This is a genomic window from Evansella sp. AB-rgal1 (assembly GCF_041820985.1).
GTDB lineage: Bacteria > Bacillota > Bacilli > Bacillales > Salisediminibacteriaceae > Evansella.
The window spans coordinates 1-211124 of the sequence record NZ_JBGUAU010000005.1; the positions used below are offsets into that span (position 1 = coordinate 1).

Annotated in this window: 196 protein-coding genes and 10 pseudogenes; 69 read left to right on the plus strand and 137 right to left on the minus strand. The window is 36.7% G+C overall.

Features of this window, described 5'->3' with window-relative positions; translation table 11 throughout:
- From ACERII_RS05090 to ACERII_RS05100, 3 genes are all read right to left on the minus strand, one after another.
- Positions 1-453: alpha/beta fold hydrolase (locus ACERII_RS05090; RefSeq protein ID WP_373640542.1), on the minus strand; the 453-nt coding region annotated here is incomplete at its 3' end.
- A gap of 122 nt (positions 454-575) precedes the next feature.
- Positions 576-1022 (minus strand): NUDIX hydrolase, encoded by a 447-nt coding sequence (locus ACERII_RS05095; RefSeq protein WP_373640544.1) that lies wholly within the window; start codon positions 1020-1022, stop codon positions 576-578.
- An 88-nt stretch (positions 1023-1110) separates the two neighbouring features.
- Entirely contained in the window at positions 1111-1599 is a 489-nt protein-coding gene (locus tag ACERII_RS05100; protein WP_373640545.1) for a hypothetical protein, read from the minus strand.
- A 480-nt stretch (positions 1600-2079) separates the two neighbouring features.
- On the opposite strand from ACERII_RS05100, the gene ACERII_RS05105 reads away from it, so the two are divergent.
- Positions 2080-2328, plus strand: a complete 249-nt coding sequence (locus ACERII_RS05105; RefSeq protein WP_373640546.1) for a hypothetical protein — start codon at positions 2080-2082, stop codon at positions 2326-2328.
- A gap of 230 nt (positions 2329-2558) precedes the next feature.
- Here the strand turns inward: ACERII_RS05105 and ACERII_RS05110 are convergent, their stop codons facing one another.
- Positions 2559-3611: a serine hydrolase domain-containing protein gene (locus tag ACERII_RS05110; protein ID WP_373640548.1), complete on the minus strand. Its 1053-nt coding sequence runs from the start codon at positions 3609-3611 to the stop codon at positions 2559-2561.
- A 461-nt stretch (positions 3612-4072) separates the two neighbouring features.
- Between ACERII_RS05110 and ACERII_RS05115 the strand changes: the two genes are divergently transcribed.
- The gene (locus ACERII_RS05115) at positions 4073-4447 is read left to right on the plus strand and encodes a VOC family protein (RefSeq protein ID WP_373640822.1); all 375 of its coding nucleotides are present in this window, start codon (positions 4073-4075) and stop codon (positions 4445-4447) included.
- 143 nt (positions 4448-4590) lie between these two features.
- Here the strand turns inward: ACERII_RS05115 and ACERII_RS05120 are convergent, their stop codons facing one another.
- Complete coding sequence (locus tag ACERII_RS05120) at positions 4591-4737, minus strand: hypothetical protein (protein ID WP_373640550.1); 147 nt, start codon at positions 4735-4737, stop codon at positions 4591-4593.
- Positions 4738-6129: 1392 nt separating this feature from the next.
- The gene (locus tag ACERII_RS05125; RefSeq protein WP_373640551.1) at positions 6130-6741 is read right to left on the minus strand and encodes a hypothetical protein; all 612 of its coding nucleotides are present in this window, start codon (positions 6739-6741) and stop codon (positions 6130-6132) included.
- 721 nt (positions 6742-7462) lie between these two features.
- Here ACERII_RS05125 and ACERII_RS05130 point away from each other — a divergent pair.
- From ACERII_RS05130 to ACERII_RS05155, 6 genes are all read left to right on the plus strand, one after another.
- Positions 7463-7672, plus strand: coding sequence for a hypothetical protein (locus ACERII_RS05130; RefSeq protein ID WP_373640553.1), 210 nt, complete (start codon positions 7463-7465; stop codon positions 7670-7672).
- Positions 7659-7868 carry a hypothetical protein gene (locus ACERII_RS05135; protein ID WP_373640555.1) on the plus strand — a complete coding sequence of 70 codons (210 nt, stop codon included), beginning with the start codon at positions 7659-7661 and terminating at the stop codon, positions 7866-7868. Before ACERII_RS05130 ends, ACERII_RS05135 begins: the two co-directional genes overlap by 14 nt.
- A 28-nt stretch (positions 7869-7896) precedes the next feature.
- The gene (locus ACERII_RS05140; protein ID WP_373640557.1) at positions 7897-8190 is read left to right on the plus strand and encodes an RNA polymerase alpha subunit C-terminal domain-containing protein; all 294 of its coding nucleotides are present in this window, start codon (positions 7897-7899) and stop codon (positions 8188-8190) included.
- 115 nt (positions 8191-8305) lie between these two features.
- The gene (locus ACERII_RS05145; protein WP_373640558.1) at positions 8306-8782 is read left to right on the plus strand and encodes a hypothetical protein; all 477 of its coding nucleotides are present in this window, start codon (positions 8306-8308) and stop codon (positions 8780-8782) included.
- 75 nt (positions 8783-8857) lie between these two features.
- Entirely contained in the window at positions 8858-9295 is a 438-nt protein-coding gene (locus ACERII_RS05150) for a VOC family protein (protein ID WP_373640559.1), read from the plus strand.
- A 583-nt stretch (positions 9296-9878) separates the two neighbouring features.
- On the plus strand, positions 9879-10898 hold the full coding sequence (locus ACERII_RS05155) for a DUF3231 family protein (RefSeq protein ID WP_373640561.1): 1020 nt from the start codon (positions 9879-9881) through the stop codon (positions 10896-10898).
- Positions 10899-10964: 66 nt separating this feature from the next.
- Here the strand turns inward: ACERII_RS05155 and ACERII_RS05160 are convergent, their stop codons facing one another.
- On the minus strand, positions 10965-11933 hold the full coding sequence (locus tag ACERII_RS05160; protein WP_373640562.1) for a tRNA dihydrouridine synthase: 969 nt from the start codon (positions 11931-11933) through the stop codon (positions 10965-10967).
- Positions 11934-12512: 579 nt separating this feature from the next.
- Between ACERII_RS05160 and ACERII_RS05165 the strand changes: the two genes are divergently transcribed.
- From ACERII_RS05165 to ACERII_RS05175, 3 genes are all read left to right on the plus strand, one after another.
- Complete coding sequence (locus ACERII_RS05165; protein ID WP_373640564.1) at positions 12513-12722, plus strand: hypothetical protein; 210 nt, start codon at positions 12513-12515, stop codon at positions 12720-12722.
- Positions 12723-12845: 123 nt separating this feature from the next.
- Complete coding sequence (locus ACERII_RS05170) at positions 12846-13115, plus strand: DUF4190 domain-containing protein (RefSeq protein WP_373640565.1); 270 nt, start codon at positions 12846-12848, stop codon at positions 13113-13115.
- A gap of 32 nt (positions 13116-13147) precedes the next feature.
- Positions 13148-13384 carry a hypothetical protein gene (locus ACERII_RS05175; RefSeq protein WP_373640567.1) on the plus strand — a complete coding sequence of 79 codons (237 nt, stop codon included), beginning with the start codon at positions 13148-13150 and terminating at the stop codon, positions 13382-13384.
- A gap of 332 nt (positions 13385-13716) precedes the next feature.
- On the opposite strand, the gene ACERII_RS05180 is transcribed toward ACERII_RS05175, so the two are convergent.
- From ACERII_RS05180 to ACERII_RS05200, 5 genes are all read right to left on the minus strand, one after another.
- The gene (locus ACERII_RS05180; RefSeq protein ID WP_373640568.1) at positions 13717-13884 is read right to left on the minus strand and encodes an aspartyl-phosphate phosphatase Spo0E family protein; all 168 of its coding nucleotides are present in this window, start codon (positions 13882-13884) and stop codon (positions 13717-13719) included.
- 215 nt (positions 13885-14099) lie between these two features.
- Complete coding sequence (locus tag ACERII_RS05185; RefSeq protein ID WP_373640570.1) at positions 14100-14558, minus strand: hypothetical protein; 459 nt, start codon at positions 14556-14558, stop codon at positions 14100-14102.
- A gap of 87 nt (positions 14559-14645) precedes the next feature.
- Entirely contained in the window at positions 14646-14957 is a 312-nt protein-coding gene (locus ACERII_RS05190) for a GHKL domain-containing protein (protein WP_373640571.1), read from the minus strand.
- Between the two features lie 269 nt (positions 14958-15226).
- Positions 15227-16510: a hypothetical protein gene (locus tag ACERII_RS05195; RefSeq protein WP_373640572.1), complete on the minus strand. Its 1284-nt coding sequence runs from the start codon at positions 16508-16510 to the stop codon at positions 15227-15229.
- A 394-nt stretch (positions 16511-16904) separates the two neighbouring features.
- Entirely contained in the window at positions 16905-17609 is a 705-nt protein-coding gene (locus ACERII_RS05200) for an SAM-dependent methyltransferase (RefSeq protein ID WP_373640574.1), read from the minus strand.
- Between the two features lie 294 nt (positions 17610-17903).
- Between ACERII_RS05200 and ACERII_RS05205 the strand changes: the two genes are divergently transcribed.
- Complete coding sequence (locus ACERII_RS05205) at positions 17904-18485, plus strand: TetR/AcrR family transcriptional regulator (RefSeq protein WP_373640575.1); 582 nt, start codon at positions 17904-17906, stop codon at positions 18483-18485.
- Positions 18486-18514: 29 nt separating this feature from the next.
- The gene (locus ACERII_RS05210) at positions 18515-19480 is read left to right on the plus strand and encodes an SDR family NAD(P)-dependent oxidoreductase (protein WP_373640577.1); all 966 of its coding nucleotides are present in this window, start codon (positions 18515-18517) and stop codon (positions 19478-19480) included.
- 170 nt (positions 19481-19650) lie between these two features.
- Here ACERII_RS05210 and ACERII_RS05215 read toward each other — a convergent pair whose 3' ends face one another.
- Positions 19651-20127 carry a hypothetical protein gene (locus tag ACERII_RS05215; RefSeq protein ID WP_373640578.1) on the minus strand — a complete coding sequence of 159 codons (477 nt, stop codon included), beginning with the start codon at positions 20125-20127 and terminating at the stop codon, positions 19651-19653.
- Positions 20128-21135: 1008 nt separating this feature from the next.
- Positions 21136-22134: pseudogene (locus ACERII_RS05220) on the minus strand (IS4 family transposase); the annotation flags it as partial.
- Positions 22135-22880: 746 nt separating this feature from the next.
- Between ACERII_RS05220 and ACERII_RS05225 the strand changes: the two are divergent.
- Entirely contained in the window at positions 22881-23069 is a 189-nt protein-coding gene (locus ACERII_RS05225) for a hypothetical protein (protein ID WP_373640579.1), read from the plus strand.
- 266 nt (positions 23070-23335) lie between these two features.
- Here ACERII_RS05225 and ACERII_RS05230 read toward each other — a convergent pair whose 3' ends face one another.
- The 6 genes and pseudogenes from ACERII_RS05230 to ACERII_RS05255 form a co-directional block, all read right to left on the minus strand.
- The gene (locus ACERII_RS05230; RefSeq protein WP_373640581.1) at positions 23336-23698 is read right to left on the minus strand and encodes a DUF4260 domain-containing protein; all 363 of its coding nucleotides are present in this window, start codon (positions 23696-23698) and stop codon (positions 23336-23338) included.
- Between the two features lie 81 nt (positions 23699-23779).
- The gene (locus ACERII_RS05235) at positions 23780-23941 is read right to left on the minus strand and encodes a hypothetical protein (RefSeq protein WP_373640583.1); all 162 of its coding nucleotides are present in this window, start codon (positions 23939-23941) and stop codon (positions 23780-23782) included.
- A 35-nt stretch (positions 23942-23976) separates the two neighbouring features.
- Entirely contained in the window at positions 23977-24114 is a 138-nt protein-coding gene (locus ACERII_RS05240; protein ID WP_373640585.1) for a MerR family transcriptional regulator, read from the minus strand.
- 79 nt (positions 24115-24193) lie between these two features.
- Positions 24194-24811: pseudogene (locus tag ACERII_RS05245) on the minus strand (HD domain-containing protein).
- 30 nt (positions 24812-24841) lie between these two features.
- Positions 24842-25621 (minus strand): MBL fold metallo-hydrolase, encoded by a 780-nt coding sequence (locus tag ACERII_RS05250; protein ID WP_373640586.1) that lies wholly within the window; start codon positions 25619-25621, stop codon positions 24842-24844.
- A 333-nt stretch (positions 25622-25954) separates the two neighbouring features.
- Positions 25955-26199: pseudogene (locus ACERII_RS05255) on the minus strand (DUF4317 family protein); the annotation flags it as partial.
- A 63-nt stretch (positions 26200-26262) separates the two neighbouring features.
- On the opposite strand from ACERII_RS05255, the pseudogene ACERII_RS05260 reads away from it, so the two are divergent.
- Both ACERII_RS05260 and ACERII_RS05265 read left to right on the plus strand, forming a co-directional pair.
- Positions 26263-26355 (plus strand): annotated as a pseudogene (locus ACERII_RS05260) (aminotransferase class V-fold PLP-dependent enzyme); the annotation flags it as partial.
- Positions 26354-26530 (plus strand): annotated as a pseudogene (locus ACERII_RS05265) (DUF4317 family protein); the annotation flags it as partial. The pseudogenes ACERII_RS05260 and ACERII_RS05265, both read left to right, overlap by 2 nt.
- Before the next feature lie 185 nt (positions 26531-26715).
- Here the strand turns inward: ACERII_RS05265 and ACERII_RS05270 are convergent.
- The 5 genes and pseudogenes from ACERII_RS05270 to ACERII_RS25920 all read right to left on the minus strand — a co-directional run.
- Positions 26716-27594 (minus strand): metal ABC transporter permease, encoded by an 879-nt coding sequence (locus ACERII_RS05270; RefSeq protein ID WP_373640587.1) that lies wholly within the window; start codon positions 27592-27594, stop codon positions 26716-26718.
- The gene (locus ACERII_RS05275) at positions 27595-28518 is read right to left on the minus strand and encodes a metal ABC transporter permease (protein ID WP_373640588.1); all 924 of its coding nucleotides are present in this window, start codon (positions 28516-28518) and stop codon (positions 27595-27597) included.
- Positions 28496-29254 (minus strand): metal ABC transporter ATP-binding protein, encoded by a 759-nt coding sequence (locus ACERII_RS05280; protein WP_373640590.1) that lies wholly within the window; start codon positions 29252-29254, stop codon positions 28496-28498. Before ACERII_RS05280 ends, ACERII_RS05275 begins: the two co-directional genes overlap by 23 nt.
- Before the next feature lie 14 nt (positions 29255-29268).
- Positions 29269-30195: a metal ABC transporter solute-binding protein, Zn/Mn family gene (locus ACERII_RS05285; protein ID WP_373640591.1), complete on the minus strand. Its 927-nt coding sequence runs from the start codon at positions 30193-30195 to the stop codon at positions 29269-29271.
- Between the two features lie 611 nt (positions 30196-30806).
- Positions 30807-30941: pseudogene (locus ACERII_RS25920) on the minus strand (BCCT family transporter); the annotation flags it as partial.
- Between the two features lie 312 nt (positions 30942-31253).
- Here ACERII_RS25920 and ACERII_RS05295 point away from each other — a divergent pair.
- Positions 31254-31532, plus strand: a complete 279-nt coding sequence (locus ACERII_RS05295) for a hypothetical protein (RefSeq protein WP_373640593.1) — start codon at positions 31254-31256, stop codon at positions 31530-31532.
- A 628-nt stretch (positions 31533-32160) separates the two neighbouring features.
- Here ACERII_RS05295 and ACERII_RS05300 read toward each other — a convergent pair.
- Positions 32161-33729: a BCCT family transporter gene (locus ACERII_RS05300; RefSeq protein WP_373640594.1), complete on the minus strand. Its 1569-nt coding sequence runs from the start codon at positions 33727-33729 to the stop codon at positions 32161-32163.
- Between the two features lie 654 nt (positions 33730-34383).
- Between ACERII_RS05300 and ACERII_RS05305 the strand changes: the two genes are divergently transcribed.
- The 3 genes from ACERII_RS05305 (at position 34384) to ACERII_RS05315 (ending at position 37644) form a co-directional block, all read left to right on the plus strand.
- The gene (locus ACERII_RS05305; RefSeq protein WP_373640595.1) at positions 34384-35841 is read left to right on the plus strand and encodes a serine hydrolase domain-containing protein; all 1458 of its coding nucleotides are present in this window, start codon (positions 34384-34386) and stop codon (positions 35839-35841) included.
- A gap of 195 nt (positions 35842-36036) precedes the next feature.
- The gene (locus tag ACERII_RS05310; protein ID WP_373640596.1) at positions 36037-37308 is read left to right on the plus strand and encodes a YncE family protein; all 1272 of its coding nucleotides are present in this window, start codon (positions 36037-36039) and stop codon (positions 37306-37308) included.
- A gap of 33 nt (positions 37309-37341) precedes the next feature.
- On the plus strand, positions 37342-37644 hold the full coding sequence (locus ACERII_RS05315; RefSeq protein WP_373640598.1) for a hypothetical protein: 303 nt from the start codon (positions 37342-37344) through the stop codon (positions 37642-37644).
- Between the two features lie 357 nt (positions 37645-38001).
- On the opposite strand, the gene ACERII_RS05320 is transcribed toward ACERII_RS05315, so the two are convergent.
- Positions 38002-38196 (minus strand): histidine phosphatase family protein, encoded by a 195-nt coding sequence (locus tag ACERII_RS05320; protein ID WP_373640599.1) that lies wholly within the window; start codon positions 38194-38196, stop codon positions 38002-38004.
- 132 nt (positions 38197-38328) lie between these two features.
- Here ACERII_RS05320 and ACERII_RS05325 point away from each other — a divergent pair, with 132 nt between their 5' ends.
- The 5 genes from ACERII_RS05325 to ACERII_RS05345 all read left to right on the plus strand — a co-directional run bounded on the left by ACERII_RS05325 (position 38329) and on the right by ACERII_RS05345 (position 44279).
- Positions 38329-39306, plus strand: a complete 978-nt coding sequence (locus ACERII_RS05325) for a serine aminopeptidase domain-containing protein (protein WP_373640601.1) — start codon at positions 38329-38331, stop codon at positions 39304-39306.
- 272 nt (positions 39307-39578) lie between these two features.
- On the plus strand, positions 39579-41234 hold the full coding sequence (locus ACERII_RS05330; RefSeq protein ID WP_373640602.1) for a sensor domain-containing diguanylate cyclase: 1656 nt from the start codon (positions 39579-39581) through the stop codon (positions 41232-41234).
- Positions 41235-41506: 272 nt separating this feature from the next.
- A complete protein-coding gene (locus tag ACERII_RS05335) occupies positions 41507-42817 on the plus strand; it encodes an SH3 domain-containing protein (protein ID WP_373640604.1) in 1311 nt (436 codons plus the stop codon).
- Positions 42818-43617: 800 nt separating this feature from the next.
- Positions 43618-43896, plus strand: a complete 279-nt coding sequence (locus ACERII_RS05340; protein ID WP_373640605.1) for a hypothetical protein — start codon at positions 43618-43620, stop codon at positions 43894-43896.
- A 62-nt stretch (positions 43897-43958) separates the two neighbouring features.
- Complete coding sequence (locus tag ACERII_RS05345) at positions 43959-44279, plus strand: hypothetical protein (RefSeq protein WP_373640607.1); 321 nt, start codon at positions 43959-43961, stop codon at positions 44277-44279.
- A gap of 262 nt (positions 44280-44541) precedes the next feature.
- Here the strand turns inward: ACERII_RS05345 and ACERII_RS05350 are convergent, their stop codons facing one another.
- Positions 44542-44730 (minus strand): hypothetical protein, encoded by a 189-nt coding sequence (locus ACERII_RS05350; protein WP_373640608.1) that lies wholly within the window; start codon positions 44728-44730, stop codon positions 44542-44544.
- 318 nt (positions 44731-45048) lie between these two features.
- Here ACERII_RS05350 and ACERII_RS05355 point away from each other — a divergent pair, with 318 nt between their 5' ends.
- The 4 genes from ACERII_RS05355 to ACERII_RS05370 all read left to right on the plus strand — a co-directional run bounded on the left by ACERII_RS05355 (position 45049) and on the right by ACERII_RS05370 (position 47930).
- Positions 45049-45447: a hypothetical protein gene (locus ACERII_RS05355; protein ID WP_373640610.1), complete on the plus strand. Its 399-nt coding sequence runs from the start codon at positions 45049-45051 to the stop codon at positions 45445-45447.
- A gap of 427 nt (positions 45448-45874) precedes the next feature.
- A complete protein-coding gene (locus ACERII_RS05360; protein WP_373640612.1) occupies positions 45875-46186 on the plus strand; it encodes a CD3324 family protein in 312 nt (103 codons plus the stop codon).
- 176 nt (positions 46187-46362) lie between these two features.
- Positions 46363-46905 (plus strand): GNAT family N-acetyltransferase, encoded by a 543-nt coding sequence (locus ACERII_RS05365; protein ID WP_373640613.1) that lies wholly within the window; start codon positions 46363-46365, stop codon positions 46903-46905.
- A gap of 47 nt (positions 46906-46952) precedes the next feature.
- Entirely contained in the window at positions 46953-47930 is a 978-nt protein-coding gene (locus ACERII_RS05370) for a phosphotransferase enzyme family protein (RefSeq protein WP_373640615.1), read from the plus strand.
- A gap of 434 nt (positions 47931-48364) precedes the next feature.
- Here ACERII_RS05370 and ACERII_RS05375 read toward each other — a convergent pair whose 3' ends face one another.
- The 16 genes and pseudogenes from ACERII_RS05375 to ACERII_RS05450 all read right to left on the minus strand — a co-directional run bounded on the left by ACERII_RS05375 (position 48365) and on the right by ACERII_RS05450 (position 66713).
- Positions 48365-51253, minus strand: a complete 2889-nt coding sequence (locus tag ACERII_RS05375; RefSeq protein ID WP_373640617.1) for an alpha-L-rhamnosidase — start codon at positions 51251-51253, stop codon at positions 48365-48367.
- Between the two features lie 96 nt (positions 51254-51349).
- Positions 51350-52069 carry a cyclase family protein gene (locus tag ACERII_RS05380; protein WP_373640618.1) on the minus strand — a complete coding sequence of 240 codons (720 nt, stop codon included), beginning with the start codon at positions 52067-52069 and terminating at the stop codon, positions 51350-51352.
- 34 nt (positions 52070-52103) lie between these two features.
- Entirely contained in the window at positions 52104-52856 is a 753-nt protein-coding gene (locus tag ACERII_RS05385; RefSeq protein ID WP_373640620.1) for an SDR family NAD(P)-dependent oxidoreductase, read from the minus strand.
- A 26-nt stretch (positions 52857-52882) separates the two neighbouring features.
- A complete protein-coding gene (locus tag ACERII_RS05390) occupies positions 52883-53929 on the minus strand; it encodes an Ldh family oxidoreductase (RefSeq protein WP_373640622.1) in 1047 nt (348 codons plus the stop codon).
- A 61-nt stretch (positions 53930-53990) separates the two neighbouring features.
- On the minus strand, positions 53991-54554 hold the full coding sequence (locus tag ACERII_RS05395) for a DJ-1/PfpI family protein (RefSeq protein ID WP_373640623.1): 564 nt from the start codon (positions 54552-54554) through the stop codon (positions 53991-53993).
- A 336-nt stretch (positions 54555-54890) separates the two neighbouring features.
- The gene (gene gucD, locus ACERII_RS05400; protein WP_373640624.1) at positions 54891-56345 is read right to left on the minus strand and encodes an alpha-ketoglutaric semialdehyde dehydrogenase GucD; all 1455 of its coding nucleotides are present in this window, start codon (positions 56343-56345) and stop codon (positions 54891-54893) included.
- Between the two features lie 24 nt (positions 56346-56369).
- Entirely contained in the window at positions 56370-57305 is a 936-nt protein-coding gene (locus ACERII_RS05405) for a dihydrodipicolinate synthase family protein (RefSeq protein ID WP_373640625.1), read from the minus strand.
- Positions 57306-57411: 106 nt separating this feature from the next.
- Positions 57412-58299, minus strand: coding sequence for a carbohydrate ABC transporter permease (locus tag ACERII_RS05410; protein ID WP_373640627.1), 888 nt, complete (start codon positions 58297-58299; stop codon positions 57412-57414).
- Positions 58296-59156, minus strand: coding sequence for a carbohydrate ABC transporter permease (locus tag ACERII_RS05415; protein WP_373640628.1), 861 nt, complete (start codon positions 59154-59156; stop codon positions 58296-58298). The genes ACERII_RS05410 and ACERII_RS05415 overlap by 4 nt, the downstream gene beginning before the upstream one ends.
- 153 nt (positions 59157-59309) lie before the next feature.
- The gene (locus ACERII_RS05420; protein WP_373640629.1) at positions 59310-60611 is read right to left on the minus strand and encodes an ABC transporter substrate-binding protein; all 1302 of its coding nucleotides are present in this window, start codon (positions 60609-60611) and stop codon (positions 59310-59312) included.
- Between the two features lie 359 nt (positions 60612-60970).
- Positions 60971-62497, minus strand: coding sequence for a response regulator transcription factor (locus ACERII_RS05425; RefSeq protein ID WP_373640631.1), 1527 nt, complete (start codon positions 62495-62497; stop codon positions 60971-60973).
- Complete coding sequence (locus ACERII_RS05430) at positions 62494-64317, minus strand: sensor histidine kinase (protein WP_373640632.1); 1824 nt, start codon at positions 64315-64317, stop codon at positions 62494-62496. Before ACERII_RS05430 ends, ACERII_RS05425 begins: the two co-directional genes overlap by 4 nt.
- 486 nt (positions 64318-64803) lie before the next feature.
- Positions 64804-64890, minus strand: a pseudogene (locus ACERII_RS05435) (YesL family protein); the annotation flags it as partial.
- On the minus strand, positions 64871-65083 hold the full coding sequence (locus ACERII_RS05440) for a DUF624 domain-containing protein (RefSeq protein WP_373640634.1): 213 nt from the start codon (positions 65081-65083) through the stop codon (positions 64871-64873). The gene ACERII_RS05440 and the pseudogene ACERII_RS05435, both read right to left, overlap by 20 nt.
- Positions 65084-65428: 345 nt before the next feature.
- On the minus strand, positions 65429-65545 hold the full coding sequence (locus tag ACERII_RS05445) for a hypothetical protein (RefSeq protein WP_373640635.1): 117 nt from the start codon (positions 65543-65545) through the stop codon (positions 65429-65431).
- 133 nt (positions 65546-65678) lie between these two features.
- On the minus strand, positions 65679-66713 hold the full coding sequence (locus tag ACERII_RS05450; RefSeq protein WP_373640636.1) for a hypothetical protein: 1035 nt from the start codon (positions 66711-66713) through the stop codon (positions 65679-65681).
- A gap of 208 nt (positions 66714-66921) precedes the next feature.
- Here ACERII_RS05450 and ACERII_RS05455 point away from each other — a divergent pair, with 208 nt between their 5' ends.
- Positions 66922-67080, plus strand: a complete 159-nt coding sequence (locus ACERII_RS05455) for a hypothetical protein (protein ID WP_373640823.1) — start codon at positions 66922-66924, stop codon at positions 67078-67080.
- 71 nt (positions 67081-67151) lie between these two features.
- On the opposite strand, the gene ACERII_RS05460 is transcribed toward ACERII_RS05455, so the two are convergent.
- Positions 67152-68879, minus strand: coding sequence for a hypothetical protein (locus ACERII_RS05460; protein ID WP_373640637.1), 1728 nt, complete (start codon positions 68877-68879; stop codon positions 67152-67154).
- A 139-nt stretch (positions 68880-69018) separates the two neighbouring features.
- Here ACERII_RS05460 and ACERII_RS05465 point away from each other — a divergent pair, with 139 nt between their 5' ends.
- Positions 69019-70266 (plus strand): DNA cytosine methyltransferase, encoded by a 1248-nt coding sequence (locus ACERII_RS05465; RefSeq protein WP_373640639.1) that lies wholly within the window; start codon positions 69019-69021, stop codon positions 70264-70266.
- Positions 70267-70298: 32 nt separating this feature from the next.
- Here ACERII_RS05465 and ACERII_RS05470 read toward each other — a convergent pair whose 3' ends face one another.
- From ACERII_RS05470 to ACERII_RS05515, 10 genes are all read right to left on the minus strand, one after another.
- Entirely contained in the window at positions 70299-70595 is a 297-nt protein-coding gene (locus ACERII_RS05470; protein ID WP_373640640.1) for a hypothetical protein, read from the minus strand.
- A 35-nt stretch (positions 70596-70630) separates the two neighbouring features.
- Entirely contained in the window at positions 70631-73066 is a 2436-nt protein-coding gene (locus ACERII_RS05475; RefSeq protein ID WP_373640825.1) for a DEAD/DEAH box helicase family protein, read from the minus strand.
- Positions 73059-73385, minus strand: coding sequence for a phosphoribosyl-ATP pyrophosphohydrolase (locus tag ACERII_RS05480; RefSeq protein WP_373640641.1), 327 nt, complete (start codon positions 73383-73385; stop codon positions 73059-73061). Before ACERII_RS05480 ends, ACERII_RS05475 begins: the two co-directional genes overlap by 8 nt.
- Positions 73386-73497: 112 nt before the next feature.
- Positions 73498-73869 (minus strand): HIT family protein, encoded by a 372-nt coding sequence (locus ACERII_RS05485; protein ID WP_373640643.1) that lies wholly within the window; start codon positions 73867-73869, stop codon positions 73498-73500.
- Positions 73870-74212: 343 nt separating this feature from the next.
- Complete coding sequence (locus ACERII_RS05490; protein ID WP_373640645.1) at positions 74213-75187, minus strand: hypothetical protein; 975 nt, start codon at positions 75185-75187, stop codon at positions 74213-74215.
- A 398-nt stretch (positions 75188-75585) separates the two neighbouring features.
- Positions 75586-76209 carry a hypothetical protein gene (locus ACERII_RS05495; protein WP_373640646.1) on the minus strand — a complete coding sequence of 208 codons (624 nt, stop codon included), beginning with the start codon at positions 76207-76209 and terminating at the stop codon, positions 75586-75588.
- Between the two features lie 582 nt (positions 76210-76791).
- On the minus strand, positions 76792-77031 hold the full coding sequence (locus ACERII_RS05500; protein ID WP_373640647.1) for a hypothetical protein: 240 nt from the start codon (positions 77029-77031) through the stop codon (positions 76792-76794).
- The gene (locus ACERII_RS05505) at positions 77025-78098 is read right to left on the minus strand and encodes a DUF2804 domain-containing protein (protein ID WP_373640648.1); all 1074 of its coding nucleotides are present in this window, start codon (positions 78096-78098) and stop codon (positions 77025-77027) included. The genes ACERII_RS05500 and ACERII_RS05505 overlap by 7 nt, the downstream gene beginning before the upstream one ends.
- A 19-nt stretch (positions 78099-78117) precedes the next feature.
- Entirely contained in the window at positions 78118-78561 is a 444-nt protein-coding gene (locus ACERII_RS05510) for a GNAT family N-acetyltransferase (protein WP_373640650.1), read from the minus strand.
- A 104-nt stretch (positions 78562-78665) separates the two neighbouring features.
- Positions 78666-79742, minus strand: coding sequence for a hypothetical protein (locus tag ACERII_RS05515; protein ID WP_373640651.1), 1077 nt, complete (start codon positions 79740-79742; stop codon positions 78666-78668).
- 222 nt (positions 79743-79964) lie between these two features.
- Between ACERII_RS05515 and ACERII_RS05520 the strand changes: the two genes are divergently transcribed.
- A complete protein-coding gene (locus tag ACERII_RS05520) occupies positions 79965-80525 on the plus strand; it encodes a hypothetical protein (RefSeq protein ID WP_373640653.1) in 561 nt (186 codons plus the stop codon).
- A gap of 132 nt (positions 80526-80657) precedes the next feature.
- Here the strand turns inward: ACERII_RS05520 and ACERII_RS05525 are convergent, their stop codons facing one another.
- The 5 genes from ACERII_RS05525 to ACERII_RS05545 all read right to left on the minus strand — a co-directional run bounded on the left by ACERII_RS05525 (position 80658) and on the right by ACERII_RS05545 (position 89387).
- On the minus strand, positions 80658-82214 hold the full coding sequence (locus tag ACERII_RS05525; RefSeq protein WP_373640655.1) for an extracellular solute-binding protein: 1557 nt from the start codon (positions 82212-82214) through the stop codon (positions 80658-80660).
- A gap of 192 nt (positions 82215-82406) precedes the next feature.
- Positions 82407-85715, minus strand: coding sequence for a glycoside hydrolase family 2 protein (locus ACERII_RS05530; RefSeq protein WP_373640656.1), 3309 nt, complete (start codon positions 85713-85715; stop codon positions 82407-82409).
- 12 nt (positions 85716-85727) lie between these two features.
- Entirely contained in the window at positions 85728-86579 is an 852-nt protein-coding gene (locus ACERII_RS05535; RefSeq protein WP_373640657.1) for an AraC family transcriptional regulator, read from the minus strand.
- Between the two features lie 437 nt (positions 86580-87016).
- Positions 87017-88123, minus strand: a complete 1107-nt coding sequence (locus tag ACERII_RS05540; protein ID WP_373640658.1) for a serine hydrolase domain-containing protein — start codon at positions 88121-88123, stop codon at positions 87017-87019.
- Positions 88124-88532: 409 nt separating this feature from the next.
- On the minus strand, positions 88533-89387 hold the full coding sequence (locus ACERII_RS05545) for a methyl-accepting chemotaxis protein (protein WP_373640660.1): 855 nt from the start codon (positions 89385-89387) through the stop codon (positions 88533-88535).
- A gap of 485 nt (positions 89388-89872) precedes the next feature.
- Between ACERII_RS05545 and ACERII_RS05550 the strand changes: the two genes are divergently transcribed.
- On the plus strand, positions 89873-90163 hold the full coding sequence (locus tag ACERII_RS05550) for an HPr family phosphocarrier protein (RefSeq protein WP_373640662.1): 291 nt from the start codon (positions 89873-89875) through the stop codon (positions 90161-90163).
- Between the two features lie 747 nt (positions 90164-90910).
- Here the strand turns inward: ACERII_RS05550 and ACERII_RS05555 are convergent.
- From ACERII_RS05555 to ACERII_RS05610, 12 genes are all read right to left on the minus strand, one after another.
- On the minus strand, positions 90911-91081 hold the full coding sequence (locus ACERII_RS05555) for a hypothetical protein (RefSeq protein WP_373640664.1): 171 nt from the start codon (positions 91079-91081) through the stop codon (positions 90911-90913).
- A gap of 465 nt (positions 91082-91546) precedes the next feature.
- Positions 91547-91726, minus strand: coding sequence for a hypothetical protein (locus ACERII_RS05560; protein WP_373640665.1), 180 nt, complete (start codon positions 91724-91726; stop codon positions 91547-91549).
- Positions 91727-92160: 434 nt separating this feature from the next.
- Positions 92161-93075: a glycine betaine ABC transporter substrate-binding protein gene (locus ACERII_RS05565; RefSeq protein ID WP_373640666.1), complete on the minus strand. Its 915-nt coding sequence runs from the start codon at positions 93073-93075 to the stop codon at positions 92161-92163.
- Between the two features lie 17 nt (positions 93076-93092).
- Entirely contained in the window at positions 93093-93731 is a 639-nt protein-coding gene (locus ACERII_RS05570; RefSeq protein WP_373640826.1) for an ABC transporter permease, read from the minus strand.
- 9 nt (positions 93732-93740) lie between these two features.
- Positions 93741-94715, minus strand: coding sequence for an ABC transporter ATP-binding protein (locus ACERII_RS05575; RefSeq protein ID WP_373640668.1), 975 nt, complete (start codon positions 94713-94715; stop codon positions 93741-93743).
- Between the two features lie 477 nt (positions 94716-95192).
- Positions 95193-96638, minus strand: coding sequence for an RNA-guided endonuclease TnpB family protein (locus ACERII_RS05580; RefSeq protein ID WP_373640827.1), 1446 nt, complete (start codon positions 96636-96638; stop codon positions 95193-95195).
- Positions 96639-96839: 201 nt separating this feature from the next.
- On the minus strand, positions 96840-97178 hold the full coding sequence (locus tag ACERII_RS05585) for a hypothetical protein (protein WP_373640670.1): 339 nt from the start codon (positions 97176-97178) through the stop codon (positions 96840-96842).
- A gap of 235 nt (positions 97179-97413) precedes the next feature.
- Positions 97414-104223: an immunoglobulin-like domain-containing protein gene (locus ACERII_RS05590; protein ID WP_373640671.1), complete on the minus strand. Its 6810-nt coding sequence runs from the start codon at positions 104221-104223 to the stop codon at positions 97414-97416.
- A gap of 687 nt (positions 104224-104910) precedes the next feature.
- Positions 104911-105924, minus strand: coding sequence for a galactofuranose ABC transporter, permease protein YjfF (gene yjfF, locus ACERII_RS05595; RefSeq protein WP_373640672.1), 1014 nt, complete (start codon positions 105922-105924; stop codon positions 104911-104913).
- Positions 105908-106951 (minus strand): ABC transporter permease, encoded by a 1044-nt coding sequence (locus ACERII_RS05600; protein ID WP_373640674.1) that lies wholly within the window; start codon positions 106949-106951, stop codon positions 105908-105910. Before ACERII_RS05600 ends, yjfF begins: the two co-directional genes overlap by 17 nt.
- A 2-nt stretch (positions 106952-106953) precedes the next feature.
- Positions 106954-108471, minus strand: a complete 1518-nt coding sequence (locus ACERII_RS05605; RefSeq protein ID WP_373640675.1) for a sugar ABC transporter ATP-binding protein — start codon at positions 108469-108471, stop codon at positions 106954-106956.
- A gap of 124 nt (positions 108472-108595) precedes the next feature.
- On the minus strand, positions 108596-109600 hold the full coding sequence (locus tag ACERII_RS05610) for an ABC transporter substrate-binding protein (RefSeq protein ID WP_373640677.1): 1005 nt from the start codon (positions 109598-109600) through the stop codon (positions 108596-108598).
- Between the two features lie 408 nt (positions 109601-110008).
- Here ACERII_RS05610 and ACERII_RS05615 point away from each other — a divergent pair, with 408 nt between their 5' ends.
- The 3 genes from ACERII_RS05615 to ACERII_RS05625 are packed head-to-tail and all read left to right on the plus strand — an operon-like array spanning position 110009 to position 114289.
- Positions 110009-111742, plus strand: a complete 1734-nt coding sequence (locus ACERII_RS05615; RefSeq protein ID WP_373640678.1) for a sensor histidine kinase — start codon at positions 110009-110011, stop codon at positions 111740-111742.
- 6 nt (positions 111743-111748) lie between these two features.
- Positions 111749-113269, plus strand: a complete 1521-nt coding sequence (locus tag ACERII_RS05620) for a response regulator (RefSeq protein WP_373640679.1) — start codon at positions 111749-111751, stop codon at positions 113267-113269.
- Positions 113270-113293: 24 nt separating this feature from the next.
- On the plus strand, positions 113294-114289 hold the full coding sequence (locus tag ACERII_RS05625) for a substrate-binding domain-containing protein (RefSeq protein WP_373640681.1): 996 nt from the start codon (positions 113294-113296) through the stop codon (positions 114287-114289).
- Positions 114290-114613: 324 nt separating this feature from the next.
- Here the strand turns inward: ACERII_RS05625 and ACERII_RS05630 are convergent, their stop codons facing one another.
- From ACERII_RS05630 to ACERII_RS05645, 4 genes are all read right to left on the minus strand, one after another.
- On the minus strand, positions 114614-117226 hold the full coding sequence (locus tag ACERII_RS05630; protein WP_373640683.1) for an ABC transporter permease: 2613 nt from the start codon (positions 117224-117226) through the stop codon (positions 114614-114616).
- Entirely contained in the window at positions 117223-117906 is a 684-nt protein-coding gene (locus tag ACERII_RS05635) for an ABC transporter ATP-binding protein (protein ID WP_373640684.1), read from the minus strand. Before ACERII_RS05635 ends, ACERII_RS05630 begins: the two co-directional genes overlap by 4 nt.
- 92 nt (positions 117907-117998) lie before the next feature.
- Positions 117999-119000 (minus strand): sensor histidine kinase, encoded by a 1002-nt coding sequence (locus ACERII_RS05640; protein ID WP_373640686.1) that lies wholly within the window; start codon positions 118998-119000, stop codon positions 117999-118001.
- A gap of 1 nt (position 119001) precedes the next feature.
- The gene (locus tag ACERII_RS05645) at positions 119002-119685 is read right to left on the minus strand and encodes a response regulator transcription factor (protein WP_373640828.1); all 684 of its coding nucleotides are present in this window, start codon (positions 119683-119685) and stop codon (positions 119002-119004) included.
- Positions 119686-120109: 424 nt separating this feature from the next.
- Here ACERII_RS05645 and ACERII_RS05650 point away from each other — a divergent pair, with 424 nt between their 5' ends.
- Positions 120110-120553, plus strand: a complete 444-nt coding sequence (locus ACERII_RS05650) for a hypothetical protein (protein WP_373640687.1) — start codon at positions 120110-120112, stop codon at positions 120551-120553.
- Between the two features lie 40 nt (positions 120554-120593).
- On the opposite strand, the gene ACERII_RS05655 is transcribed toward ACERII_RS05650, so the two are convergent.
- Positions 120594-121475, minus strand: a complete 882-nt coding sequence (locus ACERII_RS05655; RefSeq protein ID WP_373640689.1) for an alpha/beta fold hydrolase — start codon at positions 121473-121475, stop codon at positions 120594-120596.
- 401 nt (positions 121476-121876) lie between these two features.
- On the opposite strand from ACERII_RS05655, the gene ACERII_RS05660 reads away from it, so the two are divergent.
- The 3 genes from ACERII_RS05660 (at position 121877) to ACERII_RS05670 (ending at position 124644) form a co-directional block, all read left to right on the plus strand.
- Entirely contained in the window at positions 121877-122176 is a 300-nt protein-coding gene (locus ACERII_RS05660) for a hypothetical protein (RefSeq protein WP_373640690.1), read from the plus strand.
- A 215-nt stretch (positions 122177-122391) separates the two neighbouring features.
- Positions 122392-123666, plus strand: coding sequence for an MFS transporter (locus tag ACERII_RS05665; RefSeq protein WP_373640691.1), 1275 nt, complete (start codon positions 122392-122394; stop codon positions 123664-123666).
- Between the two features lie 711 nt (positions 123667-124377).
- Positions 124378-124644, plus strand: coding sequence for a hypothetical protein (locus ACERII_RS05670; protein WP_373640693.1), 267 nt, complete (start codon positions 124378-124380; stop codon positions 124642-124644).
- 163 nt (positions 124645-124807) lie between these two features.
- On the opposite strand, the gene ACERII_RS05675 is transcribed toward ACERII_RS05670, so the two are convergent.
- The 4 genes from ACERII_RS05675 to ACERII_RS05690 form a co-directional block, all read right to left on the minus strand.
- Positions 124808-125293 carry a GyrI-like domain-containing protein gene (locus tag ACERII_RS05675; protein ID WP_373640695.1) on the minus strand — a complete coding sequence of 162 codons (486 nt, stop codon included), beginning with the start codon at positions 125291-125293 and terminating at the stop codon, positions 124808-124810.
- 215 nt (positions 125294-125508) lie between these two features.
- Positions 125509-125673, minus strand: a complete 165-nt coding sequence (locus ACERII_RS05680) for a hypothetical protein (RefSeq protein WP_373640696.1) — start codon at positions 125671-125673, stop codon at positions 125509-125511.
- Positions 125674-126034: 361 nt separating this feature from the next.
- On the minus strand, positions 126035-127147 hold the full coding sequence (locus ACERII_RS05685) for a glycoside hydrolase family 88/105 protein (protein ID WP_373640697.1): 1113 nt from the start codon (positions 127145-127147) through the stop codon (positions 126035-126037).
- Positions 127148-127719: 572 nt separating this feature from the next.
- Positions 127720-127893 carry a hypothetical protein gene (locus tag ACERII_RS05690; RefSeq protein ID WP_373640699.1) on the minus strand — a complete coding sequence of 58 codons (174 nt, stop codon included), beginning with the start codon at positions 127891-127893 and terminating at the stop codon, positions 127720-127722.
- Positions 127894-128155: 262 nt separating this feature from the next.
- Here ACERII_RS05690 and ACERII_RS05695 point away from each other — a divergent pair, with 262 nt between their 5' ends.
- Entirely contained in the window at positions 128156-128338 is a 183-nt protein-coding gene (locus tag ACERII_RS05695) for a hypothetical protein (protein ID WP_373640700.1), read from the plus strand.
- Between the two features lie 112 nt (positions 128339-128450).
- Here the strand turns inward: ACERII_RS05695 and ACERII_RS05700 are convergent, their stop codons facing one another.
- The 5 genes and pseudogenes from ACERII_RS05700 to ACERII_RS05720 all read right to left on the minus strand — a co-directional run bounded on the left by ACERII_RS05700 (position 128451) and on the right by ACERII_RS05720 (position 133579).
- A complete protein-coding gene (locus tag ACERII_RS05700; protein WP_373640701.1) occupies positions 128451-130001 on the minus strand; it encodes a glycoside hydrolase family 43 protein in 1551 nt (516 codons plus the stop codon).
- A 249-nt stretch (positions 130002-130250) separates the two neighbouring features.
- On the minus strand, positions 130251-130607 hold the full coding sequence (locus ACERII_RS05705; protein WP_373640703.1) for a hypothetical protein: 357 nt from the start codon (positions 130605-130607) through the stop codon (positions 130251-130253).
- 383 nt (positions 130608-130990) lie between these two features.
- Positions 130991-131449, minus strand: a complete 459-nt coding sequence (locus ACERII_RS05710) for a hypothetical protein (RefSeq protein WP_373640704.1) — start codon at positions 131447-131449, stop codon at positions 130991-130993.
- 438 nt (positions 131450-131887) lie between these two features.
- Positions 131888-132588 (minus strand): annotated as a pseudogene (locus tag ACERII_RS05715) (Rpn family recombination-promoting nuclease/putative transposase).
- 148 nt (positions 132589-132736) lie between these two features.
- The gene (locus ACERII_RS05720; RefSeq protein ID WP_373640705.1) at positions 132737-133579 is read right to left on the minus strand and encodes an AraC family transcriptional regulator; all 843 of its coding nucleotides are present in this window, start codon (positions 133577-133579) and stop codon (positions 132737-132739) included.
- Positions 133580-133703: 124 nt separating this feature from the next.
- On the opposite strand from ACERII_RS05720, the gene ACERII_RS05725 reads away from it, so the two are divergent.
- Entirely contained in the window at positions 133704-135722 is a 2019-nt protein-coding gene (locus ACERII_RS05725; protein WP_373640707.1) for a beta-galactosidase, read from the plus strand.
- A gap of 235 nt (positions 135723-135957) precedes the next feature.
- Here the strand turns inward: ACERII_RS05725 and ACERII_RS05730 are convergent.
- The 7 genes and pseudogenes from ACERII_RS05730 to ACERII_RS05760 all read right to left on the minus strand — a co-directional run.
- A pseudogene (locus ACERII_RS05730) lies at positions 135958-136200 on the minus strand (glutamine synthetase beta-grasp domain-containing protein); the annotation flags it as partial.
- 156 nt (positions 136201-136356) lie between these two features.
- Positions 136357-136896 (minus strand): chromate transporter, encoded by a 540-nt coding sequence (locus ACERII_RS05735; protein WP_373640709.1) that lies wholly within the window; start codon positions 136894-136896, stop codon positions 136357-136359.
- Between the two features lie 3 nt (positions 136897-136899).
- A complete protein-coding gene (locus ACERII_RS05740; protein WP_373640711.1) occupies positions 136900-137511 on the minus strand; it encodes a chromate transporter in 612 nt (203 codons plus the stop codon).
- Positions 137512-137845: 334 nt separating this feature from the next.
- Positions 137846-138406 carry a nucleoside/nucleotide kinase family protein gene (locus ACERII_RS05745; protein ID WP_373640713.1) on the minus strand — a complete coding sequence of 187 codons (561 nt, stop codon included), beginning with the start codon at positions 138404-138406 and terminating at the stop codon, positions 137846-137848.
- 231 nt (positions 138407-138637) lie between these two features.
- Positions 138638-138820, minus strand: coding sequence for a small, acid-soluble spore protein, H family (locus tag ACERII_RS05750; RefSeq protein WP_373640715.1), 183 nt, complete (start codon positions 138818-138820; stop codon positions 138638-138640).
- Between the two features lie 63 nt (positions 138821-138883).
- Positions 138884-139651 (minus strand): DUF429 domain-containing protein, encoded by a 768-nt coding sequence (locus tag ACERII_RS05755; protein ID WP_373640717.1) that lies wholly within the window; start codon positions 139649-139651, stop codon positions 138884-138886.
- 54 nt (positions 139652-139705) lie between these two features.
- Entirely contained in the window at positions 139706-140635 is a 930-nt protein-coding gene (locus ACERII_RS05760) for a glycoside hydrolase family protein (RefSeq protein WP_373640718.1), read from the minus strand.
- A 180-nt stretch (positions 140636-140815) separates the two neighbouring features.
- On the opposite strand from ACERII_RS05760, the gene ACERII_RS05765 reads away from it, so the two are divergent.
- The gene (locus tag ACERII_RS05765; protein WP_373640720.1) at positions 140816-141880 is read left to right on the plus strand and encodes an LLM class flavin-dependent oxidoreductase; all 1065 of its coding nucleotides are present in this window, start codon (positions 140816-140818) and stop codon (positions 141878-141880) included.
- A 48-nt stretch (positions 141881-141928) separates the two neighbouring features.
- Here ACERII_RS05765 and ACERII_RS05770 read toward each other — a convergent pair whose 3' ends face one another.
- On the minus strand, positions 141929-142837 hold the full coding sequence (locus ACERII_RS05770; protein WP_373640722.1) for an SDR family NAD(P)-dependent oxidoreductase: 909 nt from the start codon (positions 142835-142837) through the stop codon (positions 141929-141931).
- A 734-nt stretch (positions 142838-143571) separates the two neighbouring features.
- On the opposite strand from ACERII_RS05770, the gene ACERII_RS05775 reads away from it, so the two are divergent.
- The 4 genes from ACERII_RS05775 (at position 143572) to ACERII_RS05790 (ending at position 147400) form a co-directional block, all read left to right on the plus strand.
- On the plus strand, positions 143572-144810 hold the full coding sequence (locus tag ACERII_RS05775; protein WP_373640724.1) for a saccharopine dehydrogenase family protein: 1239 nt from the start codon (positions 143572-143574) through the stop codon (positions 144808-144810).
- 1 nt (position 144811) lies between these two features.
- Complete coding sequence (gene nspC, locus ACERII_RS05780; RefSeq protein ID WP_373640726.1) at positions 144812-145939, plus strand: carboxynorspermidine decarboxylase; 1128 nt, start codon at positions 144812-144814, stop codon at positions 145937-145939.
- 309 nt (positions 145940-146248) lie between these two features.
- Entirely contained in the window at positions 146249-146641 is a 393-nt protein-coding gene (locus ACERII_RS05785) for a hypothetical protein (protein ID WP_373640728.1), read from the plus strand.
- A 255-nt stretch (positions 146642-146896) separates the two neighbouring features.
- The gene (locus ACERII_RS05790) at positions 146897-147400 is read left to right on the plus strand and encodes a ferritin (protein ID WP_373640829.1); all 504 of its coding nucleotides are present in this window, start codon (positions 146897-146899) and stop codon (positions 147398-147400) included.
- Positions 147401-147500: 100 nt separating this feature from the next.
- Here the strand turns inward: ACERII_RS05790 and ACERII_RS05795 are convergent, their stop codons facing one another.
- From ACERII_RS05795 to ACERII_RS05805, 3 genes are all read right to left on the minus strand, one after another.
- A complete protein-coding gene (locus ACERII_RS05795; protein ID WP_373640730.1) occupies positions 147501-147872 on the minus strand; it encodes a nuclear transport factor 2 family protein in 372 nt (123 codons plus the stop codon).
- A gap of 309 nt (positions 147873-148181) precedes the next feature.
- Positions 148182-148721, minus strand: a complete 540-nt coding sequence (locus ACERII_RS05800) for a CueP family metal-binding protein (protein ID WP_373640831.1) — start codon at positions 148719-148721, stop codon at positions 148182-148184.
- A 211-nt stretch (positions 148722-148932) separates the two neighbouring features.
- Positions 148933-149376: a hypothetical protein gene (locus ACERII_RS05805; RefSeq protein ID WP_373640731.1), complete on the minus strand. Its 444-nt coding sequence runs from the start codon at positions 149374-149376 to the stop codon at positions 148933-148935.
- Positions 149377-149883: 507 nt separating this feature from the next.
- Here ACERII_RS05805 and ACERII_RS05810 point away from each other — a divergent pair.
- Together ACERII_RS05810 and ACERII_RS05815 are read left to right on the plus strand one after the other, a co-directional pair.
- A complete protein-coding gene (locus ACERII_RS05810) occupies positions 149884-150618 on the plus strand; it encodes a hypothetical protein (protein WP_373640733.1) in 735 nt (244 codons plus the stop codon).
- A gap of 14 nt (positions 150619-150632) precedes the next feature.
- Complete coding sequence (locus ACERII_RS05815) at positions 150633-152339, plus strand: GMC family oxidoreductase N-terminal domain-containing protein (RefSeq protein WP_373640734.1); 1707 nt, start codon at positions 150633-150635, stop codon at positions 152337-152339.
- Between the two features lie 371 nt (positions 152340-152710).
- Here the strand turns inward: ACERII_RS05815 and ACERII_RS05820 are convergent, their stop codons facing one another.
- The gene (locus ACERII_RS05820; protein ID WP_373640736.1) at positions 152711-153001 is read right to left on the minus strand and encodes a hypothetical protein; all 291 of its coding nucleotides are present in this window, start codon (positions 152999-153001) and stop codon (positions 152711-152713) included.
- 349 nt (positions 153002-153350) lie between these two features.
- On the opposite strand from ACERII_RS05820, the gene ACERII_RS05825 reads away from it, so the two are divergent.
- The 3 genes from ACERII_RS05825 (at position 153351) to ACERII_RS05835 (ending at position 155639) form a co-directional block, all read left to right on the plus strand.
- A complete protein-coding gene (locus ACERII_RS05825) occupies positions 153351-153653 on the plus strand; it encodes a hypothetical protein (protein ID WP_373640738.1) in 303 nt (100 codons plus the stop codon).
- 752 nt (positions 153654-154405) lie between these two features.
- Positions 154406-155194: a YihY/virulence factor BrkB family protein gene (locus ACERII_RS05830; RefSeq protein WP_373640740.1), complete on the plus strand. Its 789-nt coding sequence runs from the start codon at positions 154406-154408 to the stop codon at positions 155192-155194.
- 145 nt (positions 155195-155339) lie between these two features.
- Positions 155340-155639 (plus strand): BC1872 family protein, encoded by a 300-nt coding sequence (locus tag ACERII_RS05835; RefSeq protein ID WP_373640741.1) that lies wholly within the window; start codon positions 155340-155342, stop codon positions 155637-155639.
- Between the two features lie 91 nt (positions 155640-155730).
- Here the strand turns inward: ACERII_RS05835 and ACERII_RS05840 are convergent, their stop codons facing one another.
- The 3 genes from ACERII_RS05840 to ACERII_RS05850 form a co-directional block, all read right to left on the minus strand.
- Positions 155731-156513, minus strand: a complete 783-nt coding sequence (locus ACERII_RS05840) for a hypothetical protein (RefSeq protein WP_373640743.1) — start codon at positions 156511-156513, stop codon at positions 155731-155733.
- Between the two features lie 196 nt (positions 156514-156709).
- The gene (locus ACERII_RS05845; RefSeq protein ID WP_373640744.1) at positions 156710-158557 is read right to left on the minus strand and encodes a YhgE/Pip domain-containing protein; all 1848 of its coding nucleotides are present in this window, start codon (positions 158555-158557) and stop codon (positions 156710-156712) included.
- 2 nt (positions 158558-158559) lie between these two features.
- Positions 158560-160560, minus strand: a complete 2001-nt coding sequence (locus ACERII_RS05850; protein WP_373640832.1) for an efflux RND transporter permease subunit — start codon at positions 160558-160560, stop codon at positions 158560-158562.
- A gap of 202 nt (positions 160561-160762) precedes the next feature.
- Here ACERII_RS05850 and ACERII_RS05855 point away from each other — a divergent pair, with 202 nt between their 5' ends.
- On the plus strand, positions 160763-161335 hold the full coding sequence (locus ACERII_RS05855) for a TetR/AcrR family transcriptional regulator (protein WP_373640746.1): 573 nt from the start codon (positions 160763-160765) through the stop codon (positions 161333-161335).
- Between the two features lie 121 nt (positions 161336-161456).
- Here the strand turns inward: ACERII_RS05855 and ACERII_RS05860 are convergent, their stop codons facing one another.
- On the minus strand, positions 161457-161864 hold the full coding sequence (locus tag ACERII_RS05860) for a hypothetical protein (protein ID WP_373640747.1): 408 nt from the start codon (positions 161862-161864) through the stop codon (positions 161457-161459).
- A 423-nt stretch (positions 161865-162287) separates the two neighbouring features.
- Between ACERII_RS05860 and ACERII_RS05865 the strand changes: the two genes are divergently transcribed.
- The gene (locus ACERII_RS05865; RefSeq protein ID WP_373640749.1) at positions 162288-164129 is read left to right on the plus strand and encodes an SLC13 family permease; all 1842 of its coding nucleotides are present in this window, start codon (positions 162288-162290) and stop codon (positions 164127-164129) included.
- Between the two features lie 994 nt (positions 164130-165123).
- Here the strand turns inward: ACERII_RS05865 and ACERII_RS05870 are convergent.
- The 7 genes from ACERII_RS05870 to ACERII_RS05900 form a co-directional block, all read right to left on the minus strand.
- Complete coding sequence (locus tag ACERII_RS05870; RefSeq protein ID WP_373640751.1) at positions 165124-168216, minus strand: AAA family ATPase; 3093 nt, start codon at positions 168214-168216, stop codon at positions 165124-165126.
- A gap of 9 nt (positions 168217-168225) precedes the next feature.
- Positions 168226-169434 carry an exonuclease SbcCD subunit D gene (locus tag ACERII_RS05875; protein ID WP_373640753.1) on the minus strand — a complete coding sequence of 403 codons (1209 nt, stop codon included), beginning with the start codon at positions 169432-169434 and terminating at the stop codon, positions 168226-168228.
- Positions 169435-169643: 209 nt separating this feature from the next.
- Positions 169644-169943, minus strand: a complete 300-nt coding sequence (locus tag ACERII_RS05880) for a hypothetical protein (protein WP_373640754.1) — start codon at positions 169941-169943, stop codon at positions 169644-169646.
- Between the two features lie 119 nt (positions 169944-170062).
- Positions 170063-170701 (minus strand): pyridoxamine 5'-phosphate oxidase family protein, encoded by a 639-nt coding sequence (locus tag ACERII_RS05885; protein WP_373640755.1) that lies wholly within the window; start codon positions 170699-170701, stop codon positions 170063-170065.
- 316 nt (positions 170702-171017) lie between these two features.
- Complete coding sequence (gene nirD / locus ACERII_RS05890; protein WP_373640757.1) at positions 171018-171353, minus strand: nitrite reductase small subunit NirD; 336 nt, start codon at positions 171351-171353, stop codon at positions 171018-171020.
- A 14-nt stretch (positions 171354-171367) separates the two neighbouring features.
- Entirely contained in the window at positions 171368-173791 is a 2424-nt protein-coding gene (gene nirB, locus ACERII_RS05895) for a nitrite reductase large subunit NirB (RefSeq protein WP_373640759.1), read from the minus strand.
- Between the two features lie 29 nt (positions 173792-173820).
- A complete protein-coding gene (locus ACERII_RS05900; RefSeq protein WP_373640760.1) occupies positions 173821-174657 on the minus strand; it encodes a formate/nitrite transporter family protein in 837 nt (278 codons plus the stop codon).
- Positions 174658-175042: 385 nt separating this feature from the next.
- Here ACERII_RS05900 and ACERII_RS05905 point away from each other — a divergent pair, with 385 nt between their 5' ends.
- Positions 175043-175762, plus strand: a complete 720-nt coding sequence (locus tag ACERII_RS05905; RefSeq protein ID WP_373640761.1) for an SDR family oxidoreductase — start codon at positions 175043-175045, stop codon at positions 175760-175762.
- Between the two features lie 12 nt (positions 175763-175774).
- Positions 175775-176419 (plus strand): ThuA domain-containing protein, encoded by a 645-nt coding sequence (locus tag ACERII_RS05910; protein ID WP_373640762.1) that lies wholly within the window; start codon positions 175775-175777, stop codon positions 176417-176419.
- A 41-nt stretch (positions 176420-176460) separates the two neighbouring features.
- Here the strand turns inward: ACERII_RS05910 and ACERII_RS05915 are convergent, their stop codons facing one another.
- Positions 176461-176748: a hypothetical protein gene (locus ACERII_RS05915; protein WP_373640763.1), complete on the minus strand. Its 288-nt coding sequence runs from the start codon at positions 176746-176748 to the stop codon at positions 176461-176463.
- 113 nt (positions 176749-176861) lie between these two features.
- Between ACERII_RS05915 and ACERII_RS05920 the strand changes: the two genes are divergently transcribed.
- Together ACERII_RS05920 and ACERII_RS05925 are read left to right on the plus strand one after the other, a co-directional pair.
- Positions 176862-177410 (plus strand): tubby C-terminal domain-like protein, encoded by a 549-nt coding sequence (locus ACERII_RS05920; protein ID WP_373640765.1) that lies wholly within the window; start codon positions 176862-176864, stop codon positions 177408-177410.
- Between the two features lie 28 nt (positions 177411-177438).
- A complete protein-coding gene (locus tag ACERII_RS05925; RefSeq protein ID WP_373640767.1) occupies positions 177439-178866 on the plus strand; it encodes a hypothetical protein in 1428 nt (475 codons plus the stop codon).
- Between the two features lie 95 nt (positions 178867-178961).
- Here ACERII_RS05925 and ACERII_RS05930 read toward each other — a convergent pair whose 3' ends face one another.
- The gene (locus ACERII_RS05930) at positions 178962-179192 is read right to left on the minus strand and encodes a DUF2642 domain-containing protein (protein WP_373640768.1); all 231 of its coding nucleotides are present in this window, start codon (positions 179190-179192) and stop codon (positions 178962-178964) included.
- 273 nt (positions 179193-179465) lie between these two features.
- On the opposite strand from ACERII_RS05930, the gene ACERII_RS05935 reads away from it, so the two are divergent.
- Positions 179466-179918: a MarR family winged helix-turn-helix transcriptional regulator gene (locus tag ACERII_RS05935; RefSeq protein WP_373640769.1), complete on the plus strand. Its 453-nt coding sequence runs from the start codon at positions 179466-179468 to the stop codon at positions 179916-179918.
- Between the two features lie 21 nt (positions 179919-179939).
- Positions 179940-180458 (plus strand): spermidine/spermine N(1)-acetyltransferase, encoded by a 519-nt coding sequence (paiA, locus tag ACERII_RS05940; protein ID WP_373640771.1) that lies wholly within the window; start codon positions 179940-179942, stop codon positions 180456-180458.
- Positions 180459-180467: 9 nt separating this feature from the next.
- On the opposite strand, the gene fosM is transcribed toward paiA, so the two are convergent.
- From fosM to ACERII_RS05975, 7 genes are all read right to left on the minus strand, one after another.
- Positions 180468-180896, minus strand: coding sequence for a FosM family fosfomycin resistance protein (fosM, locus tag ACERII_RS05945; protein WP_373640772.1), 429 nt, complete (start codon positions 180894-180896; stop codon positions 180468-180470).
- A gap of 62 nt (positions 180897-180958) precedes the next feature.
- A complete protein-coding gene (locus ACERII_RS05950; protein WP_373640774.1) occupies positions 180959-181108 on the minus strand; it encodes a hypothetical protein in 150 nt (49 codons plus the stop codon).
- Positions 181109-181142: 34 nt separating this feature from the next.
- Positions 181143-181436: a hypothetical protein gene (locus ACERII_RS05955; RefSeq protein ID WP_373640776.1), complete on the minus strand. Its 294-nt coding sequence runs from the start codon at positions 181434-181436 to the stop codon at positions 181143-181145.
- Positions 181437-181518: 82 nt separating this feature from the next.
- Positions 181519-183207 carry a S41 family peptidase gene (locus ACERII_RS05960; RefSeq protein WP_373640777.1) on the minus strand — a complete coding sequence of 563 codons (1689 nt, stop codon included), beginning with the start codon at positions 183205-183207 and terminating at the stop codon, positions 181519-181521.
- 388 nt (positions 183208-183595) lie between these two features.
- Positions 183596-183874: a hypothetical protein gene (locus ACERII_RS05965; protein ID WP_373640779.1), complete on the minus strand. Its 279-nt coding sequence runs from the start codon at positions 183872-183874 to the stop codon at positions 183596-183598.
- A 16-nt stretch (positions 183875-183890) separates the two neighbouring features.
- Positions 183891-184721: an arylamine N-acetyltransferase gene (locus ACERII_RS05970; RefSeq protein ID WP_373640780.1), complete on the minus strand. Its 831-nt coding sequence runs from the start codon at positions 184719-184721 to the stop codon at positions 183891-183893.
- A gap of 224 nt (positions 184722-184945) precedes the next feature.
- Positions 184946-186016 (minus strand): SDR family oxidoreductase, encoded by a 1071-nt coding sequence (locus ACERII_RS05975; protein ID WP_373640781.1) that lies wholly within the window; start codon positions 186014-186016, stop codon positions 184946-184948.
- A 176-nt stretch (positions 186017-186192) separates the two neighbouring features.
- Between ACERII_RS05975 and ACERII_RS05980 the strand changes: the two genes are divergently transcribed.
- Together ACERII_RS05980 and ACERII_RS05985 are read left to right on the plus strand one after the other, a co-directional pair.
- Entirely contained in the window at positions 186193-187185 is a 993-nt protein-coding gene (locus tag ACERII_RS05980; protein ID WP_373640783.1) for a TraB/GumN family protein, read from the plus strand.
- Positions 187186-187302: 117 nt separating this feature from the next.
- Positions 187303-188214 carry a DUF1002 domain-containing protein gene (locus ACERII_RS05985; RefSeq protein WP_373640784.1) on the plus strand — a complete coding sequence of 304 codons (912 nt, stop codon included), beginning with the start codon at positions 187303-187305 and terminating at the stop codon, positions 188212-188214.
- An 804-nt stretch (positions 188215-189018) separates the two neighbouring features.
- Here ACERII_RS05985 and ACERII_RS05990 read toward each other — a convergent pair.
- Both ACERII_RS05990 and ACERII_RS05995 read right to left on the minus strand, forming a co-directional pair.
- A complete protein-coding gene (locus tag ACERII_RS05990) occupies positions 189019-189417 on the minus strand; it encodes a VOC family protein (protein WP_373640786.1) in 399 nt (132 codons plus the stop codon).
- 75 nt (positions 189418-189492) lie between these two features.
- Complete coding sequence (locus ACERII_RS05995) at positions 189493-191274, minus strand: ABC transporter substrate-binding protein (protein ID WP_373640788.1); 1782 nt, start codon at positions 191272-191274, stop codon at positions 189493-189495.
- A 100-nt stretch (positions 191275-191374) separates the two neighbouring features.
- Between ACERII_RS05995 and ACERII_RS06000 the strand changes: the two genes are divergently transcribed.
- Positions 191375-192247, plus strand: coding sequence for a DMT family transporter (locus ACERII_RS06000; RefSeq protein ID WP_373640790.1), 873 nt, complete (start codon positions 191375-191377; stop codon positions 192245-192247).
- Positions 192248-192322: 75 nt separating this feature from the next.
- Positions 192323-192667 (plus strand): NIPSNAP family protein, encoded by a 345-nt coding sequence (locus ACERII_RS06005; RefSeq protein ID WP_373640792.1) that lies wholly within the window; start codon positions 192323-192325, stop codon positions 192665-192667.
- 84 nt (positions 192668-192751) lie between these two features.
- Here ACERII_RS06005 and ACERII_RS06010 read toward each other — a convergent pair.
- The 5 genes and pseudogenes from ACERII_RS06010 to ACERII_RS06030 form a co-directional block, all read right to left on the minus strand.
- Positions 192752-193024: pseudogene (locus ACERII_RS06010) on the minus strand (NUDIX hydrolase); the annotation flags it as partial.
- Between the two features lie 52 nt (positions 193025-193076).
- Positions 193077-193475 (minus strand): HIT family protein, encoded by a 399-nt coding sequence (locus ACERII_RS06015; protein ID WP_373640794.1) that lies wholly within the window; start codon positions 193473-193475, stop codon positions 193077-193079.
- A gap of 79 nt (positions 193476-193554) precedes the next feature.
- Entirely contained in the window at positions 193555-194052 is a 498-nt protein-coding gene (locus ACERII_RS06020) for a hypothetical protein (RefSeq protein WP_373640795.1), read from the minus strand.
- A gap of 30 nt (positions 194053-194082) precedes the next feature.
- Positions 194083-194601 carry a GNAT family N-acetyltransferase gene (locus ACERII_RS06025; protein ID WP_373640796.1) on the minus strand — a complete coding sequence of 173 codons (519 nt, stop codon included), beginning with the start codon at positions 194599-194601 and terminating at the stop codon, positions 194083-194085.
- Positions 194602-194618: 17 nt separating this feature from the next.
- Positions 194619-195287, minus strand: coding sequence for a uracil-DNA glycosylase (locus tag ACERII_RS06030; RefSeq protein ID WP_373640798.1), 669 nt, complete (start codon positions 195285-195287; stop codon positions 194619-194621).
- A gap of 405 nt (positions 195288-195692) precedes the next feature.
- Here ACERII_RS06030 and ACERII_RS06035 point away from each other — a divergent pair, with 405 nt between their 5' ends.
- A complete protein-coding gene (locus tag ACERII_RS06035; protein ID WP_373640800.1) occupies positions 195693-196466 on the plus strand; it encodes a hypothetical protein in 774 nt (257 codons plus the stop codon).
- Positions 196467-196544: 78 nt separating this feature from the next.
- Here the strand turns inward: ACERII_RS06035 and ACERII_RS06040 are convergent, their stop codons facing one another.
- The 3 genes from ACERII_RS06040 to ACERII_RS06050 form a co-directional block, all read right to left on the minus strand.
- Positions 196545-197732 carry a MalY/PatB family protein gene (locus tag ACERII_RS06040; RefSeq protein ID WP_373640801.1) on the minus strand — a complete coding sequence of 396 codons (1188 nt, stop codon included), beginning with the start codon at positions 197730-197732 and terminating at the stop codon, positions 196545-196547.
- Between the two features lie 146 nt (positions 197733-197878).
- Positions 197879-198484 carry a LysE/ArgO family amino acid transporter gene (locus ACERII_RS06045; RefSeq protein ID WP_373640802.1) on the minus strand — a complete coding sequence of 202 codons (606 nt, stop codon included), beginning with the start codon at positions 198482-198484 and terminating at the stop codon, positions 197879-197881.
- A 79-nt stretch (positions 198485-198563) separates the two neighbouring features.
- Positions 198564-200057, minus strand: a complete 1494-nt coding sequence (locus ACERII_RS06050; RefSeq protein WP_373640803.1) for a leucyl aminopeptidase — start codon at positions 200055-200057, stop codon at positions 198564-198566.
- Positions 200058-200297: 240 nt separating this feature from the next.
- Between ACERII_RS06050 and uvsE the strand changes: the two genes are divergently transcribed.
- On the plus strand, positions 200298-201251 hold the full coding sequence (gene uvsE / locus ACERII_RS06055) for a UV DNA damage repair endonuclease UvsE (protein WP_373640804.1): 954 nt from the start codon (positions 200298-200300) through the stop codon (positions 201249-201251).
- Positions 201252-201522: 271 nt separating this feature from the next.
- Here uvsE and ACERII_RS06060 read toward each other — a convergent pair whose 3' ends face one another.
- Positions 201523-202257 carry a toast rack family protein gene (locus tag ACERII_RS06060; protein WP_373640805.1) on the minus strand — a complete coding sequence of 245 codons (735 nt, stop codon included), beginning with the start codon at positions 202255-202257 and terminating at the stop codon, positions 201523-201525.
- A gap of 177 nt (positions 202258-202434) precedes the next feature.
- Positions 202435-202692 carry a DUF2524 family protein gene (locus ACERII_RS06065; protein WP_373640806.1) on the minus strand — a complete coding sequence of 86 codons (258 nt, stop codon included), beginning with the start codon at positions 202690-202692 and terminating at the stop codon, positions 202435-202437.
- Positions 202693-202838: 146 nt separating this feature from the next.
- Here ACERII_RS06065 and ACERII_RS06070 point away from each other — a divergent pair, with 146 nt between their 5' ends.
- Entirely contained in the window at positions 202839-203129 is a 291-nt protein-coding gene (locus ACERII_RS06070; RefSeq protein ID WP_373640808.1) for a hypothetical protein, read from the plus strand.
- A gap of 128 nt (positions 203130-203257) precedes the next feature.
- On the opposite strand, the gene ACERII_RS06075 is transcribed toward ACERII_RS06070, so the two are convergent.
- From ACERII_RS06075 to ACERII_RS06090, 4 genes are all read right to left on the minus strand, one after another.
- On the minus strand, positions 203258-204142 hold the full coding sequence (locus ACERII_RS06075) for a hypothetical protein (RefSeq protein WP_373640810.1): 885 nt from the start codon (positions 204140-204142) through the stop codon (positions 203258-203260).
- A 224-nt stretch (positions 204143-204366) separates the two neighbouring features.
- On the minus strand, positions 204367-204720 hold the full coding sequence (locus ACERII_RS06080) for a hypothetical protein (RefSeq protein ID WP_373640811.1): 354 nt from the start codon (positions 204718-204720) through the stop codon (positions 204367-204369).
- A gap of 60 nt (positions 204721-204780) precedes the next feature.
- Positions 204781-206337: a PH domain-containing protein gene (locus ACERII_RS06085; RefSeq protein ID WP_373640812.1), complete on the minus strand. Its 1557-nt coding sequence runs from the start codon at positions 206335-206337 to the stop codon at positions 204781-204783.
- Positions 206337-206828: a PH domain-containing protein gene (locus ACERII_RS06090; RefSeq protein WP_373640814.1), complete on the minus strand. Its 492-nt coding sequence runs from the start codon at positions 206826-206828 to the stop codon at positions 206337-206339. Before ACERII_RS06090 ends, ACERII_RS06085 begins: the two co-directional genes overlap by 1 nt.
- Before the next feature lie 200 nt (positions 206829-207028).
- Between ACERII_RS06090 and ACERII_RS06095 the strand changes: the two genes are divergently transcribed.
- Positions 207029-207508: a glutathione peroxidase gene (locus tag ACERII_RS06095; protein WP_373640815.1), complete on the plus strand. Its 480-nt coding sequence runs from the start codon at positions 207029-207031 to the stop codon at positions 207506-207508.
- A gap of 90 nt (positions 207509-207598) precedes the next feature.
- Here ACERII_RS06095 and ACERII_RS06100 read toward each other — a convergent pair whose 3' ends face one another.
- On the minus strand, positions 207599-208786 hold the full coding sequence (locus ACERII_RS06100) for a peptide ABC transporter permease (protein ID WP_373640817.1): 1188 nt from the start codon (positions 208784-208786) through the stop codon (positions 207599-207601).
- Between the two features lie 179 nt (positions 208787-208965).
- Here ACERII_RS06100 and ACERII_RS06105 point away from each other — a divergent pair, with 179 nt between their 5' ends.
- Complete coding sequence (locus ACERII_RS06105; RefSeq protein ID WP_373640819.1) at positions 208966-209541, plus strand: DUF3267 domain-containing protein; 576 nt, start codon at positions 208966-208968, stop codon at positions 209539-209541.
- 59 nt (positions 209542-209600) lie between these two features.
- On the opposite strand, the gene ACERII_RS06110 is transcribed toward ACERII_RS06105, so the two are convergent.
- Entirely contained in the window at positions 209601-210413 is an 813-nt protein-coding gene (locus ACERII_RS06110; RefSeq protein ID WP_373640834.1) for a VanW family protein, read from the minus strand.
- Positions 210414-210840: 427 nt separating this feature from the next.
- Positions 210841-211124 (minus strand): hypothetical protein (locus ACERII_RS06115; protein ID WP_373640820.1); only part of this gene is annotated, 284 nt, incomplete at its 5' end.

Here is a 211124-nt window from a genome sequence, read left to right on the forward strand (position 1 = left end):
ATTATCTATATAAAGTGTTTTTGCTTGTAGTTTTGAAAATGATTTATTTTTAATCAATGGAAATGTTAATTTAATAGTAGGTTTAATCATTTTTTCAGCAATTCGATTTGGTCTAACTAACGCACTATTTATGATTGCATAATCTATCAAATTCGGTTTCATACACAACATTTTTATGGTAACTTGTGCACCTAAAGAGAATCCAACAACGATCACTACCTTTCCTTTTCCTATGTTTTCTATTAACTCGACTACACTTACTGCACTATATTCAATTGAAAAGTGCTTCGATTTATTACTTCTCCCTTGTTCAGGCAAATCTACTGCAATGCAATGATAATCTTTAAAGTACTGAATTTGTTTATCCCACATCCAACTACTCACTCCACCGCCGTGTAAAAATACAATTAAGGGAGCATCTTTATCTCCTTTTTCATGATAATGTAAGTTCAAATATTTCACCTCTCTGTATGTATGTATTACTTTTATTTTAATTGTTAATATAGTAAACCTTTCCCGTAAACTTAATAGAATTTATCTGCGAACAAAAAAGGTTGTAATTCACTTAGTTATTTTCATTTGTGAATATTTTTGTTAATAAAATCTTTCACATGAGGTGATAGACAATCTGGTAAGTTATCTAAATCAAAAAATCCTACCTCCACAGATTCGATACCATCTGCTTTTAGGGAGCCACCTATAATTTCAGTTGTTACATATGCAATAGTGATAGCGTAAAATTCATCTCCATTGTGTAATTTCACAAAATATTCTTTACCAGAAATGACTTCCATTAATTCTAGTTTTCCAACCTTAATCCCAGTTTCTTCAAACACCTCTCTTCGGCCAGCTTCTTCAGTAGATTCTCCTAACTCCATAAAACCACCTGGAACACTCCATATACCTTCACGACGCTTCTGCAATAAAATTTGACCTTGTTCATTTATGACTGCAACAGCGACTCCAGTTAGAATTAAAGGTTTTGTTCCAACTATTTCACGTAAATCCTCAATATATCCCATCCTACCCTCCTAGTTTAGCTTTTGATAAAAATATTCTCATAGTAAATCACTTAAACGTTACCTCACTCATTAGTGTGTCTACACGCTCTTAATTCATAAATAATGTCTTTTTGTGCGAGATGCCCAGGTGACGGTATTTAATTGTAACTTGATTAATACTCTCTTCATGTATGAATGATAGTGCATAAATGATATCCTCTTCTGTTGCCGTTCCATCTTTCACTTTGTTGATTTGCTTTTGCGGGTCTGTATTGGGTTGAATTACTGTTGTTTCTAAATCTTCGAAGGTATATTCACTTTCTACTTCTCTATCAAAATTGTCTGAAATAACAAATCCTTGCATATGATGACTCACTTGAACTTTCAATTGTAAAGGAGAATCATTATTATTTACTAAGATTTCTTCAATTTTCAAATTGCCTATTGGGCTTTTGTTACCTATTTCGACCAATAGAACCTTCCTATCCATGGCATAACCACTTGAATAAGCTGATAAAGGCGGATTAAACTTTATAAAAGTATAAGTACCAACCAATAAAATAATAGCACTGATAACAATTATTAGACTTTTTTTCACGAAAACACTCCTTTAAAATAGGATACCTGCTTATTGCAGTAACCTTTTTCTTAACAGTTTCTTTCGCAATGGTCCTCCATTAGAGACACAACAGCAACGACAGCTGATAGTGCTAACACTCTCCCGTATATTTCATAAAAATGTTTCACAACGTTACGTTCGTTTTTCACTTCTTGTATTTCTGTTTATTCCATTTATCCCTTTCTACTATATTAACATATATATCCAAATCACAACCTTTCACATTGTAATTAATATGGGGAGACGTATCCAATTTACACAAATATTTTTGTGCGTTAGTAAAATTATGGATTGTATTATACAACTCTTTTTTTGAACCTTTAATTGGAAAACAATGTTAAAATAAACGAGAGGTTAGAATTAGTATCATTTTCTAAGTGCCTATTGGGAGGAAGAAAAAATAAGGAATACGGATTTTTGTAGGAAACTGAATACAATAAAGAAAGGTGGATAAATGGAATGTATTGGAAATTAAGAATTCCTCTAATAATGGGGGTTATGGGCGTAGTATCGGGACTTGTTCAGAAGTTTCCAAACTTATTTCTTGTAAATACCTCTTATTTCATTAGCAGTGCTATTTTCTTTGGTTTAATCGGTATCATTATTACTATTTTCGAGAAAACGGGAATGAATGAAAAAAAGGTTCATTTTATCATCGGTGTGGGGATAATTCTTTTCAGTATTATTTTTGATTATCTTATGGTATAGCCTTTTTGTAGCACGAAAGGGTGAAGATAACGTAACAGAGTCGGCGCTTCTTCAACTATTGCATCAAGAAATGAAATAAAAAAGGGATGATATAAAAAAATATATGCACCTCCCCACAGTATTACTGTACTAGGGGATGGTGCCTTAGAACTGTTGTAGGAGGTACATAATTAGGAGAAGTAGCTTTCCCATTTTTTCTATTGTCTGTTAGCTATTACTAGCAACATCAATCATGCCGACTTAATGATTTTCATAATCGCGTGGTAAGCCGCACTATGTCCAAAGCCACTCGCTTGATTGACCGTTCCAGTGAAATATAAGTCCGTATCAGGATTGTAAAAAGCAAAAGCTCCCGTTTGCCCCCAAAACCCTAGTACCTCTCCAATCGGTTTAAATGGAGATAAAAATCTTGGTGTCCATAACTTCTCTAATCCCAAACCATAGAAAAATTGACCAGGAAAATAGATCATATTCCAATTTACCTTTAGTTCTTCGAGGACTTCCACCGGGAAAAAGAACCCAGTAAAAAACGCTTTCAAAAAGACCATCACTTCTTGAGCAGTGGAAATGATTCCACCTTCAGCAGACACAGAAGCCATATAGTTTGGAGCATGAACTTCATTTGTTTTAAAAAAAATGGGCACTGGTTTCGTATCATTGATGTCTTGATAGACATAAGTATCCTTTAGATTCAAGGGATCAAAAATGTAATCCTTAAACACATCCCCAATCCACTTACCCGTTATCTTTTCAATAATTGCACCTAGTAATTGATAGTTTGTATCGGAATAGTGAACTTTACCCTTCTGACCTGGCTTAAACTTCGGTTTTATCCCCTTAGCACTTTCTATCGCTTTCTCTAATGGCCATGGCTCATCATTGCCTTGGAGCAAATCCGTTGCAGCTTCCCCGTTCTTTTTATGATAATAAAAATAGTCCGGAATACCTGAAGTATTACTTAACAAATGTGCAATGGTAATTTCTTTCGTATAGTCGACACCATCTAAGATATGGATGCCATGTATCAATTTTTCTGGAAAATAGCGATAAATGTTATCCTCAAAATTCAAACGTTTCTGTTCCCGTAGCATCAACATAACAGCAGTAATATAAAGCTTTGTAACACTGGCAATAAAATACCGATCCCCCGCTTTGATATTGCCTCCCCCACTTACAAACGAAAGGGAGCCGTCTCCTTTTTCCACACAGAGAACGGCACCATAAACATGTTTGTTCTTCACCATTTTTTCTACAACCTCATAGAAAAGCGAGTCCTTGATCATACACTCCATCTCCCACCTAAGTAGATTCCTTCTCTAATTTACCCCTTTACGTACTACATCAAGTTGAATTCTCCTCGTTGTTATCACTTACTCTCAGTATAAAATGATCATTCCGATTATCGTGTCGTTCTTTTGACATTTATGTGTATTTTTTTAAAAATATAATTCCCAATTCCTTCAACAATACTTTACTCCTTTCTGTCTGTTCTCCCTTTTTTTATAAAAAGGGAGTGGAAAATACTGTGATGTAATAAATAGATAAGATTTGAAAAAATGAGCTTGAAGAAATGGAATAGCAGCTGAAGAATTGGGATACATGCATCAGTTACTCTTTGTCTATATTAAAGGAGTTGGGAGTTATCTTTAATCGAGACAAACAACTAGTTCAAATGGGAGAAACTAGGAAACTAGGTATTTGGAAATTCATTCTCTTGTGCATAAGTTTTCACTTTGTTCTAAATATGATGTTATATGTTTCAAATTTAAAGCAGACAGAAGAATTCTGGGGATGGTTACTGGAAGAGTTAGGATATACCTCTTTTCAGAAATGGGAAAGCGGTCATAGTTGGAAACTAGGTGATACTTACCTCGTTTTCGTACAGGCAGAAGATAAATATCTAGACCCTTCCTATCATAGATGTCGAGTAGGGCTTAATCACTTAGCCTTCCATGCATCATTACGCCAACATGTGGACGAAATGACAAAAAAATTGGAAGATAGAGAAGTACATATTCTTTACTCAGATAAACACCCTTTCGCTGGGGAAGAAAACTATTATGCCGTTTTTTTTGAAGACCCAGATAGAATAAAGGTAGAAATAGTAGCACCAGAATAATTTTCATACATATATATAGGGGGTTAATAGAAGAAGTATTTCTTCTATTTTTTCCATTTATTAGGTATGAAAGAGAGCGGCATCATTGCAACTCGTAATTTTACTAACGTTTTTGTTGATAATTACTTTTTAATCTGGGTGAATTAAACCGTATCTGCTTCTTTTACCCATCCACGAACTAACATCACGCAACTTAAGTCTCTTGCAGAAATCCAGCTGTTAGTATCAGAAGTAACATTATTTGGTTCCCATTCATAGTAATCAGCCCAATAAAAAAGACCTTCGTGCAAGATAAGTTTTGCATCTAAAATGCTTCGGTCATAGTTTTTAGGACTAGGACGATATGAAATTGAGTTACCCCTTCAAAAAGAAGTTCAATTGCAGAAGGATTATCCCACTGTCTTTGGAAAAGGATTCGTACATTAGTATCAAGGTCTGTTGACATACCCATTGATAAATTTTTATCTACATAGCTTTCAGTAGACATATAATTCCTTTAAGCAACTATCATGAAATCCACCAAATGTGTTTAAGAAATTTTCAATATCATACTATCTTTAAGTTCTTTCCACTCCATAAATACCACCCGTTTTAAATTATTTACTTCTTGCATTATTGCTTCGTTCGTTAGTTCAATAAATAAAGTCGATTATCTTTTCCAGCAATCATCCCGTTAACACCACAACAGTAGCGACAGATTCTTCTACTATTCCACCTCATATTGGAACAAGCTATTTGTTTTTCTTTTCTAATTCTTTTACTCTCATCTCTAATTCTTCTACTTTGTTTACTAGTGTGTTATTTTTATATTTTGAATTATTTACAAATTGACTAAAAGTATAAATTTAATATGCAGGTATACCGATTACAACAATGGAACCGATAAAAATAAAGAGCCACCTTACAAACATATCTAATATATCATTCAACCAAAGACCCTCCCTTGTTAAACTCTTCATTAGTTTAATAAAAAATGCATTCCTTATTGCACGAACCATCCCTTAGTTAAGTACATGAATGAAAAAAGTCTGTATACTCCTTCCATTCATTTTAACATAAATATCCAAAACCTTATCATTAAGCAGTTACATCCACAGAGGAAATCGCGTCAAAATCTTTGAAGAAAATAGGTAGTTTTCTCTAAGTTAATAGGTGTGAGAATTCCTCTGTTATTACATGTCTATTTAACGATTAAGCAGTGATATAGCACAAAAAACACATGCGATATGCGATTAACGGGTTTACTTGAGAGGTGCAAACCAGAAAAACACAGGTAAATTCATCCCCTAAATCACACACCTTTCACAACTAAAATCACACTATCTTTCGCATATTAAATTGGCACGAAGAATCATCAATTCATTGTGCCAATCTGTTCATATTTGATTGTGTAACTAACGCCCGTTACTTTAAGTGTAATGGTTCACAAATATCCAAAATTCAAATATTCCAGTAGACTATCTATCAGTCATAACGCCAAATTTGTTCTTGAAGGTAAAGTGTTAATGACATCAATATAGCCATCATTTTCATGAACTGCATAGTAAATAATATAATTTAACATTACCTGCCTACTTCTACCGTAGGTTATTCGTCTTAGCCCTTTAAAACTACCACTTTCAACAGATTTTCCTATAATCCTATTACATTTAAGCTTCCCGTATTGCAACAAGGTCATTTTACTATTTTTCAATAAATCCACCAACAATGTCTAAAATCTCCTCTAGTTTTTGACTAGTTTCTAGAATATAGAGGTCATAATACAATTTATCTCTTTCCCAAAGGAACAAATGGTTATTACCCAGTTGGCTATAAACCACATCAACGCCTTCAATTGATATTTCTTCAGTTAAGAAATCTTCATCTTCAAGCGCTCGACTATCAAGGCGCGGGTATGGTTCTCTTCCTATTCCTAAACTTCCATAATCCTCTTTAGAAGAGTGGGCATATAAAATGGTCTTCCCCCACTTACCTTGCTCTTCATTCTGCGCATTTAATATTTCTAAATATTCCTCTTGATTGTACTCATTTTCTTCTGTCTTCTTTCCAAATTCGATAATATAACTAAGAGGAATATCATAAAATTCGTTGTTTTCAGGATTATATAAGTCATGTTTTTTCATTTCTAACTCTTCGGTAACAGTAATAACATCCCACTCTTGCGGTGCATTAAACGAAGGATAGTCAAACTCATCACTTATAAGTGCTAAGGGAGAATCGTTAACATCGTCAATACCACTACAACCAATAATAAGTAAAACCATAAGAACATATAAAAATGCTATCTTTTTCATCATTACCCTCCTCGAGAATTTTTTCATTTAAACTTTGTTCAATAATACTTACGGATAAAAGGGCAAAAAGGTTTCGAATTTTCAGTTTTTTATTAGGGTATTCTACTAACCTCCCAGTTTTCTTAAGTACATCGCTCTGTATATTCCTTTCATTTATTTTCTTTCACATTAGAATTCACATGGCAAATCACAAGAAGGAAATATTTATTTCCACCTACGTGAATAGGCGTGTCAAATACTGTGTGATTTCCTGTATGTTTAACAATAAGATACTGATATAACAATTAGATAAACTTGGCTTATCGAAAAGTCTCAATGGCGAAAGCCTTAGTATATCTTATACTTTAATCCTTGAGCGAAATTAAACTTAAAGTACAAAAAACACATGTGATTCCTGCTGTGAAATCACATGTGTTTTTACTTATGAATGACTTGTTTGCATCTCTGAAGTAAACCCGTTCGATATGCGATATACAGCATTTTGCTTTCCCTCATCTGATTACATCAAGGTTGCCAGCACCCGCACTGTAGTAGTTTACCAGCACATTTGGTCCAAGAAAACCGTATACCGTTCACTCCCTTTTGTCATAGCCCCATCATCACGTGGGAACTTATTAAAAAAGTGTACGTAAGCTTGCTTACATGGATACAGATTTCTTAGAAGAAATGGAAACTATTTAATAAAATGGAACGTCTTATATCTGAAAGGTGGCGAAACATAATGATGAAGACTTACATTTTATTGTTCTTGTCTATCCTTTTCCTTGCAGGCTGCAAGGCTGTTAATGATGGACCTATTGAAAAAATTAGTGACTTCACTTTGGAAAAAGAAGTAACGCAAATTGATGTCCTAGATTGGGAAACGGAAGAAACCATCTATCAAATAACAGACACAGACTTTATTCAAGAATTAGTAATTGAATTTATCTAATGCTGATTCTCTCTCCACAGCAAATATGGATTTTGCAAACCCGGACTATAAACTTGTTTTTATTAGTAGGGAAGAAGTAGTGTATGAATTAGGTTACTATAACAACAGTATGAATCTTGGTATCGTTGGACGCTATTGGGATTTTCAAAAAGACGGATTATATGGTGTAACGAAAAAGTTACCGATTGAAGAATAATGGACAAAGACATTTTGGAGGGATTATTTTGACTGCTGAAAACACTGTAAGGGTTTGTGAAAAGGGACATAGGTTTAACAAGAGTAGTGAGTGTCCAAGTTGTCCTACCTGTGAGAAAGAGAATAAGCCTCAGAGTGGCTTCCTCTCAAAACTCAGTTCACCTGCAAGGAATGCATTGCTTCACGAAGGGATTGACACTTTAAATGAACTATCAACGTTCACTGAAAAAGAAATATTAAAGATTCATGGTATTGGAAAAGCTTCCTTACCTATTATGAGAACGTTATTAGAAGAAGAAGGGTTATCCTTTAAGAATAACTAGACTACAACCGTATTACGAAGATAGAGTTTCCCTATCCATATTATGCTAAAAGGATAATGATTACTCACAATGGATTTTTTTAGAAAATAACACTGCTCTATTAGGGGGGGAAGATTTGAAATCATTATTAACCATTGTTGCTTGTATCTTTCTGTTGGGAGCATGTAGTAATCTCCCTAAAAAAATGCCAGAAGACTTTAACTTTGTTTTAAAATATGGGTATGAGGCACGAGACATTGTAAACACTTATGAGAATACCTACACAAAAAATATGATTGAAGATGAAGACATAACGATAGAATTGGTACTAACTGATAATGAAAAGGAAGCCATCTACAAGGAAATGCGAAAAGCTGACATTTTAGCCTCAGCGGAAAAATCAAGTGAATCTACATGTTCAGATCCCCATCAGGAAAACGAACTAACTCTTACCTTAGATGGCGAAACATATGAAAGAGAATGGATTACATCGTATTGTGGGAAGCGCGCAGATAGGAAACTAAAGAAATTCACGGAATTTATACACACGGAAATCATTAGTAAGAAAAATGAGTACAATAGGTTGCCAGAAGCTTCAGGTGGTTATGATTAAAGGTTTTTATTAGGGTTACAAACAACTAAGTTGGTCCGCTTATAAATATTAACTTGAAAAAGGAGTGTTGTCATCATGGTCGGAGTAGAACTAGACATGGTTGTTAGAGATAGCTTAAAAGCATTGAAATTATACGAAGGTATATTTGATATTCAGCGTGTGGAGGTTTCAAACTTACCTCGTGGAGAAAATGAGGCAATTTTCACGCTATACGATGTACACTTTCATCTGTTAGATGAAAATCCCGATTTCCATTTGATCGCGCCAACTCCGGATACTCCTAAAACGAGTTGGGTGAATGTAACTGTACCAAACATTGAGGAAACTTATGCAAAGGCGATGACTTTAGAGTGCACAGAAATACAACCAGTGACCGAAATCCCAAGTCACGGAGTGTCGAACGCCATATTCATGGACCCCTTTGGTTATGTATGGATGCTGCATCAAGTACATAAAGAGGTTAGTCATGAAGAACGTATCCAGCATTGGGAGGAAAACAAAAAGAAGAAGTAACAATGGCTTTATTATAAGAATGATTCAAGACAAAGTGCCTAGTATGAGTTAAATTTTTTTTCGTACTAGGCACTCAACATTAAATAGTCATATTGTTACTATCATTAAAAATATCCCTGATGATAAGCTACAAAACCTATGTGACATTGGAAGGAATCAAATCAAAACACTAGAGTGGCTAATTCAAGATTATATAACACATATGGAACACCATATTTTAGACCATATTGTAAATGAAAAATAGAGTATATTTTTTGATATGATTGTACAACAAGTATCCAATAAATAATAATAAAAATAAAGAGGAACAGAAACTCATTCTCATGTGGCACTAACGACAACTTAGCAAATATAGAAAATAACGTTAAAAGGTTTCATCTAAATTTTTATAATTAGAAACCTAAACTACCCCCTAAACGTAAAAAGAATTACATAGATTACAAGGCTACTTACTAGTAGATTGTATTGTAAAAAATACATAAAAAAGGCGAGATATACATGTTATCACAATATTTTTGGGTAAAAGAATATTATCCTCCAATAAAGACACAATAAAATAAAAATATAATTGAGGTGTTTTATTTTGGTTGAAGAACATAACCCTAAACTTACTTCTGCGGAGGTTGCAACACTTTGGACACAATATCAAAATGATACAGCCGCCATTTGTTTTAATAAACATATGATGGAACACATAGAAGACAAAGATATTATGAAAGAATTTGAATTTTCCATGTCTCTTATCTCTAAACACTTAGAAGAAATAAAGAATTTTTTTGAGACTGAAGGTTATCCTCTACCAAGCGGTTTTACAGATCGAGATGTTACCTCTAATAAACCTCGTCTTTTTTCTGATGTATTTTGTTTACACTACTTAAACATTATGAGCATCCATGGCTGTCAAGGGTATAGCAGCGCCATCACCACTAGCTCTAGAAAGGACGTCCTTGAATATTTTACGTCTTGTCTAAATTCTTCCGTTGAATTATGTAAACGAACCAAACTACTTTTACAAGAAAAGGGATTATATTATCGGCCACCTGTGCTTAGTCCAGCGGAATCAACCGATTTTGTAAAAGATAAAAGTTTTCTATCGGCAGGATGGTTTAGCGATAAGAGACCGTTATCTTGTATAGAAATTACAAATATTTATTTCAATATGAAAAAGAGTATACTTGCTAAAGCGGTTACGGTAGCTTTTTGCCAAGTCTCCCCTTCGAATAAAGTGAAAGATGTTTTTCATAAAGCGATAGAAACGAAAGATAAACATATCCATATTTTTAAAGAAGTCTTTGATAATGAAAATCTTCCCAGTGCTCCTACGTTAGAGGCGGAAATTTCAAATTCAACGGCTTCTCCTTTTTCTGATAAGCTGATGACATTTCATGTTGCTTTCTTATTCTCAACAGCTATGTCCTATTATGGTAGTGGGTGGGCATCCTCTCCAAGAAAAGACTTAGCTCTTAAATTCGGAGTAGCAATTGCAGATGATTTAAAATTAGGAGGAAAATGTGTGAACTTGATGATTGAAAATGGATGGCTTGAGGAACCTCCTCTATCAAATAATAGAAGTGAATTAATAAAAAATTCAATTTTTACATGATATAGTAAGTGCCTGCCCCCATGCGTTCCAACTTTCCCACTATAGGAGTCAGGCACTTTTTTTGATTCAATTCTTCGACTCAAAATCAGTGAGTAATTCACGCACATCATCTGTAGACTCTGTGTTCATTAATTGATTTCTTAATTCACTCGCCCCTCGAAAACCTTTCACATATATCTTAAAAAAACGATGAAGCGCCTTAAATGGACGTAATTCTAATCCTGAATATTTATCATGGAGATCCACATGCAATCGTAAAAGATCAAGCAATTCCTTACTACTATGTTCTCTCGGCTCTTTTTCAAAAGCGAATGGATTTTGGAAAATACCACGACCTATCATAACCCCATCAACTTCATATTGGTTGGCAAGCTTCAAGCCAGTTTCACGATCAAGAATATCGCCATTGATCGTTAAGAGAGTATCTGGAGCGATCTCGTCACGAAGTTTCTTAATCTCCGGAATCAACTCCCAATGAGCATCTACTTTACTCATTTCCTCTCTCGTCCGCAGATGAATGGAAAGATTCGTAATATCTTGTTTCAAGATGTGTGATAGCCAGTCACGCCATTCGTCTACTTCCGTAAAACCAAGCCTTGTTTTTACACTTACAGGCAATCCCCCTGCTTTTGCTGCTTGTATTAATTCTGCTGCAATTTCTGGACGACGAATAAGGCCACTTCCCTTCCCCTGCCTTGCAACATTAGGTACAGGACAGCCCATATTGATATCCACACCCTTAAACCCAAGTTCCGCCATACCAATACTCATTTGACGAAAATTATCAGGTTTATCTCCCCATATATGGGCAACGATTGGTTGTTCATCCTCTGTAAAAGTCAACCGCCCCTGTACACTTTTGTTTCCTTCTGGATGACAATAACTCTCACTGTTTGCAAACTCTGTAAAAAACACATCAGGTCTGGCAGCTTCACTCACTACATGGCGAAAAACAACATCCGTCACTTCTTCCATTGGAGCCAGTATAAAAAATGGTCGTGGTAAATCACGCCAAAAATTATCTTTCCTACTCATGTTGAAATTCAAATCCTCTCATAATGGGATACTAGGCTTAACCAGTATCTTTTAAAAAATAGGCTCTGTTAGACGTTGATGTTGATTTTTACTCCAGGTGCTCGCGTTCCTTGGGGCGGAACCGCAAGCCTCCTCGGTCGTTACCTCCCTGTGGGGTCTCGCTTGGCCCGCTTATCCCCTAGGAGTCTCGCACCTTCCGTAAAATTCAACATTGTACAATAATCAAGATTGCCCTTTAACATAGCCAAAAAATAAAATGATCCTGCTTCTTTTACACTTACTTATACCATGCATAAACACTTTTTATCAAACTGTTCGCATATATATGTTTAACTAATAAGTGTGTTTTTAGTTAGACATCTTCCATTCCAATTCGTCACTCAGTTAATATGCGTCATGTGTTTCTGACAACACAAGAGATGTTCGTTAGTATTATGTGTGAATTAACTATCTGCTTTTTAGGATTGATGCTTCATAGTAAAATTCTCGTTCCACAAACTACATGAAAAATGAAACCTAGCCTACTTCCAAAACGTAATAGTAAATAAAAACATAACAATTACGATAGGTGGAATCTACATGTTATCACAATATCTTTGGGTTAAATGGGGAGAAATTTTATTAAGTAATTTACTTCTCCTTTCTATCTTCATGTTAATCACTTTTAGTATTATACAACTGACTAATATTACACTAAGCTACAGTTCTATACTTTTGGTCGTACTTGCTTATTGTGTATCTACGGAAGTTAGAGACTACAAAAAGTGGCTACGTCACAAAACATTCTAGCTTTTTCCTCTAGTGAAGATTATTAACTGGTTATAAATTAGTGAAACAGTTTACCGTTTGCTGTTCTAACTTGAAGGACAGTTCTTATAATCGTCTATATAATATTTTTTTGGAGGAACTTTCATGGATATTACCGTAAAAACAAATAGTAATTCTGTACTTTCTCTTATTATGGGGCTTCTATCAATACTATTACCACTTATTGGAATCGTTTTCGGGGTTTTTGGATTGATAACATCAAGAAAATCTATTAAAGAAATAGAAAAAACAAGAGAAGTTGGAAGAAACCTAGCAACATCAGGTTTCATTTGTAGTTCAGTTGGAATCGTAATTCAACTTTTCGCAGTATTAGTTTTGATCGCAATACCTTTACTAAGATTACTGCTAGCTTAGTATATAGGAAAAAGAAGCAATAGGAGGATATCATGGGCAACATCGATAAAAGAAATCGTTTGAACGAAACTCCTTTTCGTTATCGAGTCAATAAAGATAATACCGTTTTTCTGGATTATGAGGGAAAGCATGTTAAAATTTTAAAAGGAAAAGAAGCAGACAAGTTTTTAAGAAGAATAAACGATGCTAGCAATGAAACAGAAATACAGTTGATCATGGCGAAGATAACAGGAAACTTTAAAAGAGGTAATGAACGTAATCATAAATAATCTCCAACGGATTTCATCAGAAGTGTAACATAATATTTAACGTGTATCGGTGAACCGGGTACCCTAGTTTACTCAAGTTAAATCAGTTTTAGAATATCTACTCACTAATAATCTGGTAGACCAAATCAGAAATGAGGTAGAGCAGTTGAATACTATAAATGGTGTTAGTAGTAGTTATTCTTTTAATTAAAATAAAACGAATGAAAAGGCTATTGCCTCTCTTGTTTTTGGCATTCTGTCCATAATTTTTATGTTTGTTACATTGTTAGCAGTTCCATTTTTTCAACAATTCGAAGGGGATTAGAACAACAGATTAGAATATGGTAAGGTTTTTATTTTGACTTCAATCCTTGGTATTTATTTAGAAAAACATCAAGTTCTTGGCTACATTTAATAGTATCAGGATGATTAAATCCTTTTGATTGAGCTAACTTCATCATTTGAATTCGTAAAGTATCAATTTTGAATTCCAACTCTATAATTAAAGCACTTTTTTTCATAAACATACTCCTAAATTAAGAAAGAAAATTGTACAACATAGAGACCATTATATACTAGTATTATTGCCTGTTAACCCGTTCGACAGTTCTTCTAATAAAACGACAAATTTTTGAAGGTTTATTTAAATATCATCAAAGTATTTATAACTATAAAAAAGGTACCAAATTAGTAATAAAAATTAATTTAGGCACCTTTTTTATAATTAAATTTCTGTTTATTTTAATAAAGGAATCTTTATTACTAGCTTAAACCTTTGTAAAACTAGTAGAGTGACTAACAATGGAATATGGATAGTCATGATGCCAGCTAAAACTCGTAACCACGGATTCGCTGCAATTTGTTCAAATGGAATAATTTGTTTTAGCGGAAGAAGTAACATGATTTCGAAAAATACTAACAAAATAAAACCAATGATTCCAATAATAAAACCATGTAGTATTTTAAAACGGAAAATCATTACTACTAATAACACAAACACAGTTAAGTTTATGATAGGTTTGACTGAATTCATCATAAAAATACTTAAAGTAAAAGCTACTCCCCCATATAATAATGAAAAAATAACCATAGATTTTACGTTCTCCTTAATCGAAATACCAAAAAGAGCAAAAGAAACTGCGAGCATTAAAAATGCTTCTGGAAATGATAATAAAAAGAAACTAAACCACTCCATAATAACCCCTTTCTTGTTGTAAAACATAGATGATATTCGTAGGATAATATTTTTTGTGTTTTGGCATATGCATTAGCTACACTTTCTCTACATGATGGATCCTTTTTCTACCACTTTCGGAAACGAGATTTCAACACTTACTACATTATCGTTCGTATCCACTTTCAATAAACCATGATATTTATCTGTAACTTCTTGGATGATCGCTAAGCCGTATCCCCTATCTAAATTCGATTTAGAAGAATATCCGATTTTAAAATGCTTTTCCGTGAACTCTTTCAAAATAGAAGTGTTTCTTACAATTAATTTCACTGTTTCATTAACTCTCACAATTTTTAATTCGATTTTTCGTTCTGTATCAGGCATTTCGAGTGTTGCATCATAGGCATTATCAAGCAAGTTGCTAATTTAATCGTATCAAATCAGTAGAAGATAAAATGGTTTCAATTTCTTCATTTGCTATATTCACACTAAATGGTATGCCTGCTCTTTGGTACTTGTCCATTTTCGAGTATAGCATGGAAGAGAGAATAGGATTATTTATCGTCAATGCCTTATTATTAATATTTATATTACCGATTACATAAAAAAGCTCCTGAACCCCAATGCAGTAAAGATTTAACGTACTTGGGGGCAGGAACTTCTTAGGGTCCGAATAGTAATTAGATTTAAAGTGAAATAACCGTAGCGTTAATGGTTCTTAATGATATATTGTATTGTCTTATTGTTGCATCAGTTGTTAAAGACAGTATTAAAATATTATAGGTATATACATGGTTACCGGCTGGAGGGGTATCAACATACGAAATATTAAAAGGCTTCGATAGAACAGTAGATGTAGCAGGTTCAGTAGATTGTTCTTGAAATCCTTGAAAAGCAATTTCAGTTCCGTTTCTCAATAGTCGCATTCTAAAAGAAATGAGATACTCGGTATATGATCTAAATGTAAATCTCAACGGATAAGTAGCATTAATTAAAACCACTTCCGTTCCTGTTGTTGTTACAGGAGTCGTACTTATTGGAAATATCCCCGATCCTACATTTAACCCAACAGTTGTTAATGAAGAGATTTGACCAAAACCAATGTCAGTAATCCCTGTTGGTCCTTGAGGTCCTTGATCACCTTGTTCTCCCTGTGGCCCTTGTTCCCCTTGGGGTCCTTGGTCTCCTTGTGGTCCTTGGTCTCCTTGAGGCCCTTGTTCTCCTTGGGGCCCTTGTTCTCCCTGCGGTCCTTGTTCCCCTTGTGGGCCTTGTACACCCTGAGGTCCTTGTTCCCCTTGTGGCCCTTGTTCTCCTTGGGGTCCATGTTCTCCTTGGGGGCCTTGCTCTCCCTGAGGTCCTTGTTCCCCCTGAGGCCCTTGTCCCCCTTGGGGCCCTTGCTCTCCTTGGGGCCCTTGCTCTCCTTGGGGCCCTTGTTCTCCTTGGGGCCCTTGTTCTCCTTGAGGTCCTTGTTCCCCTTGTGGTCCTTGCTCTCCTTGGGGGCCTTGCTCTCCCTGAGGGCCTTGCTCTCCCTGAGGTCCTTGCTCTCCCTGAGGTCCTTGCTCTCCTTGGGGGCCTTGCTCTCCCTGAGGTCCTTGTGGTCCCTGTGGTCCAGTCACTCCTGATCCCAAAAGTTCATCCGATACAAGCCGATGAGCGGTCACTAACTGTCCAGACGAATTTTTTCCCCAAACAGATATTTCAGTATCATCTTCGGTGGCACCATTTGTTGTAAATATAAACTCAAAGGCATTGAGGTTGGCAAAATAAGTTTTAGTAATAACCTGGTTTGGTGCAAGAGATAAAAGCTCACTTACATACATCATTCTTGAACCATTTAATGCAAATCCCTGAATCAAGACTGTAGAAGAAGTAACTTGATTTTGATTATTAATTTTTACAGTTACCTGTGTGCTGGGCCTTGTCCCACCTACGGGATTGTTTTCAATTGGTCCAGTCGATAAAATACTCATTCATCCACACCCTCCTTACTTAAAGATTAGACTTAATTGTTTACATCTCCCTTTTTCTATACGTTAAATTGATATCAGACAATCTTCCTTATGAAAAAATAGGATCTATACTAGTTATCTTATGCAGTATTTAACATAGGGATTGGACATACCATATCCTAAGAAGGACACAGGGACAGGTCCAGACCACTGAAAAACGACTCCTAAAATATGTAAGTCAATAAGGACACAGGGACAGGTCCACTGTCCCGGGAACTTCCGACTGACACCAAAATGAAGTACCTCCCCGAGTACGCTAAAGTTTAAACGTACTGGGGGGGCACTTTTTCAATATTTCAGCATCAACATTACCTTATTAAAAAGGGCAACGCCCCCACGTTATGTCATTCTTTTACTAACCTTTTTTTATCTTTAACATCGAGTTAGCATTTTTTTGAAATTCATATTGTACTTTTACTTCTTCAACTCTACAGCCATTGTCAGTCAGGTAACTTATTACTTTATCTAAGTGCACATATCTTTTTCCCTCTAAATCAACCAAAGGGAAAATACGGACTTCCTCTTTCGTAACCCTCAATAACTCATTTAGCGTCTTCATGTGAAATTGATAATCTAACCTATCTGCATACATAAATAAAAAATGTGCAGAGAGAAGAATATCAAATTCTGAATTCTTAAATGGTAACGATGGTAAAGTAACGGGAATGTATCTTTCTCTGAATTCCCTCATATCGTTTGCAGAATCTTGCAAGGCACTTAAACGATGTTTCCTAAGACCTTCTACATCATAAAAATAATCCCATTTGTAATTGTTTTGGACTTTTTGCATATGCTCCATCGCATGTTCAATATCCTGGAGACCTTTATTTTTTAGGTCTTCACCTGAATGATAATACGCAATGTCGCAAGCTGTCACATCTAAACCTAATTTGTTAGCAACAGCAGTAAATGAACATGCTCCTGCTGGACAATCGAGTATTTTCTTTCCTTGTAGTTCATCCTCGGATAGAGAGAACATATCTATATATTCTTTATAAGTTCTCCCAATAAAAACAATTCTTTCTAAATCTAATTTTTTCCTCTTCTCTACTCTTCTCAACTGAACTCACCTCTTCTAAAAGATTACATTCATATTATCATAAAGAGTAATAATAATGACCTGATTTTCACTAATTTTATTCAGCTAATGACCTGCTTTTAACCCCCAGTGTGTTAGAACTTTACGTTACCGAAGGCACTTTTCAATTTTAGAGTTTCATTTTCCTTGTTATACAAAAATTAGTCTTGACTAGAATAGCACTTATTATATATCATTAGTTATATAACGCACGATATGTAACAGGTGATATGTAATGAAATATGCTCACGATACATATGTGAAAAGGGGATTAGTATGCCACCGAAAAAGAAGTTTTCCAAAGAACAAATCATCGATGCAGCATTTGAAATAGCAAAAACAGAAGGGTTAAGTAAAATAACCATAAGAAAAGTTGCTGACAAATTAGGAAGTTCCATTGCTCCGATTTACGTAAACTTCCATGATGTCGAAGAACTTATACGGGATGTGGTAAAAAAAACGATGGAAGTAAATCAACAAATGGTTCTAGAACAAAATAGTGGAGACACATTTCGTGATATAGGGATTGCTAGTCTTCGGTTCGCAAGGGAATATAGTGTCCTGTTTATCGACTTGATGATGAAACAAAATGAGTATATTAAGGACTATAACCAAGAGATAGGAAATGACCTTGTTTCACTTATGAAAGAGAGTCCTGACCTTCAAGGATTTACGGATGGGGAGCTGATGGATATTTTATTAAAAATGAGAATTTTTCAAGGAGGCCTTTCCATAATGGTTGCCAATGGATTGCTTCCGAAAGAGTATAACGATAATAAGGTGGCCGAGCTTCTAGACAGTATGGCTGAAGATGTTATTTCGGCTGCACATTTACGTAAAAATGGGGAATTAGGATAATTATTTTTACAATTAGGAGTGGGGAGCAAATGAACAATCGTATTGTTGTTATTACAGGTGCAAATTCGGGGATTGGAAAGGCTGCTGCCAAGCAATTTGCTAAAGAAGGTCATACAGTTATTATGGCTTGTCGCAATATCGAGGTTAGCCGAAAAACGCAAGAAGAGATAGTTACTTCTACAAACAATACACAAGTTGACCTGATGAAATTAGACGTATCCTCTTTCGAATCAATGTATCAATTTGCCGATGAATTCATGAGTAAGTATGAAAAATTAGACATCCTAATCCATAATGCAGCTTATTTTAATCATGGAGCTAAGCATACTCTTAGTACAGACGGGATCGAATTGACGTTTGCGACAAATGTAGTCGGTCCATATTTACTAACAAATTTGCTATTGGATCATCTTAAAAAGTCAGATGATGCAAGAATCCTACATGCGGGCAGCAACATTATTAAGCACTTTTTTGACCCTAAAAGAGAAATTGATTTTGATAACCTAACTGGGGAGTATAAAAGTAGTGAAAAATTTACTGTGTATAAGATGTACTGTCAATCCAAAATGGCATTGGTGATGCTTACTTTTAAAATGGCAGAGGAATATGAGAGCGAAGGAATCAAAGTAAATGCCCTGCAGATTAACGGTGCAAAAATGTCAAAGGAAACATTACAGAAAGTGACACTTGGATATAGAATGGTTGCTTCCATTCAAAACTTATTTTTCCGACAACCTAGCTATATGGCAAATAACTATTATGAACTATGCACTTCAGATAGATTTAAAGATAAAACTGGCAAACTATTCAACGATAAATTAGATGTGATGACACCCGCCTTAGCAGAATCACAAGGTTTTTTAGAAGAAATAAAACAAGTAACAGGCACAAATAAGTATCCAGCCTATGCACAAAAGAAAGTTGTTAGAGAAAAAGTATGGGAATTATGCAAAGAGCTAACAGAGTCGAATTCAAATAATCACAACATTTTATGAAAATAAGCTAAATGGTATAAAAGTTTATTTCCTAAAAAAGGAGAAATGGAGTACATGTATCGTGCAGATGCTCTTTTGACCTCTCCCTTCTCCTTTCTTTTTACTCTCAACCTATCCATATTTTCAATCGGATTGGTTATTTGGATTCCTGAACGGTAGTTAATTATGTTTTAAAATTTACTACCAGAAAACCGACCCTTTTCAAACAAATACTGTACTCCATACAAAAAATAAGCTTTGTAGTGAATGTAAAGAAAGAATTGAAAATAGTTTATTCGACGTAAACGCACAATCTTAATTTTTTTCAAAAGTGGCATAAAAAGAAATGCAAAAACTCCATTAAAAAGCGCATTAATGAAGACAAATTTCTTAAAATTCCCATATGAGTACTTCAGTATCCACATGGAAATAGGCATGTAAGGTCCAATATCAAAAGGAAGTTCATCCCTTATAAAAGATTTTGGTTTATCGTAAAACGTCCACCATTTTCGCTGATGGCCATAAAGATGATTTATTATTTCAAATATCCCTATAATAAAACTTGCTAAATAATATCGTTTGATATTGTGCTTACCTAAATATAGCAAAGATAACCACGGAACGATTATTATGATTAGGTTAAATAATATGTGCCGTCTTGATGCCATAAGTGAATTCATCTCCATTATAATTATTTGATTCTTCTTTAAAATACCCAAATAGAGAAAAAAAACACTTTAACGTAACGTATCATATGTTTCCAGCATTGGTATTACATTACTTCAACAATCCAAAAACCTGGTAGTAGTATCCTGATACTCTCACACCTAAAGGAGTGGGGTTCTAATCCACTTACACACTTCTCCCATACTCTCACTAGAAGTACTATAACTCTTCCAATTACAACATAAAGGAACTCATGTATGTTCAATTAGACTTCTACAACCAAAGAAACCTCCTAAAAGTGGTATCGAGAAACCAAGCTTAATATATGTTCCAAAGGCTGTACGTTTTACTAATGTTGAGCTTATAGGTCCAGAAGGTGTCATACGCTAACGCAACAACTAGACTTTACATCACACAAAGAACTAGTTCTCGCTCTATCCTGCTTGGAACATTGATGGAGTTTATGCTATTTCACATAAAAAATCACATGTAACTTTTCCTTGTTATATCAAGATGTGAAATCACAAAGTAATTCACAGCCATAGTCACATAGGTGGAAATAAATATATCCTTTGATTTGCCATGCGAATTCTAATGTGAAAGGAAGGTACTTGGATATTTATATGAAAGTAAATGAAAGTATATAGAGTCTTTCAAGCAATGTAGTGAAAGAAACGAGGAGAAATGCTCAATGGAATAAATAAACGGAGAATTTTCCCTTATTTAATAAATAGCACGGAAAAAAGTCTGAATAAAAGGAGAAATTCCGCTTATTGTCTCAAATCTAGTTAAAAAGGTGGAATTCCCTTTGCATAGTCGGAAAAACTCCACTTATTTACCACGAAATTAGGTTAATATTGATTATAAGCGAAAATTCTCCGCTTATTTTTAAAGGTAAGTATAAAATTTTTGGACTTTGAAAGTTGTCTAGCTTCAGGTGCCATCGGCTCGTGTCAAATAACCTGCCCAATTAAAAGTAAAAAGCACTTTTTTGTCGTGGCAAATCCTTTTTAAGGAATGGATTTCCCTTCAATCTTTCGGAGCCAAATGTGTGCTGGCTTCCACAATGCAGCCCTTAAATATCGGCTAATTTGTAAGGCTTGTCGCTTACTGTTTGCTTCAATCTGAACGAGAACATGCAGGCAAAAGACAATTAATCCGATAAATAGTTCGTTTTGTATCGCCCATTCGCTTTGACCGTAGAACTTTTTGATGCTGAGATGTTGCTTGATCCACTTGAAAAATAGTTCAATTGCCCAGCGAGATTTATACATCTCTGAAATTTCTTCGGCACTTAAATCAAATTGATTCGTGATTAAATGAAGCTCATTTCCTTTTGAATCAATCACTTTTAATAGTCGAAAGTAGTTTTCAGCTCGGTTTTGCGATGTTCCAATCAACACCATTTGATCGGATAAAACAGATGACTCTTCATGCAATTTAAAATCATCAATTACCCGTATAACAGCGTTTTTTCGTAGTCTAGAAAGGAAAAAGTAGCCGTCGTCTGTCATACGATCAAAGCGTTCATAGTCGAGATAACCGCGGTCAAACACATACATGCATTCTTTGTCATCAACCATGTCTTCAAGTTGATTACGATAATGTTCTTTAGCCGTTGTAATCAAGGCCTTTTCAGGATATGACATTCCTTTTTCCATGAAAACTAGTCGCAAATGTAACTTTACACCCGCTTTTGTTTTACGAAATTTTGCCCAATTATGGTTGGTTAAATTTAATGGTATGGTATTTGAGTCAATTACCTTTAATGGCATGATAGATTTCGTGTAATGTGTCTTGGCATGTATTTGTCCGACTAAATAAAGGAATAACCGTTGAAATAAATCTGGATTCATTCCATTTAATCGGCGCGAAAGCTGAGAAATACTGATGGAGTCAAGATCAATACCTTTTTGAAGTTCCTCATCAAACAAACAATCACTTAGCGCATGGAGACTTTCTACCTCTTCTAGCTGTGCAAAAAGTAATAACTTCAAGAATGATTCCGTCATGTTCGAGGCGATAAAGAAGAATATATAAGAGTTCTATCAGGAGATGCTGTTTTTTGCCTCTGCTTTCAATGGGAGTGCGGCGCCCCATAAAAACAATAGAGTTACAGGAATGAAGCCAAGAAGTATTAACAAGGAACTTATAAAGAGTAATAGGATAGGGTACAGTTGGAAAATTACCGATATGATTGTATTAAATAAAAACATGGATACAAATAAATAGAGGAGACTGGCTACCGTTTTTCCAGCTATTATTGGAAATTTCGAAAACCAATCTATGTTATTAATAATTAGAAAAAATAGAGGAATGAAGAATACCCAAAAGAGAGCGATTTTATCATAGTAATTTTCTTTCGTAAACAGTAGGAAAAAATCCTAACTCTTTTTCAACATCATAAATAACTCTTTATTGGGTACTAATTTCCTTTTAACCTCTAATAACTAGGTGGTTGGTTGGTATTCATTATCCTTCTTGGACGTGATTTTCAGTGGATAAAGTAGATCGTTTCCATAACGTGCGCCCACTTAACATTGCCAATAAATAGGGGAAATGTACCAAACTTTCTTACTTTTTTTATAGTAACAAATTTGGGGGTTAAAAGGAAAGTATAGTCTCACTTAACATTTTTTCCTAATTCTAGTATAAATTCTATCTAAATTTGGCATTTTCAATTTAAATGATTGCCTATTTGGGGAAAAATTAGTAATCTATAATATACACAATATTGTTTCTTGGAGGTGTTCATATGAACCAGACGAAACGTCCATTTTCATTGTTTTTGATATTAGCAACATTCGTATTATCGACAAATGTCATAACATACGGGCTGACATTGATCATAGACATGACTGTTCAAATCTCTAGTAGTATGTATTCTGTTGGGTATGACGTAGGAACATATCTCAGGGAAATATTTATTACAACTGAAAAGTAGTCCAAACCCACCCACTTAGTCACATGGGATAACCATTGTATGAGTATCAAGTCGATAGTCTGCTATGCAGTGCATTATTTAATCGCTATTCTCAATCACTCTACTAGTCTAATGATTGTCCCCGGTAAAACCAGAAGAGACAATCATATTCTAATAGAACTGGTACCTCTGGCAAATATAGTTCATTCGTAATAGCATTACCGAAGCTTTCTCCATCATCCTCTATTTGAAAATTGAAGATAACTCCAGTATCTTCTTCACCTTGACTATTGTATTTTCTGCAGATGTGTTTCTTTAAAGTTATGCTTATACTTTAAACCAAATCCTAAGGAACGGTCCATAAAAATGTGAGCTATCCAAATGATAACGACCATCAGCAAGGTAGAATATTCATGAAAAAACGCTATGATAAATAGGATAGCCGGTATAATAAAACTATGACCTACATTATAAACATAAGAACCAATTTTTTTATCGAAAAGATAGCCTATCATCGATATATCAGGCACAAGTAAAAATAATAAAAAGAGAAGTATCGAAAACTCAAGGTGTAGGTACAATATCAAACAGAGAATAAATCCCATCACATACTCAAGATAAATGACTTTACGAAGTGACACTGTCTTCATCACCTTCCACCATTTTCCGGTACATCTCCTTCACTAATGAATGAACCTTCTCTTTATTCTCAGCATATTTTTCCTGCGCCGTTAAATGATAGACTTCTTGAGAGATTGAATGGCTGTTGTGAAAAAGTCGATCTTCCTCTCAAGATAGGAGACTTTGGCTTGAAATAGCGATAGAGACATCGTATTACACTCACTAGTAGTTGGTCTGTTTTCCAAGCTTAATAATGCTTTTATTTCCTTCAATGAAAAACCTAGCTGTTTAAAAATAAGAATATATTTTATGTTTTTCTCTCAATCTCATCATACATTCGATAACCATTAGCTAGACGTATCGGTTCCATCAAATTCTCTTTTTCATAATAACGGACCGCATCTTTTGTTACCTTATACTTTGAAGCAAATTCTTTAATCTGCATGTTTATCCCCCTCCTAAGAATACCGTATCATTGGAGTATACTCTAAGGTCAAGGGAATTTTTGTGTAAGTACAATTACTTCAGAATAAATTATTCTTTAAATCTTCATGCGCCTCTGCTAACCATGGATGAACTACTTTAAGAGCCCCTCTTCTTTCCCATAGATAGTCTATATATACAAACGCGGCATGACTTATTGAAACTTCCAGTTGGGATTTCACTTGGTGGATATATGGAGGAGTTCCATCCTGATCCCACTCTATTTTATCAGCAACGAAAACTATTTGGTCCATCACACTAGAATCTTTTTTCAATGTGGTATGACATTCAATTGCACTAAGTATTTCTTCATTTTGTATGTGGAAAATTTCTTCTGCCATCACTCTTGAGATTCTTTAGTGGGCAATTAGAGGAAATATTCTTTCTGCATCCATCACATCTAGTCCTAATTTTTCTACTCCCACAGCTCTTTCATTATTAGGAAATACAGCACTTATATCGTGTAGTAATCCTGCCGCTTTAGCAACATCACCGCTATTATGGAATGAGTGTGCTATTCTTTCAGCTTCTTTCCCTACCCGACAAGAATGTTCGGCAACATGTGATAAATGATTACTATGTAAGAACACTACTATATCATGTTCAAGGTCACCAGATAACTCTAGATTATGAGTATATTTTTTAAACAGTTCCCTCATCCTGATCCCCCGAATTGTAAAGATTTTACGTTAAAACTGTACACTAAAACCGTTAAATGTATGAATCCCAGTACCGAACTTAGCAAGCTCGTTTTCTCTCAAATATGTAATCGCAGCTTTTACTTCTTCTAATATTTGAGGTTCTAACCCTAACGTATTATGAGAACCATAAACCTTCGATACATTCGGTATCACTGAAATTTTTTCCCATGAATTTACTAATTCAACTGGGCTTGTAGAAGGATAAAATGCATATATAGGAGTTTCATCATATAATAAATCCCCTGTGAACAAGTATCCATTTGTTTCATCAAAAACAGATAGATGGCCAGGAGAATGTCCAGGAGTATGGTAGATAATTAACTTCCTATTGCCCAAATCAATGACATCTCCATCACTTAGTAATCCTGTTGGTTCTCCTTGAAACGGTTGATATGTAGTAGGATCAAATGTATCTGGGGTAGGTAATGTGATGTCTCTACCAATATCTTTTCTTATTTGTTCTATCGATAAGCCTTTTATTCCGTTCACAAACCAATCTCTATCTCCTTGGTGCACATAGATTTTTTCAAATTCTCCATGACTTCCGATATGGTCGGTGTGGACATGGGTTGTGATTACTTCAATCGGCAAAGTAGTCAACTGGTCTGTTACTCTTTTTATATTGTCAATTCCAAGACCTGTATCTATTAATATTGCTTTCTCTTTCCCCATTAACAAAAATGAATGTACCTTCTCCCAATGCCCATATTCACTAATTGCATATGTATTAGTATTTATCTTCTGTATAGTAAACCACGAATCTTTCATCCTAGACTACCTCCAACTATTCTAAATATTTGTTCCAGACTACACTCCAACACTCTTTCTACTTTATCAAATATTCACCCGTTCAAGACAAGACAAAATATAAATCAGCCCATGAAAACTACCCGTTATTTGCTGGAAATAACCAAAGCTATTTTCTCCGTTAACTTACGTGCCCTGCACATACTTGATTACTAGAGAATTACTGAAACAATTGATGCGAACACCGTTATATAACTAATCAAACGTAATCTTATACTAAAGAAAAGGCTACATAACAGTCGTATAGTTCCCTATTCAAAGGTATTTATCGAACCAATCTAATACCCTTTGATAGAAATGAATCTGTTTTACATAACGTAAATCTTGTGGACTAATGGAAATCTTGGCAACCTTTGTATCAATTTTAATTGATTTAGAGTTGTATTTCGGGATAACACTGCTAGCTTTGAACTCATATTTTTCGTCATCAATGGCTTTCTGGAAAGCTGCTTCAACCTTTCTGAACCTACATCTTTTACCCCACTTACCTTTAACACACGTTCTACATCTTTGTAGTCCAGTTTTGGTGCTTCATCTTCGTGGAAAACTAAATACTGCTACTCTATTGTGTATGAAGTAATTAACTGTGTTATTAAAGAGAACTTATTTTTGTCGATGCATATCAGTCGGCAGGACATATTCCAATCAATGTAAAAGAGATGGATATTGATATACTAGCAACAGGAACAAGGAAGACAGTTTAAGTATAATATTGTTGTGGATCCAATTATTAATTCTACTGTACCGGTGGCGCGATTTCTGTTCCCTTGTTTTACAGATAACTCTGCAGATGTGAACCACGTTCACTATTCGTCTGGAAAAGCATATGAACTTGATTATCCATTCATAGAAGATGTGCTCAATGGTGATTTAAGCAAAATCTTCCCACAGAAAAGGATCCATTGGAGTAGTTCACATGTGGGATGCAAGTAATAAATGTATCATTTCATGCTTAACGTATCATATGTTTCCAGCATTGGTATTGGTATTAAAACCTACCACTAATCCAAAACTAAATTAGTGTGATCAAAAGCAACCTTTAAATCCCATGCTTACTAAGAGAACTGGTTACGCTGCTTCCCGAGGCTTCTGGATAGAAAGCCATGCGTAGGAGATAATAGAAAGCTAATGATGAAAATAATTCCTGTTGCAAATGCCATAGATCCAGAGATGGAGGTGTCAATCCAGGCGGCTATATAGTAGCCGATGATTGCTGATATGACTCCAAATGAACTGCTTAAAAGGAGCATAATGGATAGTTTATCTGTCCAAAGGTAAGCAGAAGCTGCTGGTGTTATTAACATTGCAACTACCATGATTGCTCCTACTGCGTCAAAGGCAGCGACCGTTGTAATGGAAACAAGGCTCATGAATAGGTAGTGCATGAAGACTATCGGTATGCCTAAGCTAGCCGCTAGTGCAGGGTCAAAGGATGTAATTTTCCACTCTTTATAAAAAACAATGATAGTGATTACGACTATGAGTAACACCACAGCTAACATGACTGTGGTTACAGGAACCGCCCCCACTATTGGGAGTTCCATCGTATGAAATGGAACAAACGTAATTTCCCCCATTAATGCATGCTGAATATCAAGGTGGGCATTTCCTATGGAGGTGGAAATTAAAATAACCCCAATGGCGAAGAGTGTTGTAAAAACAATACCCATAGATGCATGGAGCTCTAAATCAAGATTATGAAGCCATTGCACGAGAAAGGCTGTTAGTAATCCTGCCAAGATAGCTCCAATAAGCATGTGTGGACCACTAAGCTCCCTTGTCATAAGATAAGCAACAACAATCCCCAATAGGACAGTATGACTAATAGCGTCAGACATCATTGCCATTTTTCGTAAAACTAAAAAGACCCCGATCAGTCCACAAGATAACCCAACTAAAGAAGCAGTAATGATAATCCATGCTGTATAAGTCATTTATTTCCCCTCCTTTTGAAAAACAGGATGGTGCCCTATTTCTTGAGAATGTGCTTTTTGTTGTTTACGAAATTGTAAATGTTTTAAAAGAATCCCTTTTTCTTTTCCAAATACAAGAGAGATAATAAAGAAAAGGGCGGCAACAACGACGATAAATGGTCCAGTTGGCCATCCTCTCCCAATGGCACTAATTGCTGTTCCGATAGCCCCTGAAATTCCCCCAAAGCATGCAGAAAGAAGGAACATTGTTTTCAGCTTTTGTGTCCAATAACGAGCACTAACAGACGGAATAATAAGCAGTGCTGCAATTAAAATTACTCCAACAGCCTGTATCCCAATAACAATGGTGGTTACAAGTACCGTTGTATATAGTACATTCATCAAGGAAAGAGATAGGCCTAACCCTTTGGCAAAGGAAGGATCAAAAAGATAAAGCTTCCATTCTTTAAAGCCAGCGATGACGATCAAAATGACGAAAAAAGCTAGGGCAAGCATCGTGTTTACATCCGAACGAACCATTGCTGCAGCCTGCCCAAAAATAAAGCTATCAAGCCCACTTTGGTTTCCACCAGCCGTTCGATTCACAACCGTTAGAAGCATGATTCCAAGACCAAAAAAGACAGACAACGTCATCCCCATCGCAGTATCCTCTGTTATTCTTGTTGAAGATTGAACCCACTGAATGAAGAACGCACCTAATAATGCACTAATAGCTGCCCCGATAATTAAGAAAAATAAGTTTTTTTCCCCAATAATAAGGAAGGTGATGACGACGCCTGGTAGAGCAGCGTGTGCTAATGCATCACTCATTAAACTTTGTTTTTTCCAATAGGAGAGACAGCCAACAATCCCAGCCGCGATGCCAAGAATTGTTGCACTAAATAACACCCATTGTGTATTACTAGTGGAGAGTATGGACCACATGGCCTTGACCCTCCTTCAATAATTGGATGTTTCCACCGTAGGTAGAGATAATATTCTCGTTGGTAAAAACCTTTTCCGTTCTTCCATGCTTTATAACCGTCTTATTTAACAAAAGGACATGATCGAAGTAGTCTTGGACCGTTTGTAGATCATGGTGAACTACGAGTACAGTTCTTCCTAATTGCTTTAGTTCCTTTAAAATGGACATAATTGCACGTTCTGTAGCAGCATCGACACCAGCTAAAGGTTCATCCATGAAATATAACTCCGCATCTTGGACCAAGGCACGAGCTAGAAAGACTCGTTGCTGTTGACCTCCTGACAGCTGGCTAATTTGCCTGTTTGCATAATCAGACATACCTACTTTTTCCAAAGCAGCTAGTGCTTTTTCACGGTGAGATCGTTTAGGTCTTCGGAGAAAACCGATTTGGCCATATAATCCCATAGTCACAACATCTAATGCATCGGTTGGGAAGTCCCAATCAACGGAACCCCGTTGTGGGACATAACCAACCTGTTTTTTCACCTTACTTAGAGGTTGACCAAAATAGCTTACAGAACCAGTTAAGGAAGGGTGTAAGTTTAAAATGGTTTTCAAAAACGTGGATTTCCCTGCACCATTTGGTCCAACAATTGCTGTTAAAGACCCACTATCAATATTCACATTCACATGTTGTAATACTGTGTTTTTGCGATAGGATGCAGATAAATTCTCCACCTTTAAAACAGTTTCCACTTTCTTCATCTCCCTTATTTTAATGCATTATAAATGGTTTCTACATTGTGACGATACATTCCAATGTAAGTACCTTTTTCTGTTCCTGGATTGCCCATAGCATCAGAAAAGAGTTCTCCTCCTAATTCTACGTCTATCCCATCACTTTTTGCTCCCTCAATAACAGAGTTAATTGTTCGAGAATCAATGCTAGACTCTACAAAGATAGCGGGAATCTCAAACTCTTTTATAATAGCAATGGTATCGTTTATGTCAGAAACCCCAATTTCATCTTCTGTACTTAACCCTTGAAGTCCAATGACTTCCATTGAAAATTTGTTTCCAAAATAACCAAACGCATCGTGTGCCGTTACTAGTACTCTATGTTTCTCTGGAATTTGAGAAATTTGTTCTTGCGCTTCCTCATTTAGAGCATCTAGCTCAGCAAAATAGGACTCCATATTATCGTTGAAGTAATCCGAATCCTCGGGTGAGTATTTTTTTAATTCTTCCACTGCTGCTTCTAAGGCTAGCTTCCATAGGTCGATATCGAACCAGATATGTGGATCTACAACCCCAGGTTCTTCTTCTAATAGTTTATCTTCTGAAAGAGTTTCTCCAATAGCTAAAACAGGTTTGTTTTTTGAAATAGACTCAAAGATTTCCACCATATTCGCTTCTAAATCAAGACCGTTGTAAAAGATTAGGTCAGCACCTTCAATGGTTGAAATATCTCCTTGCGTCGCATTGTACAAATGTGGATCTACGGAAGGTCCCATCAAGCTTTCGACCTTAACGCGATCTCCTCCAATAACGGAAAGGGGTTCACCAATTTGAGAAATTGTGGTAACCACTTGAATGGCCCCTTCTTCCTCATTTGTCGATGTCTCGTTATTACAACCACCGATGAATAAAATAGTAGCAACCAATCCTGATAAAAGCATTCCTCTTTTTTTGAACATGTTAGTCCCTCCAACCTTTTTATATGTGAAATAAGAAAAAAATGATACACAAAAACGAAAGATTACCACAGGACAACTATCTTTCCTTTTTGCACGAAAGTTTCTCTAAGGCAACTTTAATGGTAAGAGGAAAGAAAGTCAATATCATTTTCTATTTTTTTTTGTAAAATAATCCTAAATTGGGAACGGGAAGGAAGCACTAGTGAGTACACGGTGACAGGTCCACTGTCCTGGGAACTTCAGGGGGACTCGGTACCTGTCCCTTTGTCAAAAAGGGGCTACTAAGCAATTTGCTAAAGAGAATTATAGGTGAGCACACGCAACGTGCAGACGCGCTATTGCTCCCCTCTCCCCTCCTATTTTAAAAAAACAAAATAAAGTGCCAGTCACCCGGTACGGTATAACTTACGTACTAGGAGGCAGGCACTTTATTAAAAAGCTATTATTTCGCCACTTTTACCTTCACTTCTTTTGTAGATTCAACAGAAGGTTCTATTTGTTGTTCTTCCTCCATCTGCTTTACAATTTTTGGTGCACTCCATAGTGGTGGAAGTAGTAAGAGAGATACAGGTACTGCAGTTACTACAATAAAGTTTTGTAATGCTTAGATACCCTCCAACAACAGTAAACCAGAAATTACTAACTAATGGAGCAATAATAGATACAGCTATAATAAGCTCTCTGATCTTGCGACCACGGGATATTTTACTAATGAATATAGCCACCATTGGCGGATACCCTAGGAACCTCCACTATCAAATATCAGAAGTGAACTCATAAAAATCCCACACCTAAGACCCCAGTTCCTGAGCCCAAATACGTTAAAGTTTTAACGCACCAGGGAACTAGGAACTTTTTCTAGATTTCGAATAGCAACTTAGCTGCTACGTAATATGTTGTTTTTTTTATAACTATTGAGTATGAGAAGTTGAGTAGATAACGATTTGATAAAAAAGTGAATTGTAACTGATAATTTTTCAGAATACTAGGTAAATGCCTCTTCCACCTACGCTATAGAAACATATTCTATATTATGTGAAGGGAAGGTGGAGAAATATATGGAGAGACAATTTCATCATGGCCACGGGAGTTATAACCCAGGTCATGGCTATCATCATGGCCACGGGAGTTATAACCCAGGACACGGCTATCATCATGGTCACGGGAGTTATAACCCAGGTCACGGTTATCATCATGGTCAAGGGAGTTATAACCCAGGTCACGGTTATCATCATGGACATTCTGGTTATTATCCAGGGTACGGGTTTCATCACGGACATAGTGGTCATTCCCCTGGTCATGGATATCATCATGGTCATGGAGGATATTATCGATAATACCAGCCTGAAAGATGAAAAAAGCGATGCATATGGCTCGTTTTTTTCATCTTTTCATTTTGTGTTAAATATGGTATCGCTATGGAAACTAATGCCCACCAATTAGGTTGATCGCCTTGTGGGCCTTGTCCCACCTACGGGATTGTTTTCAATTGGTCCAGTCGATAAAATACTCATTCATCCACACCTTCCTTCCTTAAAGAATATTTCCCTCTGAAACTCTTCTTCAGTCAGAAACTCTTGAGCTCTAAGATTCGCTAACTCTTTGAGTTCCTTTTTTATTTTTGAAAAAATAGGCTTTACTAGAAAAACGTATGTTACATCTTGTGGCTGAGCATTTATCTAAAGTGTGGAATTAGAGTAATTATTATTTTTACAAGTAGGAGTGGGGAGAAAAATAATACACTGAAAAATAGTATTGTTGTTATGACAGTCACTAATTCGGGAACTGGAAACGCTGCTGCTAAGCAATTTGCTAAGCTAGGTTATAGAAGTACATGCAACGTGCAGGCGCTCTTCTGACTCCCCCGCCCCTTACTTTTCACATTTAACAAAAAAAGTGCCTCCCCCACCAATACGGTAAAGTTCTACCGCACTAGGGGTTAGGCATTTTTTCATAATAAAGCTACTATTTCGCCACTTTTACCTTCACTTCTTTTGTAGCTTCAACAGAAGGTTCTAGTTGTTGTTCTTTCGCCATCTGCTTAACAATTTTTGGTGCACTCCATAATGGTGGAAGTAACAATAGAGATACAGGTACTGCTGTTACAACAATAAAGTTTTGTAGAGCCTGTATACTTCCTTCACCGATAGTTAGTAGTACTGCGGATAATATACCAAACAAAATGACCCAAAACACTCTCATCCATTTTTGCGGATGATCGGTACCTTGTAAGGTTACTGCTACTGTATAGGAAATGGAATCAACGGTAGTGGATACAAACACAATACTAACAATTAAGAACCCAATAGCTAATATAAATCCCATTGGAAGTTGGTTCATAATTGCCATGACGGTCGCAGGCATTCCCCCATCACCTAATGGTCCTGAAATAGAACCAGGATTGCTTAGTTCATAAGATAAACCAGTACCACCAACAACAGTAAACCAGAAATTACTAACTAATGGAGCAATAATAGATACTGCTATAATAAGTTCTCTGATCGTGCGACCACGGGATATTTTACTAATGAATATAGCCACCATTGGTGCATAACCTAGGAACCATCCCCAGAAAAATACAGTCCAATATCCAAGCCAAGCATGATCCGCACGATATAAATTCATTTGGAAAAAGTGCTGTAATTGAAAAGCTTGAGCGCTAATAAAAGAATCTATTAAAAACATTGTTGGGCCAATAAGGAGAATAATTGCCGCTAGTAATACAACAAATATCACATTTAAACGACTTAAGAATTGAATCCCTTTGTCAACCCCACTCGCTACAGAAATAGCAGCAATAAGGATTAGTGCTCCAACAATGATCATATTCGTAGCCAACGTATTTGGAATATCAAATAAAACATGAAGACCATATCCAATTTGCAGACCTAAAAATCCAATAGGACCCATGGTACCTGCAGCAACTGCAATGATAGAAACAATATCGGCCGTTGAGCCAATGATGCTTTTATGAAATATCTTTTCACCGAAAATAGGATATAAAATAGCACGAGGCTTCAGTGGATATCCTTTATGATGATGAACATACATGAGGACAATGGTTGTTAATGTACCTAAACAAGCCCATGCTAGGAAGCCCCAGTGTACAAAGCTTTGGGATAAAGCCGGTATGACTGCCTCTTGTGGTGTCATCCCTCCATTCGCAAACAAAGGTGGAGTTGTTACAAAATGATAGATTGGCTCTGATGCAGCCCAAAATACACCACCACTAGCTAGAAGCATACATAGAATCATAGAAATCCAACGGAAATAACCATTCTCCGGCTTCTCCATTTTTCCTAATTTCATATTTCCATATCGAGAAAAAGCTAATATAATTCCGATCACAAAATTTCCTAGTAATAATAATTGCCAATAAGCACCAAAAAATGTTACGGACCAATGGAAAGATTCCGTTACCAAGCCTTCCACCATATCCATATTCATTAATGCAAAAATAACAAAGAGGAATAAAAAACCTCCACTAACAGCAAATGTAGTCCAATCCGTTTTCATATTCTTTATTGTTTTCATTCTTTTCCTCCCATAATGTATAACGAAACGAGATCGTTATGTTCTTCTTCACTTGATTCTCTTGAGGAAAAGACTACGGAACAGAAGTACCACTTGCTCTCTTTCTAAAACGTATACGCCTATAACAATCGTCTAAGATAATTTCACCTACCTCTCTTTTATTTATTTCATTCTAACTACCTCATTAGCCGAATAATAACAGTCTACTATTATAGTAATAAAATATAATTCAGTCAAACAACTTACTTTTGAGGGGAAGTTTAATTGGAAATGTAAAGGTTACGTCGGAGATAGAGGCTTTGGAAGACTAGTATATCCCCTTAAAGATATCATGCGGGATCTATATGTAAGAGCAAAAATTAGAGAGTTTCTTCCCCTACTAATAATAGATGCGCACGTGCAAATTTTTTTCTAAAGCTACTTTCTCTAAGTAGACCTTCCCATTAATAACAAGTTGGTTATCTTTTTGACTCGCGGTATGGTATTATTTTAACGCACTAGGCTTGGGGGCACTTGTCATTTAAAATTCTGGTTGTCACAGTGAATCTCGACTTCGTACAAATGATGAATGAATTGTGAAGGTTTTTAGAAATTCCAAAGAAATTTAGCAAAATAGTAGTAATATTGTATATCTTGATAAGTTGGAGGTTATCTATGAAAAGAAAAGCCATAATTTCACTTATATTGGCAATCATTACTATTATTCCATTTTTTATGAATCATAACGATCTAACTAAAACTACCGACCTTGATAAATTGATTAAAGACGTAGAATCAAATACTGAAAAAATGCTAAGTAAATATAAAATTCCTGGGGCTGCAATTTCTGTACTAGAAGATGGCCAAGTTATATGGATGGGTACGTTCGGTTATGCGGATATCGACGCTAATAGGAAGGTTGATCAAAACACAGTGTTTCAAGTGGCTTCGATTTCTAAATCAGTGACAGCACTTGGAGTAATGAAATTAGTTGAAGATGGTCTTATCCATTTAGATGATCCTATTGAGAATTACATAACAAGTTGGCAGCTACCTAAAAGCGAATATGACCAAAAAGCGATAACTGCGAGAGGATTATTAAGTCATACATCAGGGCTATCTGTCGGTGGTGGTTATCCTGGCTACAAGCCGAATGCACAGCTACCTACGTTGGAGCAATCACTTAGTGGTATCGGTGGTGGTTCGAAACCTGTTGAATTAGAAAAGGAACCGGGAGCGCGGTATAGCTATTCAGGTGGTGGTTATAGCTTACTGCAGCTGATGATCGAAGAAATAACAGGGGTAGACTTTCATATATATTTAAATGAAGTCGTCCTTGAGCCATTAGGCATGGAAAACAGTAGTTTTCTATGGGATGATGATCTCCAAGAAAAGACGGCGAAAGCTTACGATGGAAAACTTCAGTTGTTACCAAACTACATATTTATTGAGAAAGCAGCAGCCGGACTATATACAACGATAGAGGACATGAATAAGTTTGTCATCGCTGAAATCAATAGCTTTCACAAATCAGAGATACTAGAAGCTAACACTGTTCAAGAGATGTTTACCCCAATTTTAGAAGTTGGAGGGTTTCAAAGCTTTATTAATGATAAGACAGCATTAGGTCATTTTATTAATCACGTTAATAAAAGAATCATCGTTACACATGATGGAAGTAACAACGGTTGGAAGGCACATTTTTCGATGGAACCACAAACCAGAAATGGAATCATTGTTTTAACGAATGGAAATAACGGAACGTATCTGTTAAACGAACTAGTTAGTGCTTGGCACTATACAAATTTTGGGGTCGAACGCCAGTTTGATCAATTAAGTCATACCGTAAAAGCGACGGTGTATGTTCTCTCATTATTGATTTTATGTTGGTCATTAAGTGTCATAGTTAATTTAGTTTCTCGTTTAATTAATAAGGAGTTAATAGTTACTAAGGATTCAAAGAAGAAAGTATTTTTATCAATAGTGATCGTGTCCATTGTTTTAGTGAGTGTTGCGTTTCTTTTGAGTAAGATTTTTGCACCGATTATTGGGTTCATTGATCCGTTTATTGCAATCCTAGTTGTTACATCTGTCTTTACTAGTAAGGACGCGGGGACAGGTCCACTGTCCTAGAAACTTCTGGGGCACGGTATGTCCTTCTAAATGAACCTGTTCCTCTGCCCTCCCTTACTCTTTGTCCTTAAATCGTCTTACTGGATACAATTGTCCAATCCGTTTTTTTGAATACTACATACGATAACTATATATCCTCTTTTTCAGTGACATAGGACTGATAAATTGATAACTAACGGAAAGAAGGGATGATTAATGGCCAATTTATCAACCGGACCGATTGAAAATCGTCCGGTAGGTGGAGTAAGACCAACTCAACAAGTAACAGTAAAAATCGATAACAATGACTCAGTCAATTTTTCGACTGTTTTAATACAGGGATATCACTTAAACGGGACCAGAACGTTGTTTGTCCTAGAACTTTTCACCGTTGCTCCTAATCAAGTCGTAACAAAGGATTATAATGCCAACTTTGATGGATTTGAATTCATTTTTACAACAAGTGATCCCATTGGAGAAAGTACAGAAATCTCCGTTTGGGGAAAAAGTCCTTCTGGGCAGCTTGTTGCAGCTCATCGTCTTGTTGCGGATGAACTTTTGGGATCTACCGAGGCCACAAACGACACAATGAATCTCATTTATGTTGCTAATTTTAATAGTAATGATGTTTCTGTGATTGATGGTTCAACCAATACGGTTATATCTACTATTCCAGTTGGTGTTAATCCATCAGGGGTAGGTGTCAATCCATTAACCGAACGTATTTATGTAACAAATCAAGGCGATGATACTGTTTCCGTAATTGATGGAGAAACCAATACCGTTGTTGCTGCCGTTCTAGTCGGACTTGAACCAAGTGATGCAGGGGTCAATATAGATACCAATACCATTTATACTGCTAATTTTAATTCATTGGATACAACGGAAGATGTCTCTGTGATTAGTGGGTTGACCAACACGGTGTTTGATACCGTTACAATTCCTGGTATAAATTTATCAACTGGAATAAGTGCCAATTCATTAACTAACCGTATTTATGTAGCAAACTTTAATTTTGATCATGTTTCTGTAATAGATGGTTCAAGCAATACTATAATTGATACCATTCCAGTTCAAGTTAATCCATTCAGAGTTGGGGTCAATCCAAATACTAACCGCATATATGTATCAAATTTCACCAGTAATACTGTTTCCGTTATTGATGGATCAACCAATACGGTGATTACTAACGTTCCAGTAGGGACTACACCAGGTGAAGTAGGAGTTAATACAACTACGAATGCTATTTACGTACCAAATCGAGGTACCAATAATGTTTCTGTGATTGATGGATCAACGAACACTGTGGTTGCCACCATTCCTGTTGGAACTAATCCAAATGGAGTTGGTGTCAATGCATTAACCAATCGTATTTATGTAACAAATCAGGACGATGATACTGTTTCCGTTATTGATGGAGTAACCAATACGGTCATTGCTACCATTACTGTTGGGGATCGACCTTTTTCAATAGGAGTTAATCCATAAGGGAAATTTAATAAAAAAGGGAGGTGATTCTATATGATCAGCAGTGAATTATTAGATGAATTGATTAACTTTGTTGAGGATTCAGGAGGTATTCTATCAATACAAGTAGGTACACTAGCTGAACGTCCTCAATCTCAAAAAGTTGGATACTTATATATTGATATCACAACGCGGAGCATCTATCGGTTTAATGGGGAAATTTGGGAACATTTACCGAATTCCGCTCTTGTGATCGATCCTTTTGTATCTAAGGAAGTCACTGAATCGTCAGAACCTGTCGAAGCTACAAAACCTGAAGAACCTTCCCAAATTGTTCGGGCAAAAAGTCCTTTTTAAATGTATATAATTAAATGAGAAATGAATATGTTCTTCGTTTCCTAATAATGACCTTAGCAAATTAATGAATGTCTAAATTTTTTTTTCATAATACAATTAGAAATAATCTGATTTCAAAATCAGCCTCTTAATTTTCTAGCTCATCTGGAGTAAAATATGATGATACATTTTATTTTTATCATCGTAAAATGTATCATCAGCTACCCCCTAATAATTTAAACAATTCTAACACAGTAATCCAACGTCCAGTTTGTTAACCTTTCTGCCATTCTTTGTACGTTTTTTTTCCACTGACAGTAAATACCTATGTCAGACTTGGTCTTTCGTTTAATGTATGTAAATCTATAGTTACATTTTCTACTCATCCAGATGTTTCACACAATAATAAACCAAATACTCCCATAAACCTTGATTGTGTTTAACCGTTGTTACGGAGGTGTTCCCCATTTTTCTACCTGTTGTTTCATCATGAAGTAACCCTTTTAACGTTTCTCCAATCAATAATCCATGACTAACAACTAGAAGATTTTTATTAGGATATATATCTACCATAATACCGTTATCCTTTGGTGACGTCAGGAACTTGACAATTCTGTGAACTACACTGTATTCAACTTCCTAACTCTCTCTTTGCTCCTTAACATCCAATGGGGCGAAAGATATAATTAACCTGAGGTGACGCGAATGAAAGAGGTATTAGTACAATCTGAGAATAGGGTAAAAAAGAAACGAAAAATGAGAAACAGTATTATTATTTTTTTCGCCATACTAATCAGTATCTTTCTTGCTATATTAATAGTTACACCACCGCTCATCATGGGAGATCAAGTCAATAGACATGTGACATTTGATCGATTATACACTGCAAAGGAGTTTGATCTCCATGCGGAAAAACTCGTCTTAACTACTTCTGATGATCTAAATATAGCAGCTTATGAAGTTTTTACACCAGATCCTCATGCTGTCATCATTTTTATTTCAGGAATTCACAATCCTTCCGTAACGGCTTTTTATGGGCACTCTAAATACTTATTAGAAAACAATTACGCATCCATTCTAATGGAAATGAGGGCACATGGTGAAAGTGACGGGGATGCTATTTCTTTAGGCTATAAAGAATATCTCGATACGGAAGCCGTCGTAGAATACATTAAAAATGATACTCGATATACAGATGTTCCTATCATTGTCTACGGCTTATCGATGGGAGGAGCAACAGCAATAAACTCTATTGGAAAAATACCAGAAATAGATGGTTTAATAAGCATGTCTGCATATTCATCTTGGGAAGATGCATTTTATGACAATATGACGAATATGGGTGCACCTGCCTTCTATTCAGCTATTCAGAAACCCTTTGTAAAAATTTATACTACTTGGAAGTATGGAGTAAGTAGTTTACATATCAGTCCAAAAAAATTAATAAAACAGATTGGCGATAAGCCTGCACTCATCATGCATTCGACAGGTGATTCTCAAGTTCCTTATGCTAGCTTTGAACGAATTATGAAAGAAGCTCCATCTCATGTTGAAACCTGGATCAGAGAAGGGGATTTCCATTTCATCATAAAAACCAATGATTTTACAAACCCACAGCAAGATAAAGAATACGCAGAAAAAATAATGGACTTCTTAAATAGACATTTCAATAAAACCAGGTAAATAGGACACAGGGACATGGTACAAAGCTCCTGACCCCCACTATGCTAAAGTGTTACGCTACTGGGGGGCAGAATCGTTTTTTCAATTTTTAGACACCTTGTTTATAAAAATAGTATAATCATAGTATGGATGAATATAAGAAACTTAGAAGAAAGGGCTCAACTATGATTTGGAACAAAAAGTCAAAGCTACTACATCAAACCTACATGATAGCTATCTTCATAGTGATAATGTTGTTTATGACTCCTCTTGAAATCAAGGGATCTTCCTCTATGGAAGGAAGTCGTATCATACTCGGACCTCACTACGATGTATTTCATGATTCAACCAATAAAGTGACAGTGGAAGATTTAATTGATGGAATGTACGATCAATACTTTACACCGAGCACCCAAAAATATCCTTTTTTTTGGCATACAACTGATAGGATCTGGCTTCGTCTACCTCTGAATGATTTGATACAAGGAAACACAAGTGGTTTTGTGATAGAGGGCATTGACAAACAAGATCACGTAGATATGTATTTTGTCAAAAAAGATGGATCTTACACCGTTCAAAAGGGTGGCATTGCAGAAAACGATAGTCAATCAATCCGTTACTTCTCTAACTTATTTACAGTTGAAGAACCAGATGTCACAGAAGTGTATATTGCTCTATACGGTGAATTGCCACTCATGTTCAGCTCTTATTTATATACAGATAAAGGTTTTCTTGAAAACGTGATTACTTATAAGTTTTCAACTGGTTTATTTTATGGATTTCTTCTAGCCCTCATGCTATATAACCTATTCTTGTTTTTTTCACTTAAAGAAAAAGTGTATATTTTCTATGTATTATATATGTTCAGCTTTATGGCTTATCAGGCCACGATGAATGCATTTGACCTTGAACTTGTTGGCCACGCTTTGCCTGACTGGTTACTATATAGAACATTGCCAATAAGTTGCACATTATTAGTTTCATTTATGATTTTATTCGGAAAAGAATTTCTAGAACTGAAAACCCACTTACCAAAACATAACCGGATGCTAAACATCTTTTTATTTCTGACTATTTTGTCGTTGTTATCCGTCTTTACAGTGCCAAACCTTGAAGCGATAAATAATGTGATTACCCTTCTTACGGTGATTGTCTTAGCATTTCTTTGGGTCTCCGGTTTAACGATGCTACTGAAGGGCTATAAAATGGCTCGTTTCTACATGGTAGGCTGGACAGTTTTACTTGGATCGATGCTAATTCAGGGCTTCGGCTTTTTAAAATGGATCCCGTTTCATCCTGGTCTCTATGAAATTTTACCTGCAACCGCGGCTGGCTTTGAAGCTGTTTTTCTCTCATTAGCACTTGGCGACAAGATTAACTTAATGAAAAAAGAAATGAACGACAAACTTGAAGAAAAAGTACAAGAGCGTACAAAGCAACTCGAAGAAGCAAAACAAAGGCTGGAACAACTGGCCAATACAGATAACCTCACTATGATTCCAAACCGAATGCGGCTGGATGCTGAGTTAGATAAACAGCTTCAGAAAGTTAAAACAAACGGTACTTCGTTATCACTTATTATGCTAGATGTTGATCATTTCAAAGCCGTCAATGACAAGTATGGCCATCAAGTCGGTGATAACATACTTAGGGAAACAGCACACATTATAAAAGAAAAAGTTCGCAAAACCGACCTAGTTGGACGCTGGGGTGGGGAGGAGTTTTTAGTAATTTCCCCAAATACAGGAACTGTCAAAGCACTGGAGCTTGCTGAAAATCTGAGGCAGCACTTAGAAAATCATTCATTTAACGAAGTAGGCCAAACAACTGCCAGCTTCGGCGTAGCCACACACGTGGAAGGGGATACCCATAGCTCCTTACTGTCGCGCTGTGATAATGCGTTATATGTTGCTAAAGAAGATGGGCGAAATCAGGTTGCTTTCCAGTAGGACACGTGGTCAGCGTAGAGCCCTGTCCTAGGAACTTCCTGGACGCGGCACCTGACCCTTTGTCCTCCCGACCCCCGTGTAGTTTAGTAGAGTTCCCCGTTATTTAGCCCCTAAGGGTGTAAGAATCTATCAGTTTTCAGGAAGAAACTACTATTGTTTTTAGCTTGTCTTTATAATACGATTTTTATAATGGAAATCAGGATGGAGGGTGGTTGTAACTAAGCTGTAAGAAATTCTAGAGCTGATATTACATAAAACTAAGGGGTGTCGGAATGTCAAAGAAAGCATTATTCATGTTAGCATTACTTCTCGTATTTACTATTAGTTTAATAGGGTGTAGTAACGAAACAACGTCACCACCAGAAGATAATAATCTTAACGATCAGGAAGAGTTAGAAGACAACGATAAAATCAACGAAAATGGAATAGAAGAACAAGAAGAATCAACAGAAGAAGAAAATGTTAAAGAAAACGAAGATAATGAAGAAACAAGTGAAGTTGAGGAAAATGTGGAAGATGATAAAGTCCAGGAAAATGTCGCTTATGTTAGTGTAGACAGGTTGAATATCAGAGCCGACAGAGATGCCCAAGGTACATCACTTGGGATTATCACGAAAGGAAAACAGGTAAAAGTTTTGGAAGAAGTTCGAGAGGGCGAAGATGACTGGTTACATATTCAAGTTAGCAGTGGAGATAAAATGACGGAAGGTTGGGTTTTAACGCAATATACAGTGAAGGATTCTAGAGAATTCTTATCAGATCCAAACCTTTTTGAAGATGAGGAACTAAATAATTTCTTTACATCTCCAACCCTTTTTGATGATAATACGGTTGTTTCCTATTACGGACACCCGAATTCCAGATTAATGGGAATTGTAGGGCGACACTCTGTTCAAGAACTAATACCACTGTTAGAAAAGACAGCTGAGAAATACGATTCCGTTAATGGGGATAAAGGCGTAATCCCAGCAATATACCTTGTTTATGGAACAGTTCAGCCGGGTGGCGAAATTGGCATATTGAAATTCGACCAAATGATGTCCTACATTGAGGAAGCCTATAAGAATGGTGTCTTAGTATATCTAGATCATCAAATGGGGAAATATCATCCGATTGATGCCCTTAATGAAATCTTGCCATTTCTGAAATATCCCAATGTCCATCTAGCACTCGATCCGGAATGGCGTACGAATAATCCAATGAACGAGATAGGACATTTAACTGGCGAAGAAATAAATCAGATTCAAGAAACAATGCGTGAATATATGATTTCCAATGACATTCCAGGGAAACGACAATTTGTTTTCCATCAGTTTATTGAAAAAATGGTTCGTGATGTTGAAGTGGTATCCGTTGATTACGATCCCGTGTTACTCGTCCACAATACGTCAGGGTGGGGTCCTCCTTCCGGAAAAATAGCGACACATGCGACAAATTCAAAGGCTACGAATATACCATTCAAAGGCTTTAAATTATGGTATTACTACTCTGATATACCAGGGGTCCACTATGATAATCCTCTAATGACTCCAGAGGAAGTTATGGACCTCAACCCGAAACCGGGGCTTGTTATTTATCAGTAACTTGTACGCATCGAAAACATGAAACTGTTCTTGATAGAGACGATCACTTTTATAGGTGATCGTCTTTCGTTTGTGACTATATACTGCACAGTAAAGTTCTTCATTCATGATTTTTTTGCTTTCTAGGGAGACAGAAAAATTGAATAAGGTTAAGTACCAAACCTGATAAATAGACGGAAAAATTCCGGTTAATTAGTAAATTAAGTTAAAAATAGCTTAAATAGACGGAGAAATTCCGCCTAATGACTCAAACAACGTAAAAATAAGCAATTTATATATACATAAGCGGAAAACCTCCTCTTATTTTCCCCTAAAAAGGGGACCATTCTATAATTAACAGGAAATTCTCCGCTTATTTTGCTTCTTGTATTTATTTAATAAAGGGTAACCTATCTTTCCTTAAGGTTGGGAGCCTATAAACTAATTAATTTTCTAGACAGAATTAGAATTGATAGGAATTCTATTGACTAATTTAATAATTCTATTAAACTAAAAATAGATCAATCCTCGAATTCTTCTCTAAATATTTTGTTATAATGGCTAATCCGTAAGTCTATATTTTCCATTACTCCTGAAATTCAAAGCCAAATTTCACCACTTCTTTCACTCTCATAAACATTCATTAATTTTAAAAATTTGTTCAAAGTTTAATCCAATTAAAAATGGAGATTTTACTTACCATTGAGGATTTGATAAGCACCTTTGGAGTAAATACCATAATTTCATGAAAGAGCAGTACCAAAAATTTGATATTTGTTCCGCAAAGGTATTTCTTAAATGATAATAGTAGGAGGTCAGTTATGGGATTTGAAGAAGAGTACCAGGCCTTTTTGAGTATTCACATGGCAGCAAGAACTGGTGAACGGTTGCGCCGCTTAAAAGAAGGTCACAACCATGCTGAAATGTTGTTTTTAAAACAAGTGTGGTGGCCTTTATTTTACCATTTCCAGAATCTCCATCAGAATATGAAGTCGATGATTTCAAGGATGGTAAAAGGTATTTGGATTTTGCTTATATTCGGCCCGCCATCAGGATATGCCTTGAGATTGACGGGTATGGCCCTCACCTACAGAACATAAGCAGATGGCAATTTTCTGACAGCTTGGAACGACAAAACCAGTTGGTGATAGACGGATGGACAGTGATAAGATTTTCGTATGATCAAGTGAAGGAGAAGCCACGTCGATGCCAACAGATTGTTCAGCAAGTGATTGGCCGTTGGCTTGGTGATGAACTGGACCAAACAACTCTATCTTATATCGAAAAGGAAGTGCTTCGGTTTGCAATTCGAAAAGGGGAAGCAATTTCTCCTATAGAAATCGAGAAGTATATGAAACTAAGTGATAAGACGGTAAAGAAAGTAGTTTCTCAACTAGCTGAGAAAAAGTTGTTAATTCCTGCATCTGGGATAAAGAGGATCCGTTCTTATCGGTTGGGGGATAAGGTTAAGAACCCAATGTGATAAATAGACGGAAAAATTCCGGTTAATTAGTAAATTACGTTAAAAATAGCTTAAATAGACGGAGAAATTCCGCCTACTGACTCGAACAACGTTAAAATAGGCAATATATATGTACATAAGCGGAAAACCTCCTCTTATTTTCCCCTAAAAAGGGGACCATTCTATAATTAACAGGAAATTCTCCGCTTATTTTGCTGGTTGCTATTAAAATACTAAAAAGAAAATTACCTGGTTTTAAGAAAAAAGCTAAAACAACAAACATTCAATCACTTTGTACGATTGGATCTTTAACAGGCCACGGTGACAGGCCCACTGTCCTGGGAACTTCCAAGACGCGGTACCTTAATGAAAGGATTGATAGTTGATTATGGCGAAGAGAAATTGTACAAAAAGGTTGACCAGATGTTCCTTTTGCCTGATCATTCCCTTGCATTGACACATGATATTTCACAATACCACTCCTTCTCACCACCATATAAAAGCTGTAAGAATTCCTTATAACCTAACGGCAGGCAATGTATAAAATTTATTGTGGCAGTAATCTATAAACAGTTTGCTGATAGAATAAGTTAACGGCGACAGTTACTTTTATCGTTTTTGGAATATTTCTCTAATTTATAGTAAAATTAGTTGATCAGAAAAATGTAAACAACCCTATTTCAAAGTTATCTATTTCTTCTTTTTACATTGCATAAGAATACAAAAGTGGCAACTCGAACGAGCCCCTGATAGTCCAATATAATAGTTTAGAAAGAAGGAGTAGATCTTAATGAATAGTTCCCGAAATGAGATAAAACTTATCATTCCAAAAGGATGTGACAATGCTCCTAGAAAACAAATAGTCATTGATTTTACAGTAGCTTTAGTAGTTAAGCCAAATGAGACTTTGAAGGAATATGTACATGAATCTATTATCTGGTATCAATTAAAAGATACTAAAAAAATAGAAGGTCAAAGTTCCTTCATTCATGCTTTGCAGACTGAGAAGAAAGACACCGTTGACTGCCTGGAAATTTATGAAGTAATAACTCACGGGAAATCCGCTTCCATAAATGGTGTGATTTCATTAGCAAATGGAGCAAAAATAGATTTCTGCGATGTATATGTGTTTAGTAATACTTCAAAGTCTGGAAAGGTAAAGGAAATTAAATCATATAGACTAGAATAACTGGGTCGGATCCATTAATCATTTCTTGTACTATTTGTAATAGACTTAGTAAGATGAGTTTAATAGAAGGTGAAGCAAAGTAAAAACAACCCTATTTCAAAAGTATCTATTCATCCTATTTACGTTGCATAATATGACAAAAGTGGCTATTAAGAAACGCCCCGATAGACCACATATAAAAGGAAAAGATGCAATGTGTGTGGAATAAATAGGTAAAGGAAGAGATTTCTTCATTTACTGGAGGTGAAATAAAATGAGGGGGAAAAGGCATTTTACAAAGTTTACCGTCTGCTCCAAACAAAGACTACAAAACGTGTCGGCAATGCTTTGTTTGGAGCCTAAGAAATACGAGTAATATTGCTGCATTGTGCTCGGCTTTGTAGTCTTTGTTTCTATCTGAAATGAACATTTTGGAAGGAGCAAAGCGATGAAGTATTACAATACCGATCATGTGTTACCAAAAGAACTTATTACGTTGATTCAAAAATATATTGATGGTGGATATATTTATATCCCGAAGAAACAAGAAACATACAAAGCTTGGGGAGAGAATAGCGGAACGAAAAGCTATTTAAGCAAAAGAAATCAAGCTATTTTCCAGCGCTTTCAGACAGGAGTGTCGATGTTTCAATTGGCGAAGGATAACTATCTCTCTGAATCTAGTATCAGGAGGATCATTAGCCAAGAGAAGAGACGTTGCTTGGATACGTGTTCAAGTTTAAGTCAGAATCATTCGTGAACAACGCTATTTATACCAGTTGTGCTACAGTTAGTTTAGTAGCAAATAATAAAGAAAATTGATGCTACTTTCCGCCATATATGAGCGGTTAGGGCATCTTTTTTTTATAAAGATAGCATGTTTTATATAGAAGATTGTTACGAGTGAGCTTACTATAAAATAAGGGAGTGGTGAACATGAATGTTACAGTTGAGCTAGTTAATGAAGATGACGCATACATAATAAAAAATGTATATCCCTTATACTTACATGATTTGGCTGAAATATATGGGAACTATCCAAACGAGCATGGGATATTTGAAGAAAGCAATGAATATCGCACCTTGAATGATCAATATGACATACAAAATATGTGGTGGCAGAAACCCGATGCTCTTTTTCCCCACTTAATCAGAGTGGATGGACGGCCAGCAGGCTTCATGATGATTGCGTCAGCCCCGTACTGTAACAAAGGAATTGATTATTTTGTTCATGAAGCCTTTCTTTTAAGACCGTTTCGTGGAAAAGGGATTGCCGAACATTCAGCTGTTGAGCTATTTGAGCGTTATAAGGGAAAATGGGTGTTGTTCACGAACCCTTCTAGTGAAACGAACCAAAGAGGGCAACAGTTTTGGCGAAAAACTATTAGAAACTATACGAACAATAATTTTATTGAGGAATTTGGGGAGACATTTGATGGTTATAAACTAATATTTAGATTTGAAAATACTATGGAGTAACAACGCCTGTTGCTAGAAAAAAACGGAGTGGTTGAGGTGGATAGAGAATGAAGAGTGAAGCACAAACAATCAATATAGTTGATATGAAGCAAAAGGTGATGAACTATTATAACCTCGGTGGCGTAAAACAAGTCAAGTTTTTGGGAGAAAGTGATAATGTGACTTTTCGAATAGATACATTAGAGGGAAAAACGTATGTATTAAAAATTCATAAAACATCCTTATCAAAAATTATGATAGAATCCGAGTTCTTGTGGCTTGAAGAACTGGCAACAGAGAGAACGATAAAGGTCCAGAGGCCAGTAAAAAATACATTGGGAGAATGGACAACAACAGTTGTAAATGCAACAACGGGAGAGCATGCATACTGGACATTACAGGATTGGCTTGAAGGAGAAACCTTAGACCGGCAACCAACTGAAGATGAGCTGAAAAAGCTTGCACAATTGATGAGAAAGCTTCACAAGCATGCTGCTAACTGGAAGACTCCACAAAAGTTTGAGCGATTATCCTACGACAGCGATAATCTAGTGAACTCCCTGCAGCAATTAGAGCGGCTAATAACTCTAGGTCTTATGACTAGAGAGGACTTTCATGTGATTGACGACACGGTGAAAAAAATAGTAGTGCTCCTTACTACTTTGGAGAAACAGCCTGAGACATGGGGAGTTATTCATGCTGATTTGCACGAAAGTAACTATATTTTTCATGCGGGCGAGCCGTATCCTATTGACTTCTCGTCATGTGGTTTTGGGTTTTATTTATATGATATTGCAGAGACTCTTTTACACCTTGTACCAGATAACAGAAAGAAATTCGTCAGATATTATGGACAAGATCACTGGTTGCCAGATCACCATCCAAAACTTCTAGAAGCATTTCTTATCTGGGCAATCATCGGCAATTTTGCATTTCTTTCCCGGGATGAAGCAGAGCATGAAGGATTAAGTAGGGCATTTCCTATGTTGGTAGAAAAATATTGTAAGAAATTCCTTAAGAATGACCGATTTATGCTAGTTGAGTAAAGCCTTGGATACTGATGTGAACAAGAAAGTTGATAAGTGTTTACACATTTAATGAGCAAAGACAAAAGGTCCGATCGTTTGTTGCGAAGTACAAGCATACAGTCCAACAAGAGAGGAAGTCATTAATACCTGACTCCCCTTCCTTTTTCTCAAAAACGATGATACTTATACCAAATTAATCATTTATCATTTCATAACTCTTTCTTAGCTTCAAAGGATAAAAGGTACGGTTCCATTTATCGTTTTTTGTACTATTTGTAATAGAATTAGTAAAATGAGTCGATCAGAAAACTGTAAACAACCATATTTCAAAGTAAACTATTCATCCTTTTTACATTGCATAATATTACAAAAGTGGCGACTAAGAACCGTTCCCGGTAGTTCATTAAAAATTGACGCTGTTTAAAGCAACAGCGCCACGGAAAACTAGTATTTTAATTCACACTTTTTAACTTTTTTTCTACATTAGCTAATTTCTCTTCTGAAACATAGCTTGCGACCATTTTGATATTTCTTATATCACGAAGAGGGATGTCTAATAACTCACCCTTATAAAGCTCTTGTGTTTCATAATGAAATTTTAACTCTTCCTCAATAATATTTCTTGTTGCACCATTAACCAGTAATTCTCTTAATGTGCTGTCAAGGCTGTACATCTTAACGTACTCCCTTTGGAGTGGATAAGTAATTTCATACTCTCCTGGAGTCAACTGCCCAACTACTGCTCCTTTTTGCTGCTCTGCCTTTATTGTCTCGACAGTACCACCGACTACTTCAATGGACTCAACAGCAGCATCAGGCAAAATAACATCTGCAGTAGTATTAAATGGAACGGTAAATTTAAAGGTAATTGTTTGGTCTTTCGATAATTCCCAGCCTGATTTTATGATACCCGAAGCAGAGGCAAACTCTGTCTTTGCAAATCTTAACCTGCCATCCGGTTTTGGTTCCAAAAGAAACCTACGATATCCAGCATCCTTCTCATTTGGACGAATACCACACATATGCTGATACATCCAATCGACAATGGAGCCATATGCATAATGGTTAAGTGAGTTCATACCTGTACTGCTGATGCTTCCATCCTCCAAAACAGAATTCCATCTCTCCCAAATCGTAGTAGCCCCAAGCTTAATTGCATAAATCCAACTTGGATAATCATCATTAAGTAGCAAACTGTAGGCATATTCATTTCCACCGTAATTAGATAATGCATGACAGAAGTATGGAGTGCCAACGAACCCTGTCTTTAAATGCATATCACTATCAATTAACTTACGTTTTAAATCTTGTGCAATTCTGGGCTTCTGATCGTCATGAACTAAATCCATATAAAGGGCTAGAATTAACCCTGTTTGTGTATCAATTGCTAATTTCCCATTGCAAGTTACGTATTCTTTGATGATGGCCTCTTTTATTTCTGCCCCTAACTTTTCATACTTTTTCCCTTCCTCTTCTATTCCTATCGCATACGCTGCTTTTGTTACAAGAGTAGTAGAGTAATAATAATAAGCGGAAGCAATAAAAAATTGGTCCGTACCTCCTAATTTACCTACCTTCGGATCCTTACCATCTAAAGCAAGCCAATCACCTAGATGAATCCCTTTTGTAATTAAACGGGAACTACCTGAACTTTCATCTATACTATAGAGATAATCTACCCAATCTTTCATTGTTTGAAATTGGGAACTTAATAAACTCTTATTCCCGTAATGTAAATAGGTCATCCAAGGTATTACTGTTGCTGCATCTGCCCAAGCTGTTGAACCATGGCCCATGATAAAACCTTTAACACCCTCTGGCTTAATCATTGGTACAATGAAAGGGATCGATCCCTCTAGGGCCTCTTGTTCCTTACTTACATCATACATATATTTCTTAAAAAACGCTGGAGAATACATGTTAAAACATGCAGTAGACGCAAATATTTGTGCGTCACCCGTCCAGCCCATCCGTTCATCCCTTTGTGGGCAATCTGTAGGAACATCTAGGAAGTTGCCCTTTTGTCCCCACATGGCATTTTCGAATAACTTGTTAACAAATGGATTGGAGGTTTCTATCGCCCCAATTTCCTCAATCTCACTATAGACAACACATCCTGTAAAATCTTCTAAGGAAAGATTTTCACCAAATCCCTCTAATTTTACATATCGAAACCCGTAAAAGGTAAACTTTGGTTCCACTATACGCTCATTTCCATCTGAGATATACGTGTACTGTGCCTTTGCCGTTCGCAAGTTATCTCGATAAAAACAACCGTTTTGTAGTATTTCTCCATATTCTAGCTTTTGTTTAGTACCTTTTTTCGCTTTAGATGTAAATCGAAGCCAACCTGTCATATTTTGCCCCAGATCGAGTACTACTTCTCCTGCAGGCGTATGGATGAGTTCTATAGGCTTCAATTCTTCCATCACTTTAATTGGAAGACCGTATCTTCCTTGTAAAAAACTAAATCCGTCACAATACGAGACGCTTCCAGAAGGTTCCTCTCCTAATTCTGCCGAACTCCACAAACTATCGTCCATATTTGCGTCGTATATTTCACCATCATAAATACCACTAAAGGTGATAGGAGCTTCCATACACTTCCAAGAGTCATCTGTTGCGATTACTTCGCTCGTTTGATCTTTATAAGTAATATGCACTTCAGCTATCAGAGAAAAAGAATCGCCATATACATTCTCATACCCTTGAAAAAAACCGATACGTCCTTTATACCAACCATTTCCTAACATGACACCGATGGCATTTTTCCCTGCCTTTAAATCATCTGTAATATCGTAGGTTTGGTATTGTAGCCAGAAATCATAGGAATGAAAGCCAGGTGTCAAAAACTCATCACTTACTTTCTTCCCATTTAATTCTAGATGATATAAGCCCAATCCCGTAATATAAATTCTAGCTGAATCTACTTCTTTTTTCACTTCAAATGGCCGTCTAATAATCGGGTGCATTTCCTTTGGTAAGTTAGGTGTTATCCATTTTCCTGTCCACTCTTCTTCCATTTTCCCTGTCTCAAACCAAGATGTGTCACTAACTGTACTATCCCCGTGGTCACCCCACACAGTTACACGCCAATAATACCTTGTACGCGGCTGTAGTTCTATGTTAGGTTCATATCCTAAAGAATCTATATCTTGTTTTTTTCCACTGTCTAATAAAATACTAGTAAATTCTGATGATAAAGAGATTTCAACTCTAGCAGCTGATTGGTACTTAGATTCACTTCCCTCTCCATCCACCACCCAAGATAAGCTTAGATTGTCTAGCTCAAAACCTAAAGGATTAGTTACATTATTTGTCCTCATATTATATACTCTCAAAGTACTCGCTCCTTCTTGGAATCTCTTCATTTTCAACAATTCCAGAAAAATCCTTATTTTAATAATGTTTTCATTTTATAAAGATTTTCTAGGATATTACTCCATAAACGCGACCGCTCTTACAGGTGAACCTGACCCACCTTTAATTGGTAACGGAAAAGCCATGAAATAACCTCTCTCCTTTATAATTTCTAAATTATTTAGATTCTCAGCAATCGGTATTTGATGTTGTAGTAACGTATTATGGGCAGGAAAAAGCTTCGATTCAAATACTTCTACATTGATGGTATCTACACCAATCATCTTAATCTTTTTCTCTACTAAATATTCCGCTGCAGAACGACCTACTCCAGGCCAATCTCTCAGGAATTTCTGGTCATCAGGACGGAGTTTCCAATATTTAGACCAACCATAGTAAAGTAAAACTATATCCCCTTGTTGAATTTCTCCATGCTCCTCTTCCCATTTCGTAATATGAGTCTTCGTCAACTCTCCTTTAGGACCAAGTGACGAGAAGTCCATCCGGACATAGCTACCACAAAATTTCTCTAAAGATATTTCATTAATAAATTGATTCGATTCTCCCTCTTGAATAAAGTGTGAGAATGCATCTACATGAGTACCAGTATGTTCATTCATAGATAGATTATAGGTTAGGGCACGGTCACCTAAATGGTAGGAATTCCATAGTTGATGACCAAATTTAGAATGAGTAGGAACGGCAGGTATGTTTTCTTCTAACGTATGGGATAAATCAATAATTTTCATTTTGTTGAATAAGTCATATATAGATTTGATCTGTTGCATCGTCTTCATCTCTCTTCCACTCCTTAACTAAACAACTAGCAAACTACATTAATTGTCCACCATTAACTTCTATTATCTGACCTGTAACAAATCCTGCGTAGTCTGATGCCAAATATAAAGTAGCTCCAACCGTTTCCTCTGGTGTTCCCTCTCTCCCCATCGGTATGGTCTTTACTGCATTTTGACGTTTTTCAGGAGAAGTATGCCTATCATGGAAAGGCGTACTAATTGTCCCAGGTGAAAGGGCATTTACATTGATGTAATATTCTACTAAATCCTTTGCAAGGGCCTTAGTTAACGTACTTACTCCCCCTTTAGAAGTTGCATATGCAATGGAATCACTGCCCCCGCCATTGGTTGCTGCTATTGATGTAACATTTATAATTTTTCCCTTTGTTTGTTTGAGTAATGGTAACGTAGCTCTCGTTACTAGATAAACAGACTTTAAATTTACGTCAATAACCCGATCCCATAAATCTTCATCTAGATCTTCCAATCTAGCACGTTTGACCATTGAACCTGCATTATTAACTAAAATATCAATTGTTCCGAATTCTTCTTTAATTTCCTCTACCATTCGATTTACTTGTTGAGAGTCAGAGACATCTCCACTTAGGAGTAGGCTTCTCCTTCCACACTTTTCTATTTCAGCTTTAACTTCCTCCGCCTCTTGAACACTACTATTATAGTGGACGATTACGTCTGCCCCATGTTGAGCAAAGGCTATAGCAGTAGCTCTCCCTATTCCAGTACTACTTCCTGTTACAAACACCGTTTTCCCTTCAAAATTATACATATTGACTCTCCTCACAGTACTTTAGATTATTTATTCGAAGTTATTTGGAATGGAACGCTAAACCTTACACTTAACTCCTCTAATTCCTTAGAAACTTCCTCAGACAAAGATATTCCGTGCTGCAAGTGATATTCGGCTTTCTGTCTTTCTAGATCTCCTGGCATATAGACTTGAGCGTGTCCTTCCATTGGCTTACTCTCCACTGTTTCCTTAATTCTTGCATGTAAGTTGTCAAAAAACATTTCTTTCCGAACAAATCCGTCAAGGCTGATAGCCCCTATCAAATGTCCAACTCGTTGCGGTTTATCATCCCCATACATTTTCGGGATACTTTTTCCAAATAAGGACCCAGTTAAAACTCCAGAAAGTATATCAACCATAATCGCTAATCCTGAACCTTTGGCACCCATGGGTAAAATATAACCTTCTAGTGCTTCCGCCGCATACGTTGTAGGTTTCCCTTCTTTCGTAATAGCCCATCCTTCAGGGATAGCTTCGTTATTTTTATTGGCCAAAATAATTTTTCCACGAGCTACATTACTCGTTGCCATATCTAAAACAACCGGCGCTTCTCCATCTTTATTAGGAATAGCAATAGACAAAGGATTCGTACCTAAGGATGGCTCTGCTGCACCAAAAGGTACCATGAGTGGGGACGCATTTGTCATTGCAATTCCAATTAAACCTTTCTCTGCTATCAATTTCGTGTAGTAAGCGGAAGTTCCATTATGGTTTGAATTAGAAATTCCCACAAATCCAGTACCATATTCCTGTGCTTTTTTCACCGCTTCTTCTACGGCAAAAACAGAAGCAACTTGTCCCCAACCGTTATTGGCATCATATAAGGAGGAAGTTAGTGTTTCATTTATCTTATCTAGCTTTGTTTTCCCTTCAATTAAGCCTTTATCAAAACGTTTAATATAATCATGTAATCGAGACACTCCATGGGAGACAACGCCCGTAAGTTCCGCATCCAATAAAGTATCAGCTATTATAGTTGCTTCCTCTTCAGGTACAACTTTTTTTAAGATTTCAAAAGAAAATTCCTTTAACTCCTCTGCCTGGATATTCATACCCTTAGCACCTCTCATAAAAAGTAGTCCTTATGCTGTTATCACTATATGTGTTTTTAACTTACTTACTAACTCCCTCTATGAATTGCTTCATAAATCCTGGAAGGTCTCTCCACGTTTGTGCCGATACAATATTCCCATCAGTTATCACCAATTCTTCACTAAACTGAGCACCGGACTCCTCCACTTCAAAGTGACATGTTGGAACAGCTGTTATTTTTCTATTTAAAACAAGTTCTTTTAATTCAGGAACAAGAAAAACAATTGCCCCGTGGCAAATTACCCCCGTAATTTTGTTTTCTCTTAAGAAATGTCCAACAATATGAACGGTTTCAGGTTTTGTTCGGATATGTTCTGGTGCCCTTCCCCCTGGTATGATGAGTGCATCATAGTCTTCAGGATTCACTTCGCTGAATTTTTTCTGTGCTGGGACACGATAAGCAAGTCTTTCTGTAGATACCTCCATAATTCCAGGCTGTCTATCGTGTACCACGGTTTGTACCTCCTCTTTGTTTGGTACAGCAATTGTAGTCTCAAATCCTTCTTCAATACATCTGTATAATGGGTAAATTACCTCAAGGGTTTCTGCAGCATCTCCAGTTAAAATTAAAATTCTCTTAGTCATCAAATATCTCACCTTTCTGTTTGTGATATGGTTTTATGATTCCTCCGTGAAACTGCAAACTAGCACAATAGAGTATTTAAAATGGATTCTCTCAAATCCGTTGCACGTGGACGCTATCCACAGGCAATGCCTCAGATTCCTCGCTAGCAATGAACCTGCTCGCTGTGGGCTCCGCATATTGTTTTTTCCCGCTGGAGTCTCCGCTTTCCACTCCTTAGAGAGTGTATGTTCACGGTAGACTTACAAGAGGAAGATTTCCTGACCATGGACGATGTAAATTGGTTATGCCTCCTTGGTGCGCTACTTTGTGTGTTTTCATGACACCCCTCCAAATTACTAACTTGGGGTTATGGTTATTGTCTTTATTGACGTAAAAAATTCCTTTGCCGCTTCACCCTGTTCTCTAGAGTGAGAGCTAGAAGCTTTCATTCCTCCAAATGGGGCCTGGTATTCAACCCCTGCACTTTCACCATTTACTTTTATTAAGCCCGCATCTATTTCATTTACAAAGGTAAAGGCATAACCTAGATTACGTGTAAAAATGGACGCGCATAACCCAAAGGCATTATCATTGGCTAGTTCAATAGCTTCATCTAAATTGGCTACTTTAATTAAACACAGAACAGGACCAAAAATTTCCTCTTGAGCAATTGCCATTGAATTTTCAACATCCTCAAAAACAGTTGGTTGTATGAAATACCCATCCTTAAATTCTTCATCGGTTAACGTATTTCCACCAAAGGTTAGCGTTGCACCTTCTTCTTTGCCTTTCTTTATAAAATGTAATACTGTTTCTAACTGAGACTTTGATGATAAAGGCCCCATGAATGTATCTTCAGCTACACCCGGTCCTACCTTAATGTTTGAAACTTCTTTTATGACCTTTTCTTTAAAATCATGATAAATATCTTCGTGAATATAAACTCTACTGGTAGCAGTACACTTTTGCCCAGTATGTTTCATGGCCCCACTTACAGTCAGTTTCGATGCTAAATCTAAATCCGCATCATTCAATACAATTACCGGATTCTTTCCTCCCATTTCAAGTTGATATTTAGCCCCCCGTTGAATACACGTGGTGGCAATGTGCTTTCCAACCTCGTTTGAACCTGTAAAAGTAATTGCATTTACATTTCTATTTTCTACTAAACTATTTCCAACTTCAGAACCGCTCCCTGTTACAATATTAACTACTCCTGGAGGAAATCCCGCTTCTGCAAATACTTCCATAATCTTTATGGCTGTAATTGCTGTTTCAGATGCAGGTTTAATAATGACCGTATTTCCATAAACAAGGGCAGGAGCCATTTTCCAAATGGGAATGGCTATAGGGAAATTCCACGGTGTGATCACACCTACCACTCCAATAGGAACTCTTGTTGTATATAGAAGGTTTCTACTATCTGTAGATGGAATCGTGTCACCAACCTTTCGAAGCCCTTCTTGTGCATAATATCTGAGGATTGCTCCCCCTCTTATTACTTCACCCTTTGTTTCAACTAATGTTTTCCCCATTTCCAACGTGGCCGTTTTAGCTATCTCTTCTATCTTTTCTTCCAGTAAGTCTGCGGCTTTTCGTAACAATTCTCCCCTTACTACTGAGGAGGTTCTTTTCCACGAGTTTAACGCCTTTTTAGCAGATTCTACGGATTTTTCCACATCTGCTTTTGTAGATTTCTGAATATAACCAACTATTTCTTTAGTATTGGCTGGGTTATGACTAACTAGAGTTTCATTACTATTGGATGGCAACCATTCACCAGCAATATAATTTAAATAAGTATCACTCATTTTTGACCCTCCACTTACAGATTTCTAAACTTTATGATAATTTAATCCCCAACTATTAATTAAGTCTCGTAAACTAACCTTATCGTCTTCCTTTAATGGAGCTACAGGTTCTCTAGTCACTCCACCATTTAAACCCACTAACTCCATAGCCTCTTTGATTACTACAACATTATTTCCGCTATTGTACTTAGCTCGTAAATCTTCAAATGCCACTATTTGATTCCATATTTCCCAAATTGTGTTGTTGTCATTATTTTCAAGTGCTTCGAGTAGAGCAAAGGATTTCTCAGGATAAAGATTGACTAGACCAGAAGTGAATCCTCGTGCACCCACCTGGTAAAAGAAAGGCGCCCATTTTTCTGCTGTTCCACAAATCATGGCTACATTATTATTAGTTACGTCAATTTTATTAAAGGTTTTCGCAAATCGAGGAAGGTCATTAATGGCATATTTAATTCCAACAAGTTTATCCATAGACGAAAGTTCCAAAAGAACTTCATCACTAATGTTTGGATCTTTAAAATAAACAACGGCAGGTAAATCAACGGATGTAATAATTTTCTTGAAGTATTGAACAGCACCTTCAGTTGTTATATAGGGATGGATTGGCATATGAATCATGATGCCATCTGCCCCTACTTCCTTTGCAAAGTTCCCCAACTCAATAGCTGTTTTTACAGCGTAACCAACACCTGCAACTACTTTAGCCCTTCCGTCTACTTGTTCTGTCACCATTTTTATTTCTAATTTTGCTTCATCGATAGTCAAAGAATAAAACTCACTCGTATTACCACATGGAACTATTACCTTAAGGCCACTATTAATAAGAAACTCTGCATTTTGTTTTACTTGATCACTATCCATTTCCTTTGTATCTTTATGAAAAGGTGTAACGGTAATACCTACTATTGTTTCTAAACTTCTACTAAATTCTTTGTAGTTCATAAGATTTCCGGACACTATTACTTAGCCTCCGGGCTTGCCCCCTTTATACCAGTCTTCTATAATGTTCTTACTTTTTATTTATTAACCATCCAATAGTAATGAGAAGTAATATTTACAATTTTTATCCCTTTACTGAACCAGCAGTCATCCCAGAAACAATTCTATTATTAAAGAACAAAAATAAAATAAAAGGAGGTATCGTAATTAATAACACATTTGCAAATAGAAGATTCCAAGATGTTTCATACATACTCATGAAATTATAAAGAGTTAATTGAAGAGTTGCATTCTCTGCTCCTGGGAAGAAATATAAAGGATGAACAAAGTCATTAAAAATATTTACCGCAGAAATAATAATTACTGTTGCATGAATTGGTTTTAATAATGGAAAAATTATCTTTAAAAACAACATCCAACCACCACAACCGTCAATAATAGCTGACTCATCAATTTCCCTAGGGATAGTAGCTATAAAACCTCTGTATAGGACAATGGCAAAAGGAACCGTTATTGCCACCATGATTAAGATAATACCTGGAAGGGTTTTAAACAAATGAAGTTTATCAAGTACCCAAATGGTAGGCACAATGGCCGTCGGTACCATTAATCCCGATATAAATACAAAGGCAATGCCATTTGTCTTTTTATCACTTCTCCGTTGTAGAACAAACGCTGTCATGGAACAAACAAACACCAAAATTGTAATTGAAGTTAATGTTATTACCGTACTATTAAAATACGCCAGTAACAGCATTCCATTTCTTGCATTTAATACTTCCGTCAGATTCTCAATTATTCGGAATTCTGTTGGCCAACTTATGGACATTCTACTAGCTTCTTCGTTTGTTTTGAAAGAATTAATGATAATGAAATAAAAGGGAATTAAAAATACTACTGCAGAAAATAGTACGACTAATCCTTCAATCAACAGATTGGTAAAAGTCCTTTTGTTCTTTTTCTTTTTTATCTCTAAATTCTGGTTTGCTCGAACGGTTGTTTCCGGTCTCATAAGTCCACCTCTTTTCTATTGAGAAACATATATAAAGGAAAGGCAATGGCTGCTACTAACATAAATAAAATCACATTACCAGCTGTAGATAAACCATAGAAACCACCTTGATATTGTTTATAGATAATAGAAGCGATTAAATCGGAACTAAACCCAGGTCCTCCCCCTGTCATAGCCCAAACTAAATCGAAGGTACGAAGTCCACCTATGAAAGCCAAGATAATAACCGTATTAATAGCAGGTCTAGATAAAGGTAGGGTAATATTCCAAAACTCATTAAATTTATTACCCCCATCTATTTGCGCAGCTTCATAATAATCTTTTGGTATAGACATAATACCAGCAATGAAAATTACGGTTGCAATACCAACTCCTTTCCAAACATCCACTAAAGCGACAGAAATCAACGCTAAATTGGGGTTACCTAACCAATTCGGGCCATTTATTCCTAACATAGCTAATGTTTCATTAATTAGCCCACGAGAAGGGTGCATTAAGGCACTAAACGTGATACCGACGGCTATGGTACTAACTAACGTTGGAAAAAATACAGTTGCTCTTAGAAAACTTTTCGTTTTTAATTTAGAACATAAGAAAACCGCAAAAATCAGTCCAAAAACTACCTTTAAACCCATCGTTAGACCAGCATATATTAAGGTGTTCTGAAAACCTATCATTAAAGAGGGTTCTTCAAAGAACATAATAAAGTTTTCGAAGCCAATCCATTGCCACTCTCGAAGATCCCACCTTGTAAAACTAAAAAAGAAGGATAGTAATGTAGGTAGAATGAACAAAACACCATAGATTATCGCTGCAGGAATTAGTAAGGTATAGGTATATACACTCTTGTATTTCAATATTGTTCACTCCCTATCATATATTCTATTCTAAGAAAACTAGATGAATAGGAATATAAAGGAAAGCACCTTCTGGAAAGGTTCCATTGATGCTTTCCACTTATTATTTAACCATCATCATTGAGTACTTTAATGATTAATGATTACTTCTGTTTACCAACCGTCAAGGCCTATTTGTCTAGCCTGTCTGAGTACATCTCTATCGTAGTTCTCTGCTCCATCTGCTGCAGATGTCATTCCTAAACCGACTTCAACCAAAATTTGTTCAAGATTCGGACCTTTTAATGGAGAGTGGAATTCTAATGCCGCTTCAACTCGCCCTTCTTGTACATAGACAAGCATATCCTTAACTGCAGGATAAACATCTTCTGGAAGTTCGATTCCTCTTATTACAGATGGTCCTTGCGGTGCGAAATTAGCCATATATATATCTTGGGCATCTTGAGAAAGGTAAAACTCAAACCACGTTTTGGCCGCTTCAAATTTTTCTGTATCTTTATTAATATAAACTGCATTTGGCATCCATAACGTCAATCCGTGATTTTCAGCGTCATCACCTGGTTGACCGAATACACCAATATTATTTATATGGTCTTTAGAAAATGCAGGCAGTGCCTGAGTTAAAATCGGGTAATGTACAGCAGTTCCCTCTCCTACCATTCTAATAGCATCTTCATATGAAGTAGCAGTTTCTTCGTCGTTAAAGAAGCCAGCATCATGAATTTCTTGCATTTTTTCAAATCCACGAAGTGCTAATGGTGTATCTGCAAACTTAGCTTTATTATGAGTATAATCATCTGCAAAACTAGGAAGTACACTATGGACATTATAGTAATCTGCTAGAAGAATAAGTTGGGATGTCCAAGTATCTCCAAACGATGCTACAACAGGTACTTTCCCTGCATCCTTAATTACTTGATTGTTTGCCATCAGTTCATCCCAAGAACTTGGAACAGAAAGCCCGAGTTCTTCATAAACATTTTTGTTATAGAGCCATCCTCCCGCTTGTGCAGTCGTCACTGGTATACCATAACTTTTACCATCTACTGTAACTGTATCTAAGAAAGTCTCCTCTAATTTATCCATAAATGACTCGTCACTGAGGTCAATGAAATATTCGGAAGGGTTAATTGCATCCAATAAAGCGCCTGAATTATACACCATAATATCTGTCATATCCCCAGTGGCCAACCTAGTTTTCACTAGATTATCTCCTTCTGTACCAGCTGGTCGAATCTCTAATTCTGTTTTAATATTGAACCTATTTTCAATCTCTGCAACTACAGCTTCCATTCCAGCATTTGCTTGCGTAGAAGTTAATAATAACGTTAGAGTTACCTCTGTATCGTCGTCCTCACTTCCTTGTCCACCCGTTGTACCATCAGAATTACACGCTACTAATGAAAATATCATTAGTAGAAAAATTGAACAAAGTAACTTCTTCATAGGTTTCATTGTAATTTCCCTCCCATTTTCATTTGTTGAAATATTTTGTATTTTAATCATAAAGAAAACTTAGTTGTAATTAAACATTTTCATTTTACTATTTAGGGGTAAATATTTTACTATTTAGAAATTTCAAAAAAAAAAAAAAAAAAAAAAAAAAAAATGAAGATTTGTTTTGTCAGTAAAAATATGATGGTATTAAATCTATTTATTACGTAGTTGGAAGAAGGATGGGGATAAGCAAAGAGTGCTCGCAATAAGCGAACACTCTTTGCCTACGAAAGGTTCATAGATTGAAGAAGGATAGTCCAGTCGAAATGTCATAACAAATAAATGAAATAACGTAATTTAGACTATCTTATTTTTCTTTAATTAGTCTTTATTTTCTTCCTGCTTTGAATTAATTTTTTATAGTCTTTGGGAGTCATCCCTTCGACTCTTTTGAAAACAGAACTAAAGTGTTTGGGATCCTCATAACCAACAAGCTTACACACCTCACTTGTTTTATTTATCCCTTCCGTGAAAAATTCCTTCGCCTTTTCCATTCGATATCTCATAATATATTCTGAGAATGTACAGCCTGTTTGTGCTTTAAATTCTCTTGATAAATAACTTAAGCTAACATGATGTTCATTGGCGAAATCTTGAAAAAATAGATTATCTTGATAATTGTTATGGATCCACTGTACAACTCTTGGGATTAAATGCTTCGGTTCAATTAATGTTGGGGTGAAATATTCTGCCAAGTTTTCGAATACTTCCTTTAACCAATTAGACAATTGGTTGAAATCAGACAATTTATTTAATATATCTAAGTTTATTTGAATAGACTCAATGTCCGTATTTGATTCTAACTTCTCTTTTAGTTTATATTTTAGGGCATAGTGCATATTATTAATTAATAATTTCAGCTGAGAAATAGTAATCTTTCTATGCTGTAACTCTAAAGTTATACTATCAATTACCCCATTAAGTTTTAATAATTCCCCTTTTGAAATTAGAGTTTCAATCACTCGAATTTTAACCCATACATTGGTCAAATCAACTTCTTCCTCTAGAGCTTCTGGGGGAACGAATGTCGATTGTCCAAATCTCATATGTTTTTCTAAATTTTTATTCACTAAAGCAAATGTTCTTGCAATACTTTCATTTTCCCTCTTCTTAAGGTAGCTCATATGGACTATTTCCTTACTTTTCATTTGTTCATAAATGTCCTTTAGATGTATTTCTATTTGGATCTGATTTTCCTTTTCCATTTCAGGAATAAGTAGCACTCTGCTTTGAGAATCATAATCTAAACAGAATAGTCCATTTTTATATAAGGACTTCCTTTCAAGAAAGCCTAACCATTCTCCCTTTGTAATACTGGAATCAGCCCAGCTTTTATCCCCTTCCCGATTTTCTAATATCAAACAGACTAAATAATAGGAGTTTCGATATAAAATATGTTCTTCTTCATTTTCTAGAGATGTATATAGCATTTTAGAAATAGCCAAAATCTCACTTTCTCGTATTTTTCTTTCTTCACTTTCAATAGTGGCAATAACTTGATCAACTGTTGTATATAGCTGCTCTTTTTTGATAGGTTTTAATAAATAATCAATTACTCCTATCTTGATACTCTGCTGAGCATAATTAAATTGATCATGTACACTTAAAATAATACACTTTACGGAAGGGTCTACTTTCAATATTCTATTTATCAGTTCTAGACCATTCATTCCAGGCATTGTTATATCGGAAATAACTAGTTGTGGATGAACCTTTTCTAGTGCAGAAAAAGCATCATCTCCGTTTTCAAAAGAATAAATCGTGTGTGCTGGCTCATAGCGTTTAAATAATTCTACTAACTCCATTAATGCCCACGGTTCATCTTCTACAAGAAATAAATTCATTGGCCATCCAACTCCTTCCGTCTTTCATATATTACAAAAGGTATTTCTAAAGTTATTGTTGTTCCGAAATTCTGTTCACTTTCTATTCTCAAACCAAATGTTTTACCATATAATAATTGAATTCTCTCTTGAATATTTATAAGCCCAATTCCTGAACCTTCACTATCGTATTTATCTTTAAAAGTTAAGGATAGTAGTCTTTCTTTCAAAGCTTCTACCTTATCCTTTTCCATGCCCTTTCCATTATCTTTAATCGTTATAACGAGAATGTCACCATTTTTTTTACCATTTAACTCCACTAATCCTCCATTTTTTACATCACTAAGACCGTGGTTCACAGCGTTTTCTACAATAGGCTGAATTGTTAATTTAGGTAATGACGCCACGAATAGTTCTTCATCTATACTACATTGTAATTTAAATCTTTTTCCAAAACGGTAATTTTGTATTTTCATGTAATTATGTACATGTTCTAATTCATTCATTAGAGGAACTGGCTCCCTTAAATGCTTCATACTATATTTAAATAAATCAGAAAGTGCCTCGGAAATTTCTGCAACCTCCTCAACTCCCTTTACACGGCTAATAGATTTCATGATATTTAACGTATTATACAAAAAATGAGGATTTATTTGAGATTGGAGCGCAATTATTTTCGCATCTTTTTCGGCCAACTTGGATTCATATACTTCCCTAATCAAGCGATTGATGCTATCAAGCATCTTATTGTAAACTCGATTCAAGACGTCCATTTCTTCATTTCCCGTTATTTCCATTCGCTCTTTCAACTTACCCTTTTCTACTAATGTCATTTTTGCCATTATCTTTTCAAGAGGTTCAGTGATAGTATGGGATAGCCAAATTGAAACAAATGTAATAATTATGGTGGAAAGCAACCCAATGTAGATAATGAAAGACTGGATTCTTTTCTGTTCTGAAACAATAAACATATCTGATATTAATATCAGTGTTCTCCAATCGGTGTAATTTGATTTCTCAAAAGTATATAAGTAATCGTTATTCTCCCAACTAACTTCTCCAAATGAATTATTATCCATTTCCTCTTTAAATTCAAAGTTTCTCATTTTTTCACCTGTTAGTTCACGATTATTATCATAAATCACATCGTTTTCCTCTGTAATAATGAGAACTCTAATATGGTCACCTAATTCAAGGTGATCATTAAGGACCAGTAGATTATTTAACGAATCAATATTAACTTGTATTTTCATGGAACCAATATAATGCCTACGTGGTATTTGATAAATGTGCTTTACTAGAGAAATCACTTGCTTACGTGTGCCATTCTGTAAGAGGATTTCTTCTGTTGGTAAAAGCATAAATTCATTTTTGGATAGCCCTCCTAACGTGTCTTCCCAATCCTCTTTTAGTATGGCTCTTTCAATACTTAAATCTCCTCTTTTATAGTAGTTGTAAACAATTCTATTCGTTGTATATATTGAAATCTTCTCTACATCATGCATAGGATATCCATAATTAAATAACCTTGGAAAAATATTATTTTTTATATTGATGTGTTCATGAGGATTATAAATATCATGGTGATTATCTAAACTATCCTGTATGATTGTATCCGTAAAAATTACTGTTGATAATCTTTCAATATCCGCAATATATAATTCTAGTGTCTTATTAAATTGCCTTGATATAACACCGGATAGGGATTGGGTTTGTTGCTTCATTTCATGTACATTTGTAAAATAAAACAATAAACATATAAAAGTAATAAGAAGCAATACAACCGTAGAAAAAGCAGTAATCATTTTAGTTCTTAATGTGAATTTTTTCCACCGTTTCATATGACCCAACTCTTTCCTAGAAAGTATAATCCTAAACCATGGTATCAAAGAGGGAATCTCTCTTCAGTATCTTCATTTGAATTAGAACGGCTCTTTTGTAAAAAATTATTGTTTTCCCAACTTAATTCCCATCAAAGCTTTCTTCCAACACCCTTTTTCTTTCTTCAATTTTCCTTAAATTCATATAATACTGGCCTATTATAATCATACAAAGAAAACTCACACTAAAGAATAGAATTAAACCAGGAACAAAAAGGTATAGTTGATATAAAATAACCACGCAAAGCAATATGGTAATAGTAGTGATGGCGCTAACAAACCCAGCTAAGTAATGCTTGTTAAAAATAATCGAAAAATTTAAAATCATAATGAACAAAAACTTGAAAAATATAAATCACTACTAGTAAAACTAGTAAACTAGCAATGATTAAGCCAACAAACATAATCGTCTGTAGCATCCCAGAAAATAAGCTAATTAATAAAAAGTCAATATATAATGTACACAATAATCCCTAACAGGAAACCTAATATGTTCACCTTTATAAAATCACCTTTATATACGGATGTAAATGTTTGAAGATGGGAATATCCGTGTCTCCATAAACCATTTCCTTATAATAGTGAAAACAGTAGCTGTAGCAGGTGCAATGCCCAAAATTATTAAACCTACTATAGTGAATAACATCCAAAGTATATTTATATATGCTAAACGTATTAGCCATTCTGATACTCGATAGAGATTACCGATTAAGCCTTTATTATCCATTTTTCTTCTCCTAAAGCGAAAATTTTTCGATAACCTTTACGGAAAATAAAATATTTGAATTATTTGAATAATATTATTATAGCAAAAAAAATATCAAATAGTTAATTTGTGAAGAAGGTCATTTTTTTCAGAATTCATCCAGCGAGAAAAGTGAAAATAGAAAAAAGTAGGTACTCATTTGTACCTACTTCTAATACGGAAAACCATCCCAAATAAGCAATATTCCAACCCTTTGTTTAGACTTCCCCTTGTATTGTTTTAGTGATAACAAAACATTTTAAATACTGTCTTTCACTCCCAGCTCTATAATATCTTCTAAATTATAGGATACGGATTCTGTTAAATCTACTTTTGTACATTTCCTAATGATTTTACCTCTAGAATGGTGATTCCACCTTTTTTATTACCAGGAGAAGGATTTTCATAATCGTTCTGGCTATATAAACGTATGCAAAATGGCAAAACGTTGGCTTCTTTCTATCAGTTGATAAATTCAGCTAACCAACAAATCAATAGCCTACTAAAACTACATAAAATTTTTCCAAACCTTACGTAAGCACTGACCACTTGTCGATTATTAACTCTGTATCACACTCTATACATGCATCCCAAGCCACTTCATCAAATATGGTCTATCATTATTTGCAGGAACCTCATACCATTCAGAACACAGGTAATATTCCTCGCCAAATATGGTTATCGTTCCTGAATAATACCTTGCCGGTTTAACCCCAGGCGTTAAACTTGCCTTCTGCAACAAAGGATACTGAATATGGAATGTTTCCCTTGAAAAGCTCTTTGTTTGCATCCGTTCTATTTCTTCCCTAGAAACCTTACCTTCCTCTAGAATTTTTCTAAGTACTGTGCGGACGATAGCGCCTATTTTCATTTCCTCCAACCCTTCCAAACCTTTCGCTTCTATCACTTCTGGAATAGGGGAGCTTTTTCGTTCAGTAACAGACCTTTGTCTCACTGCCCGACTTGATTTTTCTCCAGCGAATAAATTATACATCTGTAAACTTCTCATAAATAGCTCTGATGTATCCGCAACCTCTCCAAGTACATTCAAAACAGGTTCGACTATCTTTATACCAAATTCATCGTTACCAATAACACGAATAGTAAAATCTAGATTGAAGTGTCTTAAAACTAGGTTCATATCTTCTACACAGTTCATGAGCTCTCTTTCCACACTAGGATTAATTTTGGGTGATGCAAAAACAATTGATCCATTAGTAAAACCAAAATATCCATAGATGCACATGGCTGTACGTAAACACTTTTTAATTATTCTTGAAACCGTCTCTTCCCGTGAACCATAGTTCAAACCTTTTTCATGAAAAGCTACATCAATCGCATAGATATAGCTTTGATCTTCCTCATAAGAGATCCCTAAGACGTCAATCTCCCCTTGTCCAATAAGTTGATCTACTGACCTGTTTCCCTTATATAAATTATAATTATATTTCTCCGAAAACAAATCCGCTGAAACAGTCATTAGCTGCTCTAATAACTCCCTGTTCTTTAGCTCCCATTTTCCTGAAGCTTTCCAGTTCAATTGGACCAATTGGCACTCCTTAACATGCCTTAACCATGATAAAAGTAGTGATTCTCCAATTTCAATTTTCATATTAAAATCCTCCGCTTTACCACATATGTACTTATCCATAGAATAATATACAACACTGCTTGCGTCGCTTCAAACCTTAAGTGTATTACTATAATTTATAATTGATAGCTCTTACCTTAAAGTACGTTCCTCTTATGAAGGAAGAATGCTCGCAACGATTCGCCTCACAGAAATGAACGAAAGGTACCCATAGAACGACGATCAACAAATCTATGCTCTCTCAACTCACTCACCTAAGAACTTCAAATGCAGTTGGATTTCTTTTGCCACATCAACCTTTTCGCTACACAGAGACAATCCCAACCATTTCATTATAACTTTTAAAACAACCAGCAAATACATACAAGCACATTTAGCTGTAAATTAGCCTTTTCTAATAACATATTTTTGTTTAAATTCTCTGCCTTTTAGTCAATGTATATTTTTAAAAACCTCCACCTATTTTTCCTTTAAAAGATACTCTGAAGTCAATTTTACAGAAGACCAACCATGGCTTTGACCCTTACTAAACTTTACACGTAAATTTATTTTTTCACTATCGCCATCCCATGCCAAAGTGTTTTGAATTCTAGTGGGTTCATTTACATAAACTTTTACTTCACTTTCAATTTGTGTATGCTCCTTATAATAACTAACATTATCATTATAAAAAGTTACTATAGTTGTCGCTTCTCCTAATAAATTTTGGATTCCTTTCTTTAATTGCTCCTGTCTTGCACTAGATAGGTGAAACCCGAGCTCAGAAGAAATGTACTCAAGACTTTCAGATCTAGTAAATTCACCGGTTTCATACTTTGTCTTAACTTCGTTGACGAATGTATCCATATTACCAATATTGAAATACCTAGAGCTTAGGATGGTTCCGATACCTGGATTTTTAGTTGTGATCTTGCTTCCCTTCCTGGAAAGTGCCTTCAATGATATTTTCTCAACAATATAATTGTCTTTAACTATTAAAATAATTTGTAAATCACCTGTATCTAACCTATCATTAATATAACTATCCGGTACTAGCTCAATACTATCAATCTTGAAATTATTATACTTTTCAACAAAATTATCTTTTATAACATCTACCACTGTGGCTGTTGCTGCGAACAGCTTCTGTATTACCTCAGTCTTAACAAAAGAATAATATTTCTTTAACAATTCTGGAGCCTCGTTCGGATCTACCTGAGAAGTAAAAGGAAACTCCTTTAGGAGATGGTAATAAGATATTGCTTCATGACACTTCCCAATTGCATTACTATTGTTAGATGTACTGATATAATTATGGTTATTGAGTATATCTTCGAATTTTCCTAAAGTTGAATGATTAACATCTACTCTTTTAGCATCTTCAAGGAAAGTATCATATCCTGCTGCTAATTTTATTGAGGAAGTAGGACCACTCTCAAATTTAAATCTTAGAGTCAATGCTACTTTACCATACTTAATACCAACGGAATTTTTTCCAATTTTATATATATGAATATCGCTAAAAGCAGGTGTTCCTGGATCAAACTCATTTACTGTGACATCATTATGAGTTTTTCCATACATAGTAACAATATTAATATCTTCTGTCATAAAAAATATATTGTATGCATTGAAAAATCCATTACTCTTATTATTAAATCCATCTTTTAGTAAAGTAAAACATTTCTCACGTAACTTATATAAAAATTCTTCTCTATGCCTGTTAATACTTTCATCAAATTTAGGGAAATGAATCGATACTAATCTCTTAAGTTCTTTTTTCTCATTAATATAGTGTGAGGCTAGCTTCTCATTTAATACCCTATGGAGAAAATATTTATACTCTTCTTCAAGAAAGTTATTAAATTCGTTTTGTAAATAATGAGAATAAAAATACTTTAAAAAAAAGCTTTTGGCACCTGGATTCTTCGGTTGAATACGCCCACCTTTTTTTATCAGAAATAGATTTACAGATATAACTTCATTATTGCTCAAATATAAGGTAATATCTTTAGCATGGTTTGTATTCTCTGATTCGAACTTCGAATTAACTGATATGATATTTGGAAATAAGTTCTTTATGTATGACACTGTTTTTGTAACCGTTGCAGGAAAAGTAGGCACGGGTTCGTTTTTTAATTGGTGTCGTAAGACTTCACAAACAGATTTAACATGCTGATCGCCAATTTGTCTTGGGGATATCTTCATATTTACCACCTCAATTTATTATACATTTAAAATTAATCGAATTGTCAATCATTGGTTTTTAAAGAGAAAAAACTGGCCTTTACCTGTAATAGATGATAGAATAGGATATATCAATAGTATCAAATAGGGAGGTAGAATTATGAAGATTGATGAAAGAGGTCGTGCCAAATACCGCCCCTTAAAAGATTATAACCCTGAACAAGTTAAACAACTTCTTCTACAAAAAATAAAAGAAGAACAGTCGAATTTTAATTACGAGGCTGAGGACGAGCTAACTAATATCGATTATCGAGATGATAAAATCAATGTTATAAGCCTATTTTCTGGATGTGGGGGATTAGATTTAGGGGCAGAGTTAGCTGGGTTAGAAGCTGTCGTTGGAGATATAGCATTAGAAGCTTTTAAAGATAAGAAAACATATAATAACATAAGAGAACAGAGCATTTTTCATACAATTTATGCTAACGACCTGTTTAAAGAAGCTAACGAGACCTATAGAAGTAACTTCCCAAAAGTTTATCAACAGGAGTTAGATATACGTAGAATTAAAACCTTTCCTAAGGCGGACCTAGTGTTAGGTGGATTTCCTTGCCCAGGATTTAGCGAGGCTGGTCCAAGATTAATTGATGATGATAGAAATTTTCTTTACATTCATTTTATTAGATGTCTTCTTCAGTCAAAACCTTTTGTATTCATAGCAGAGAATGTAAAAGGTATGATGACTCTTGGTAAGGGCGAAGTATTAAACCAAATAATTCAAGACTTTGCTTCTGCTGGATACAAAGTAAAACCTTATTTAGTAAATGCTAGAGACTATGGAGTTCCACAATTAAGGGAAAGAGTATTTATTATTGGAGTTCGTGATAATATTAACTTTGATTACGTATTGCCCGAAACATCTCATGGTTACGAAAGAGATTTTCCCTATATTACACTAAAGGATGCAATTGGTGATTTAGAAAAGGATCCTGGTGATTGGTTTGAAGGAGGATTCTCTCCTATATATTTATCACGTAACCGTAAGAAAAGATGGGATGAACAAAGTTTTACTATTCAAGCATCAGGTAGACAAGCACCTCTTCATCCGAGTGGAGATGGAATGGTTAAAATAGACAAAGATAAATGGGAGTTACCGGGAGACCCGTCACAACACCGTCGTTTATCCGTTAAAGAAATTGCACGCATTCAAACTTTCCCCGATTGGTTTGAGTTTTCTGACGGAGGAAATAAACTAGTTCAAAAAAACAATAGATTAGATAAGCAATACAAACAAATAGGTAATGCTGTTCCAGTTCTACTAGCTAAAGCTATGGTATTCCCTATTGCTACTTGGGCAAAAGAGAACATTAACCTAATTAAAGATTATAATTTAGTAAGCACAAAGTAACCTTATCAATTTTTGATAAGGTTCTTTGTTCATCAACTATCTCGTTTACCCTCTAGTTTTAGAAACTCTATATAATATTTAAGCGCTCTGCTATACATTCTATTACCTCTTTTGTCCTTTTCAATATATTCATTAATTGAAAAATACAATTCTTTTAGCTTTTCTATTTCAACTGCACTATCAACATAATATAGGTTTCTATCTGTTATACTACTATCCTTTAATTCTCTAGAGATAGTATTTATAGCCCCTGAATATTTATTTATGCTGCTCTGTGATAACTCAGAGTAATTTTTCATCCATTTAATGAAATCATCTTTTCTTTTCATATATTCTCCTCATTTTAGGGATTATTGGGTATACTTTAAGTGCTTAAATAATTCCTTCTCTCAAAATACCCATGCAACCTATACTCACAAATCTCTTTCGTCCACTCAAAAAGCTTTTCGTTATGTTCCTCTATCACATCAAACTCAACCTTAAATATATTATCTTCAAATGATAATAGCCCTTTTGAACTGCCGCTCCATTTTGTCATTGGCATTGTTGCTATTAATTTCGCTACTTTTGATTCATCATACTCCCACAGGCTTCTACCTTGTTTATCGGAGAAATCAATGCGTTTCCTATATTCTTTTTCTGTTAGATAACGATGAAAATAAGGTGCTGCTTCAGCTGGAGAAACTGGATCTAACCAATGCTCAACGCCTCGACTTAACATATAGGAAAGGACCACCATTTTATAGCTTTTGCTCATACCAGTTCCTTCCACTTCCTTTAGCCAAGGTTCATTAGCTTTGAACACTTCTTCCTCGTGTTCATCTAACTCCTCTGCCCAATATAAAAATCCAGCGTACGATTTAAATTGGTCTTTATATTCCTTTGTTTTGGCATTTCCGTGCAGGTGTAATTCAAGGTATGTTTGTCTTCTTCCAAGCTCTTGTTTTAATTCCATATATGCATGGCGCAATTGCTCTTTTCTCGGTTGTCTTTTCTTCCTTAACTCATCTAATAAATTGATAACTTCCAGGTCGAAATCTATGATGCAACTTTCAGGAACTTGAGGTACGAGCTCACTACTTTTTATCCTTTCTTCATCCGTTCGAGTATCTAATAATGCAAGTTTATTATCCGCATTTCGATAATTACCAATTAAATCAATAACGGTACAATACTCTTTCCCTTCAAACAGCCTTAAGCCACGGCCAATCTGCTGTGTAAAAATAGTAAGAGATTCCGTTGGTCTAACGAAAAGAAGAGTATCTATTGGTGGGATATCAGTTCCTTCATTAAAAAGGTCCACTGTAAAAATGATTTCTAATTCCCCCGACTCGATTTTTCCAATCGCTTCCGATCTTGTGAATTCACTTCCTTGGGAATGAAGGCTTGTTGCATGAACACCTCTAGCTTTAAAGTACTCTGCTAAAAATTTTGCTTGTTTAATAGAAGAACAAAAAGCAAGTGTCTTTGTTTGCTTGTGTTTTATCCAACTACTGTATATCTTCTCTGCCATCTCTTCTTTTAGTTGAACAGCCAATAATTCTTCTTCATCATACCGACCACCTAGCCATGTAATTTGGGAATAGTCTGTTTCATCATAGACTCCTACATAGCGAAATGGGGTAAGCCAATTACGTTGGATTGCTTCAATAAAGTGAATTTGATATGCAATGTTTCCATCACAGATTCCATAAACATCCTTCCCATCCATTCGGTCAGGAGTTGCTGTTATCCCTAATAAAAATTCAGCTTCAAAGTAATCTAGTACTCGTCGATAGGTAGTAGCTGCTGCATGATGAAACTCATCGATCACAACTAAGTTAAAACTATCTTTTTCAAATCTTTTTAGATGTCGTTCGTTTGCAAGAGTATAAATAGACGCGAATACAAAGTCTTTGTCATGTTCTTTCAAAGCACCATTGTATATACCTGCAGATCGCTCTGGCATGATATGAAGAAATGATTTCTGTGCCTGCTTCAATATCTCCTCACGATGAGCTACGAACAAAACCCGCTTAAAGTTGCTCGCAAAAAAGCATGCAAGATAGGTCTTTCCTAGACCAGTTGCCATTACAACCATCGCTTTATCGTAGCCCTCTTCTCGGACAATTTCGAGCGCCTCTAATGCTTCTACTTGGGATGGTCTTGGTGAAATAACATCATATCCTGTTTTATCATCATGAATGATTCCAGCTTCCACTTTCTCTTGTACTTTTGGAAGCATAAGCTCAACTTCTTCCGCTTTGGACCAAGTACGGATGAGGTCGGGATTTTCACGATGATATTTATCATAAAGCTCTCGATAACTTTGGATGGTTTCTATGTTTACAGAAATGGTCTGCTCATGTAAAAACAATTTCATAAATTCATCTAGTGCTTTTTCAAATGTAGAAACGGATGTATCCAAATCCATCGCAAGATTCCATTCCACTCCATGCGACAACGCTGATCTTGATAGGTTAGATGAACCTACGATCATAACACCACCATTGTTTTCAAACTGAAACATATACGCCTTCGGATGAAAGGATTTCCCGTTACTGTGAAGCAAACGAACCTCTAATCTATCATCTAGCTCTGCTAATAATGTCAGAGCATCTGGTTGTGTCACAAATAGATAATCACCAGTACAAATTTTGACCTCCGCACCACGATTTAAAGCAGCTTTCAGTGGTTGAAGGAGAACTTCTACTCCTGATTTCATAATGAAGGAAGTTAATATGTAAATAGAGGAAGCCTGCCCCATTGCCTCTGTAACGTCATCTACTAACGATTCTGTAATGAGTTTTACATTACTCATCTTCCACATCAATCAGGAAAATACGCTCCTGAAAGCCTCCGCGCTTCGTTTCTTTTTCTTTTCTTACTGCTTCCAAGTCCTCCATTGTTGTTCCATGTACCTTTACTAGTGAGTGAATGATTTCCAGCACATCCGCCAGATCTTCTACCGAATGCTCATCGCTCACTGTTTGGAGATACTCCTCTACTTCTTCCCCTAATTTAACTTTCAATTCATTTATGTATTCTTTTTCATCTAAGGTTCTTGTTTGATATTTCTTTCCGGTCTTCTCAATGATATTTGGAATGTTATCTCGAACAAGTTTATTATATGTAGGCATTATGACCGACTCCTCTGTATTGTATATATTTAACAGTTTATCATAGCCCCATTGGACAAGGAAGGTAAACCCAAAAGAAAAAGCCTTTATGAGAAGGTAACTCTCACAAAGACTAGTACTTTTGTTTCTCAGGGATCACACCACGAACGCCACCACGCGGATCCTCCATATCTCCAAAAAATCGTGTAATTAAATGTACATGCACATGAAAGATCGTTTGCCCAGCAGTTTCTCCACAATTAACCCCAATATTATAACCATCAGGACGGAACTTACTATCTAAAAGCTTCTTCCCCTCTTCCAACAACTCATTAAAGGCAGCTCTCTCCTCATCCGTCGTATCAAAGAAATCACTCACATGACGTTTAGGGATTATAAGAAGGTGCCCTTTGTTAACTGGATATTTGTCGAAGATGGCGAAGGCAAGGTTGTTTTCTAAGACCATTTCTACGTTTGAGCAGAAGGCGCAGTTGTCAGTTTTCAAAATTATTTCCTCCGATTAAATTTGTATTTCTGCTTGCTTGTATTAAATATCCCATGGAACTATCTATTTTACTAGATATCACAACTTACTGGATCTTTGGTGACGGCTGTTTTTGTTATTTTATCATATGAACTGCCCCTGCAACTCTGAAAGAGGAATCGTCTATTATTGTGAATGAATGAAGAAATCACATTAAGGGTGGGTCATAAATAGGACACACCATGTTTTTCCAAACTAGAAAGACAATTTAGTATTGAATAGTATGGTTGTAAATTACTTTGTTTACATATTAATTCTTCGAACCTTAATAACTAGATCTTCAGTAGTCATTAGGGAAAATGTGTCATCTTAATTGGTACGAATAATCAATAAATGGTTTAATTTGTTCAAAAGTATCAACCCATTCCAGTCTTATATATGCCTCATGAGGATACCTTTCATCATCATGTTCTTGTCTATTAAACACCCGCCCAAGCGTTTCATCTATTTCCTTTTGAACACTTAGTCCTAATTTCTCTCCCTTCTTCCCAATATGAAGAATAAAATGCCTTTGCCTCTGAATAGATAAGGTAGCAAATTTAGGTTTTCCTAATTTTTTATATCCAATTCCGTCCTTTGTTCCAGCATCTTCTATATCTTGATAACCAGATTCATGCCAGATATAACCATGGATTTTTCTTGCTAATTCTTGAGCTTTCACCTTCTCAAACTGTAAGAAGAAGTATTCGTTTGTCTTTATACCGCCAAGACAATTAATAATACAGAATTCCTCAAATTGCCGTAGTAAAAAACAAGTCATTATATCACTTGATTCCTTAAAAAATTCTAATTGTTCCCTAAAAAATGATCTAATTTCATCCCAAGTAAGAATAATGTTATCTTGTATGGATTGCCCAATAGCAAACCTATTCTTATGCCCCTCAATCTGATTTATGTCAAGATAAGAGTTTAAACCTATCTTTGTTTCAATTAATATTGAAATAGATTTAGATAATATTGCACCATCAGGAATATTATACTTTTTATCATGGGAAGTATTTTTCAATTCTTTAGTATCTGCTATACCTATTACTGCAGCTTGTGGAGTTTTTCGGTGGAGTTCATTGGAAACTTGATACATATACTCGAATTCCATGTCTCCGTTGGATTTTAGTCCCAACCAATTTACGAAACGCATTGTTAGGATTGGCGATGAATGTTGTAATACATTTATATAAGCCTTTGTTACGTTATTTTCTACCTGTAATAATTTTGATTCTTCTGAGCCTTTTCTTGTTTGCCCACGATAGTAATGGAAAATATTTTTATAAATAGACACTCATCAACCCCCTAGCAAAATATTATTATATTTCATTAATTCTACATATTTGTTTTGTTTCCTCCATTATGATATATCTCAATTGCATCAATATGTTAAGGATTACTGCCACTTAGCTAAATTACATTCTTACACAAAGACATTTAAAATAAAAACCTTATTGGGATACAGAGACAGGTTCACTGCCTCTATAACTAACATACACTGGAACACGGTACCTGTCTCCTTGGTCCCCGTGATTCACTTCAACAATAAATTTCTGCGATCTACTCCCCTTATTTTTAGTTTTCCCAGCAGCTTATCTGATAAGTCATTATGTGGAAGCAGTGGAACTATTCTTGCGCTTCCTTCTGATTTCGAAATAGATTTTCGTCATAGACCCTTTAAATCTAAGAAAACTATATCTTCCCCTCCAACCACCTTCTCGCTCTTTCTGCTACATATTTCTCATATTCGTCTGGAGTTTTCGTTTCAAATGACGCCAGAACATCTATAATCTCTGACCATGTGAGAAACTCTATGCCTTTTAGGTTACTAACTTTTCTTGGATCAAGTTGTACATCTATTTTGCTGCCATCTTCTTTGTATTCTTTTATCGTTGAATAGCCTTTAGGCGCTACTTCTGGTTGTAATGCTAGAAGTGTGAAGTAGAAGTCTTTTTTGTTTGAATAGATGGATCCAACATCGATATTCCTGATAATCTGGTTCCTATCCTTATCGTGTTTCGTTTCCATACTAATATCACTTTTGTATTTTGCTTCCATGATCCATACAAATTCATCTGTTTCTATTAAAATATCAATTTCTGTTGGACCCTCCATGTTTTTTCGTTCTTGTGGTGGTTGAAGTAATTTCCATAGCTTAATGTTGGTGTGTTGTGTGCTGTAAGGAAACGGCATGTTAAAGGAGGTTGTAAACATTTCTGGTAGCCATATTGTGGGGTCTAGTTGTTGAAGAGATCGAAACACATTCCATGTTATTGCATCTTCACTATTTTCACTACTAAGATGCTTTGTTTTCATTGAACGCATCGAATGAAACGTTGGATCATACCGGTCAATAATGAGATTATCACGGAAGTCGTTATAAACAAAAACATCGCTTTTTTGTCCTTTGTCCTGACATTTCTTTTCCTCCCTAATATTTGAAATTACTATCCTTTTATTTTACCTTATTTATCCAAAGAAGAATAGGATCTCACTTAAACTCATTTTACGTTTGTCAGAAATATTAGAAGTAAAAAATATAGATAGAAATAGAAAAGCACACGGTAAAAATAACACTTAAAACACTTTTGATTCTTTGTTTTCTAATTTTAATAGCTTCCAGTAACATACCTATTGTAAACACGAACGTTCCTAATCCTATTATGAAAAGATTGTCTATAATGAATCCGCAGAATAGAATGAAAAAACCTATATGATGTAAACCTGAAAAGATAAGAGAAAACGGCTTTTTTAATTCCTCCTTTATTTCAGCTTTTATCTCTGGGGTGCTTTTTTTATATTCATTTCTCACACCTATAATAAGAATGAGGACTAAAATGAATATCACAAAGTAACCTAGATAGTTTATCATTAACCATCCCTCACTTTTATAGTTATTTACATTGGATGAGAAATATTAATCTTTAAATCCAATTTCCCCTCCAACCACCTTCTCGCTCTTCCTGCTACATATTTCTCATACTCATGTGGTGTCTTACTTTCAAATGATGCCAATACATCTTTCATCTGTGACCAGATGATGAACTCTTTGCCTTTTAAATTACTAACTTTACTTGTAGGAAGTTGTATCTCTAGTTTGCTAGGGTCGAACCGCCCCCAGTGATTCCCCCCTACCACCTCGCCCTATGGTCCTCCGCCCAGCCTAGCAGTGAGTTGATGGTTATTGTTTTTCCTTCCTCCGTTGTTACATGTCCTTGAAAGGTACCTATCATTTGGTGGACTTCTGATTGAATGATGATGGCTTTGGTTGCAGCCGTCCGCTCGAACAATGGTTGAAAGGTTAGGGATAACTGGTCACTATTTTCCGTTCGTAATGTCCAAGGCTTCATATAATTGGATTGGTCGTAATGCCATGTGATGTCCTCGTGGATCTTGGTTAGTTTGCCATCCACAATGAATCCATTCTCATTCTGCCCAGTTCCGTCCGTCCATTGCCCTCCGAAATTTAGTCCAACCACATGTCCATCCGTCTGCCCAGCTGCCGAAGCCCAATTCCATGTGGAGCTATATGGCCATACTCCTCGACCAAAATCTAGACATCCGTACGTTCCTTCTCTTTTTAAACTGTATTGTTTCTTCTCCCACTGTATCGTACCTTCTGTCGGGAGTGCAGGTTGCTTCGACGTATATTGAAAGTGCTTCTTACTCCACGGTACAACCACATTAAGAGTTTCATGGTCATCAGGACGATGCACAATAACATTCGCCGTCAATGATTTCCCCTTCCCGCTGAAATTAGGACACGACACAACGATGTTCGTAGCATCTCCTTTTTCCAAAAGCGAAAGAGTTAGCTCTTTACTAGAATAAGAAAGAGACGCATTTACTTCTTCCGGCATATCAACACCTTTTCCAAGAGGAACGAGTGCTGTTTTTTCAAAAAATTGTAATGTTTTGAGATCAAGGATATAGACAAACATAACCGCCGCATAATCGATATGAGAGATTGTTGCGGAAAACAAGACATCAGGATTCGTAATGCACCAATAGTTCCAGCGTTTTTTTCGAAAGTAGCTTCCCGAAAGATTACTGCGAATAAGGGGAGCTTTCGCCCAGCCGATACTACTAGGATTTAATTTACCAGATGCATCACACAGCTCCATTGGTACAGTAATTTTCCTTGCATTCTTGATTGTACTCTCTTCTTGTTTAGAACCATGAGATTCTCCTATTTTTACATTCATTTCGCCACCCCTTATTTTTCTACAAACGTCTTGGTTGAAATGAAGATTTAGACTTATAATAGATAAGTTCAGGATCTCCTTCATCTAAGTTGTCAACGAAACCACTCTCTATAAATCCATTGAGATCAAATACTTTTTGCATAGCTGTGTTAGAACGATTCGTAGAAGAAAATACCTTTTGCGTTGGAGCGATACTCTCTAGATGGTTTATTAACAGTGATGCATATCCTTTTCGTCTCTTCAAAGGAGACACAATTATGAGAGATATAAATGTGCATCCAAAGAAGTTAGTGTCGTAAAGTAAGAAACCAGCAATACCATCATCCTCTTTAACCACTAAGCATTGTTCAAGTTCTATTGATTTCGCAATATCATTTCGCCTACTTGTGTTTCCAATAACCTGGTTGTCAATGTCTACTATTATGTCTAATTCTTTTATATCCGCTTTTACAACAGAACTCATCTAACTTCCCCCTTTTTTTCTATTAAAATGGTAAAGGAACCCACGGGTCGGTTCCAGCATGAAGAGTCAGTAATTTGTAGTTCCAATTCTATCCCTCCACCTTTTTATGTACGCAAAAATAAAGAAGAATAATAGTTAGAAAGTTTATCTTCCCAACTCTCAGAATAACTTCTAAACTTCATCCCTCTCTTCAGCCCGTTGTATTCCCATATTTCAGCTCTTGTAAAAATAGCGGCTAGATGGCTTGCTAATTGTGCATCTACGACTGGCCAATGTAAATGCTCATGTAAAAACCATCCCAAACCTACTTTTTCGGTCTTAGTACTTAATTTTTCCACGTTATTTGCAAGATCCACCCATTCATTTTTCCAAACAAAAGAATGCATTTGATCTAGACTATCCTTTTGTATGACCTTCTCCACTACGGAACCATTAGTGAACGTACGTTTAATAGATAACGTCTGATCTTTACTATCAAACTTCCAGAAAAACTGTTTTTCTTTCGATCCTAATGTGTTGGATGAAACCCAATCAGCCTTATTGTCTCTATCAGTCGGATCGGATTTTGTGGGAGTAAGACCTTTCAGGTGTTTACCATATGCCCAGAGTGCCTTATCTAATTTCCAATACGAAAAGTCCACTTTCTCTAGAAGCTCCTGAAAGAACTTTGTATATCGAGTATATTCATCCCAATTATTCGGAGCCAATCGCGGATTTTCTTTCCCCTCCGACGTAATATATATAAACGCTCGATATACGTGTTGATCGTAAAGAGGATATATTGTTGGGTAAAAACAATGAACCGCAAACAACGCCCAAATGAACCCGAACCCTTTCCTATCTTGAAGTTCTAAAATCACAACAGGTTTTTTGGATGGAAAATGATCAGGAATCGTATGTTTTATTTCGTTTTGATAAACGGAAATATCTTTCCATACTTCATAGCCTACAGGAGTAGTAGATTTCCATCTATCAGTATAGGAATAGCCATTTCCTTCACTATCTATGTAAACATTTCCGGTCGGTGCAACTCGAAGACTTCCTGTTTTCCAAGCACCCATCAACTCTATTTTTCGCGGATGATCTTGTCCACAGATCACGAGATCTTTATAAATGCCAGAAGGATATGTAGTACCATCATAAGCACGTATCCAATGGGCAATCTCCTTATTATCAAACATAGAATCAACCTCTCTCACAACTTACGGAATATTACAATCACCTATTTTTTCGACATTTTTAAAAAGTTTTCCTGCATAAAAAAGAGATGTTCCAATGGCATAAACTTTTCGGCACATCAAAATCATTTTTCTATTGCTTTAAGAAAACATACTAATTCTAATACTAATATGGTAAAATTATCCTACCACGTTCTCGTTCAACATTTTAAGGGGGGAGTAAATGTGAATCACAAAAACATTGTAGCGAAAGTATTATTTATTATCGGAATTATTAAAATGTTTTTAGGTTTTATCTTTGGAATTGTTATGGGAGATCAGGTTAGTAGTTATTCCCTCTCGTTTTCTTGGAGTACGTTCTTTATGTATACTATTGGCGGTTTTATTGTTGGTATGCTTTTCATTGGTTTTGCTGAATTAATTGAAAGACAAACAGAAACGAATGAGCTATTAAAAGAAAACCTGAAGATGAATAAAAACTACGCTGGAGGAAAAGAGATTCAAGATCCTGATAAAAATGAGGAACTCGATAGACAATCAGAACTAGAAGATACAACAAAATGGATTATCGATGTAAGTGATAAAGAAAGAATTTATCATTACTTTCAGAAAAAAGATCAAACAGTACAGGAGATTATTGAATCCCCTATCAGAGATATCGTTTTGGTTATTGTTGATAATGAACATATCCTCATGCAAGTAGGTGGGTTTATCCCATCTGTTCAGAATATTGATCAATATCCAAGTCTAAGAGACTGGTATAAAGAGATAAATGAACATACATAAAATATATCCCCTATCAATTAAGTCCACTATTTTTATACAATCTTGGACTACTAATACCAAGCAAAAACTCCGTAAACTAAAAGACGGTTCCCTGTGGAAATTGAGAACCGTCCATAATTATCCTCTAGAAATTTAATTACCTTGAGCAAGTTGGTAAGCTTCGTTCATCTCTTGGATGTATTCTCTTCCACCATTGTTTAACCACCGTTCAATTTCTCTATCTAAATCAGATTCATCTATCTGCCCTACAATAAATTTGATACGAGCATCGTCAATGATATTGTCTAATTGCTGGCCTCTCTCAGCATATGTGTCTGAGTTCAATGGTTCAGCTGGATTACCGATAACGATATCTACGTTTTGTTCCATTACAAGATTCTGCTTATCTTGAAGAGCAGACTGCGCAGCTTTTAGGAAGCGATCTTCTGGAATCGCCATTTGAAACTGATTTAACCCTCGCACATCTCTCGCAAATAGGTCTTCATCATCCGTTACGACTAATTCACCATCGACCACTTCATGGTGAATACCTTCTAATCCATTGTAAGCTATATTTTGAATATACTCATCATTTAAGTCATTCAAGAATTGTAGAACACGTCGTAATTCTTCTTCTGTTTTCACTGCCGTCTTTGAAATAGCTAACATTCCATTATAACCTGCTGTTGGCTTTGTCTGTAAACCATTCGGTCCTTCTACGGCACCAAAGACATCTAACACAATGTCATCATCACTGTATCCATCCACCATTCTGTTCTGAAGGCGATGCGCTTGGTCAATTACATCCACAAGAACCCCTGCAGTCTCACTTACAATAGGATCAAACCAAACTCCTGGATCCATTACAGCAAAGTCTTCGTTTACTAATCCTTCATCATATAACTTTTTGAAGAAGCGAAGCGCTTCGCGGTACTCTTCAAACATAAAATCTGGTAACAACTCTCCACTTTCATCAAAGCCCCATTCATTCGGAGCACCCAACCACACTTGCATTACGTCCCATGGTCCTGCCCAAGAGGAAATGACTATTCCATACGTATCGTCAGCTCCTGACTGATTTGGATCATCATACGTAAATGCTCTTAAAACTTCGTAAAATTCGTCCATCGTTTTTGGAATTTCTAACCCAAGATTATCTAACCATTGTTTATTAATCGTCACACCATTTCTCCCAAGTGGTCGTGAACGATAAAGTCCATAAATTCGACCGTCAATCGAAGTATTATTTAGAACAATTTCATTCGCTTCACGCAGATTTTCATAGTCAGCTAAATAATCAGTGATATCCCAAAATGCACCATCTCGTGCTGCATTGATAAAACTTGGGGTTTTGCCAGTCATGATGATATGAGGAATATCACCTGAAGCCAGCGTTACATTAAATCGGTCTGGATAATTCGAGTTGTCAACAAACTCTAGAATAATGTCCATATTTGTATAATCTTCAATTGCTTTGAGTGCCGGACTATCTTTGCCTGCAACAATTGGATCAAATGAAGTCGTCATAATTCGTACAGACATTCTTTCTTCTTCAACGTTACTAGCATCAATGTCTGACGTGTTCTCATTAAACTCATTAGATTTATTATTTTCTTGATTTTGGCTTGCACTATTACTGCACGCAATAAGTGTTAATAGTAGTAAGGAAATTACCATTATTATAAAAAAACGCATGTTTACTCTTTTCATTTTTCTTCCCCCTTAGATTATTATTTCCTATACTGCCAATCAAGTTCTCTTGTTCCTTCTTCCTGCCTCCTTCATCACTATTAGTTCGTTCTAGCTTCAAACTATCTATTAAAAACTGCTTACCACCCAAAATGTTTTAAAATTAAAAATATTTTAAACCTAGTTCCTTATGGTTCTTACTAACTTTTATTTCTAAGGAAGTTCGATTCGAAACAGACTAGCTTTTTCATCATAATAAGAAACGACGTCTTTAATATAAGATACGACTGCATTAATCTCGACTATGAATATACCATTTTCGTTTACGTATGGTTCCCCATTTAATAGATTCTCTTCTCCATCAACAAGAAGATGCGTACGCCCTTTTTCAGCAATCACCGTATGCCCATCTGAAGTCAATGTTAATACACCTTTGTCTGAATCATAATGATAGTCAAATAAATCTGGACGATGGAGCTTGATTCTTTCTAATATAAAGATAATCGGGCTGTAGATACTCCCATGGTCCACGACACTCAAAACACCTCGAGTATCTGGTTCTTGTCCATCTACCACAACCTTACAATATACTTTATCAGAAGGGATATACTTCACTTTATCTGCCTCAGGTATTGCCTTAAATGGATACACACTAATTGGTGGATTATCAGGATATGTCGGTTCGAGACACTGCGGTTCATGAAGCGTCAACGGAACAATTTCTACAGGCTTACTTTCTATTGTGATAGACGTTTCTGGAACCCCTTTCATTCGAGCAGTTAATCGAATTGGTCCAGCATTCCTTGTAGAACGAATAAATACTCTATTATTACCACACTCCGCATAAACATGATCCTTGTGAATTACGCTATCCTCTTTACCATATCCATTAAAACGACCACTATTGTAACCACCAAGGAAAATACCTTGCCCTTCTATGGAAAAATCAATCCTATCATCAGCTATTGGATGTCTGCGGTCGTTCTCATCAACAACTTCAACATCAACATAAGCTATATCTGTTCCATCTGCTAAAAGTCCTCGATCACCCACAAATGCGGTCAACTTTACTTCTGCAGGAGGAGATACTGTTTCTATAGTTTCAGTAGATACTAGATTATTGTTATAATCATACGCCTTTGCAGTAATGGATCCCGACTGTGTGACATCAATATGAGGAAAAGGAAATACAAACGTATCAACTGGCTTATTACACATGCCTACAAGTTTTCCATTAATAAACAACTCTATTTTAGCAATGGAATAACTTCCTATAACATAAACTGTTTTATCTTTAGGATTTCTGAAGTTATATTCTCCCGTTTTTCGCCAATGCGTACCATCAAATTCCTTGACAGCATATCGATAGTTGTTTCCACCTTCCTGTGGGTAGTTCCAGTGACCAACTATTTTTATTTTCGCTACTGGTGATTGTATTGTTTGAAAAACATCAAAGCTTTGCTTCTTTAGTCGTACTGGGTCTACACGACCGCTCATTCTTGCATTTTCACTAGCTGCCTGTCTGCCATGCTGTGCAGAATCAGTCCAACACAGCGCTGCTGCTGCAGAATACAAGTTTTTACCAGATGCTCCTCCGATACGATCGTGAAAGAATTCTGCATATCCTCTCGCTGCATAAAGTGCGAATTCTTCTGCTGTTAAATCGTGACAGTCACCACCAATTTGTTTTCTCCCACCCTGTCCAAGCCACAGGTTATCGTAATCAAAATCTGGTGGGGTATAGTCATCCCACACTCTTCTTGGTGATTCCTCTCGTAAATATTCTGTTTCAGTGACAGGCATTTTTTCAGATTGATAACGACCCGCATGGCGATTTAGCATTGTCCCTACATATTCAGCTTCCGACAAGACTTCTTCCGTATTTAATGTACGGCATCCCATATATCTCCCACCAGTAGGGTCCAATTCTTCCTTTAATAAGCGCATTTCACGCATATGTTCCTTTGTGATGGAATTATTTCCAGCTTCCCAAAAGAATATGGAAGGATTATTTCTAAAGTAAATAATAATATCACGCATTAATTCAACACGCTGATCCCACTGCCTTCCTTTATTATCCTCTTCCTTATCACCTGCTGGTTGTGTGCATACTACCCCAAAGCGGTCAAAAGAACGGATATCAGCAGGAGATCCAGCTACATGCATAAATCGTATATGGTTTGCATTACTTTCTCGGATTAATTTAGCATCCATATCTTTCAACCAATCTGGAGATGTGCCGATCGCTGCCCATTCATTGGAAGCACGCTGTGCATAGCCTGTAAGCCAAGTACGAGTGTCATTTATCTTTAAGCCATCTTCAAACGTATACGAGACCTTACGAAAACCCGTAATGGTTGTAACTGAGTCGAGAACCTTTCCGTTATGAACTAAATTTGTCTGAACAGAATACAGGTAAGGATCGTCCGGTGACCAGAAACGAAGATCCGAAATCAAGGAAGAAACTTTGACAACGGAAACTTCTAGAGAGTCTGTCAAGGTAGGCTCTACTTCATCTTCTGACAATGGTAGAAAACAATCGTTCTCCTTCTTATAAGCATCTTGAGGTGTGATAGTTAACGGAGGAGTTTCTGGTAAATTCTTTGCAAAAGGAACGAATGCCTGTTCAGATGACATACATCCAACTTCATTTCCCTTATGATCATAGATAATAGATTCTAAAGTAACAGACTTATCAGTTCCCGTTTCATTCCTTATTTCTGCTTCCAAATGGACTACAGCTTGTTTCTGTTTCAAATCATAATCTCTTCCATATACATACACGCCTTTTGTTCGAAGATTGCTGTATACCGGAAGAGTAATATATAACTTTGGCTTCACATGAAGTCGAATATTCTTTGTTAATCCACCGATACTAGGATTAAAATCATTACAATTCCAGAAGTACCCAACACCTCGTGCTGACGATGGAATGCTGTCTCCCATTGTTTTAGAAGCAATAAATGAACCTGGTATTGCCTCAGGATGGTTTGGCGTCTCTGCTGCAAAATAATCTAAATTCCTAGATGATGTATTATCCGTAGCAATGGCAATAAGATTATTATTATCGTAATCAACGTAGTCAGTTAAATCGAAGGCAAATGGTCCTACGCCAGCTTCATAATATCCTGCCAATGTACCATTAACATATAGGTAACATGTTTGACGAATACCCTCAAATTCTATTAATATTTTTTTCTCTTGATGATGTCTAGGGAGTCGAAACCATTTTCTGTATAAGGAAAAAGTTCTTTTTTGACCGCTTCCCGCATCTTCAATTCGTGCAACGAATAAGTCCTTATCATTATAGGTGTGTGGAACTCCTACTTCTTCCCAATTCTCAATGATATAGTCCTTGTCGTAAAAGTATCTCCCTGCTCCATCCTTTGATGAATCTAGCGCCTCTTGAAGAGGATACGCATTTGCAAGTGTATATTTCCATTCATAATTAAAGTTGTATACTTGTGCATGACTTTTTACTGATGGTTGCTTTGACTTTGTTGACACCGCCTTCTCTTGCATGGAACCACTCCTTCAACTATTTAAGCTCTCACGTGATCTTCTGTATTCTTTCGCCGTCACACCTATTTTTGATTTAAAATATCTACTAAAATGGGAAACGCTTTCAAAACCGCATTCAAAGGATACATCTTTCACGGACATTTCCTTTTTCATTTCAAGCAAAAACTTAGCTTGAGTTAACCTGCAACCCATTAAATATTCCATAACAGTGAATCCTGTAATCTCTTTAAACACATGGGAAATATAGGATTTACTTATTTTAAGGTCGTTAGAAATTTGATCTATAGAAAGACTTTCTTGGTAATTTTTTTGTATGTATTCCGCGATTTTCTCTGCATGGACCGTTTTGTCAATTTTTTTGGTTGATAGTTTATAAGTGCTATTTTGACCGAGACGATTAACAAGAAACAATATTTGTATCAACAATACTTTAATCTCGGACTCATCTCTATTTTTGTCCATTAGCATTGCATTCTTTACCTTTGTAAGTTGCCAGAACAATCGTTCCAGCTCCTTTGATTCCTCATTTTCATTCGTACGAATTAAACAATGATGCAATTTCTCAAAAACCTCTAATAGATGTAAGGACTTTAATTCAGATAAAACACCATATATCCATTGAGGAGAAAAATGACAGACACTACGAATATATTCCTTATCTGGTTGTATATTGGGTCTATGTAGGGTCTTTCCATCCATCAATAAAATATCCCCCGGTTGTAAATCATAGATCAGATTATGGATCAAATATCTACAGGATCCTTCATGGAAAAAATAAATTTCATAGTGTTCTAGATGAGCATGATAATCAAACTTTTCCCAATCACCTACTGTCCGATACTGCACTAATAAAGGTTCACTCACACGACCCCTTCCTTTCTATTATTGTAATTAGTATAATACCCTTTATTTTGGATGTCATTGATTCAACGTGTTGCTTTTTCTTAAAAATTTTACTACAAGTGCTTTTTCTAGAACAGTCTTAATCAATAGTAAAGTAATTTATGAATTGAACAGGCTTTTTTATAATAAATGAGTTACTATTTCGTCAGGACGACCTTACGATTTACCCATTTTCCACAAGCTGAAAACACATTTCTTAATCGTCAAAAAAAACAAGAAAAAAGTAACCGCCCCTACGCCCTTCTAGGTTGAGGATGGTTACTTTGTTCATTCAATTCTTATGGTCGCCGCTCTTGGAAGGACACGGAGGACAGGTTCACTGTCCTGGAACTTCCAGGACGCGGTACCTGCCCCTTTGTCCGTCGCGATTCCCTATTGTCGTTGTACCCGCTTCCTCATCAATTGATAATATGCCAAAATCTTTCCTCAAAGATAATCGAAGCTAGTTCTAGTGCTAAACTTGAAGGGCTCCATTTCCCCTGGTTGTTACTAAGAACAACGATGGTCAAATTCTCTTCTGGAAAGCGAAGAAAAAAATTCTTAAAACCAGGGAAGCCCCCAGCATGTGCCACAGATTTCCGATTGTAGCTATACCAGCTATCGCTCACGTTCCAGCCGTATCCATATTTTACAATACCAAAGGGAGCAGCATTGACATAACCATTTTGCATTTTTTCCACTTGTTCTTGATTTAAAAGTTGCCCTTCGTTAATCGCCTTATCAAACAGATATAAATCACCTGTGGTCGATAACATATTCCCTGCTCCATAAGCAATGCTTATGTCGATTAAATCGCTTATGTTCCCCATGTTTTCATAGCCAAGCGCTGTCACTTCAGGAGACTGTTCAAAGTAAGTATGTTCCATTCCTGCTGGATCAAGGATGTTTGCTTGAATATACTCAGCAAGGGACATGCCAGATTGTTGTTCTATGATCATGGCCAAAAGCAAGTACCCGCTATTGGAGTAAGCATACTTCTTCCCTGGTTCGAATTCTAGTTCCTCGTTTTTTACAGCTTCATATAATTCTTCTAAACTATGAGTCTTGCTATGTTCCACTAAAGATAGTAATTCTGGTAAGCCAGAAGTGTGAGTTAACAAATGGTGAACAGTGATGTCGTCTCTAGTTGGGAAATCAGCTAAGTACTTGGTAATAGAGTCCTTGATGGAAAGCCGTCCTTGTTCTTCTAACTGCAAGATAGCGACTGCAGTAAAGGATTTACTTAAGGATGCGATGTTAAAAATCGTGTCGGGTGAATTCTCTACTTGGTTATCCAAATCAGCATAACCATAGCCTTCCGATAGTAATACTTCCTCATCTCTTACAACTAAAACGGTACCATTAAAGTCCAATTCCTTTGTTTTCTGGACCATGAATGTATGTAGCCTTTCTGTATTTGTTCCCTTTAAATTAGAGTGAGTAGTACTTCCTAATACAAAAGCAACAATACCTAAACTAAAAAGCAACAGTACAACAAATAGTAAAACGATATACCTCTTTTTCATTGGGTAGTTTCCTTCTCTCCTTTATATTGGAACAGCTAATCTATAATAATTGATAATATCAGATACATTTTAGGATATATACGTAACATATATGTTCATGCAAGACACGAACTTACATTAAAAGAAGGTGTCGATCTAAGCTGTGGGGAGGATGGTTGTTATGCTTCCTTCAATTTCCGCAATAGATTCACTTTGCAAAAGATGAGGAACTGGTTCCTGTGGTTCTTACTAAAATCAATATCTTCTCATTTTAATTTATCTTGGCGTTATTCTAAGAGGTTGTCACAAGGAGAAAAATTTAGGAAGGAAACTGATGGAACCAAGTTAGAGTTAGTAACACCAAGCCAAACCTCACATTTTGTCGAAACGGAAGCAATGAGAACCGTCCCCAGTGCTTCCATTCAAAATGCTATAGTTCAGAGGCATGCTTGTTAAGCTCTTTACTCATTCTTTCAATATCGTCAATGAAAGACGAGAGTTCTTCCGTTGAAGATGCTTGTTGTCGACCTACTGATACCACATGCTCTATTGCTGCTGATATCTCACTTATTGATTTCTTCATGTTTGTTAATGTATTACTTATCTTCTCTGTAGATGAAACAGTTTCGTTTGATAATTTTCTTATTTCTTGAGCGACTACATTAAAGCCTCGACCACTATCACCAGCCCGTGCTGCCTCTATAGAAGCATTCAGCCCAAGTAAATTAGTTTGATCAGCAATTTTTTTAATAAATCGGATAACCTCATCCGTATTTTCCATTTCTTGTTGAGCTTGATTGGACTTACTAAGAAGTGAATCACTTATATCCGATAAGCCTTCTGCACTTTTGGATATATTAGTAATTCTATCGTTAGCTTGAGAGATTGAATTCATAATTTGATCTGCAATTCTACGTAATTCTTTTTCATTTTGTTCTTGAATTTGAATTGCTATTGCTCCTATTACTTCCTTCCCCACTACGATTGGTGCCGCTAATCCTTTAAATGGTATACCAAAAAATTCAGGTGGTACTTCTTCTTCAATAAATTTATTCTTTTGTATACAATCTGCTAATGGTTCACTAGGATTAATTTTTGTACCTTTTTTTACTCCGATATCTATTTTCCGGCCAGGAAAGTAAGCAATCCATTCCTCTGTATTCGTTAACCCGATTCCTACATCAGGTAGCATTGAATGAGTGATTTGGATTACTTCATGGAATGTTTCTAATTTTGCTGAGTGTTTTTCTATAGTGCTGTCACTATTTAGATGTATTGTTTCCAAATTATTTAACTCTCCTTTTTGTCCCTAATGTTACAATATTAGCACACTTTCGTATTATTAGTTATTTAAATTATTGCTTTTTCTAAAAAAGCATAAAGCAGTTGGACACTGATTCCTTAAAACTATCAATACTTTTTTAAAGAAAAACTTTAGTTTCATTGGGAGAGTTTTTTAGATTTATCAGCTAGAATAAAAGAAACGTTTTATGTAAGCGCTTTAAATGAAAAATGAACTTTTCAACCGAGAAAGACAGAACACCACTAATTTATTTAGTTCAATTTTGAAAGCGCTTCAATCATTATGATGCACAACTAAGATGAACCATTAGGTTTTATTAATAGGAAAGATATTTGTTAGATTACGTTCCACATTTACATACACCGTTACAAGAAATGTGTATGATTTTTATAACAATTCATATTGTCATGACAATAATGGCTCCTAACCTAAATTTGAACATCTTAGATAATAAGGAGGTATATAGAATGGAAATTAAGAAGAGTTTTTGCGTTCGAGAAGGAATGTTTACTGTACAGAATATATTAGAATTAATCCAGATAAATAGTTCTTTTGATTGTGAAGTGAGTGTAAAAAGGAAAGAGAAAATAATCAATGCGAAAAGCATCCTAGGAACGATGAACCTCTTTATCTATTTACGATCTGGAGAAGAGTTTACAATTATTCTCGATGGTGAAGATGCAAAATATGCGGAACAACAAATCACTACATTTTTCGAAAAACAAAGTACCGGAACCACCATTCTGTCTCTTGGATGAAGAAGGGACGCTGGAAATAAAAGACCACTGAAAAAGCACCATTTGCCTTTTCAGTGGTTTGTTTGAATCACCTTTCGAAATAAATTTACTCTACTACTTTCTCTAAATAAATACAGGCTATTCTTGACCATTTTATCGTTTTAATAACCATTTAGACATGCGTTGTTCCACTTCTATATCTTCCCTTCCTCACCACCCTGTTTCCAGTTCTAAATAATCCATGGTGTATCGGATTTACATACAAGGTACAAAACGGCAAAACACAGACATATTGAATGCAAAATCACACTTCTTTCACAACTAGAATCACAGTATCATTCGCATATTAAAAATTGCATGAAGAATCAGTTCTTCGTGACATTGTTTTCATATTTGCATATCGAGCTAACTGGCCGTTAGTTGAAGAAGGAAAAATAAATTAGGGCGATTATCCACTGGATAAATCTAAAACCCAATAAAATATTTAAAACAATTATTATAGCGAATTTTATGTTCCTCCAAACAGATATCTTTTCCGTCTTTCTTGCTCTTATTTCTAAGATAAGCAAAGTGAATGCCAAGAAAAAAAGAAAGATAGAACTAATAAATAAATAATTTAATTCTTGCAAAAAAATCATCCCTCCCTCTTTTAATGATTTATATGAAGTTAACAAAGACCACATAGCTCTTAAGTCATTAATCTCTCCGTTAGTTTCACAAAAGCTTGTATTACGATCGCACCCGTTTGTTCAATATGAAACCCAAAACTTATGGAACCATTAACATAATAAAAGTGGAGAGACCAATAATTAGCATTGTTGAGGCAAAAATCTTATCAGAACCTACATCTTCGTTATTCTTTATTTTTATGGCAATTTTAACGCACAGATTGAAAAATACTACCGCAGTAATGACACTTATAATCAAAAAAATAAACATATCCAAACCACCCATCTCTCTATAGACGTATTGCACTATCCAAACGATATAGTTAAATAAAAAAGGTTCTCCTTGTTGAAGAATTCTCTCCGTTTCTTCAAGTTTACCACTTCACAAACTGGTATATTAGTTCCCTTTATTTTAACATAAATATCCAATTCCAACTCTTTCACAGTAAATTTCACCTGGATAATCACATCAAAATCACAAGAAGAATATATTTATTTCCACCTATGGGAATTGGTGTGTGAATTACTTGGTGATTTTACGTCTGTTTAACAATAAAACGTCGATATAACAACAAAAAAACACAGCTGATTTCACAGCAAACTGTGTGAAATCGCATGTGTCTTTGCTTGCGGATGGCTTATTTGCACCTCTGAAGTAGACGAGGCAATGGTGTTTTTCACTTCTTACCAGAACTACCAAGTAAGCAGTCGATGCAGTTTCAGTAATAATAACTAATTATGCCAACGGAATTACTTCCGCTTCCCCTTTTATGATTATTTTTGATGGTTCCTTCTTATCAATTCTTTTTATCGTTGTCACAATCCCTCTCTTTCCATTTGGCAAAATAACAACACTGCCCAAACCTACCCCGAATGTATCCAGTTCTAAAGTAAATTCATGGATTTCTTTGATCATTTTTTTCTCTCTCCTTCTTTCTCTACTTATTAAATGTATAGATGGAGAAACGAAAAATAGAACATGATACCGTGGAAGTTCTCGCGCTTCCTTCTCTTTTCGAATTCATTTTCCGTGATACTACTATAATCTTCAGATACAAACTACCCTTACCTGGAAGCAGTGGGGACGGTTCTCACTGCTTCCTTCGGGTTCAGAAGTAAACAGTGACGGAATATCAATTGTACATATCAATGATTCCTTCCCTCTAACGCCTTTCCTCGGCTCTCCTATAAATTCCTTCCAGCTTCTGATGTCTACGATCACGGTGTTTTTATCAGCTTGATGTTTTTTCACATCAGATATAGTAGATAGATAGTTCCTTTGCACGTGAAAAAGCTCACTAGAAAAACAAAGGCAACCAGATCGAACCTGGCTGCCTTCTCATTGTCCTTTTAATTATTATCAATTAACCCCTTGGATACAAGAAATTCTCTCGCAACCACATCGTACACATCCCCATCAATATCCACTCTCGCGTTCATTTGCTGCATTTCCTCTTCGGAAATTTGTCCAGCCAACCCATTCAACGCTTCCCTCAGATTTGGGTAGTCCTCGAATAATTGTTGTCTCGCCACAATCGCCGCGTCATAACGAGGGAAGAAACCTAAATCATCCTCCGTTGTTTGCAAATTGTATCGCTCGATTCGCCCGTCCGTTGTAAAGGCCGGTATCACATCCACATCTCCCTGCACTAACGCCTGATACATGATGTTAGGATCAAAGCTTTCTTTTACCGGAAAAACAAAGCCGTACGCTTCTGCAAAAGCGTCATATCCATCTCCTTGGCGTTCATAAAAGGCGTGCGGTGCTCCGAAGGACAGGTTTTCTGATAACTCAGCTATGTCTGTGTACGTTGCAGCTTCAAAATCTGCTTCTTCTGTATAAGCAAGTGTATAATTGTTTTCAAAACCTAATGGCTCTAACCAAGTTGCCTCGAATCGTTCTTCATATCCAGCTCTTACTCGTTCCAAAATACTTTCACTAGACTCCCCAGCTTCTGCCTGCTCACCAAGTACTGCTTCCAATCCAGTTCCAGTATATTCCACATACAAATCAATTTCTCCATTTTCCAATGCAGGAGTGAGAATTGCCACTTCCCCTAGGCCATCCTGTAAATCTACTGTGTAAACCGTCGTTTCCTCAATATAAATCGCAAGTACCTGAGAGAGAATATATTGCTCCGTCCAGTTTTTCCCAGAAACAACAATAGGCTCATTCGAAGCTTCTCCCCCTTGATCATTGTTTCCCCCACATGCGGCTAGAATTGCGACGATCATAAACAGTATGAAAAATAACTTCGTTCTCATTCTCATCTTCTCCTCTATTAAGATTTTATTCCTTTCGGTGTTACTTTCTTCTCTATCATCTTTAAAATATAGTCAAAAAACAATGCCATGAATGCTACAGGGATCGCTCCTGCCAAGACGAGACTATTATTCCAGGATTGAAGACCTCTCCAAATCACATCGCCTAATCCCCCCGCACCTACAAACGTCGCAAGGGTTGCTACTCCAACCGTTAATACCGTCGCTGTTCGTATTCCTGCCATAAGAAACGGTAAAGCAAGGGGCAACTGTATTTTCCATAAAATCTGACTTTTGGTCATCCCCATTCCTTCTCCCGCTTCCATAATCCCTTCATCTACTCCCGTTAACCCTGTGTATGTATTTCGAAGTATAGGTAGCAACGCGTAAATTATAAGTGCTACCAAAGCAGTCTTTATTCCGATTCCTAAAATTGGTACAAGAAAACCAAAAAGAGCGAGGCTGGGTATTGTTTGAAGGACCGCAGTAATGCCTATGTAAAACTCAGCCACCTTTTTTTTGCGAGAAATATAGATTCCAAGGGGTAACGATATACAGGTGGCAATGAGGATGGCTAAGAAAGATATGTATAAATGCTCCATTGTTCGTTCGATAATTAAATCCTGCCTCGTTACGATCGTATCCCAAAAAATTTGAATGGCCTCCACCTATTTCCCCCCCGTTTCCACACCCGCAAGCTCCTGGAGCAATTGGTTTTTCTGGAGTCTTCCCACTGGTTTCCCAGAGTTGTCCGTTATGATGAGCGACTCGCTGTTTTGTGCGAGCATCACACGAGCTACTTCCTGTAACGAAGCATCCTGAGATAGTGAAGGTAAATCACTTTCTTCTCGGCCTTCTTTCCATGGAGTCATGATGGTTTCTGCTCGATGTAATTTTCGATTTTGTATACTTTGTTGAATTCGTTCCTCTCCAATAAACGAGGAGACAAAATCATTTATTGGTTTCTCAAGCAATGTTTTTGGAGTGGCAACCTGCTGAATACTTCCTGCCTTCATGATGATCACTTCGTCTGCAATTTTCAACGCCTCGTCCATATCATGCGTGACAAAAACAATGGTTTTATGTATGTTCTTCTGCAGTATCTTTAACTCATCCTGAAGCTGTTCCCTACTAATAGGATCAAGGGCGCTAAAAGGCTCATCCATTAAAATGATAGGAGGTTCACCAGCTAACGCTCGAATAACCCCAATTCGTTGCTGTTGTCCACCACTTAACTCTAATGGATACTTTTTTTTATATATACTAGGATCAAGACCTACCATATCAAGTAAGTCATCTACTTTTTTCTGGTAAACTTCTTTTTTCCAGCCTTTTAGCTTCGGTACGAGTGAGACATTTTCCTCAATGGTCATGTGAGGAAGTAGCCCAATCCGCTGAATCACATATCCGATATTGCGACGAAGCTCGACAGCATTTTCCCGGGAAATATCTTTTCCGTCAATGGAAATGGTACCTGACGTGACGGGAATAAGCTTATTTATCATCTTCATCGTCGTCGTTTTTCCACAACCACTAGGACCGATCAACGTAACTAAATTACCCTTCTTTACCGTAAAAGAAACATCATCCACAGCAACTGTATCATCCCCATACTTCTTCGTAACATTCTCGAACGTAATCAACACACTCACCTCCATTTTTCGCTTTTTAGTATTTCCATTTTAGTAATAGGCAGACTCATAAGTCAAACAGGAAGCAGTGGGGACGGTTCTCGTTGCTTCCTTCAGGAGACGAATTAAACGGTATACTATAGTCGTTCGAGGACATTATTTTCACCGTTCCCTTTCTATCCAGACGCATTCTCTTCAATCTCATAATATTGGGTACACATAAACAAACAGCCGACCTAGATGATCGACTGTTAATTTTCATATATTCATTTGTCGTTTCATCTATCTTGGATTCTGATACTCCCACACCTAAAGCAGTGGGGTTCTAATCTACTTACACACTTCTCCCATACTCTCACTGGAAGTACTAGAACTCATCCAATTACAACATAAAGGAACTCATGTATGTTCAATTAGACTTCTACAACCAAAGAAACCTCTGTTTCTATTAACGGTTGTTTCGGCTCGTATCTAAACCGAAGGAAAGCTTTAGACACCCATGCTAATGGGTGGTGTTTTCACCTTCTTTACTCTCTGTATCTCTAAATCATGCAGTATTTTAAATGTAGGAAAACCCTGTTCACACAAACTCTTATCTATTTCTTCTCCGTTTTCTTTACAGTTCATCAACAAAAAGGCAGAGTATAGATCACGTTGAATCTGAAAATCACCAAAATCATTCCAACGTTGATGTAGTTTTTTCTTCTCGTATGTATCGGTTATATGGTTGTATTGACTTGCTTTTATTCGCGTTGTATTTACCTTGTTTAGTCTTTTGTTCTTGTATGTTAGTTTACGATGGATGATTTGAAGCAATAACGAAGGTGCACGATGACCAATGATTTTTCCGAATCGTTTCTTTTTCCTAAACTTCCCTTTTTTATTTATTGCTGTTTCTTTCGCTCTTCTTTGAAGTGCTTTGAAACTCATCGTCTCCACAAATAGGACATCACCTAGAGATAGGATTTCCTTGGCAAGTAGTTGGTGATCCTGCTTTCTTTTGGCTTTATTTCGTCTCTGCCATTCTTTTGCTTGTTTTTTCTTTTTTTGGTATCGTTTCGAAAAGATCCATCTATCCTTATTACTTGATTCAATGGTGCCGTCCTCTTTGTATTTCAAAGGATTCATCGCTCTTTTACTTCGATCCATTGCACGCTGAATATTTCTTATTCTTTTACTTATCTCCGAAACATTGGGTGCCAACTCTGTTAATATGACTTTGTTTTCAGAACAAACCGCCACCGTAGATGTCCCTATATCAATACCAACTCGTTTATCAATACAATCTGTTTGCTTCTTTTCCCTGGAATTGGATTTCTCTGGAGGAACACCTTCCAAAATGAGTTGTACGTAGTATACAAAGTTATTTTTAACCCATTCTCGTTTTACTCTCACAAATTTCACTTTATTTTTCAATGCAGACTTCACATACTCGTTATTTTTCTTTACCACTGTCCGTAAGACCAGACCGTTCCATAAAACATTCCCATCTCTGTATCGAATACCCGTTGAATTGGATTTTCCTTCGACGGACTCTAATTCGTCATACTTTTTAAAGTGCACTTGTTTTGCTTGCTTATATAGTACTTTTTCAAAAGCCTTGAATGCCCTTGTGGCTATTTTTTGACTCGTGAATGCGTCTATATTTTGTTTGTACGTATGTTGCATAGGTTTGACAAATTCATGGAGAGAATACTCGACCAAACCGAACTCCTTGTTTAACTCGGAAAACAACCTATTTCTTTCTTTTCCCTTCGGCATTTTACAAATGCTTCGATACCTTTTCGACTGTTGTAGCGTTCTGTACCTCTTGTACAATTCACTTAAACAAGCATTATACATCTTTCTACAGATTTCAAATCTAGTAGCTAATGTATGTTCTTGGTACTTTTCTGTTTTCAATCGAAGTGTTAGAACATAACTTAGAGTTTTCATTTTAGCCAACGTATTCACCTCGTTTCCTTGTACCTATCATACCAAAATAGAACGTATATTCGCAATAATGATAAAAATAAAAAGTCGAACAATTGATATATCTAAAAATATACCTTGTTCGACCTCACTATCATCCCACCCCTGAAGGAGTGGGCTTTCTCGTTCGGGAAGTTCTGTAAGAAGCCGAAAAATCCGATAAAGTTAGTTATTTGAAAGTTGTCTAGTTAATCGCTCTATGTTTCTTTCATTTTCCACCGTTTTTGCCCAAGTAATTTCTTGATCCATCCTCAACAATTCAAGTTTTCCCATCACTTCTGCATGTTGTTGTTTTTCTTTCGTTTCTTTTATATACGGCATTTCAGTTTTTATTAATGACATTTCCGTCTTTTTCATTGTTCTATCTGCTTTTATTGCAGCCATGTCTGCTTTAATTTCTATCATATCTTCTTTCAACGTATCCACACTTTTCTGTATATGTCCTACCATGGAGATTAATTGAGTAAGCATTCCTTCAAACCGATTCATTTGCTCGTCACTCATCAAAAATAACCTCCTTTTAAAAGATTACTCTACCTTTCTATCACGTTTACTATACAAAAAAGTACATGCTAGTAGCATAAGTTGTTATGTTAGGAAGGAAAAAATTAAGCAGAGGAAAGGTAAAGAGATTTAATAGGAAGGTTTCACAGCTATACGAAGTTCGTTAGACTCTGTTTTTCACAACCAAAGCAACGGTTCCTTTGGTGAATTTCACCTTAGGAACCGTCTCTATGAACTAATTGTTAATTGTTATGCATCGGATTCTTTTTCTACCAAAATAGGTTACTAGCCCGCCAACGAGTAAGACAACTCCAATTAGTAAGAATAAAGAAAGGTTCGTTGCTGTTAGTGGAAGTTCCATATCTTTATCTTTTGCTTTGTCATTATCTTTATCTCCTGGTGGTGATGTGTCTCCTCCATCTCCCGGTGGTGATGTGTCTCCTCCATCTCCTGGTGATGGTGTGTCTCCTCCATCTCCCGGTGGTGGCGTTTCTCCTCCATCTCCCGGTGGTGATGTATCATCTCCGTCTCCCGGTGGTGGTGTGTCTCCTCCATCTCCTGGTGGTGGTGTGTCTCCTCCATCTCCTGGTGGTGGCGTTTCTCCTCCATCTCCTGGTGGTGGCGTTTCTCCTCCATCTCCCGGTGGTGGTGTTTCTCCTCCATCTCCCGGTGGTGGCGTTTCTCCCCCATCTCCTGGTGGTGAATCTTCTTGTACGCTTACTACACTAACTGCCATTAACCCACCATCAACTGTTGCGACAGTGATATATACTTTACCAGTTGCTAGAGCTATCACTTTTCCATCCTGATCTACTTCTGCAACATCTTCATTACTAGTAGACCAGACTACCTCTTTATTTACTGCATCTTCAGGAGTTACAGTTGCAGTCAATTTCACTTCTTCCCCTACTAGGAGATCCACTGATTCCAGATCAAGTATCACTTCACTAGCATGAATATCAGAGCTTGGTTCTTCCACACGTGGAAGATTTGCTTGAAGATTCGTATATTCTTCCCCTGTAATTGGTACAACTGATCCATGTCGATATCCTGCTGGGAAGCTATAGTTGGCTGGAACTGTCCATTCTCCAGAATCTAGATCTGTTGTTTCTAATGGAACATATCCCCTTTGAGCAAACTCATCTACGAATAAATACCATTTTTCTTCTGTATTTGATTTAAAGACGACTGGTCCTTCTGTATGACCTACATGTGGACGACCTACCCCTTCTTTGATAAGTTCAAAGTCGCCAAAGATCGAATCCCCAACTTCTTGGAAAATATATTTTCCGTTTGGTGCAGATGATGAGTTGTTTCTTTCATCTTTGGAGAAACGATAGATTTTTCCATCATGTTCGATCATCGTTGTATCAATCACAGAGTATCCATAGTCTATATAGACTTCTGGGTCCGTAAATGTATAGAAATCTCTTGTTTTTGTAGCTACCATTCTGTGATGAGTTGCACCAGAATTTCTTTGCGCTTCATTTTCATATAATTTAGAAGCCCAGAATACTACATATTCACCAGTCGTGTGATCATAGAATATTTCTGGCGCCCATGTATTTCCAGCTTCAGGTGGAGCAACCTCAACCATTCGTTGTTCGGACCAATTTACTAGATCATTAGATTCCCAAACCATAATAGATCTACTTCCATTAGTTTGTGCCCTGTGCCAATCTCCATTTCCGTGGATTTTTAAGTCCGTTGCAATCATATAGAACTTATCACCCTCGGGGGAACGAATAATGAACGCATCTCTTAATCCCTGTTCTCCCAATTGTGAAACAATCAACGGCTGATTATTATTCAATGCTGTGTAATTTAAAGGGTCATTGCCATTACTTAACGCGAAGTAAATTTGTTCCCCATCTGCACGACCTTCTCCTCTCATATAGCTGGAGAAATATGCTTCATACTCTGCATCTTCTGGGAGTTCTTTTACATTTGCTATGAACGCCTTCGAAATCGTTTCATTGTTCAAAGTGATAAATGCCATTAATTTAACTGTTGTGTCACCGCTTCCGTGAGCTGGACGAGTGACTTCTCCAGTTGGAGTAATAATGGAATCATCTTCAGATTTCCATGTTATTGATGAACCCTTCTCACCAGAGGTTTTCAATGTTAAATTACCTCTTACATCGTTGATATTGTGAACAACTAACGTTCTTGCATCATTTATTATAGCTTCTGCATCCGTCGGTCTTCTTAAAACAGTAACCGTGAAGTCCTTCGTTACAGTACCTACTCCATCCGTGATAGTAAGTGTAATGACAACTTCTTGATTTCCTTCTTCATATGATGGTCTTGTCACTTTCCCTTCATTTGTGATTAAGGACTCATTGGTAGATTCCCAAATAAATGTTGTATTAAATGGACCAGTAGCAGAGAAGGATAAATCTCTTGTAATTTCATCCTTGCTATCATTTCCATTAATAAAGTCTGAGTAATCAACTTGGTTAGCAACATGTTCAAGCATAAAACCATCTAATTCAGAAATTTTCACAGTAATATCTTCATATAAACCTTGCACATCTGATGCTGATAATGCATCATTGTATACTTGGAAGTCTGCAACCATTCCTCCAAAGAATGGATCAGCAGAATAGAATGATCTTCCAATGAATCCACTTCTACCATTTGTGTTATTGATTTCTTCTAATGTGTAACCTCTAGTGGAATCTGTACCAACTTCTACACCGTCAATATAGAGTGATAATGTTTCCTCTTGACCATTCATAACTGCAGTAACAAGTTTCCAATCACCAGAATCTAGTGAACCGATTGAGGCATTAACCCCTGCCTCATTCTGCCAGCTTGTAATTCCTAATCCAAGTCTTGCAGAACCGTTACCAGAGTTTCTTCTTGGCGTAGTAAACAAATACTTGTTATTATCTTGTCCTAAAGCAAAAATCCACTCTGCAGCGTTATTACCTTTCCAGTTTACTAAGGAAGAAACAGTTACACTTTCTAAACCATCAAGAACTCCTTGTGGCATTCTAATATAGGATGAAGTAGTTCCACCTTCAAAACTAATCGCTCCTACATTGTCTCCATTTATCCATTGTGCATTCTGTGGATTCATCCACGTGCCATCAAAATTACCAGTAGCATCAACAACAGTTGAACCATCCACATTGTTCATGTCATAGTGGAGGATTAATTCTTTACCCGTTGGTTCATCAATGGGTGGAGTATAATCTTCATTAGCTAATTCAATAATTTCCTCACTTGATAATGCTCGATTGTAAATTTGGAAGTCATCAAACATTCCATTAAAGAGATTGTGAGAATCTCTTCTAGATTTCCCCAAAAAGTTCATTGTCGTTTCTAACAACATTCTCGGTTCCATATTGTAAACCGAACTCCTAGAAACTTCTGCTCCATTCACATACATAACGGCATCAAATCCATCAATCGTGATGGCTACGTGTTGCCATTGACTTGTAGAGATTCTTGGAGCGCGTAACGCATACTTATAGTTACTTCCCAGAAGTGTATTTTCATTTGCAAACTTCTCGGTAAAAGGCGTAACAATTGCAAATTCTAAGATACCAGAATCACCTTGCGTACTTAAATACATCGTATTTCGGTTAACAAGACGACCTGTTTCAGAAGAAAAATCAAAAATACGTTGATTCGTTTGGTTACCCTTTACCTTTACCCAAGTAGACATTGTCATGCTCTCTAGATTCAAATCTTGAATAAGATTCTCAGGTAACTCTACATATCCAGTAGAACCGTCTAGATCAACTGCTCCAGCCGAAGAACCAATTATATCTTCTGTAACAATCTCGGCACCACCTTTTAATATCGCATCAAATCCGTTGCCAGATACATCCTTCACTGTTGTACCATCCATATGTTCTGGATTAAAAGTGTATCTAACTACCGGACCTTCCGATTGTTCTGGTCCTGGAACTGCATATCGATCGTGGATTGCATCATATTCGTCACGAGTAATCGGAATTACCGTACCGTGACGCGGTCCAGGTGGTAATGCAAATTCCGAAGATGGTAAAAGATTATTTACAAATTGTTGTCCATCTTCTAAATCTGTTGTATAACGAACATGATAAGGCCATGAATCTAAGAACAAATACCACTTATCTTCATGCAAATCCTTAAACACTGTTTGCCCCTCGTTATTACCTTGGTGACCAATTAGACCCCGATTTCCATCGCGTGTTCCTGGAATTGTTTCAAATTGGAACCCGTTTTCCTCAATACCATCAGCATCGTAGAAAATATGTGGAGCTTTTTCGTAATAAACTCTCATGTTTACTTCACTCTTCGTAAAGCGATAAAGAGTATCGTCGTGCTCTATAAAAGTCGTATCAATTGTAGGGAATCCTTCATCGATAAATACTTTCGGCTCAGAGAAAGTATGGAAATCTCTTGTAGTTGCATAGTACATTACGTTGTATTGTCCTGCTGGTCTTCCGTTAGGATAGTGTCCGTAAGTATCTTCATTTTTCATAGAAGATGCCCAGAAAACAACATAATCACCAGTGTTTTTATCATAGAAAGCTTCTGGAGCCCAAGTGTTTCCACCATTTTCAGGGGCAACTTTCGCCATTCTTTGTTCGCTCCAATTAACCAAGTCGTCTGACTCCCAAATCATGAGATAATGACTTCCAGTAATTTGAGCTTGGTCAAAGTTATGACTTTCTCCCATTTTTAGATCCGTTGCCAGCATATAAAACTTATCACCTTCTGGGGAACGAATAATAAATGGATCACGTAACCCTTCTTCTCCCATGTGAGATTGAATAACAGATTCACCGTTATTTAAAGCTCTCCACATAAGTGGATTTTCTGCAGTTGCGAAGGATATCTCTTCTCCACCTTCATATTCTCCAGTAAAATACGAGAAGAAATAGGCATCATATTCCAACTCACCGGGATCTTCCAGTACTGTAACATCAAATGTTCTTACAACTTCATCCGTACCGTAAGAAACAGTTGCAGTTAGAGTAACCTCTGTATCCACAGCAGGTCGAGTAACCCAGCCAAGTTGTTGGATGTCAACTCCAGCTTGTTCCGTCCCTTTAATAATTTCTGGTTTTGAAGACTCCCAAGTAATGGAAGATCCCTCTTCCCCGACAGTCAAAAGTCTGAGATTTCCTTTTATTTGATCTTGGTTATAGATGACAAGTCTTTCCGCATCTAACGTAACTCTTTGCTCATCTGAAAATTCCTTCAAAACAATAACACTGAATACTCTTTCCACTGTTAGCCCTTCATAAGAAAGAGTAGCTGTTAAGTCAACAACTTCATCATTTGCATCAGCTGACGGGCGAGTAACTTTTCCATCATTTGTAATAACATCTGGATTACTTGATCTCCAAGATACGACAACCCCATGTTTTCCAGTTGATGGTAAAACTATATTTCTAGTAATCTTATCAATGCTCTCATCACTTTCAGATAAATAATCAGCGACATTAAGTGAATCTCTAGCGTCATTAATTACTAGTTCACCAATTTTATCTACCTTTGTAACAGTGTTGTTATATACTTCTCCTACTTCCTCTTCGGTTAATGCTCCATTAAATACACGGAAGTCTGCTACCATTCCTTGGAAATAAGGATCATTTCCAAAGATTGATTTCCCAATAAAACCAGAAAAACTTGCTGATGAGTCAATAATATTTTCTATTTTTTTGTTTCCTGCTGATCCTGTTACTACCTGTTCACCGTTAACATATAACGACATCGTATTGGAAGAATCTTTGAATACTAACGTAACTACTTCCCATGTTCTAGCTTGTAAGCTAGACGAACCTCTTAAGAGTGTCTCTCCTCTCCAACCACCTTCAGAAATCCCTGTAGCTACTACGTTACTATTATCAATACCGTGACGTGGAGTTACAAATAAGTAACTATTGCCGTATTCAATGTCGCTATCTACTCTTCCTAGCCCGAATATCCAACGGTTTTGGCCATCATTTTCCCAATTTACAAGTGCTGAAACAGTTACATCTTCAAGGTCATGTAATAGATCTTCTCCGTTTGATCCTTTCGGAATTTCAATATATCCACTATTAGAGCTTCCTCCATTAAAACCAACGTAACCTACATCATTATTCTTCACAAGTTGCCCATTATGTGGGTTTCTAAAAATACCGTCAAAGGTAACATTACTACCTGAAACATCCTTTACAACCACTTGCCCGTTTTCCTCAGCCGTTGTTTTCATATCGTAGTGAAGAATTATATCCGCATTAGTAAATGCCGGTGGTTCTGGAAGAACAACTTCCCCTTCGATGTATTGTACTCGTAAGTCAGCCTCTTCTTTTAACTCAAGAATCTCACCCTCTGAGAGAGCCCTGTTGTGAATTTGAAAATCAGCGACTTTGCCACCAAAGTGAGGATCATTATTATAAAAAGATCTTCCAATGTAGCCACTAGCTCCACCTTGATTTTTTATATCAGCTACTGTTAAACCATTTGTAGGCCCGCTACCTACTAGTTCTCCATCGATATATAATTTCAATGTTTCATCAGACTCTGATAATACAGTGGTTACTAGTTTCCAATCATTTTGTGAAAATGTAGCTGTTCTTGCAGTTGTTTCATTTCTCCAAGCGTCTGATGCAATTCCAAAACGTGCTGAATTATCTGTATTATACCTCGGTGTAAAATAAAGATATCTATGGTCATTTTGTCCTAAAGCAAATAGCCATTCAGCAGCGTTGTTTCCACCCCAATTTACTAATGTTGAGATTGTTACATCTGTTACATCATTTAATACTCCTTCGGGTATTGTTATGTAGGAATCAGTTTGTCCACCTGGAAAACTAACATAACCATATCCGTGATCTTGTACTACTTCCGCTTGACTTATATTAACAATTTCTCCGTGATAACTGTTTACAGTATCAAAAACTGTTGCACCATCCACATTCTTAAAATCATAATGTAATATTTTGCTGACGTCTTCCGCAATGGATAACACTGGTAATGCGGCAGAAACTGTGTTAAATCCCATGAGGAATACTAAAAATAATGACATGATTTTTAATTTTCTTTTTCTTTTCATCCTATCCTCTCCTTTTACATTTTTTTAAGTTTAAAAACTCCCCTCCCTCTAAGTCGCCATAAATTATTAAACATGTGTATCAACATGTTTAATGTAAACACTAATTCTGACTTCACCTGAATGTTACTTTAAATTTTAAAGCGCTTTCAAAAAATCTGTAATAAAATAATTTATGATAAAAATATGTTTTGTTTTGATTTTTATAATAATGCTAGAATAATTGTGTTTTTTTTCGATATTATTATATTTTCTTTTTATATTTCTTCAATTATTTTTGAGTTAAAGCCAATAAATTAGCCACGTAGATAGAACCAACTGAGTACAACATAAAACCAAGTGCACAAGTTTAAATGTGCACTTGGTGTGAGTATTTCTTAAAACTTTACTTTCTCATTTATTCTTCTAACTTTTATACCATAACCAATTCTATTAATAACAAGATGCCACCAAAGATTAAATAGTTATAGAGACTAGTAGCAGTACTCGGAAGCTTTTGATCCTCTTTTAGACCAGACTGCAAAAAAATATTCTGCTACAAAATAATAATAAAGCCACTGGAAAAGTATTATCTTTTACTTTTCTTTCAGTGGCTTACCCTCGTTGAATTTTTTCTATTTTTACTCTCTATCGTTCTCCGATGACTCTGTACGTATTAACTTTATATACTGCGTATTCGTATAAAAACTTCTAACTAGCTTTGCTTTCTTTTTCCTCCATGGAACCAACTTTATCCTTTCTTTTTTCCTCTCTAAGAAGAATGACCCTGTGTAACACGATAAATAATAATAACAATACCCCTACTGCAATCCTTGTCCACCAAGCACTCAATGAACCTTCATAAGCAATTAAGGACTGTATGGTTCCTAACATAAGGACTCCCAATACACTTCCAGCCACATAGCCAACTCCACCTGTTAACAACGTACCTCCGATTACTACTGCAGCAATTGCATTTAATTCTAAGCCATTTGCATGCAATCCATATCCTGATAACATATAAAAAGTAAACAATAGTCCTGCAAGCGAAGCACAAAATCCACTTATTGTATAAACTAAGATTTTCGTTTTTCCAACTGGAAGACCCATTAACAATGCTGATTGTTCACTTCCTCCGATTGCATAGACACTTCTACCAAATTTAGTAAAATGTGCAACATACACTCCAATACCAACTACGATTAAAGCAATTATTACACTGATGGAAATAAAATAATCACCAATAGGAATTCTTGTTCTAGCCATAAATCGAAAAACATCATCAGTAATAGGAATTGTTTGTACATTGATTAATAACGCCAAGCCCCTGGCAAGAAACATCCCTGCAAGTGTGACGATAAATGGTTGTAAATGAAAGTAATGAATACAGCATCCCATCAAAAAGCCTAATATCGGTCCTATTAGTAATGCTAATGGAAAAACTACGAATGGAGACAGACCAGCCAGAAGTAAACTTGCCGCAACCATGCTAGTAAGAGCGATAACAGACCCTACAGAAAGATCTATTCCACCTGTTAAAATTACAAATGTCATACCCACTGCGACAACAATTAAAAAGGCATTGTCAATAAATAAATTTAAAAATACCTGTGGAGAGCTGAAATTCGTATATCTAAACATTCCAAATGCATACATAAAAACAAATAATATGAGAGTGACTACTAAAGGTATTAATCTATTGTTTATTTTAAAGAGATGATTCATGGTGCTTCACTCCCTTCCCTTTATTAACGCTTTTCCGAAAAGAGAATATCTCCACAATCTTTTTTCTGAATTCAGGTGACTGTAATAAACAAACTGTTAGTACAACAACAGCTTTTACTACAAGAATTAAATTAGATGGAATACCAAGAGAATATATCGTTGTAGTTAATGTCTGTATAATTAATGCACCTAAGACTGTTCCCATTAGGAAAAACCTTCCTCCCATTAAAGAGGTTCCACCTATTACTACTGCCAGAATGGCATCCAATTCAAACCAAAGTCCCGCATTATTTCCATCAGCGCTCATAACGTTAGAACTTAATATTAATCCCGCAACCCCTGCACAAAAACCAGAGAACACATAAACCATTAAAATGATATTTTTAGAACTAATTCCTGATAAACGGCTTGCTGTCGGGTTACCACCTACTGATTCAATGAATAGACCGATGGATGTCTTTCGAGTCATATAAAACGTAAAACACAGAACAATTGCTACAATGTATATTGTAATCGGTAGCATGAACACATGCCCTCGTCCTATAAATGAGTATGGAGAATAGTACACAGTAGGGATTTGTCCTCCTGTTATTAATTGTGCAACTCCTCTACCAGCTGTCATAAGAATTAATGTAGCTACGATTGGTTGTATACCAAGTCGCGATATCAACATACCATTCCATAGTCCTGTAGCAACTGCTACCATTATTGCAAGAGCAATTGCTACAAATAATGGAAATAGACTATTTGATTCTCCAAAACTTCCTGATAACAGCATTGCTGCAATTGCACCAGATATTGCAATAACAGATCCAACACCTAAGTCAATTCCCTTTGTTGCAATTACCAATGTCATTCCAATAGATATTAAAATTAGTGGAGTAGCCCTATGTAAAATAGTTATAAGCCCACCTGTAAAGTTTCCATTTCTAATCTCAATAGCAAAAAAACTGGGATTATGAATAAAATTTATTAGAAGTAAAATTAACAACACAACAAATGGCCAAAATAATTTTGATTTCATCATAATCAATTTCCTCCAGCTATTTCTTGCATAATGTATTGATGATCAATCTGTTCATTATTTTTAATCTCTGAGATCTTTTGGCGGTCTCTTAAAACTGCAATTCTCCTACATGTTCTTACAACCTCTTCTAACTCCGAAGATATAAATAAAATGGATTTGCCTTCATCCTTCAACTCCAACATAAGCTTTTGGATTTCTGCTTTTGCCCCAACATCAATACCTCTCGTTGGTTCATCTAATATTAATAGATTTGGGTTTGTTATTAACCATCTTGCTAACAATACCTTTTGTTGATTACCTCCACTTAAGTTTTTAATTAACTGTTCAGGGTTAGGTGGATTAATATTTAGCAATCTTATATACTCATCTGCGATTTCTACTTGTTTTTTATGTGGAATATATTTAAACCAGCCTTTTATCCCCTGAATTGCTAGGATCATATTCTCTCTTATTGATAATTCTGGAATGATTCCTTCTGCTTTTCGATTTTCAGAGCAAAAAGCCACCCCATTACGAATTGCTTGTTTTGGAGAATTTAGCTGAATTGTCTGACCTTTCATTTTTATTTCTCCTTCATCAACCTTATCTGCCCCGAAGAGTAGTCTTGCCATTTCGGTCCTCCCCGAACCAAGAAGCCCCGCAAGTCCATAGATTTCACCAGAGTATAACTTTAGATCAAATGGTTGTATTTTTCCTTTTTTCGTCAATTTAACCGCTTCTAGGAACAGATCATTTTTAGACGGCTCTTCTTCCTTCTCCTCAGTATTTAACTTATTTTCTAATTGCTTTAATTCCTTCCCCACCATCTTTGATATTAATTCAAGTCGAGGAAGATCTTCCGTTAGATATTCACCAATAAACTCACCATTTCTCAAAACAGTAATTCGATCAGAAATTTCATAAACCTGATCAAGAAAATGACTAATAAATAGAATCGCCATTCCCTCTTTCTTTAAATTATTTATGCATTCAAAAAGCTGATTAACTTCATTGACATCTAAACTTGATGTAGGCTCATCAAGAATAAGAACTTTAGAGGAAATATTTAATGAACGAGCAATTGCTACCATTTGTTGAATTGCTACAGAATATGTGGAAAGTTCCTTTGTTACATCAATATTTATGTTTAACTTTGCTAATAGTTCCTCAGCCCTTTTATTCATTTTTTTCCAATCTATAAATCCTCTTTTCATCAATTCACGGCCTATAAAGATATTTTCCACTACTGATAAGTTCGGACATAAGTTTACTTCTTGATATACTGTGCTAATCCCCAATTGTTGGGCATGGAGTGGACTTATAACCTCCATTGGCTGTTCCTCTATTTGAATTGTTCCACCATCATGGTTGTGAACTCCCGTTAATACTTTTACAAGTGTAGATTTTCCTGCACCATTTTCTCCCATTAGTGAATGTACTTCACCTGGAAACAATCGAAATGAGACATTTGATAATGCTCTAACTCCTGGGAAAATTTTTGATATATCTATCATTTCTATAATAGGAGTGTTTACTTTCATCATTGCTCCTCCTTCTAACTCTACTTTGAAAAGAAGCCACATCCGTTAGAGAGAAATCATTCAAGGATTCCTTCCTAATGGAGTGGCTATCAATTCATTTTAAGAGTTTAGCGCTTGTATTATATTAATATTCTCTAGAATCTATTAAATCGGCTGCTTGATCCATCGTATAAACATCTTCTTCTACATCCACTCTTTTAGGTATTTCTTTTCCAGCAAAATAATCTTCAATTAAGTCAACCAATTGTGGCCCAAACATTGGGTTACATTCAACTGTTACATTCATTTTCCCTTCAACCATCGCCTCAAATGCACCTCTTACTGCGTCTACGCCAATGACTATGACATCTTCACCTGGTTTAAGCCCGTATTCCTCAATAGCTTGAATAGCACCAATAGCCATATCATCATTATGTGCATATAAAACATCAATATTTTCTCCGTCTGAGCGTAAGAATGACTCCATTACTTCTTGACCTTCTGTACGAGTAAAGTTACCTGTTTGCGATTGAGTAATTTTAAATTTAGGATGATCTGCAATGATTTCTTCAAAACCTTTTTTACGGTCGATCGCTGGCGCAGACCCAACAGTACCTTGCAACTCTACAATACTAACGTCTCCGTCATAATCTGACATTTCATCAACTAACCAACGTGCCGCATTACGCCCCTCTTCAACAAAGTTTGATCCGATAAATGTTACCCATAGTGAGTCATCATCAATATCAACCGAACGATCCGCTAGGAAAACTGGGATTCCTGCATCTTTTGCTTCTTGCAACACTGTTTCAAATCCAGTTTCTACTACAGGAGAGAATACAATTGCATCAACTCCCTGTGAAATAAAAGATCTAATTGCCGAGATTTGGTTTTCTTGTCTTTGCTGGGCATCAGAAAACTGTAACTCATGTCCTGCATTTTTGATAGCATCTTGTATGGATTTTGTATTTGCTGTTCTCCATTCACTTTCTGCTCCTACTTGAGAAAAACCAATAACTAACTTTCCATCACTTCCATTGTCTTTCGAGTTCCCCTTAGCACCATCAACCTCATTAGAACTATTACAGGCTGATAAAAGAACCATAAGTGTAAGTAAAGTGAAAATTATAAGCTTTAGACCACTTTTCATTTATTTCCCCTCCTTTTATCGCTAACTTATAGAGTGCCTCTACGAACTAGCGTAATCCTATCTTAAAACGCTTACATTAATAAGTTAATACATTAGTTTTTGAAAAGATTGTAACTTATTTAGACATTTGGAAGAACTAGTTTAAAAAAATTGTGATTATTTTTTTTTATATTAGATTAATTTTCGATACCACATAATTTTTTATTCGATATTCTTAGGATAGATTAATATTTAGATCAGGTATGAAAGAGTTTTCACTATTAAAATAGAAATATTATTACAATTTTTACAATTATTATTGGTTTTTATCGAAAGTAATTTTAATTTTTGAAATTTTAGTATAAAATATTACTTAAGCGCTTACATTTTTTTGATCATTGAGCTCTATGATTGGATTGGTGCATATCTATGAAAATTAATAAATTGCAATTTTCGAGTTTACGTACAAAACTTCTAGTTATGTTTATTTTACTAACAGTAGTACCCCTTATCATAGTTGGCATGGTTTCCTATTCAAAAGCAGTAGAGATAATAAGTGAAAATGCCCAATCGAAGGTACAGTTAGAAAGTACACAATTAAGTCAAGAAATAGATGGAATAATACAAGATACTATTAGATTTACAGAAATCGGAAAAAAGGAAAGTACCATTAACTTTTTAATGGAAGGAGATGATACTGTAAGCTATGAAGATGCAAAATCAATTTTACAACTTTTTGCTTTTTATAGAGAAATCATCCCTACAAGCCAACATGTATTAGATATAAGCATTATTAGCAACAGAGGAAGAGCTATAAGCGAACGTAAAGGGGTCTATCACTACTTAGAAGATCCTACTTCTATTGGGTTAGATAATACAGAACAATTAACCAAAACGAAAATTACAACAACCTCAGTTAATTCCGACCCAGTAATCTCCATAACAAGACCTATTATTTGGGATATCACGTATGAAGTAATTGGATATTTTAATATACTTCTAGACTCATCAATCATCGAAAGTCTTTTAAACTCTCCAATCGAAACAACTGGTACATTTCTTATCTATTCAGAACAAAATGACGAAATAATAATATACCCTAGTGAAGAATCATTACCTAATAACATAAATGAAATACTACATTCTTCTAATGATTTTGAAACTATTAAATTAAATGATTCTTTGTTTATCGTAAACCACACATCAAATGTGACAGGCTGGAATGTCATTGGCTTAGTACCTGAATCAGTGTTACTGAAGGGTGCAAACGATATTAAAAATCTTATCATCGGTACAGTTGCTAGCAGTTTGATTTTTACTATTACGCTTTATCATTTCATTTCTGCTAGACTTATACTCCCGATACGTACCCTCAAGGAAAAAATGAAGCTAGCTGCTAGTGGTAACCTAAATGCAAAGGTTCCTAATGAGAGTGGTGATGAAATTGCAGAACTTGGAGCTTCCTTCAACATAATGATTAGAAAGATTAAAACATTATTAGAAAAAAGCGTTAATGAAGAGAAAAAACTAAAAAAAGCAGAGCTTAAAACATTGCAAGCCCAAATAAATCCCCATTTTTTGTATAATACTCTAGATACCATAATATGGATGGCAGAAGCTAAAAAAGGAAATGATGTTATTTCTATTACAAAAGCTTTATCAAATTTCTTTCGTATCTCCTTAAGTAAAGGGAAAGACTTAATTACAATTTATCAAGAAATTGAACATATAAAGAGTTACTTAGTCATACAAAAAACGAGATATAGAGATATTCTAGAAGTTACCTTTGATGTAAATGAACAAATATACAATTATATTATTCTAAAAATTACCCTTCAACCCTTAATAGAAAATGCGATTTACCACGGAATTAAAAATAAACGAGGTAAGGGATATCTTCATATTGAAGGAGATTTTGATAAACATGGTAATATAAACTTTACAATTATTGATAATGGCATAGGAATAGGTGAACAAAATCTAATTAATATTCGTAATCACTTATATAATGGATATCCTTTGAACAATAGTAACGGAGGATTCGGAATGTACAACGTTCAAGAAAGAATCAGGCTCTATTATGGGGAACCATTCGGTTTAACAATTGATAGCAAGTACGGAAGTGGAACAACCGTAAGTTTAACAATTCCTGCTAAGAGGTGATTTTTCATGAAAAAAATTTTTTTAGTAGACGATGAAATTGTAGTTCGAGAAGGTATCCGCACTTGTATTGATTGGACAAGCGAAGGGTTTATCTATTGTGGTGATGCTCCTGATGGAGAAATTGCTCTCCCTCTTATTAAAAAACATCAACCCGATATAGTAATTACAGATATTAAAATGCCATTTATGGATGGGTTAGAAATTAGCCGTATTTTACGAGAAAAAATGCCCTCTATAAAAATAATTATTCTAAGTGGACATGACGAGTTCGAATATGCACGAGAAGCATTGCGAATTCAAATTTATGAATATTGCCTGAAACCGATCAGTTCTAGAGAACTACTACAGATTTTAAACAAAATTGCTAAAGAAATTGACGAAGAAGAAAGGGAAAGAAAGAGTGTAGATGAATTAAAAAAACAAGCATTAAATAATGTAACCCTTGCTAGAGACAAGTTTCTAAAGGAACTTTGTGAAGGATATTATTCTACAACAACAGCAATTAGAGAGGCCTCAAAACTTGGAATTGATTTAATATCTAATCATTATGCTGTACTTATTATTGAAGAATTTAATGAGAACAATGAACGAATGGACTTGTTAAAACCACTATCCTTTATTAGTTTCCAAAGGACATCACAAGAAACTGTATTTATTTTTCGAGGTGAATCAAGAAATCAATTAGAAGGAGCATTTCAGGACCTAAGAGATTATTTAGGTAAATCATATAATTTTGGAATTGGAAAGATAAAACATAGAGTTCAAGAAATCTCTCAATCATTTTCTGAAGCATATGACGAAAAGTATTATTCTATAAGTTACGAAGAATTAAGCCCTATGCACACGTTAACCGCAAAAGAACTGAACCACATTTTTAACAGGAAGGATTTAGAGAACTTCTTAAAATTCGGTAATTTAGATGAAATAAAGATCTTTTGTATTAATTATTCATCCTTCTTAAAGGAGAAAACAAAACAAACATCATTTATGTACTACTATTTCTTAATGCAAGTTACAACTACTACTATAGAATTTGTAGATAAATTAGATAATAAAAACGAAGCAATTTTTAACAAAATTAAAAAGCTAGAAATAAAGTCTACTTCGATTAGAGACTATAATCAAGTTATTGAATATATGAGTGTAATTCTTAAAATTATTATACAGCATCGTATTGATACTAATAGTAAAAACTACCCGATTATCCAAAAAGCGAAAGATTACATACAAGAGCATTACAACAACCCAGAGTTGTCTCTACAAACTCTATCTAATGTTGTGAATATAAGCCCATCCTACTTTAGTCACTTGTTTAGCCAAGAAACTGGGCAAACGTTAAAAGAGTATATAACAAATATACGGATTGAAAGGGCGAAGGAGCTCCTTGTTACGACTAATGAAAAAACATATGAAATTGCTTTAAAAGTTGGTTATAATGATTCACACTATTTTTGTAACACGTTTAAAAAAATTACTGGTATGACTACGAAAAAGTATAAATCTGAAGGACAAACTAAAATGTATTGAGAAAGAAATAAAGGTGGTCCAATTATGAAAAAGTTATTACAGCTATTAGGATGCATAAGTGTACTATTCTTTTTCATTTCCTGCAGTAATCAAGTAGTCTATGAAGTGGAAAAGGACGCCGAACTTGTAAACAATATAGAGTCTCATAACCCAAAAGAGAATCCTACGTTTGCAATCGTATATCCAGTTGCACATCCTTTCTTTGAGTCTGTTACAATTAGTGCAAAAGAAACAGCTGAACTACTTGGAGTTAATATTATTATTCGTGCTCCCGCAACTGCAACAGTTAAAGAACAAATTCAAATAATGAACAATCTAATTCAACAAGAAGTTGATGGGATTGCAATTGGCCCTACAGATTCTGTTTCATTAACTCCATTTATTAATAAAGCAATCGATATGGGGATTAATGTAATATGTTTTGATACAGATGCACCAGAGAGTAATAGAATTTCATATATTGGCACTGATAACCTTTCTGCCGGTGAACACTTAGGAGAAGTAGTTGCAAGATTAATTGATTATGAAGGATCAATTATCGTTAGTACAGGACTATCATCTATGCTCAACCTTTCAACAAGAGTGGAAGGGTTGCAAAACATTATTAATAACTATCCAAATATAGAAATTAAGGATATTCGTTCTAGTGACGGAATACCCTCAAAAACAATGTCTAATATTGAAGAAATGATAAGCGATTACCCTGAATTTAAGGCGTTGGTAGGCATTGATTCCTTATCAGGTCCTGCTGCAGTTACAGTTTGGAAAGCAAAAGGAATTAATAATAAAGTTTCTGTAACCTTCGATGACCTCCCAATGACAATCGATGGTGTTATAAACAATCAAATATCAAGTACAATTTCACAAAGTCAGTTTACATGGGGGACACTGATTGTTGAGCGACTTTATGAAGCACACCAAGGAATTGAGATCCCTAAACTAGAATTAACAGAAACGATGGAAGTAAATGGAGAAAACGTTAAAGAATACATTAGTAATTCAAAAGGGGAAGAGAATTAGATGTAACTTTTTTCTGTTACTAAATTACGAGGGATTTATGAAATTAGTTCCTTTTATCCAAAACTTGAAATTATAAGCTTCCAATTAGATTCGTAGATTTTGATTTTTTAAAATGATTAGTTAATAAAAAGAAAAATGCTTCCTAGTCCTCTGGTAGGTTCTACGGGCGTAGTGCCTACCAAACAATAAGTGAGTTGCGCATGAGGATGACTCTGCACTGTGTTTTCATAAAAAGAAACGAAGTGTCCCAAAAGGAACACTCCGCTCTCTCCACTGATCATCGCTGCTTTAGCCTCAAAAGAAATACATATCCTAACCAAAACCTTATATATTCTCCTGCTTCAGGGTCTCAATAATGTTTTCCTTCCGCACCTTCGAGATAGAATACAACATTGCCGCACTAACAATAAGAAAAACGGCAATCACAACGATAAGCAAATCCACCCACGGTAACTCAAAACGGTAATGGAAGGTGTACATCATGGAACGCCAGATAGCATACATGATGGCAATACTAATCGGTAGTCCATATAGTAATGACTTAATACCGTAGAAAATACTTTCAAAGTTTATCATCTTCGTAAAGGACTTTGGTGTCATTCCCACCGATTGCAGCATCGCAAATTCTCGTTTTCGCAACGCAATGCTCGTGGAAATTGTATTGAATATATTTGCGATCGAGATCACGGTGATCAACGTAATAAATCCATATATGAACACGGACAGGAACAGGATCATCTGTTCATCACGCTGACGAGATTGATACACATTATAAATACCCATATTTCCCGAAAGCTCTTGAAGCTCCTCGTGTGTTTTAACCGGATCACTACTGTTTAGATAAAAATAGGTATTCCAGTTGATTCGCTCTTCTTTTTCTAGCATCGTTGATAATACATCATCCGTTACAACGACAGTTATTTCTCCCGTATTCCCTGTGTAAACTCCCATAGGTGCCTTATCCGTTATTGCAGCGATTGTCATATCTCCAAGATAATCCTTTTTCTCATTATCCCAGTCATCAAAATATAACTGAAACTCTTCTCCTACATTCGTTTGAACGGATTTCGTTTCTACAAAAACTCCCGTCTCATAATCTTGATAACGGATCGTGTCTACAAGGATTGCTTGAATTCCTTCGCTACTAGTTAGACTATTAATATCTATGCCATTTTCAGTAACATACGTCTCCATGTTCTCCTCATTTAATGCCACCATATTGACGTTATAGCGGTATTTTCCGTCTTCCAAATGGTCTTTGTTATTACTCACCATTTCTTGCAAAGGCTCAGAAAGAAATTCCCTTTCTACCATAGAAGCTAACTGCATTTCCGTTACTCTATTTACTGTCGTAACATCCTCCATTCCGTTCATAGCAACGTACATAGAATCAATATTTTCCTGATCAGAACCCCAAACGTAAGCTTGAATATCATAATCATATCCCCCTTGAGAAAGCTCCAACCCTTTTTCCAAACTCGTTGTAAAGAAGGATACAACTAAAAAGAGTACGATACTAATCACTAGGGAAAATACGGTTATCTGGTATTTCCTTTTGTTTCGTTTTAAGTTCTTTAATCCAATTTCAGCTTCCATCCCAAAGAGCTTGCGGACGATTGGAGATGTCTTTACTCCTTTTCTGGTAAGCTTAATATCCGCTGATTGTCGGATTGCATCAATCGCCGTTACTTTCGACGCTTTTCTTGCCGGCATATACGTAGAAATGAAGATTGTCACACTAGACACCAAGACAGCAATTAGGATAGAAATTGGTGTCACGACAGTCTTTAATTCTTGATTCATTCCTAACACATCGTCCACGTCTATAAATGAATTTAGCAACAGAAAAGTCACACCAATTCCAAGCACCCCAGCTACTAGTCCAATCGGAATACTAATGGCCCCGATCACAGCCCCTTCAAAAAAGACAGAGTTCCTTTTCTGCTTTTTCGTAGCACCAACACTAGAAAGCATCCCTAAATGACGGGAACGCTCGGAAACAGAGATAGCAAAGGAATTGTAGATGAGTGCTACAGAGCCAACCATAATTACCGACATAATAATTGCCGACAAGGAATACAGCGTATTCGCTAACCTGTCATTATTTGTAAAACCATAATAACGAAGTAATTCGCTATGGAAACTCACTCCTTCATCAGGATTCTCCATCTTCATTTTGTCAGCCAATTCACTCGCATTTTCGTAAATACTTCGATTCACCTTTTTTAAAACAACAGAGGCATTTACTGGGCTCTCCGTCGTTACCATACTCTTATCAAGATAAACAATGCTTGAGAATGCAGGTGACCATGATGGAACCCAAGTTGGTGGGGCAATAAATCCCACCACTGTATACGTTTCCCTACTAGTATGATGAAGCTTTTCTGTGATCTCTCCCATTTGTAGACTGTCATATTGACCGAGCGTCATCATTCCCGCTTCTTCATCATCCATCACACGCTGTCCCACATCGAGAGAAAGCTGATCACCAAGCTGATAATCTACCTTTCCTTTCTCAACAACCTCGGTAGAAAGAACGATTTCATTCTCCGATGCGGGCAATCTCCCTTTCACCAATTCGAGAGAGAAGTACTCAAAGACCTCCGGACTATATTCTTTGATATGGAGATATGGTTTCCTGTCACTCTGGTCATTCTCCAGAAGAGCAAACCCTTTTTCTCGAGACAAAATCACAGATTCCGTATTGTCATCTTCCATAATAATGTCTACCTGATTTTCATCCACTTGCTTATACTGCACATGCCATTCTCCATCATTTGCAATGGTATATCGCTTCATCATATCCATAAAGGAAACGGCAAGTGTCGCTACTGCCATAATCATCGCAACCGAAATAATGGTACCTACAATCGTTACAATCGTCCGTCTTTTGTTTTCCCATAGATGACGTAACGTTAGTTTGTTCATGATATTCATGGACGAATCACCTCATCGTTCGCAATCTTTCCATCTTCAATAGAAAGAATACGGTCGGCCTGGAGTGCAATTCGCTCATCATGGGTAATAACAATAAGTGTCTGATTAAACGTTTTATTAAACATTTTTAACAGATCCACTATTTCACCGCTATTTTTGCTATCCAAATTTCCTGTAGGTTCATCCGCAAGCATAATCGCTGGATTGGCAATCAATCCACGGCCGATGGAAACACGCTGCTGCTGACCTCCTGATAGCTGATTGGGTAAATGTTGTAACCTGTTCTCCAAGTTTAAGATTTTCACAATATCGTTGAACTGCTTCTGATCCACCTTATGCCCATCTAAGAGCAGTGGCAGCGTAATATTTTCTTCTACGGTTAAGATAGGGATGAGATTATAGAACTGATAAATCAACCCGATTTGCCTTCTGCGAAAAATAGCAAGCTGAGTTTCATTAAGCGAATAAATATCTGTGTTGTTCACCAACACTTTCCCACTTGTTGGCCGATCCACCCCACCAAGTAAATGTAGTAACGTCGATTTTCCAGAACCAGACGGGCCGATAATTGCTAGAAACTCTCCTTTTTTCACAGAGAAAGAGATATTATCTAACGCCTTCACGGCAGTCTCTCCCTTTCCATACACTTTAGACAGATTTTCAATTCGTAATATTTCCATGATATTTCCTCCTGTTTTCTTTGTACCTTCACTATATCTGTCTAAAATGACTTTGCCGTGACTCGAAAGTGACAGTTTCGTCACTTAAGGATTTAAATGATTTTTTTGTAAAACTTGAGTCGAAATTCAGTTCCCTTGCCTTCCTCACTCTTCACCGTCAAATCCCCATCCTGACTCGTAATAATGGTATGAGCCATCGCCAAACCAATCCCAATACTTCCATCACTGGCATTGGAACCTTTATAAAACCGCTTAAAGATAAAAGGAAGATCTTTTTTCGGAATCCCTTTACCATTATCCGCAATACGTATTTCCGTGAACAAGGTATTTTCTGAAAAAGAAACGGTAATCTGTCCACCTTCGTCGGTATGTTCCACTGCATTTTTCAACATATTAATCAAGGCCTCCGCAGTCCAATTTAGATCTCCACGGAAGAAAGCGTCTTCCTCTCCCTCGATAATCAGACGTTGATTTTTAATATCCATAGGAATAAGCAAAGGATTCGTCGCTTTTTGGATAAGCTGAGACACAGGAATTGTATCCTTTTTAAATGAAACCGTTCCTGCATCAATTTTCGAGATCTTTAAAAGTGCCGAAACAAGCCAGTCCATCCGTTCAAGCTGTATCAAAATGTTTTCCGTAAATTCCTTTCGCTTCTCCTCATCAAGTTGATGGTCGCTTAAAAGATCCGCCATAACTGTCATGGAAGTGAGCGGTGTTTTCAACTGATGGGAGATATCACTAATCGCATTCATGAGCTTGATTTTCTCATTCTGAAGGGAAGAACTTTGTTCCGACAACATCAACGTCATCTTGTAGATGTCATTTTTCAGAATACTAAGCTCCCCTTCTTCATTATCCCGAATATCCAACCGATCATCCCCTGAGCTAATTTGTCGGAGATAGCCTGAAAGCTTCTCCAACTCCTTATACCTCCAACGTGTAAAAAGGAGACAACAGCTGATCAACAGCACAGAGGTGATGCTCGTTAGAATCGCTGCTGTAGGGGAGAGTAGGACACCAATGATAATAGCAACGAGACTGATGATGCCCATGACTAAAATTAGAAGCTGAACTTCTCGATTACGAAGCATACTAATCACCTACCTTATATCCGAGACCTCGTACCGTTTTTATCAATGTAGGTTTTTGCGGATCATCCTCAAGCTTCTCTCGTAATCTCTTTATGTACACTGTTAACGTATTGTCATTTACAAAGTCTCCTGCCACATCCCAGATCCGTTCCAACAACTGATTCCGCGTGAGAACTTGTCCAAGATGATTGGCAAAAATAAGGAGAAGCCGATATTCTAATGCGGTAAGGAGGACCTCTTCCCCGTTTTTATACACTTTCCCCTCATTTGTGTTGACCTTAATTTGCTGAATTTCGATGACTGCCGTAGTTTGTGGTTGCTTATGATATCTTCGTAGAACCGTTTTTATTCTAGACAAAAGCTCCCGGATTCGAAACGGCTTCGCAATATAATCATCCGCCCCCATATCAAGCCCCATCACCACATTCACCTCATCATCATTCGCCGTCAAAAAGATAACAGGGATATCTTTCTTTGCCTTAACAAGCCTACACAAATCATACCCACTACCATCCGGAAGCGCTAAATCAAATAAACATAGATCAATCTCCCCTATCTGATCCTCGACCACCTTCTTGGCAGAAGTAGCATCATAACAAAGAACAGTAAGAAACTGATCCTGCTGCAAGGAATAATCTAACCCCGAAGCAATTGTCCTATCATCTTCCACAACAAGAATCCTCATCATCCATCACCCTCCCATTCGGAAGGAAGCATTGGGGACGGTTCTCACTGCTTCCTTCGGTTTTCGAAACAAATTCAAATAAAAACTATTTTCTTACTAGAATAACCTAGAATCACAATAGAAGGAAGTATCGGAGACAGTTCTCGCTGCTTCCTTCGTCTCACGAAAAACCTGTGAAACTTTAGAATCTCAAGCTCCGTCTAATTTAAAGAGTGGATATTATTTTTTTGTAAAATTTAAAGCTTAGTAACACTTGTAAGATTCAAGATACAAAGGTGAAATTAATGTTACAGTATAAATGTACAGAGAGGAAGATTTCGGTGATACATCATTTTCAGTAGATCATGATGGTGGTAGTCATTCATTAGACGGCAACTATGCTGAATGAATTACACCTAAACAAAACGGGGAGGATGTGTTTCGTTTGGTCGTAAAAAATAATCTGAAGTCATTTGCTATTCACGTATTTATCGTTTCACTTTCGTTACCTGTATTATTTCTTGGCCAAAACCTTGATAATAACAGATTATATTATGGAATTTGGTTCTTATTAGTTTTCACACTATATTTTATCCTAGGTAGAAAGTTTCTTGTTAAAAGCAATCAAAACCAAAATATAAAAGGAACATCTTGCGTTGCAATTATAGGTGTACTTTTAACAGCTATAGTAAGTATTTTCCCAGGTAAAATGGGTTGGAATTGGTTATATTTCAATTTCCTTTATTTCCCTTATGCGTTGCCATTTATTGAGTGGATTCCATTAGGTCAACAAGGGAAAGAACTACATAGCTTCTTCCTATACTTCATTATTTCTCTTATTCCAAGTGTCATGATGTATGTCGGATTAGTTACTAAAAAAAGCAGGTAAGGAAGCATCGGGGACGGTTCTCACTGCTTCCTTCATCACATCAGGATACAGGATGAAACACTCTCTCCTGAATCATAGATAGAAGCAACCAATTCAATATTCTTGGCTGTTCATGATGAACCCAGTGAGTAGCCTCATCCACCATGATCAACTTTCCATCTCTGCAAATGTTCATACTTTCCTTCGCTAATTCTAAAGACAAAAAAGAGTCGTTTCTTCCCCAAATCATTCTAACAGGAACGGTAACTTGTTTTTCCGATAATTGAGAGATACTACCTTCCCGTAACGCTCGATACCAATGCAACATACTCATGAAGGCCCCTTCTATTGACCATGAAGCTTCATATTGTTCAAGATCCTTCTTAGTAAAAGTCTGTGGATTAGCCGAATGAATCATCGTCTCCTTAACTAATGTAAAATGATTTGCAGACAATATTTTTTCTGGAACTATTGGGGTTTGGAAAAATAACATATAAGAGCTTCTTATAAGTTGAGAAGGGTGCTTAATCATATTTTTTGTAAAAATAACGGGATTAGGTGCATTAATAGGTATCAGCTTTTCTACAATCTCGGGGCGTGTTGAAGCAATATGCCATGCTACTAAAGCTCCCCAATCATGTCCGATGATCACAGCCTTTTCTCTTTCGAAATGTTCCAATAACCCTATTACATCATCCCTTAGTTTATCTAATGTATATTGATCTATCTCTTTAGGTTTATCACTCAGATGGTATCCTCGCTGATCAGGAACAACAACACGATATCCCGCTTCCGCTAACACATCTATTTGATTTTTCCAAGCATACCAAAATTCCGGAAATCCATGCAAAAGGATAACGAGCAGGCCCTCTTTCGGTCCAGCAACAGCAGTATATAGTGTTATACCATTTGTTTTTATATAATAAAAATCAGTATCACTCATTCGAGTTTCCCTCCTTTGGAAGCAGTGGGGACGGTTCTTCGTGCTTCCTTCGAGTTTCCAAATAAATCACTGATTTATAGCCGATAACCTAGTGACTGTTGTTCTTGAGAAATGATAAAAATCCCGTTCCCTTCGCATTGCAACTAATATAAGGTAAAGGTAAAGTCTTTCCTATCAAGTTATTAACACACATAGTTTTTACCAAGATGACCTGCCTCATGCAAATAAATAACTTCCCTTCTCTTCTTCTCTATTGAACTTTCCATCACCAAAAGTATCTAACCGAGAATCCTTGGCAAATATTATTCTTGAAAGGTAAAATGAAGATTATAGCAATAAAGCGTAAAGCACAGTTTTCGGAGTTTCAGCCACAAAAAAAGAAAGTAAGGAGGAAATAAGAAGTGATTAAAAAAGCAGTTGTACTAACGAGGTTAAGAACATTAATAGGTAAAGAACTTTCTAGTTCCAACTTACATGAAGCATTGTTCTGTGAAGAGAAACATCAAAGCATTCTACGAAGATTTCATGCAGGCACCAATACATACGTTACATATAAGCTAATAACGGAGGCAGACTCAGATCAACCGCCCTATGCGATCATATCCGTGCCAGGTAATCCACAACCTTACCTGCTAACGCTCATGGAAAAAGAAGGAAAGTATATCATTCAGTCAGAGCCTAAGATTCGTTATTCCTTTTAGGAAAGGAAATCATAATAAAAAAAGAGTATATCCTACTAGGCGATATATTCTTTTTTATTTTTCCTAACTTAACTAAACATAGTACGAATAAAAGACCTCCAATAAGCAAAAACAAAGGTTACCATCTTTTTGCAGTATAAATTATTCTAACTATTATCAATCTATATGAGAATGTTGTGTTTGATGTATGTAGTTCGCAAAGGAGATTAGCTACCATGAAGAAGAAATTAGATCTCACAGCACTCGCATCCATACCATTGATAGTAACGTTAGGGAATTCCATGTTTATACCTGTTTTGCCTACAATGGAAAGGGAATTGGAGATAACAGCCTTTCAATCCAGTCTCATCATTACTATGTATTCCATTGTTGCGATTATCCTTATACCTATTTCAGGATATTTATCAGATAAATACGGACGAAAAAAAATCATTATTCCCAGTTTAATTTTAACGGGAATTGGAGGAGCTGTTTGTGCTTTTGCCGCTTGGAGATTACCGAACCCTTATATCTTTATACTAGTCGGTCGGTTTATCCAAGGAATAGGGGCTTCTGGTGCATTCCCTGTAGTTATTCCCACTGTTGGTGACATGTTTGATAATGAAAAGGATGTTAGTAAGGGCCTCGGTTTCATCGAAACATCAAACACGATGGGGAAAGTGCTCAGTCCTATATTAGGGTCCTTATTTGCATTGATTGTCTGGTATTTCCCCTTTGTTGTCGTACCTGCAATTACACTTATTTCTATCTTATTAGTTGCGTTTCTTGTAAGACCTCCAAAGGGGGAAGAGGCACATAAAGAATTCGGGGAGTTCTTCCGAAATTTTAAAATCATTTTTAAAGACAATGCCCGATGGTTGGTCGGCGTTTTCCTCATCGGTGGCATTAGTATGTTCGTCTTGTTTGGCTTTCAATTTCATTTGTCTAATCTCTTGGAAAACCAATATCGTATCAACGGAATTAATCGAGGTCTTATTCTAGCTGTGCCACTCCTTTTTTTGTGTAGCGCTGCTTATTTCACTGGAAAAAAAATCGGTAGCAGTAAAAACTTCATGAAATGGCTGATTTTTTCTGGGTATATTCTCGTTCTAGGTTCATTGATTTTCATCCAACCAGAACAAAAATTATTTATTATTGTTGGACTAATGACTATTGCAGGAATTGGGATTGGGATCTCCCTTCCATGTCTCGATTCATTAATTACAGAAGGAATTGAAAAAGAGGAAAGAGGCACAATCACCTCCTTTTATAGCAGTATGAGGTATATTGGAGTTGCAGCTGGCCCTCCTATTATTGCACTCATGATGAAAGGAACTTCAGATTTTATTTATGTTGTATTAGCAGCATTTGGTGGAGTAGCAGCAATCGCGTCACTCATTACCATACGACCAAATAAGAAAAAAACAGAAGATACACATAGATTGGCGCAAAAAGTTACTCTAGACAAAAACACACCAAGCCTCTTTAAAACACTAAAAAAAGAAGACTAAGGAAGCAGTGGGGACGGTTCTCACTGCTTCTTTCGAATGTCGAAACGTTTCGCGACAAAGGAAAAATAGTGTGTAATTAAAACTATTTAGGAAATAATAACTATAGTTCTTTTACGGAAAGGGGAGTTTGTGTGTTTTTTGAAAAAAAGAAAAAATATCCTTATATCATTTTGTTCGTCATTCATTCAGCATTACTCATGTTTACTTTTACAAAAATAAAAAATAGAAAACCCTTCGTTGTATTGCTCCTTTCCAACATGGGAATAGCGTATCTATTTGAGTACGTAATACTCTCTTTTCTACATTTATATAGATATAAGCCAAAATTCTTTAAGAAAAAATTTTTTAGACGATATTTCAGGAGCAATTTTATCTCAAGCAGTGTATGTTCCGTTCACAGCTTTGTTTATAACTGCATTTAGACTTAATTGGGTCGTAAAAATGGGATTTGCTATTTATTTTGCAATTATTGAAAAACTCTTTATAAAAAAGGGGATTTTTAAAAACCTCAGATGGAAAACAAGATACACGCTAGTGTTAATCTATCTATATTTTCATTTAAGTGATCAATGGCTTCGTCTTTTAAAAAAAGGAAATTCACTCATCCAAAAGTTATCCCTTTATAATATGGTACAGGTGACAGGTATCAACAGTTTAGTTCTGTTAGAAATGTTCCATTTATTAAGTTTTGGCAGAGGCAGATTTCACTCAATGAAGGAACAACATAAAATGGAAACCTCCTATTCAAGCATGATGTCAGCGATTAAAACGCTGTTAGCGTATACTGAAAACATGAAAGTAAAGGTAGTAGTACTTATTATTAAATTTATCAGTGATAATATCCTAAAAAGTATGAAGCTTATAAAAATAAAGTCCACTTTACTAGTTACACTTATCGATATTCTACTTTTGTATTTAGGTCCAGTGTATAAAAAATGGATTGAAAAAATTGCGATAGATGGTGGAGATATCAAGTAGGAAGCATTGGGGTCAGTTCTCCTTTTGATCCACGAAATAGTTTCACACAAAAAAGAGAGTATCTTCGAGGGTATGCTCTCTATGTATTCTACAATAATCCTTAACTAAGTAGTTGGCCCCACTTAGTAAACTCTCTTGTGTTACTTCACTAAAATAGAGACCATCATTTTTTCACAACGGGTATATAAATATCAAAATGCGGATCATTCGGATCTCGATAAACTGGATAATGCTCATGCTTAATAGGCAAATAAAGGTCATAGTAATCTACACCTGGTTCTCTATATGCAGTATAATCACTTTCGGATAACCAGTTATGTAATTCTGCATAGGTCTTCCCAATATTTTCCCCTTTTTTATGTGACGTCTTCACATATGTCCATTTAGGCACAGTTATTTCTATCATTCCAGAAGGGGTTTCCTGCTTTTCGCTCACTTCAAATACTGAGTAATGCGCAAAACCATTCTCAATCACATGGTAAGATAAACCTAACTGAATAGCCGGGTTCAACTTTTCCTCTAATTCACCAGCGCGGTTTTCCATTTCTGAAATCGTTTCTTTCAAATGCGGTACAATATCAGAAAAGGTACCTTCCCATTTTAAACCTACTGCACGATAAGCCGGCAATGTCACGATTTCATAGCTCATATTTTCACCCCATTTCCGGAAGCATTTGGAACGGTTCTCCCGCTTCCTTTGCCATACGAAATATTTCTAACAAAAAACAAAAATAAAATCATGAGTACTCTGTTCCTTTAACCCTGATATTAAGGCAAAGATCCATATCCCATAGATTCCAATCACTCCGAAAATTAGAAGGAACGATATGGTTTTCACTATACTTTTCTCAGAAAATAGAGCTATTATGAACGAAAAAAAAGTCCGACCACTAATATTCCCGTTCCTACATCCCCTCTTATTTTCCCGACACCCAACCCTAAATAAGCAACATTACTATCAATGTAATAAATGAAATATAAGACAAGTTTTTCCTCATCGTAACCTCCCATCAAAGAAGATACTCTCATTTTAAATCATCCGGAAGTATTGTTCTAGCCTAAACAAACAGAAAATTTCGTTAATCCCCTCCTGCCTCATCAGGAAATCGAGATAGACCTAGTATAGAAACGAAAAGTCCTTACGAATTCTTAAGTCTACTTTTATTTTTCCTTTTGTTGGTTTTAAGCTCTTTAGTAACGAAGAGAAAAGTAAAAGAAGGCACAACAAGCATATTTTCTCTGCTGCTCGTTGTACCTTCCTCTGTTTCTATTAGTTTTCATAGAGAAACGTTATTGATTGATGGGAAGACTGAAGTCGTGATACGTATTGGTTACTTTACGAAAAGAATGACGTAATACGGACTGCTTCCGAAGCAAGAATAATCTTACCTTATGCTTTACTCTTACTCATTTCCACACTAGCTAAAAGGAACGGTGCTAGCCCCATAATCACATCGCTACCCACTTCTTCTTTCACATAATATTCATAGGACCCATCACGATAGTTTTTCGCTCCACCTAGTCCTGCACCCTTACATATTGAATGAAGATGTACACCCTTTTCATCCTCCGTAACGAAGTGTTTCACTATTCCTTCGAAGGAACGTTCTACTACCTCACGATCAATACCTGATAGATAACCTAAGCGAATACCTTTTGCTAATGCATATGTTATCATGCATGATCCTGATGCTTCTAAATAGTTCCCGGCTCTACCATTCTGATCCATTACTTGATACCAAAGACCACTTTCATGATCTTGTACATCTTTAATCGCATGTGCTAGTCTTTCGAATATCCCCATGATTTGACCTCGTTTAGGGTGATTTTTAGGAAAATGCTCTAGTGAATCTACAATAGCCATAACATACCAGCCTATAGCTCTTCCCCATATATGAAAAGATTTCCCTGTCTCCTTGTCACACCATCTTTGTTCTCCACTTTCATCCCAGGCATGATGTAAGAGACCATTTATTGGATTTCTTGTTCTCTTCTCAATTAATAGGATTTGATTCGCAACGTCATCGAATCCTTGTGGGAAATCAAATGTCTTTGAATATTCTGCTAAAAATGGGGAGGACATGTATACCCCATCTAGCCACATTTGGAAAGGATAAATTTTCTTATGCCAAAAACCACCTTCACTTGTTCTTGGCTGACCCTCCAATTGAGTAAAAAGAAGCTGAATTGCTTTTTCATATTTCTTTTCACCAGTAAGCTTTAAAAGAGAAAATAAATTTTTCCCTTGATTTATATGATCCAAATTGTACTCTTCCACACGATAATTCTTAATCGAGCCATCTTCTTGTATGTAATAATCTATATGCCGCTTCATTACATCACGATATTGATCCTCCTGTGTTAAATCTGCTAGCCAGTCAAATGCTTTCATTGTCATCCCTGCAACATAGTTCCACTTTACTACAGCTTGAGGATGATACCCATCTACAAATTGTGATTCAATCGTTGCAGCAATTTTTTGTGGTAATTGGTTTACATTCATATTCTTACATCTCCTCCTATTCTTATAGTATAAAAACACACTTTGCTCTCTTATAGAAAAAAGGTTATTGCCAATGATCATTAACAACGTTGTTACCCTTATAAACAGCAACCTAAGAGCACTAGAAAAAATCTAGGAATATAACGTAAATTCCCCAAAATTACACATTTGATTTATTGAAATATATCGTTATATTACTTATAGACTCTTTTTCTTGATTATACTACATTCTTTGCATTTTTTTATTTTTTTCTGAGTCACTAATGGATATACTTACATGTTACGATGCACGTTAGCTTATGATATAATCATAGAAGGTAATGAGCGGTTTCCTCAAGAATGACAAGTGCATTCTAAGGGAAATCGCTCTTTTTTTTAAAAATCTAGCACATGAAAAAGCTAGGAAACACATGTCTCCTAGCTAGCATACATGTATTCTCTTTTATCTTCCCCCTCTGAACTAGAGAAATTTTCTTCCTCTGTAGAATCTGTTTTCGCCCTGCTCTCACTGTTAGACGCAGTTCCTGGTTGTACTTCTTCCGAACTCACCGACCTATTACAGTAGACTATAATCACTGATACTCATCATATATGTCATCTGCATTCTTAAATCGGATTTCTTCTGAATTTACCGAACCCATCTTATCGCTTCGATCCTCCCTACCGCCTGGTAAGCTGCCTTCAGGAACTAACTCTTGGTTATCTTTAAAAACTGTTTTCTGTCTTTTCTTTTCATTTTCCGTCATGGATACCACTCCTATTCACACATCTAATTACGGATAGTATCCCCAGATATGTATTTTTCACACAAACTAATGGAAGCAGAGGGGACGGTTCTCTCTGCTTCCTTCTAAACTCGGAGGCGTGTAGCTATTTACTCTTCCTTTTTCTACCTCAAAAGTATCAACTTTTTTCACGTCTTATAAAAAAAGGAGTGTTTAAACACCAATCTCATCATATATTTCATATCGAAGAAACTTTAATGCTTAGAGGAAATGGGTGATTTACATGTACAATATTATTTTTTATGAAAAGAACGATCATGTTTTAAGTCAGACTCGAGAAAGCGTTCCAGAAGAAGGCGATGGAATTAAACTGAAAGGTCGGAAAGGGAATGTAGTAAGCGTAGAAACAGGAGAAGATAATATCGTATATATCCTGGTTGACTTAGCAAAAAAGATTAAAGAATAAACATAGAAAAAGGACCTTCTCCCTAATGTCTTCCGTCTTCAAAACACTAGAGAAGGTCCTTTTAAAAGGGAAAGGAAGCAAAGAGAACCGTCCCCACTGCTTCCACTCCCTATTACACCCCTACATACTCAAACCAGTCAAAATAAGCTTTATTGTCACTGCTTTCACCATTTGAGCTTGCATATAAACCTAATTCCGCTCCTACAAATCCTCCCGCAACATCCGTACTTAAAATTCGTCCATCTACGTTTTCCATCAGCGGCTCGAACGAATCCGATGTTTCTCCAACATAAAAGCTATAATCCTGCCCGCGAGCCGCAACCTTCAGATATAACTTAGATACGTTTAACGGCATTTCCTGTAACACTTCTTCTTCTCCACCTGCACATTTCACTAACCTCACTACACTTTCACCATCTCTTTTTTTGGTAAAAACAAAGCGGAAGTGGAACTCATTGCTTTGAAGTAGCACAATCCCGGCTTCTTCATTCTCTTTCTCAGGAGTAAATTCCATCACAGTAGAAGTAGCAAAATCGATGTGTTGTTGTCTTCTCCCAACAAAGCTAGGAGTATCGAGTTCTGATAACTTTTGAGGTCTCAGCTTTAGGCGTAAAAATCCAGGACGTTCCGACAAACTATAGAATTCTCCTTCTGCAGAACGTAAGAAGTTATACTTAAGATCAAGCTTCACATTATCAAAATGATCACATACAGAAGGGATAACGGACTTTCCTTCTGGTAAAGTTGGCAGTGGATACTCCATTTCCAACTTCCCAGTTCCTGGACTCATGATTGGCCAGCCATCTTCCCATATCACTGGGAGCAGATATGTCTCTCTCCCAAGATTACGATAATATCCTCCGTAAATTCGCGATGCCAGACCAACTGCCCACCATTCTCCATGCTGCGTTTCCACAAGGTCACAGTGCCCAACATTTACAATAGGATACTCTTTGCCTAAATGTCTGTGGGTGAGGATTGGATTTCCTGGATTTCCTTCATAAGGACCTGTAATCGTCTTACTTCGTGCTATAGAAACGGCATGATGATGCCCTGTTCCTGCTTCCGAAATCATCAAATAATAGTAATCATCTACTTTATAGATATGAGGACCTTCTGGCCAAATAACATCCCTTAACGCACCTCTCCACAACCCAATAGGTTCTCCTATTAACTTTTTCGTTTCTAAATCAAGCTCTTGCAGCCACACTTCCCAGTTCCCACTGTACTTTTCCCCTTCAGGAGCTGGTCGTGTACCGTGATAATACACTTTCCCATCTTCATCGAAAAACAAGGAAGGATCAATTCCCGGCGCATCTAAATAATATGGATCTGACCACGGTCCTGCAGGATCTTTTGCAGTAACAAAAAAGTTACCTCCAGCTCCTACATTCGTTGTTATCATATAGAAAACACCGTCGTGATATCGAATCGTTGGGGCAAAAATACCCCGTGACACCCCTTGCCCCTCTAATGGAAGCTGGGATGGCCTATCTAACACATGTCCAATTTGTTCCCAGTTCACGAGGTCTCTGCTGTGAAAAATAGGTACACCTGGAAAATAGGCGAAGGAAGAAGTCACAAGATAATAGTCCTCTCCCACTCTGCAAATGGATGGATCCGGATAAAAACCTGGAAGTATTGGATTCTTAAAAGTTTTCATATTTTACTCCTTTATATACTTAGTTTACATGTGATAGCCCGAAAAATAATAACATTGTTCACAACTAAGTATAAAATTATCACGATAAAAAGTAAACGTTACCATATAAAAAGAAGACGTTTCTTGTACCCAACTAATTGTCCAATTAGTTAAGCCTAAGAACCACCTTTTCGCACTGGAAATATACTTTCCTCTATCCTTCTCTTTCCTCTTCATACTTAATCCCATACTCACGGCACCATTCCTTTGCTATTTCCTTCCATCGCTTTCTTTCATAGCTGTGCCATTCTCCGCGACACCTAATTCGATGATGAGATCTTTAAATCTTCGAAAAGCACCTCTCCCTCGAATGGCTCTACAAAGTCTATCACTCCCATTCTCAGGCTTTACCTCATTACAAAAATCCTCCATAATAGAATATGAGTCGATATCAAACCCCGATGGAAGTTCAATGTAGTTTTCAAAGTTATCAACAATATCAAAAGCATCTTCCATCATTTCCTGCTCAAAATTCGGATGGCTGTCACCCTCTTCTATTTCCCCATCTTCTACTAAACCCAACAACTCAACGGAAGCACTTACTATTTTACCTGTCTCTTTATTCACATAGGTTGATAGCCCTCAAATTGAAAGTCCAACTCATCAATAAGATCTGCAAGCTTTATTGCTTTTACCATAAGATTTACCTCCGATTTATTCATTCCATTTCCTTTGGAAAAATATTGTGTATGAGCTTTTTCCAGATTAACTAGACTCGAATGATAGACTCGGCTGAATCAACTAGATTCGACCTATCTCATCACTTCTTCTACACAAAACAACGTTTATCATTCCGCTACTTCCATTTGTTTCCTATATAATTAAAAATAATACCCCATTAATAGATTTTAGCATTTAACAAGGACACTAATTAAAGTGTATCAATACTTTTTTAGTGCCCTCATCCTCTCACTTTTTTTTGAAGTTGCATGATACCTTAAACCACTCCATCAAATACATATACTATCTATCTTGTCACGTTTCGATGCTGCAATAACAATCCTATCACCACTCACTAAATCTTCGTAGCGATAATACACAGGATTAGCATGCCCTCTCTCAAGTCTTGGTTTATGCTCAAGAGACTCTTCCCATTTAAGAACCCAAAATATGTAGGGTGTATCTGAATCGGAGAATCCTAATCGTGTTTTTTTCCGCATATCTACGTAAGCGACAATCCGCGCCTTCTCTTCTTTAGGTAAGTCGTTTGTTGCTTCTGTTATATCGTCGTTAATTGGATCAAATACTACCGTGTTATAAACAGTATATAAGTCTGTCATGATACTACCTGGCTTTCTAAAGGTGACATAGTCAAATTTATATGTGCGTGGATATGGAAAAGCATGTACCTGATACTCCTCAACCATCTTGAATGACTTACCAACTGCTAGGGATAGCACTCTTAACATAATAAAGAACCTCCATTTATCTATTAATATAGTTTTTTGATAATGAAATTTTGTATTTTGTAGTGAGAATATCTTTATAGAAGTGGCTGCTTGAGCATGGGTGGAAAAACAGTGCTACATTCAAAGAACCCTCAAGCACGAAATCTTTTCATTACATTTGAACAATAATATTGTGTTAGTCCAAAGTAATCTTTTGTGTTAAGGAGAAATTGGTGTATGATACGCGTGATCATGTAGAATTCTCATTGCGTGGAAATTGTGTAGTCTTTGTATGAGGTTATTGGTTAGCTAAGTAAAACAATTACACTATCTCTTTTCTATATTATTAGTGTCGATCCATAAATCCCCTTCCCAAAAAAGCTCTCCTTTTAGAGTATATTGTGCATATAAATATTTTTTCCTATCTACCTTTGATCCAGGTTTACCAACTCCATAGTATTATTCGTCCGATAGTTCTTCTTTTAATCGTTCAACATCCTGGATAGACAAACCTATTAGATCTGCAACTTCATCAACTAGTTTCCCTTTTGATAACATTCGTTTTGCTACTTGAACAAAACCTTCCTCACGACCTTGCTCTCTCCCTATTCTTTCATACGAAGAGATAACCTCCATAATTCTTTCCCCCTCCTTTGAATCCATTGCTTTCACCTCATCCTAAATTGACGTTCTTCTTCCTCTGTTAGTGCCAAATACGTTTCGAAAAAACCAGTGATTAACGACTCTCTCGACCGGTCTAACTCAACAAAAGGGAATTTCATCGTTAGTGAATTTGGTTCATCTCGTGGGATGTCATAACTAAAAACGGCAATGGGTACTATCTTACGGCGGTGTTTTTGGTAGATTCGGCTGAAGTAAATAAACATTCTTTCATGGAAGTGTTTCTGGTACGTGGCTTGCGGTTCTACGTGAATAATGATGAGACTGTCTTCTCCCGTTAGTTTTGTTTCCACCAATAAGTCAACTTGATGTCTGTCTCCTTCTGTTACGTCTGTAAATAGTTCTTGAGACAAAAAGCGAGTATCGGAAAAATCAATCTGTTCGTGGGCTGTTGGGAAAAATAAAAGCATAAACTCTTCAAAAAAAGTAGATATTAATTCTTTGAATAACCGATCATGATCCGTCCATGGTTTTTCCATAGTCATCACTACTCTTTCACAAAGGAACGTTCGTTCTTATGTATTTACTTGCATCATATTACGAATATACGTTCTAGTCAAGCATGGCTTTAAAAAGTATTTACGAGGGGGAGAATTCAAGGCATGGCAGTTTGCATCATGGTCTCCCCTAAGCAAACACTCCATTTAAATTCCGGTACTTCTCCGGAGTAATCCCCACCATTTTTCTGAAAGTAGCCACAAAATGACTCGTGGATCGAAATCCTACGTTTTCGGCAATTTCTCCAATGGTCACTCTACTATTCTCTAATAGTAACTTCTTTGCTTGCTGGATTCGTAAATTCACAAAGTACGCATAAGGCGTAACGTGAAAGTTTTTACGAAACAGCGAATTCAAGTGTCGTTTCGAAGTATTCATAAACATTGCCATATCTTCTAGACCTACATCCGCATGAGAAAGATGATCTTTCATCCATTCTATAAGGGAATATAACGTTAATAAGCTACTTGTTTCTTTACTACTACTCTTCTTCGTTTTCCCATACTTTTTTAACAGTAGAAGAAACTCATACACATGAGTGGATGCCCGAACGCTAAGACTGTCTGTTGTTTCCTTACTTTCCTGTAAAACATCTGCAATGTACGTGGAGATAGGTGCTTCTTGCTCCCATTGATAAAACCCAGTTTGATAGAGTCCTAGTGTAATTAACATCTCCTCTACCATGCTTCCATCAAACGTAATGTACAGTGTTTTCCAAGGAGTAGAGTTCCCTTGCTCCTTTTTATAGGAATGGGTAGTATGTGGCAATAGGAAAACTCCATTATTTGGTTGCAAATCCAGCTTTTGATGTTCAAGCGTAATTGTTCCTTGTCCACTGACCGTTTGAATCCAATGATAGTAAGGATATCCATTAGGACGGGTAATAAGTTCTTGGGCAGGATTGATACCGATCGTCTCAGCAAATAGAGGTAATTTGCTTTCATTTAATGGGATTAAAAAGTGTTTTTTCATCCTACGCTTCCTCCTAGAGAAATTGTTCCATATTTTTATATTCAATTCCATTATATTATATATAATCTCACTTTGTAATCACATACAATGGAAATATATTAATATAAGGGAAAGGTGATTATATATGATTAACGAGAAACTCCCTAAGATTTGGTATGGTGGAGACTACAATCCTGAACAGTGGGATAAAGAGGATTGGGATGAAGATGTTCGCATGTTTAAGCTTGCAGGAATTGATGTAGCAACCCTAAACGTTTTCTCTTGGGCACTAAATCAGCCTGATGAAGAAACATACGACTTTGAATGGCTTGACGAGCAAATTAATCGATTATATGAGAACGGAATTTATACGTGTCTTGCAACGAGTACTGCAGCACACCCAGCTTGGATGGCCAAAAAGTATCCTGATGTATTGCGAGTAAATTATCAAGGACTTAAAAGAAAGTTTGGTGGCCGACACAATTCCTGCCCGAACAGCCCTACCTATCGAAAGTATTCCGAGCGAATTGCAGACAAGTTAGGGGAACGATACAAAGATCATCCTGGCGTCCTCATTTGGCATGTTTCCAATGAATATGGTGGATACTGTTATTGTGAAAACTGCGCGGAAAGTTTTCGCAGCTATCTTCAGAAAAAATATGGAACGATGGAAACATTAAATAAAGCGTGGAATACTCGATTCTGGGGTCATACGTTTTATGATTGGGATGAAATTGTTCCCCCAAATCTGTTAAGTGAAGAAAAAGAGAGAAATGCTACGTTTTTCCAAGGGATTTCATTAGATTATCGTAGATTTCAGTCTGATAGTCTCCTAGAGTGCTACAAACTTGAAAGAGATGCGTTAAGAAAACACAACCCAGACATACCTGTTACAACGAATTTAATGGGAACATATAGTGAGCTTGATTATTTTAAATGGGGCAAGGAAATGGATGTTGTCTCTTGGGATAACTATCCAGCCTACAATACCCCTGTGAGCACTACCGCTTTAAGACACGATCTCATGAGAGGCTTGCGAAGTGGTCAGCCGTTCATGCTCATGGAACAGACGCCTAGCCAACAAAATTGGCAGCCGTATAATTCATTAAAACGCCCTGGTGTTATGCGTCTTTGGAGCTATCAAGCTGTTGCCCGTGGCGCAGATACCATTATGTTTTTCCAATTACGAAGATCTGTTGGCGCTTGTGAAAAATACCATGGAGCCGTCATTGAGCATGTTGGTCATGAGAACACGAGAGTTTTCCGAGAAACAGTAGAGGTTGGTAGAGAGTTATCACAACTCTCTGATAAGCTTCTTGATTCCCGAGTTCAAGCGAAGGTTGCCATCGTATATGACTGGGAAAACCGCTGGGCAACAGAATTATCAAGTGGGCCATCGAAGGCATTGGATTATCTGAACGAGGTTCAAAAATATTACACCGCCTTGTTTGAGGAAAACATCGCTGTGGATATGGTTAGTGTGGAAGAAGATCTTAGCAAGTACGACATCGTCTTTGCTCCTGTTCTTTATATGGTAAAGTCGGGATATGCAGACAAGGTAAAAGCATTCGTTCAAGATGGGGGAACGTTTGTAACAACGTTCTTTAGTGGCATCGTGAACGAAAATGACCTTGTTACTCTCGGTGGCTATCCAGGAGAACTGCGAGATCTTCTTGGAATTTGGGTAGAGGAAATCGACTCCCTTCCTCCTGAAGAGAAAAATGAAATTGTCATGAATAAAGAAGCAGGTAGCTTGAAAGGAAGCTATGAGTGCAGCTTGCTGTTTGATATCATCCATTCGGAAGGAGCAGAAGTGCTTGCTCAGTATGGCTCTGACTTTTACGCAGGAACCCCAGTCATTACATGCAATTCCTACGGAAAAGGAAAAGCATATTACGTGGGAACATGCCCAGACACAGCATTTTTAACAGATTTCGTAAAAACAGTGTGTGACGAGATGGAAATCAAGCCGCTACTTCAGGCACCAAAAGGGGTAGAAGTAACAGAAAGAACAAAAGAAGGTCGCTCCTACCTATTTGTCATGAACCACAATTCTTCCACAGTAGATGTAGAGCTTCCAAGTGGAACAGACCTGTTAACCCAAAACAAAGTAGCAGGCCCAACAGCACTCGAAGCCTACGGAGTCATGATCATCGAGCAGTAGGAAGCAGTGGGGAAAGCAGTGGGGCCGGTTCTCACTGCTTCTATTTAGAATAACTATAAAAAGAAGCACGAGAACCGTCCCCGTGCTTCCATCCAGAATATATCTTTGCATTCAAAAAAACGAGCTGCTCATTTGCAACTCGTTTTTTGCATATTTACTCTAATTTTCAACCAATCTAGCAAGTTTTTTCCGGAAAAGAATCCACTTTCCTCCGTATGTCCAATCCCCTGCTTTATGGCTGTAAATACAAATCTGATTTATTGATAGGAGAAAAACCTTTTATCGATGATCCATCGAACATGATTTTACCATTTTTAATATCATCATATTGATCCGCTGTAACAGTCACGCTCTTGAGAATTCCTTCAATATCAACGAACTGTAAATGAATTAACTCCACATTCTTTTCCTTGATCACATCTTTTGTCAACTCTGTACTATTTGTGGACGCTACTGGACTTTTCAATACTGTCGCCATACTTACCTATCCCCTCTCCACGTAATAATAGATAACATCATGTGTTTTTTTATCTTAACGCATTCCATATTGCCTGTGGGAAGTTATGTAAGATTATCTGATAAAGAAATTTCCTGTAGACAAAGAAGCAGTGGGGACGGTTCTCCTGCTTCCATTTTAAAAAACAAACACTCCTATAATACCTGATAACACAATGACAAGGGCAGGATGAATTTTTAAGAATAAGAGAGAAAAGAGGGCTCCTAAAAAGATAAAAACTAATAAGATCATTTCTAGTGAAAAAGTAGGAGAAATAACCCCATTGGCGATGGAAAAATTAATAGCTGCATAGATAATCAGACTTGTAATAATTGGTCTTAAACCGTAGAAGGCTGACTTCACTAACTCATGTTCATTAAATCTCATAAATAAAATAGCAATAACTAAAATAATGACTAAAGATGGTAGTGTCATGGCTAAGGAAGATACGATAGCACCTGGTATACCTGCAACAGAGTAACCCACCACGGTCGCGCTGTTCGTAGCAATAGGACCTGGTGACATTCCTGCAACTGCGATTATATCGGTAAACTCACTTGTGGTTAGCCAGCCTTTACTCGTCACTTCCCTTTCAATAAGAGGGATCATCGCATATCCTCCACCAAAGGAAACAGCACCAATCATACAAAATACGAGAAATAATTCTATAAAAATCATGATCTAAGCTCCTTCCTTTTCCCCTTCTGAATGGGAAGAAGGTTTCTCTAGTTGAATGGCCAAACCTAGCTTTTTCTTTAACTTAATAATCGCAATTCCAAGAAGAGCACCACATAAGATAATCACCACAGGGTGAATATGAGCAAACAATAAAATAAGAAGCATAACAGCCATTAACGTAAAGTTTGTTTTATCAAAAATAGCAGTTTGTGAAATTTTAATTCCTGCATATACAATAAGAGCAACGATAGCTGCACGAATCCCCATAAAAGCAGATTCCAAATGAGGATTTCCCTGTAAAGAAAAGAACAGCACGCTTAACACAATCACCGTTACAAAAGTGGGAAGTAGTACGCCCAACATGGCACAAATTGCTCCCCTTACACCTGCAATTCGGTGACCAATAAAAGTAGCAGAATTAATAGCAATAGCCCCTGGAACTGATTCAGCTAGGGCAAAAACATTCGTAACATCTGATAGGGTAAGCCACTTTCTTTTCGTTACTACCTCCCTCTCTATAAGTGGAATCATTGCGTATCCCCCACCAAAGGTAACAGGACCTATTCGTAAAAAAGAAAGAAAAATCTGACCCAACAATTTTATATCTATTTTCACGTATCCATTCCTCCCACTGCACTCTAAAACTTATGATAACATACTTTTAACCATTTTGGTTAAAAGTGATTAGAATAATAAATTTTGGTTGTAATAAGACGCAAAAAAGGAATACAAGAATGGCTCTCACTTGTATTCCTATGTTTGATGATCCTTCTTGACTTAGAAATGTAAGTACCGTCACGAACCCTTTTTGTTGTTCTTCCGTTTTTTCGAAAGAACAACAAGAACGAAAACAGATATAATAATTGCTAGCCAAACAAATAGTATTACCAACAACGTACTTTCAGCCGTCATAAAAAAAATCATCTCCTTCTGCATTCGCAAATGAAACTTACAAAGGGTTTTTAAAATTATTGCCTTGAATTACCTCAAGCATTTTCTCAGCAATGGTAGCAACAGAATCCGCTCCATCCACAATAAAATCTGAACTAGGCTTAATGGTCTTTTGCATTTCAAGATAACCTCGTCTGCCATCTGTTAGGTAATACTCTAGCTCCTTCGCAATACTCTCACCCGAACTATTCTTACTGTCTCTCAACAATCTCCTTGCCATTGCAATATCCAATGGAGTATCTATAAACACTGCAATATCAATGTACTTACTCATCTTAGAATGTTTATAGGCAAAAGGAAAGTCTAGTAAAATGAAGTCCAAAGGCTCAGAAAGTAACACTTGTACATCACTAATAAGCGGTGATAAGTTCCATTCATCATAATCAGCCCCATTATCCACCCATGAAATAATGTCATCAGGACCTTCAAAATCGTAGTCATCAAAAAATAGTGCTTTAGAATTTTCTATCCTATCGTTTACATAGTTTGTTATCGTTGTTTTTCCTCCACCAGAAAAACTAGCAATTACAACCACAAGTGGTTTCATTCCCTGTTCCATTGTATTTTCCCCATTTCATTAAAACATTCTACCGCTCTCCTATTTAGCACATCCATATTGAACAAATGAACCCACAAAAACTCTCTTCTAATAGTAACACACTGACCTATCATTGTTAGTAATAATAGGGAACGCACAACTTTAACCTAAGCCAATCTCACCCTTTTTTCCCCAAAAAAAATAACTCCCTATCGAAGTATGATACTCTTTCGAATAGGGAGTTTGTTAGCCTTAATGCTCTTCCATTAACTCATCTGCTGGTAAAACCATTTCATCATCAGAATCTGCATTTGGAACAACTTTTACGGAATTATCATTTTCATTATAATCCTTCAGCCAAACAGGTTCACCATGATATGTAACTGTAATTTCCTTTGGGGAAGATATGATTTGTTTCACGCGGTTCATTTCCATGCTCTTCACCTCACTCTCTTTTTTTATATTTTCTTCCACCAAAGAAAAACTTATTCTTATTAATTACATTGATGTGAGGTCTATATAATAAATCCATCCTTCTTCTCTTGCATCCGACTCCTGATGTGCTTCTGGACCCTTCAAAGTAGGAAGTAAGTTTCCGTTCGTACCAAAGGCCACACCGAATAGAGCGCAGATACAAGCATCATAAGCATCCGTGCCCGCTTCCGTTTTCGGTGGCATGAATTGCCTAAATTTTCCCCTGACCTCTCCAAACCTTTTCTCCTTTAGCAGTGCTGGATACACTTCCACGATGATTCTGTTATCACTTTTCGCCTTGTCTCTAAAAGGATACACCTTAAAATTGTTTTCCTGCTCCCACACTCGAGCATGTACCATCGCTGTTGTAGCATTGTTCCCTATCCGATCAAATACAGCAGACAAAGGCTTTTTTGCGAAAACTCGATGAATTTCTATGTCAGTGGTACGGTACGCAAGGGGATTGTGAATCTCCTTCTCCGGTCTCCCCACAGAGGGAGTTCCTCCATTTAGTAACCTGATAAACTCCTTTGGGTAACCTAACGGAGCATCTACTCCAATAACAACTAGCGTACCACCCTCTACATCCTCTAGTTGTAATGGTGAATGTACTGCAGCGAACAAATCCCGAAGTGTTAAAAGACCTCCTGGAGGAAGGGAGACCTCCGTCGGTTCCCCTAACCAAGAAATCTCATTACTATCCTTCGTCCATTGGCATATAGCAACTCCATGATTTTTCCCCATCCAGCCACCAACATCCCAACCAATTCCTATTACTTTTTCTACCTTCATTTTCCGTTCTCCTTGAAAAACGAGTTTGTGTCTCTTTCACATAACCCTATCCCACTATTTCGGCTCTATTAAAGATAAAACAACATCTTTATTTCGATTACACGTTATTTTTCCATCCACTAATTCTAGCTCTGCAACCTGAATAGACGATCGCTTCGCCTCAAAAGAGTCATTATCCACATCACTTGATCTACCAGGGTGAGTAAAATAAAAGATAAATGCTTTCCCATCATTGACAAGAACATCCGCATGCAAGCCGTAGCCCTGGTCATCCTCCCTTGTACCACTTTCATCCAAGATAAGCCCATTTCTCTCCCAATTCTCCAGATCATGCGACTGAAAAACTCCTTGTCCTCTCCACTCATCCACGACCATCCAATACGTCTCTTTCCATATGAAGACGTTTGCTCCTTCATGAGGACGACCTTCAATAACCGGCCCCACCACTTTCCAATCATACAAATCACTGCTATCCGCTGCATATGTATGACTATGATTTGCCTCATCCTTATACCACATCCGCCATCGGCCATCTGGGAGCTCGTGAACCGCAGCATCAATCACAAAGTTGGAACTTAGCTGTAATGTTGATTGGTACTTCCAATTCCATAGATCTTCACTTGTATAATGAAGTATTTTTCTCTCATGTCCTGGCCAATCGTCTGGTACCCCTTGAATATAGCTCACATACATATGGTAAAGTCCATCATTCCAAATTATTTCAGGTGCCCAGAACGTATTTCTGCCATGTTCAAAATTTAGTCCTTCGATGATTCCTCGGTACGTCCAATTCTGTCCATCCACAGACGACGCGATACCTAAATCCGTACCATGAACCCAAGAAACCTTTCTTCCCGGTGCATCGGCACGCCGATTCGTGTACACCATCCACCATAGTTTTTCTTCATGATTCCAAATAATCGTCGGGTCTGCAGCACCATCGTGAATCGGATCCCGAAAAAGTGGGGAATTACTTTTACTCATAACCTTCGCTCCCTATGTATAGTTTCATTGCTTATATTTTCGCTATTTATATCTTTCGACAAGAAGTTCTTGTTACCTTCAGAAACGAAAACTCTCTCTCAAATCAAATATTTGTATTGCCATTTCCCATTATGCTTTAATATTAGATAACTTACAGACTTAACCGAGGTGAAACTACTTATGGAAAACTATCGTATCGATCCTTCGAAAGGATTGGAATTTGGAATCTATACACTAGGTGATCACTTACCACATCCTAAAACAGGAGAAAGAATCACCGCACAAGAACGAATTCATGAAATTATTGAATATGCAAAGCTGGCAGAACAAGCAGGGATTGATTTTTTCAGTGTTGGAGAAAGCCATCAGGAGTACTTTGCAACACAAGCCCACTCCGTTGTTTTATCCGCCATTGCTCAAGCCACAGAAAAAATAAAAATTTCAAGCTCCTCCACGATTATTAGTACATCCGATCCAGTCCGAGTATACGAGGACTTTTCCACCATTGATTTAATATCTAAAGGACGAGCAGAGATCATTGCGGGTCGCGCTTCAAGGATCGGTCTATTTGAGCTATTAGGGTATAATGTGAACTACTATGAAGAACTGTTCGAGGAAAAATTTGATCTGTTATTAAAAATCAACCAAGAAAAAATAGTTAATTGGAATGGTGAGTTTCGTGCACCATTAAAAAACGCAGAAGTTCTTCCACGTCCAAAGGAAGGCTCACTACCGATATGGCGAGCGGTCGGTGGAACTCCTGATAGTGCGAGAAAAGCAGGACTTGCAGGCGTGCCAATGATGATGGCCCACCTTGGAGGTCACGCTACCGCGTTTAAGCGAACGGTGGACACTTATCGAGAAGCACTGGAGGACAGTGGGTACGACCCTAAAACAATGCCAGTTGCAACCGCAGGATTTTTCTATGCTGCCGAAACTTCACAGCAAGCGCTACGCGAGATGCATCCTCATATAAATGAAGGAATGAAAAAAACAAACGGGCGAGGTTTTCCATGGGAAGCTTTTGAGACAGGAGCACACCCTCATAATATAATGAACATTGGCAGCCCACAAGAAATCATTGAAAAGATCCTATATCAACACGAAGTATTTGGACATCAACGTTATATTGCCCAAATCGACTTTGGCGGAATGCCATTCGAGAAACTACAGAAAAACATCGAGATCATTGGAACGGAAATATTACCAGCAATAAAGAAGTATACCTCAAAGAAAAACATATAGTGAGAGGCGGTCCTTACAATGTTCCAAAGGACCGCTTTTGTATATTATCTAGATAGACAATCCCCCATCAATAAGAATATTACTCCCATTCATAAACCCAGCTTCTTCACTGGCCGCGAACAAAATCGAGTGGGCAATCTCCGCACTTGTTGCCAGACGATTCATCGGTTGCCTTGATCGAAACATAGCTTCCATCGCTTTTGGATCCTCGGCATTGTCAATTTTTGCTCTAACCCCCTCCGTCTCCGTTGTTCCAGGGGAAACACAATTAACCCTGATATTGCCATCCATATAATCCATCGCCATGGATTTTGTTAACGAAAGGATAGCACCCTTAGATGCAGAGTAAGCACTTCGATCTTTCAAACCCTTCGTTGCCGCAACAGATCCAACGTTGACAATGACTCCTCCACCTTGCTCCTTCATCTCCTTGATCACATATTTCGAGACGAAGAACGTTCCTTGCACATTCACCAACAGCGTTTCTAATAAATCCTCTTCTGAAATATCATCCACTTTCCCAGGCAGAACCACCGCTGCGTTATTAACCAAAATATCAATCCGACCAAATGCATCCACAGCAGCTTGAACCATCGATTTCACATCATCCACTTTAGACACATCACCTTGAACAAAGATACCATCAGCACCCTTTTCTTTAAGTAATGCTAACGTTTCTTCTCCTCGCTCCGACTTCGAATTAACAACAACCTTCGCTCCTCTTTCAGCAAATTGCAGTGCCGATTCACGCCCAATTCCAGCTCCCGATCCAGTAATGAGAACAACCTTATTCGTAAAATTGATAATAAACCCCTCCAACCCTTTCTTTTTTTGAAAAAAATAGTGTTTTCGTTTTTCCTTTTTCCTATATAGTAACGTCCTATCTTCAATTTCCACTATTATATGTAAATTGTCCAGGAATTCCCCCTCGAATCCTCCACTTTGATCTACGAACATCACCCTTGTTTAAACAATCACTCCCTATCACATCTAACCAACTCTCAAAAACCACCCCAAAACACACAAAAATCACCCAATTATTGCTCTTGTAACAAAAACTTACAACTTTTTTAAAATTATTTTCATTTACCTATTGAAATTTTAAGTATTAGTTGTTAATCTTAAGAAGCGTTCTTTGGAAAACTAATATTCAGTATATCAAGTCTTTCAAAGCAGATAATTTTGACCACTTCCTTACCGGAGTCAAGGCCATACGGACAGCCGGGTCAAATGCCGATTGGCAACTTAGTTTGCCTTATTGATTGAGTTAAAAGCTCAAATTTTATAAGTTGGTTACTTTACAACCAGTGCATTTAGCACACAACTTGTGAAACGGTCAATAAGAGTACTAAAAGTAGTTATTTGCTATATAGACTCTGATCTTACTATGATATATTTGAATATTAATGAGCTTTCTATCATAATATAATTAGTACTTTTATGGTAGACGCGTACGTATGACGATGGTCATATTTATAGTTATGCTTTTTTAATATGTGATGATATATCTTCAACAAGTGTTGTGCGCGTAATGCGTTTTGCACTTGTTTTTTTGTTGTTTAAAGCACAAATTGAGGGGAATATGACTATAATTGTTTTTTTAAAGACACCCTAAGTAATTAATGACAACTTTGTTGGTTACAATTCTTCCTCTTGAGGTTCCAAATTCATTTTAGTAAGGAGAGATAAGAATGGGAAAAGCACTTATTATTGGTTGTGGTGGAGTTGCACAAGTTGCGATTCACAAATGCGTTCAAAATAGTGAGGTATTTGAAGAAATTTGTATCGCAAGTCGTACAAAGTCTAAATGTGATGACTTAAAAGCAAAATTAGACGGTGGAAAAACAAAAATAACAACTGCACAAGTTGATGCAAATAACGTAGACGAGCTAATCGCTTTAATTGAAGAGGTTAAACCAGATATCGTTATGAACTTAGCATTACCATACCAGGATTTAACGATCATGGATGCTTGTCTTGCAACAAAAACACATTATTTAGATACAGCGAATTACGAACCAGAAGATACTGCGAAGTTTGAATATAAATGGCAATGGGAATACCGTGAGCGTTTTGAAAAAGCTGGGATTACTGCTCTTTTAGGTAGTGGATTTGATCCTGGTGTTACAGGAGTATTCTCTGCGTATGCCTTGAAACATTATTTTGATGAAATTGAATATATCGATATTCTTGACTGCAATGCTGGAGACCACGGCTATCCGTTCGCAACAAACTTCAACCCTGAAATCAACATTCGTGAAGTTTCTGCAAATGGACGCTATTGGGAAAACGGCGAGTGGATAGAGACAGAGCCAATGGAAATCAAACGAGTATACAACTTCCCTGAAGTTGGAGAAAAAGATATGTACTTGTTGTACCATGAAGAGCTTGAATCTTTAGTTGAAAACATTCCTGGTCTAAAGCGTATCCGTTTCTTCATGACATTTGGACAAAGCTATCTTACACACTTAAAATGTCTTGAAAATGTTGGTATGACTTCGATTGAGCCAATTGAATTTGAAGGGAAACAAATCATCCCTCTTCAATTCTTAAAAGCAGTTTTACCAGATCCAGCTTCCCTTGGACCAAGAACAAAAGGAAAAACGAATATCGGTTGTATCTTCAGAGGGAAAAAAGACGGAAAAGAAAAAACATACTACGTATACAATGTTTGTGACCATGAAGCTTGCTTTAAAGAAGTTGGTTCACAAGCAGTATCCTACACAACAGGAGTTCCAGCTATGATCGGTGCTATGATGATTATGACTGGATTATGGAACAAGCCAGGCGTATACAATATCGAAGAATTTGATCCAGATCCATTCATGGATGCATTAAACAAATGGGGTCTACCATGGAAAGAAGACTTTAACCCAGAACTTGTAGATGCAGAGCCTATCAAAGAAGAACAGCCGGAGTATACTCGTTAAGATGAGGTTTGAAGAACTACCAACACCGTGCTATGTAGTAGATGAATCTCTGTTAGAAAAAAATCTTAAAATCCTTCGCGGAGTCATGGATCGCACTGGATGCAAGATTGTTCTAGCACAAAAAGCATTTTCCATGTCAACCATGTATCCTCTTATTGGAGAGTACTTAAATGGTACGACAGCAAGTGGCCTATACGAAGCACGACTAGGTCATGAAGAAATGGGCAAAGAAAATCATGTCTTTGCCCCTGCCTACCGTGAAGATGAGATAGATGAAATAATTTCGATTTGTGACCATGTTATCTTTAATTCTTTTTCACAGTTAGAGAAGTTTAAAGACAAAGCATTACATGCTGGGAGAAAAGTAGGGTTACGAATTAATCCAGAATGCTCTACGCAAGTTGGACATGAGATTTATGATCCTTGTTCTATCGGCTCCCGTTTCGGGGTAACGATAGAAAATTTCCAGCCTGAGTTACTTGATGGTGTGTCAGGTCTTCACTTCCACACACTTTGTCAGCAAAACTCGGACGATTTAGAAACAACATTAAATGCAGTGGAAGAGAAATTTGGACCATGGCTATCACAAATGGAATGGATCAATTTTGGCGGTGGACATCATATTACAAGAGAAGATTATGATATTCCTTTATTGGAATCTTGTATTAAAAGAATGCAAGACAAGTACGGTTTAGCAGTTTACCTTGAGCCAGGAGAAGCAGTTGCTCTTAATGCTGGTTATCTTATTACAACCGTTCTTGATACATTGAAAAACGGAATGGAAATTGCTATTCTTGATACCTCTGCATCTTGTCATATGCCTGACGTATTAGAAATGCCTTATCGCCCTCCTCTTTTTGGATCAGGAGAATCCGGTGAGAAATCATTTACGTATCGTCTTGGTGGACAAACTTGTCTTGCAGGAGATGTAATCGGTGATTATTCCTTTGATCAACCATTGAAAAGTGGAGATCGATTGGTATTCGGTGACATGGCTATTTACTCCATGGTAAAAAATACAACCTTTAACGGTATGGCGTTACCTGCCATTGCAGTTCAACGCAAAGATGGAGATTGTGAAGTCGTAAGGAAATTTGGTTACGAAAACTTTAAGAACCGACTGGCATAATGATCCTTTTATAAAGAAAGTATCTTATAAATTAGTCTGATCTTCCTAAGAAACTAGGTTCCTGATTATTTGGAATCTAGTTTTTTGTGAAGGCATAATCCTTCCTTCCAAAACAATAATACTCCAACCAAAGAAACCTCTGTTTCTATTAACGGTTGTTTCGGCCCGTATCTAAACCGATGGAACTCTTTAGATACCCATGTAAATTCCCTACTGAAAAATAGAATTATAACACCTTTAGTCCATTGGAGATAACTTAATTTATTGCTATACTTTTTTTATGATAATTCAATATAGGAGGTGAGAAGATTGAGCAAAACCATATTACATGGATCCCGATTCGCTTTGGGTTTTATTTTCCTTATAGCTGGAATTAACGGATATTTTGTTATTTTTGATCTAAATCCGTTTATTGCAACTAGCCCAGAAGCAATGGCACTCTTTGAATTTAAATACTTACTTGTTTTTGAAAAAACGATCGAAATCATCTGTGGCATTTTATTACTAATAAACAGGTTTGTTCCTCTAGCTCTTGCAATATTAGCACCAATTATCGCAAATATACTTTTACTTCACGTATTCCTTGACCACTCATTACTCCCATTAGCTATCACTCTCAGCATCATGCATGGGTACATGTTATTTTTTTACAGAGATAACTTTATTAAACTCCTAGAAAAAAAAGCAGTTCCAAAGAATTAACTTTTCAGAAGAAAAGCGCAAGACGCCCTTTCATGACCGAAATGCACTAAGATCACGAGTGCGTAGGCGCTGTAGCTGGTCTTTTTTGCATGACACAACTAGTTATCCACAGGTCAAAAAAATAGTTTCCTAAACAACAAGAAAATGAATATCAAGAATTACATCTCACAAAAAATAAACAGATTGAATCATTGGACATTGTTTCACAACTGTTGTACTATCACATGTAAATAAGGAAAAGGAAGGTGAATGAAGATGTTAACAAAGGAGCTTGTGAAAGGCTTAAATGATCAAATGAATTATGAATTCTTTTCCGCTCACGCGTATCTTGCAACTGCTGCTTATTGTTCTAGTGAAAGTCTTGATGGGTTCGCAAACTTTTTCTTAGCTCAAGCGGAAGAAGAAAGATTTCACGCGATGAAGTTTTATAATTTCATTAACGATATGGGCGAAAAGGCAGTAGTAGCAGGTATGCCAAGCCCCAATAATGACTTCGATTCCGTACTTGATGCTTTTGAAAAATCTTTTAAGCATGAAAAAGAAGTGACAAAGCGAATTTATAAGCTTGCGGACATGGCCCTGGATGAGAGAGAGCATGCAACCATGACATTCTTAAAATGGTTTATTGAAGAACAAGTGGAGGAAGAGGCATCATTCGATAATATCATTCAAAAATTGAAGCGTATCGAAAACGACAGCAACGCATTTTATATGCTGGAAAGTGAACTAGGAAAACGAACGTTTAGTCCTGGTGAGTAAGAAAAGCGAGGATAATGGCAGTTAGCCTTGTCCTCGTTTTACTAGATATATCCTGCACCTTGCTTTGGAAATCAAAAATAATACTACTTCCCCCAAGTTTTTATCCTTGAATATCTTCCACCTTCAACTTTGTTATCGTTCCTTGATGAAACACCAATTGCCATCTTCCATCAATATGTTTCCAAATGGAGCTGCGTAATGTGTTTCGCTTTCTAGTTTTATCCTCGATAAAATAAGTGGACAATACCACACCATCTGATAAAGGATGTATTTCATAGTTGTGTAGAGACATTTCAGTCAGCACTACTCCACCTTCAAGACATTCCTCCTTATCAAACATATAACCGGAACTTCCGATTTCGAAAAATTCATCTGCTAAAATGTTATCAAGCTGATCCGAGTTTTTCCGCACTTCTATATTTGTGTGACGTTCCTCTAACTTTTTTAAGTGCTGTATTAAGTTCTTATCCATTTTTGTTGCTCCCTCATTTTACTTTATTATTGTTATCTTCCATTTCTAATTATTTTAACATTATTTCCAAGTTTCCTTCACTCGTTTTCCTCCTCTATCGCTTGAAATTACTATTAAAATAATATTGTTTTAATTCAAAAGTTATAACTAATGGAACTAGTTGAAAAAATATTCTTACAAGTACCATGAAGCCCTCCCACCACTACAATTTTCAATAAGAAAAGCGCATGGAACCTAGAGCTAGACACCTTTCAAAATCCAAAAAATTTATACTTTCTTTCACAAAAAAAAAGCACCCATTAGGCGCTCTTACAAAAACTGCATCGTTGTAATACAAGTGTTGTCATCCTCAAATGTGGAAATTTCCGATTCTACCCTTTTTCCATCATGCTCAATCACTACTCGAAGTTTTTTATCACGTGGGAGCCATAAATCTATGAAACCATTCTCGAAAGATTTCAGCTTACTATCAAATATTACATTTCCTTCTATGTCTTCAATGTACACAGCAAACTCTTCCTCTATCATCTCACCCTGGCATCCTGTTAAGCTGTGAATGGCACAAGGATGTGTTGTCTCCACATAGGGAGCGATGGAAACAAAAAATTCATCTTCAGGTAGATCATAAATAAGCTTACTTTCATCACTGTTCGTCACTATTAGTTCATGAGAAGTAATCGAAGCAGTTTGATCCTCTACTTTTCCTGTACTATAGTCATGTACTAATTCCTTTATATCTTCTACATCTGTATCAGTAGTTGCACTTCCATCAAAATTGATTGCAATCAAATAAATTGTAAGTGCTGCCAAAATAAGTCCAATAAGGGGAAGTAGTTGTTTTCTTTTCATCATATGATGTTTCTCCTAACTGTTTTTATATTCAATATTTTGTCATTTTTAAAACTAAATGCAAAAAAAGAGAGAAGTTGTCTTTACGTTAACCTTCTCACTCATCTTATCATAAAAAGCAGCTCTAACTTTTGAACAGTTTTCAACGTTTTCATTTATAAAAAGAATGGAGGAGTATGCTCGCACCCCTTTCCTTCATTACCATTGTAGTCTAATCGTTTAACAATGCCATTTTCTCCTTCACCAATGCAATCATATATTCATTTATATACAACTGATTTCTTCTTTTTTTATCCGCTCGATAGCCCGATATAACAAACAAAAAGATAAGGATAGAGATACCACTAATTAGAATAGGATCATCTATGATACCCACTTGTGAAATCGAGATGAATAGGGTAAAACCGAAAGAAAAAATAGCAACTAGTATCCCTATAACGACACCGAGCAGCCCAAAGTACGATTTTTCTTTTTGCTGTGCCTGTAAATGAAACAGAATGGACTTGTACGTAGAGTACGAGTCACTATAACTATTTCCAAAGTACTCTTCTAACATGTCTAATTCTTCATGTCCTTTGTTCCGTAACTTTTTATACTGTTTTTGTTCTGTAGCGATTCTTTTCAGTCCTCTTTGCTTTTTCCGTTTCCACTTCATACTCTCATCACCTATGTCCTACGTATATATAATCATAGTATCCTATTCCGAAGATTACTGCACTGGAATTTTATGCACATTGATATTTAGTATTGAAATCTAACATATCGAAAAAATAAGAAACAGTGTTTTTTTAGAAAATATTTTACTTATGACGAGAAAAAAAGTAGCAAACCATTGTTCAAATTACAAAAGAAATCGCATGTTTTGGCGTTTTCTTTTGTATGGGCTGTTTTTTGCAAACCTTACGAAAACAATTAAATATACACCACTATTAATATGTTTATCCTTACAATACTACATGAACTGATACTCTATTGTACCACTCCATTACACTTTGTTATAAAGATTATAACAATTAGTTAGTATGTGGTATCTCAAAGATGAACATGTATAGTGAATTCTTATAATGCTAATTTATTGAATAATGTTTCATAAAAATACTAATTCTAATAATTAAAATTATGCTTTGTATACATAAACCAAAACTAAGAGAGGACTTTTAAAATGAATAATACTATAGATGATTCTGGTTCCACTTCACACAAAAAAGGGACATTTATAACGGAAATGAAGAACACGGTGGCTAATTTCGTTTCCGAGAATCATTCTGCTTCACCGCTTTCCAGGATGGAACAATTACCAATGCAGATTGGTAAAAAAAGCCTTTCACAAACGAGAGCTACTTTTATGGCTTTCGTGGATGTTATGATTCCATCTACCTTTGGTGCATTGGATTTAAGATTGGATGATTATGTGATATGGACATTAGATCATTATATTTCCGTTCAAGGAAACTTTGGGATGGATAGTATCCAGTTGTCATCTGCAACAGCTGGAATGCTAGATGCAGCAGCGAAGCAACTTATTTTTTCAGGTAAGGTCAAGAAGGAGTTGAATTATTCCATTTATCCAGAAGGAGGATCATTTGCCTCCCTTTCCTTCGAGGATCGATTGGAAGCCATACATTTATTAGAAAATGCTCAAGTGGATATGGATAGTCTGCCTCTCCCCTATCGAAACAATATCGGTTATGTCAAAAATATTGTGAGTAACTTGCATCAAATGGTGATGATCGGATACTATTCCGAGTGGTTTTCCCTTGGGGCAACGCGATTAGCTCCTCCAGAAAATCGTGTTGTAGAGAGGCCTTTCATGACATGGAATCTTGTTAACTACCCAAGTCCATCAATGGGGTACCGTGAACTACGTGGTTTTCTTGTAAAAGAGTTTAAAGATTAGGAGGTGGAAATGATATGCATACAGATGCAGATGTTATTATCATTGGGGCCGGTGGTGGAGGTGCGGTTGCTGCTAAGGAATTGGGAGAGTTAGGTGTTAACGTGCTTATTCTTGAAGCAGGTCCATGGTATGGAAATAAAAAATGGAGCAGTCCTAATCAAGAGCGTGGTGCTACTAGTAGTTCCAGCCCAGATGATTTAGATATCAACCTCTTACGACAACAATATACGAAAATGGAACATAACATGAATGATATTATATCTGGTCGCTTCCGCTGGGGTCCTGCCGATCGACGTCGTTCCCCTTGGCAACGAATTATCCCTAATCACGGGCAACTTTGGCAATCTACTGGTGTAGGTGGAACAACTCAACACTATTGGGCAAACTCCCCCCGCGCTTATGCTATGGCTATCGATGATGTTTGGCCTATTTCCTACCGGGAGTTGGTTCCATACTACGAAAAAGTAGAGGCAACATTACCTGTTCGCCCTGCGCCAACCACTGCCAAGGAAGAAATGTTTTATTACGGGGCTAAAAAAGATGGTTGGTCATTCATTAACACGAAAAATCCAACTAGTCCAGGTTATCGACCACAACCAAATGCTATTTTGCATCCGAATGAAAAGTTGATGGACAAGAACGTTAGCTTAGAGGAATTATCCAAAATGGAAGGATGCACCCTTTGTGGACATTGCGTTAACGGTTGCCCACACGGACCTTCTGTTGATAAAGTAGCGAAACGACCAACGAACATCAGTTACGTTCCTCTCGCTCTAAAGACAGGAAATGTGGAGATCCGCCCAAACACTTATACAATGAAAATTTTAACGAGTACTGATTCGGAGGTAGAAAGACAAGCCATTGGAGTGGAATACAGAGATACATGGACTGGCGAAATTGGAGAATTATATGCAAAAGTAGTTGTCATGGCAGCTGGTTGCATTGAAACACCAAGGCTATGGCTTAATTCTCAGCTACCGTACAACTCTTGGGTTGGTCGTGGACTTACTAACCATTATTGGGATTGGGTGACTGGCGTATTTGATGAAAAGGACATTATGGGAATATTAGGGCAAAATAATATCAATCCTTTCACTGGTCCAACTTCAGGTGGAAGATTGGATTACCCTGGACTAGGCTGCATCCAACCATCAGGAGTAAGCCCAGGTTTGTTTTCTTCCTTAACCTTTGGATTTAGTCAAAGTGGCTATTTTTTCAAGCAGGAGCACTCGGTAGATGACCCTTGGGATTTACGTGGACGAGTGGTTGGAAACGAATTGCTAGAATGGATGCAAAATTATCAAAGTACCTTAAGTATCATGATCCTTACAGATGATCAACCCCATAAGAGAAATGGTGTAACAGTAGACCCTGTACTAAAAGATGAGCATGGCCCCATCCCTGTCGTCCGCTATACACCTAGCAAGGAAGATAAGAAGAAGAGAAATCAGTTAGCTAAAATTTCTGCAGATATCTTACGTAAAGCTGGAGCTAAAAAAATTATTCGAACAGATTGGCCTGCTCACTTGTTCGCCCATATCGAATCTACCATGCGTATGGGACTAGTTGTCGATGATATTTGTGAAGCGTACCAAGTAAAAAGGCTTTTTATCGCTGATAATAGTGTTCACTACAATGGCATCGGCGGACCGAATCCGACTCTCACTACTCAGGCATTAGCAACAAGAACAGCTGAAAAAATAGTGATGAAGTACTTTTAGAAATGGATAGTTAGTTTATAAGAAAAGTGTTTGAAACGCGAACTTATGTGTCTGAGCTTTTGATTGAAAGATACACTAATCTTGTGAACTCCATAAAGGGTGGAATGGTTTATATACATTTGCGACTCTTTTATCTACGTTATGGATTGTTCGTTTATTTATTGGCTGTATTCGTTTTTTAGGTAAAAGAAAGGAGATCACTAAAAACAGCGAAAAACAACAAATGTTACATATATTTAGGTTACATAGGGAAAACAGTTTATACGAAAAGGATCACAATTAGACATATCTAAAATGTGTGGTCCTTATTGTTTCTTCTTCAATTATCGCTCCGTTTGTTTAATAAGAATGTAAATTCAATTTCGTAATAATCATTCACTCTTCATTTTGATCAACAAGAAAGCTATAGTATTGGCTATTAGTGATATAACGAAAGAGACTACTATTGAAAAAGTTACAGAAACAACTAAGTTTAGAAAACTAAAATAGGAAAATAGTAAAAGAAAAATAAGTGGAATACCAAACCACTTTGACTTCAGTAATCCTTTCCAACCTTTATATTCAATGTTATTCTTTTCTATCTTTGAAAATATAAGAGGAGAAAAAATAATAAATATTAGTAACAAAGAAATAAGTAGCCCGTACCAATCAAACTGCTCCATATATTAACTCCTTTCAGTAATCGAATTAACATCTTCCCTCATCCATTTTAACATAAATATCCATATCCCTTTCTTTCACGAGAAATTTACATGATAAATTACATCATGATCCAAATTCCTCCTAAGATTGAGAAAAATAATCAAACAATAATAGATTTTTTTATCGAGCATCCATTCTGAAAATCGTTCGTCTATACCTATGACTGAGATTATCCTGGATAATCCCCGAAAAACTAGGCCATCAACTAATCAGCCAGAATAGGGTCCTTCGCCTAGACCGTATATAGTTGTTTTCACATATGTTGTAGGGTAAATATCTATAGGCAACTATGGAAAGGGGTTATATAAAATGTACGGATATGGGTACACACCACAAACAAGACAATTTGCACCAGGTGCAGGCATCAGCCCTCTAGGTGCTGGACTATTGGGAGCAGGCATTGGCTATTTAGGCGGAACAATGATGACTCCAGGAGGATTTGGTGGCTTTGGTGCGCCTGCAGCACCACCAGCAGCAGGATGGGGGTACCCTGGCATACACGGTGGCTATGGAGCACCAGTTGCACCAGGCGGATTTGGTCACCCTGTAGGAGCACCTGGATTCGGTCACCCTGGCGTTCGCCCAAGACCTTTCACACCGTTTTTCTGGTAGATCATATTGTCAATAGTATAGTTAACTACTGACTTTAAAATATAACGTAGGTATCTCAAGGTATCCTTCCTTGTGATACCTTTTTAATGTGATTATAAAAATGGTTGCTAATTGCTGAAAATTCTATAGATTGAATTTTTATACTGCGGAATACACATTCATGCTAGCTAATTGCGCGACATTTCAACCTCTCCACCAGCTCCAAATGTCGCGCAACCTCCTCTCTCGCGACATTTCAACCTCTCCATCAGCTCCAAATGTCGCGCAACTGCTTCTCTCACGACATTTCAACCTCTCCACCAGCTCCAAATGTCGCGCAACCTCCTCTCTCGCGACATTTCACTCCATCCATCAGCTCCAAATGTCGCGCAACTGCTTCTCTCGCGACATTTCAACCTCTCCATCAGATCCAAATGTCGCGCAACTGCTTCTCTCGCGACATTTCACTCCATCCATCAGCTCCAAATGTCGCGCAACTGCTTCTCTCGCGACATTTCAACCTCTCCATCAGATCCAAATGTCGCGCAACTTCCTCTCTCGCGACATTTCACTCCATCCATCAGCTCCAAATGAGCAAGCCGACCACATACTGAATGAACCTCTTTTGTCCGTTAAGCCTTTCCCAGTATCCACCTCTACATAAAAAATTAAATTGCGATTCTGTTTAAGATAGACGAACATAAGGTATAGTAAGGACAGAAATATACAAGCTAGAAAGACGGAACATTTTGATACTATTGGAGGAAATATGTATGGCTTTTGTTATCTCTTTAATTAATCGTTTTAAGGAGCATAAACTAATTGAATTAGCAGCACAATGCGCTTATTATTTATTACTTTCTATCTTTCCTTTTCTCATTTTTATGTTAACATTACTATCTTTTCTTCCTATTCCCATTGAGTTTGAGCTAGACATGCTCTATGACATTGTTCCAGCTGATATTGTACAAATGATTGAAAGAGAATGGACTACCATTACTGCAAGACACAACACTGGATTATTGTCGTTCAGTATTATTTTTACCCTTTGGACTGCATCTCTTGCATTAAATACAATTCTTCATTTGCTAAATAGAGCATACGATGTTACAGAAGACCGCAGAATGATTATTGGTAGACTAAACTCCATTTTATTAACTATTGGAATGTTTGTAGTAATCCTAGTCGCGTTAAGCTTTCAAGTTATTGGTGGTGCCATAAGAGATATTCCCATTTTTGATCTTGCCATTTTTAATTTCGATCTTTTGCGCTGGTTGTTTACTTCCATACTATTGTTTATTGTCTTTACACTATTATATTTAATTGGTCCGAACATTCGGTTAAAAATAAGAGAAGTATACATCGGAGCTATTTTTGCAACAGTTGGTTGGCAAATCACCTCCCTACTTTTTTCCTTCTACTTAAATAACTTTGCTAATTACACAGCAACCTATGGTACGATCGGAACCGTCATTGCGCTAATGGTTTGGTTTCACATTTCTTCTGTGGTTATTCTCTTCGGTGGTGAAATTAATGCAGCATTGAAAGAGGATCGTTACTAAAGTACTCTCTACTAACAAGCACGTTCCTTATTGAGCGTGTTTTCTTTTTTGGAAAACAAAATCATACTAATATAGAAAGTAGTCATTTTATGTTAAAATATTCACAAGGAGTTAGTAAGTATTTTGATAACAAGGGGGAATAATAATGAGTAAAACAGATGTTATCGCTCGTAGAGTTTTAGGATGGAAATTAAATAGCGTTAATACTTGGTTTGATCGAGAAAATAAGGTTTTCGTAGAAGATTTTCAGCCAGAGAAAAATATGGAGCACGCACTTCTGATCGTAGACAGATTAGAGAAATTTGGATTTACTTATGAGGTAAAAGGGGATTATGAAGTTTACTTTAATCATGTAAGCGGAACTGGTAATACATTAGCAGAGGCGATAACAAATGCTGCATATGCTCTCGCTGAGGTAAACACAATTCATGATGCTTGGCTTTAATAATACAATACTCATCTAATAAGAGAGGATAACTCAAAAGACTGACTGAATTATTCCTTTTAAGTCGTCCTCTTTTTTTGAATAATTACATTTAGTCCATCGAAACCACTCGAACAAACTCCGCATGACTCCTACTATCTGTATAAGGCACATGCACATGGCTATAGTCAGTAAAAACAGCTTCTACCTGGATACTCTCAAAAGGATTCAAATTCCGAAGTACTTCGCCAAAACCTACTTCTAATTCATCATCATTTGTTATATCAAAAAATAATCTTCCTCTTTCAAACTCGTTCAAAGAGTGCGGTACTTTTATTAAATCCTCATCTACCATAAATATATATTTACTTCCTCCGCCGCCGTGATTGATCATCAGAAAACCATTTGTAATAAACTCTCCATCAAAATTTACGATAAAGCTGTCCTCTCCATTTGTTCCATCCTGAATACTCGAGACTGTTAATCCAGCAATTTGATTTCCAACACTCAGCTGTTTTTTAGAAAAAACACTGAAAGAATCCGAAAGCACTTGTTGATTTACTTGGTCTAATGTTTCCTGATATTTCGTTATCAATTCCCTTAATTGCTCATTTTCACCTTGCAGATATCCCACTTTATGGGTTAATGTTTCTACTTCGTTATTTGTATCCTTTGAAACATATCCGATAGGCTGAGATTTTTTTAATTCGTCTATTAGAAATAATAATTTCTCATTCTCTCGTTTTAACTTTTCATTTTCCTCTTTCTGTTCTTCTATTATCTTTTGTTCTTCTGACATGATATCCTGGGAGTGATCACTCGGTTCATTAAAAACCAACATTACAATAACTACTAATAAGGCTATTGCTCCGAAGCTGAAATAGTTTTTATTCATCTAACTATGCACCCCATTCCACACCTTAATAGCTTGCAGTTTGCAATTTCCCCCTCCTCTAAATACAAAAGTATTAACTTCTTACCTAATTCCTTTTCTATGTACTATTTTCCTTTCTTCTTGTAAAAAAAAGAGGATGGATCAAAAGAAAGTTAGTTTCTTTTAATTCATCCAATATAATTCATATTATGATCTATTATGATCGGTTGAAGAACAAATCAAGTAAACGAGCCCAGAAGCCCTTTTCTTCCTCTTCCTCTAACGATTCGTTTTCCTCTGAATCTAATTTGAGTTTTTCCGTTTTAATCACAAATTGAACCGTATTAACTGCTGTGTTTTTATCTGATACAAAGGAAACTGGATCAAAATCAGATTTATCAAACTCAGCAATCATCTTATCGATTTCATCACGCATTTGATCAGGCATATCACTTGTTGCATCGTAAAGTTTTTGAGTGCCATCCCCAAGCTCCCCTACACCTGATTCTAGCTCATTTGTTCCATCAGATAACTCCACTATCCCAGAGTGAATGTCATGATAAGATCTTGCTAACTCGGAAACTCCATCTGTATAGCTCACTAATCCTGAATGGAATTGTCCATACCCAGAAGATAGCTCATTAAGACCTTGCTCTAACTCCTCAAGATAATTCACGTTATCCATTTCTTCTATGGCAGTAGCAATTTCACTAGCTACTGTATCTAACGTCTCACTCCACTCTCTCACTGTACTACTGATATCGGAAACGGAAACTTCTATCCCTTCAAAGATTCCACTAATCTCTCGATATGTCTCTAGTGCAGCCACGCTAGCAGTGTGTGTCTCCAGCAAACGATCGATAAGGTCACTATCCACTTCACTATCATACAACTCTTGGATTTCCTCATCAGAAATTGTATATTGTGGGATGCTTCCCATGGCACGGTCTAAGTCAGCAAATGCTTCGGAATAGTTCGTTTCTAGATCTTCCAATTCATTTGCAACAGTTTGCAGCGACTCCGCTAATTGAAAAAGTTCTTCTGGTAGCTCTTCAAGTTCCTGAATGTCCAATTCTGGAATGTTTATTTCTGCAAGTCCATCGCTAACCGAACCGCTAATCAAATGAATCATTTCGTTAAATTGTCTAGAAGCATCAATTAACTCTGAAGAAGCTCCACTCACTTCGTTCATACCATCAAGGTACTGGGCCGAACCATCACGAAAGCTTCTTACGCCTTTATTTAATTCTGATACACCTGACTTTAACTCCCAAACGCCATCGTTTATTTCTCGGATCGCATCTGCTAATGTTTTTATATCATCTGTCATCCCATTCACGTCAATATCAATAGCCATGGAAGACGGAATACCAGCTATTTCAATAGCCTCCATCTCAAAATCCGTAACATCCGCTGCAAAGCGAAGAACTTCCTCTTGTTCTGGCATGACAGTAAAGTTAATTTGCTGCTTTTTCCCAACATTGGCAATCGTTGCATCTGGAGCTTCTATGTTTCTCATAAGCTCAGATGGAATAGTGAGAGATACTTGCAATATATAATGCTCAAAAAATGTCCGGTTCACCACTTCGTTTGCAGTTGTTTCAATGATAATTTGTAATCGACCTTCCCTACCTGCAAGGTTTTCAGGATCCATTTCTTTTCCGTCTAAAAAATAGGAAATATCAATATTCCAAGGTAGTTGTTCCTTATCCATATTTCCCTGGTAATAAAATTTACCTTCTGTGGCATTCAAAAAAATGGTATTATCAACATGCTCTATTTCCGATAGATTCGTTAAATTGGTTATACTTGTATAATTCCCAAAATCAACGATAGACCCCGCTCTTATTACATCAAATATATTTACCACATATATTTCTTGTTGTTCCCCTGTAGCACTTAATGTGGCATATACAACTTCATCCTTGGATGAAAATTCCCCATACGTATCAATTACAACATCCTCTTCATCAGCTGTATCATTATTTGGGGCTGCATGCACTAGAAATGAAGGCAAGAGAAGTAGAATCGTCATAGATACAAGAAGTAATCGTTTTTTCCTCATCATCATTTCTCCTCATAAAAGTTTGCTTTATATGTCGTTTTCTTAATAAACTTATCAAAAACCAACAACGTCGCTGGTAAGAAACAAAGAACCATAACAAAGGCAAGCAATGCTCCTCTACCTAGAAGTATCCCAATGGATGATACTATTGGGTTAGAGGAAGTCATCCATAAAATAAACCCTACACTGGACAATATGGAGGCAGAAACAAAAATGGAAAAGGTTTTCTCATCAATTGTTTTCTTAATTGCTTTCAATGCTGACATTTCTTTTCGATTATGTTCATACGCTTCCGTTAATAAAATCCCATAATCTACCGTTGCTGCAAGCTGTACCGTACTTATGATCAAATATCCAACAAAGACTAAATCTGTATTGCTGAAATAAGGTACAGAAAGGTTGATCCATACAGCAGCCTGAATTGTTAATAATAAAACGATAGGAATAGATAGTGACTTAAATGTAACAAGTAGAACTATTGCGATTGCAACTACGGTCAAGATATTTACAATCACGTTGTCTCTTGTCACCGTTTTTTTCATGTCAAACAGCGTGACACTCTCCCCAAGGGAATACACTTCATCTCCATAATAAGATGCTGCTATGCTTTGGACTGTTTCTACTAATGCAAATGGTAAGTCACCTTCATTCGGAAGGTCTGTATAGAGAATAATTCGACTATAGTTTTCCGAAAAAAATTGATCTCTAATGGAATTATCGAGATATTCAGGCGGAATAACTGGACTTACTACATCTACATACGCAATAACACTCGTCACATTAGCCAAGTCTGTTAAGTCTTGAACTAACTCTACCTCTTTCACTACATCCCCCTTTGGTACGAGTAAAACCATGGGCGTGGATTCTCCAAATGCTTCTTCAATAATGTTAAAATCAGCACCTGCACGTGTATGTTCTGGTTGTTCACCTAGTCCATACGTAAAATTGGTGTTACTTTGTGCCAAGAAGCTTGGAACAAGAATGACGAATACAAGAATTAAGCTCGGGAATCTAATTTTTACAATTTTGTTTCCTAATCCTTTAAAATTACTAATCCACTGTTTATGCTCCGTTTTATCCATCCATTTATAAAACAGAAGCGTGAGTGCTGGCAAAAATACCAAGACACTAATGAAGCTAAGAACAATTCCTTTTACAAGGTTTACACCTAAGTCAGATCCAATTCCAAATTCCATGAATGTAAGTGCGATAAATCCAAAGAAGGTTGTTGCAGCACTTGCAGTAATGGCAGGAAATGATTTTTTCATGGCAAGCTGCATTGCTTCTTCCACATTATCTGTTTTCTTACGATATTCTTGAAAACTGTGAAGAAGAAATATGGCATAATCTAATGACACTGCCAATTGTAATATGGGTGCCACCGATTGAGTAACGAAGGATATTTCTCCGATAAATATATTTGTTCCTAAGTTAATAAGTATAGAAACTCCTATGGCAGTAAGAAAAAATACAGGCTCGACCCACGATGATGTTGATATTACTAATATAAAGATAATAATAGGAACAAGGAGTACTGCGGCATACATAGCTTCTGTTCCAGCCATTTTTTGTGAAACGGCTGTATCTAACGCTTCACCTGTCATTGCATTTTCTTCACCAATTAGCTCGTAAATGGCATCCGTTACCTCCACTTCCTCTCCATTCCGAACACTAAAGGAAAAAAGTGCGTTTTTATCTTTATAATAAGATTCTACAACGTCTCTTTCTACCATTTCTAACGGTATTTTTAAGTCAACGGCATCATCTAGCCAGAGAACATCATTTACTCCATCTATTGCTGCAAGTCGCTCTTTAAAATCAAGTGCTTCCTGAACAGAAACATCGTGTATCATCACTCGAGTATTTTGGACGGAACCATCAAATTCTTCTTCCAATATATCCATTGCGACAGTTGACTGAACGTCATCCGGTAAGTAGTCGACCATATTATAATTGATAGACACAAAAAACTGAGCAATCGAGGAAATGACTGCTATGATCATAAACGTTATGACAACTGTTTTCTTATGTTTAATTATTCGTGATGGTAAATCGATCTTAATCACTCCCTCTTGCATTCATTACACTATACAATTATAATGACACCGTGTTGGATAATCAACAAACAGTTTATTACTTATTGTTTAGTTCCCAACAAAACAAACGAAAAGTGTTGGATAACTCTATAATGATAGGAGAAATAGTATGGCATCTTCCAAGATGGATCGGAGAAAAAGATACACCCGCATGGTTTTAAAGGAAAGTTTGATGAAGTTACTTAAAGAAAAACCAATTTCCCTTATAACCGTCAAAGAAATTTGTGAAGCTGCAGATATAAATCGTTCTACGTTTTACTCTCACTTTAAGGATCATTATGACCTCTTGTATCAGATTGAAGAGGAATTTATCGAGGATATGAATGTAACACTCCGCTCTTATAATTACAATGAGGAAGAAGAAGCATTACAAATGATAGAACATATTCTAACATATATCTCTGATAATCGAGATATTTGTGAAGTATTGTTAAGTGAGCATGGAGATGTTTCCTTTCAAAATAGAATTATGAACGTCGCATATAATGTTTCTGTGAAAAACTGGGTATCTGAATCGAATATTGATGAGGACATTTCAAAATATGCAAGTCTCTTTGCTGTAAGTGGAAGTATTCGTGTTATTGAAAGCTGGCTACATAATGAACTAGATAAAACTCCTAAGGAAATGGCGAAAATAATCCTTACATTAATTAAAACAGGAATTGATTCTTTTGTTCGATGACTTTGCTTTGCCACCTTCTCGAGCTCCGTTCTGCACAATTGGATTGCTGATTTTCTACAGAACGCCTAATTATTTGCAAAACTAGCCAAATTCCAAATGGAATGTTGGCTAGTTACATTACTTAATGAGTGTTATTTTTAAACGCATTAGCAGTTACTTGCGCTTGTTGCAGCTTTTCTTGAGCTAACAAAACATCTTGCTGCTCTTGCTTCACTTGTTCTTGTGCTTGTTGCAAATGCTGACTTTCCGTTTGCAAATTCTGTTGCGCTTGGAATAACTGCTGCTGCTCCATTTGCAACTGCGAGAAAGCTTGCTGAACAGCCTGCTGAGCTTGCATTAGCTGCTGCTGTTCTTCTGCATTTGTCGTTTGGATATTTTGTAACTGCTGTTGAGTTTTTGCAACAACTTGTGTTGCTTGATGATAGTACTCCTGAGTTCCACTTGCTTGTGCCTGTTGTACTGCGTTTTCTACATTCTGAAGTGACTCAGCAACCTCTGGTAATAAATAATGCGGATCTTCTTGTGCCATGCTCTCATCCCCCCATTAAGTTAGTATCAAACATGCACAGTAATAGAGTGTTCATTAAACACTTTTCTATGCTACCTCCTTTAGCAATAATCACATCCAAAATTACTAATTTTTAATATGCTTTCTTCAAGGCAACTTCACTTTTAAACGTCATTTTCCACCTTCGCTCATTCCAAAATGACGCCAAACTTACCCGACTTCAAACGTCTTCACCATAATCCATAGTTTAACTTCCAAAGTTTCAGGTTAATAACTAAACAGTGGTTCTTGATAATATTTACGTTACTGTAAACAATAATCAAAGAAAGTTTTTGTTGATTTTTTTATAACATAACGATATTTTTTAATAAGGTAAGGTTTTCCAATAACCTCTCGCAAATTCGTTCAACCATAGCAAAAATAATAATAGAAAGGATTCGTGATATGATTTCTGATATGCAATTAGTATTTCTCATCTTAGCCATTACTACTATTTGTTTTTTAGTGCCACGATTTCGAGCAGATCTTGTAGCGATCACTGCACTACTCTCCTTATTGCTAACTGGACTCATTACCGTGCCAGAAGCATTTGCAGGTTTTTCCAATAGTGTGGTAATTATGGTTGCTGCACTATTTATTGTTGGTGAAGGTGTATTTCAAAGTGGTCTAGCTCAAAAGGCCGGTGATCTCCTTGTGAAAACCACGAGGAATAGCGAATGGAAATTGACTATTTTCATGCTCATGCTAGTAGCTGTCTTAAGTGGATTTATTAGTAACACAGGAACAGTAGCAATTCTCTTACCTATTGTTGTTAGTTTGTCTCGCCAGCTTCAAATACATCCTGGAAAACTGTTAATTCCATTAGCTTTCGCAAGTAGTATGGGTGGTGCTCTCACATTAATTGGTACAGCCCCAAACTTAATTGCTAGTGAAAGCTTGCGTGACGCAGGCTACGGTGCGCTCAACTTTTTCTCCTTCACGCCAGTTGGTCTCACCATGCTTGCAGTAGGGATTCTTTATTTATGGTTCATCGGAAGAAAAATGTTGGACAAGCCTTTGGAAAACAAAGTTGGCGATTCCGATGCGTTCAATGCAGCGGAACTCGTTGAGCAATATGGGATATCTCATCATATTCGTACAGTTAAAATCCCAGCTAACAGCCAACTAATCGGCAAAACCATGAAACAGCTTCAACTAGCAAGTACATACCATATCACTTTGCTAGAAGTGATAAAAAAAGAAGCTACCTCTTTAAAACGAATTGCTGGAAGAGGAAAATCTATGCGAATTACCGTCGATCCTAGCTATGTAGTGGAAGCAGACGACGTTTTTCTCGTATATGGAGAAGAAGAGGCAATCAGCAAACTAGTTGCTGAAACGGGTCTCCTATTAGAGCAAGGAGATTATCAGTTAGAGGAATCTCATTTAGCCGAAGTAATTTTAACTCCCCGCTCTCGTCTACTGAACCAGACAATACGGGAAGTGAATTTTCGGGAAAAATACGGTCTCACTGTTTTAGCCATGAAGCATCAATTTAATGAACCTAAGCAAACTACTCCAGAAGAAATGCTATTGTACGGTGACTCCATTTTGGTTCACGGAAAGTGGAAGGATATTAACCTACTCTCCGCGGAAAAAAATGATACGGTTGTTTTGAAATCCGCTGCTGAGGATACCGATCTTGCAAATCAAAATGACAAAAGTGGAGTAGCAGGAATTATCCTCATCGGGATGCTACTAGCAATGGTATTTGAATGGGTTCCTGCCGTCGTTGCTATTTCCGTCGCCGCAGTTCTCATGATTTTTACCAACTGCATCAGACAAACAGATCAAGCTTATCAATCCATCAATTGGCAAACCGTCGTCTTGATCGCATGTATGCTCCCGATGGCTACCGCCTTAGAAAACACTGGTGGAGTTACGTTTATGTCAGAAGGTCTCATTAACAGCTTAGGAGCAGTAGGTCCGCTTGCCGTTCTTGCAGGGCTATACCTCATTACTTCGTTGTTCAGTCAGTTCATTAGTAATACGGCTACAGCTGTTCTTTTGTTTCCAGTAGCCATTTTAACAGCACAACAGATGGGTGTGAGCCCCATTCCAATGGTGATGGCCGTAGCATTCTCATCGAGCATGGCGTTCGCAACCCCAGTTGCCACACCACCAAATGCGATGGTAATGGCAGCCGGTAAATACTCCTTCCTTGACTTTGTAAAAGTAGGTGTACCATTGCAATTACTAATTGCAATCGTAGCTATTATATTGCTACCGATGTTTTTTCCTTTTTGAAAAATCGAGTAGAGTTACTGTTTACTGAAAACAGGTTACCCTTTAGTGAATTATTGGGGTAACCTGTTTTTGTTTTTTAGTGATTAAGTCTTATTACGAAGGTTCCTGACATTTTATCCGCAATGTGCGTTCCAAATGTCGCGAGTGACGAGGTTCCGCGACATTTCAACCTCGATGTCTGTTCAAAATGTCGCGAGTGACGGGTTTCCTCGACATTTCAACCTCGGTGAGCGTTCCAAATGTCGCGTGAGACGGGTTTCCGCGACATTTCAGCCTCGGTGTGCGTTCCAAATGTCGCGTGAGACGGGTTTCCGCGACATTTCAGCCTCGGTGTGCGTTCCAAATGTCGCGAGTGACGAGCTTCCGCGACATTTCAGCCTCGATGTGCGCTCCAAATGTCGCGAGTGACGGGCTTCCGCGACACTTCAGCCTCGGTGTCTGTTCAAAATGTCGCGAGAGACGGGCTTCCGCGACATTTCAACCTCGATGTGCGCTCCAAATGTCGCGAGTGACGGGTTTCCGCGACATTTCAACCTCGATGTGCGCTCCAAATGTCGCGAGTGACTGGCTTCCGCGACATTTCAGCCTCGATGTCTGTTCAAAATGTCGCGAGTGACGAGGTTCCGCGACATTTCAGCCTCGATGTGCGCTCCATATGTCGCGAGTGACGAGGTTCCGCGACATTTCAGCCTCGGTGTCTGTTCAAAATGTCGCGAGTGACGGATTTCCGCGACATTTCATCCTCGATGTGCGTTCCAAATGTCGCGAGTGACGGGCTTCCTCGACATTTCAGCCTCGGTGTGCGTTCCAAATGTCGCGAGTGACGGGTTTCCGCGACATTTCAACCTCGATGTGCGCTCCAAATGTCGCGAATGACTGGCTTCCGCGACATTTCCTCCTCCCATCTCTCCAAATCACATACCAATCAACCAAAACAAGAGCACAGAAAATTCTGTGCCCTTCCATCAATCAATCACTTTCCCAACCACTCCATCTACTTAATAACAAACCTAGTCTCACTAAACCCTTCCTTCGTCTTCTTCACCTCAAGTATCGCGGGAAGAGCATTCTTTAGCTCTTGCACATGAGAGATGACCCCAATCATTCGTCCTGATTTCTGTAAATCAATCAACGTATCAATTGCCTTATTTAACGACTCCTCATCCAACGAACCAAACCCTTCATCGATGAACATCGTATCAATAGACACTCCACCTTGGTAACTTTGAATCACATCCGCCATACCAAGCGCCAAGCACAAAGAAGCATTAAATTTTTCCCCACCAGACAACGTTTTCACATCACGAGTTTGTCCAGTGTACGCATCAAACACATCAAGACCAAGCCCACTCTGCTTCCCGTGACTTTCCTGTCGTTCACTTCGTCTCAAATGAAATTGTCCATTCGACAATCGATACAACCGATCATTGGCTGCAACGATAATATGCTCCAAAAATTCAATCTGCAAATATCGTTCAAAGGAAATTTTACTTCCGTTTTGCCCACGAACCATATCATACAAATCAGCAATCACATTGAGCTGTCTCTCCACTTCCGCAACTCGACCTTCCGCTTCCATAATGCTCGCCTTCAAATCCTTTGTAAGCCCATGATATTGCCTACATTGACGCAGCATTTCTCCCGCAGCTTCACTTGCCGATTGTAGCTCCCGTAACCCCACAGACAAAGCCTCTAAATCAACCTTCTCCTTATCCTTTAAAGACTCCTTCAGCTCCACAATCTGCTGCTTCACCGTTTCAAACGTCTTCTTGAATTCCTCGATGTCCTGTTTTAATTGACCTCGAGCCATCTCCGACATTTTCGCTTGACGATACAATTCCTCAGAGGAGAAGCCAGCTCCAACCAACGCATCAATAAATTGCTGTTCCGAACGAGCCTTTTTCCCGATACTCTCCTCAAGTTGCCCCTTAGCATTCACAACATTCGAATTCTGTTTCGTCTCTTCTTCTTTCGCAGCTGTTAACTCCTGTTGCGCCAAATCCCACGCTTTTTCCAAACGCAGTTTCAACACTTCTGTTTCCTGAATCTTATTTTCCAAAACGGCAAGGTTTCGAATATCCTCTGGAATACGATTAACCTGCTCCTCATAAACAGCCTTCTTCGTTTCAAAAGCCGTCTTCTGCTCCGCAAAAACTTTCTCCGTCTCCTCTTTTTCACCCTCTAGCTGTTTTAACGCACCCTCGTACTGCTGCATCTCTTTTCGCAACAATGGAAGCTCCGACTTCTTTTTCTCCAACTCAGCAACCTCTTTATTAAGAACCTTGCCCTCAGAAACCATCTGATCATACTCTCCCTGTGCATTGTACGGTGGAATTCCAATCTCTTGAATGTCCTTCAGCTTCTCCTCTAACTGCTCCTTGTTAGATTTCAGTTTTGCTGCCGCATCACGATAAACCCCGTTCACCACATCAAACTCTTTTTTTGCCGCCTCATATTGCTCTTTCGAAGGAACCGCATCCGCATTACTCGCCTTGTTTGGATGCTCCCCGCTTCCACAAACAGGACAAGGCTTTCCATCGTGTAAATGAGCTGCTAAAATACTTGCCTGCCCCTTCACCCATGCCTCTTCCAGAACAGCATAACTTTCCTGCGCCTCTTCATACAATTGTTTCTGCTTCGTAAACTCCGCTTCCAACTCACCTTGCTTTTTATCCACAGCCAAATAATCCTGAACAAACTTTACCTGCACCCGCATCTCCGCAAGTCGATGAAACTTAACCGTATGCTCATCCACCGCTTCCTCACACTCAACGATCCGCACTCTAAGCTTGTCCATCGCACCCTTATCCTGCTTCATCTTCTCCGACAACTGCACAAGACCCTGCTCCAACTGCTGCACACCCTTGTGAATCGAAACAAGCTCCTCTTTCTTCCGATCCATATCCTTCACAGTCGGCAAAATATCATGGAACCGATCCAAAGCCTTCCCAGCCTCTTCCCGATCACTCTTCCTCTTCTCTTCCATCTCATACGCACTCTGAGCCTTTTCCACATTCCCAACAGCTCGCTTTAACAACGATTCCGCAACACCCAACCGCTGCTTCTTCTCCCTTTCATCCACACGCCACTCATTTACCTGCGCTTCATACACTTCCACCTTCGTCGCCCGTTCCGCAAGTTCTAACTGCTTTTCTTTTTGGTGAAAACTAGGCGCCAGCTCTGTCAACTCGTGAAATTTTTGTTCTTTCTCCTCTAACTTTGTAAACTGTTCATTTAACGCTTCCGCTTTATGGTACGTTTCTAATTTTTTATTAAAAGCAGCAGTAGCTTCTTCCGTTTCCTTTTGCTTACTCACTATTTCTTTTTCATAAAAAACGGTTTCTTCTTCTAACCCTGCGATAATTTGATTCGTATTTTTATGATCCTGAGATAAAACCTCAAAGAGACTAGACCCTTCTCTATGTGGGAGCATTGTCTCGATATCTTCAAAATATCTATCCCGCTTCTCCTCTAACTTTGCGTGCTCCTTATCCTTCGTACTCTTCCTATCTTTGAGGCGTTCATTGATCCATTTATATGGCTCTGTACGGAAAATTTTTCGAAGAATCGCTTCCTTGTTTTCTGTTTGAGATGTTAATAGCTTACGAAACTCTCCTTGTGGCAGCATCACTATCTGGCTAAACTGATCCTTTGTTAAGCCAACGAGCTCTTCTACTCTTTTATTAATCTCCGAAACAATTTGTCGGTCCACACAAGGTACTTCCTGGTCCTCTACTTTTTCATAAAACTCATATTTCTCCCCAGTTGCCCCTTTGTTTCCTTTCTTCACATGAGACAACTGTCTTAATATTCGATACTGCTTCCCACGCAATTCAAATTCAAGCTCAACAGAAGTGTGCACATCATCATCCGCAAAGTCACTCCTCATTAGCTTTGTATCACTACGATCTTCCCCACTGGCCGAACCATAAAGGGCAAAACAGATCGCATCAAAAATCGTCGTTTTTCCCGCACCGGTATTACCTGAAACAACGAATAATGTATTGTCCTTCAGCTCCCTAAAAGAAATAACTTCCTTATGCTTGTATGGTCCAAATGCTGTGATAGTAATTTTAATAGGTCTCATCGATCATGTTCACTCCTCTCGCTCATTTTTCGTTGCAGCAATTTCTTGTGCAGCTAGCTTCGAATGTTCGTTTTCCTCAATCATAATGTCTTGAAGAACTTCCTTAAAAATTTCTTCTGTTTCCTCCGACACTTCTGTTCCTTTTACTTCCTGATAAAAGGCTCGAAATAAAGATAAATCATCCATTGTATGTCGTTCCGTTCTTTCCTCTTCTTGACCATCTACTCCATTGCGAATAAAGATATTTCGTTCCACGTGCATGGCATTTGGATAAACAGAGCGCACCTTCTCCATTGGAGAGAGAATTGGTGTTTCATCTAACAGACGCACGAAAACATAATCATCATTTTTCGGATGCTTTAGTAACTCTTCCATCGTTGATTCTACTCTACAAATATCTCGTCTTGGAGTTAGTAATCGCTTCTCCAACTCTACCTTTCCGTTCTCATCTATTTCCACAATATAAAAACCCTTCTTATGTTTTTCCTCCGAAATAGAGTACTTAAGAGGGGAACCTGCATATTGAATCGTTTCATTTCCTACAAAGTGTGCCTGGTGTAAATGACCGAGAGCCGTATAGTGAAACTTCGAAAAATGCCTCGCATCTACATGCTCCGCACCACCGATAGCAAGAGGTCGTTCTGATTCACTCGTATTTTCCTTTTCTTCTCCCTTAGGTGTAACAAAGGCATGTCCTACAAAAACATGACGAGCATCTCCATTCATGTTTCTTGCTATCTCATCTGTAATTGTTTTCATAGCATCATTATGATTACGTATGTCCTCAACACCAAACGTATGACGAACCATACTTGGATCTGCATATGGAACAAGGTGAAAATGAACCTCCCCATGCTCATCTTTCAGAACTATCGGCTCCATTTCCTTTGATAGTTGTCCAACAATATGGCAGCCATTCGCTTTCATTATTTTATTAGCAAAATCAAGTCGACTAGGACTATCATGATTTCCTGCTATCGCTAAAACTGGAGTTTTCAGCTGCAGCACAATTTTTTCTAACACTTCATCTAGTAACTGAACCGCTTCCGTAGGAGGTACTCCTCGATCATACAAGTCTCCTGCAATTATAACCGCATCAGGCTTTTCCTCTTCTACCGCCTTGATAAATTCTTGCAGTACATAACGTTGATCTTCTGTCATATACACACTTTGAACAAGCTTTCCTAAGTGCCAATCCGCAGTATGAAAAAATTTCATTGGTTCTCTCCCCTTTTCCCTATCAATCTATAAACGTTCGATCTATTTTTTTCGCTTTTACTATTATATCAATATAAGTGGAAATGAAATATAGTGAAGAATTGGTTATGTCATTTTATACTATACCGAAAAGGGTGTGCCATTTTCGGTACACCCTTAGATATTTTATATACAGCTTCATTCCATTGGCAACCCACGTTGTTCCATTATTATTTTGTGAACAATCTATATAAACCGAAACACAAATAAACATAAAATCCTAAAAACATCAAAAGGATAATAAAGTTACTATCAAATATAATCGAGATGAGAGCTATAGGGAGAAAAATGAGTCCGGTGCTAGCGCCAAATTTCGTAAAGCGAATGGCTCTTTCTGAAAACTCAGGCCTATCTCGATACATCCATCTATTCCCAAACAACATACTTTCTTCTGGAAAAAGATACGTCCATATTAATGCAGCGTATAACGGTAACATAATAACGATTGCAGCAATTATTTCAAACAACACGAACCACCATCCTTGCAAACAACTATATATAGGTATACGAAATAGCCAATACAATGTTTCACGAATATAAAATACCCTAGAGATCAACTGCGCAATCCTACTCTACTATAATTTCCAGTTTAATAAAGCCTCTTTGTATAGCTTTCTTCCAGTCCTTCTTTAATAGAAGAGGGGCTAGTATTAGGTAGACTGATATGTTCAAACAACATATGGGAAGGTGAAGGCAACATGGATGTTTCCAGCCACGAACTTGGCTCCCAAAGGTTTGATCGAAGAAAGGCCTTTGCACAGTGAATAAAACATTCTTCTACCTCTACCACAATACCAAGAAGTGGTTTTTTCCCATTCACAGACATCATTTCAAGTAGATCTTCGTCTCTTACGATTGTCGCTTTTCCATTTACTCTTAAGGTCTCACCTAAACCAGGTATAAGAAATAGCAGTCCTACACTTGGATTGGAAAGTATGTTTCTTAATGAATCCATTCTTTTATTTCCAGGTCTTTCAGGAACAAGTAATCTATTCTCACTTAACACCTTTACAAAACCTGCTTGATCCCCTCTTGGAGAAACGTCACACCCCGTCGTATCCGTTGTAGAAAGCACCAAAAATGGTGACTTAGAGATAAACTCTTTGCAGTTTCGATCCAGATATGTAATGACTTTATTTTTTACTACCTCACTTGGATAACCCAAAAGAGAACGAAGCTCTTCCTCCGATTTAATGACACTTTGAAACTGATAGTCTTCCTTTTCCATTTGTTCACTGCTCCTTTTCTATTCCTTCCATAACAGCTTCGTCTTTTACTACATAAAACTATTGTAGCAAAAATAGGAGACTTCTTTTCCACCAAATTGTTTCTACTATTCCATAAAAATAAGGTTAAGTTAAAGGACAGTCAAAAAGACGTCTGGATGCCACTTGGACGTCTTAGATGAGGAAGAGTTTTATTCGGACGGGTTATTTAACACAAGGTGACAGTCCTGAATCAGATTGAATACCAAGAATCTTAAATAATAGCCTTTAAAAAGAAGAGTGCTCCACCCACGCGGAACACTCTCTTTCACCAAAATCCTATTCTATTATTGGTACCTCAATATAAACGAAATTCTCTTGAATTGCTACTTCATATGTTTTCACACAGCCCACGTCTGGTGCTTGTACTTTACCATCCTTCATATTAATCTTCCAGTCATGAAGGGGGCAAAAGACATGTTCTCCACTAACGATTCCTTCTGATAATGGACCACCCTTATGTGGACAGCTATTTTGGATTGCTTTCACCGAACCATCTTTTTGCTTAAATAGGGCGATTTCTTCCCCATCAACGCTTATCCGCTGTCCGATTCCTACAGCTAAATCAGATACGTTCAAAACCTTTACTCGCTTTTTTGTTTCCACTTTACTCATAATGCCTCTCCCCCTTAAGACAGTACCTCTACTTTTTTCTTCTTAAATTCTTGTTGAAGCTCCTTGTTTTCCACAATTTCCTTCCAAGGATCTTTCCCTGTCGAAAGTGCTAGTTCCATACGTTCAATAAGTTCACGACGACCAGCTTCATCTTCAAGCACTACTTTTTTCATATGATCTAGTCCTACACGCTCTAAGAAGTGAGAAGTACGTTCTAAGTATCGTGCATTTTCTCGATAATATTGCATAAATGCACTTATCGTATCGATGATCTCCTCTTTCGTTTTCACCTTACAGAAAAGATCTCCGCCACGAAGGTCTACCCCTCCGTTTCCTCCAACATACAACTCCCAGCCACCGTCTACACCGACAACACCAAAGTCTTTGATGCCAGATTCCGCACAGTTTCTCGGACAAGCTGATACAGCCATTTTCACTTTATGTGGTGTATTAATGTATTCAAACTTTTTCTCCAGTTCAATCCCAAGACCAATGGAGTCTTGTGTCCCAAATCGACAGAACTGCTCTCCAACACAAGTTTTTACGGTACGTAATGCTTTCGCATAAGCTGAACCAGATCTCATTCCAAGGTCTTCCCACACACTAGGCAAGTGTTCTTTTTCAACTCCAAACAAGTCAATTCTTTGTCCTCCTGTTACTTTTAAGAGAGGAACACTATACTTATCAGCTACATCGGCAATTTTACGTAATTGATCAGAATTCGTAACTCCACCGTACATTCTTGGAACAACGGTAAACGTACCATTATGATTAATATTTGCATGAGCACGCTCATTAATAAAGCGAGAAGTTGGATCATCTGTATTCTTAATTGGGTCCACCATTTTCAAATAATAGTTAATTGCAGGTCGACATTTCGAGCATCCTTCATCTGACTCCCATCCCAACACATTCATTACTTCTCGTGGATGTGAAAGCCCTAGATTGCGAATCTCTGCAACAACCTCTTCATGTGTATACTCTGTACAACCACACATCGGTTCTGGTGCATTTCCTACTTCTACTCCTGCTGTTGCTGTGATTAGGTCTGCGATAAGTGGCTTACAACCACCACAAGAACGTCCAGCAGTCGTACACTGCTTCACTTGTTCCACTGTTGTAAATCCATTTTCCGTTATAGCAGAGCAAATTTGGCCTTTCGTTATCCCATTACAGTCACAAATATTATCACTATCTGCCATGGCGACTACAGGACTAACCTGTGGCTCTCCACTTTCCGATGGAAGAAGTGCTGCTTTACTCATACCAGAGATATCATCACCATTTCGCATCATGCCAAGTAAACGCGTGGAGTCAGATGTATCACCAAATAATAAGGCACCAATAACCTTGCTATCTTTCATAACAACTTTCTTATACGTATTTTCAAATTCATCGTGAATGCGGATTGCTTTTGTTCCTTCGCTATCTTGGAATTCACCTGCAGAAAATACATCCACTCCAGATACCTTTAGCTTCGTATATACAAGGGACCCTTCATATCCATTCTCCAATGTGCCATCTTCTGAACAGATGTGGGCTGCTAACACCTTGCCTTGCTCATATAAAGGGGCAACAAGTCCGTATGCAATTCCTCTATGTTGTGCACATTCACCAACGGCATATACATTGGGAGCACTTGTTTGCATATAATCATCCACAACAATGGCTCTTTCTGTTATCAGACCAGCTTCCTGAGCTAACGATACATTTGGTTTGATACCAACAGCCATCACAACAAGATCTGTTTTCAAGCTAGTTCCATCGGTAAATTCAATACCTTGAACACGTTTTTTACCAACAATTCTTTTCGTATTTTTTCGTAAATGGAACGTCATTCCTTGAGCCTCTAGTTCTTCCTGCAGTAATTTCCCTCCCAGTTCATCTAGTTGTCGCTCCATGAGATAATCTGCTATATGAATAACATCTACGTGCATATTTAAGTTAAGTAGTCCTCTCGCTGCCTCTAGTCCTAATAACCCCCCGCCAATAACAACTGCTCTTTTATATTGGTTGGACGTTTCGATCATCGTCTCACAGTCTTTAATATTACGAAAAGCAATAACTCCTTCTAAGTCCGCACCAGGTAACGGAAGCATGAAGGCATTTGAACCTGTTGCAAAAATTAATTTATCATACTCACGCTCAACACCATTTTTACTAACTACCACTTGTTTTTCTGTATCAACCTTCAACACAGGGTCTCCCACTAAAAGCTCGATATTGTTTTCTTCGTACCAACTGTATTCATTTAATACGATATCATCCACTGTGGAATCACCTTGTAGAACAGAAGATAACATGATTCGATTGTAGTTAGGATGTGGTTCTTCACCAAATACTGTTACAGAAAATTGGTTTGGATCGACTTTCAAAATTTCTTCAATGGTTCGAATTCCAGCCATTCCATTTCCAATTAATACAAGTTTTTTTGTCAATGTAATCACTCTCCCTTTTTTTCAATAATCTATTTCAATGAAGCAACAGATTTTCTAACAGATAAGGAACTTTTCATAGCTACGCTTTCCTTTTCTTTTCGTTGCGGACTAATTATCCAATACAGACAGCCAACAAAAATTGTTCCACCTACCATATTTCCTAACGTTACAGGAATTAGATTGCTGAGATAACCAGCAAATGTAACTGTGTCTGGACTAGGATGGATTAGTGCTAATCCTAAAATAGCCATGTTTGCAATGCTATGCTCATATCCAGAGACAATAAATGTGAGTAAAATCCATAGAATTATCATGATTTTTGCAGCATCATTTTTTGTGCGAAGTGTACACCATATAGCCAAACAAACAAGCCAATTGCATAATATTCCTCGAAAAAATAACTCACTTGTGCTCAAACTCATCTTGTTTGCGGCTACTGACATAAGAAAATGATCATTGGAGATATTTGAGAAGATACCTGAAAACAAAATCAAGATACAAAAAAGCGATGCACCTAGCAAATTACCAATATAGCACCAGAACCAATTCTTGGTTGTTTCTGCCCAAGTGGTCGCACCAGACAAGGAACTAATAGTAAAAATCATATTATTTCCAGTAAACAGCTCAGCTCCAGCAAAAATGATTAATACTAGAGCTATTCCAAATGATAGACCAACTAATAAGGACGCTAACGGACCAGACATTTCAGAGAATAGACCACCTAGAGAAAAACTTAGTACAACCGCTAGTCCAATGTAGGCACCTGCCAAACTAGCAGATACAAGAAATCTTGCTAAACTATCATTTAATAAGTTTTTTTTCGTTACTGCCATGTTATTTAGAGTTTCAATTGTGTCTTTATACATGCAACTAGCCTCCAATTGTTTCATCATTAATGACGTATGTAATAATAACTAACATGTTTTTTTTATAAGATAAATTTAATCATATAGGATAAAAAAGCCACGATGTATTATCGTGTCATGTTATCTTACACACTATTTTTAAATAATTTAAATTATTTTATTTATTCTGACTACGACAAGAACAGCTATAGCAACAATGGAAACGGTTACTATATTTCCATATTTTCCTTTCTATTTTTTTGTATTTCATTATTTCTCTTTTTCGTCTCTCATGGAAATTATGTAATGCTTTCTAACATAAAAGTAAGTTAAAACTACAAGGAGATTTACACTGAGTATCGAATTACATACTATGTAACTGTTTTCATACTAGGAGAAGGTGTGGATGAAAATGAAGAAGAGTGTATTTATTACAGGTGCGGACAGAGGTTTAGGACTAGCCTTTGTGAAGGTTTTTCTTCAAGAGGACTATCACGTCTTTGCGGGGCAATTTATGCCTGATTGGCAGGAACTGTCTGAGCTGAAAAGTCATTATCGTGAAGAGCTTGACATCGTTTCCTTAGATGTGACAAATCAAGAATCTGTTGATGCTGCTTCTAATTTCGTTAAAGATAAGGATGGGCAATTGGACATCCTTATAAATAATGCCGCCTTATTTCAAGATCGTTCCGAAGATATCTTCGGTGAACTTCATTTCGATGACATGAAAAAAATCTATGATACGAATGTATTAGGTCCATTACGAATCTCTCACTCTCTCGCCCCTTTGTTGCTGAAAGGTGACGGGAAAATGCTTGTGAATATATCTTCAGAAGCAGGAAGTATCTCCGACGCTTATCGAAAACAAGAATATGGCTATTGCATGTCAAAGGCTGCACTCAATATGCAAGGGAAAATCCTACAAAATCACTTGCAAGAATATGGGATCAAGGTTCTATCCATCCACCCCGGCTATGTGAAATCCTACATGTTAGGAACATTTAATCACGAAGCAACCATTGATGCGATGGAATCGGCAATGGGAATCGTTAAGCAAATACTAGCTTCTCCCTCCGTTGAGGAGCATATGTACATTGATTATCAAGGAAATAAACTTAATTGGTAAGGAGAGATAATGATGAAAATCGTGGCATTACTAGGAGACTACTGGCACCCTGCTGAAAATATGACACCTGGCTTAGAAGCTGCTGTATCTAGACTTGCAAAAACAATGGATATTGATCTTCAGTATATTACACACGAGGAAGTTTCCTCTGTACTTGATGCAAAACCAGATTTATTTATAATTGGGAAAATGGGTACATTGAATCCCAAAGATGAAAAAGTAATCACTTGGTTACGTGATGATCTGGATAAGAAGGTTGTTCGATTCGTAGAAGAAGGTGGCAGCGTCCTTGCTTGGCATTCAGGAATGGCTAGTTATGATAACAATAGCAATTACATTCAAATGCTTCGTGGCTATTTTGATTTCCATCCCCCTGGATTACAGGATGTAACATATATGCTGAAAGAAGATGAAAAAACGGGAGAAAATACTTTTCCACTAGTAGATGAACAATATTTTGTTGTTTGTGACTCGGAAAATACAGAAGTAGACCTATGGAGCACTGGCGTAGACGGAGATTCCCTCGCCGCTTGGAAGCATCCTTTTGGAAAAGGAAAGGTATGCTGCTTTACTCCCGCACATACAAAGGAAGCAAATCTAGATGAAAACGTGTTGAAATTGTTGGTGGAAAAAATAGAGTGGACACTGTCTAAGTAAAAGAAACGGTTCTTGCAAGATTATTGCAAGAACCGTTTTTGTTACATTATATCGTTTGCTTCTGAAATCCACTGTTTCACTTGTGTTTTTTCACTATCAGTTAACTGATAATTCGGAGAGTCACAGCCTTCTTCATACAAAATAATTTGCAAAGCCTCTTTGTCCTCATTTAAAATGACGAGGATTTCAGGATCCACAATATCCTCTGGCATCTCTTCCGATGAAAAACCTACGATACAGTGCACCCAATGCTGAACAGGGAATGCTTCTTTTATATATAAATTCGTTAACGTTATTTCCGAGTATTTCTCAAAATTTAAGTCTATCATTTTTTATCGCTCCTTATCTTTTTACTATACAACAATTCAAAAATGTATTCACTTTTCACATAAGAAGGAACCTTTTTATCATTGTCTCGTATATAACCAATGGGAGTGATGATATGGAGCAAACATTACATATAACGGTACCTCTTTTAAAGTACTCAAAGAAACCTTTTTACATATACGATGGTCATACATGTGTTGGTAGCGTAAAAAAGTTACCTATACAAGGACGTTTTCGTTTTTTTATTCACTTTTTAAATCTCTTCATGAGCAGAGCAGGTTTTGAAAAAATAAACATCATAGGACTTACCGAAAAGGAAGAAACATTTATCAAAGTGACGGAACAATCCTTTCGTGATAATCTATATAAAATGAAGTGGAACATTTCTTTGAACCATCATGACGAAAACTTTTTATTACGAGACAATACGAAGATTTCAACCCATGTAAGCATGACTTATGAAAAAAAAGAAGATGAATTTATTTTTCAAAGAACAGGTGTAGGATCCACTTACGAGGTTATACATAAAGAGCGAAATGAAGTCATTGCAATAATAAAGCCCTACCACCTTTTATCTAGAAAGGTTGGAATTGATTTGAAGTCAGATGACCTTCATCTATTGGAGTTAGTATCCATTTATTACACGATTCGATTAACATATTAAACTAGTAAATCTAAAAGGAGATTAACCTATGGAAAATATAGCAAATAAACTACGAAAATATATAAAAGGCCAACCAGAAATTAAAATTATAGCAGGAGAATATGATACATCGATCGTGGATGCTCATACAGAGGAATGGTATGGAGAAGTACATTTTCAGGAAGATGGCTCTCTCCAAGGCTTCGATATAGAACTCTATAATGAGGATGAGGCTGTACCAGATACTACTCCCCCTCTACCTGAAGATAAAATTGCTCTATTTTTACATAAGGCAGAGCAGTTTGTGAATGACTTTGTTACTAGTGAAGTAGAATTCGGAATGTTTTCAGAGTGGATCAATGGCAATTATATCATTATTTATGAGGAGATAGACGGAAAGCTAGGCATCCCTATCCCCCATACAGGTTGCACGCTATATATGAATCAAAATGGTGATATTACTTCCGCTCAGCTTGGAAAAAAAGAGTATACACTTGAGTATCCGGATCTTCAAATATCAAAAGAAGAAGCAAAGGAAATTTTACGTAACGAATCTATTATAGAGTTAGCAATATTAGCTGAAGAAAATAAAACTGTGGAGCTTGTCTATCGTGTAAATCCAGCTATAACAGGGGTTAAGGTAGATGGAACAATAGATAACGTTCTAGAATTTATGGATGTAGAAGAACTTCCCGTTCACTCACTAGAAAAAACAGTGTGTGAGGAAAGCTTAGAAAAGATGCTCGGAATAACAGAAGAATTTGTTATGTTTAAGGATGATGGAGAATCAAAGCTATGGGTAGAGAAAGAAACACTTGATAATGTTGATCCAGAAGAAGAAATTCATCATAAAGTTTCGTTCTTTGAAGATGCAACTGGTCAATTTATTGCTTCGGATGTTAATTGGGAAAAAACAGAATCCACATTAGTACACGAGGAGTTACAGGTTCGTGCTACAAAGTTTCTTGAATTAATGGTTGGAAATATACACGAAAAGTATTGGTTAGAGCAACCACAACAGAATGACGCTGCACTGTACGAAGCGGACGAAGAATTAGAGGAGGTAGACACTCAAGAAGATGATGATTATGATTATCCTTATCATCCACCCGAACCCACTCAACTATTTACCTTCATCCGTCAACATAAGGGAATGAAAATAGAAGGTTTTGATGCAATCGTTCATGTAGGGATGTATACTGGACTGATTCGTGAATGCTCTACAACAAAGGTGAATGAGTCCCAATTAAAATCCTTACGTATCGTTCCAACTATTTCTTTAGAAGAAGCAGAAAAAAGATACTTCGATGAGATGAAAATGATGCTTATCCGTTCCGTTAAAAACTTTGATGATACGTCTATTTATGACTTAACTTATACCATGAACTTCCCTGGAAAACATGGAACCATCGAAAAGATAAGTGCTCATACTGGTGAAGTCACGTATGTAGAAACGGGAATCATTAAAGAAGGTTAAAAGAAAATGGAGGTTGTTCCAAATTACTACATCTTTCTGGAACAACCTCTAATATAAGCAATCTCTTTGGACAAACAATTAGCATGCAAGTACCTCTAGGAATTCTCCGGCATAAACCAAACAATTTCACATATTCGAACAAAAAACGTAGAGTTTCCCTCTTGAACAACAACATGATCTGGTTTTGCATCCACAACAATTCCATTTACTGGACCACGGGTAGTATCAATAACAACTCTCTTACGTATCAGACTGTAAAATGCTCCATAAACATAAGGCTCAACTACAACAACTTCTTTAGGTCCTTGCCCCATCTGTCCATTCATTCAAGCCCCTCCAACTTTTTATTTCGGTTCCCTCTTGAATGTATGATATCCTCAACTTGTTTCATTCTAGTTATTTTACAGAAATAGATACATTGGATGGCAATTAATTAAGTGACATTGGATAACTCATCGGTTAAGTACAAGAAGTTGTTTACTTTCCTAGTACATTAAATTCATTTCCCCTCTCTTTTTTGTTGCAAACGCAACAATTATAAGGTAAATTAAAGAAGAGTAGATTGTTGCACTTACAACAAAAAAATTCTAGGAGGTAATATGAAACAAATACTTCGTGAAATCGGACTGATAGCCAGAGCACTAGATTCGATAAGTAATATAGAATTTAAAGAATATGACCTTACAAAAGGGCAGTATTTGTACCTTGTGCGAATATACGAAAACCCAGGAATCATCCAAGAAAAGCTAGCTGAGATGATAAAAGTGGACCGAACATCCGCAGCACGTGCAATAAAAAAACTTGAATTAAATGGCTTTATCGAAAAGAAAGAAGATGAATACAACAAAAAAATAAAAAAACTTTATTCAACAGAGAAGGGAAATCAAGTTTATCCCTTTATCATGAAAGAAAATAATTACTCTAATTCGGTTGCGTTAGAAGGTTTTACCGAAGAAGAAGCAGAGAGTATTTTCAAACTCCTTCATAGAGTAAGAAAAAATGTAGAGAAAGACTGGGAAAGTGTGAAAAAAGGAAACAAGAGAAATTATTGAAGATAGTAAGGAGTGATTATCATGACTGTACATATAAAAAAATGCAACATGGAAGATTTACAATTACTTCAAGAAATGAGTATTGAAACATTCAATGATACCTTTAAAGATCAAAATTCACCTGAAAATATGAAAATCTATTTGGAAAGGGCATTTGACTTAAAACAATTAGAAAAAGAATTATCCAATCCTTCTTCACACTTCTTTTTCGTCTATTTAAATGACAACGTAGCTGGATATTTAAAGGTCAATATTAATGATGCTCAGTCGGAAGAAATGGGTCATGAATCACTAGAAATTGAGAGAGTTTATGTAAAGAACGACTTTCAAAAACATGGTCTTGGGAAACATCTGTTACATAAAGCGATGGAACTTGCAATGGATTATAATAAAAAGAATATTTGGCTAGGTGTATGGGAAAAAAATGAAAATGCCATTTCTTTTTATAAAAAAATGGGGTTTGTCCAAATAGATTCCCACTCTTTTTATATGGGGGACGAAGAACAAATCGATTTTATAATGACTAAAACGTTCAATTGAATTTTATATTCATTCATCAAAAAACTCCATATGGGGTTTTTCTTTTTTATAGTAATCTAATCTATCTTTTAGAGTACCTGTATGAAATTCAAACTTATGACCATCCGGATCAGTAAAATAGATAGACCGTTTGTCTTTTTCATCTCTTGGACGACCCGATAGTATGTTCACATTCTGATCCTCTAGTTTACAGTACAAGTTGTCGATTTCAGCTCCTTCCACTGAAAAAGCGATATGTGTATAGGATTCATTTATTTCATTACGGGGTATATTTTTCTCTACATTAAGAGCAAGCCACATACCATGTAAATCAAAATATGCAGTGTTTCTACCTTTCACTAACAATTTTGCATCAAATACATCCGTGTAAAACTGGATAGATGTTTCTAAATCAGAAACCGAAAATAAAAAATGATTAAGTCCTGTTATGGCCACCATTCTCACCTCTAATTTACAATTTGTTCCGATATTATTACTTCTTCCACTTAGTAAGTTCCTACCTATTTTAACTCCAAATAATGAGTTGAATTAGGATAATGACTAGACTTTAGAAATCCAAATGTAGAATAAAATCGAGCACCTTGTTCCGTATCTGTATGAAGTACAAGCACTTTAAATTGCTTTTTTGCATTTTGAATTATTTTTTTCAACAAGAGACTTCCTAATCCTTCCCTCCGATACTCTTTACAAACATAAAACCTTTTTACTCTTCCTTACATACGTCTCGTTTGAGTATGGATCTAGATTAACTCCACCAATTGCAATAATTTTTCCTTTATCGTTCAAAATAGCAAATAAAGCCTCTCCCAAATGGTTAAATGTGTTAGTGCCACTTTTATAATCATCTAGTAATCTTTCTACAAAACGAAAACCCTCTTCTTTGCTTTGCTTGACTATACAATCCAAATCAAAATCTAGTAAATTATCTATTTTCATTACTTTATATTCTTGCATACTTCCTCCAGAAAAAATACTCATGTCATCCAAAACACCAGTAACATAAAAATAGCGTAAAATTTTTTTATCTTTAGTAAAATTACTCTAACTTTTAACTATCTCTTCAATTATTCCTTCTTAAATACTCAATAGCGGTTTCTAAATAATCATCTATTCCATCTCGTACAGATTCCATTTTACGTTCAACAAAAACATCTGGCTCAATACCAATAATATTTAGTTTGGAGCCGTCTTGGACCAATACTTGCATTCCAGTCCACATCACTTCAAATCCACTAATCAATTTCATTAATTGAATGGTTCCAGTTGCTCCCGCTGTTGGTTGACCAATCAATGTTCCTAATTCGTAATAATCCACAATATTTAGAATGGTTTCAGGTCTACTCTTTGCTGATGAATCGATTAAGAAGACAATTTCTCCAGTAATTTTCGGCTCTTTTGGAGTGAGTTCCCACGGTTCAATCTTATCAAATCTAATCTGTTCTTGGTCTGGATATATAGTCTGTAAAACATTGAATTGATGGGAGACAACAGGTTGATCAATGATATATTCCAAAAGATAACGAATGTTAAAATCATATGGATAGCCTCTCATATCAAAAATGATCCCTCTAGCTTCACGCATTTCTTCTAAATAGTGCTTTGCCTGATCAACATACACCGCTCCAGTTAGATTTACATAAAAAATATCTTCATCAACATAATAAAAATTTCGAGATCTATTATATTCATCTCCCCTATACTCTTGCGTAAAGCGGGGAGAAATCGCAACTGAAAATTGTTCGTCGTTTCGGTCAAATGTTAGTTCTGCTGGCTTAGAAGTATGATTTCTCAATAATTCATTTAAGGAATAATATTTTTTCCATTGCACTGATCCAGATATCATATTTTCATATTCGTCGATAATTTCTGCGATATCTCGATCGTTCTTTTTTAAAAGAATATCCCCCTTTTGAATCTCGTCCAAACCAGAAGCAGTTACAACAAAATCATTAGCAATTCTAGTAAGGTGAAACGGAAAAAATCTCTCTGAATGTGCTGGATTACGTACATCCATGTGACCGTCTTGTAGTGGTTCTAACATTGTTAGTAAACTTACTCTAAAGTCAGTAGCATCTACATCAGTTAATGTGGAAGATAATGTATTTATAAGCTGCTTATCCCAATCAACCTGAACAATATCAAAGGCAGGATAAAAATGTTGAAATATTGTCCACGTAATTACGGTATCTGCGATTCTGATATTTTCATTGGATAGACTATTATCATATATATTTATTTCTTTAAGTAGCAGCTGTAATTTATCAAATTCTTCTAATTGGCTCTCCGAACTACCCAATGTTCTATTTCCATCATGATAGAGGGTAAGGGGGAAAGACACAGTAATATCTTCGTTTATTTTTCGGTTTACAACATAATGCGGAGGGATTTCTTCTTCAAAAAGTAGTATCTTCTCATGATCTTCTGAAAAAACTCTTTCGCTAAAATAACCTGGTATTTGTAACCCTACACCATAGTGTTTCCAACCAACTATTTTCATTGCTTCGGTTTTATCGGGGAGCTCTGTTTTCTGAATCTTTTCATCTGAAAAAGAAAGTTGTAGAGTAGGTGCTATAGGCTTAAAAAGTATTTCAAGTTGTTCTTTTAAATCGTGGATATGGGTAATATGTTTTACCTTCTCTATTCCATATAGAAGAAACCGTTCCCAGTCTAACTCATATGCTTCATCACTTGGATGAAAATAACGGATATATCCATAAAGTTTTGCAAAAGTATAAAGATTTTTAACCATTCTCTCCTCTTCATTCAAAAGATCATATTCATAGTTTTGATCATCTACACTGCTACAACCATTTAAGATCAAAAAACTTAGCAATAAAAAAAGATATGCTTTTATCCCCCTCTCCAATTCGACCACCCTCTCTTGTTACCCTCATTGCTATTTAGTTAAGTACAACTATTTACGAAATGAAAACGAACAAGTTTCAAAAAATGAGTAACTCAGTCTTTACATAGCAGCTGGAAAATAACACCCTTACTTAAATAAAAATGACCAATTAGGTGACTAATTGGTCATTTATCAAAATGTATAATTTGAATATTTGCCTAATCACGGAAACTTACAAAAAAAGAAAACATCAATTTCGTATGAAGGGGAAGGATAGTTGAATTACCATAATTCAATCAAAGTAGAATAACATTCGTATGCCCAATTGATAGATTACAATAAAATTAACTAGGATGAAAGCTGGGATAACCACTTTTTGAGCGGACAGCTTCCAATTTTCTCTTGTTAGTGCCCAAGAAATCACAAAAAAAGTGCACCAAATGAATCCCGCCATTATTACTAAGCTCCTTAGAACATCTACTATTGTATCTCCTGTATTTCTGGTAGTTACAAGTACGATAGTAACAAGTATGTAAAGTATAATTAAAGGAACAAGTAATTTAATTTTCATTATTTCCCTCCTCATTTTACTGAAATATGTCTACATCTAATATCTTTAATACTTCCATTGCTTCTTTTATTGGTAGCTTCGGAAACTTATACTCTTCTGATAGCACATCTCTCATCTCCTCTATTGATGATAAAGTTATGACATTTGTTTCACCAGAAGAGTAGCGAATGCTGAATTTGTTATTTACTAATGAAAGACTTCTCTGTTTACTAGTTTGATATAAATGACACCTTAAAATAGACATAAAAGGTGCATTAGGGATATTTGTTTTTTCAATCACTTCTCGAAAATCAGCTACTTTAGCTTCTTTTCTCGAATAAAAGTGCCATGGTTGACCGTTTTGTTTGCCATTTATGTATCGCACATATTTATACCTTTTCCTTTTTTGATTTATTGGCAAAAGGTATACTTCATCCTTACCAAATTGAGATACATTTCCACTATCATTCTCAAAAGAGACTGGTTCAAAGAATGGAGCAGTAGCGCCACAGTCTACATAATATCGTTCTTTATCCAGTTTAACTATAATCCCCATGTGTTGATTGCCGAGCATCACATGATAACAATCAAAACCTAACTCTTTCAACAAAATCATTAAGTTAGAGTTTATAACATAGCATGTTCCTCCAAAATGATATTTGCTATAATTTTCAGTAAATAATTTAAATGAAGGCATACGAAGATTATCGGTACAATCTCTGAAAAATAATAGTTTGCTAATATTCTCAAATGGAAAAGTATTTAAATGAGCATGGCAAATCTTTTGCAAAAATTGTAATGAAGGTTTCTCAGGTTGTAAATGAAGAATATTCAAATATGATAGTACGCTATCGGTTCTATATGTCATGTTCCCTCCAACAAAATAATATTAACCATATTATACCATTATTTCCCTTATAATACTTTCAAAAAAAAAGAAAAGATTGAATTGAAGAATAGCTAGTCTATTTCGTTTGTTTTTTTATGTGAAATGAGACCAGTTCACTTAAGAAAAGGTCTCGTTAATCATTAACTGTTAATTCTTTATTTTCCTTACCAATATGGAACTCTTAAAACAACTTGTCTCCACGTCTAACTCATAACCATCTCTCTCTGATTTAGATACCCTTCTACAATTCTCAAAAGCATTGCTTTATCCATCTGAAGTTCCTCTTCATTAGCATGCGATAATAATTCCTTTGTATTCTCATCGCGGAAGGTAATTGTTCGATTTAAATAATCTTTGAAAACATCTAATTGATGATTAACCTTTACTTCTAGTTTTGATAATGTATGTTCATCTTCAACGGATATTAAGTGAAGTGAGTCAAACTCGAATACTTCCTTTATTGTATTCAACACAAGCTCGTTCGTTGGTGGGTGTGGGTTCGTTAAATGATATATTGTATTTTTCTTACCACAACTAAGCCCTAATACAAGGAGCTTTGTAACATAATCCACAGGAACGATATGAGATGTTGTTGATTTATCCATCACCAATCGATATACACTTTCTCCAGCCTCACTTACTTTTGAATCTATCTTCTTTAAAAGCTCCACTGCTCGAAGCACTCCATATAGACCAAAGTTTGTATCTGCTTCCCCAGTTTCTGAATCTCCAATTATAATACCTGGTCGCATAATCGTCACATCGAATACATCTTTGTAAGACATAACAAGATGCTCCCCGTGACACTTACTTTCTTCATATGCATTTACAAACTTCGTTGACTCCAAAGGATATAATTGCTCGAGTCCAGTGTTTTGTTCCCCTAATGTATAAGCTGTACTCACGTGTATAAACTTATTAACTCCAAGGAATTTGGAAGTTTCAAGTACGTTCCTAGTACCTTCTACATTCACATGAAATAGATTCTCTCGATCAGATGGATCAAAGGATAAATACGCAGCACTATGGTACACAACATCAATCTTCCCTACTAATTCTGTAAGCTCCCCTGTATTTAAACCTAGATTATCTAAAGCTATGTCACCTTCTATTATTTTTACAAGTCTCTTTTGCTCACCTTGAAAACAGTGAAGAAGCTTTTCTATCTTTTTTGGGTTTCGTGCAAGGACATACACAACGTGCTGTTTCTGTACTATTTTTTTCACAAGAGTTGATCCAACGAAGCCCGTACCGCCTGTAACTAAGATATTCACAAAAAAACAATCCCCTCATGATGATATTCTCTTTTACTAGTATAGCATTTTCCTATTCGCGGTTCTTGTGTTTCGAAATAATAACAAAAATTAGTATCTTCCTATGATTCTAATAAGCATCTATACTTTATATAATTAAGATAGACAAGTTTATATTAAGTGAAAGGGGGATTGTGATGCAAAAGTTTGTAACCTTCGTAATGTTCGTGTTACTGATGTTTACTGCTGCATGTGAGCAAGGAGGAAATGCACATGGTGGTAAAAATGAGGGAAGTCCTGGGAATTCTAGCAATGACAGTTCAAACGATGTACAACCTGACACGCCACTTAATAATTCACAAGGGTTTCTTTGGAAAATAACAGAAGAAAATAACACCGTGTATCTACTCGGTTCCATTCATGCAGGAAATGATGCTTTGTATCCCATTCGCCAAGAGATAATAGACGCTTTTGAACAGTCTGACTATATCGTATTTGAAATCGATGTAACTGAACCTTTTTCTGATGAGTATTTCGAACAATTTCAGGAAGTGACTCGCTTTCCAGAAAGTACTTCTCTACTAGACACTCTTCCCCATGAGCTATATGAGAAATTAGACACTGCACTTGATAAATATGAAGAACTTCTTCTCCAATATGGATGGAGGAAAGATGATATAGATGAGTACAAGCCATGGTTTTTATGGATGGTGTTAGAAGAAATGCATTTCGCATATTTAGACTACGATTATGATTTTGGAATCGAATCTTTTTTTCTTGATAACTTACGAGACAATATGGGAATACTAGGTTTAGAATTAACGCTGTCAAGGTATAGAGCATTGAATAATTTCTCCTTAGACGTTCAAACCTATCTCTTAGAAAAAACAGTGGATAGTATTTTAGAAGAAAAAGATGATCTCGCTGGTTTACTAGAGATCTGGAGAGCCGGAGATTTAGTTTCGCTGGAAAACTATGCTGCCAATGTTACTACCTCTCGTGAAAGTAGCGAGTTTTATTCTGTTATGTTAGAGGAAAGAAACATATCCATGACCGATCAAATTGACCAACTTCTACAAGATCAGAGTGGAAATACGTACTTCATCGTTGTCGGTGCTCTCCACTTTGTAGGTGATTCAGCAATTTCAAAGCTATTGACGGAAAAAGGGTATGAGGTCGTGAGGTATTAACTAGGGGGATTCCCTTAATTGATAACTGTTTTCAGAAAAAGGTACGTACACATCTTTCCACGTTGGAACGAAGGGTATATAATAGGACTAACTTTATGAAAAAGGAGAATTCTTCATATGAAAAAAATATCTAGTTTTTTGATATTTATCTTGTTGATTGGAACGTTTCTATCCCCAATAGTTTTTGCTGATGGGAAAGATGATAATGATGATGTAATAGATGAGCTTCACGGAAAACCTGTTTTAGTTTTAGGGGAAGCTTTAAGTGAAGCTCAAAGAAACCAAGTTCGTGAGTCTCTGAATGCGACAAACGCAGACCAAGTTGAAGAATATATTGTTACAGGACAAGATTTACAGAATTTTATTGGTGGTAATCCAAATTCCAATATGTATTCCTCTGCGAAAGTAACACATAAGGATGCAGGTCATGGTGTGGTTGTAGAGGTAGTGACACCAGAGAATATCACTCAAGTAACCCGTGAAATGTACGCGAATGCATTGCTGACAGCTGGGGTAGAAAATGCATTAGTAGAAGTAGCATCTCCTCTACGAGTTACTGGTCATTCGGCGTTAGTCGGAATTTACAAAGCATTTAATGTGGATGGAGAGTCTCTCGATCAAGACCGAATGGAAGTTGCGAACCAAGAACTAAATGTAGTAACAGAGCTTGCAGAGGAAGAAGGGATTAGTGCGGATGAAGTAACAGAATTGTTAACGGAAATCAAAAAAGCTATCTCAGAACTAGATCCTGCGACACGTGAAGAAATTGAGCAAATCATTAATGATCAATTAGAAAGACTTAACTTACAACTTACACAAGAACATCGAGATATGCTAGTTGATTTATTCGATAGAATGCGTAACCTTAATATTGACTTTGGTCAAGTGACACAACAATTAGAGAGCATTGTAGGCGATCTAAGAGAGAGATTAGGTGGAATTACGAACGCAGATACAGAAGGATTATGGAATGGGATTAAAAACTTCTTCCAATCCATTGCAAGTTGGTTCTCAGGTTTGTTTGATTAATACGAAAAACGGGATACGCTTGCACATCTGCGAAGAAATATGTTCTTTCAGTTGAAAAGTGCTTTTTACTTTTCTAACTGGAAGTTTAATTTCACAGCAGATAGTGCCTGCAGCTAGAGAACTTTTAAAGTCAAAAATGTTATACTTTCTTACCTTTCAAGCAAAATCACATGCGATTTCACATAAGAAATCACATGTGATTTTTTCTTGTTATATCAGTGTTTTATTGACAAATAGATGTGAAATCACAAAGTAATTCACAGCCCTATCACATGGGTGGAAATCAATATATACTTCATGTGATTGTGAGGTGATTAGCCATGCGAATTCTAATATGAAAGGGAAGGACCTGGATTTTATAAAAAAGTAAATGAAAGGATATTATTAGAATCTTTCAAGCGATGTAATGAAAGAAACGAGGAGAAATGCTCAAAAGAATAAATAAACGGAGAATTTCCACTTATTTAATAAGTGGTAGGGAAAATAATCTGAATAGAAGAAGAAATTCCGCTTATTGACTCAAATCGATTTAAAAAGGGGGAATTTTCTTTGCATAGGCGGAAAAACTCCACTTATTTGCCACGAAATTAGGTGAATTTTGATTTTTTACCGGAAATTCTCCGCTTATCATATTTCACTTTCACTGATAAGGATAGGAATACATGGACTTGGCGGTAAGCTAAGTTATTATGAAAAGTACAAGGCTCAGTCTCTGAACTGAGCCTTGTACTTGTACTTTAGTCTTTAACATCTATATTGCTATTTAGACTTTTCATATTGAAGTTTTTCTTCGTATATGAAAAACTACTCAGGTGCAACGACTTCTACCTTTATTCTATCTGGATCTTCGAAATACACTGCATAATAATTATCTCCTCCAGCAAAAGGGTGTTTATCTGAGTAAAGAATTGCTACGCCTCTTTCTTTTAATTTGTCTGTCAATTCATCAACGTCTCTTCGTGATGAGGCGTGAAAAGCTAAATGATTCAGCCCTACTCGGCATCTATGGTAAGAGGGTTCTAAATACTTCTCTTCTGCCTGAACAAAAACGATGTAAGTATCATCTAGTATCCAACTATGACCACTCTCCCATTCTTGATAAGACGTATACCCCAATTCTTCAAGAAACCATCCCCAAAATTCGGTTGTCTGCTCTATATTCGAAACATATATCTCAATGTGGTGTAGTAACCCTTTTTTCATAATAAAATCCTCCCATTACAGTTACTATCTGCTCTTCCATTTTGCATTTCAGTTTTTCAAATGCCTGATATACCATTATGTTTTTCTATAAAACAATGTATCAAACGAAAGTAATCCCAGTGAACTTAGGGATACCCCCATTAAGTTTTCATTATAACTAGCCTTTTGATGAGTCCAATATATTGGTAATACAATATGTTCTTCTATTAAAAGTTCTTCTACCTTTCTCAAGTGGTTCATTCGATCGTTCTGGCTTTGCTTTCCAGTTACTTCGTTTAGTAGATGTTGAAGCTTCCCCTCATTCTCCTGATCCAAAAGGTTAGGTACCACACTGTTACTTGATTGATACAAATGGTATAGAGAATTTTCTTCTATCTCTTCTGCAACATACTCCCCTAAGACAATATCTGCTTTATGAGACTCTTGGATGAATGTAGCATATGGTACACTTTTGATCGTTATAGGAATTCCATATTTTTTACATTGTTGTTTTATCCAGTTTACATCCTCTACGTTGGGCGTAAGGTCATATGTCATTATGGTTAGCGGTTCATAAAATAATTCTACTTCATTAAGTTTAGGAGAGGTATCACCTTCCATACTAGAAACAGACTTAATAAAAGAACATGTTTGCTCGTGACGAGGGTAGCCTAACTCGTCTATTAAGTTTCTTGTATTTAGAAGTTCAAATAACTGTTTTCTTAAAGTCGGATTGGTTCCAATTCGATCCTTCTTCATATTCCACACCAAATATTTTACCGATAATCGTGATCTCTCAACAAATTGTAGTTGGCTATCTTCTCTCCTTTTCGTAGTGAATGGCATATAAAGAATAGGCTTGTCCTCTAGAGCTGATATGTGTAGGTACTTTTCTATTGATGGAAGTATATGAATCGTAATTTCATCCAAATGTGCTCTCTCCTGAAAATAGTTCTCAAATACTGAAAAAGTAAAGGACACACCTTGTTTGTGTTCCATAATTTTGAATGGTCCACTTCCGATTGGATGGATGCTGAACTCTTCCAAAGTCTTATTTCCATAATCTATAGGGATGATGGAACATTTTGATGATGCTACTAGAAACATCCAGTGATATGAGGGTTTGGTAAACTCAAATTGAACCACATAGTTCCCAACACATGTGATGGATTTCAGGTCTTTTATTATCCATTTTACATCTGTTTCTTGCAACCGTTCAAAAGTGAATTTCACATCAGCTGAGGTGAGAGTTTTGTAATTATGAAATAAAATCCCTTTCCTTAAGTAAAACGTTACCCTTTTTCCACCTTCCTTCACCTCCCAATAGTGAGCGAGAGATGGTTTCATTCTGTTTGTTTCTTCGTCAAAGATAACAAGGGTATTAAACATTTGCCTTACTATATGACGTTCTGTTTGTCTTTCTGCTTGTGAGGGTTCTAGAGAATACAAAGGCCGAAAATAAGGTATTTTTAAAATTTCTATATTATCTTTTACTTGTTTGGTTGATGAGCCATCAATGCCAAATAACTTAACAATTAGAGAGTTTATTACGTCCTTTTTCTGTTCTAATTGGCTTTCCTCTATTATAGAAATTAATTCATCAATATCTGCTGTTTTCGGATTTATTTTAGTAAAGTACTCAAACATGGTATCCAATGTGTGGTGAAAGGTCATCTGTGTCGCATTCCCTCTCCCCCTCCCTCTAATCGTTTCTATCCATCGTTCTTCCTCTAATTTATTGATGATATGTATGACATTTCTTTCAGAACATACCAGTATTTCACTAAGTTCGCTCCTCGTTGTTTTATAAGAAATGTTCGTTTTCTGGTTTGCAATATGTATAAATAACCTTGTGTAATATTCAATAAGTTTTCCCAAGATTAAGCCCCTCTCTTAAAAGGTGAAACACTTAACTACACTTTACACTTTTTCTTCACCCTTTATCAATTACAATAGACATACAAGGTGGTGAACAAAGGTGAAGGAATTCGAAAAAGGTCATCTATTAAATATACTATCTGTTCTCATGCTAGCAGTTGGTCCGCTATTATCAAAGTTTGGGTTATTGAATCTTTCTCCTGCGTTTGCTGCATTCATAAACGTAATAACAATTATCCTTGCTAGTTTTTTATTCGGAATAGTAACAAAAACGCCTGTAAAGTTCTATTTTGAAAAAAATATTTTTCTTTTAGCTATATGTAACTCACTCGGTATCATATTTATGTTTTTGAGCATGGATATTCTGTCACCAATAGAAATCGGTTTTATCGGTAGATTTTATACGGTATTTGCTGTTGTGTTGTCTGTAGTTTTGTTAAAAGAAAAATTAACAAAGCAAGAGGTTACATTCATCCTGTTAGCCATAATAGGGGTATTCTTATTTATGGAAACAGGCGGAGATTATAGGAATAACCTACTTGGAAGTATCTTTGCTCTTCTGTATACATTCTTTTTTGCGTTAACAAATATTTATATCAAAAAAACGATGAGTAAACAAAAAAACTCAAACTCTATCATGTTCTCGAATAATGTTATTACTTTGATTTTTGTTATGACATATGGAATGTTCATAGGGGAGCTTTTTAGAGAAGAAATCTCTTTTGAAGGCATCGGCTTTATCGTTGGTTCTTCCTTCCTTGGTGGATTTCTTGGAACACTTCTACTATATGAAGCATTAAAATACTTGAGGTTTTCTATCGCAAATGTGACTAGGGCATTTAGTCCTTTGCTACTGGCAGTTATCTCCTACCCATTTTTCCCAATAGAAATTACCTTAAAAAATACCTTAGGAGCAATACTGTTACTTGGTTCCATTCTATTATTAGCAGTTAAAGATAAAAAACAAAAGTAAAGCACTAGTTTTATAAAGGATTTTACGCTGAAACCAAGAATTATCTAGTAGTTTATGTAGAAAGGACTGATAAAAATGTTTTACCGAAGGAAGTTGTATAAAGTAAAACCTGATATAGTTGAGAGTTTTAATAGCCATTTTAATACAACACTTCTGCCAACTCAGCAAAAATATGGAACACGACTAATCGGCCGCTGGATGATCCAATATGAGGAGTATACAGAAATATTTGCAATCTGGGAATATGATAGTCAAGAAGATTATGAGGAAATTGAAACGAAGGTGCGAAGTGATCAAGCTCATATTGAACGAGTTGCAGCCTGGTATGAAAAACATGGTGGAAGGAAAAACGTAATGGAAAACTATGTCTTAGAAATCAAAAACGAAGCAATACAATCTACCGTTTTGGTGAACGAATAGCGAACACCTTGGGTTCACCATAATCTCCAAAATATGTATCATACGGAGGAGAATAGTTTCCCTATTTTCCTCCGTATACTATTATCAGAATTCAACACAAAATGGATGTAACTCCTCGTTTAAACAATATTGAATTCTTTCCCTGAAATTGTTCCATGTCACCATCTCCAATGCTATCTCAATAGGGAAGAACCCTACCTCTAAACTTTCCGAACTTATCGTTAACTCCCCACCAATTGGTTTAGCTAAAAACAAAGTGTTACAGATCGAAGCATTCACATTTTGGAAGATGCCACAAAATTTTATTACTTCGATCTCGATACCCGATTCTTCCTTTGCTTCTCTAATTGCTGCAGATACAATATGCTTCGGTGGTGCCATTTCCTCTCCTCCGTTTCTACAATAAACGTTATCGACTGTTTACTCTATTTTTGAACATATATCGTATACCTTTTCCTGCTAGGGGTTCATCCTCAAACCTTGGTAAAACATGAAAATGTGCATGAAATATGTGCTGCCCCGCAACCTCTCCACAGTTCCAACCAAGATTATACCCTTGTGGTCGATACATTTCATCCAAATAACCCTTCACTTCCTGAAGAAGGTCATAGGTTCCCTGCCACTCTTCCAACGTCAAATCAAATGCTGTTTCTCTATGTATCTTAGGAACAATAACTCCTGATCCTTCCAAATTACTCCCTTTCTTCTGTGTCTCTTTCAACTGTAAAAACATACAATAATCATTGCTCATAACCATCATTTGATTCGGAAGTAACTCAGGATTACAAAATACACAATGTTTTTCCATATGGACCTCGTCCACCTTCCTCTCCTCTTCTTTAATCCCCTGACTTTTACTTTTATTCGAATTAAGGTACACCAACTAATTAATACAACCGACCCATAACCTTATTATCTATATACCAAATTCTCAACTTCTTTATCACACCAGATTCTTCGTCATAGGAAATATGCAACTCTCTTTTTACATATAGATTGGAATACAGGTCTTTCGAGTAAGCTTTTCGTTTTAGCACATCTGATAGTTTACTAACCTCGTCACCAACAGAAACTCCAAACAAACTATGATTCTCATTTTCTGTTTCTATGGAGGACACCTTGTGGAACGCATTACTATCACTATCATCGGAAAAACCTAGAAGCACTCCTAAACTTGAATACTCCCTTCCATATCCCCCCATCCCCTCTAGATATCTCCCTTCTCCTAATTCTGATAATACTAATTTTTCCTCCTTGAGAAGTTTCATGTTTTCCACATTCAGGTTACTATTTGCTTGTACAATAGCGAGGCGATCTAGTTGGAAAATAAATATGATACCTATCATCAATACGGTAAATGAAATAATAAACAACCGCTTCCTCACAGCGAAGCACCTCCCATTGAATATGCATGCTTATTTTTCTTTAGAATCTCTGTTATAACTTGAATAAATAACGTGCCATTTTTGAAACACCCACGCAGCTTTTTCCACAGTTAAACCTATTTTTTCAGCAACACGACAGGAAGGAATATTCCATGGGTCAATAATACTGATTACTTTATGCAACCCCAAGTTGGAAAATGCGTATTCTTTGCAAGCATGTGCCGCTTCCGTACCATAGCCTTTGGACCAATAGTTTTTATTAATATGGTAGCCAATTTCCACTTCCATTTTTCCATCTACCACTTGTTTGACAAGTCCACAATCCCCAATTAGTTGTCCCATTTCTTTTAGGCAGACAGCCCACAATCCATGCCCATCCTCTATGTATCGCTTCTGATTACGCTCTACCCATTTCACTGTTTTTTCATAATCAAAAGGAGCTGGATAATACTTCATCGTTTCTACATCAGAAAAGATAGCATGAAGAGAGGGGACATCTGCTTCTGTAAATTCTCTTAATTGTAATCGATTTGTTACTAACACATTCATTAAAATCCCCCCTGCCTTTATATGTAGTTATTAATTTCCTGGAAAACATCGTCCACCATATCCGGTGTAATCCGTTTTGTATCGATATTGTACCTGGATGTGTGATACGTACCTACTAGTCTAGGAAATTCCGCTCCCACCCCATAACTACACCCATGACCAAACTTCATTTTTGATACGTCCGCACCTAGTTTTCTCAACACTCTTTTTGTTTGATTAAAAGCGTCGCCACCAACTGCGAGAATAACTTTTACATTTGTTAACAGCTGTAGCTCCCTTTCTAAGAACTCTCTACAGGCTTTGAATTCTGTTGCGTTAGGTTTATTTTGTGGAGGAGCACATTTTACGATATTGGTGATATACACATTTTGAAGTTGTAATTCATCCTCTGATGTTCGGGATTGCTTTTTGTTGGAAAAACCGTGACGGTGCAATGCTTCCAGCAATAAATTTCCTGATGTATCACCAGTAAAAACTCTTCCTGTTCTATTCGCACCATGTGCAGCAGGAGCTAATCCTACGATAAGTAGTTCAGCCTTGTGGTCACCAAATCCTGGTACAGGGCGAGCCCAGTACGTTTCTCCATGAAATTGTTTTCGAGTTCCTTCTTGGACTGAACACCATTCTCTGAGACGATCACATTTTGCACATGAAATGATCCTCTCGTTAAGTTGTGATAAAGACATCATATCACCTCGATTCTATTCCAAATTCTCTCCATTTATAATTTTATACAGTGATTGGGAATCTCTAGAATTTAATCCTACAAAATAACTTTTAGACTGCGGGACTACCTGGAGATAATCCCTATTAGGTGTAACCCAAATATCAAAGTCATTTAAATGGAAATCAGGTGGATCCAATAACTTCTTCAGGTCCACAGCCAATAAGAAACAAAGCGAAGAGCAAGAAGTTAACATGTTTTTTCATAAAAATAGAGTCCCCCCTTTTCTATTCAACGGATTACTTTATTAAAAAGTTTCATATTCGCTTTACTTAACAAATATGGATTAAGAGATGCTGTTTTTACGTTTAGTATAAATTATTATCGGGAAGATTGTGGACATACAAAATTATTGGAGGGATTTCTGTTGCAGAAAAAGATGTTCATCTTATCTACAATAGTGACGTTTCTCATTCTGTTTACCGCTTGCGCAAATGGAAATGAAGAAAATACGAACGAGAATACCGCAAATCTTCAAGATGAAATCGATGAATTAACAGAAGAACTAGCGAATTTGCAAGCAGAACTAGATGCTCGTGACGAAACCATTTCGGAACTGGAAGCAGAAATTAGAGAGCTAGAAAATGATCAAGGTAGTAATGATGAAAGTAATAATGACAATGGCTCTGAGGATATTGTTGTTGATGAAGAACGTTTACGTGATAGAGCTGATAATGTAGTGATCGCTTTAGAGAATATTAATTTTCAGAGTCTGGCAAACTATGTACACCCTGAGAAAGGTGTTCAATTTTCGCCATATGGTTATGTGAACGATGAGGAAGACCTTGTTTTCTCAGCAGACGAGGTTGCTGCATTCCGAGAAGATACAGAAGAGTATGACTGGGGAACGCAAGACGGGTCAGGACACACCATTTCATTAACTCCTGTAGAATACTATGAAGAGTATATTTATATTAGAGACTTTAGTAGAAATGCACAGGAAATAGCGATAAACGAGATCGAGTCACATGGAAATATTATCGTGAACGTGGAAGAAGCTTACCCCGATGCAGACTTTGTAAGCTATTATGTAGCCGCAAGTGAGGAAGAACTGGATTGGGCAAATCTTATATTAGCCTTTGAAGAGCACGATGGAGATTGGTATTTAGTTGGGTTAGCCGTTGATAGGTGGACAATTTAATAGTCTGTTAATTAACTGGAGAGGGATTATTTTTAGCCTCTCCAGTTTTTTTGTCCATTTGTGCAAAAAACTTCCACGTCACACATCTGCAAACTCTCTCGCCATTCTTTCAAATGCTTCCTTTATGATAGGTCTTGGTGACGGAATACAGATTCTTTGATACGGTAATCCTTCCTCCCCAAACATTTTCCCATCTTCTAATAGTACGTTCGCTTTATTATATATTCTGTCATGAACTTCCTCAGGAGTAAGACCATACTCACTGAAATCCATCCACATTACATACGTTCCTTCCGGGATTCTCATCTTCACTTTAGGCAATTTCTCTTTCACGAATTCCATAACCCATTCCATTGTTTCATCGACATATTCCTTTAACTGCTCTAGCCACTCTTCACCTTCATTGTAAACTGCAATAAGTGCTGAAACTGTGAATGGGGATGGTAAGTGCATACCCATCTCTTCCGTAAATGTTAGCCTAAGCTCTTGATTTGGAATGATAACATTTGTACAGTGAAGACCAGCAACGTTAAACGTTTTGTTTATAGCTGTACAGGTGATGATATGATCTTCCTGCTCTGCTATTTTTGCAATGGGAGTAAAGGTTTGATCACATCGAATTAAATCTCCATGAATTTCATCAGCGATAATTAGCACTCCATGTTTTTCACAAATAGTAGTTAATCTTTGCAGTTCTTCTTGCTGAAAAATTCTTCCCGTAGGGTTATGAGGATTGCATAAAATAAATAATTTCGTGTTCTCTTCCTTTGCCTTCCCTTCAAAATCATCAAAATCAATAGAGTAGTAACCATCTTCATCATAAATAAGGGCATTATTTCTTACTACTCGCTTGTTTTGTTCAATGACACTTGTAAATGGTGGATAGACAGGCCGTTGAATAATAATCCCATCTCCTGGTTCGGTGAATGCTCTTACCGCAACATTGAGAGCATGAACAGTTCCTGGACTATACACTATTTCTTCTTTTTTGATTTTCCAGTCATGTTTTCTCTGAAACCAAGATTGGATAGCTTCATAATATTCGTTTGGAAAAATAGAGTAGCCAAAGATTCGATGGTCGACTGTCTTATGTAATGCGTCAATTAATGGCTGTGGTACAGGAAGATCCATATCTGCTGTGAACAGTGGGATTGTTTCTTCATCGTATCGTTCTGTTAGTCCCATTTCCTTTATGAATTCTCCGCCATCCCACTTCACGGAATAGGTTCCTCTTCGGTTTACGATTTCGTCGAAGTTGTATTTCATGTTATAGCCCCTTTCATAGTGGTTCGTCTAGAGTGAAAGAATGCGTTAGTTGCTTCTTTAAAGCTAATGTTGGCCTGTTGAGCCGTTTTATGCTCGGCTTAACCTGTTTTATGCGCGGCTTCAGCGTATTTTCAACTCCGTCTACCTCACACAATCGTGAACAATAAATACACTGCGGCTATCCACATTAGAACGGCTGATATCTTCGTTATGATCGTGAAATATCGTCCAGACTTATCTAGCTTTCCACTTATTCGACCTACTAGAACGAGTCCGAAGAAGAAGAACCACGAAACGATAATACAAGCTGCTGCAAACATGATTTTGTCCTGTCCTACATAAGCGAGGGAGCTTGGGCCAATGACACCTACCGTATCCATGATGGCATGTGGATTTAGTAGCGAAACGGATACTGCAAACATCACTTGCTTTTTCCATGTAAAATGTGTTGTTACAGTATCTCTTTGAGGGGGCTTGCTACACCAAATAGTCCAGCCCATGTATACTAAAAAAATCACACCCCCAATTATAAGCAGTGTCTTTATGAAAGAGGATCCAAGCATTAACACAGACACGCCACCGACAGAAAGTACAATTAATAACGTATCACATAATGATGCCGTTATTACTGCGGGCATAGTTTTCACTAATCTAGATTGGACCACACCTTGATTAAATAAAAATATATTTTGAACTCCTGGTGGTAAAATGAGTCCTAAAGATAATATAAACCCATGCAAAAATGCTTCCATATACGATTTCCACAACTCCTTAACATCTAGTATAAATAGAAGGCACACCACGTTATCGTGATGTACCTCCATTATACAACTACTCTGCTTGATTCATGACGACTTTTGTCAGTGTTCTTGCCATAACTCCTGTTGGACCCTTTGGACCAAGATCATGATCTGCAGACGCCATTGCTGTTCCTGCTATATCTAAATGTACCCATGGCGTATCCTCAGCAAAAGCTCCAACAAACGCACCAGCCATGATAGCATGGCCTGCTCTGCCTGGGCTGTTATTTAAATCAGCAATATGACTTGTGCGTACTTGTTTTTGATAATGTTCGAAGTATGGAAGTTGCCAAATGAGTTCTCCTGTATCATCAGCTGCTTCTTGCACAGATGAAAACCACTCGTCATTATTGGTCATCACACCGGTCACTTCATTCCCTAGTGCAACAATAACTCCTCCTGTTAACGTTGCAATGTCTATGATTTTTGCAGCACCTTTTCTTTTTGCATACGTAATGGCATCTGCTAAAACTAGGCGTCCTTCCGCATCTGTATTACGTATCTCAATTGTTTTTCCACTCATGGAAGTAATCACATCATCTGGTTTAAATGCATTCCCACTAATCATATTATCCGTTGCAGGAATAACTGCCATGACATTTGCTTTAGGTTTTATAGTACCAATTGCGTCCATGGCACCAATGGTGGAAGCCGCTCCCCCCATGTCCATTTTCATCCCAACAATACCGTCTTTCCCTTTTAATGAGTAACCACCTGTATCGAATGTGATGCCTTTCCCTACAAGTGCCACAGGATTTTCCCATGTTTCTTTTCCTTGATATCGCATCACGATAAGCCTCGGTGGTTCCACGGAGCCTCGGTTCACTGCAAGTAGCGCTCCCATCCCTAATGCTTCCATTTCCTCTTTTTCTAATATCTCTATGTCAAAACTATGCTTTTCTGCAATTCCTTGAGCAAAGGACGCCAGTGCTGTAGCCGTCATTATGTTTCCTGGTGTATTCACGAGTCGACGTGCCACATTCGCACCTTCGCCTAATGCAAAACCGATGTGTAAGGCTTGAACAATATCTTCTTTTACGTCTTGATTCTCTCCAATTATAGTCAATTCTGCTAGTTCCACACTGTTTTTTGGTTTATCTGTGTGGTACGTATTTAGTACAAACGGTGCTAGAGCCTGTGCTTCCCCTATTGCTTCAAATACCAAAGCATTCGAAACTGGTAAACCCGCTAAGCTTTCCAAAGCAAGTGCTGCCTTCTCTACTTTATCCTTTGATAGTTGTTTAAAGACGTTCCCAAATGCTTTACGAAGTGAATCCTTCGTTACCTCTTCTTGTTTACCAAGACCTACAAAGTAGATGCGTTTTGGCACAACTTTTCCAAACGTATGTAATTTCGTTACTTGTCCTGATCCCAGTGGTAAGTCACCAGCTTCCACTAGCTCCTGCAGTTCTCCCGAGAAAGCTTCATCTAACGTTTGAAAGGGTCTGTCTTCTTCTGTGTAAACTCCGAACAATAATGCTTCCGTTGCTGTTTTCGTAAAATCCTCTTGATTAAATGTATACATATATTTCGACCTCCTAAATACTATTATACAAAAAGTTTAAGAAGTTGACCTCTCTTAACGTTTAAGTTTTGTACCTTTTATTACCTCTGTTTATTCATTCCCTATCAACAAGTCATCTTTTTTCCTTTAACTTAAATTAAATAATATAATTAGTTTAGAAAATAGTAAGGATCTATTTTATTCCATACACTAAGGAAGACTTACTATTTCTGTAAAAACAGGTATACAAGGAGCCTTTATATGATTATTCGTTTTGGATATGTTTCAACAGCACTTTCATTGTGGGAAGCTTCCCCTTCGCGCACCATGACATTTACAAATTGGAACAAACTTGATAGCACAGTTCGAAAAGATAAATTATATCTTGCAACAGAGCAAAATTTAAAAAACACCATTCGAGCACTTCATTATAATTTTTCTCACGGCATCCATCTGTATCGCATGTCTTCTTCTCTTGTACCTCTAGGAACGCACCCAGAGGTAAACTGGGATTATATAACACCTTTTAAAGATTTATTTCAAGAGATCGGAGCGTTAGTAACGAAATTTAATATGCGTGTTAGTTTTCATCCAAGTCAATATACTTTATTTACGAGCCCGAGAGAGCAAGTAACGGACAATGCCATTATTGATATGGAGTATCATTACAAGATGCTTGAAGCGATGGGCCTCCATAATAAAGGAAATATTAATATCCATGTTGGCGGTGCTTATGGAAACAAAGAAGAAGCTATTCTACGCTTTCACCATAATTTTGCAAAACTAAATAGTAATGTTCGTAATCGGGTAACGCTTGAAAATGATGATAAAACATATACTGCATTAGAGACACTAGAAGTCTGTGAACATCATTCTGTTCCTTTTGTCTTTGATTATCACCATCATAGTGCCAACCCTGGTAATGAATCAGTAGAAGAGCTACTTCCAAGAATATTTGCAACTTGGGAAAAATGGGGTATACCACCTAAATTTCATTTATCATCACCAAAGTCTGAAAGTAAATACAGACATCACGCCGACTATATCGATGTAGACTATGCTATACCATTCATCAACATCCTCCGTGAATATGGAAAAGATGCTGACATCATGATTGAAGCGAAAGTAAAGGACAAAGCAACTTTAAAATTGATAGAAGATTTATCAACTATACGAGGATTTAAACGAGTTGATGGCGGGGTTATCCAAATTTAGATTTCACTTTGAAAATACAGGAGGCTGGGCCATAATGAAAGTGTTAAGCAGAGAAGAAACAAATGATGTGCAACCTTAGCGGAGGAAATATACGTAGACTCCGCCGGGATCAAAAGGCAAAGGTGAGACCCCACAGTGCGAAGCCGAGGAGGCTCACCAGCCGCCCGCGGAAAGCGAAGTATATTCCCTAGCAAATATTCTACATCAAGTACCATATGTCGGCTATCTCAGTAATGCAAACTCTTTTGGCCCAGCCTCGTTTCCCTATAACCTATTGAAGTTGAAAAGACGAATCTCCAACACCTGTTTCCACGTTCAAAGTAATAACTACTTCAGCAGATTCGTACGCATCATTCACATATTCATTATTTCCTAACGATTTAAACCCTGGGAAATTTGCCGAACCTAACCCCTTTTTTGATACAACTTTCACTCCCACGTGTTTTGGAAGAACAACTTTCGTATCTCCTACTCCTGTATGAATAGTAGTATTAAAGCTATTTGTCCAATCTCCACTCAAATCTACTTTAATATCACCAACACCAGCATCCACAGTTAGATTCGTTATTTGAACACCTCGTAAATCTAATGTTGTATCTGATACTCCAGCATTGATATGAAGATCCATTGGAATATCATTTGAAAGCTGTATATCCCAGTTCGTCTTTTGTTTTCCGAAGCTGTTAAAAAAATTTCCACTTCGTTTTTGTTCAATTGATACTTCCCCTACACCATGCTTTAAGTTATAGGAAAGCTGAGACTTTAATTTGCTTCTTGTATATTCCATTTCACCTGTCACCCATTCCTCCGCACCACCAGTGATTTCAAGGTTCCCAACTCCTAAATCAATATTTATATCTAGACTTTCAGCTGCATCCTTTTCTACGACAATCTCTTTATTAACAGTATTTCCCATAATAGCGTTAACTGGATTTACTAAACCACATGCTGATAATAACATTAAAGCTATTCCTATCATACAAACCATTATTACAAGCTTTTTCATTCCAATTCCCCCAAGTACTTCGATTTATAATTCCATCATAATCGAAGTACTTCTATTTTAAAATGAACCTTAGCAGTAAACCTTATAAGGCTAGAGACGTATCTTCCTTTAAATCACCTCACGAAAAAAAGGATCTCCTTTGTTCCTAGAACAAGAGTGGATCCTTTAGTGATTAACTTATATACCACGAGTCATAATATCCTGCGTATAATGAATGTATTTCCTTGCCTCCATTAAATCTTCACGTTGACTAGGCGTAGCTCTTTCTAAAAAAACTCCCATCTCTTCATTCATTTCCTGAAGCTGTTTCATCACATAGCTATATTCTGTAGGATCGTTTTCCCTAACTATTTTTACTTCCGCCAATTCCTTTTGTGCTTCAGATATCGTATCCTTTACTCGATTTATGTATAATTCTACCTCTTCGTTGTTCATAATTAAATCCTCCTCTTATTACTCATCTTATTAAGATTAACGTTCCATAAGATAGATTTTCTTATACAAAAATTAACTTTACGCTTTACTTACGAGCAACTTGGGAATAACCAACTTGAAAGTAGTTTTGGAGGAGGTATTTATACGTGAATACATCAACAAAAACAATCTGGATACTAGGTAACATATTATTAGGTGTTTTTACTTTTATTGCGTTTCTGTGGGGAGTTCTAACCGCGTGGGGAAGTGCATTTCCATTTTGGTTTTATCCCATTGCAGCAGTCTCTATATTATTTGGAGGTTATATACTATTTAACAGCTTTCTAATCAAAAACAAAGACGTAAAACTCTGGGGTATTTCCCTTTTTCTTTTTCTAACTTCAACTGCAATCACCATAATCGTTCATGTAATTCTTCAAAATACAATTTTTGATTAAACGGAAAGAGCATGGGGTTAGTCTACATCCCATGCTTAGGCTAAGAAAGTATCCTTGGGTGTAACAGAGAACCCTAAATTCTTGTACTTTCTTCGCTCCAATACTATAGAAAAGATGATAAAATATACTTACTTCACTCCCGTAGGTTCTACCTTAGGATATAGATAATTCTTTGCCTGATTTGGAAAAACAGAAAATGTGTGACACCAATCCCAGTACTTCTGCCCCCAATTTCTTCCGATGCCCCCTTGTAGAAGCATTCCTGAAACAACAATACTTGGTGGTACACCTTTCACATAATACGTTTTATGTGTTTCCACATTGGCTATAGCAACTGTATTTTCCAATGTGCCAGTCACCTCAAATACACCTTCTACTGTTTCCTTATATTGGTTAAATTTCATTTCTATCTTCTCAAAATCATTCATGGGATCCCAATCAATTTGATGGAATTTTGGATACTGTTGAGTAACGAGGTGATTAAGGAGCCTTTCACAATTATAAACAACCGATTTATACTCAGTTATATATGCCGTAACAATGTTATACCAACAAGTATGTTCTTGCTTATCCAACCAACGGACAAACATTTTTAATTGTGTAAAAAATGTATCTGTTTCTTTTTCATTAGGAGTTATTTTTATAGAATGAGGATAATACGTACATATAAGTTCTTCCCAAAATGCCGAAGTCAGAGTCTTCCATGAGGATGGACATTTATCCATTTCGTCGAGGTAGTCCGTAAAATAACTAGATATTATCACAAGGAACCCATTGCATTTTTCCGTTGGATTTTTCCGCTTATACGCAATGAAATGCTTCCCATAAAATTCAAAATGTCCTTTGTATCTCATCTGAAATTGGGAACTAATATGGAGATCACTTAACATTTGCTCTCGCTCTTTTTGATTGGCAAACTGCTTCATTCGAAGAGTTATTTCTGGTCCTGTCTTGCAGCAACTTTCACGAGATTTCCCGCTGCCACAATAACAAATAGATCGTTTTTGGTACATAAACATCAAACCTTTCTGGAATTATTTTGTTCGTTTTTCGGAAAAAAATGAAGAGGGGTATATACTGAGGTTACTATGAAGTAAGTGTATTATACTGTGAATAGGATACGTTGTCTCTATGTAATGAACGCTATTTATGAATGATTTGTTAACATTTTCATTTTTCCCATTGATTAGAAGAATAAAAAAATACGTTTCCTGTATACAAGAAACGTCATGACGATTTACTTCAACACTTTCCCATCCTTATTTTGTACATAAATAACTGGTTCCAAGTCATAATTTGAATCTACTGTTTCTAGAACATGCTCAACAGTTTGTAGAACATCCTTCAGTTTTGGATCTTGATTATCATAAGAGGTATGAATGATAATAGACTTTAACTGATTTAATTCAATATCTTCCACTCCATCATAGCCCTTCAATTCCTCCAATATGGCAGAAATTAAAGAAGTTTGATCTTCCTCTATTTCCCTATTAGCATGTGCGTTTTCCTGTTCCAAATTACTATCGAATGCAAAAGCAGTAACCAACATGATCATTCCAAGGGTGATCCCAATAATGAATCGTTTCCACATCATAGCCCCTCCCTTTAGAACATAGGTATGTCCAAAAGGAGGGGAATATTCCAGATAAGACTAGTTTTTAATCTTTCTTTCTTCCTTTTCAAAATAAATAGAATCTGCATCGATCTCTACTTCTTTACGACGGTCAACGTACCAGTTTAGAAAATCTCCTGCTAACTCCATAGGAATATCATTCACACCATTAAATTGTACGGGCGTTGCTCTATTCATAGTACCAATGGTTGCTAGCCCCACCTTTCGTTGTAATAAAGAACGGGATAAAGATACCTCGATAATTTTTTCGCGTTTAGAAATATACAAGGAAGTAGAAAAGCTACCACTTTTACATTGAATCATATTTTCATTTAAAACAAACCTAGTATTTATAAAATCTAATACTCGTAGAGATACGATAAATAATAGTAGTATGATAGAGAATAACCACCAAGAAATTTCCATGCTAAAAATAGGTGGTTGAAAATAGAAGAAAGCTCCTGTGGCAATTATCCAAAACCAATAAGGTTTACATAAACGAACCACTAATGATTTTTTGGGTAATTTCTCCATACTTTCCGTAATTTCATATTCAGGTAACAGATCTGAAAGAATCGAGTAAGCCTGCTCTATAGGTAAAAAAGGATATAATGAATTAGTTTCAGATTCTTTACTATCGAGACTGAAGCTACCTGAACACGTAAGCTTTACTTCAGCAAGCCCAAGCATACGTTTTAAAATAGGTTGATTGATCTCAATTGCTTGAACTCTATCTTTTGTAATGGAAAAAGTAGTCTCCTCCAACAACCCCTTCGTAATATAAATTTTGTTTATATCTGAAGCGATTTCATACTTCCCATATTTTAAGAAAGTATAGACAATACCAAGTGAGATAGAAAGGACGATAAGCAAAAGTACAACGATGAAAGTACTCCACCAAGTGTTTAGTATGGTTGAAATAAACCCTTCCGTATGTTCTCCTATTCCAAAAACATCCTTTACATTTGTGTAAATCGTTCCAATTATAGGAACAATGATGAGAAAGCTAAATGATGTAAAGGAGGCCTTCCAAGTATCTTTTCTTGTCGGCGTAAAATGAATCCTTCTATTTTCTTTAGGAGCAAATGTTTCTTCTAACTTCTGTTCCAACTTCATATCCACAGAATAGTCTAAGCTTTTTTCTTGGTCATTATTTTTCCCTACTTGCTTTTCTAATCGATCAGCAGTGTCTTTTGTAACTACCCCGAATGCAACTCTTGCCTCTTCCCCAGACAATCCTGTCTCGAAGTGAATCGACGTTACTCGTAAAAATCGATGAATGATACTTGTATGCCTCTTTACATTTTGTACCTTTGTAAACGGAATCGTCTGGCTTTTTTTAACAAATATCCCACTAAAAATATGAAAAGCTGTATCATCTAAATAATATTTATAGAAACACCACTTCAACAGAATGTAAACCATCCCAATAACAACTATTGCATAGAATGCATATCTTCCATACAAAACGAAAGTAGATTCTGAGTTATACTGAATTACAAATAAGTAAAGAACAGCAAAAAATAATCCTTTTATTAAACCAAGGAAATCAAAGATCATCGTATAGGGGTGGTATCTCTTGGCATTTTCCATCATTACTCTACTTCCTTAACCTTTGCATAAGATGCAATTTGATTTCTAAGTTCAACTGCTACGTCCTTATGCAATGCGGGAATTATATGAGAAGAACCCATCGTATCGATAGTTAGAGAATACAGATTATATCTTCTTAATATCGGTCCTTGGTTTGTAGCGACAGCTTGAATTTTTGTCATTGGCACTAGTTGGTGTTCTTCCTTTAAAGCTCCTGATTTCAATTGTAAAAATTCCTTATCCACATCATAACGCCAATTCTTATATATAAAAAATGGCTTTATATAACCCCATATAGTAAAAATAACAGAAATAACTGTAATTCCAATAAGCCCCCAAGCAATCCAGGTAGTCCAAGAAAAATAAGAATGTAGAACAAACAATACTATTAATATGGCATACCAGATGAGATTTGATATGGTTTCACTTATGATCGATACATTAATTAATTCTTTCGCAATTCGTTTTTCTGGAAAATTAACATCCATAAACATGTACCTCCATTCTTTCCTTATTTCATACGTACTACATTAAGAAATAGTTTCAAATTTCGTTCAGGTTGTTTAGCTAGAAGCTTTAACTCTTGTTTTCCTATATATAACATATCATAAAATTTGGACTCTCTTGATAAAAAAGCTATTCCTGTGCATTTTCATGATGAAAATGGTACATTACAGATAGGAGGTGCTCTTACATGTCATCCATATATGATTTAACTGTTAAGAAACCAAACAATGAACCGAAGTCACTAAAGGATTATGAAGGTAAGGTGCTACTTATTGTTAACACAGCAAGTAAATGTGGATTAACGCCACAATTTAAAGGATTACAAGAGCTTTATAATAAATACCAAGAAAAAGGACTAGAAATTCTTGGTTTCCCTTGTGATCAATTCATGAATCAAGAGTTTGACGATATTGAGAAAACAACCGAGTTTTGCCAACTGAACTATGGTGTTACATTCCCTATGTTTGCAAAAGTGAATGTAAATGGAGATTCAGCAGATCCATTATTTGCATTCTTAAAGAAAGAGAAAAAAGGTTTATTAGCAAGCAATATCAAATGGAATTTCACAAAATTTTTAGTAGACCGAGAAGGAAACGTATTAGAGCGATACGCCCCAACGGTAGAACCTAGTAAGATAGAAGAAGATATTGAAAAGTTATTAGGTTAAGGAAGATAAACAGAAGGTACCAGGAGTCAAACATCGATTTGTAAATTTGTGTACCTGAAACTAGATCAAATGACGGTTCTCTCCAAACCATTACGGTTTGAAAAGAACCGTCCAATCGCATCCTTCAATTTTTCCTACTCCATCTATGTTAACTCCATCTTTTTCTTCCATTGGTTTCCCCTTTGAAACTAGGTGTAGTCTATATATATTCCTATATTCTTGTCTATAATGAGCAACTACTGGTTGTTGGAAAACATATGTTTTCTTCTCTATTTCAACTGTTAGAGTTCTTCGATGCAACAGTTTCTTTTCAGTGAGACTAGAAGTAATATTCATAGGGTCAAAGCCTTTAACCTTTATACTTCCTTCGAGAAAAACGTGGTATCCTTCTTGCTTTTCATATTCAACAAAAACTTCTTCCCTCGTATTCACTATTTTTTGCACCAATAATTCTGTGTCCTTGCTTATCTCTATATCTTCTCGATGATTACTATTTATATCAACACATTGTTTAAGTAGTTCATACAATGTTTTTTCCGAGTGAAAAAAATCTCTTTTCCAGTTGGGAGAAAGTTCATCTAACAATATACACAGCAAAAGCCCAGAGCTATAACAGCTTTTTCGTATATTGGATGTGGAATCCCACCTATCTAGTAAAGGAGAGCTATAGCTTTCTAATACATCCTTATATGATTGTCTACTTTTATGAAAATAAGCTTTCATTTCAACATACCATGCAGGTCCTTCAATTGTTTCAATTGCTGTCTCATAGGAGAAGTGTTCACCAATTAGTTCTGCTCTTGCTTCTCGTAACAGTACGAATTGCTGCAAATTCTGTCTTTTATCTTCTTGCTCCAAACACATGAGTGCATTATATAAACATTGTCTCTCTTTATTTCGGATCTCCACATTCTCTAATGAAAATGGGTAGAATATTCCCAACATTTCGTTTGGAAAGCGTCTCTCTTTTTCCAGATGCTGCAATCCATGGAACAATTCATGAACAAGCATAGAATAAACGCGCTCATAACCAACATGAAGTTCTAGATTAACAATTGCTGTTGGTTGTTCTTCAAATATTATGAGTGTATCTCCAATGAATGAATCCGACCATGGAAGGACATCATATCCCCCTGCTTTTGAAAAACGAGGATGATGAAATATATACACTTGCTTTTTATCATATATCGCGAATGGAATCATATTAAAATTTGGCCAATACTGAGAAAGTAATTTTTTACTTAGTTCATCATAAATGGAAGGAATATAGTTTTCCATTTTCTAGCTCACATCCTTGTAACTTTCATCACTTTATTATACTAGTTTAAAATACAAACGAAGAATAAATATCTTATTTCCGTAAACTAAAAGAAAATTAATGTTAATATATATAAGAAGATTTCTATGCTAAATTTTCTCGTAGGTTCATAGTTAGAGAGTTAGGAGGACTACAAACGTTGAATTTTGTAAAAAACATACCTGTTAATAAGGAGTTTGATCCAGAAAAGGAAAACTGGACTGCTCTAAAAGAACCAAATTTAATCATGGCACAAATAATAGCACTACCCATTGCATTCCTAGCAGCAGTAGGTATTTATCTATTAGCAGCTTCATTACAGCTAACCGATCAATATACGTTTCGTTTTGGATTTAACATACTGTTAGCATTCTTGATACTAATGCCCATTCATGAAATAATCCATGCATTATTTTTTCCTGAAAAAATAACGTCCAACCATGTTTATTTTGGTTTCATACCTAAAGGATTTGCATTTTTTGCTTATTATGATAGAGAAATGTCTCGAAACCGCTTCTTGACCGTTTGTGTTGCACCATTCATTGGACTATCCATCCTACCTTTGATCATCATGAACATTTTTGGATTCCATAGTAGTTTTCTCATAGACATAGCGCTTGTAAATGCACTAAGTGCCTGTGTCGATTTGTTGAATATCATACTAATAGCATCTCAAGTTCCTAGGAACGCTGTAATACGGAATAAGGGATATAATAGTTATTGGAAGGCATATTAAAACGGAAGAGGACGATTATGCTCTTGGGCAAAAACCGTCCTTCTTTATTGAGTCGAAAACTACGAAGGCAATAATGGTTCATACATCATAATAGCATGATTTTCTGTAATAAATTCATCATCAATTTGCACATTACCCATGTTATATACTTTACGATGAATTTTATTATGACGCACGTATCCGCCCCAATATTCGAACGTAATTCGATGATCCTGTTCATACACATCGTATGACCTTGTCGGAGGTACATCCGCTCTCCATTCACCAACTAAATGAGTGTCGTTCAAGTAAACTATTAATTGGTATATGTTCGGTGTATTATTGGTAATCTGCAAATCTAAGTAATTGTACGCACAAGTCGCACCACTTCCAAAGGGTTGGCTACGATTGGTATCTGGGAACACATCATAGCTATGACGATACCGTTCTGTAACAGTAAGAGGAGTATGCAGTGTCATCCAATATATTAAATTAGATAACTGACATAGACCCCCACCAACACCAGTAGTGACTTGGCCATAATGTAAAATCATCCCATCTACATAGCCTTTTCTTTTCGTTGTATTACCTAACAAACGCCAGTAAGACAAGGTTTCCCCAGGCTTTATTTCAATCTTGTTTAATTGATTTGATGCTATTTTTAAGTTTTTCACTTTATTATGCTGCAACCACATGTCTACATCCTTCAATTGCCGAAGTAAAACTGTTTGATGGGAGAATATAACGTGTTGCAATAGAGATTCATTCTTTCTTGTAGCAAATTTCTTTTTTCCTGAAAACCAATCTATGTATCTCTTCATTCGATAAAACTTCTTCCCCATGTAGATCCTAACTGGACTTCTCACTAAAGGCTTCAATGACTCCATCTCGATTCACCCTTTTATTTTTGATAGAAGCTTGTAAAGCAAAATCCTTTCTTACAACATAGACGGTCATCATTTGATCAAAGTTTCACATTGATAGATGTTATAGGTAGTTATTTTCGAGGATAGACCTCCATGAAAGTGGAAATTTGCACCATGTCGGATGAAAATACATTATGAAGCATATTAGTACTCTTCTCTTTATATGGAATGAGCGCAGGTCCACGAACTCCAGTGGGAAGTAGAGTAGAGGCGAGACACCGTAGCGACGTAGTCGGGGAGGGGGCTCGGCAACTCCCCACAGGAAAGAAGTGGACAGAAGCGAATGGAATACAACCAACAAAGTTAGTATTCCATATTAGTCTGGTACGCGTATTTTGAGATTAGACATGTAAAAAAATTCTTACCATAGAGAAGTCATACTACTAAATAAATGTTATGCTAACTCTCTTATGTAGGCTTCATAAAAACAAATAACAACCCCAGCAACAGACATGACTGCAAATAATACAAAAAATGTAATCGTTTCAGAACCTAGTAAAAATCCAAGAAAACCATCAATCCCATTATAAGACCATGGGCTATTTACAGATAAAACAATAATCACGAGAACCCCAATAATTCCTACAACCAATAGCAAGCTACCAAAAAACAACTTTTTCACAGAACCATTCCTCTTTTCAATTAAATAGGATTGAGAATAATTAAAATAGATTTTTA

Bases quoted from the DNA above. Each gene is read 5' to 3' on its own strand.
- ACERII_RS05095 (WP_373640544.1), bottom strand. From the start codon at position 1,022: ATGGGATATATTGAGGATTTACGTGAAATAGTTGGAACAAAACCTTTA.
- ACERII_RS05105 (WP_373640546.1), top strand. From the start codon at position 2,080: ATGTATTGGAAATTAAGAATTCCTCTAATAATGGGGGTTATGGGCGTA.
- ACERII_RS05110 (WP_373640548.1), bottom strand. From the start codon at position 3,611: ATGATCAAGGACTCGCTTTTCTATGAGGTTGTAGAAAAAATGGTGAAG.
- ACERII_RS05115 (WP_373640822.1), top strand. From the start codon at position 4,073: ATGATGTTATATGTTTCAAATTTAAAGCAGACAGAAGAATTCTGGGGA.
- ACERII_RS05125 (WP_373640551.1), bottom strand. From the start codon at position 6,741: ATGAAAAAGATAGCATTTTTATATGTTCTTATGGTTTTACTTATTATT.
- ACERII_RS05130 (WP_373640553.1), top strand. From the start codon at position 7,463: ATGATGAAGACTTACATTTTATTGTTCTTGTCTATCCTTTTCCTTGCA.
- ACERII_RS05150 (WP_373640559.1), top strand. From the start codon at position 8,858: ATGGTCGGAGTAGAACTAGACATGGTTGTTAGAGATAGCTTAAAAGCA.
- ACERII_RS05160 (WP_373640562.1), bottom strand. From the start codon at position 11,933: ATGAGTAGGAAAGATAATTTTTGGCGTGATTTACCACGACCATTTTTT.
- ACERII_RS05165 (WP_373640564.1), top strand. From the start codon at position 12,513: ATGTTATCACAATATCTTTGGGTTAAATGGGGAGAAATTTTATTAAGT.
- ACERII_RS05170 (WP_373640565.1), top strand. From the start codon at position 12,846: ATGGATATTACCGTAAAAACAAATAGTAATTCTGTACTTTCTCTTATT.
- ACERII_RS05175 (WP_373640567.1), top strand. From the start codon at position 13,148: ATGGGCAACATCGATAAAAGAAATCGTTTGAACGAAACTCCTTTTCGT.
- ACERII_RS05180 (WP_373640568.1), bottom strand. From the start codon at position 13,884: ATGAAAAAAAGTGCTTTAATTATAGAGTTGGAATTCAAAATTGATACT.
- ACERII_RS05185 (WP_373640570.1), bottom strand. From the start codon at position 14,558: ATGGAGTGGTTTAGTTTCTTTTTATTATCATTTCCAGAAGCATTTTTA.
- ACERII_RS05195 (WP_373640572.1), bottom strand. From the start codon at position 16,510: ATGAGTATTTTATCGACTGGACCAATTGAAAACAATCCCGTAGGTGGG.
- ACERII_RS05205 (WP_373640575.1), top strand. From the start codon at position 17,904: ATGCCACCGAAAAAGAAGTTTTCCAAAGAACAAATCATCGATGCAGCA.
- ACERII_RS05210 (WP_373640577.1), top strand. From the start codon at position 18,515: ATGAACAATCGTATTGTTGTTATTACAGGTGCAAATTCGGGGATTGGA.
- ACERII_RS05215 (WP_373640578.1), bottom strand. From the start codon at position 20,127: ATGGCATCAAGACGGCACATATTATTTAACCTAATCATAATAATCGTT.
- ACERII_RS05225 (WP_373640579.1), top strand. From the start codon at position 22,881: ATGAACCAGACGAAACGTCCATTTTCATTGTTTTTGATATTAGCAACA.
- ACERII_RS05230 (WP_373640581.1), bottom strand. From the start codon at position 23,698: ATGAAGACAGTGTCACTTCGTAAAGTCATTTATCTTGAGTATGTGATG.
- ACERII_RS05240 (WP_373640585.1), bottom strand. From the start codon at position 24,114: ATGCAGATTAAAGAATTTGCTTCAAAGTATAAGGTAACAAAAGATGCG.
- ACERII_RS05250 (WP_373640586.1), bottom strand. From the start codon at position 25,621: ATGAAAGATTCGTGGTTTACTATACAGAAGATAAATACTAATACATAT.
- ACERII_RS05270 (WP_373640587.1), bottom strand. From the start codon at position 27,594: ATGACTTATACAGCATGGATTATCATTACTGCTTCTTTAGTTGGGTTA.
- ACERII_RS05275 (WP_373640588.1), bottom strand. From the start codon at position 28,518: ATGTGGTCCATACTCTCCACTAGTAATACACAATGGGTGTTATTTAGT.
- ACERII_RS05285 (WP_373640591.1), bottom strand. From the start codon at position 30,195: ATGTTCAAAAAAAGAGGAATGCTTTTATCAGGATTGGTTGCTACTATT.
- ACERII_RS05295 (WP_373640593.1), top strand. From the start codon at position 31,254: ATGGAGAGACAATTTCATCATGGCCACGGGAGTTATAACCCAGGTCAT.
- ACERII_RS05300 (WP_373640594.1), bottom strand. From the start codon at position 33,729: ATGAAAACAATAAAGAATATGAAAACGGATTGGACTACATTTGCTGTT.
- ACERII_RS05305 (WP_373640595.1), top strand. From the start codon at position 34,384: ATGAAAAGAAAAGCCATAATTTCACTTATATTGGCAATCATTACTATT.
- ACERII_RS05310 (WP_373640596.1), top strand. From the start codon at position 36,037: ATGGCCAATTTATCAACCGGACCGATTGAAAATCGTCCGGTAGGTGGA.
- ACERII_RS05315 (WP_373640598.1), top strand. From the start codon at position 37,342: ATGATCAGCAGTGAATTATTAGATGAATTGATTAACTTTGTTGAGGAT.
- ACERII_RS05320 (WP_373640599.1), bottom strand. From the start codon at position 38,196: ATGGTAGATATATATCCTAATAAAAATCTTCTAGTTGTTAGTCATGGA.
- ACERII_RS05325 (WP_373640601.1), top strand. From the start codon at position 38,329: ATGAAAGAGGTATTAGTACAATCTGAGAATAGGGTAAAAAAGAAACGA.
- ACERII_RS05330 (WP_373640602.1), top strand. From the start codon at position 39,579: ATGGAAGGAAGTCGTATCATACTCGGACCTCACTACGATGTATTTCAT.
- ACERII_RS05335 (WP_373640604.1), top strand. From the start codon at position 41,507: ATGTCAAAGAAAGCATTATTCATGTTAGCATTACTTCTCGTATTTACT.
- ACERII_RS05340 (WP_373640605.1), top strand. From the start codon at position 43,618: ATGGGATTTGAAGAAGAGTACCAGGCCTTTTTGAGTATTCACATGGCA.
- ACERII_RS05355 (WP_373640610.1), top strand. From the start codon at position 45,049: ATGAATAGTTCCCGAAATGAGATAAAACTTATCATTCCAAAAGGATGT.
- ACERII_RS05360 (WP_373640612.1), top strand. From the start codon at position 45,875: ATGAAGTATTACAATACCGATCATGTGTTACCAAAAGAACTTATTACG.
- ACERII_RS05365 (WP_373640613.1), top strand. From the start codon at position 46,363: ATGAATGTTACAGTTGAGCTAGTTAATGAAGATGACGCATACATAATA.
- ACERII_RS05370 (WP_373640615.1), top strand. From the start codon at position 46,953: ATGAAGAGTGAAGCACAAACAATCAATATAGTTGATATGAAGCAAAAG.
- ACERII_RS05380 (WP_373640618.1), bottom strand. From the start codon at position 52,069: ATGAAGACGATGCAACAGATCAAATCTATATATGACTTATTCAACAAA.
- ACERII_RS05385 (WP_373640620.1), bottom strand. From the start codon at position 52,856: ATGTATAATTTTGAAGGGAAAACGGTGTTTGTAACAGGAAGTAGTACT.
- ACERII_RS05390 (WP_373640622.1), bottom strand. From the start codon at position 53,929: ATGAATATCCAGGCAGAGGAGTTAAAGGAATTTTCTTTTGAAATCTTA.
- ACERII_RS05395 (WP_373640623.1), bottom strand. From the start codon at position 54,554: ATGACTAAGAGAATTTTAATTTTAACTGGAGATGCTGCAGAAACCCTT.
- gucD (WP_373640624.1), bottom strand. From the start codon at position 56,345: ATGAGTGATACTTATTTAAATTATATTGCTGGTGAATGGTTGCCATCC.
- ACERII_RS05410 (WP_373640627.1), bottom strand. From the start codon at position 58,299: ATGAGACCGGAAACAACCGTTCGAGCAAACCAGAATTTAGAGATAAAA.
- ACERII_RS05420 (WP_373640629.1), bottom strand. From the start codon at position 60,611: ATGAAACCTATGAAGAAGTTACTTTGTTCAATTTTTCTACTAATGATA.
- ACERII_RS05425 (WP_373640631.1), bottom strand. From the start codon at position 62,497: ATGAATTTATTTCTTGTAGAAGATGAACCGTGGGCATTAATGGAGTTA.
- ACERII_RS05430 (WP_373640632.1), bottom strand. From the start codon at position 64,317: ATGAAACGGTGGAAAAAATTCACATTAAGAACTAAAATGATTACTGCT.
- ACERII_RS05440 (WP_373640634.1), bottom strand. From the start codon at position 65,083: ATGGATAATAAAGGCTTAATCGGTAATCTCTATCGAGTATCAGAATGG.
- ACERII_RS05450 (WP_373640636.1), bottom strand. From the start codon at position 66,713: ATGAAAATTGAAATTGGAGAATCACTACTTTTATCATGGTTAAGGCAT.
- ACERII_RS05460 (WP_373640637.1), bottom strand. From the start codon at position 68,879: ATGAAGATATCCCCAAGACAAATTGGCGATCAGCATGTTAAATCTGTT.
- ACERII_RS05465 (WP_373640639.1), top strand. From the start codon at position 69,019: ATGAAGATTGATGAAAGAGGTCGTGCCAAATACCGCCCCTTAAAAGAT.
- ACERII_RS05470 (WP_373640640.1), bottom strand. From the start codon at position 70,595: ATGAAAAGAAAAGATGATTTCATTAAATGGATGAAAAATTACTCTGAG.
- ACERII_RS05475 (WP_373640825.1), bottom strand. From the start codon at position 73,066: ATGAGTAATGTAAAACTCATTACAGAATCGTTAGTAGATGACGTTACA.
- ACERII_RS05480 (WP_373640641.1), bottom strand. From the start codon at position 73,385: ATGCCTACATATAATAAACTTGTTCGAGATAACATTCCAAATATCATT.
- ACERII_RS05495 (WP_373640646.1), bottom strand. From the start codon at position 76,209: ATGAAAACAAAGCATCTTAGTAGTGAAAATAGTGAAGATGCAATAACA.
- ACERII_RS05505 (WP_373640648.1), bottom strand. From the start codon at position 78,098: ATGAATGTAAAAATAGGAGAATCTCATGGTTCTAAACAAGAAGAGAGT.
- ACERII_RS05510 (WP_373640650.1), bottom strand. From the start codon at position 78,561: ATGAGTTCTGTTGTAAAAGCGGATATAAAAGAATTAGACATAATAGTA.
- ACERII_RS05515 (WP_373640651.1), bottom strand. From the start codon at position 79,742: ATGTTTGATAATAAGGAGATTGCCCATTGGATACGTGCTTATGATGGT.
- ACERII_RS05525 (WP_373640655.1), bottom strand. From the start codon at position 82,214: ATGAAAAGAGTAAACATGCGTTTTTTTATAATAATGGTAATTTCCTTA.
- ACERII_RS05530 (WP_373640656.1), bottom strand. From the start codon at position 85,715: ATGCAAGAGAAGGCGGTGTCAACAAAGTCAAAGCAACCATCAGTAAAA.
- ACERII_RS05540 (WP_373640658.1), bottom strand. From the start codon at position 88,123: ATGAAAAAGAGGTATATCGTTTTACTATTTGTTGTACTGTTGCTTTTT.
- ACERII_RS05550 (WP_373640662.1), top strand. From the start codon at position 89,873: ATGGAAATTAAGAAGAGTTTTTGCGTTCGAGAAGGAATGTTTACTGTA.
- ACERII_RS05555 (WP_373640664.1), bottom strand. From the start codon at position 91,081: ATGTTTATTTTTTTGATTATAAGTGTCATTACTGCGGTAGTATTTTTC.
- ACERII_RS05560 (WP_373640665.1), bottom strand. From the start codon at position 91,726: ATGATCAAAGAAATCCATGAATTTACTTTAGAACTGGATACATTCGGG.
- ACERII_RS05565 (WP_373640666.1), bottom strand. From the start codon at position 93,075: ATGAGAACGAAGTTATTTTTCATACTGTTTATGATCGTCGCAATTCTA.
- ACERII_RS05580 (WP_373640827.1), bottom strand. From the start codon at position 96,638: ATGAAAACTCTAAGTTATGTTCTAACACTTCGATTGAAAACAGAAAAG.
- ACERII_RS05585 (WP_373640670.1), bottom strand. From the start codon at position 97,178: ATGAGTGACGAGCAAATGAATCGGTTTGAAGGAATGCTTACTCAATTA.
- ACERII_RS05590 (WP_373640671.1), bottom strand. From the start codon at position 104,223: ATGAAAAGAAAAAGAAAATTAAAAATCATGTCATTATTTTTAGTATTC.
- yjfF (WP_373640672.1), bottom strand. From the start codon at position 105,924: ATGAATCATCTCTTTAAAATAAACAATAGATTAATACCTTTAGTAGTC.
- ACERII_RS05600 (WP_373640674.1), bottom strand. From the start codon at position 106,951: ATGATGAAATCAAAATTATTTTGGCCATTTGTTGTGTTGTTAATTTTA.
- ACERII_RS05605 (WP_373640675.1), bottom strand. From the start codon at position 108,471: ATGAAAGTAAACACTCCTATTATAGAAATGATAGATATATCAAAAATT.
- ACERII_RS05610 (WP_373640677.1), bottom strand. From the start codon at position 109,600: ATGAAAAGTGGTCTAAAGCTTATAATTTTCACTTTACTTACACTTATG.
- ACERII_RS05615 (WP_373640678.1), top strand. From the start codon at position 110,009: ATGAAAATTAATAAATTGCAATTTTCGAGTTTACGTACAAAACTTCTA.
- ACERII_RS05620 (WP_373640679.1), top strand. From the start codon at position 111,749: ATGAAAAAAATTTTTTTAGTAGACGATGAAATTGTAGTTCGAGAAGGT.
- ACERII_RS05625 (WP_373640681.1), top strand. From the start codon at position 113,294: ATGAAAAAGTTATTACAGCTATTAGGATGCATAAGTGTACTATTCTTT.
- ACERII_RS05630 (WP_373640683.1), bottom strand. From the start codon at position 117,226: ATGAATATCATGAACAAACTAACGTTACGTCATCTATGGGAAAACAAA.
- ACERII_RS05635 (WP_373640684.1), bottom strand. From the start codon at position 117,906: ATGGAAATATTACGAATTGAAAATCTGTCTAAAGTGTATGGAAAGGGA.
- ACERII_RS05640 (WP_373640686.1), bottom strand. From the start codon at position 119,000: ATGCTTCGTAATCGAGAAGTTCAGCTTCTAATTTTAGTCATGGGCATC.
- ACERII_RS05645 (WP_373640828.1), bottom strand. From the start codon at position 119,685: ATGAGGATTCTTGTTGTGGAAGATGATAGGACAATTGCTTCGGGGTTA.
- ACERII_RS05655 (WP_373640689.1), bottom strand. From the start codon at position 121,475: ATGAGTGATACTGATTTTTATTATATAAAAACAAATGGTATAACACTA.
- ACERII_RS05665 (WP_373640691.1), top strand. From the start codon at position 122,392: ATGAAGAAGAAATTAGATCTCACAGCACTCGCATCCATACCATTGATA.
- ACERII_RS05670 (WP_373640693.1), top strand. From the start codon at position 124,378: ATGAAGGAACAACATAAAATGGAAACCTCCTATTCAAGCATGATGTCA.
- ACERII_RS05675 (WP_373640695.1), bottom strand. From the start codon at position 125,293: ATGAGCTATGAAATCGTGACATTGCCGGCTTATCGTGCAGTAGGTTTA.
- ACERII_RS05680 (WP_373640696.1), bottom strand. From the start codon at position 125,673: ATGAGAGTATCTTCTTTGATGGGAGGTTACGATGAGGAAAAACTTGTC.
- ACERII_RS05685 (WP_373640697.1), bottom strand. From the start codon at position 127,147: ATGAATGTAAACCAATTACCACAAAAAATTGCTGCAACGATTGAATCA.
- ACERII_RS05690 (WP_373640699.1), bottom strand. From the start codon at position 127,893: ATGACGGAAAATGAAAAGAAAAGACAGAAAACAGTTTTTAAAGATAAC.
- ACERII_RS05695 (WP_373640700.1), top strand. From the start codon at position 128,156: ATGTACAATATTATTTTTTATGAAAAGAACGATCATGTTTTAAGTCAG.
- ACERII_RS05700 (WP_373640701.1), bottom strand. From the start codon at position 130,001: ATGAAAACTTTTAAGAATCCAATACTTCCAGGTTTTTATCCGGATCCA.
- ACERII_RS05710 (WP_373640704.1), bottom strand. From the start codon at position 131,449: ATGTTAAGAGTGCTATCCCTAGCAGTTGGTAAGTCATTCAAGATGGTT.
- ACERII_RS05720 (WP_373640705.1), bottom strand. From the start codon at position 133,579: ATGAAAAAACACTTTTTAATCCCATTAAATGAAAGCAAATTACCTCTA.
- ACERII_RS05725 (WP_373640707.1), top strand. From the start codon at position 133,704: ATGATTAACGAGAAACTCCCTAAGATTTGGTATGGTGGAGACTACAAT.
- ACERII_RS05735 (WP_373640709.1), bottom strand. From the start codon at position 136,896: ATGATTTTTATAGAATTATTTCTCGTATTTTGTATGATTGGTGCTGTT.
- ACERII_RS05745 (WP_373640713.1), bottom strand. From the start codon at position 138,406: ATGGAACAGGGAATGAAACCACTTGTGGTTGTAATTGCTAGTTTTTCT.
- ACERII_RS05750 (WP_373640715.1), bottom strand. From the start codon at position 138,820: ATGGAAATGAACCGCGTGAAACAAATCATATCTTCCCCAAAGGAAATT.
- ACERII_RS05755 (WP_373640717.1), bottom strand. From the start codon at position 139,651: ATGAAGGTAGAAAAAGTAATAGGAATTGGTTGGGATGTTGGTGGCTGG.
- ACERII_RS05760 (WP_373640718.1), bottom strand. From the start codon at position 140,635: ATGAGTAAAAGTAATTCCCCACTTTTTCGGGATCCGATTCACGATGGT.
- ACERII_RS05765 (WP_373640720.1), top strand. From the start codon at position 140,816: ATGGAAAACTATCGTATCGATCCTTCGAAAGGATTGGAATTTGGAATC.
- ACERII_RS05770 (WP_373640722.1), bottom strand. From the start codon at position 142,837: ATGTTCGTAGATCAAAGTGGAGGATTCGAGGGGGAATTCCTGGACAAT.
- ACERII_RS05775 (WP_373640724.1), top strand. From the start codon at position 143,572: ATGGGAAAAGCACTTATTATTGGTTGTGGTGGAGTTGCACAAGTTGCG.
- nspC (WP_373640726.1), top strand. From the start codon at position 144,812: ATGAGGTTTGAAGAACTACCAACACCGTGCTATGTAGTAGATGAATCT.
- ACERII_RS05790 (WP_373640829.1), top strand. From the start codon at position 146,897: ATGTTAACAAAGGAGCTTGTGAAAGGCTTAAATGATCAAATGAATTAT.
- ACERII_RS05795 (WP_373640730.1), bottom strand. From the start codon at position 147,872: ATGGATAAGAACTTAATACAGCACTTAAAAAAGTTAGAGGAACGTCAC.
- ACERII_RS05800 (WP_373640831.1), bottom strand. From the start codon at position 148,721: ATGAAAAGAAAACAACTACTTCCCCTTATTGGACTTATTTTGGCAGCA.
- ACERII_RS05805 (WP_373640731.1), bottom strand. From the start codon at position 149,376: ATGAAGTGGAAACGGAAAAAGCAAAGAGGACTGAAAAGAATCGCTACA.
- ACERII_RS05810 (WP_373640733.1), top strand. From the start codon at position 149,884: ATGAATAATACTATAGATGATTCTGGTTCCACTTCACACAAAAAAGGG.
- ACERII_RS05815 (WP_373640734.1), top strand. From the start codon at position 150,633: ATGCATACAGATGCAGATGTTATTATCATTGGGGCCGGTGGTGGAGGT.
- ACERII_RS05820 (WP_373640736.1), bottom strand. From the start codon at position 153,001: ATGGAGCAGTTTGATTGGTACGGGCTACTTATTTCTTTGTTACTAATA.
- ACERII_RS05825 (WP_373640738.1), top strand. From the start codon at position 153,351: ATGTACGGATATGGGTACACACCACAAACAAGACAATTTGCACCAGGT.
- ACERII_RS05830 (WP_373640740.1), top strand. From the start codon at position 154,406: ATGGCTTTTGTTATCTCTTTAATTAATCGTTTTAAGGAGCATAAACTA.
- ACERII_RS05835 (WP_373640741.1), top strand. From the start codon at position 155,340: ATGAGTAAAACAGATGTTATCGCTCGTAGAGTTTTAGGATGGAAATTA.
- ACERII_RS05840 (WP_373640743.1), bottom strand. From the start codon at position 156,513: ATGAATAAAAACTATTTCAGCTTCGGAGCAATAGCCTTATTAGTAGTT.
- ACERII_RS05845 (WP_373640744.1), bottom strand. From the start codon at position 158,557: ATGAGGAAAAAACGATTACTTCTTGTATCTATGACGATTCTACTTCTC.
- ACERII_RS05850 (WP_373640832.1), bottom strand. From the start codon at position 160,560: ATGATCATAGCAGTCATTTCCTCGATTGCTCAGTTTTTTGTGTCTATC.
- ACERII_RS05855 (WP_373640746.1), top strand. From the start codon at position 160,763: ATGGCATCTTCCAAGATGGATCGGAGAAAAAGATACACCCGCATGGTT.
- ACERII_RS05860 (WP_373640747.1), bottom strand. From the start codon at position 161,864: ATGGCACAAGAAGATCCGCATTATTTATTACCAGAGGTTGCTGAGTCA.
- ACERII_RS05865 (WP_373640749.1), top strand. From the start codon at position 162,288: ATGATTTCTGATATGCAATTAGTATTTCTCATCTTAGCCATTACTACT.
- ACERII_RS05870 (WP_373640751.1), bottom strand. From the start codon at position 168,216: ATGAGACCTATTAAAATTACTATCACAGCATTTGGACCATACAAGCAT.
- ACERII_RS05875 (WP_373640753.1), bottom strand. From the start codon at position 169,434: ATGAAATTTTTTCATACTGCGGATTGGCACTTAGGAAAGCTTGTTCAA.
- ACERII_RS05885 (WP_373640755.1), bottom strand. From the start codon at position 170,701: ATGGAAAAGGAAGACTATCAGTTTCAAAGTGTCATTAAATCGGAGGAA.
- nirD (WP_373640757.1), bottom strand. From the start codon at position 171,353: ATGAGTAAAGTGGAAACAAAAAAGCGAGTAAAGGTTTTGAACGTATCT.
- ACERII_RS05900 (WP_373640760.1), bottom strand. From the start codon at position 174,657: ATGTATAAAGACACAATTGAAACTCTAAATAACATGGCAGTAACGAAA.
- ACERII_RS05905 (WP_373640761.1), top strand. From the start codon at position 175,043: ATGAAAATGAAGAAGAGTGTATTTATTACAGGTGCGGACAGAGGTTTA.
- ACERII_RS05910 (WP_373640762.1), top strand. From the start codon at position 175,775: ATGAAAATCGTGGCATTACTAGGAGACTACTGGCACCCTGCTGAAAAT.
- ACERII_RS05915 (WP_373640763.1), bottom strand. From the start codon at position 176,748: ATGATAGACTTAAATTTTGAGAAATACTCGGAAATAACGTTAACGAAT.
- ACERII_RS05920 (WP_373640765.1), top strand. From the start codon at position 176,862: ATGGAGCAAACATTACATATAACGGTACCTCTTTTAAAGTACTCAAAG.
- ACERII_RS05925 (WP_373640767.1), top strand. From the start codon at position 177,439: ATGGAAAATATAGCAAATAAACTACGAAAATATATAAAAGGCCAACCA.
- ACERII_RS05930 (WP_373640768.1), bottom strand. From the start codon at position 179,192: ATGAATGGACAGATGGGGCAAGGACCTAAAGAAGTTGTTGTAGTTGAG.
- ACERII_RS05935 (WP_373640769.1), top strand. From the start codon at position 179,466: ATGAAACAAATACTTCGTGAAATCGGACTGATAGCCAGAGCACTAGAT.
- paiA (WP_373640771.1), top strand. From the start codon at position 179,940: ATGACTGTACATATAAAAAAATGCAACATGGAAGATTTACAATTACTT.
- fosM (WP_373640772.1), bottom strand. From the start codon at position 180,896: ATGGTGGCCATAACAGGACTTAATCATTTTTTATTTTCGGTTTCTGAT.
- ACERII_RS05955 (WP_373640776.1), bottom strand. From the start codon at position 181,436: ATGAGTATTTTTTCTGGAGGAAGTATGCAAGAATATAAAGTAATGAAA.
- ACERII_RS05960 (WP_373640777.1), bottom strand. From the start codon at position 183,207: ATGGTTAAAAATCTTTATACTTTTGCAAAACTTTATGGATATATCCGT.
- ACERII_RS05965 (WP_373640779.1), bottom strand. From the start codon at position 183,874: ATGAAAATTAAATTACTTGTTCCTTTAATTATACTTTACATACTTGTT.
- ACERII_RS05970 (WP_373640780.1), bottom strand. From the start codon at position 184,721: ATGACATATAGAACCGATAGCGTACTATCATATTTGAATATTCTTCAT.
- ACERII_RS05980 (WP_373640783.1), top strand. From the start codon at position 186,193: ATGCAAAAGTTTGTAACCTTCGTAATGTTCGTGTTACTGATGTTTACT.
- ACERII_RS05985 (WP_373640784.1), top strand. From the start codon at position 187,303: ATGAAAAAAATATCTAGTTTTTTGATATTTATCTTGTTGATTGGAACG.
- ACERII_RS05990 (WP_373640786.1), bottom strand. From the start codon at position 189,417: ATGAAAAAAGGGTTACTACACCACATTGAGATATATGTTTCGAATATA.
- ACERII_RS06005 (WP_373640792.1), top strand. From the start codon at position 192,323: ATGTTTTACCGAAGGAAGTTGTATAAAGTAAAACCTGATATAGTTGAG.
- ACERII_RS06015 (WP_373640794.1), bottom strand. From the start codon at position 193,475: ATGGAAAAACATTGTGTATTTTGTAATCCTGAGTTACTTCCGAATCAA.
- ACERII_RS06025 (WP_373640796.1), bottom strand. From the start codon at position 194,601: ATGAATGTGTTAGTAACAAATCGATTACAATTAAGAGAATTTACAGAA.
- ACERII_RS06030 (WP_373640798.1), bottom strand. From the start codon at position 195,287: ATGTCTTTATCACAACTTAACGAGAGGATCATTTCATGTGCAAAATGT.
- ACERII_RS06040 (WP_373640801.1), bottom strand. From the start codon at position 197,732: ATGAAATACAACTTCGACGAAATCGTAAACCGAAGAGGAACCTATTCC.
- ACERII_RS06045 (WP_373640802.1), bottom strand. From the start codon at position 198,484: ATGGAAGCATTTTTGCATGGGTTTATATTATCTTTAGGACTCATTTTA.
- ACERII_RS06050 (WP_373640803.1), bottom strand. From the start codon at position 200,057: ATGTATACATTTAATCAAGAGGATTTTACGAAAACAGCAACGGAAGCA.
- uvsE (WP_373640804.1), top strand. From the start codon at position 200,298: ATGATTATTCGTTTTGGATATGTTTCAACAGCACTTTCATTGTGGGAA.
- ACERII_RS06060 (WP_373640805.1), bottom strand. From the start codon at position 202,257: ATGAAAAAGCTTGTAATAATGGTTTGTATGATAGGAATAGCTTTAATG.
- ACERII_RS06065 (WP_373640806.1), bottom strand. From the start codon at position 202,692: ATGAACAACGAAGAGGTAGAATTATACATAAATCGAGTAAAGGATACG.
- ACERII_RS06075 (WP_373640810.1), bottom strand. From the start codon at position 204,142: ATGTACCAAAAACGATCTATTTGTTATTGTGGCAGCGGGAAATCTCGT.
- ACERII_RS06080 (WP_373640811.1), bottom strand. From the start codon at position 204,720: ATGTGGAAACGATTCATTATTGGGATCACCCTTGGAATGATCATGTTG.
- ACERII_RS06085 (WP_373640812.1), bottom strand. From the start codon at position 206,337: ATGATGGAAAATGCCAAGAGATACCACCCCTATACGATGATCTTTGAT.
- ACERII_RS06090 (WP_373640814.1), bottom strand. From the start codon at position 206,828: ATGTTTATGGATGTTAATTTTCCAGAAAAACGAATTGCGAAAGAATTA.
- ACERII_RS06095 (WP_373640815.1), top strand. From the start codon at position 207,029: ATGTCATCCATATATGATTTAACTGTTAAGAAACCAAACAATGAACCG.
- ACERII_RS06100 (WP_373640817.1), bottom strand. From the start codon at position 208,786: ATGGAAAACTATATTCCTTCCATTTATGATGAACTAAGTAAAAAATTA.